Raw genomic sequence first — 229,809 nt, forward strand, 5'->3', positions numbered from 1 at the left:
CTCGCGGATTTCTCGGCTCCCTCCCCCCTCCCCCGCAGGCCCCTGTTGCAACCCCCCCCCCCGCCCCCCCCCCCCCCCCGCCCCCCCCCCCGGGGGGGGCGCCCGCGGCCGTTCCGCGCTGGCGTTCGTGCTCCTACTTGTGGAGCTTGTGGTGGATCGCGACCTGCAGGGCGGCTCCCACGATGCCTGCCTCGTTCTTGAGCTCGGCAGGGACGATCGGCGTGCGTAGCTTGAGGCGCGGGAGGTATTCGTCCGCGCGCTTCGAGATGCCGCCGCCCACGATGAAGAGCTCGGGCGAGAAGAGGAACTCGACGTGCGAGAAGTAGCGCTGGAGGCGGACGCTGTAGTCCTCCCAGCCGATGCCCTCACGTTCGCGCGCGACGGCGGAGGCCTTCGTCTCGGCGTCGAAGCCGTCGATCTCGAGGTGGCCGAGTTCGGCGTTGGGCACGAGCTGCCCATCGAACACGAAGGCCGAGCCGATTCCCGTGCCCAGCGTGATGACGAGCACCGTGCCGTCGATGCCCTTGCCCGCACCGTAGCGGACTTCGGCGAGGCCGGCGGCGTCGGCGTCGTTGATGACCTCGACGGGGCGGCCGAGGCGCTCGCTGAAGTGCTTGTTGACCTCGAAGTCGATCCACGACTTGTCCACGTTGGCCGCCGAGCGCGCGACGCCGTGCTGGATGATCGCGGGGAACGCGACGCCCACCGGCGTGTCGGTATCCGGCGCCTGGTCGCGCTCGCTCAGCTCGGCGACGATGCGCGCGACGACCTCGGCGACGGGCTCGGGGGCGGCGGGCTGCGGCGTCTCGATGCGCACGCGGTCGCCCACGAGCTTGCCCTTCTTGAGATCGACGATGCCGCCCTTGATGCCCGTGCCGCCGATGTCGATGCCGATGAGGTGGCCGGACTTCTTCTTCTCGCTCTTTGACATGCGTTCCGCCTCTCGCGGGGTCAGGGTCAGGAGGGGTGGCCCGGGGGCCTGGCTCGGCGCCGGCACGGCCCCGGCGCTAGGGGGCTGTGAGGATCTCGGCGCCGGAGTCGGTGACGACGAGCGTGTGCTCGAACTGCGCCGTCCGCCGGCGATCGCGCGTGACGACGGTCCAGCCGTCGTCCCACATGTCCCACTGGATCGTGCCGAGCGTGAGCATGGGCTCGATCGTGAAGACCATGCCGGGCTCGAGCACGCGGCTGTAGGCCGGCGCGGCATCGTAGTGCGGGATGATCAGCCCGGAGTGGAAGGCCTCGCCGACGCCGTGGCCCGTGAAGTCGCGCACCACTCCGTACCCGAACCGCCTCGCATAGGATTCGATCGCGCGCCCGATGACGTTGATCTCGCGACCGGGGGCGACGGCCTTGATGGCGCGGCGGAGCGACTCCTGGGTCCTCTCGACGAGCAGCCTCGATTCCTCGTCGACGTCCCCGACCAGGAACGTGAAATTCGTGTCCCCGTGCACGCCGTCTTTGAACGCCGTGATGTCGATGTTGATGATGTCGCCGTCGGCGAGCTCGGTTGAGTCGGGGATGCCGTGGCAGATGACTTCGTTGAGGGACGTGCACAGCGACTTCGGGAAGCCGCGGTAGCCGAGGGTCGACGGGTAGGCGCCGTGGTCGATGAGAAATTGATGCCCGATCCGGTCTAGCTCGTCGGTCGTGACTCCGGGGCGGATGTGCGCGCCGACTTCGACGATCGCCTGGGCCGCGATCTTCCCCGCCGCCCGGATTCGCTCGACCTGCTCCGGCGAGTACACATCGTTGCCCTCGTACCGCTCGGGCACGTCCTTCCCGACATAGGCCGGCCGCGGGATCGAGTCCGGGACCTTGCGCTGGGGAGAGACGGCCCCGGGCACGAGCGTGCCCACGGGTGCCGTGGGTGACGGAGAAGGCATAGGCTGAGTGTACTCGCGAGGGAAGGATGACGAACGGCATGACGCAGTATTGGTACAACGTCCGGACTCATCAGGTCGAAGAGGACGCTATGAGTGATTGGACCCAGCTCATCGGACCCTATGAGACCCGCGAGGAAGCGGAACACGCCCTCGAGAAGGTCAAGGAGCGCAACCGCGCGTGGGATCCTTCGGACACCGACGGAGACGGCTGGTCCGACAAGGATTGAGCGCAGGGCCCGGCCGGATTTCCCGGCCGGGCCCTTGCGTCTCAGAAGCTGTGCTCGGGCCCGGGGAAGACGCCCGTGCGAACCTCGTCAGCGTACTGGCGCGCCGCGTCGAGGAGCGTCTCGCGGAGGTTGGCGTAGCGCTTGACGAACTTCGCGATCCGGACGCCCTCGCCGCCCCGGAGGCCGGCCATGTCCTGCCACACGAGGACCTGCCCGGTCGTGGACGCGCCCGCGCCGATCCCTACGGTGGGAATCGAGATGGCTGCATCGACGGCCGCCGCCGTTTCCGCGGGCACCATCTCCATGAGGACGCAGAAGGCCCCGGCCGCCTCGAGCGCCTTCGCGTCCTCGATGAGGCGAGCTGCGTCGTCGCCCCTTCCCTGGACGCGATAGCCGCCGAGCGCGTGCTCGCTCTGCGGAGTGAAGCCGATGTGGGCCATGACGGGAATGCCCGCCTGGACCATCGCCCGCACCGTGTCGGCGTAGTAGGCGCCGCCCTCGAGCTTGACGGCGTGGACGAGCCCTTCCTTGAGGAAGCGCACGCCCGTCTCGACGGCCTGCGCGGGCGAGACCTCATAGCTTCCGAAGGGGAAGTCGGCAACGACGAGTGCGTGATGCGCGGAGCGGGCGACGGCGCGGCACAGGGGGAGGAGCTCGTCGACCGTCACGGGAAGGCTCGTCTCGTGCCCGAACACGTTGTTCGCCGCGGAATCGCCGATGAGGAGCACCTCCACGCCCGCCTCGTCGAAGATCTGCGCCGTGTACTGGTCGTAGGCCGTGAGCATCGCGAAGCGCTCGCCGCGTTCCTTGGCCGCCGCGAGATGGTGGATGCGGACCCGTCCGCCCGGGTGCGACGGCATACGCGACGCCTGCGGGCCGCTTCCGTAAGGGGCAGGAGACTCGGGAGAAGTGGTGGGGGCCATACGGACGAGACTAGTCGAAGCTGAGTAGAGTGGGGGATGCGCGCTAGGGCCTGAACTCGTAAGGGAGACACCCCATGAACCGTCAGCAGGAATTCGTGCTCCGCACCATTGAGGAGCGCGACGTCCGCTTCGTCCGTCTGTGGTTCACCGATGTCGTGGGCTCACTCAAGTCGGTGGCGCTCGCGCCGGCCGAGGTCGAGGGTGCGTTCGACGAGGGGCTCGGATTCGACGGTTCGTCGATCGAGGGGCTCGCGCGGGTCTCCGAGTCGGACATGCTCCTGCAGCCGGACCCCTCGACGTTCCAGATCCTGCCTTGGCGCGGCGAGACTGAGCCGACGTCCCGTATGTTCTGCGACATCCTCACGCCGGACGGAGAGCCCTCGCCTGCGGACCCCCGGAACGTGCTCAAGCGGACACTCGCGAAGGCCGCCGAGATGGGCTTCACGTGCTACACGCACCCCGAGATCGAGTTCTACCTCCTCGAATCGGACCGGCTCGGAGCGGACGGCGGGCCCGTCCCGATCGATCAGGGCGGCTATTTCGACCACGTTCCCGGCGGCGTCGCCCAGGACTTCCGCCGGACGGTCGTGAACATGCTCGAATCCGTCGGGATCTCGGTCGAGTTCAGCCACCACGAGGGCGGCCCGGGCCAGAACGAGATCGACCTCCGCTATGCGGACGCGCTCCAGACCGCGGACAACATCATGACGTTCCGCACGGTCGTCAAGGAGGTCGCGATCCAGCAGGGCGCTTACGCGACGTTCATGCCCAAGCCCTTCACGCAGCACCCCGGCTCCGGCATGCACACCCACTTCTCGCTCTTCGAGGGGGACACGAACGCGTTTCACGAGCCGGGCGCGCAGTTCCAGCTCTCGAAGACCGCCCGCCACTTCATCGCGGGCCTTCTGCGCCACGCCAACGAATTCACCGCTGTCACAAACCAGTTCGTCAACTCGTACAAGCGCCTGTGGGGCGGGGGAGAGGCCCCGAGCTACCTGAGCTGGGGCCACAACAACCGTTCGGCACTCGTCCGCGTTCCCCTGTACAAGCCGGGCAAGGGCCAGTCGGCTCGCGTCGAGTACCGCGGCATCGACTCGGCCACGAACCCGTACCTTTCGTACGCGGTACTGCTCGGCGCGGGACTCAAGGGCATCGAGGAGGAGTACGAGCTCCCGGAGGCCGCCGAGGACGACATCGCATCGCTCACCTCGGCCGAGCGCCGCGTGCTCGGACACTCGCCGCTTCCCTCGAGCCTCCACGACGCGATCAGCATGATGGAGGATTCGGAGCTCATGGCGCAGATCCTCGGCGAGCAGGTCTTCGAGTACTTCCTGCGCAACAAGCGCCAGGAGTGGAACGAGTACCGCCTCGAGGTCACGCCGTACGAGCTGCACCGCAATCTGGGCATCCTCTAGGCTGCCATGGCCCCCAGCCTTGCACGGCGGCTTATCGCCCTCGGATCGGCAGATCCGGAGCGTGCCGAGAGGTTCCTCGCGGCGCGCGAACTGGCAGGGATCGATGAGGAGGTCCTCCTCGCGGGGCTCGGGGTCGCCCCAGACCCGGACACCGCCCTCGTCACGCTCGTCCGACTCCTGGAGCGGGACCCCCGCCTCCGGTCGACCGTCGAAGCGGGCCTGGCGCGCAGCGAATCGCTCTTCCGGCTCCTCGGCGCTTCCGAAGCCCTCGGAGAGTTCCTCGTGCGCCGGCCCGAGCACCTCGATGTCTTCGACACGGTCCCCTCAGCGGAACCGCGGGGTGCCAGCCCCGCCGCCCTCCGCGCGTCGCTCCTGCGCTCGGTCGGCGCGGATCCCGCGGCCAAGCGGCCCGTCGCGGCCCGAACCGGGACGGACGCTTACGAGGCTCTCAGGGTGCGGTATCGCCGTCACCTGTGCGAGCTCGCCATTCGCGACCTCGGGGCCGCCTCGCCGACGGACTTCCTGCCCACGGCGGCGGCAGAGCTCGCGGACCTCGCTGCCGCAGCGCTCGAGGCGGGGCTCGCCGTCGCCCGCGCCGAGGCCGCGGCGACGTTCGGGGATGAGGCCGTCGCCGCCGTTGCCCTCGCGGTCATCGGCATGGGCAAATGCGGTGCGCGCGAGCTCAACTACATCTCCGACGTCGACGTCATCTACGTCGTCGAGGGCAGCGGGGGTGCAGGCGAAAGCCTGGACGAAGCCGCCGTCCTGAAGATCGGGACGGCGCTCGCCACGGGCCTCTCCCGCGCGGTCTCGGGCATGGCTCGCGAACCGGCCCTCTGGCAGGTCGACGCGAATCTGAGGCCCGAGGGCAAGGATGGGCCCCTCGTGAGGACCCTCGAATCGCACCTTGCGTATTACGCGCGCTGGGCCCAGAGCTGGGAGTTCCAGGCGCTGCTCAAAGCCCGCTGGATCGCGGGCGACGGCGACTTGGGCCACCGCTACGAGGAGGCCGTCGCGCCCCTCGTCTGGGCCTCCGCGGGGCGGGAGGGGTTCGTCGAGTCGGTCCAGGCCATGCGGCGGCGGGTCACGGAGCACATCCCTGCGGCGGAAGCGGACCGGCAGATCAAGCTTGGAACGGGAGGGCTCCGCGACGTCGAGTTCACGGTGCAGCTGCTCCAGCTCGTGCACGGGCGCGCGGACGACTCCTTGCGCGTGCGCGATACGACGTCGGCGATCGCGGCTCTCGCGGCAGGCGGCTACATCGGCCGAGCCGCGGCCGCCGAGTTCGACGCGTCGTATCGACGCCTCCGCCTGCTTGAGCACCGCATCCAGCTCGCGCATCTTCGACGAACCCACCTCATGCCTCTCAAGAAGGACGCGCTGCGGGCCCTCGCACGGTCTGTCCAAGGCGTCATGGACACGTCGAAGGCATCACCGGAGTCCCTCCTCGACTCGTGGCACCGCACGAAGCGCAGCGTGCGCGAGCTGCACGAGCGCATCTTCTATCGGCCCCTCCTGAACTCGGTGGCGAACCTGAGCCCCGAGGAGGCGAAGCTCTCGCCCGAGGCCGCGCAGGGGCGCCTTGCGGCGCTTGGCTACCGCGACCCGCAGGGCGCGATGCGGCACATCGAGGCTTTGACTGCGGGCGTGAGCCGCCGGGCCGCGCTTCAGCGTCAGCTCCTGCCCGTGCTCCTCGACTGGCTCGCCCAGGGGGTCGACCCGGACGCTGGCCTTCTTGCGTTCCGCCGCGTGAGCGAGACGCTGGGGGCGACGCACTGGTATCTCGGCATGCTCCGGGACTCGGCGGCCGCGGCCGAGCGCCTGTGCCATGTGCTCGCGAACTCGCGGCTCATCGCGGACCTCCTCGAGGTCTCCCCGGAATCCGTCGCGTGGCTCGGCCACGACAGGGAACTCGCTCCCGTGCCCCTCGACGTCCAGTGGCAGGAGATCCAGTCCAAGATCTCCCGGCATGAGGATGCGACGTCCCGCATGCGGCTCATCCGCCTCATCCGACGGCGCGAGATCCTCCGGATCGCGATCGCGGACAGCGCGGGGCTGCTTGACCAGGACGGCGTCGGGCACGCGCTTGCGGACGCGGACCAGGCGGCCGTCCTGGGTGCGCTGCGGGTCGCCGAGGACCAGGCAGCCTCGAACGGTCCGCTCCTCACCCACGTGCTCGTCGTCGCCATGGGCCGCGAGGGTGGGCGGGAGATCGGCTACGGCTCGGATGCCGACGTCATGTACGTGCACCGGCCTCTCCCTGGGGCGGACCACGATGCGGCCCAGCGCCAGGCCAAGGAGATCGTCGCCTCCCTCTCGGGCCTTCTCACGCAGCCCCTCAAGCCTGCGGTCCAGGCTGAGCGCGTGCTCCAGCTCGACGCCGATCTGCGGCCGGAGGGCAAGGCGGGCCCCCTCGTGCGCTCCCTCGAGTCGTTCGCCGAATACTACCGTCGCTGGGCGCTCGTCTGGGAGGCGCAGGCTCTGCTCCGGGCACGCCCCATGGCGGGCGACGACAGCCTCGCCGCGGATTTCATGGCCCTCATCGACACCGTCCGCTATCCCCAGGAGCTCTCCGCCGCGGACGTCACCGAGATCCGCCGGATCAAGGCGCGGGTCGAGGCGGAACGGCTGCCCCGCGGCGCGGACCCGGGGCGGCACGTCAAGCTCGGCCGCGGCGGGCTGAGCGACGTCGAATGGCTCGTCCAGGTGATCCAGCTCGAGCACGCCGCCGAGAACCCCGAGCTGCGGACGACGTCGACGCTCGTCGCCCTTGCTGCCGCGGAACGCCTGGGCTATGTGGGCGAGGCCGAGGCGACTCTCTTGGCCGAGACGTGGCGACTTGCGAGCCGGGTCCGCAGCGCGAATGTGGTGTGGTCCGGAAGGGCGTCCGACATGCTTCCGTCGTCGCGGCGGGACCTCGAGGCCGTTGCCCGGTGGTGCGGGTACGCGCCGGGGCAGGCGACCGCGTTCGAGCAGCGCTATCTGCAGCTCACGCGGCGCACTCGCCACGTTTTCGAGGAGAGGTTCTACGCCGCGGGGTAGGGCTCTGGCAGCGCGCCCGGTGCTCTGCCCAGGGCCCGGGCGCGCCGACGCCCGAACCGCCCTCAGGCGCCGTGCGTTGCATTACAGTATCGCCAACTGATGGACACGTAAAAGGGTTGGCACGCCCACGCTGGACTGTGACGTGCGGCTCACACGGCGAGTTCAGCCAGGGGAGGTGACTGGGGGCAGCGCAGACCACGGGAACGTGATCCAACGGTCCGTGCGGCGCCAGACGAAGTCCGGCTCGAGGATCGTCCGGGGCTTGCTGTAAAGGCACACCGTCCGCACGTCCGCGCCCCACGCCGTGATGAGGTCCACGACCTTCGCGAGGGTTCGGCCGGAGTCGGAGACGTCGTCGACCAGGAGCACCCGCTTCGCGTGGACTGACGCCTCGTCGAGGAGCGGCGGGAGCACGATGGGCTCAGGGAGGCGCTCGTCGATTCCGGTGTAGAACTCGACGTTGAGCGCGCCGCACGATTTGGTGCCGAGCGCGTAGGCGACAGCGCCCGCAAGCAGCAGGCCGCCGCGTGCGATCGCGACGACGACGTCGGGCTCGAATCCGCTCTCGACGACGTCCGCCGCGAGGTCGCGCGCGGCGTTCCCGAAATCGGGCCAGCTGAGGACTTCCCGCTCGGATTCGCCGAGGACTGCCGTGCCTGATTCATCGAGCTCAGATGCCATTCCCTTAAGGTACCCGAGCCGCAGCCGCGTACTGACGTCCTCAGAACACTGACCAGCCAGAGCGGCTCCAGGCCGCGACGGCGCGGTGATGTTTCGGTTCGAGGATCTCGAGGCGGACGAGGGGGACGGGGAGGCCCGCGAGGTCGGAGACCGTCTCGTCGCTCGCGGAAATGGCCTCCTCGACAGTCTGTGCCGTGACGGTGTGCACGATGGGTCCCGGCTGCCCATCGAGGTAATAGGCGACGCGAATGAACTCCATACCGTGAAGGTACGCCCGTTCTGCCACGCCGGAAACGGCGGCGTCGTCGTGGTTCCGCGGCCGGCACAGAAAAGTCCGCACAGGCCGCAGCGCGGGGAAGCGCGCGGCCTGTGCGGACTCTCGGGGGCCCAGATCTGGCTGAGGGAGCCGTGGATCAGACGCCGAAGTAGAGCTCGAACTCGTAGGGGTTCGGGCGCAGCGAGAGCGGAGCGATCTCCTTCTCGCGCTTGTACGCGATCCACGTCTCGATGAGGTCCTGGGTGAAGACGCCACCGGCCTGGAGGAACTCGTTGTCCGCCTCGAGCGCGTCGAGCGCCTCCTCGAGCGAGCCCGGGGCCTTGGGGATGTCCTTGGCCTCCTCGGCGGGCAGCTCGTAGAGGTCCTTGTCGATCGGGGCGGGCGGCTCGATGCGGTTGCGGATACCGTCGATGCCGGCCATGAGCTGCGCGGCGAACGCGAGGTACGGGTTCGACGACGGGTCCGGCGCGCGGAACTCGATGCGCTTGGCCTTCGGGTTGGTGCCCGTGATCGGGATGCGGATGCCAGCCGAGCGGTTGCCCTGCGAGTACACCATGTTGACGGGCGCTTCGAAGCCCTTGACGAGGCGCTTGTACGAGTTCACCGTCGGGTTCGTGAACGCGAGGACGGCCGAGGAGTGCTTGAGGAGGCCGCCGATGTACCAGCGAGCGAGGTCGGAGAGGCTCGCGTAGCCCTTCTCGTCGTAGAAGAGCGGCTCGCTGCCGTTCCACAGCGACTGGTGGCAGTGCATGCCCGAGCCGTTGTCGCCGAAGATCGGCTTCGGCATGAACGTGACGGCCTTGCCCCACTCGGTCGCAGTGTTCTTGATGACGTACTTGAACTTCTGCAGGTCGTCGGCGGCACGGACGAGCGTCGAGAACTTGTAGTTGATCTCGGCCTGGCCGGCGGCACCGACCTCGTGGTGCGAGCGCTCGACCTCGAGGCCGACGGCGTCGAGGTTCAGGACCATCGCGTCGCGGAGATCGGCCTGGTGGTCGACCGGCGAGACCGGGAAGTAGCCGCCCTTGAACGGGGTCTTGTTGCCGAGGTTGCCGCCCTCTTCTTCGCGGCCGTTGTTCCACGGCGCCTCGATCGAGTCGACCTTGTAGAAGGAACCCTGCGGCGAGGACTCGAACTGGACGTTGTCGAAGACGTAGAACTCGGCCTCGGGGGCGAAGAACGCGGTGTCCGCGATGCCCGTCGAGGCGAGGTAGGCCTCGGCGCGCTCTGCGACACCGCGCGGGTCGCGGTGGTACGGCTCGCCCGTGCGCGGGTTGACGATCGAGAAGTTGAGCGCAAGCGTCTTCTCGACGCGGAACGGGTCGACGTACGCCGTCGTGACGTCCGGGATGAGCTGCATGTCCGACTCGGCGATGCCCTGGAAGCCGCGGATGGACGAGCCGTCGAAGAGCTGTCCGTTGACGAAGAAGTCCTCATCCACCGTCTTCGCGGGGACGTTGAAGTGCTGCTGGACGCCGGGCAGGTCGGTGAACCGGATGTCAACGAACTTGACATCCTCGTCCTGGATGAACTTGAGGACTTCCTCCGCAGACTTGAACATCTGTTCTCCTTACAGATCGGAATGGCACGCACCGGGCACGAACGGGGCGCAGGCATGATCGCCGCGCGGCGCAGGCGCCGAGCTGCAACGGCACTCAGCCTACGAACACGGAGTTTCCCGGCAGTGTCCGCATTGTTTCGGCGAGGTTACATCACCCCGCCGCCGTGGACCCACGCTAGGCGGTCGCGCGTCCGAGGGTAAAGAAAGCACGTAACGCATGCCAGATCGGCGTAAAGCGAGCGCAACTAGACTGGTGCGGTGATCGACCGCAGAGATATCGGTTCATGGCTCAGTGGGCCGCCCACCGAGCCAGACTACTACCCAGGCCGCGCGCTCGGCCTCCCGCGGACCGGCTCAGGGTCGGTTGCTCGCCCCGGCCGTCGCGTGGTCGCCCTCTGCATCGATTGGGCCGCGTGCCTCCTCATCTCGGCGGCCTTCTTCCAGTCCGACTCGATCGCGACGCTCGCCGTCTTCGCTGCGGAGCAGATGGTGCTCGTGGGAACCGCCGGCTTCGGCCTCGGGCATCGCGTGGTCGGGATCAAGGTTGTCCGCCTCGGCGGCGATCCGGCCGGCATCCCGGCGGCAATCATCCGCACGTTGCTCCTGTGCCTCGTGATCCCCGCGGTCGTGTTCGACGCCGACCAGCGCGGCCTGCACGACAAGGTTGCCAAGACGGTGCTCGTGCGCATGTGACCCGGCCGCTCCGGCGTCGGATGATCAAAGCCCGCGGACCTCGCCTGGGAGGGCGAAGGCCGCGGGCTTCCGTCATAGGGGCCGAAGGCTCAGCGACTAAGGGGCTGAAGGCCTCAGCGGCCGCGCATGGCGCGCCGGTCGGGGCGCACGCGGGTCGGATCGATGCCCTTCGGAATGGGGAGGCGCGTGCCGAGCGAGGCGAGCCGCTTGTTGACCGCCTGGACCTCGACCTTCGTGAGCTCGGGCTTGAGCTTCTGGAGGGCCTTCGCGACCTTGTCGATCGGCGTCTGACCCTCATCGCGGCCCGACTCGACCACGTGGATCGGCACGTTCGGCAGAATGCGGGCGAGCCGCTTCCGCTCGCCGTCGACGAGCTGCCGCACGCGGCTCGCGGGCCCTTCCGTCACGAGCACGACGCCGGGGCGCCCGACCGCGCGGAACACGAGGTCCTGCGTGCGCGGGTTCATCGCGACAGGCTGCTCTTCGATGATCCACCCGCGGCGGAGGGTGCTGAGGGCCGCGCCCGCAGCTCCGGGCTGCCCCTCGATCTGAGCGAATGCGGCGCGCTCGGCCCTGCGGCTCAGGAGGAGCACGGCGCCGAGGAGGCCGAGCATGATGCCGATGATGAGTCCTGTGACCCAGTTGTCGAGCAGGAAGCCGACGAGGAGGCTCACGCCCACCAGGACGAGGAAGGCCAGCGCCATGAGCCAGACGACATTCGGGTCTGACCGACGGGTCATCTGGAAGACCTGGATCATCTGCTGGAAGCTGTTCGGCTTCTTCGCCTTCTTCGGAGCGTTCTCCGAGGGCGTGGTGGAGGGGTTCTTCGCCATAGTCCCTCAATTCTATGTGAAGTGCCCCGACGTGGAACGCCGCCCGCGGGACGAAAGTCCTGCGGGCGGCGCACGGCGAAGTGGGGCGCGGTGTCAGCTCCCCTGAGCAGCGAGAAGAGTCGCGGCTTCCTGCCGCGTGGTCCCCGACGACTCGATGTGGGCGAGCTGCTGCGGGATCTCCCAGCCCTTCTTCCGCATCGCCGTGGCCCAGAGCCGGCCGGCGCGGTACGACGAGCGCACGAGTGGGCCGCTCATGACCCCGAGGAAGCCGATTTCCTCGGCCTCCTGGGAGAGCTCGAGGAACTCCTGCGGCTTGACCCAGCGGTCCACGGGATGGTGGCGCTCGGACGGACGCAGGTACTGCGTGATGGTCAGGAGATCGCAGCCGGCCTCGTGGAGGTCGCGCATGGCCTGTGAGATCTCGTCGCGGGTCTCGCCCATCCCGAGGATGAGGTTCGACTTCGTGACCATGCCCTGGTCGCGGCCCTGGGTGATGACGTCGAGGGATCGTTCGTAGCGGAAGGCCGGGCGGATGCGCTTGAAGATGCGCGGCACGGTCTCGACGTTGTGCGCGAACACCTCAGGCCTGGCGTCGCAGATCGCAGTGATGTGCTCGGGCTTGCCGGAGAAGTCGGGGATGAGGATCTCGACGCCGGTGCCCGGGTTGAGCTCGTGGATCTTCCGGATGGTCTCCGCGTAGAGCCACGCGCCTTCGTCCTCGAGATCGTCACGGGCGACGCCGGTGACAGTCGCGTAGCGCAGGCCCATGGACTGCACCGAGCGGGCGACCTTGGCCGGCTCGAAGCGGTCGAGCGGGGAGGGCTTGCCGGTGTCGATCTGGCAGAAGTCGCAGCGGCGCGTGCATTCCGACCCGCCGATGAGGAAGGTCGCCTCCTTGTCCTCCCAGCATTCGAAGATGTTGGGACAGCCGGCTTCTTCGCAGACCGTGTGAAGACCTTCCTTCTTCACTTGGTTCTTGAGCTGGATGAACTCCGGCCCCATATGGACCTTGGCCTTGATCCATTCGGGCTTGCGCTCCACGGGCGTCTCGGCATTGCGCTGCTCGATGCGCAGCAGCCGGCGTCCCTCGGGTGCGAGCGTCACAGAAGTGCTCCTTCGGTTGGGGAAGCGGTGGGGAGGTCCTCGATGCCGAGATCGTCGGCAGCGAACTCGCCGGCACGGCGGGAGAGTTCCTCGGTGATGCGGCCGGCGATGTCGAGCGGGCTGATCTCACGGCCCGCCTCGGCCGAGATCGTCGTCGTGCCGGCGTCGGTGATGCCGCACGCGATGATCTGCTCGTAGGGGGCGAGGCTGTTACTGCAGTTGATCGCGAAGCCGTGGCCCGTGATCCCGTCGTGCACGCTGATGCCGATCGCGGCGATCTTCCGGTCCCCGCCCAGCTCGTCGGCGCGCACCCACACGCCGGAGCGTCCGTCGACGTGCTCGGCCTTGATGCCGTACTCGGAGATGACGGTGATCATGACGTCCTCGAGCAGCTCGACATAGGCGCGGATCGCGCGGCGCTCCTTGAGCCGCACGATCGGGTAGCCGACGAGCTGCCCGGGACCGTGCCACGTTAGCTTGCCGCCGCGGTCCACGGGGACGACCGGGGTTCCGTCGAGGGGCCTCTCGTGGTCCTCGGTCCGCTTGCCGGCTGTGTAGACCGGAGCGTGCTCGAGCAGGAGGACAGTGCTGGGGGTCCTTCCGGCTGCCACATCGTCGTGGAGCTGCTGCTGCGCCGCGAGTCCCGCGGTGTAGTCAACGTAGTCTGGCGCGAACCCCAGCCGGGTGAACGCAAGAGTCATGCGGACCAGCTTAGTCCTCCGGCAGCGCCGAGTTGCCATGAGATGACTCACATCACGTCGCCTGAGTGCTGTGGATAACTTTCAGCGCGTGTCGGCGGCTTCGGGTAGACATGGGGTATGGAGCGCCTTGAGCCGGCCGGGGGATCGCCCGGCGCATCCGATGTGCCTGCCGCGCCGTCCGCGGGTACCCCCGAGCTGCCGGGGTACGACATCGTCCGCCTCCTCGGGAGCGGAGGATCAGGCGACGTCTGGCTCGTGAGCGAGATGGCCACGGGGGAGCGGTTCGCCGCGAAGGTGCTCCGCCCGGCGGGCGGGACGGTCGGCGCCGCCGCGCGGGCGGCGCGACGCGAACTGCGCATCCTCCGGTCCCACGCACACCCGCACCTTCTTGCGTTCCGGGACTTCGTCGCATGTGGGGGAGCCAGCGAGGGCTCGCTCGCGCTCGTGTCCGAGTACGCCGCGGGCGGCTCGCTCGCGCGGCTCGTCGGCGTGCGGGGCCGCCTCGCGGTCGGGGAGACCATCACGACGATCGGCCCGATCGCGCAGGCTCTTGCGGCACTTCACGCCGAGGGCACCAGCCACGGGGACGTCTCGCCGGCCAATGTCCTCTTCTCGGCACACGGAAAGCCGCTCCTTGCCGACGTCGGCGCCGGCCGCATGGTCGCGGACGGAGCCGGGGAGGTCATGGGCACGCTCGGATTCGCCGACACCCACGCCGATGCCACGGACGACGCGGCGCGCAGGAGCGCCGACGTGTACGGTCTTGGCGCGGTCGCGTGGTACTGCCTGACGGGGGAGGCGCCTCCGCCCACGTCGCAGCGACCGCCGCTCACGCTCCTCGTCGACGGCGCGCCGGGCGAGCTTGCCATGGCGGTCGAGGCGGCCCTCGCCGAGGTGCCCCGCGATCGGCCGACGGCGGCGGAGCTCGCCCGCGCGGTGTTCCGAAGCGCCCGCGCCGAGCCCGTGGACCTTGCGCCCGCCGTGGACGAGGACGTGCTCCCCGAGCTCATCACCAGACTCCAGCCCGAGGCGAGGCCTAGCCGCTTCGCCCGGAGCCTGCGCCGCCGCCTTCGAGAACGCCGGGTCGCGCGCCACAGTGACGCCCGCGACGACGTCCGGGAGCGATCCGTGCGCCGCCCACGGCTCCACTTGCCGCGCCTCCGCATCCCGGAGAGGGGCTGGCGCTTCGGGCTCGCTGCGTCGGCCGCCGTGTTCGCGGCAGGGCTGGCGGCCGCACTCGTCCTCACCGTGATGGACCCGTTCGGCGACGCGGATCGACGCGCGGGCCCTGGCTGGTCGCGTCTGCCCGATGCGCTGCGCGGCCGGGCCGACTCGGCCGACCCGGTGCAGGCCGTCCAGGCGCTCGCGGAGATCCGGGGGCGCGCCGTCTCGCAGTCGGACCGCGAGCTTCTTGACCGCGTCAATGTGCCCGGTTCCGAGGCGGCCCGCGCGGACGTCGCGCTGCTCGAGGGACTCTCGGCGCAAGGACGGAGGCTCGAGGGCTTCACCGCGCGCGTTGTTGAAGCCCAGCGTGAGCCGGACGATCCCCTCGTCGAGCACGTCGCGGTGGTCCGGGCGCGGGTCGTCTCATCGGGCTATGCGGTCGTGGGCGTCGACGGGCGGGAGCTCAGCGCACCGGGGGCCGGAAAGGACCAGATCCTGCGCATCGTCGTCGAACGCGACGGCGGCCCGTGGCGCGTATCGCGAATCCTTGCGGGGTGAGTCGCGTCACGCTTCGACGCGAGCGCGCGGCCCCACGGGCGCCCCCGCGCCTGCTGCCTAGAATCGGAGAATGACAGCCTCCAGCTACTTCCGGTACCCCCATGTCCACGGCGACCTCGTCGCGTTCGTGGCCGAGGACGACGTGTGGCTCGCCCCCGTTGACGGCGGCAGGGCTTGGCGGATTTCCGCGCTCCGCCTCCCTGCGCGCAATCCGCGCTTCACGCCCGACGGCGCGAAAGTCGTGTGGACTGTCGTACAGGGCGGCGCGCCCGAGGCTGTCGCCGCGGATGTCGACGGCGGGGGCTTCCACCAGCTCACGTACTTTGGCCATCAGACCACGCGGGTCAAGGGCTTCGACGCGCTAGGCCGCGTCATCGTGACGAGCGCCCACAACCAGCCGGACGCGCGCCACACGCAGGCGTACGCGATCCCGGTCGAGGGCGGCTGGCTCGAGGAGCTCCCGTATGGGCCCGTCGATTCCGTCGCCTTCGGGCCCGCGGTCGGGGACGAGCGGCCCGTCGTCGTCGGAAGCGTCCTCACGCGCGATCCCGCCTCGTGGAAGCGCTACCGCGGCGGGGCGGCCGGAAAGCTGTGGATCGACGCCGATGGGGGAGGCGAATTCCGCCTCCTGACCCCCGACCTCGGCGGCAACGTCTCCGATCCAATGTGGATCGGGAACAGGATCGCGTTCCTGTCGGACCACGAGGGCTACGGCAACGTCTATTCCGTGGGCCGCGACGGGGCGGACCTGCGGCGCCACACGGATTTCGACCGCTTCTACGCCCGCCATGCGAGCACCGACGGTTCGCGGGTTGCCGTGGAGTCGGCGGGCGAGCTCTGGCTCCTCGACGGCCTCGATGCGGAGCCGCGCCGCCTCGACGTCTCCCTCGGCTCCGCGTCGACGTCGCGCCGTCCCGTGCCCCTCGCCGTGGGACGTCACCTGGGGGAGGCCGTGCCGACGCACGACGGCGTTGCGAGCGTCGTCGAGGCCCACGGAACCGTGCATTGGCTCACCCACCGGGACGGGCCCTCACGCGTGGTCGAGGCGACTCCTGGCGTCCGGGCGCGCTTGGCCCGGCCGCTCGGCGAGCACCGAGTGGCCTTCATCGCGGACTATGCGGGCGAAGAGGCGCTGTTCGTCAAGGACCTTGCGGATCGCGGCTCGTGGGACGACGACGTCGACGGCCTTCCCTCGCCCCTGCCCGGCGGGCACGGCATCGACTCAGGCAGCAGCGAGGCCGCGCGACTGCCCGCGCCGGTCCCCGCCGGAACCGGACAGGTGTCTGTCGTCGTCCCCTCGCGCCCGGAGCAGCGCTCCTACGTCGTCCCGGTGCGGTCTGCCCGCGGCCTCGTGGATCAGGGCCAGGATGCGGGCCGCGGGCTCGCCCGCTTCGCGCTCCCCACGCCGAGCCGTGCGGCGGAGCTCGCGCCGAGCCCGGACGCGCGGCACATCGCCGTCGGCACGGCGTTCGGCGAGGTCCACCTCGTGGACGCGGAGACGGGCGCCGCGCGGGCGCTTTCGAGTGTCGGCGAGGGCAGCGTCGAGCAGCTTGCGTGGAGCCCTGATTCTCGCTGGCTCGCGTGGAGCGAGCCCGTCACGGCCTTCGGCTCGCGGTCGAAGCTGCGCATCGCAGACGTCGAGTCGGGCGAGATCGCGGACGTCACCGACGGCCGCTTCTGGGATGCCTCGCCCGTCTTCACTCCGGACGGAAAATACCTCGCGTTCCTCTCGGGCCGCAGCTTCGACCCCGTCTACGACGGCCACTCGTTCGATCTCTCGTTCCCGAGCCCCATCAAGCCCTACATCGTGCCGCTCGCGGCGACGACCGCGTCTCCGTTCGGCCCGCGCGTCGCGGGCTTTGTGGCTGCCCAGCCGCAGCCGGCGCCGGGAGGGTCCGAGGCCCAGCCCGGCGACGGCCCCGCCGCCAATGCCACGGAAGGCGAGGGCACGCCGTCGTCCGCTGCTGTCCCGGTGGACCTTGAGGGGCTCGCGCACCGCGTTGTCGCCCTGCCCGTCCGCCAGGGCAACTACTCGCGTCTCTCGGCTCCGCCCGGCGCTCTCCTGTGGCTTTCCCATGACCTCTCGGGGGCGACCGGGGAGGGCAAGGCCAAGCCGGGAGACAAGGACCCCCAGCCGACGCTCGAGCGCCTCGACCTCGCCGATGGCCGCACGACGACCCTCGTCGGCGCGCTCGACGACTACCGTCTGAGCGGGAACGGAGCGCGCGTCATCTACGTGAGCGAACGCACCGTGCGCTGCGTGCCGAGCGCCACGCGGGCCGACGAGGGGAGCCCGGACCACATCAAGGTCGATCTCGAGCGCATCCGCGTGCGGCTCGACCCCGTGGCCGTGTGGCGCCAAGCGTTCGTCGAGGCGTGGCGCCTTCAGCGGGACTTCTTCTGGACCGCGGACATGGCGGGGCAGGACTGGCGCGAGGTGCGCGAGCGGTATGAGCCGACTGTGGAGCGGCTCGGCTCCCACGACGACCTCGTCGACCTCCTGTGGGAACTCCACGGCGAGCTCGGGACGTCCCATGCCTACGTCTCGCCAGCCCTCGCGACCGAGCCCGGCGCAGGCGGGCAAGGGCGGCTCGGCGGCGAGTTCGACTACGACGGCGGCTGGGCCGTGCGCCGCGTGCTCGCGAGCGAGTCGTCAGATCCGCTCGCGACGTCGCCGCTCGCCGCTCCGGGCGCCGGGGTCCGCGCCGGGGACCGGCTCCTCGCCGTCGACGGCGTTCCCCTCACCCCCGAATTCGGCCCCGCGATGGCGCTCGTCGGCGCGGCAGGCAAGACGGTCGAGCTGACGATGCTCAATGGCCCAGCCCACGGCGACCAGCAGGGCTCCCAGCGCCGGATCGCCGTCGTGCCGATCCGGGACGAGGAGCGCCTGCGGTACCAGGACTGGGTCCAGGCCAATCGGCGGCTCGTGCGAGAGGCCTCGGAGGGGCGCTTCGGCTACCTCCACGTGCCGGACATGGCCGCGCGAGGCTGGGCGCAGCTGCACCGCGACCTCGACACCGAAACGGCGCTCGACGCCCTCGTGGTCGACGTGCGTCGCAATCGGGGCGGCCATACGTCGCAGCTCGTCGCCGAGCTCATCGGGCGGCGCGTGACGGGCTGGAGCATGCCGCGTGGCGAGCAGCCTCGCACGTACCCGCGCCATGCCCCGCGCGGCCCTGTCGTCATCCTCGCCGACGAGTTCGCGGGCTCGGACGGAGACATCATCACGCAGGTCGGGAAGCTGCGCGGCATCGGCCCGGTCGTGGGAACGCGCACGTGGGGAGGCGTCGTGGGGATCGACAACCGCTTCCGGCTCGCCGACGGCACTGCCGTCACGCAGCCGCGGTACGCGACGTGGTTCGCGGGGGGCGTGGGCTGGGGAGTCGAGAATCGTGGCGTCGAGCCGGACATCGAGGTCGCCTTCCCGCCCCACGCGTACGCCGCGGGCATCGACCCGCAGCTTGAACACGGCATCGGCGTCCTCAAGGAGATGCTCATGGAGATCCCGACCGAGCGTCCTCCGGCCCGCGAAGGCTACCCGAGCGTGCGCCCCGCGCCGCTTCCGCCGCGCCCCCAGGCCCGCGCCGAGGCTCAGGCCGCGCCCGCCTACGAGGGCTGAGTTCCTCGGGCAGACGAAAGACCCCCGCCTGCGCCGTTGGCGTGGGCGGGGGTCTCTCGTCTAGAGTGTGCCGATTCAGCCCACGAGGGTCGCGTCGAGCAGGATGTCGAGTCCTTTGAGGGCTCCGCTGACCGGGCAGCCCGTCTTGGCGTCGTCCGCGATCTTCTGGAATTCTTCTTCGGAGATGCCAGGGATCTTCGCGGACATCGTGAGCTTGCTCGTCGTGATGCCCGTGCCGGGGATGAAGTCGACCTCGGCCTGGGTACGGATCTCGTCCGCCGTGTAGCCAGCTTGCGCGAGACCGTTGCTGAAGGCCATCGAGAAGCACGCCGAGTGTGCAGCGGCGATGAGCTCCTCAGGGCTCGTCTTGCCGTTGGCTTCTTCGCTGCGGGCCTTCCACGTGACGTCGTAGGTGCCGAGTCCAGACGAGTCGAGGGTCGTCTGGCCAGAGCCCTCGGTGAGGTTGCCGTTCCAGACGGTGTGGGCAGTGCGTGTGGTAGCCATACTTTGCTCCTAGATCGGTGCTTGGTGGACTGAAAGTGTGGACTGGCTCGGCCATCGTAGGCACAAAGAAGCCCCACCCGCGCTCGCGTTAAGCGCTGAGCGCAGGCGGGGACTAGGCCGGCCAACGGCGGGTTAAGAGGGGTGACCGGGCCACTCAGGGCCAGATTGTCGCGATGGCGATGTTGAGCAGCCCGAGGCCGCCGACGGCATGGGCGAGGCCCGGAGCGACCGGCTCGCCGGCCTTTCGGCGGCGGTTGCCGACGAACGCGAGGGCGCCGACGACGATCGCGATAATGAATTTGAACGTGAGCTTCACGTAGGTGTTGGCCGTGAGCGGCTCGATGCCGCTGTCTGCCTGCTTCGACAGGACCGTGATGAGGCCGACCAGGATGATGCCCGTCACGAGCTGCGTCATCGCCCCGTCGAACTGACGCGCCCCGACGGTCGGATTCTTCATGTTGGCGATCCACGGTCCGACGATCATGGCCGCGCCGACGATGTGGAGAAACACGACGATGCTGAGAACGACAGTCATGGACCCGATTCTAGTGTCGCGGCCGGGGCCTTCCCCGCCGTTCCGGTGCTGCGAGGGGTACCAAGTGCGTAACGAAGACGACGACGGCGGCGCCCCCGCGGTGGGGAGCGCCGCCGTCGTCGTGGGTGCCCTCGAGAGGACAGGGAGGAGCCGTCAGAGGCCGAGATCGGCCTCGAACGCGCCGCCCTCAAGCCGCGCGCGAAGCGTCTGCAGGAAGCGTCCCGCGTCCGCGCCGTCGACGAGCCGGTGATCGTACGTGAGGGAGAGGTACATCATCGAGCGGATCGAGATGACGTCGTCGCCGTCGGCGTTCTGCGTGACCCACGGGCGCTTCACGATCGCGCCGGTTCCGAGGATCGCGACCTGCGGCTGGTTGATGATCGGCGTGTCGAACAGCGCGCCCACCGAGCCGATGTTCGTGATGCTGAACGTGCCGCCCGAGAGCTCGTCGGGACCGATCTTGCCGCTGCGCGTGCGCGACGCGACGTCGGCGATGCGGCCCGCGAGGCCAGCGAGGTTGAGATCGCCCGCGTTGCTGATGACCGGGACGAGGAGGCCCTTCTCGGTGTCCACCGCGATCGCGAGGTGCTCCGCGTTGTGGTAGGTGATCTCCTGCTTTTCCTCGTTGTACTCCGCGTTGAGCTTGGGGTGCTGCTTGAGCGCCTCCGCGACGGCCTTCGCGATGAACGGGAGGAACGTGAGCTTGACGCCGTTCTGGGCCTGGAAGGCGCCCTTGGCCCGATCGCGCAGCTTCGCGATCTTGGTCATGTCGATCTCGTGGACCTGCGTGAGCTGGGTCGACGTGTCGAGCGATTCGCGCATGCGGCGCGCGATGACCTGGCGGATGCGCGGAGCCTTTTCGGTCGTGCCGCGCAGCGACGACGGGACGACGGACGGCGCGGCCGGAGCCTGAGCCGCCGGCGCGGCGGCCGGCGCCGCCGGGGCCTGCTGGGCGGCGGACTCCTTGGCCTCCGCGGCTGCGACGACGTCCTGCTTGCGGATGCGACCGCCGACGCCGGTTCCCGTGACCGCCGAGAGGTCGATGCCGTGCTGGTTCGCCAGCTTGCGCACGAGCGGCGTGACGTAGCCCGCCTCGGTGCCCGCTGCGGTCGTCGCCGGGGCTGCGGACGGAGCCGGGGCTGCGGCCGCAGCGGCCGGGGCCGGGGCCGGGGCCGGGGCGGCAGGGGCCGCTGGCTCAGGTGCGGCGGCGGGGGCGGGGGCCTCCGGAGCAGGTGCTGCAGCCGGAGCGGGCGCAGGAGCCTGGGCAGCCGGGGCTGCCGCGCCGGAGCCGATGACGGCGAGGACCGCGCCGACGGCGGCGGTCTCGTCCTCGTTCACGCGGATCTCCTGGAGCGTACCCGCCACGGGAGACGGGATCTCGGTGTCGACCTTGTCGGTCGAGACCTCGAGGAGCGGCTCGTCCACTTCGACGGTGTCGCCCACGGCCTTGAGCCAGCGGGTCACGGTGCCCTCAGTCACGCTCTCGCCGAGCGCCGGGAGGGTCACTTCGTGGCCCTCTGCCGCGCCGTTGCTGGCCGCGGTCTCGGCCGGAGCTGCCGCGGGAGCAGGCTCGGGCTGGGCGGGGGCGGCCTCGGCAGGCGCGGGGGCTTCCTGGGCGGGAGCCTCCTGAGCGGGGGCAGACGGGGCCTCGCCCGCGCCGGAGCCGTCGCCGATGCGCGCGAGCGGAGCGCCGACCTCGGCAGTCTCGTCCTCGTTGACGAGGATCTCCTCGAGGATCCCGGCGAACGGCGAAGGGATCTCGGTGTCGACCTTGTCCGTGGAGACCTCGACCAGGGGTTCGTCGACCTCGACGCGGTCGCCGACCTGCTTGAGCCAGCGAGTGACGGTGCCTTCGGTGACGCTCTCCCCGAGAGCCGGCAAGTTGACGGATTCAGACATTGTCTCCGTGCTCCTTATGTGGTTCGTGTCGTGCGATGTAGTCGGATGCCAGGGCGGTTCAGCCGTGGAGCGGCTTGCCGGCCAGGGCGAGGTTGGCCTCGCCGAGGGACTCGTTCTGGGTCGGGTGTGCGTGGATGAACTGGGCGACGTCCTCGGGGTACGCCTCCCAGTTGACGATCAGCTGCGCCTCGCCGATCTGCTCGCCCATGCGGGAGCCGATCATGTGCACGCCCACGACCGGCCCGTCCTTCTGGCGCACGACCTTGACGATGCCGGAGGTGCCGAGGATCGAGCTCTTTCCGTTGCCCGCGAGGTTGTACTCGATCGACTGGACCTGGTCCTCGCCGAACTTCGCCTTCGCGCCCTTCTCGGTGTACCCGACCGTGGCGATCTCAGGTTCACAGAAGGTGACCTTCGGGATGTTGACGTCGTCGACGACGACCGGGTTGAGGCCCGCGATCTCCTCGGCGACGAAGATGCCCTGCTGGTAGCCGCGGTGCGCGAGCTGGACGCCCGGAACGATGTCGCCGACGGCGTAGATGTTGCCGACGCCCGTGTGGAGGCGCTCGTTCGTGATGACGAAGCCGCGGTCGATCGTGACGCCCTGCTCTTCGTAGCCGAGGTTCGCAGTGACAGGACCACGGCCGACGGCGACGAGGAGGAGCTCCGCCTCGAACGTCTTGCCGTCAACAAGGGTCACCTTGACGCCGTTCTCGTCCTGCTCGACGCCCTGGAAGAACGTCCCGGTGTTGAACTTGATGCCGCGCTTCTTGAACGCGCGCTCGAGTTGCTTGATGATCGCGTCGTCCTCGTTCGGGACGAGCGAGGGCAGGCCCTCGACGATCGTGACGTCGACGCCGAAGGACTTCCACACCGAGGCGAACTCCACGCCGATGACGCCGCCGCCGAGCACAATCGCGGACTTGGGGATGTAGTCGAGCTCGAGGGCCTCGTCGGAGGTGATGACGCGTCTGCCGATCTCGAGGCCGGGGAGCGAGCGCGAGTAGGAGCCCGTGGCGAGCACGATGTTCTTGGCCTTGTAGGCGGTGCCGTCCACCGTGATGGTGTCCGGGCCCGTGAGCCGGCCTTCGCCTTCGATGACCGTGATGCCCTTGGACTTGATGAGGCCCGTGAGGCCCTTGAACTTGCCGGCGACGATGCCGTTCTTGTACGCGTTGACCGCGTCGATGTCGATGCTCTCGAGGCTCACGTTGACGCCGTACTTCGCGGAATCGCGAGCGTGGTCGGCGAGCTCGGCGGCGTGGAGGAGCGCCTTCGTGGGGATGCAGCCGTTGTGGAGGCAGGTTCCTCCGAGCTTGCCCTTTTCGACGAGGCCTACGCGGAGGCCGAACTGGACGGCGCGCAGCGCCGCGGCGTACCCGCCGCTGCCTCCTCCGAGGACCAAGATGTCGAATTCCTGCGCAGTAGGCTGGTCGGCCACGTGACGCTCCCTCGTAGTGAAGGACGGCTTCTGCCGTCGTGGTGACGATGTGCCTGCCAGCGCCGAGCTGTCAGGCCGGGTATCAGGGCAACCCTATCTCCCTGACGGACTATGCTCCACCTTCTCACCGCCGTTTGTCCCCGCCATGTGTCAAGGCTCACGATGAGGACTTGGTTTCGCAGTGTGGAGATATCTTCTCACAAAGCGAAATTATCTGGTGTGGATGTGTCGAACGTCACGTCGGGGCGAAAAAGAGAGGGACACCCGGCGGACCGGGTGCCCTCTCACAATGTCGGACGGCCGTCAGGATGCGGCGCCGTCGGCGACACCCTCGAGGTACCGCACGAGTGTGCGGACCATTGCCCCAGTGCCGAGCTTGGGCGTATGCCCGTAGGCCGAGCCCGTGTTGTACGAGGGGCCCGCGATGTCGATGTGCGCCCACGGGATCGGCGTCCCGTCCGTCCGGTCTCCGACGAACTCGCGGAGGAAGATCCCGGCCGTGAGCATGCCGCCGGGCTTGTCTCCCACGTTCGCGATGTCTGCGATCGGGGAGTCGAGACCCGCGCGCAGCTCGTCGGGAAGAGGCATTGCCCACGCGGCCTCGCCCTCGCCGTCGGCCGCCGCCTTGAGCGCGTCCGTCACCGCGGCGTCTCCCATGAGGCCCGCCGTCCGCGTTCCGAGCGCGATGATGGCCGCGCCCGTGAGGGTCGCGATGTCGATGATGGCGTCAGGGCCCTCCTCGCTCGCGGCCGCGAGCCCGTCTGCCATGACAAGCCGTCCTTCGGCATCGGTGTTGAGCACCTCGACGCTCATGCCGCTCCGCGTCACGATGACGTCGGACGGCCTCTGCGCGTTGCCCGACGGCATGTTCTCCGCAATGCACAGCCACGCTGTGACCTTGGCCCTGATCCCGAGGCGGGCCGCTGCGATGACGGTGGCGAGGGCCGATGCGGCACCGGCCATGTCGCTCTTCATCTCGTCCATCTTCGCAGCGGGCTTGATCGAGATGCCTCCCGTGTCGAACGTGATTCCCTTGCCGACGAGGTGGATGGAGGAGGCCTTGGACGCCTGCGACGGCGTGTACTCGGCTTTGACGAGGCGCGGCGGACGTGCGCTGCCCTGGCCCACGGCGAGGATTCCGCCGAAGCCCTCCTTCTCGAGCCGCTTCTCGTCCCACACCGTGATCTTGATCGGCAGGCCCTTCGCGAGTTCCTTCGCCGCGTCTGCGAAGGACGCTGGGAAAAGCTGGCTCGGCGGCATGTTCACAAGGCTTCGGGTCGTGTTGACTGCCCGGCCGAGGACGGCGGCCCGGGCGAGCGCGGCGTCGGCGGCAGCGCTGTCCGCCGCGGGGGAGAGGATGACGACGCGCGCGACGTTGCGCTTGGTCGCGGCGGACGACCGCTTCCTGTGCTCGGTGTACGAGTAGGCGCCGAGCGCCGCGCCCTCCGCGATCGCGGCGAGATCATCGGCGGTCGGGGCCGGGAACGCGAGGGCAACGGTCGTGAGGCCTGCGAGCTGCCGCACGGCCGAGCCAGACGCACGGCGGAGCTGTTCGGGCGAAGCCCCATCGCCGTCGAGCTTTCCGACGCCCGCGAGCGCGATGATCTGCGTGTTCAATTCGGGGACGCCGGGAAGCCGCACGAGCGAATCTGCCGCGCCCGTCGCGCCGAGCACGGCGAGCGTGCCCTGGATCGCCTCGGCATTCTTGGCGCTCAGGGGGCTGTCGAGGAGCACAGGGCCCTCGGGGCCTTGGGCGACTCCGATGACAACCGCGTCGCTCGGGTGCTTGCGCAGGTCCCGCGCGACGGCGCTCAGTGATGCTTCGGCGTTGGTGAACACGGTGGGAGGCCTCGATTCTTCGCGTGCAGTCAGGATGCGTGCGGGCCCGTCAGGCGTCGTGTCTCCCCTCCGTGCCCGGACTTCCGATCGTAGCCGCTGGTGGAATGATGGAGTGCCGCACGCCGTTGTCGTTGATGCAGCGGTCGGTCACGCACCGTCCGCCTCGTAGTTTTGTCATCGTCGTGTCTGCCTCCCCGACACGTTTCGGGAGGCCGTCGCCGAGAGGAGCGAGCGCCACATGAACAACGCCCTGGGTGGGCCACGTCAGGATCCCGCCGGCCTGTATGCCGCGGCGCAGGAGCTCATGGACGATCCCGCGCTCAAGGGCCTTCCGATGCTCATGGGCTTCACAGGCTTCGCCGATGCGGGACACGCGGTCGAGCAGATCACTGCCGAGCTTCTCCGCTCCGGGTCGCCTCGCACCGTCGCAGAGTTCGACGTCGACCAGCTCCTCGACTACAGGGCGCGGCGGCCGCGCATCACGTTCGTCGAGGACCACCTCGAGGACTATTCGCCGCCCCGGCTCGCGCTCCACGTGCTCGACGACGGGCTCGGCCAGCCGTATCTCCTCCTCGCCGGCCCCGAACCGGACTTCCAGTGGGAGCGGTTCGCGCGCGCCGTCGTCGGACTCGTCGAGCAACTGGACGTGCGGCTCGTGCTGTGGACCCACTCGATCCCGATGCCGGTCCCGCACACCCGCCCCCTCGGCGTGACCGTGCACGGGAACAGGCCAGAGCTCATCGAGGGCATTTCGCGATGGAAGCCGGTCGTGAGCGTGCCGGCCGCGATCGGCCACCTGCTCGAGCTGCGGCTCGTCGAGGCCGGCCGCGGCGTCGCGGGCTTCGTCGTGCACACGCCCCACTATCTGGCCGAGGCGGAGTATCCCGCGACGGCTGTTGCTGGACTCGAGCACCTGGGGGCGGCGGCATCGCTCATGCTGCCCACGGACAGGCTGCGCGAGGCCAACCGCGAGATCGAGCGCCAGATCGCGGAGCAGGTCGCGTCGTCGGAGGACGTCCGCGAGCTCGTCGAGGGACTCGAGGCACGATTCGACGAGCGAAGTGCCGACGTCCCGCGCCGCTCGCTCCTCGCGGCCATGAGCGGGGAGCTTCCGGATGCCGAGGTGCTCGGGGCGGCGGTCGAGGCGTACCTTGCGACCCAGGACGGGGGCCGCGACGAGCCCGGCCACGCCCGAGGGACAGACGACGACGCCGACGGCGGCGGGTCGGCCGAAGGGGCGGCTCCTCCCGCCGACTAGGATCGATCGCGTGAGTAGCTGGCGCGCATGGACCGTGTGGGGGATCGGGGTCTTCGCGTACCTCGTCGCAGTCGTCCAGAGGACGTCGTTCGGCGTCGTCGGGCTCGAAGCCTCTGACCGCTTCCACGTCGGCGGCGCCGTTCTCTCGGCGTTCACGGTGCTCCAGCTCGTCGTCTACGCGTCGCTCCAGATTCCCGTGGGCATGCTCGTGGACCGGTTCGGCTCGCGCGTCATGGTGTCGATCGGAGCCGTGTTCATGGCGCTCGGCCAGCTCCAGATCTCGGTCGCCGAATCGGTCGTGACCGGCATTATCGGGCGCATGCTCGTCGGGATGGGGGACGCCATGACGTTCGTTTCGGTTCTGCGGCTCGTCCCGCTGTGGTTCCCCGCTCGGCGCGTGCCGCTCTTGACCCAGCTCACCGGAATGCTCGGAATGCTCGGCCAGCTCGTGAGCGTCATCCCGTTCCTCGCGCTCCTGCACGCCCGCGGATGGACCACGGGATTCCTCTCGCTCGCGTGCCTCTCAGTCCTCGTCGTCGTCCTCGTCCTCGCGATGCTCCGCAACGCACCTCACGGAACGGCACGCGCCGCCGAGGGGAGCCCCGAGGGCACGCGGGCGGTGCTCGCGGCGGCATGGCGGCAGCCGGGCACGCGGCTCGGACTCTGGAGCCATTTCACGGTGCAGTTCAGCGGCACCGTCTTCGCGCTCGCGTGGGGCTTTCCGTTCATGGTCGCAGGGCAGGGGTACGACACCGCGACCGCCGCGGGGCTCATGTCCTTCTTCGTGGTCGTGGCACTCATCGCGGGCCCGCCCATGGGGCGCTTCGTGTCGCGGCATCCCCTGCGCCGCTCGACGCTCGTGCTTCTCATCACGGGGCTCACCGCGCTCGTGTGGGCGGTTGTCCTCCTGTACCCCGGGAAGGCGCCGCTGTGGCTCATGGTCGTGCTCGTCGCGGTGCTCGCTGTCGGCGGGCCGTCCTCGATGATCGGCTTCGACTTCGCGAGGACGTTCAATCCTTCCCATCGGCTCGGCACCGCGACCGGCATCGTCAACTCGGGTGGATTCGCGGCGGCTCTCGTGACGATGTTCCTCGTGGGCTATCTGCTCGACGTCCAGCACGCCCTCGGGCTGTCTCCGCAGGGCCTCTATTCGCTCGACGCCTTCCGGGTCGCCCTCGCCGCCCAGCTCGTCGTCATGGGCTTCGGCGCGGTCATGGTCTTCGGCGTGCGGCGCAAGGTGCGCCGTCAGCTGGCGGCAAGCGGCGTGCATGTCGCGCCCCTTCGTGTCGCTCTCGGCGTCGCGCTCGACGAGGCGCGCGCAAAGCGTCTCGCCCGTCGCTAGCGGCGGCGTGCCGCTTTCGGCAGGGCGGCCATTGTCTTCCCCAAGGACACATTTCCTCCCCAGGACTTGCCTCCCGCATGTTGTCCACATAGCGCCGGTCATGCGGGTCCGTCCCGCCGCCGTGCGGGAAGACTGACAGCATGGACGAGACGACATGCGACCACCCCGACGGCAACGGATTCCCCGAAGGACTGAGCCCGGTGCCCGGTGCCCTCTGCATCCGGGAGCCCGAGGACCTCTTGGGGTTCATACCCCACACGATCGGGGAATGGCCCCGAGAGAGCCTCGTGGCCGTGTCGATCGGCGCGGGCTCGGTCGGTGTCACGGTCCGGGTCGACCTTCCGCCGCGCGGCGAGGAGCTGGACCTCGGCGAGTATGCGGACGCTGTCGTGGGCCATCTCGTGACCGATGTGCTCGCGGAAGGCGCCGTCTTCGCCCTCTATACGGCAGAGCCCTGGGCAGCGGTCGAATCCCCGCCCCGCAGCCGCCTCGTCGAGGCGCTCCAGGGCGCGTTCGCGGAGGCAGGCCTCCCGCTTCTCGACGCGTGGCTCGTCGGCGACCGCTTCTGGCGGAGCCTCCTGTGCGAGCGCAGTTCATGCTGCCCGTGGCCGGGCAAGCCGCTCGAGACCATCGCGGCGAGCGCGCTCGGGACGGAGCTCGTGTTTCGGGGCAGCACGTACGAGCGATTCGATCCTGAACCGGAGGCGTCGACCGGCCGAGGAACCTCGGGCGACGGCGTCACTCCCCGTGCTTTGGGGCGCGACCGGTCCGCCGCAGCGCCTAGGGCAGCCGCGCCCTCGGGCGCTGCAGCCGAGGCACTTCTCGAGCGGCTCCGTGGCAGCGCGGACTCATGGTGGGAACCTCCTGTCTTCGCCGCGGCCCTCGCGGCCTGGGACGCCACGCTCGGCAGTGACCGCGTCCCAGAGCCCCACCGCGTTGCCCTTCTTGCCGCGACGTTGGCTCGTCCGGCCATCCGCGACGCCGTCATGGTCTCGGCGGCAATCGGCGGACGGGCGGCGTGGCGCGGATCGCTCGCGCTCGATGGGAGCCTGAGTGCGAGTGGGCCGATTCCGGAACTGCCCGGCGGGCTTGGGCCAGGGGAGGTGGAGCGCCTCCTCACGGCGTGGTCGGCGCAGGACGGGCCATCCGAAAGCGCGGCACTCGAGTTCGGGGCGGCTCTGCTCGGCGCCACCCGTACGGCACCCGATTGGGAACGCATCGCGCGACTGGAGCGCCTCGCGCGGAGGCTCACCGAGTTCGAGGATCCAGAAGTCCGTGCCCCGGCCTTGAGCCTGCTCGGCTGGATCTGCTGGATCCGCGGGCGCGGCACGAAGGCAGCCGGCCATTTCAGGCGTGTCTTGAGCGTGCAGCCTGGATATCGTTTCGCGAAGCTTTTCGGGGGCATGATCGAGAGTGGAGAGCTCGCAGGCTGGGCGAAGCGCCCCGAGACGGCGTGGCGCAGGCTCAAGGACGTCGCATAGCCGCGATTGCGTGGTGAATGCCATTGAGATGGGGAGGACGTGCGACAATGGACGACAGACCCGGTCGGGTCCGAGCACCGGAAGCCAGATAGTCCCCCGAATTTGCTGTTGGCGGGAACGAATCGGGCTGCTGAGGGGTTGTTATGTGAGACCCTTCGGTCCGGATCGCGCATGGCGCGTCGCACGGACTTGACAGGGTCATAGTGGTGTTGCCCCCATGGTGACGCCAGGACAGCAGCAGGAAGGTGATCGTGACGCCCCCCACGGAGAAGGAAACGGCTCAGAAGGCCACGGCTGAGACCGAGGCGCTCAAGGCTGCATCCACCAGGCGCGCGACGGCGGGCTCGCGCTCCAAGGCCTTGGCGGCAACCAAGGCCAAGGCGCCAGCGCGGAAGACCGCGAGCGTGAAGGATGGGGACGCGAAGAACGCCCCGAAGGACGGCGCGGAGGAGAAGGCCGCCGAGGCGGAAGACCTCGAAGCCGCCGACCTTGACGCGGTGACCCCCGGCGACGAGGAACTCGCCGCCGAGACGGACGCCGAGGAAGCGGAAGAAGAGAAGGAGAGCCCGGGCTCGGCCGCGATGGTCATCTCCGACGCCGACGAAGATGACGCCCCGGTTCAGCAGGTCACATCGGCGGGTGCGACGGCGGACCCCGTCAAGGACTACCTCAAGCAGATCGGCAAGGTCGCGCTGCTCAACGCCGAACAGGAGGTCGATCTCGCGCTGCGGATCGAGGCCGGCCTGTTCGCGAAGCACAAGCTCGACGACGAGGGCTCGACGTACGATGCCCAGTACCGCCATGACCTCGAGCGCATCGTTCACGACGGCGAGCGGGCAAAGAACCACCTGCTCGAGGCGAACCTTCGCCTCGTCGTCTCGCTCGCGAAGCGCTACACAGGCCGCGGCATGCTCTTCCTCGACCTCATCCAGGAAGGGAACCTCGGCCTGATCCGTGCCGTCGAGAAGTTCGACTACACGAAGGGCTTCAAGTTCTCGACCTACGCGACCTGGTGGATCCGGCAGGCGATCACGCGAGCCATGGCAGATCAGGCTCGCACGATCCGCATCCCGGTCCACATGGTCGAGGTCATCAACAAGCTTGCCCGCGTCCAGCGGCAGATGCTGCAGGACTTGGGCCGCGAACCCACCCCGGAAGAGCTCGCCAAGGAACTCGACATGACCCCCGAGAAGGTCGTCGAGGTGCAGAAGTACGGCCGCGAGCCGATCTCGCTGCACACTCCGCTCGGCGAGGACGGCGACTCCGAGTTCGGTGACCTCATCGAGGACTCCGAGGCGGTCGTCCCGGCGGACGCCGTGAGCTTCACGCTCCTCCAGGAGCAGCTCCACTCGGTTCTCGACACGCTCTCCGAGCGCGAGGCCGGCGTCGTCGCGATGCGCTTCGGCCTCACCGACGGCCAGCCGAAGACTTTAGACGAGATCGGCAAGGTCTACGGCGTGACGCGCGAGCGCATTCGGCAGATAGAGTCGAAGACGATGTCGAAGCTTCGGCACCCGTCGCGTTCCCAAGTCCTGCGCGATTACCTCGACTAGAGAATGCAGCGACAGAGGGCCCGGACACCGTTGCGGTGTTCGGGCCCTCTGTCGCTGTGTTCGGCTTTGCGGATCCTCCGCCGCGCGAACTGCGCCTTCGTCCGCTCAGTCCTCGGGGAGGGCGGCGCGCTCGGTGAGGCGGTCCGTTTCGTCATGCCACTCGGCCGCGAGGGGGCGCAGCCTCGTCTCCATGGCGCGCGCGTGGTGCGCGCAGAACATGAGCTCGCCGCCGGACGTCTCGAGGACCACGCGTACGTAGGCCTGGGCGCCGCAGCGGTCGCAGCGGTCGACCGCGGTCAGAGTTCGGTCTGCAAGGGCTGAAGTCATCGTGGCCTCCTTCACTTCACCGGGCGCTTCCTCGGTTCATCTCATCTAACACCCCACTGCTCGCTCTCCCATCCCGCGAAACGGCACTTTCGCTCGGGGCGTATCAAGCTTCTGTAACGAGTAGGCCCCTTGCCGCGGCGGCGGATCCCGATTCGGTCTCCGCCAGAGTGGCAGATCCGCGGAACGTCGCGGTTGCGATTACTCTGTGGAATAGTGCGTGCCTTCAACAGTGCCCGCAGAAGACTTCACGAAGGAGCCCCTCGAGCGTGACCCCGAGCTCTGAATACACCGCCCGGCATCTTTCGGTCCTCGAAGGCCTTGAGGCCGTCCGCAAGCGCCCGGGCATGTACATCGGTTCGACGGACTCCCGCGGTCTCATGCACTGCCTGTGGGAGATCATCGACAACTCGGTCGACGAGGCACTCGCGGGCTTCGGCCACGACATCAAGGTCATCCTGCATCCCGACGGTTCGGTGGAGGTCCACGACGACGGGCGCGGCATCCCCGTCGACGTCGAGCCGAAGACCGGGCTCACGGGCGTCGAGGTCGTGTTCACGAAGCTCCATGCAGGCGGCAAGTTCGGCGGCGGCTCCTACACGGCGTCGGGCGGACTCCACGGCGTTGGCGCGTCGGTCGTCAATGCGCTCTCGGGGCGCCTCGACGTGCAGGTCGACAGGGGCGGCAAGACGTACCAGATGTCGTTCCGGCGCGGGGAGCCGGGTCGCTTCGCGGACACGGGCTCGCGGCTGCGCCCGGACGCCCCGTTCGAGCCGTTCGTCGAGGATTCGGTGCTCGACGTCGTCGGGAAGGCCAAGCGCGGAGTAACGGGCACGCGCATCCGCTATTGGGCAGATCGGCAGATCTTCACCCCGGACGCCAAGTTCTCCTACGACGAGCTCGTGGGCCGCGCCCGCCAGACCTCGTTCCTCGTGCCGGGCCTCAAGATCACGGTGCGGGATGAACGCCGCCTGGCCGGGACGCCGGGGGAGTCGGGGCCGCATGAGGAGGTCTTCCATCACGACGGCGGGATATCCGAGTTCGTGGACTTCCTCGCGATCGACGCCCCCGTCACGGACACGTGGCGTTTCCATGGCTCGGGGACGTTCAAGGAGACCGTGCCGGTGCTCGACGAGCAGGGGCACAGCAGGATCGCGGAGGTCGAGCGCGACTGCGACGTCGACCTTGCCGTGCGCTGGGGGGTCGGCTACGACACCGCCGTGCGCACGTTCGTCAACATCATCGCGACGCCCAAAGGCGGAACCCACCAGGCCGGGTTCGAAGCGGCACTCCTCAAGGTCTTCCGCAAAGCCGTCGAAGCCAATGCGCGCAAGCTCAAGGCAGGCAACGACAAAATCGAGAAGGACGATGTGCTCGCGGGCATGACGGCGGTGCTCACCGTTCGCCTCGCAGAGCCGCAGTTCGAGGGCCAGACGAAGGAAATCCTGGGCACCCCCGCCGTCCGGCAGATCGTCTCGCGCGTGGTCGAGACGGAGCTCGCGGCGAAGCTCGGCTCAAGCGCACGAGCCGACAAGAACCAGAGCTCGGTGCTCCTCGAGAAGATCGTCAACGAGATGAAGTCGCGGGTGACGGCGCGGCTCCACAAGGAGACGCAGAGGCGGAAGACCGCGCTAGAGTCCTCGACCCTTCCCGCGAAGCTCATCGACTGCCGGACCGACGACGTCACGCGCTCCGAGCTGTTCATCGTCGAGGGCGACTCCGCCCTGGGGACGGCCCGCCACGCGAGGCTGTCGGAGTTCCAGGCCCTCCTGCCGATCCGGGGCAAGATCCTCAATGTCCAGAAGGCCTCGGTGGGGGACATGCTCTCGAACGCCGAGTGCGCCGCGCTCATCCAGGTCGTGGGCGCGGGTTCGGGCCGCAGCTTCGACATCGATGCCGCGCGCTACGGACGCGTCATCCTCATGACGGATGCCGACGTCGACGGCGCGCACATCCGCACGCTCCTGCTCACGCTGTTCTTCCGCTATATGCGGCCCATGATCGAGGAAGGGCGCGTCTACGCCGCCGTCCCGCCGCTGCACCGCGTCGAGGTGATTAATCCGGGCAGCAAGGCCAACGAGCTCGTCTACACGTACTCGGACGCCCAGCTCCATTCGCTCCTCAAGCGCCTCGCGGCCGAGGGGCGGAAGCACAAGGAGCCCCCGCAGCGCTACAAGGGCCTCGGCGAGATGGACGCCGATCAGCTCGCCGAGACCACGATGGACCCGCGCCATCGCAGCCTGCGGCGCGTGACGATCGAAAGTGCTCAGCGCGCGGAAGAGGTCTTCGAGCTGCTCATGGGATCCGACGTGGCCCCGCGCAAGGACTTCATCGTCTCGGGCAGCGTCAATCTCGACCGCGAGCGCATCGACGCCTAGCCTGTCGGCGGCCGCTAGCCCGCTAGCCCCGGCGCGAGCAGGAGAACGGTCGGGACGGCGAGGAGGAGCGCGGAGGCAGCGAGCACGGCGGTCCTCGCGCCCGCGCCGAGCGGCGGCCGAGGGCTCAGGAGCCGGCTGACCCTCGATGCGAGGGACGCCTCGCCCTCATCGGGCATCCCGCCCTCGGAGCGGTCGTCGGCGGCGGACGGCGTGGCAGCGGTGCCTTCTTCTTGTTGGTCCGTCTCGCTTCGTCCGAGCGCGACGAGCGCGATCGCCCGGACGAGCACTTCGTCCTGCGACGTCCTGCGTGCGACGTCGTCGGCGAGCATCTCGACGAGCGAGGAGACGGCCTGCCTCGAGAGCCGGGTGGTCGGGAGCCAGGGGAGGGCCTGGCGCCACGCCTCGAACGCCCAGAGGAGCAGGTGGTGCCGCTGCGTGAGATGCGCGCGCTCATGGTCGACCACCGCGGCGAGCTCCTCCGGCGTGAGCACCTCCATGAGGCCGTCCGAGAGCACCGTCACGGACCGTGAGCCGCCGGGCAGGCAATACGCGACGGGGGCGGGATGGCTGATGACGAGCGTGCGCTCCATGGCGCCGGAGGGCGAGCTGAGCACTCCGAGGAGCTCGCGGTGCCGACGGCGCTGCGTCGTGATGCGGGCGTACGTGAGCCCCAGCGTGAACACGAGGTGCGTCCCGAGGAGCGCGGCCGCGCACAGCGCGAAGAAATGCCAGAAGGGCAGCTCCGCCGACGAGCGGTTCCCCGCGACGATCCCAGCGGCCCGCCGCACGGCGTGGACGAGGTTGTCCCCGAGGGGCTCAAGCCCGTAGACCAGCATCGCGCCGATCATGGAGAGTCCGCCGGCGAGGGCGATCGACTGCCACAGGACCATGGCGGCGAACGGCGAGCGGGACGTCCAGCGGGCACGCGAGAGGGCCACTGGCACCGGCCATGCGAGCAGGACTGCCAGCAGCGCGAGGAGGTAGGCGGTCAGGAGCACGGCCGGTCCGGCAGGACTGTGGCTCGGGTCAGCCGCGCGAGAGGAGCCTGCGGAGGGTCGCGGCCTCGGCCTCGCTCACGCTTCCGATGAAGCGGGCCAGGACGGCCTCGCGGTCGGGCGCAGTGCCGAGGGCCTCGTGCATGAGCCGGGCCGTGTGCTCCTCGCGCGTCGAGACGGCGCGGTAGCGGTGCGGACGCGTTCCGCGCTCGCGTTCCACGAGGCCCTTCTTCTCGAGCCGGGAGAGGACGGTCAGAACCGTCGTCACGGCGAGATCCTTGGCTGCGTGGTCTTCGCCGTCGCTCTGGGCCAGGCGGTCCCGCAGCTCGTTCGCGGTGGAAGCCTCCGATGTGGACCACAGCTGGTCCATTACCGAACGCTCGAGCTCCCCGAGGCTTGCCATCGTTCCGTCCTCCCCTGATGATCATCCCGGGTCCGGCTGCGAGCCGATCAGCTGGCAGCGCGAAACCCTTCCTTCATTCTACGTGAGGTAGAAGAGGGGCGCAGCACCAGCGCGGGCGTGTTCGCTGTGGGCGGTGCGTTCGGTGCGCGGGTGCCGGCGCACTGGCCGCGCGGGTGGGGTGCGGGCCCGGGCCAAAGTGTTCTACACTCCGTAGAAGAATTATTTCTACGGAGCGTAGAAGATTCTCGAGCCGTCGACAGGAGCGCAGATGGACGCCTTGGAAATCGCCCGCTGGCAGTTCGGCATCACGACTGTCTACCACTTCATGATGGTGCCCCTGACGATCGGCCTCGGCCTCGTCGTCGCCGTCATGCAGACCGCGTGGCACCGCACGGGCAAGACCGAATACCTCAGGATGACCAAGTTCTGGGGCAAGCTCTTCCTCATCAACTTCATCATGGGCGTCGCAACCGGCATCGTGCAGGAGTTCCAGTTCGGTATGGCCTGGAGCGAGTACAGCCGCTTCGTCGGCGACGTGTTCGGAGCGCCCCTTGCGATGGAGGCGCTGCTCGCGTTCTTCGTCGAGTCGACGTTCCTCGGGCTCTGGATCTTCGGCTGGAAGCTCCTGCGCCCCGGCCTGCACCTCACGGCCCTGTGGTGCGCCGTCATCGGCTCGGCCGTCTCGGCATACTTCATCATCGTCGCGAACAGCTGGATGCAGCATCCCGTCGGCGTCACGGTCGTCAACGGACACCCCGTCATGACGGACCCGTGGGCGGTCTTCACGAACAACACCGCGCTCGTCGCCGTGCCCCACACGCTTCTCGGTGCCCTCGGGGTCGCGGGCGCCTTCCTCCTCGGCATCTCGTGGTACCACCTGTGGCAGCGCCGCAAGGACGGCATCGACACCGTGGGCGCTGACGGCCGCGTGATCCCCGGGCAGAACCCGGAGCTTCCGGGCCGCGACCGGACCGACCACCGGGTGTGGCTGCGCAGCCTCCGGATCGGCGCCGTCGTCGCCATGATCTCCTTCGCCGGGACGTCCATCACGGGTGACATCCAAGGCAAGCTCATGTTCGAGCAGCAGCCCATGAAGATGGCCGCGGCCGAGGCCGCATGCCATGACGGCACGAGCTTCTCGGTCCTCTCGGTGGGCGACGTCGGCTCGAAGGACTGCTCGAACGTCGCGGCGGTCATCGAGATCCCGGGCCTCCTCTCCTTCCTCGCGAAGGGCGACTTCACGACGAACGTCAAAGGCGTCAACAGCCTCCAAGACCAGTACAAGAAGGCCTACGGCGCGAACGTTCCGAACAATCCGATCTACGGCGACCGCGCGGGCCAGCCCGTACAGTACGTCCCCGTCATGGAGGTCACGTACTGGGGCTTCCGCATGATGATCGGCTTCGGCGGCCTCGCCGCGCTCGCAGCCGCCGTCGCGCTCTACCTCACGCGCAAAGGCACCGTTCCGCAGGCTCGTTGGCTCATGCGCCTCGCCGTGATCGGCATCCTCGCCCCGTTCGGGGCGAACGCGGCGGGCTGGATCTTCACGGAGATGGGCCGCCAGCCGTTCGTGGTTGCGCCGAATCCCGCCATGGCCGGGAGCGTCGACCAGGTGTTCATGTTCACCGCGGCAGCCGTCTCGCCCGGAGTGAGCGCGGGGGAGATCCTCACGTCCCTCATCGTCCTCACGCTCATCTACGCGGCCCTCATGGTCGTCGAGGTGCGGCTGCTGTGGCGCTACACGCGCGGCGGCGTGGCCTCCGCGATGCCCGAACTCGCCGAGAAGCACGACGGCGGCGAGGGCACGCAATCCGACGATGTCCTGGCCTTCGCCTACTAGGAGCGCACCGTGCCGAACTCTCCAGAAATCCTCCCCACCGTCTGGTTCTGCGCCGTCGCCATCCTGTGGATCGGCTACCTCTTCCTCGAAGGCTTCGACCTCGGGGTCGGGATGCTCATGAAGCTGTTCGCCCGCAACGACGCCGAGCGGCGCGTGCTGCTCAACACGATCGGACCCGTCTGGGACGGCAACGAGGTGTGGCTCCTCACGGCGGGCGGCGCGACCTTCGCCGCGTTCCCGCGCTGGTACGCGTCGCTGTTCTCGGGGCTGTACCTCCCGCTCACGCTCGCACTCGTCGCGCTCATCTTCCGCGCCGTCGCGTTCGAATACCGCGGCAAGATCGTGTCGGAGCGTTGGACGCGCGCGTGGGACTGGGCGATCGCGCTCGGCTCGGGCCTCGCGGCGTTCTGCGTCGGCGCGATGCTTGCCCTCACGACGACGGGCCTTCCCCTCGACGCGAACGGCGACCGCGTGGGAGGGCCGTTCGCGTGGCTCAACGGCTACGCGGTGCTCGGCGGCGTTGCCGTCGTGGCGTTCGCGCTCGTCCACGCGCTCGCGTTCCTCGCCCTCAAGACCGGCGGCGCGGTGCGCAGCCGCGCGCACGCGGCGTTCCGGCGCTGGATGCCGCTCGGAATCCTCCCCCTCGTCGCGTGGGCCGTCGCCGTGCAGCTCGCCGACGGCAAATGGTGGAGCTGGGCCCTCACAGGCCTTGCGGCCGTCTCTGCTGTCGGATCGTGGGCACTCGCGAACCGGGGATCGGAGGGGCGCGCGTTCCTGCTCCTCGCGGGTTTCCTCGCCGCCGGCGCCGCGGCGATCTTCAGCGCCGTATTCCCCGTCGTCCTGCCGTCGACACTCGATCCCGCGCACAGCCTCACGGCCATGAACGCGTCGTCGTCAGCCACGACGCTCGGCCTCATGACCGTCGTCGCGCTCATCGGACTCCCGCTCGTGCTCGCCTACCAGAGCTGGACCTACTGGGTGTTCCGCTCGCGGATCACGGTGGGCAGCATCCCGACGGCCCACAACGTCGTGCCCGCGTTCGTGACGCGGCTCGTCACGGGCCGAGGCCCGGCAGACGGCTCGACCACGGGAGCCTGAGCCGGTGCGCCCGAGCGTCCCGTCCGGCCGCACGACAAAAGCCGCGCTTGCGGTCCTCGCCGTCCTCGCGGTTGCGAAGGCCGCTGGCCTCGTGCTCCTCGCCCAAGGCGTCGCGAACGGGCTCGCCGGTGCCTTCTCCGGTGAGCCGAGCGGCTGGCGAGGCGCGGCACTCGTGGCGGCGTGCGGCGTCGTCGTTCGTGCCGCCGCCGAGTGGGGCTCGCTTCAGGCGGGGCGCTGGGCTGCCGTCGGCGTGCGCGAGGACCTGCGCGCGCGCCTCGTCGGGAGCGCGCTCGAGCGCGGCGGCCGCGCCGCGCCGAACGCGTCGGCTGGGGAAGAGGGCGACGACGGCGCCGCCCGCGTGGCGTCGTCGGCCGCGGCGACCGCCGTGCTCGCCGTGCGCGGCCTTGACGCCCTCGACGCGTATTACACGGCGTATCTCCCGGCCCTCGTGCAATGCGCCGCGATTCCGCTCCTCGTCGGGGCCCGCATCCTCGACACCGACTGGGTGAGTGCCCTCATCATCGCGCTCACGCTGCCGCTCGTGCCCGTCTTCATGATCCTCATCGGGAGGCACACCGAGGACCGCGTCGCGGCGGCACAGCAGGCGCTCGCCCGCCTCGGCACGCATCTCGTCGAGCTCGCCCAGGGCCTCCCGGTCCTCGTCGGCCTCGGGAGGGCGGGAGAGCAGCGCAGGGCGCTCCGCGCCATCTCGGAGGAATTCTCGTCCCGGACCATGGCGACGCTGAGGGTCGCGTTCATGTCCTCGCTCGCGCTCGAGCTGCTCTCGACCATCTCGGTCGCCGTCGTTGCGGTCTTCATCGGAATCCGGCTCGTCAACGGCGAGCTATCGCTCGAAACCGGGATCCTCGCCCTCGTCCTCGCCCCCGAGTGCTTCCAGCCCGTGCGCGACCTCGGGACCGCGCATCACGCGAGCCAGGACGGAATCGAGGCCCTACGCCGAGCGGAGGAGGCGATCGCCCGGCCGCGCGGCACCGCGCTTGCGCGGGAATCTTGCGGGGCGTCTTCTTCCGGTCTTTCGACGCCGACCGACCTGCGCGCCGAGGGCCTCACCGTGCGCTACGCCGGGCGCGAGGACGCGGTGCTCGATGGGATCGGCTTCACGGCCCCGGCGGGGGAGATCACGCTCATCGCCGGGCCGAGCGGAGCGGGCAAGACAACGCTCCTGCACGCTGTCGCCGGGCTCGTCCGCGACGGCGCCGGCGCCGACGTCCACGGCGTGCTCGAGGGGGCCGAGCCGGAGCGCATCGCCTACGTTCCGCAGCACCCCCAGTTCACCGAGCCGAGCGTCGGCGCCGAGCTCGCCCTCGCCGCGGACGGCATTCCCAGGGACGATGCTGCGGCCGCGATCCGCGAGGCGCTCGACGCCGTCCTCTGCGAGGGGCTAGCCGCGGCCGCCCCTGCGGAGCTGAGCCCCGGGGAGCAGCGGCGGATCGCCGTCGCCCGCGGGCTCCTGCGGGTGCACGCGGGCGCAACTCTTCTGCTCCTCGACGAGCCCACCGCCCACCTCGATGCAAGGGCCGCGAGCGCCGTCGAGGCCGCCCTCGCGGCGCTCCGAGGACGGGCGACCATGCTGCTCATCGCCCACGCACCCGAGACGGCGGCGCTCGCCCGAAAACAAGTCGTGCTCGCCGCCGGGCCACACACACGCACGGACCTGGACCGTAGGGGCCCGCGCGGCGTCGGGCGATTCGACGTCGACCCGACCGCGGCGGGCCCGAGAGGCCCCCGCAACGCCCAGCCTCGGGACGACGGGCAGCCAGCCCCCGCGCTCATGCTCCGCGCGCTGTGGAGCCTCGCCCGCCCGGACCTTGCCCGCTATCTCGTAGCGGCACTCGCAGGGCTCGGGTCGGCAGCTGCCGCGGCGGCGCTCGCGGGACTGTCCGGCTGGCTCATCGTGCGGGCCGCCGAGCATCCGCCGATCCTGTACCTGCTCGCCGCGATCGTCGGCGTGCGCTTCTTCGGCATCGCGCGCGCGGCGCTCCGCTACGCGGAGCGGCTCGCAACCCACGCCGCCGTCTTCGCGACCCTCGCGGCCCTGCGCGATCGGCTCTGGCAGGCGCTCACCTCCCGCGGCCTGAGCGCCAGGCGGCTGCTCGTCCCCGGAGCAGCGCTCGAGAGCCTCATCGGGGACGCCGAGTCCGTGCGGGACGAGCTTCCGCGCGTCGTCCAGCCCGTCGCGACGGCCTTCCTCCTCGCGACCGCCGCGCTTGTCGCCGTCGGCTGGCTCCTCCCGCAGCAGATCCCGGCGCTGGCCGCCGCCGAGCTGCTCGCACTCGTCGTCGCCCCGCTCGCCACCCGGTGGGCTGACCGGCGGGCCGCGCCGGACGTGCAGGCCGGGCGCTCGCGCCTGCTCGAGAGGATCGGCCAGGCCCTCTCCGCGGCCGATGACCTCAAGGCCAACGGGCTCGCGCCGCGGGTCCTCGCGTCCCTTGAGGGCGACGACCGCCGGCTGGCGGCGCTCGAGCGCCGCGGCATCGCCGCCGAGGGGCTCGGCAAGGCGCTCGTGATCGTCGCGACCGGCTTCGCCGCCGTCGCTACGCTCGCGGTGGGCAACGCGCCCCCACCGGTCCTCGCCGCCGTCGTCATGCTCGAGCTCGCACTTGCCGAGCCGTTCGCAGCTGCGAGCACCGCGGCGCAGCGGATTCCCGCGCTGCGCTCGGCACTGCGCAGCCTCACGCAGGCCGCGCGGGAGGCTCCCGAGGGCGGGGCCGCCGAAGGCCGGGCGTCACTGGGCGCGCCGATCGCGGGAATGGGAGTAGAGGGTGCGCCATTCGAGGGATTGGCGATCGAGGGATTGGCGGCGGGCTGGCCCGGGAGCCCGGACGCGTTCCGCGGCCTCGCCGCCGCTGCGGGGCCCGGGGAGTGGCTCGTCGTGGCGGGCCCGTCAGGGAGCGGCAAGACGACCCTGCTGGCCGTGCTCCTCGGCTTCCTCGCCCCCCGGGAGGGGACCATCCGCGTGGGCGGCCGCGTTGCATGGTGCCCCCAGGAGTCCCACCTGTTCGACTCGACCGTCCGTGGGAACCTCGCCGTCGCGAGGCCCCGCGACGAGGCCCCGAACGACGACGAACTCTGGGCTGTGCTAGACCGCGTGGGCCTCGACGACCACGTCCGAGCCCTTCCGGGCGGACTCGACGCGCGGATCGGCAGCCGCGGCTCCCAGCTCTCCGGGGGGCAGCGGCAGAGGCTTGCAGTCGCTCGCACGCTCGTCGCGGGCGCCGCCGTCGTACTTCTCGACGAGCCGACCGCCCATCTGGACCCCGAGGCCGCCCACGAGCTCGTCTCCGCCTTGCACGCGGCGCTCGAGGACCGCACGGTCGTCATGGTCACCCACCGCGCATCGGAACTGCGCGAAGGTGACCTGCTCGTCCGGCTCGACGCGCTAGGCGACGGCGTGCGCCGGTTCGCGCTCGCGAGTTGAGCCCGTCGCGGCGCGGCCGGGACGGGGTTCGCGGGCTGCTGGCCTGCGTACCGCTAGCCGCGCACGTCGTGCAGATGATGCTCGACGTCGTGGAGAAAATACTGCGCGAGGGTCACGACCGTGAACTCGGAGCCGTTGCTCCTCAGCCCCCGCCGCCCGTAGGACGCCTCCGGCACCGCGGCGAAGGCGTCGCGGGCAGCGGCGCCCTGCTCGGCGAGCTCGGCCCGCACGGCCTCGGGCGCGGAGTCAGCGTAGGCCTTCTCGATGGCGGTCGCGTCCTGATCCCAGTTCGCGAACTGGGCGCCGTCCTCGACGAGCAGGAGCTCGAGCCGCTGCCGGAGGAGTTCGAAGACGTCCCGCACGTGGCAGCCGTATTCGAGCGGCGACCACGTGTCCTCCCGTGGGCGCTCGCGGACGCCTGCGCGTGCGAGGGCCGCGTCCCAGCGGGGCAGGGCCGCGTCGACGCGCCGGGCGACATCGCGGGGCGTGAGGCTATCGGCGTCGAAACCGCATTCGGGGCACCGCTCGCGGAGCACCCAGGTCCAGTCCTTGGTGTCTGGGGTGATGGGCATGCCCGCAGTCTAACGGGCCGCTGACGCCTCGGACGGGTTCCGCCTCGTCGGCGCGATGACCTTGATGACGGCCGAGTCATCGTGCGCGGAAAGGCCCTGCGCATGCCCGAGGAGGTAGAGCTGTTCGGCCGCGGCTGCGACGGGCGAGGCGAGCCCTGCGGCCCGGGCAGCCTTGCCCACGATCCCCATGTCCTTGACGAAGATGTCGAGCCGGCTCAGGACCTCCGCGCCGCCGTCCGAGTACGCCGCGAGCATACGGGGGCCCCGGTTCCCGAGCATGAAGGAGCCCGCGGCGCCAGCGTTGAGCGCCTCGAGGGTCGTCGCCTGGTCGAGACCGAGCGCGTCCGCGAGCGCGAGAGCTTCCGCCGCGGCGGCGATATGCACGCCGCATAGGAGCTGGTTGACGGTCTTGAGGGCCTGGCCGTCGCCGGGGTGATGCCCGACGACCGTGAGCGTCGAGGCGAGAAGCACGAGCACGGGACGGGCCTTCGCGAGGTCCTCGGGCGCAGCGCCGACGACGATGAGGAGGTCCCCATGGCCCGCGCGGAGGGGCCCGCCCGAAAGCGGTGCGTCGACGAGCCCGATGCCGAGATCGGCGAGGCGCTCCGCCGTCTCGCGCACGGCTTCGATGCCGACGGTGCTCGTGAGGATGACGACGGCGCCCGGCCCGAGTGAGCTCGCGACGCCTTCCGCTCCGAACAGCACATCGTGAAGCTGCTCTCCGTTGCGAACAGCCAGGAGCAGCGCGTCGGCCCCTGCGGCGGCTGAGCGGCCCGACGGGAACGTCGCGACGCCTGCCTCGGCGGCGAGGTCGAGGCGGGCCTGCGCGATGTCGAAGCCGTGCACCGTGAGCCGGCTCGCGAGGCGCGCGGCCATGGGCAGGCCCATGGCGCCCAGCCCGAGGACGGCGACGACGGGGGCGGGGGAATTCTCGGACATGGAAACTCCTGAGGCGTGTGGTGTGGGCTAGAACGTGCGGCTGAGCGTGCGGGTCACGGCGGCGAGCGACTCGTCGTCGCCCACGTTGCCCGCGAACACGACGTAGGGGATCCCCCGGGCCGGGCCGTCGACCGGTTCCCAGAGCGAGACGATCCCGGGGAGCATGGGGCCGCGGACGATCGCGCGGCGGATCTCGAGCCCATGCGCCGCGACGTCCGAGGACGTGATGCCGCCCTTGGCGATGACGAAGCGCGGCGGCGTCGTCGCGAGTACGCGGCTCACGAGGCGAACGACGGCGGCGCTCACCGCGCGCGCGATCTCAAGACTTTCGGCAGGGCTGTCCGAGCGCACGAGGGTGCGGCTCGTGTGAACGATGACGTCGCGGTCGGCCAGGGCGGAGGCGACCTCGGCCACGCGCGCCTCGAGGTAGGCCTCGGCCTGGGCGGGATCGAGGAGCCGAGCGACGTCGAGCTCGACGATGTGGGACGACGCATGCTGTTCCGTGAGGCGCGCAAGCTGGCGGGTCGTGAGGCCGACGTGCGAGCCGACGACGATGAGCCCGCCCGCGCTCGCATCGTCGCGGGCGGGTGTCTCGCCGCGGAAGATCTCATCGGCCGTGAGGGGCTCGCGGATCTCCTGTCCGATGCGGCCTCGCACGAAGGGCGGGCCGACGCGGTAGAGGAGCGTCTTCCCTCGCGCCTCTGCGGCCTCAAGCCCGAGAGCGAGGGCTCGGAAATCGGCCTCGGACACGATGTCCGCAACGATCGGTGTCAACGACTCCGCGGGGGTGATCGCGTCGGCGATGGCTTCGGAACCGGCGCGGACCGTGCTGAGGTCGAGGACGATGACGCCCGCCGCGGCTAGCCTCCCGCCGGACTTCTCCTCGATGTAGTCGGGGAGGTACGACGTCGAGAAGCCGAAGGTCGCGTCGCGCGCGAACTCAGTCTCGCTCACTCGGACCAGGGCGGCCGCGCCGTCCGGCCCGGTCGAGCGCATGTAGTGCTCGCCGCCGATCGTGACGCGCCCCGCGTCGGGGAACGCAGGGACGATGACGATTCCATCGATCGCGCTGGGACCGCCGTCCGCCGCGCCGTGCTCGGCGAGGGCCTCCGCGATGACGTCGGTCTCGAGGGGAAAGTGGCCGCGGAGCGTCGAGTCGCTGCGGCTCACGAAGGCGACCTCAGTGCCCGTCCCGGCGCCTGCCTCGAGCGCGGCCCTCACAACGTCGCGGTTGCGGCGCGCGGCCTCGTCGGGATCGAGGCTGCGGGTGTTCGTGAGCACGTAGACCGCGGACGCGCGCCCACCCGCGGGCTCGGCGCTGAAGGCCCACCGGAAGTCATCGACGTCCCAGCTCGTGAGCACGGGCAGATCCGCGACGGACTGGGTGCCCGTGGGGTCGTCGTCGAGCACGACGAGGACGCGGCCGGAACGGGCGACGGCGGAGGCAACGTCCGACGCCGAAATCCGGGGCTCGGCGGGGTATGGGGCAAGCGCATCGGCTTCGAGGAGCAAGGTGACACTTCCTTGTGCTGGACTCAGTGCTGGAGTCACGACATTTGTAAGATGTCTGACATTTAATCCAAGGGTTGCACATCCCGGGGCCGCCCCGCAAGCCGACGCCGACGCGGACTTTTGGTAACGGATCGATAACGCTTGAAGTCCTGTGATGGCGGGCCCAGTGCATGAAAGGCGCGTTCATCGGGATCTAATTGATAGTTGACTATCGATTGTCTCGATTACAGTAGATGGCTGCCCAGTGGGGCAGCAGACAGTCACAGCACAACAGCTCGAACCAGACCTTCGAAGACCGAGAGACGTGAGCATGCCGAGAGACCTCAGCCAGACAGCTACCGAACCGGCCGCGACCACCGCGCGGCGCCGGATCGTCTTCCGCAAACGGCGCCTGAGAGTGGGCGACGTCAACGTCGTCGATCGCTCGATGCTCCGCCGGGCCATCGGCGGGACGATCGTCGGCAACACGATGGAGTGGTTTGATGTCGGCGTCTTCGGCTACCTCATCACGACGATGGGCCCCGTCTTCCTCCCCGAGGCCGACTCTTCCGTGCAGACCCTCTTCCTGCTCGGCACATTCGCCGCGACCTTCGTGGCCCGCCCCGCGGGCGGTGTCGTCTTCGGCTGGCTCGGCGACAAGATCGGGCGCCAGCGCGTTCTCGCGGCGACGCTCATCATGATGGCGGCCTCGACGTTCGCCCTCGGCCTCCTGCCGGGCTATGCGCAGCTCGGCCTGGGGGCCGCTGTCCTCCTCGTCGCCGTCAAGCTCGTCCAGGGCTTCTCGACGGGTGGCGAATACGCGGGCGCGACGACGTTCGTGAGCGAGTATGCCGCAGACCGGCGCCGCGGCTTCCTTGCGAGCTTCCTCGACATGGGGAGCTACCTCGGATTCGCCCTCGGCGCCGCCCTCGTCTCCGGGCTCCAGCTCGCGCTCGGCTCCCACGCGATGGGGGAGTTCGGCTGGCGGATCCCGTTCCTCGTCGCGGGGCCGCTCGGCGCGACCGCGATCTACTTCCGGCTCAGGATCGAGGAGAGCCCCGCGTTCAAGGCCGCGCTGGATGCGCAGGAGCATTCCCTGCATGACCTCGCGGAGAAGGACGAGGCGGCGGCCAAGGGCCCCCTCGGCATCGTCCGCGCCTACTGGCGCGAGATCGTCGTCTCGATGGTCCTCGTCGCGGCCGCCAACACCGTCGGCTACGCGCTCACGTCGTACATGCCGACGTATCTGACCGAGTCGAAGGGCTACGACGAGCTCAACGGCACGCTCTTGACGATCCCCGTCCTCGTGGTCATGAGCCTGTGCATCCCGCTCACGGGGCGCCTCTCGGACCGCATCGGACGCCGCCCGGTCCTCTGGATCGGTGCCGTCAGCACGATCGTCCTGGCCGTTCCGGCCTTCGCACTCATCGGCGTCGGCTCCGTGCCGGCGACCCTCGCGGGGCTCGCGCTCATCGCGTTCCCTGTGACGTTCTACGTCGCGAATCTCGCCTCGGCGCTGCCCGCCCAGTTCCCGACGGCGAGCCGCTACGGCGGGATGGGCATCGCCTACAACTTCGCGGTCGCGATCTTCGGCGGCACGACGCCGTTCATCGTCGACGCGCTCATCCACTCGACCGGCAACGACATGATGCCCGCGTATTACCTCATGGGCACGTCAGCGGTCGGAGCGGTCGCGGTGTTCTTCCTCCACGAGTCCGCAGGGCGCCCGCTGCCCGGGTCGATGCCGAGCGTCGAGACCCCGGCCGAGGCGCACGCGGTCGTTGCGCGGCAGGACCACGATCCGCTCCTAGACCTCACCCACATGCCGCTCGCCGAGGTGCCCCTCGCCGTCGCGGACGACGGCGCCGTCGTTCAGCTTCCGCTCGACCATCCCGCGGCTGCGGATGCCGCGGAGCGGGAGGGCGTGGACCTCCAGGCGACAGCTCTCGAAGCGCAGGCGTCGGGCGAGGAACCCGTCGCGTCCGGACCGGTCAGTGCCAGCATCCCCGTGATCTGAGACCCGCTCGGCTGGCGCGGAACGGCAGGAGGCCCGGCTCCGTCACGGGGTGGCGGGCCTCCTGCCGTTCGATTGGCGCTCAGCCGAAGCTCGGGCCAACCTCTTCGATGCCCTGCGAGAGTGGGACGCCAGAGCCGTCGCGCCGCCCGTGCTCGTTCGGGAGCGAGCGCGCGACGCCGGCCGTCGAGGAGGCCTTTGCGGGGCCATGCCCCGCCCATGCCACGAGGAGCACGTCCTCGCCCTTGAGGTAGCGATGCGAGCGCACTCCGCCCGTCGCGCGGCCCTTCGCGGGGTACTCGTCGAATGGCGTCACCTTGGCCGTCCCGGGCGCGGTGCCCGGGAGGGCGCCGCGGCTTCCCGCGATCGTGACGACGACGGCGGACCCGTCGCCCGAGCCGATGACGCCGAAGAACAGCGCCTTGTCTCCGTCCGCGAGCTTGACGCCGGCCATGCCTCCGGCCAAACGGCCCTGCGGGCGCACGCTCGAGGCGGGGTAGTGGAGGAGCTGTGCCTGCTCGGTGATGAAGACGAGCGAATCCTCGTCTGCCGCGGGCGCGGCACCGATCACGCGGTCGCCGGCCTTGAGCGTGATGGCCTCCCAGTCCTCCCGATTGAGCGGATAGTCGGGCGCGACGCGCTTGACAATGCCCTGCTCCGTCCCGAGCGAGAACACCGTGTCGAGCGGGACGAGGGCAACGAGCGTCTCGCCCTTCTCGAGCGTCACGAAGTCCTTCGCGGGCACGCCGCCCGCTAGGTTCGGGAGGCCGGCCGTCTGGGCGAGGACCGGGAAATCGACCGCCTGGAGCCGCACCATCCGCCCGGCCGACGTCACGGCACCCAGCTCGCCGCGCGCCGTCGTCCGCACGACCGAGCGGAAGACGTCATGCTTCATGCGCGGGCCGCCCTCGGCGAGCGGATCGCCGCTCGCCGTGCGCGCGATGACGCCCGAAGCCGAGAGGATCGCCCAGCACGGCTCGTCCGCGATCTCGAGCGCGAGTGCGGGGGCCTTGCCCGAGGCCTTCTTGGCCTCGCCGCCGTCGGACGCCGCGAGCGCCGCGGACGCGGGCCGGGCCTCGGACTCGAGCAGCACCGTGCGGCGCGGCGTGCCGTACTTCGCGGCCATCTCGCCGAGCTCCCGCGAGACGAGCTCGCGCAGGAGAAGGTCAGAGCCGAGGATCGCCTCGAGCTCCTCGATCTCGCGGCGCAGCTCGTCCTGCTCCTTCTCGAGCTCGATGCGCGAGTATTTCGTGAGCTGGCGGAGGCGCAGCTCGAGGATGTAGTTGGCCTGGATCTCGGAGAGGTCGTACACGGCCATGAGCCGCTCGCGTGCGGCCGCGGCCTCGTCCGAGGTCCGGATGATCTGGATGACCTCGTCGATGTCCATGATCGCGACGAGGAGGCCCTCGACGAGGTGCAGCCGGTCCTTGCGCTTGCCGAGGCGGAACGCTGTGCGGCGGCGCACCACCGAGATGCGGTGGTCCGCGTAGACGCGCAGGAGCTCGAGAAGGCCGAGCGTCTGTGGCTGCCCGTCCACGAGGGCGACGTTGTTGATGCCGAACGAGTCCTCGAGCGGCGTGTAGCGGTAGAGCTGTTCGAGGACGGCATGGGGGTTGAAGCCGTTCTTGAGCTCGATGACGAGCCGGAGGCCGTGATTGCGGTCCGTGAGGTCCACGACGTCGCTGATGCCCTGGAGCTTCTTTGAGCCGACGGCGTCCTTGATCTTCTCGATGACCTTCTCGGGGCCGATCGTGTACGGCAATTCGGTCACGACAAGCCCGGTGCGGCGGGCCGAGAGCTGCTCGACCGCGACCGTCCCGCGCGTGCGGAAGGAGCCGCGGCCCGTGCGATACGCGTCGCGGATGCCGTCGAGCCCCACGATGCGGCCGCCCGAGGGGAGATCGGGGCCTGGTACGAGCTCCATGACCTCCTCGAGCGTCGCCTCGGGATTCGCGATGACGAGCTGCGCGGCGGAGACGACTTCGGCAAGGTTGTGCGGGGCCATGTTCGTCGCCATGCCGACGGCGATGCCCGTCGCTCCGTTGACGAGGAGGCTCGGGAACGCGGCCGGGAGCACCTCGGGCTGCATGAGCTGGCCGTCGTAGTTCGGGACGAAGTCGACGACGTCCTCGTCGAGGTCGTCCGTGAGGGCGAGCGCGGCCGCCGCCATGCGGGCCTCGGTGTACCGCGGCGCAGCGGGCCCGTCATCGAGCGAGCCGAAATTGCCATGCCCGTCGATGAGCGGCAGGCGCAGCGAGAAGTCCTGCGCCATGCGCACCATCGCGTCGTAGATCGCGGCATCGCCGTGCGGGTGGAGCTTGCCCATGACCTCGCCGACCACGCGCGCGCTCTTGACGTGGGCGCGGTCGGGCCGGAGGCCCATGTCGCTCATCATGTACAGGATGCGCCGCTGGACGGGCTTGAGCCCGTCCCGTGCATCGGGCAGTGCCCGGGAATAGATCACCGAGTACGCGTACTCGAGGAACGATGTCTCCATCTCGGACGCGACATCGATGTCCGTGATGTTCTCGGCCGGTGCGTCGCCGAGGGGCAGCATTTCGGAGGACTTCCCGGACGGGGACGATCGACGTGCCAACGCTTGCTGAATCCTAACGGGGAGGGAACGGGATCTGAACTAGGGTTGAGTCTATGGCGGATCAGGGCCCTGGAAGCGCATATCCCCAGCATTGGGAGGCCGATGTCGTGCTCCGGGACGGCGGGACGGCGCATCTGAGGCCCATCCGCGCGAGCGATGCCGAGGCCCTCCAGGCGTTCCACGTCGGCCAGTCGGAGAACTCCGTCTATCTCCGCTTCTTCAGCTACAAGGCGCGCCTCTCGGACGCGGAGCTCAAGCGCTTCACGGAGGTCGACTACGACGATCGGGTGGCCCTCGTCATCACGATCGGGGACGAGATCATCGGCGTGGGCCGCTACGACCGGCTCGACAATCCCGCCGAGGCCGAGGTTGCGTTCAACATCTCGGACCGACATCAGGGGCGCGGGCTTGGATCGATCCTGCTCGAGCACCTCGCGGCCGCCGCCCGAGAGCGCGGGATCCGACGCTTCACAGCCGAAGTGCTCCCCGAGAACCGCAAGATGCTCACGGTCTTCGCGGAGGCCGGCTACGCCGTCGAGCGCCATTTCGACGACGGCGTCGTGATGGTCGCATTCGAGATCGACCCGACCGAGAAGTCCCGCTCCGTCATGGAGTCGAGGGAGCACCGCGCGGAGTCGCTCTCGGTCAAGGGACTGCTCGCGCCGCGTTCTATCGCGATCGTCGGGGCGAGCCGGCGCTGGGGATCGATCGGCCATCAGCTGCTCTCCCACGTCGTCGAGGGCGGCTTCGCGGGGGCGGTCGCGGCGGTCAATCCCGAGGCTCTCGAGCTCGGCGGCATGCTCACCTACGCGAGCATCCGGGACGTCCCAGGGCCGGTCGACGTCGCCCTGGTCGCCGTGCCGTACGACGACGTCGCGGGCGTCGTCGCCGAATGCGCCGCTGCCGGCGTCAGGGGGGTCATCGTCGCGTCGGCGGGGCATGCCGAGGACGGCGAACGTGGCCTCGCGCGCCAGCGGGAGCTCGTGCGCAGTGCCCGCGCGCTCGGCATGCGCGTCGTGGGGCCCGGTTCGCTCGGCGTCGTCAACACGGATCCGGACGTGCGGCTCAACGCGTCCCTCGCCCCGGACATGCCGCGGCGCGGGCCGCTCGGCCTGTTCAGCCAGTCGGCCGCGATCGGCGTCGCACTCTATGCCGCGGCGGCGCGCCGGAGGCTCGGCTTCTCGACGATCGTCTCCGCCGGCAACCGCGCGGACGTCTCGGGCAACGACGTCATGCAGTTCTGGGAGGACGACGCGGCGACGAGCGCCGTCGCCCTGTACCTCGAATCCTTCGGCAATCCGCGCAAGTTCTCCCGGATCGCCCGGCGCCTCGCGCGGACCAAGCCCGTCGTCGTCGCGAAGAGCGATGTGCTCGGGGTGCGGCTGCCTCCGGGGCACGCCGTGCGCGCGTCGGAGGCCCCGCCCGGTGCCCTCGACGCGATGCTGCGCCAGGCCGGCGTCATCCGTGTGTCGACGCTCGAGGAGCTCGTGGACGTTGCCCAGATCCTCCAGGGGCCCCGGCCGGCGGGACCCCGGGTGGCAGTCCTCGCGAACGCCGTCGCGCTGGGCCGCGTCGTCGCTGACGCCGCGGAGTCGCACGGGCTCGCCGTCGTCCTCAACGCGTGGGACCTCGACCTCTCGGGGCCGTCCGTCGCGCTGCCCGCGCTGAGGGCCCGCGTGCTCGAGGCCATGGACGGCGGGACGGTCGACGCCGTCGTCCTCGCCCTCGTCCCCACGGCGGGCGTGCGCCCGCACGCCGTCGCCCACCTCCTCGCCGAGTGCGCGGCGTCCCGGTCGAAGACTGTCGTCGCCGCCTTCACGGGCATCCTCGCGCACCCCGAGGACGCCGAGGGCATGATCCCGGACGACGACGGCGCCGGGCCGGCACGCGCGCGGATTCCCGCCTTCACGAGCGCGGGGGACGCCGTCGCCGCCCTCGGCGCGGTCGCGCGCTACAGCGAATGGCTCGCGCGTGAAGAGGGGACCCCGTTCGAGGCCGAGCACGATGAGGAGGCCGCCCACGCGCTCATCGCGCGGTTCATTGCCGAGGCCGGGGTCTCGGGCACGGAGCTCGTGCGCCTCGACCCCGAGCAGGCGGCGGCCCTCCTCGCGTGCTACGGCGTTCCCGTCCTCCCGTCCCGCCCGGTGAGCAGCGCCGAGGAGGCCGTCGCGGCGGCGGACGAGCTCGGCTGGCCGGTAGCGGTCAAGTCCACCGCGGAAAGCCTCCGCCACCGCCTCGACCTCGGGACCGTGCGGATCGACATCCGCGACGAAGCCTCGCTGCGTTCGGCCGTCCTTGTCATGGAGGAGTCGCTTGCGGCGTACGGGCCGCTCGCGGACTCGTCCCGCGGGGCCGCGAAGCTCGAGGTCCAGCGCATGGCTCCGCTCGGCCAGGCCTGCGTCGTCCGGGCCATCGAAGACCCGCTCCTGGGCCCCGTCGTCTCGTTCGGGCTCGCGGGGGACGCCGTCGCGCTCCTCGACGACTGGGCACATCGCGTCCCGCCGCTCACGACCCAGGACGTCGGAGACCTCGTGCGGGCGCCGCGGGCGGCGCAGAAGCTGCTCGGGTACGAAGGCCTCCCGGCGCTCGACGTCGCAGCCGTCGAAGGGCTCGTGGGCCGGATCGCGCTGTTCAAGGACGCCCATCCCGAGGTGTCCGTGCTAGAGCTCAGGCCCGTCGTCGTGAGCGAGCAGGGCCTCACGGTCCTGCACGCCGATGTGTGGCTAGGCAACGCCGCCCAGCGGACGGACACGGCGCGCCGCGCGATGTCGGAGCAGTAGCCGGCCCAGGGGCGTGCGCCCAAGGGCCGAAAGCGTGCCCGATGCGGCGTCTGGGAGAATGGTGCGCATGAGCCATACGCCGTCCCCCCGCGTTCCTGGACAGGAGACCGCGACGACGAGGACCCTGAGCGCCGACCTCGAGCGAACCGGCTTCTACCCCCGGCTCGTCGCCGACGTCGTCGACGACGCCCTCGACGGCGCCGCGACGCTCGCCCATCTCGTGCATCTCGAGACCCACTTCGAGCGCGCCGAGGTCCGGCGCCACGTGACCGTCCTCGCGCTCACGGACGAGCTCCTCGTCATCACGCATGTCGACGAAGCCCCGCTCGAGGCGGATCCACAGCGTATGACGGCCCAGGTCTCGACCGAGTCGGTCCCGCTCGCCCAGATCGCCACGGTTGTGCTCAGCTACGTGTTCGCCGAGCCGGCCGCGTACGAGCCGGGGGACCCCGTCCACGAGGTCACCCTCGCGATCGCGTGGTCCGGCGGCCAGCGGCTCGATATCCTCCCCGCCTCGTGCGGCGACCCGAACTGCGACGCAGACCACGGATACACCGGGACGATCGCGCAAGAGGACATCGTGCTGCGGATCAGTGCCGAGGCGGACGGGCCCGAGGCGGTCAGCACCGCGAAGCATTTCGCGCGGCTCCTGCGCGCGGCCAACGCGGCGAGCGCGTCGGGTGCGGCACCGGGCCCGGGCACGCCCGCGGACGGCCTGCCGCGCCCGCGGCTCGCGGGCTTTGGCGGGCGCGTGCGCGGCCACGGGGGCCGCCAATGACGGCTGTCGGGCAGCCGCTGCCCGAGCCGCCCGCGTACGGGCGCCGCAGCCTCGCCGAGGTGCTTCCCAGCTGCGCCGCCGCCCTCGGCCTCCCGGGCTTCGACAACGCGCTCGGCCTGCCTGCGACGCCCCGCCTGTGCGTCGTCATGGTCGACGGCCTCGGCCGCTCGCTCCTCACCCAGCGGGCGGCCCACACGCCTTTCCTCAGGGCCAAGCTCCAGGAGGCCCAGGGCGGTATCCCGACGACGCTGGATGCTGCGTTCCCGAGCACGACGGCGTCATCCCTCGCGAGCTTCGGCACCGGACTCCCGCCGGGGCAGCACGGGATGGTCGGCTACGACGTGCTCGCGCCGCACCTCGACCGCGTCGTGAACCAGCTCGGCGGATGGGATCCGGATGTCGACCCGGACCGGTGGCAGCCCTTTCCCACCGTCTTCGAGCGGATCTCGCAGAGCATCCCCGTCACGACCGTGAGCCTCCCGCAGTTCGAGCGCTCGGCGATGACGCGGGCCGCGCTGCGGGGAAGCCGGTTTGTCGGAGCCGAGACGCTCCATGCCCGCTCGACCGCGGCGGCACAGGCGGTCGCCGGGGCGCCGCGCACGCTCCTGTACTTCTACCTCAACGACCTCGACAAGGCCGGCCACCTCTCGGGCTGCGGCTCGCGCGCGTGGGAGGAGGCCCTCGAAGAGGTGGACTCGTGCATCCGGCGTCTCGATGCCCAGCTCCCGGGCGGCACGCTCGTCCTCGTCACGGGCGACCACGGCATGGTGGACATCCCCGAACACCGCCGCATCGACTTCGGGGCGGAGCCCGACCTCGTCGAGGGCGTGCGGCACACCGCGGGGGAGCCCCGGATGGTCCACCTGCACGTCGAGGATCCCGGGCATGACGGCGCGGTGCAGCGTGTGATCGACCGCTGGCGCGAGCGCTTCGGCAGCCAGGCCTGGATCATGACGCGGAAGGAGGCCGTCGAGGCGGGGCTCTTCGGCGACGTGCGAGACGACGTCCTCCCGCGGATTGGCGATGTCCTGGTTGCCGTCCATGGCGAGCTCGCCCTCTACGACGGCCGTCGGGCCCGCCCTACGGCGTTCTCGATGGTGGGCCAGCACGGCTCGCTCACGAAGGCCGAGCGGCTCGTGCCTCTTGTGGTGTTTCGGGCCGGGGGCCCGGCGAAGTCGAAGCGGAGGCGGCGTGGCTGAGCTCGTGTTCTTCACGGGAACGATGGACAGCGGGAAGTCGACCCTCGCGCTCCAGATGGACTACAACCATCGGGCGGGCGGGCGCCGCGGAGTCCTCTTCACGAAGCATGACCGCGCGGGCGAGGCCGTCATCACGAGTCGGCTCGGGCTGCGGGTCGGTGCGAGCGAGGTCACGGGAGCGCTGAGCTTCTGGGACGAGGTCGTGCGGCTGCGCACCTCGGGCCACGAGGTCGACTATCTCGTGTGCGACGAGGCGCAGTTCTACAATCCGGCCCAGATCGACGAGCTCGCGCGAGTTGTGGACGAACTCGGAGCCGACGTGTACGCGTTCGGAATCCTCACCGACTTCCGTGCGGAGCTCTTCCCCGGCTCGCGCCGGCTCGTCGAGCTCGCGGACCGCATCCAGGTGCTCCAGGTCGAGACTCTGTGCTGGTGCGGGCGGCGCGCGACTCACAATGCCCGGACCGTCGGCGGCCACATGGTCGTCGAGGGGGACCAAGTGGTGATCGCCGACATCGGCGGCGTTCAGAGCGAGATGCAGCCGGCCGAGGAGGTCGGGTACGAGACCCTGTGCCGCCGCCACCATCGTGAGCACCGGACGGCGGCGACCGCGAATGTCCTCCGCGAGGAGGAGCAGCTCCTGCCGTTCGGAGACTAGCCGAGGGGCGGTGCGCCGAATTCGACGCGCCGCCCCGACTGGCCTATCGTGCCGCGCCTAGTCGCCCTTCGTGCCGAAGACGATCTCGTCCCAGCTGGGAATCGACGAGCGCCTGGGACGAGATGTCCGCCGCTGGGGCTCCGTGGCCGGTTCGTCGGCGGTGGCCGTTTCCGGCGCCGTCGCCGACGGCGCCGGAGACTCCGCGGTCGTGGGCGCGTCGTCCGCGCCGCCCGTGGGCTCGGATTCGTCGTGCGAGGCGCCCGCTTCTGAGGCCTCGGCCTCGCCGCTCCGCTCATCCGCGGCGTCGTCCACATCGTCGTCTCGCCCTGCTCCCGGGAACGGAACCGCGGGCACGATCGTGATCTCTCGCGTCGAGGTGCTCAGGCCAGGGGCCAGACGCAGATGGCCGTCCTCGGGCGTTCTGCTGGCGTCCTCCTCGCGGGACAGCCGCGGGAAGATCGACGTGATGCTGTCGCGCACGGGCTCAAGGCGGCGCGGACGCGCCTCGCCGTCGCGAGCCTCACTCTCGGAATGGTTCTCCGCGGGTCGTGGATGCGCGGCAGGGATGCCCTGGGTGAGCAGGAGCGCGAGGGCGTCGTCCGCGTTCTCGTCGACCCCGAGCCGCTGGCCGCGGCGCGCCCGCAGCATGTCAAGGAGATCAGACTCGGCATCGTGCGCATCAGGCTGGGACGCGCGGGCCGGCTCGGCTTCGACGTCGAACGGGCGGTCGACGACGGAGAGGCGCCTCGGCGACGTCGGGCCGTCGAGCGTCTCGAGCTCGCTCAGCTGCTGCGCCCAGCGGTTCGCGTTCGTGACGCTCCGGCGCACGGGGTTGAACGTCCACGTCGCGGGGGGCTCCTCGCCGATCGAGTCGGGCGCATCCGCAGGCAGCTCGAAGCGCGCCACGACAGTCCAGAGGCCGTCCCTCCGTCGCCACGAGTCCCACTCGACGGTGGACGGATCCACGCCGTGGACCGCGAGACGGTGCGCGACCATGTCCCCCAGATGTGCGGGGCCCGGGCCGAACTCTGCCGCGAACGCGGACTGGGCAGGCGGCGGCGGCGCGATTTCGGAGCCTTGGGCGAGGCGCACCATGTGTTCGCGCTCGGCGAGCACGGGCGTCTCGTAGCGCTGGACCCTCGCAAGGGGGATCCCGGAGGCCTCGGCGATGCTCTCGGCGGTGGCACCCGCGCGGATCTCAGCCTGGATCTGGCGGGGAGACATGTTCGCGGCGCCGGACGGGGCGGGCCGTTGGGGTGCCGGGCGCGCGATGGCGCGACGCAGGGCCTCGTCGAGGGGCAGGCGGAAGGTACCGCCCGAGCCGGCGGTCAGCAGGAGGTGCTGCCCGTCGTCGTGCACGCCGACGAGGCGCAGTTCCTGCAGATGATCCTGCGGCTGATCCCGCATCGATGCCTCCAGCATTGCCTAGTCCTCCACAGAACTGTGCCATCCCCGCCCCCGGATTTCCGGGCAATCGCTCGGTGTGCCGCGACATCGTAGGACCACAATCTGCACCGGAGTGGCGAAACTCGCGCCGATCGGGAACAATCTCCCCGTCACTGGGCACAAAATGGGGGCCGAGTGCGTTAGAGAGTGGACTACGTGGAGTGACCACGTGACTGATGCGACTAACCGGAGCGTGAACGAAGAACTATGGCGACCGATTACGATGCGCCGCGCAAGAACGAGGAAGAGCTCAACGAGGATTCGCTCGAGGAGCTGAAGACGCGGCGCACGGACAAGCAGTCCGCCTCAGTGGACGAGGATGAGGCCGAGGCCGCGGACAGCTATGAGCTCCCGGGTGCGGACCTGTCCGGCGAAGAGCTGCTCGTGCGTGTCCTGCCGGCCCAGGCAGACGAATTCACGTGCGCATCGTGCTTCCTCGTGCGCCACAGGTCGCAGATCGCCCGTGAGAAGAACGGGCTGTACTACTGCAAGGAATGCGAGGGCTGACGCAGATCAGCTCATGTGGGCGATCAGGCCCGACTGGCGGCCAGCGCAGCGACCAGCTGCGCTGGCCGTCGCGTTGAGATGAGCCAGTACGGCGTGGGGTCGTCCGGATCGTCGAGCTCCACCCGGACCACGGGCGAGATCCATCCGCGCAGGCACAGGTAGGCCCGTCCGTCGAGTCGGGTGCCTCGTTCGGCCGTCGCCTCGTCGCCCGTGAATCCCTCGGCCGAGGCGACGAATTCGCGGGGGAGCACAGCGCGCCCAGCGCGGAACTCCCGTGGGGTCACGACGACGGCGGGCGTCGTCGCGACAAGGATCCCGCACAGCACGAGGAACACGATGGCCGCCCCCGTGAAGCCCGCGGAGACGCTGATCGGCGCGAGCACGAGGACGCAAGCCCCCGCGATCCCGAGCACGACGACCCACACCCACCACGCGGGCCAGAGCTTCTCGGTGAAAACAGCTCCCGCGGATTCTCGGGGCAAGGGCGCGGCGGACGGCGAATCAGACATGGTTCAAGCTTTCCATCACGCCCGCGCAAGCGCCAAAGCGGCCGGCGGCCCCGAGCCCAGCCGATACAGTGGGTAGGTGACCGCAGCCCAGACGACTGACGACCAGCCCGAGGCCATCGCCGACGGGGCCGAGGACGCCCGCCCGGCGGCCCACGAGGCGTGGCAGCCGACCCTCGAAGTCGAGGTGGTGATGCTCGACGACGGCCTTCCGGCGCCGTCGTACGCCCACCCTGGGGACGCAGGCGCCGACCTGTGCTCGCGCATCGACTTCTCGCTCGCGCCGGGGGAGCGCCGCCTCGTCCCGACGGGCGTAAGCATCGCGCTGCCCTTCGGCTACGTCGCCCTCATCCATCCGCGGTCCGGCCTGGCGACGAGGCATGGCCTCACGGTCGTCAACGCGCCCGGCACCGTCGATGCCGGGTATCGGGGCGAGATCGCTGTGACCCTTTTGAACACGGATACGCGCGAAACGCTCAGCCTCCGGCGCGGCGATAGAATTGCACAGATGGTGATCCAGCGCGTCGAGTACGCGCGCTTCGTCTCCGTCGCCGAGCTCTCGGAGTCGGCGCGGGGGACCGGCGGCTTCGGCTCCACCGGGGGATTCTCGGCGTAGTAGCGCCTGCTTGGACCGGGACTCGCCCAGCGGTGGCCCCCGGACGGCTGACTGAAGGAGTTGTAGACGTGCTGTTCGGACGCGGCAAGAACGCCAAGCTGACGGCCGAGGACCCCACGGTCCTCGGTGCCCCTCGGCGGCGCCCCGAGCCAGACAAGAGCGGCTACGGCCGCCCCGAGAAGGGGCCCTTTGACGCGAGCGAGAAGGATACGGCAGTCGGCTACGTTGACCTCGGCGCGATCCTCATCCGGCCCATCGAGGGCCTCCAGATCCGGCTCGAGGTCGAGGAGGCGACCCGCCGGGTCGTCGCCGTCACCATGGACCTCAACGGTTCGAGCCTTCAGGTCCAGGCTTTCGCCGCGCCGCGCAGCGAGGGACTGTGGGGAGAGATCCGGGCGCAGATCGCCCAGTCGGTCGAGAGCCAAGGCGGCACTGTCGAGGAGGTCGAGGGGAGCTTCGGCCCCGAACTCGTCGCGAAGCTTCCGACGTCGATGGCGGATGGCCGCCGGGGACACCGGGTTGCGCACTTCATGGGCGTCGACGGCCCACGGTGGTTCCTCCGTGGCGTCATCTCGGGCCATGCCACGTCGGACCGAGCCGCGGCCGCGGAGCTCGAGGAGCTCTTCCGCTCGGTCGTCGTCGACCGCGGCGAATCGCCGCTCCCGCCGAGCGAACTCCTGCCCCTGCGTCTGCCCGTCGACCAGACAGAGGGCGACGCCGCGCCCAACCAGGCTCCGAGCGCGCCGGAGCGCGGCCCGGAGATCACGCATCTTGGCTGACGGCCCCATCGCGATCCCGTTCGACTTCTCGCGCCTCCCGGACCGCGGTCAGGTCCAAGGAGAAGGCGTCATCCGCTCGGTCACGTTCGTTCCGCCGTCCGAGGCGCCCAGCTTCAGCGCGGTCATCGAATCGGGAGACGCCCCCCGCGCCGGGCGCGGCCCCGCCGTCCGCCTCATCTGGCTGGGCCGGCGGCGCCTGCGCGGCATCAGCGCGGGCACGGCGCTCCGGTTCTCCGGGATGCTCTCGACCCACCGCGGCGAGCCGACCATCTACAACCCCCGCTACGAGATCCTCGCGAAGGAAGACTAAGAGGAGGCAGCCATGGGCCGTGCCGCAGAACCCGAGCAGAACGAGGGCCAGGAACCCGGACGGTCGGGCCTCGCCCGCGAGATGGCGAGCGCGTACGCCGCGAATGCGGGGCTCCATCGCCACGACGACGGCCGCATCGACGTGCTCCGCAGCGCGGGCGGAATCCGCGGCATCGTCGAGAGCGTGCTCCCGGCTCTCGTCTTCCTCGTTGTGTTCACGGTCCTCAACGACCTCGTGCTCTCCGCCGTCCTCTCGGTCGCCGTCGCGGCCGTCTTCGTCGTCGTCCGGCTGGTCGGCCGCTCGACCCTCACCCAGGCGTTCGCGGGCATCGTCGGCATCGGCGTGTCCGCGGCCCTAGCCCTCTTCACGGGGAAGGCCGAGAACTTCTACGTCACGGGATTCATCACGAACGCGGCATACATTCTCGCGCTCGCGGTGTCGATCGCAGTCCGCTGGCCGCTCGTCGGCGTCCTGTTCGGGTTCCTGCGCAACGAGGGCGTCCGCTGGCGCGAGAGCGCGGGGCGGTCCCGGCAGTACCGGATCGGCACGTGGATCATGCTCGCGGTGCTCGCGCTGCGGCTCGTCGTCGAAGTGCCTCTCTACCTCATGGGCGGCGCCGGGCTCGTGGCCCTCGGGGCGATGCGCCTCATCCTCGGGGTGCCGCTCTACGCGCTCGGCCTCTGGCTCGCGTGGCTCGTGACGCGCCCCATTCCGGGCACTCGGTAGAGGATCGCGGCGGGACCCTCGGCCCTATCCGACCTAGCTCCCGAACCCTAGTCTCAGGGCATGGAGAACCAGGCGCTCCGGATCATCTTCTCGCTGTTTGTGGGGGTACTGTTCGCTCTGCTCGTGGCATTCGGCATCCAGGCGTTCTATCCGCAGCCCGAACTCCTGCCCTCGATGGGGACCGCGGACGACTACGGCTCGTACCGGCTCGCGCTCGAGGCCTACAACCGTGTGGTCTCCGCGGTGATCGCGGGCATCGCGTTCGTACCGATAGCGGTGAGCGCTGTCGCGCCGACCCGTGCCGCGGTGATCGCCGACGGGATCCTCTACGGCGGACTGTTTACCCTGCTCTATGCGGCAGGACGCGGTGTCGCGTCCGCTGAGACCGCCGGCAGCTTCGCCGCCGTGGCTGGGGTTCTTCTGGCCGCACTCGCCCTGGGGCACGTGCTCACGCAGGGCTGGCCGTGGAAGCGTGTGAGATGGCTTCGCCGGGCCCCGACGGGCGGGGATCGGGCCGCCTTGACGGTGATCTTTCCCCTCATAGCGGGCGTCCTGATCACCTTCTCGGCGTCCTTGGGCATTCAGTCGTTCTACCCGCCTCCCGAGCCGCCCTACGGGCCGGCTGAGCAGTCAGGTCAGGCGTTCGTGGACGCGACGGCGCTCTACGGCCGAAACCTTGGAGTCATCGCCACGATCGTCGGATTCCTTCTCCTCGCAACAGGCTTCGTCTTCGCTAGGACGTCGCCGATCACGTCCGACAGCCTGTTCTCCGGGGGCCTCTTCACCCTGATCTTCGCAGCCGTCCGCTCGACTGGGAGCCACTCGGCGCTCAGCTTCTATGTCGTGGCCGCAGGTTATCTCATCGCGCTCGCGGCGGGTCACCTGCGCCTCGCTGAAGTCCGGTGGAGGCTCCGCAGGGCTGCCAAGGCTCCTGCGAGCAGGATGCTGGCGCTGGTCTTCCCGCTGGGTGCAGGCGTCCTGACGGTTGCAGCGTTCGAGCTCGGCATCGATGCCTACTACCCCAGCCCGAGCGGCGGTCCCGTCAGTGCGTGGGCGCGCACCGTGAGCGTGATTGCCACGGTCGTCGCTGTCGTGCTGTGGGCCGCGAGCTTCGCGCTCGGCAAGGCCTCGCCGTCGTCCGCGAACGCGCTGCTGCTCGGAGGACTCCTGTCCTTGGTCTTCGGGGTCGTCCCGGCTGCCATGACCGGTCAGCAGGCGACGGTGTTCATCGCCCTCGCAGTCGCGCTCGCGGTCGTCCTCTTCGTGGGGTATCGGCGGTTCGCCGACCGGCAACATCGCCGGACGCCGCCAACTCCACCGACTCCGCCGGCGATCACGGCGTGATAGGCCGCGGCGTCAGCCGTCGAAGCCGTCGTCTTCGCCCTCGTCTGAAACGAGTTCCTCGGACTCCTCGCCGTTGCCGGGGGAAAGGAGAAGGCGCAGCTCGTCCTCGGCGGCGATTGTCGAGACGAAGAAGAGCTCGTCGCGGTGATCGATGACGTCGTCGACGCTCGGCGCGATGGGCGCCTGGTCCCGCAGGATCGCCACGAGGGTCGCGTCCGAGGGCCAGTCGATCTGGCCGACGGTGCGCCCGATGAGAACCGAGCCGTGCGGCACCGTGAACTCGACGAGCGACGCGACGCCGGTCTGGAGCGTCAGGAGCCGCACGACGTCGCCGATCTCGACGGCTTCCTCGACGAGCGCGGTCATGAGCCGCGGCGTGTTGACCGCGACATCGACTCCCCACGAGCCGTCGAACATCCAGTCGTTCTTGGGATTGTTGACCCGGCCGACCGTGCGGCCCACGCCGAACTCGGTCTTGGCGAGGAGGGAGACGACGAGGTTGACCTTGTCGTCGCCGGTCGCCGCGACGACGACGTCGGCGGCGTCCACCTGTGCCTCTTTCAGCGTCGTGAGCTCGCAAGCGTCGCCGATGAGCCATTTCGCGCCTCTAAGCCCGCTCCGTCCGATGACCTCGGGCTTGGGGTCGATGAGCAGCACCTCGTGCCGGTGGGCGAGGAGCTCGCGCGCGATAGAGGAGCCGACGCTTCCGGCGCCCGCGATGATGACCTTCACATGCCCTCCTTCACGGGCGGCGCGGCGAGGATGCGGGCCACTTCGGGCGAATCGCCGAGTCGCATCATGACGTGGATCGTGTCGCCTTCCTGGTAGCTCGTTCCGGGGGCCGGGAGGGTTCCCTCACCGAACCGGGTCAGGTAGGCGACCCGGACAGGTGCAGCCTTCTCGATCGCCGCGACGGGCTGGCCCAGCCACGACGGGTCGAGGTCCACCTCGGTGAGGACGAGCCGACCCGAGGCATCGCGGAAGTCTCCTGCGATCCCGGCCTCGGGGAGGATGCGGCGCAGCACCTGGTCCGCGCTCCAGCGGACGGCGGCGACGGTCGGGATGCCGAGGCGCTGGTAGATCTCGGCGCGGCCCGGATCGTAGATGCGGGCGACGACGTGCGGCACGTGGAACGTCTCTCGCGCGACGCGCGTCGCGAGGATGTTCGAATTGTCGCCGCTCGAGACCGCGGCGAACGCGTAGGCGTCCTCGATGCCCGCCTGCTTCATCGTGTCGCGGTCGAAGCCGATGCCCGTGACCTTCCGGCCGCCGAACGTCCGGCGAAGCCGGCGGAACGCCCTGTCGTCCTGGTCGATGATCGCCACGGAATGGCCAGAGTCCTCGAGCGTGTGGGCGAGGGAGACGCCGACGCGCCCGCACCCCATGATCACGTAATGCGCCACGCGTGCTCCTTGCGTCCTACGGCCGGCGCGCAGCCGGCCCAGCCTTCCGTGCATGGAGGCTCGGAACCAATCTATCGAATCCTCGTGCGGTCGCGGCGCTTCCCTCCAAGGCCCGGACTATGACTTGCCGCGCGCAGCGCATACCGTGTCAGAGTGCTGCAGATACTCAACGCGGTGAAACGGGTGCTCGTCGGGCGGCCCTACCGCAACGACCGGATGAGCCACACGCTCCTGCCGAAGCGGATCGCCCTCCCGATCTTCGCCTCGGACGCGCTCTCGTCCGTCGCGTACGCGCCCGATGAGATCCTCCTCACGCTTGCCCTCGCGGGTGTGGGCGCCGTCGCGCTCTCCCCGTGGGTCGGCATCGCGGTGATGCTCGTGCTCCTCACCGTCGTCGCGTCGTATCGGCAGAACGTGCACGCGTATCCCTCGGGGGGCGGAGACTACGAGATCGCGACGACGAATCTCGGCCGCTTTGCGGGGCTCACCGTTGCATCGGCTCTACTCGTCGACTACGTCCTGACGGTCGCGGTCTCGATGTCCTCGGCCGCGAGCTACCTCACGACCGCGCTGCCGTTCCTCGAGGGGCAGCAGGCGACGATCGCCGTCGTCGGCGTCGTGATCTTGGCGCTCGTCAACCTCCGGGGCGTCAAGGAAGCGGGGACAGTCTTCGCAGCACCGACCTACATCTTCATGGCCTCGATTCTCGGCATGACCCTCGTGGGGCTCGTGCAGTTCCTCACGGGCAACCTCAAGCCAGCGGCGAGCGCGGCCTTCGAGATCGTGCCGTCCCCGGACTTCGACCAGGGGCTCGTGGGCCTCGCGGGCGGATTCCTCCTGCTGCGCGCGTTCTCCTCGGGTGCCGCTGCCCTCACGGGCGTCGAGGCCATCAGCAACGGCGTCCCGAACTTCAAGCCGCCCAAGAGCGACAATGCCGCGAAGACTCTGCTCGCCCTCGGCTTGGTCGCGGCGAGCATGCTCGCGGGAATCCTGTTCCTCGCGAACGCGACCCACGTCCATCTCGCCCAGGATCCCACCACGGAGCTCCGGCAGAACGGCCAGCCGCTCTCGGCCGACTATGTCCAGACGCCGGCCATCGGCCAGATCGCGGACGCGGTCTTCGGGGGCGGGAGCATCGCCTTCTACATCGTCGTCGCGGCGACGGGCGTCATCCTCGTCTTCGCGTCCAACACGGCCTTCAATGGCTTCCCCATCCTCGGCTCGATCCTTGCCCAGGACGGCTACCTCCCACGGCAGCTGCGCACGCGCGGCGACCGCCTCGCGTTCAGCAACGGGGTGCTCGCGCTCGCGGCCGGCGCGCTCGTGCTCATCGTCGCGTTCGACGCCGATGTCACGAAGCTCATCCAGCTCTACATCGTGGGGGTGTTCGTCTCGTTCACGTCGAGCCAGTTCGGCATGATCCGGCACTGGACGCGTGAGCTCAAACGGGTCAAGGACCGCCACGTCCGCCAGCGTATGATGCGCTCGCGCGTCGTGAACACGATCGGCTTCGGCATGACCGCGACCGTGCTCGTCATTGTGCTCATCACGAAGTTCGAGCATGGCGCGTGGATCGCGATCCTCGCGATGTTCATCCTCTTCCTCATCATGTGGAGCATCCGTGCGCACTACGACAAGGTGGCCCGCGAGCTCGCGGTCGGGGACGACGCCTCGGCGCGCGCGCTCCCGAGCCGCGTCCACGCCGTCCTCCTCGTCTCCCACGTGCGCAAGCCCGTGCTGCGCGCGCTGGCGTATGCGCGCGCTTCGCGCCCGTCCCGGCTCGACGCCGTCACGGTGGACATCAGCCCCGAGGAGACCGCGCAGACGGTGGCCGACTGGGAGAAGCTCGCCATCCCCGTGCCGCTCACGGTCCTCGCCAGCCCGTTCCGCGAAACCGTGACGCCTCTCCTCGACTACATCGACGGCATGCGCCGCGAGTCTCCGCGCGACCTCATCGTCGTCTACATCCCCGAGTACGTCGTCGGGAAGTGGTGGGAGCAGCTCGTCCACAACCAGACGGCGCTCCGGATCAAGGCGCGCCTGCATTTCGAGCCCGGAGTCATGGTCGCGAGCGTGCCGTGGCAGCTCAAGTCGTCGGAGCACGCACGGAGGCTGCAGGAGCTATGAGCGACCTCCTCGAACTGCAGCTTGGGCCCATCGCGCACGGCGGGCACACTGTCGCGCGCCATGAGGGCCGCGTCGTCTTCGTGCGCCACGGCCTTCCGGGCGAGGCCGTCCGCGTGCGGCTCACGGAAGCCGAGGAGGGTAAGACCTTCTGGCGGGGCGACGTCGTCGACGTGATCGAGGCCTCGCCGGCCCGCCGCCCGCACGTGTGGGCCCCCGCAGATGCGCTCGCAGCCTACGCGGAGGGGCGCCTCCCGGTGGGCGGCGCCGAGTTCGGCCACATCGAGCTTGCCGAGCAGCGGCGGCTCAAGGCCGCCGTCGTGCGCGAGCAGCTGGCGCGGCTCGCGCACCTCGAGCTCGATGTCGAGGTCGAGGCCGTGCCCGCCGAGGCGCCCCGTGCGGACGCCGGCACAGCCGACGACGGCGGTCTCCACTGGCGCACGCGCTGCAGTTTCGCGGTCGACGGCGATGGGCGGCTTGCGATGCATGCGCACCGCTCGACCGAGACGGTCGCCGTGCACGATATGCCGCTTGCTGTGGACGCGATCTCGCGCCTCGGGCTCTGGGGCGTCGATCTGGCCGGCGTCGAGCGGGTCGAGGTGGCTGCACCCGCGTCCGGGACATCGCCGCTTGTCGTGTTCACGCTCGCCGAGGAGCTCCCGTCGACGAGGCTCAGGGAACTTGTCGAGGGCGTGGACCTGGGCGCTTCCGTGAGCGCCGTCGGGCCGCGTGGAAAGGCGCCGCTCACGCTCCGGGGCCACGGCTCGGTCGCTGAGGAAGCCGCGGGATATCACTACACGGTGACCGGCGAGGGGTTCTGGCAGATCCATCGCAAGGCGCCCGAGACCCTCATGGAAGCGGTGCTCGGCGCCGTCGGCCCTGTTCTCGGCGCCGGCGCGACGGCCGCGGACCTGTACGCCGGTGCCGGGCTGTTCACGGCCCCGCTCGCGGCGGCCGTCGGGCCGTCCGGCTTCGTCCTCTCGGTCGAGGGCTCGCCCGGGACGAGCCGGGACGCCCGTCGGACGTTCAAGCGGCACCGGCACGTCGACGTCGTCCAAGGGCGTGTAGAGCGTGTCCTGCGGCAGCACTCGGGGGAGCGGTTCGACGCCGTCGTGCTCGATCCGCCTCGTGCCGGGGCGGGCCGTGAGGTCGTCCGCCAGCTCGTGGATGCTGCGCCCGGCGCCGTCGCGTATGTCGCGTGTGATCCCGCGTCGTTCGCACGGGACCTCGGCTGGTTCCTCGAGGCCGGGTGGCGGCTCGAGTGGCTGCGGGCGTTCGACTTGTATCCGCAGACCCACCACGTAGAGACTGTCGCGCTGCTGCGGCCCGGCAGGTAGCCGCTCGGATCAGGGTGGGGGAGGGGGCGGACTGTCGCGCTGCTGCGGCCCGGCAGGTAGCCCCTCGCGTCACAGAACTGGCCCCGTCGCCTTGTCCGGAGGCCAGAACTAGGATGGGGCGTGGCGCTGGGAGCCAGGGCGCGGCGGGCGCAAGCTAGCTTAGGCTCACCTAACTAGCAACGGCCCTTCCGCGCGGCAAAGATGGCAGTGTTGCGAGAGGAGTGGTGCATTGAGCACTGTGGACAGCTTCGGATCCAAGGGCGTACTGAACGTCGGCGGCACCGATTACGAAATTTTCCGACTGAGCGCCGTCGAGGGGTCGGAATCCCTCCCGTTCAGCCTCAAGGTTCTGCTCGAGAACCTTCTCCGCACCGAGGACGGTGCCAACATCACCGCGGACCACGTTCGGGCCTTGGCGGGCTGGGACCCTGCAGCGCAGCCGAACACGGAGATCCAGTTCACGCCGGCGCGCGTCATCATGCAGGACTTCACAGGTGTTCCGTGCGTGGTTGACCTTGCCACTATGCGCGAGGCGATCAAGGACCTCGGCGGTGATCCCGAGCGCGTGAACCCGCTCGCGCCGGCCGAGCTCGTCATCGACCACTCCGTGCAGATCGACGTGTTCGGCAACGCCGGCGCGATCGAGCGGAACATGGAGATCGAGTACCAGCGCAACGGCGAGCGGTATCAGTTCCTCCGTTGGGGCCAGACGGCGTTCGAGGACTTCAAGGTCGTCCCGCCGGGCATGGGCATCGTGCACCAGGTCAACATCGAGTACCTTGCGCGCACGATCATGACGCGCGAGGTCGAGACTGCCGAGGGCAAGGTCCTCCGTGCGTACCCCGACACGCTCGTCGGCACCGACTCGCACACGACGATGGTCAACGGCCTGGGCGTCCTCGGCTGGGGCGTCGGCGGCATCGAGGCCGAGGCTGCCATGCTCGGCCAGCCCGTCTCGATGCTCATCCCGCGCGTCGTCGGCTTCAAGCTCTCGGGCTCGATCCCGGCCGGCGCCACTGCGACCGACGTCGTCCTCACGATCACCGAGATGCTGCGCAAGCACGGCGTGGTCGGCAAGTTCGTCGAGTTCTACGGCGAGGGCGTCGCGGAGGTCCCGCTCGCGAACCGCGCGACGATCGGCAACATGAGCCCCGAGTTCGGCTCGACCGCCGCGATCTTCCCGATCGACCAGGTCACGCTCGACTACCTGCGCCTCACCGGCCGCTCCGAGGAGAACCTCGCCCTCGTCGAGGCGTACACGAAGGAGCAGGGCCTCTGGCACGACGCCTCGCACGAGCCGCGCTTCTCGGAGTACCTCGAGCTCGACCTCTCCACGGTCGTCCCGTCGATCTCCGGCCCGAAGCGGCCGCAGGACCGCATCGAGCTCTCGGACGCGAAGGAGCAGTTCCGCAAGGACCTGTACAACTACGTCCAGATCGGCGACGGCCACGTCGAGGACGGCAGCGTCGACGAGACGATCGACGAGTCCTTCCCGGCCTCCGATGCCCCCACGACGACCGAAGCGGACAGCCACGTCCACGAGACAGCACGCCTCGCGAACCCGATCGAATCGGCTGCGAGCGGTGCCTTCGGCCGCCCGTCGCAGCCGGTTCACGTGAAGATGGAGGACGGCCGCGAGTTCGAGCTCGACCACGGCGCGGTGACGATCTCGTCGATCACTTCGTGCACCAACACGTCGAACCCCTCCGTCATGCTCGCCGCTGCGATCCTCGCCCGCAACGCCGTCGAGAAGGGCCTTGCGTCCAAGCCGTGGGTCAAGACCTCGGTGGCCCCCGGCTCGAAGGTCGTCACGGACTACTACGAGAAGTCGGGCCTCGTCCCGTACCTCGAGAAGCTCGGCTTCTACACGGTCGGCTACGGCTGCACGACTTGCATCGGCAACTCGGGCCCGCTCGAGCCGGAGATCTCGGAGGCCGTCCAGGCCAACGACCTCTCCGTCACGTCGGTGCTCTCGGGCAACCGCAACTTCGAGGGCCGCATCAACCCGGACGTGAAGATGAACTACCTCGCGTCCCCGCCGCTCGTGATCGCTTACGCCCTCGCCGGCACGATGGACTTCGACTTCGACGCGGAGCCCCTCGGCCAGGATCAGGACGGCAGCGACGTGTTCCTCAAGGACATCTGGCCGAACCCGATCGAGGTCCAGCAGGTCATGGACGCCTCGATCGACCAGGACATGTTCACGAAGTCCTATGCGACGATCTTCGACGGCGACGAGCGCTGGCGTTCGCTGCCCACCCCGACTGGCTCGACCTTCGAGTGGAGCGACGACTCGACCTACGTCCGGAAGCCCCCGTACTTCGAGGGCATGAAAGCGCAGCCGGACGCGGTCTCGGACATCGCTGGCGCGCGCGTGCTCCTCAAGCTCGGCGACTCGGTGACGACCGACCACATCTCGCCGGCCGGCTCGTTCAAGTCGGACACCCCCGCGGGCCAGTACCTCCTCGCCCACGGTGTCGAGCGCAAGGACTTCAACTCCTACGGCTCGCGCCGCGGCAACCACGAGGTCATGATCCGCGGCACGTTCGCGAACATCCGCATCAAGAACCAGCTCTTGGACGGCGTCGAGGGCGGCTTCACGAAGGACTTCACGCAGGACGGCGCTCCGCAGGCTTACGTCTACGACGCCGCGATGAACTACCAGGCGGCCGGCACGCCGCTTGTGATCCTCGCGGGCAAGGAGTACGGCTCGGGCTCGTCCCGCGACTGGGCCGCGAAGGGCACGGCCCTTCTGGGCGTCAAGGCCGTCATCGCCGAGAGCTACGAGCGCATCCACCGCTCGAACCTCATCGGCATGGGCGTCCTCCCGCTGCAGTTCCCCGAGGGCGAGTCCGCGGCGACCATCGGCCTCACGGGCAACGAGGTGTTCTCGATCCAGGGGATCACGCAGCTCAACGACGGCACGACGCCGCGGACCGTCACGGTGACCGCGACGGCGGAGGAGGGCACCGCGAAGTCCTTCGACGCCGTCGTGCGCATCGACACGCCCGGCGAGGCGGACTACTACCGCAACGGCGGCATCCTGCAGTACGTCCTGCGCCAGATCTCGGCGAAGTGACGCGGTAGCGCACGGCCACCCGCGGGCTGCTCCGTCCACTCGGGGGCCCTCACCAGACGGTGGGGGCCCTCGCCCGTTCCCGGCCCGATTCCTGGACTGATTCCCGAGCCTCCGAAGCCCAAGCGCTACAGTGGGTTGAGCACGATTCGAGCAAGGAGCCGCCGTTGGGCATTCTGGAGAGCATTCGGGGACCGAAGGACCTCGACCGACTCGCCTCCCACGAACTGACGGATCTGGCCGAAGAGATCCGCCAGTTCCTCATCCGCAACGTGGCCCAGACCGGGGGCCATCTGGGCCCCAATCTCGGAGTCGTGGAGCTCACGCTCGCGATCCACCGCATCTTCGACTCGCCGCGCGACAGCATCGTCTTCGACACGGGGCACCAGTCCTACGTGCACAAGCTGCTCACGGGGCGGCAGGACTTCTCGACGCTGCGCCAGCAGGGCGGCCTCTCCGGCTATCCGTCGCGCTCCGAGAGCGAGCACGACATCGTCGAGTCCTCGCACGCGTCGTCGTCGCTCTCGTGGGCAGATGGCATCTCGAAGGCGCGCAAGCTCACCGGCCAAGGCGACCGGTATGTCGTCGTCGTCGTGGGGGACGGCGCGCTCACGGGCGGCATGGCGTGGGAGGCCCTCAACAACATCGCCGCGGACAAGGACCGCCGCGTCGTCATCGTCGTCAATGACAACGGACGCTCGTACGCTCCGACCGTCGGCGGACTCGCCGACTATCTCGCCTCGCTCCGGCCGGCGATCGATGCCGTGCGCACGGCTCCCGCGTACGAGGGTGCGCTCGAGTTCTGGAAGAAGCGACTCCAGGAGGGCGGCCCCGTGGGCCGCTTCGCCTACAAGAGCCTCCATGCCGCGAAGAAGGGCGTCAAGGACTGGTGGGCGCCGCAGGGTATGTTCGAAGATCTCGGGCTCAAGTACCTCGGCCCCGTCGACGGCCACGATGAGAAGGCCCTCGAGCACGCCCTCGCGACCGCCAAGAATTTCGCAGGCCCCGTCATCGTCCACGCGATCACCGAGAAGGGGCGCGGCTATGCGCCCGCGCGGGCCGACGAGGCGGACCAGTTCCACGCCGTGGGCGTCATCGACCCGGACACGGGCCAGCCCGTCTCGGCGGGCGGAGCGGCCTCGTGGACGAGCGTGTTCGCGGACGAGATCGCCGCGATCGCGGACGAGCGGCCCGACGTCGTGGGGATTACGGGCGCGATGCTCATCCCCGTGGGCCTGCACAAGTTCGCCGCGCGGCACCCCGAACGGGTCTTCGACGTCGGCATCGCCGAGCAGCACGCCGTCACGAGCGCGGCGGGCATGGCATTCGGCGGCCTGCATCCGGTCGTCGCCGTGTATTCGACGTTCCTCAACCGTGCCTACGACCAGCTCCTCATGGACGTCGCGCTGCACAAGGCCGGCGTCACGATCGTCCTCGACCGCGCCGGAGTGACCGGCCCGGACGGAGCGAGCCACCACGGCCAGTGGGACATGGCGCTCGTCCAGAGCGTCCCTGGCCTGCACCTCGCCGCCCCGCGCGACGCGACGCGTCTCCGCGAGGAGCTCCGCGAGGCGGTCGCGATCTCCGACGCCCCGAGCGTCGTGCGCTTCTCGAAGGGGACCGTGGGCCCGGAGACGGAGGCCGTCGAGCGCCTCGCGGACGGCGTCGACATCCTGCGCCGGCTGGGCTCGAGCGGGCCGGGGCAGCCCGGACGCGACGTCCTCCTCGTCGCCGTGGGCGCCATGAGCGATCTCGCGCTCGACGTCGCCGAGCGGCTCGATCGCCAGGGGATCAGCTCCACGGTCGTGGATCCCCGCTGGGTCCTCCCGGTGCCGAAGAGCGTCATCAGCCTCGCGGCCGAGCATCGCATCGTCGTGTGCCTCGAGGATGGCGTACGCGCGGGCGGCGTCGGCTCGCGGATCCGGCAGGAGATGCGCGCGGAGGGCGTCGACACGGCGCTCAACGAAGTGGGCCTCCCGGCCGAGTTCCTCGACCACGGGACGCGTTCGGAGGTCCTCGCCCGCGTCGGGCTCACGGGCCAGCAGATCACGCATGACATCGTCGCCCAGGTGCTCGGCACCAAGGTCCCGTTCGCACGCCCCCTCCCGGGAAAGTCCGCACCGCGGACCGGAAGCCTCCCGCAGCTGTGAGGCCCGACGCGACGTCCGCCGGGGAATGGCCCGACGGCGACCTCCCACGCGAGGGGGAGCTCGTCGTCGCCCGCAACCGCAAGTGGGACGGAAGCGCCCACTGGGTGGTCCCGGGGTTCCACCTCGGCGACGACGAGCACGGTGCGTGGATCTACCAGGGCCGGGGGGAGTTCATCTCCCGGCCGGGCGTTGCCCTCCACACCCTCTCCGACGCCGTCCTGCTCGTGCCCCGCGAGGGGAAGTTCGCCGCGACGTTCTACGATGACGAGAACCCGGGCGAATTCCGGGTGTACGTCGACCTCGCGTGGGACCTCTCGTGGCGCCGGATCAGGCCGTCCTCGGCCGAACGGAAGGGCGCCGTCGAGTTCCACATGATCGACATGGACCTCGACGTGATCCGCTCCGCGACCCGCGGCGTGTTCGTGGACGACGAGGACGAGTTCGAGGAGCACCGCACGAGCATGGCGTACCCCCCGTGGCTCGTGAGCGCCGTGCGCGAGGAATGCGCGCGGCTGTACGACGCCGTGCGGCGCGGGGCAGGCCCGTTCGACGGCGTGGCTGACACTTGGCTTGCCGCGGGGCGGCAGCACACACGAGAGGACCGTTCATGAGCTTCCTGCGCGTCTACCGCCGCCGCACCGACGGCACTTTGGAATTCAGGGAGGCGTGGCACGACGACGAGGCGGCGCAGTTCGTGGTGAACCACGGCACCGTGGGGCACGTCTCGACGTCGAAGGCCACGGACGACGTCGATGCTGCCGCCGGCGGCGCGCTTCTCGAAGCCTTCGCTGCCCAGTGCGGCGAGGACGGGTATGCGGAGATCCCCGAGTCGGAGCAGCACCGGGTCGTGGCCCAGTTCTCGCTCAAGTCTCAGGACGGGACGGATCGGGACCGGTTCCTCGAGCGTCAGGCCGTCAGCGCCCTCACGGCTCATCTGGCGTGGCGGGGCCTCGGAACGGTCGAGGGCAGCACGCTGGGGTCCGGCAAGCTCACGATCTTCACGCGCTGCGTCGAGCCCTCCACCGCGGTCGCGGCCGTCAAGACCTGCCTGCGCGAGGCGACGAGCGATTTCACGAAGCTCTCGATCGCCGTCGCTGGTCCGGATGCACCCGACGCATTCAAGCTCAAGCACGCGCCCGCGGGAGTCCGCAGCTTCTCGCTCTGACGGGTGCACTGCCCCCGATGGGCCCGAGTAGGCTGGCGCTATGACTGACTACCGCCGCCTCGGCCGCTCAGGCCTGACCGTCTCGACCGTCGGCCTCGGGTGCAACAATCTGGGCCGTGCAAACACCCCGACCGAGTCGCAGGAGGGGACTGACGCCGTCGTCCACGCCGCTATCGATGCGGGAATCACGCTCTTCGATGTCGCGGACGTCTACGGGAAGACACCCGGCCTGAGCGAGGAGATGCTCGGGCGAGCGCTCAAGGGCCGGCGGGACGACGTCATCGTCGCGACCAAGTTCGGCATGGACATGCACGGCGCGAACGGCAAGGACTTCGGCGCACGCGGCTCGCGCCGTTACATCCAGCAGGCCGTCGAGGCCTCCCTGCGCCGCCTCGACACGGACTGGATCGACCTGTACCAGTTCCACACGCCGGACCCCGAGACGCCGATCGAGGAGACGCTCTCCGCCCTCGACGACCTCGTCCGCGAGGGAAAGGTGCGCTACATCGGCCACTCGAACCGTGCGGGGTGGCAGATTGCCGAGGCCGAGTTCGTCGCGCGCATGGGCGGCTACACGCCGTTCATCTCGAGCCAGAACCACTACAACCTCCTCGACCGCCGCGCCGAGCTCGAGGTGACGGAGGCGGCGGAGGCGTACGGGCTCGGCGTCCTGCCCTACTTCCCGCTCGCCAACGGCCTGTTGACAGGAAAATACTCGCGGGGCGTCGCCCCGGAGGGCTCGCGCCTCTCGCACTCGCGGACCAACCTCGTCCACGACGCCGACTGGGACCAGCTCGACCGTTTCTCGGCGTTCGCCGAGGAGCGTGGCCTGACCGAGCTCCAGGTCGCGTTCTCGTGGCTCGCGGCGCAGCCCTCGGTCGCGAGCGTCATCGCGGGCGCCACGCGGCCCGAGCAGATCCGCGAGAACGCCGAGGCTGCCTCGTGGCAGCCGAGCACCGAGGACCTCGCGGAACTCGACGAGATCTTCCCTCGGACGCCCAAGGTCGCCCTGTTCTAGGCCGGCGCCTTCCCAAGGGAGTCCCATGCACGACGCTTCACGGCCCGTCCCGCACGAGCCGAGCCGCGAACCCGCGGCGATCCTCCTCGACTGCGATACGGGCATCGATGACGCGCTCGCGCTCATCTACCTGTGCAGTCAGCCGCACGTCGAGCTCGTCGCCGTCACGAGCACGCCCGGAAACGTGGCCGCCGAGCAGGTGGCGCGCAACAACCTGGCCCTCCTCGAGCTGTGCGGGCGGGCGGACACCCCCGTGGCCATCGGCGCGAGGTCGCCGCTCCGCGTCCCGCTCGTCACGACACCAGAGACCCACGGGCCCCAGGGAATCGGCTACGCCGAGCTCCCCGCTGCGCGCCGCACACACCACGCTCGGGACGCCGTCGAACTCTGGGTCGAGGCCGCCCGGGCGCGCCCCGGCGAGCTCACGGCGCTCCTCACGGCGCCGCTCACGAACTTCGCGCTCGCCCTGCGCGCCGAGCCGCGGCTCCCCGAGCTGCTCCGGCGAACCGTCATCATGGGCGGTTCGTACTACTACCAGGGCAACACGACGCCGACGGCCGAATGGAACACCCACGTGGATCCGCACGCCGCGGCCGAGGTCTTCGCGGCGTTCGCGGGCCAGCCAGAGGAACGGCTCCCGATCGTGTGCGCGCTCGAGACGACGGAGCGGATCGAGCTGCATCCGCGCCACGTCGCGGCGCTCGCCGAGGCCGCCGGGTGCGCCGAGCCCGAGCTCGTGCTCCCGGACCAGCCGGAGGGGCTGCGGAGCCGGGCCTCGAATCCGCTCGTGCGGCACATGAGCGACATGCTGCGGTTCTACTTCGAATTCCACCGCCGCTACGACCAGGGCTATGCTGCCCACATCCACGACTACTTCGCGGCGAGCGTCGCGGCCGATAGCGCGTGGTACGAGACCCGGGCGGCGACCGTGCACGTCGAGACGCAGGCACCGCGGCTCCTGGGGACCACCGTGGCCGACTACCGTGGGCTCTGGGGCGAGCCCGCCACCGCGCGGATCGTGAGCGGCAACCGACCCGACGAGGCGTTCGCAGAACTCGTCCTCTCGGTCGGGGCGCTCGCGCGGAGGCTCGGCTAGACTCGCAAACGGGCCCCCACGAGGGACCTCCGCCGAGGTGACATGAGGCGGAACCCAGTCCATCCGCAGCATCGAAGGCCGCCATCGAGGCCTTCCCACCATCGAAGGACAATGCCCGTCATGTCACATCAGCTCACGGTTGATGCGCCTCGCCGTTCGCCCCTGAGGGTCGTTCTCACGATCCTCGGCGTCGCGGCCGTCGTCGCGACCTACGCATTCCTCATCGTGTCCGAGCCGGCCGACGTCGTGAACGGGCCCACCGCTTCCTCGGCGCTCGTGGCGCTCGTCGGCTTCGGCCTCGCCATGGTGCTGCTCTTCGCAGGGATCCTTCCGACGCTGCCGACCACGACACTTGCCCTCATCCCGGTCGCGCTCGTCCTCAACATCGTGCTCGGCCAGTTCGTCGGAAGCACGCTCATCCCGATCTACCTCGACTCGATCGGCACCGTGCTTGTGGGCTTTCTCGCCGGTCCCTCGGCCGGTGCCGCGACGGGGTTGCTCAGCAACCTCGTGTGGTCGTTCTTCAACCCGTCAGTTCTCCCGTTCGCCGCCGGCGCGGCGGCCATCGGCGCTCTGGCCGGTGTCGCGGCCCGACTTGGCGTCGTTCGCAGGTTCTACCTGGTGCCGATCGCGGGTCTCGTCACGGGCTTCGTCGCGGCGGCCATCGCGGCGCCCATAGCGGTCATCGTCTTCGGCGGAACCGCGACAGGCGCCACGGGGGCGGTCATCGCGCTCTTCCGCGCTGCCGGGGACAGCCTCGTCCAATCTGTCACGACCGGCGCCTTCACGTCGGATCTGCCCGACAAGCTCGTGACGTTCTCCGTGGCGGCCGCGCTCGCGTACGCGCTCCCGCGGCGCAGCACGCAGCGCTTCGAGTTCGTCCGCCGGTACCGCGTGCTCGCGGGCGCGAAGCGCCAAGGGGAGACGGTGGGCCCCAAGGCGGCACCGGCTGCCTGAGTTTCCCGCGCAGCATCCCGAGCCGGGCGACGCCGCTGACCCCGGCAGCCGCTCGGCTCCGACGAGGCGCCTGAATCCCCTCACGGGGCTTGTCCTTGCGGGCTCCGGGGCGGTCGCGTGCCTCGCGTGGGCGCACTGGGCCGTGTGGCTCGCGGTGCTCGCGGCCTCCGTCGGCGCCGCTGCGGCGGGTCGGGTGCTAGGGAAGGCCGTGGCCGCGGCGCTCGTTGTCGTCGTGCCGTTCGCCCTGTGGGCCCTTGCGATCCATGGCCTGTTCTTCCCCGAGGGGCACACTGTTCTTGCGTCGTTCGGCCCCGCGCGTGTCACCGCGGAGGGGCTCGAGTACGCGGGCGGCATCGTCCTGCGCACGGCGGCGCTCGTCGTTGTCATGCTCGCATTCTCGACGTGGGTCGAGATACCCGTGCTCCGAGCGGCGCTCGTGCGCCGCGGCGTCCCGGCGCAGCTCGGGTACGTGCTCGCGACGGCGCTCGGCCTCGCGTCCACCGTCGCGGAGCGCCTCGAACGGATCCGCGAGGCGCAGGAGGCGCGCGGGCTCGTCGTGCGGAAGAGCCTCGGAGGCCGGTTCGTGGCAGCGCGGCTCCAAGTGGTTCCTCTCGTTCTTCAGCTCGTCGACGAGGCCGGCGAACGGGCCGCAGCGCTTGAGGCGCGCGGCCAGACGCTCCCGGGCCGCCGCACATCGTACGTTGACGAGCCGGACTCGCGCGGCCAGCGCGTCCTCCGGTGGGTCCTCGCGATGGGGAGCCTCGCCGTCGTCCTTGCCGTCGTGGTTTCCGCCGTCGCCCGCGTTCTCGGGGGCGGGCGATGACTCCGGTACTCACGGTGCACGTGCGCCGCTTCGCATACGACGACGCCGGGCCGGCGGCCGTCCGCGATGTGCGCCTCGCGCTCGGGCCGGGTTCGCTCATCGCGGTGCTCGGCGCGTCCGGGAGCGGCAAGTCGACGCTCGCGAAGGTCATCGCGGGGTGGGCGCTCCACGGGGGCCACGCGCGCTTCGACGGCACGCTCGAGCTCGCCCCCGGACCGCAGGGAACCGGGGGACGGCTCGAGTTCGCAGGTGGCCGCGACGATCCGCGGCTGCGGCTCGGCGCGTGGGGCGAACGCGTCGCCTACGTGCCGCAGCGTGCCGCCGATCTGCTGACGGGAGCGGCCGCGAGCGTTGGGGAGGAGCTCGCGTTCTCGCTTGAGCAGCGCGGAGTCGAGCGTGGCGAGATGCGCGACCGCGTGCGTCGGGCCGCTCACGCCGTGGGAATCGAGGAGCTTCTGGGCAGGCATCCCGGTCGGCTGTCGGGCGGCGAGCAGCGTCGTCTCGCGCTCGGCTGCGCGCTCGTGGAACGGCCGGACGTCGTAGTGCTCGACGAGCCGTCCGCGTCGCTCGACACGGCTGGGGCCGAGGCACTCGCCGAGATCGTCGCCGGGCTGCGCGCGGGCGGGGCGGCGGTCGTCGTGACCGCGGCCGCCGTCGACGGACTCGTCCGGCAAGCAGACCGGTGCCTCCTGCTCGACGGCGGAACCGTGGCCGCCGAGGGCACACCGGACGACGTGCTCGCGTCGGCCGCGTTCGCAGACTCGGGGGCGGCGGGCCACGGCGAGGTGACTGGCGGCCCGGCAGCCGGCTCCGAGGCTCCCGCGGCTGGCGCCCCGCTCGCCGCCCTCGAGGACGTGACGTTCGCCTACACGGCGCGCGGGTCTGGCCTGGCCCCGCGAGCAGTGCTCGACGGCGCGTCCCTCGAGGCCCGCGCGGGCCAAGTGGTCGCGCTCACGGGGCCGAACGGAGCCGGCAAGTCTACCGCGCTGCGGCACTTCGCGGGGCTCGCGCGGCCGTCGTCTGGGACGGTCCGGATCGGCGGGGCGGACATCGCGGGCGTCCCGGCAGGGCGTGTTGCCGCGACGGTCGGGACGCTTTTCCAGGAGCCCCGGGACCAGCTGTTTGAGAGGACTGCGCTTCGCGAGGTTTCGTTCGGCCTCCGCGCCCTGAGCCTCTCTCGGGATACGGCGCGCGCGCGGGCAGTCGAGGCGCTCGACGCCGTCGGGCTCGTTCAGAAGGCAGACGTGCACCCCTACGAGCTCTCCGCGTCCGAGCAGCGACTCCTCGCTCTCGCGACCGTCCTCGCGCGCCGTCCCCGCGTCCTGCTGCTCGACGAGCCGACCGTGGGCCTCGATCGGTTCGGGCTCGAGAAGCTCGAGTCCGCGGTGCGCTCGGCCGCTCGGGCTGGCGCCGCCGTCGTCCTCTCGACCCACGCGCTCGCGTGGGCCCGCGGCATCTCCCACCGGGTCTTCGCGCTCGACGCCGGCCGCTTCGCGACGGCCTGACCGCGGGTCGGGTAGGGTCGAAGCGCCGAGCCGCTGTGTGGCGCGGCGAGCGAGGCTGAAGGAGGTGCCGTGGAGCCGGCGCGGCTGGGATGGGCGGGCTTCCACGTTTGGGAGAGCTTCTGGGTGGGCGGAGTCCGCCGCGGTGCGCTGTTCCGATCGTTCGACGGCGTGCGGCTCACCGTGCGCGTCGCGTTCGACGACGGCGTGGGCGCGCCGTTTGCCGCCCAGTCCCTTCTGAGCGTGGGGCCGGAGACCTGGGACGCCTGCGCGTTCCGGCAGGAGCCCGGCGGTCTCCGGACGGAGCTCGGCCGAGAGGCGGCAGGCCTCGGTGCCGACACGCTTCCGTCGAGCGGCGAGTACCTGCTCGTCGCGCGCATTGCCGAATCGTCGCGAGGGGGAGCGGAGTTCGGCCGGATCGACGAGGCGCAGCCGGACGCGGGCCCGGCGCCGGCCAGGGTCCGGCGGAGGCCGGGCGGGGCCATCGACTTCCCCGACGGCCGGATCCGGCAGGCCGAGCGTCTCGACGTCGTCGCGGGCGGCATGCGGGTGGCGACGTACTGGGCCGTCGGGGGCGTCGTGGTCCGGAGCGCGTGGGCTGGCGCGCTCACGTTCCTGTGCACGGAGGCGGAAGCGCTCGAGGGCCTCGACCCGGGGATCTCCTCGTTCCTGCGGCAGGGTTTCGTCGCGCCGTAGCCGGGGCACCCCTCACTCCTCGGGGTGGAACCTCCGCCCGGTGACGCGCTCCGACGCGCCGACGCGATCGAGGTACGGCGTGATGCCGCCGAGGTGCATGGGCCACCCCGCGCCGAGGATCATGCAGAGGTCCACGTCCTCGGGGCCCGCGACGACGCCTTCCGCGAGGAGGAGCCCGATCTCCTCCGCGAGCGCGTCCTGGCACCGCGCGAGCACCTGCTCGCTCGTCGAGGGCGAGTCGCCGAAGCGCAGGAGCGTGAGGGTCGAGGTGGGGATCTCGTGGCCGCCGTCGGGCGTCGGTGCCCACAGCCCCCTGATCCCTGCGTCGATGAGGGCCTGCTGATTCGCCGAGACGTGGAAGCGGTTCCCGAACGCGGCGTGCAGGGACTCGGAAACGTGCTGGGCGACTGGGAGCCCCACCATGGCAGCGAGCGTGAACGGCGTCATGGGCAGGCCCATGGGCTTGAGGGAGAGGTCCGCGACCTCGGCGGGCGTGCCCTCGTCGAAGGCTGCGGTGACCTCGCCCATAAGGCGCAGGAGCACCCGGTTGACGACGAAGGCCGCCGCGTCCTTGACGAGCACCGCCGTCTTCCTGAGCGATCTCGCGAGGCCGAACGCCGTGGCGAGGACGGCGTCGTCGGTCTTCGGGGCCCGCACGATCTCGACGAGGGGCATGACGGCGACCGGGTTGAAAAAGTGGAAGCCGACCACGCGCTCGGGGTGTTCGAGATCCTCGGCCATCGCGGTGACGGAGAGCGACGACGTGTTGGTCGCGAGGATGCACTCGGGCGAGACGACCGCCTCAACCTCGGCGAAGACCTGCTTCTTGACGGACAGCTCCTCGAACACGGCCTCGATCACGAAGTCTGCGTCGGCGAACGCCTCCTTGGACACGGAGCCGCTCACGAGCGCCTTGGTGCGCGCGGCCGCGTCGGGGGCGAGGCGCTTCTTGGCGAGCAGTTTGTCCACCTCGGCGTGGACATAGCCGACGCCCTTGGCCACGCGGGCCTCGTCGATGTCTGTCATGACCACGGGCACCTTGAGCTGCCGGGCGAAGAGGAGCGCGAGCTGGCTCGCCATGAGCCCAGCGCCGACAACGCCGACCTTGGCCACGGGGCGTGCGAGCTTCGCATCCGGCGCGCCCGCTGGGCGCTTCGCGCGGCGTTGGACGAGGTCGAGGAACGCGTACACGGTGTCGCGGAACTGGGGGCTCTGCATGAGCTCGGTGAGAGCCTCGACCTCGAGCTCGGCCGACTCTTCCTGGCTCGCGAGCTTCCCGGCCTCGAAGACGTCGAGCACCTTGCCCGGTGCGGGGGCGGCGTCGCCGGTCTTCGCAGCGACGAGCGCCCGTGCGGCCTTCGCGGCGGCGTCCCAGCGCTCCGAGGCCTCCGCGCCGGCCGGCGCGGCGGAGGAGGGGTCGACGGCGTGGGGGCGCTCGACGCCGACGCTCCCCGCGAGCACACGGCCCGCCCACGCGAGGGACTGCTCGAGAAAGTCGGCGGGCTCGAAGAGGGCGTCCGCCACCCCGAGAGAGAAGGCCTCGCGGCCGCCCATGGTCCGGTTGTTGCTCAGCGGGTTCTCGATCATGACCTTGAGCGCGGCCTCGGGGCCCACGAGGCGAGGCAGCCGGTAGACGCCGCCCCATCCGGGGATGAGGCCGATGAACGCCTCCGGGAGGCCCAGTCCGTTCGCCGCGGTCGAGACGGTGCGGTACGTGCACGCGAGCGCGATCTCGAGGCCGCCGCCGAGCGCCACGCCGTTGATGAACGCGAACGTCGGGACGCCCAGATCGGCGAGCAGGTCATACGCCTCGTGGCCGAGGCGCGCCATCTGGGCTCCCTGGTCCGGGTCCCGCAGCTGCTTGACGGTCGTCAGATCGGCGCCCGCCACGAGGAAGTAGGGCTTGCCCGTGACCGCGACGGCGTCGATCTCTTGCGCCGCCGCGCGCACCCGCAGCGTCTCGAGGGTGCGGCCGAGCTCGACGAGCGTGTTGGGCCCGAGCGTGGTCGGCTTGGTGTGGTCGAGGCCGTTGTCGAGCGTGATGAGCGCAATCTTCAGAGAGGATCGGCCGCTCGCACCGGCAGGCCGCGGGACGACGACGTCCTTGACGAGCGAGTGGGTGACGATCTCGTGCGGCACTGCTGCCGCGAGCGCCGCGTACTGGTCGAATGCAGAGGCGGACATTCACTCGCCCTTCCGGTAGTCGGGGTGGTTGGGGTTCTCCCAGATGACGGTGCCGCCCATGCCGAGCCCGATGCACATGGTCGTCATCCCGTAGCGGACGCTCGGGTCCTCGGCGAACTGGCGGGCGAGCTGGGTCATGAGCCGCACGCCGGACGAGGCGAGGGGATGGCCGACGGCGATGGCCCCGCCATAGCGGTTGACGCGCGGATCGTCGTCGGCAATGCCGAAGTGGTCGAGGAAGCTCAGCACCTGGACGGCGAATGCCTCGTTGATCTCGAACAGCCCGATGTCCTCGATGGAGAGCCCCGCCTTCGCGAGCGCCTTCTCGGTGGCGGGCACGGGCCCGATGCCCATGACCTCGGGCTCGACTCCCGCGAACGCGAACGAGACGAGCCGCATGCGCGGGGCCAGGCCGAGCTCGTCGGCCGTCTCTGCCGAGGCGAGGAGGCACGCTGTCGCGCCGTCGTTGAGCCCGGCGGCGTTGCCGGCGGTGATGCGTCCATGCGGGCGGAATGGCGTCCTCAGGCCCTCGAGGTCCTGCATCGTGGTCCCGGGCCGAGGCGGCTCGTCGGCAGTCGCAAGGCCGAAGCCCTCGCCTGGGCAGTGAGTCGCGACGGCCACGAGGTCCGGCTGGATCTGGTCGTTCTCGTAGGCCGCGGCGAGCTTCGCCTGCGAGGCGACGGCGTAGCGGTCCGCTCGTTCCTTCGTGATCGCGGGGAGGCGGTCGTGGAGGTTCTCGGCCGTGCTGCCCATCGTGAGTGCGGTCGGATCGACGAGGCGCTCGGCCGCGAAGCGCGGATTGGGATCGGTGCCCTGGCCCATGGGGTGGTTGCCCATGTGCTCGACGCCTCCGGCGATGACGACGTCGTAGGCGCCGACGCCGATGCCGCTCGCCGTCACCGTCACCGCGGTCATGGCGCCCGCGCACATGCGGTCGATCGCGAAGCCGGGCACCGTGCGCGGGAGGCCCGCGAGGATCGCGGCGCTGCGACCGATCGTGAGGCCCTGGTCGCCCGTCTGGGTCGTGGCGGCGATCGAGACCTCGTCGATGCGGTCGGCCGGGAGTGCGGGGTTGCGGCGCAGAAGCTCTCGGATCGCCTTGACCACGAGATCGTCTGCGCGTGTGCCGTGGTACATCCCCTTCTCGCCGGCCTTGCCGAAGGGTGTGCGGACGCCGTCGACGAAGACGACGTCGCGGATGTGCCTGGTCGTGGCCATGGGCAGCTCCTGAGGTGGTGGGATGGCGGTGGGGGACAAGCCGCTCAGCGCGGGGCTGCCATCTATGTTACTCGTCAGTAACATAGATGGCAATGGCCACTGCGTACGATGGGCACATTGCCGGACGACGGAAGGATGACGGCTGTGAGCCAGGATCCGAAGGACGAGCCCACGCGCGAAGCACCCGCGCCGAATCGGACGGGCGGGCAGGCAGACGAAGTCAAGGTGACGCGCGTCGGCGCCGTGTGGACCGCCGTGGTCGTCGGGCTCGCCGTCCTCGTGTTCCTCATCGTGTTCTTCCTTCAGAATCAGGACACCGTGCGGGTCCGATTCCTTGGGCTGGACGGCGGTGTTCCGCTCGGGCTCGCGCTCTTCATCGCCGCCGTCGCAGGGGGCATTCTCGTGGCCATCGCCGGCGCGGCGCGGATCATTCAGCTGCGCATCGCCGCTGCACGGCGCCGTCGGCCGCCGCGCTCCGACGTCCGCTGACGGCGCGGGCGCGGCGGGGCCGGAATGAGGGCGCTCAGCCGCCGGCGGCGGCCTTCTTCTTGGCCGGAAGCGGCTCGGGGTTCTCGAAGGATTCGAGGACGGCCGGGAGCACGTGGTCGATCTGCCACTCGCGCGCGCCGAGATCGCGCAGGGCGGAGGTGAGGGACTCGGCGGTGAGGGGTGCGGGCGGGCGCCATGCCACGCGCCGCAGATGGTCCGGCGTCAAGAGGTTCTCCGTCGGCATCCCGAGCTCCTCCGCGACGGCGGCGACGCGCGGGCGGGCCGTCTGCAGCCTTGCCGCGGCCTCCGGATCGCGGTCCTCCCACACACGCGGCGGCGGGGGAGCGTTCGTCTGCACGTGAAGGGGCGGGAGCTCGTCCTCGCCGAGCGTCCGCGCCGTCGCGACGGCGCGTAGCCAACGCGGCGCCTCACGCTGCGCGGCCCGGCCGTGGAAGCCCTTCGTCGCGATGAGCTGGGGCACCGTCGAAGGCATCGAACGGGCGACGGCGACGAGCGCCGAATCGGGGATGAGCTTGCCTGGTGCGATGTCCCGCTTCTGCGCGAGCGCGTCGCGCTCGGTCCACAGTTCGCGCACCGCGGCGAGCTGACGGCGGCTGCGGATATGGTGCACCCCGGACGTGCGGCGCCATGGATCCGGCTTCGCCTCCGGGAGCCCGGCCGCGAGGATGGCCGCGAACTCCTCCTCGGCGAACTCGAGCTTCCCCTGCGACGCGAGCAGCTCCGCGAGCTCGTCCCGCAGCTCCACGAGGACCTCGACGTCGAGGGCCGCGTACCGCAGCCACGGCTCGGGCAGCGGGCGCGTCGACCAGTCGGCGGCCGAATGCTCCTTCGCAAGCCCGAAGCCGAGCAGCTGCTCGACGACTGCGGCGAGGCCCACGCGGGGCAGGCCCGCGAGCCGGGCGGCGAGCTCCGTGTCGAAGAGCCGGTCCGGCCACATGCCGAGCTCGGCGAGGCACGGAAGATCCTGCGTCGACGCGTGCACGACCCATTCGACGCCGCGCAGCGCGTCGTTGAGGGCCTCGAGGTGGTCGAACGGCTCCGGGTCGATGAGCCAGGTCCCGGCGCCCTCGCGCCGGATCTGAACCAGGAACGCCCGCTGGCCGTACCGGAAGCCCGAGGCGCGCTCGGCGTCGACGCCCGCGGGGCCGGTTCCGCCCGCGATGGCCGCGGCGGCCCGTCGGAGCCCCTCCTCGGTCTGGATGACGAGCGGCACGCCGTCGCGCGGCGCATCGAGTTCGACGACGGCGGGCACGGGCTGCGTGAACCCCTCGACGTGCACGTGGGCCTGGTCGGCACCGGTGTCGATCGGAGGTGGTGCGGCAGAGCCGGCGGCTGCGCCGGGCTCCGGGCCAGCGTGGGTCGCGTCCTGGGACTGTGCGGTCATGATGTGCTGAGTCTACGCCCGCGTGGCACTCAGTTCCGGCGCCGCGGGAGCGGCGCAACGCCGTCCGGGAGGGGCGGAAGGCCTGCGAACGTACAGATCATGTCCGCCCACGCCTCGAGATGGGACCGCACCGCCGGGCTCTGCGGCGTCCACGACGCCCGCAGCTCGATGTCGATCGATTCGCGGCGCCCCGCGAGGGTCCCGAAGCTCTCCGAGAGGACGCGGGTGGCCGTTCCGCCGGCGGCCGTGTAGTCGGCGCCGTGCTTCTCGAGCGCTTCGACAAGCCAGGTCCACGCCACCGAGCCCAAGAGGGAATCCTCGGCCATCTCGGGCTCGAGGCGGGCTCGGATGTAGGTCACGATCCGGAAGGTGCCCTGCCACACGGCGGGCGGCGCGGGGTCGTGGAGGAGGATGAACCGGCCCGTCGCGAGCTCTGACGAGGCCGGCTCGGATGCGGCAGGATGCCCGGCGAGGCGCCCACGCCCCGCGGACTCGAGCACTTCGGCCTCAAGCGCGACGGCGTAGGGCGCGAGCCGGGCCGGCGCCGGGATTTCCTGGAGCTTGAGCTCGGGGCGCCCGACGGCGGCCCGGAGCGAGCGCAGCGCACTCAGGAAGTCCGCAGGCAGCTGAGCTAATGCGGTCACGATCACAGGGTACGTCGAGGCGGACCCGTCGGCGCCGATGGCACGCCCTACACGGGCGTTTCCGTCGCGGCGGCGGGCGCAGGGTTCAGCGGGCGAGCTCCTCGCGCAGCGCGGCCGAAAACGCGTCGACGTCCTCCGGCGTCGTATCGAACGAGCACATCCAGCGCACCTCACGGCGCGAGGCGTCCCAGTCGTAGAACGCGAACCGCTCACGGAGGCGGTCCGCGACGCCCTCGGGCAGGACCGCGAAGACGCCGTTCGACTGCGTCTCCTGGGTAAGCTCGACGCCGTCGAGCCCCTCAACCGCGGCCCGCAGGCGCGCCGCCATCGCGTTCGCATGCGCGGCGGAGCGCAGCCACAGATCGTCCTCGAGGAGCGCGAGGAACTGCGCGGAGACAAAGCGCATCTTCGATGCGAGCTGCATGTTCATCTTCCGCAGGTACGCGAGCCCGTGCGCGGGGTCCGGGTTGAGCGCGACGACGCACTCGCCGAAGAGCATGCCGTTCTTTGTCCCGCCGAACGAGAGGATGTCGATGCCCGCGTCACGCGTGAACGCCCGTACCGGCACGTCAAGTCCTGCCGCCGCGTTCGCGAGCCGTGCGCCGTCCATGTGCACCTTCATGCCGAGCGAGTGCGCGTGCTGCGTGATGGCCCGCAGTTCGTCGACCGAGTAGCGGGTTCCGAGCTCCGTGGTCTGGGTGAGGGACACCGCGAGCGGCTGCGCGCGATGCTCGTCCCCCCACCCCCACGCCTCGCGGTCGATGAGCTCGGGCGTGAGCTTGCCGTCCTCGGTCGGGACGGCGAGGAGCTTCATGCCGCCCACACGCTCGGGGGCACCGTTCTCGTCGACGTTGATGTGGGCCGTCTGCGCGCAGACCACCGCACCCCAGCGGGGCAGGAGCGACTGGAGCGAGAGCACGTTCGCGCCCGTGCCGTTGAACACGGGGTAGGCCTCGACGCCGTCGCCGAAAAGCCGGCGCATCTCGGCCTCGAGCCGAGCCGTGTATTCGTCCGCGCCGTAGGCGGTCTGGTGGCCGCCGTTCGCCGCGGCGAGCGCCGCGATGACCTCGGGATGGGCGCCCGAGTAGTTGTCCGACGCGAAGCCGCGGCGCTCAGTGTTGTGGAGCGGCCAGCCGGCGGGGGCACCGGGCTCTGGGGAGGCGGACGCGGGGGAGAGGGCAGGAGGGATCGAAGTCACTGTCAAAGTATTGCCTACGGTTCTGGGGAGAGGTTCTGGGCTCGGTGGGGGCAGACCGGCATTCAGGCCGAGAGATCGAAGCGTGCGCCGTTGATCGCGGCTGCGTCTTCGGTGAAGAGGGCGACGGCGCGGGCCGCGAGGTCGTCGACGTGTGTGTAGCCCGGAAACTTCCGCTCGGGATGCTCGGCACGCATGTCGTCGTCGAGAAGCGACTTGACGGCGAGGACGACGGCGGCGCTCGTCTGGGGGAGGGGAGCCTCCTTCCGTTCCGCTTGCACCGCGGCGAGCCCGCGCGCCATGGCTCGCGTCCATGCCTCGGCTGCCGCTTTCGCTGCCGCGTAATTCGCGTAGCCTGCCCTCGGATGTTCGATGAGCGTCGACGATACGATGACGAAGCGCCCACGCGGTGAGGCCTCGATGTCGTCGAAGAACGCTCGGCTCGTGTTGCGCAGCGTCGCGATCGACCCTCGTTCGAGGAATTCCCAATCTTCGTCGCTCTGGTCGGCGAGCGTGCCGCCCCCGCGCCATCCCCCCACGAGGTGGATGACGCCGTCGACCGCGCCGAAGGTGGCGCGCAGCTCTGCGGCAAGGGCCTGGACCGCCCCGAAGTCGGCGAGATCGCACTCGCGCTGGGGGACTCCGCCGTCGTCCGCTCCGCCCGGCGCGCCGAAGGCCGCCTCAAGGCGGGCCGCGTTGCTCCCGACCGCGACGGCGATCGCCCCGGCGGCGCGGAGGGCGCGGACCGTCGCCTCGCCGGAGGCCGACGTGGCCCCGGCGACAACGACGACGGCGTCCTGCGCCCCGCGCGGGCTCGTTGTCTCTTCGCCGAGGCTCACGCCCCCGCTCCCGGCAGGGGCGTCTCGCCCGTGATGCCCGCGGTGGACTCGATGACTGGCCGCATCTTCTTCTCCAAGGCCTCGTAGAACATGGACAGCGGGAATTCGTCGTCGAGCACCTGATCGGTGATCTCGCGCGCCGTTCCCGTGAGTGGGAGCGCGCCGGGGCCCTTCGCCCACACGGAGGCGGGATGCGGGGTGACCGTTCCCGAGACGAGCTCGTACGCTGCGAGCCAGTGTGCCACCTTCGGTCGATCGATGGAACGCCAGTACAGTTCATCGATCGCGTCCCCGAGGGCGCTCACGACCGCGGGAACCTCGGCCCAGTCGATCGCGAGCTTCGTGTCGGTCCAGTGGAGCACGCGGTGCTGGTGCATCCATGCGAACAGGAGCTGGCCTCCGAGGCCGTCGTAGTTGCGCACGCGATGGCCCGTGATGGCGAAGCGGAAGATGCGGTCGAAGATGACCGCGTACTGGACGAGCTTCGCGTGCCGGCGTGCCGCGGGGTCCGCCTTCTCGTCGCGCTCGATCTTGACCGACTCGCGGAACGCCGTGAGGTCGCAGCGCAGCTCTTCGAGCGAGTAGAGGAAGAACGGCATGCGCTGCTTGATCATGAACGGATCGAAGGGGAGGTCACCGCGCATGTGGGTGCGGTCGTGGATGAGATCCCACATGACGAACGTCTCCTGCGCGAGCTTCTGGTCCGCGAGCAGTTCCGCCGCGCCTTCGGGGAGCTCGAGGTTCGTGACCTTCGCGGCGGCGTCGAGGACGCGGCGGAAGCGTGCGGCCTCCCGGTCGGCGAAGATCGCGCCCCACGTGAACTTCGGGATCTCGCGCATCGCGACGGTCTCGGGGAAGAGCACGGCAGAGTTCGTCGCGTAGCCCGGCGTGAAGTCGAGGAACCGGATGGGCACGAAAAGCTTGTTGCTGTACTCGCCGGCCTCGAGCTCGGAGATGAACTCGGGCCACACGACCTCGACGAGGACGGCTTCGACGAGGCGGTCCCGGCTGCCGTTCTGCGTGTACATGGGGAACACGACGAGGTGCTCGAGGCCGTTCACGCGGTGCTGCTGCGGCTGGAAGGCGACGAGCGAGTCGAGGAAGTCCGGGACGCCGAAGCCGCCGTCGGCCCAGCGGCGGAAATCGGCGACGGCGAGGCTGAGGTACTCGGCGTCGTGCGGGAAGCGGGGCGCGAGGGCTTCGATGCCCGCGACGATCTGCTCGATGAGCTCGCGCGCCAGCCCGTGCACGCCGGCCTCGGGGACGGAGCCGTCCTGTATCTGCAGCGACTGGAGGCGGACCGCAGCGTCCTTGAGGCTCAGCCAGGCGGGGTCATGGGCAAGGGCGGCGCGGGTGGGTGAGATAGCGCGGGCGGGTGAGGCCTCAGCTGCGTGGGCGATCGTGGTCATGGAGTCTTCGCTTTCTCTCGGTGGGAAGCTGATTCGAGAATAGCGATGAGCAAGAATCTCTGAGTGTGAAAAGCCTTGAGAAATAGAAAGTCTATTGCTCAAGGCTGTCGCAGCGTGACCGTGCCCTCGCCGGGCAGGGCCTCGGCGTCACTCCTCGTCGGGCACGAGCGTGAGGGAAATCGAATTGATGCAGTACCGCTGGTCGGTCGGAGTGCCGTAGCCCTCGCCCTCGAACACGTGCCCGAGGTGAGAGTTGCAGTTCGCGCAGCGCACCTCGACCCGGTCCATGCCGAAGGTGCGGTCGTGGAGGTAGACGACCGCGTCGTCCGCGAGCGGCGCCCAGAAGGACGGCCAGCCGCAGTGCGAATCGAACTTCTCGCGGCTCGTGAACAGCTCGGCCCCGCACGCGCGGCACCGGTAGCTGCCCTTCGTGTGCGTGTCCCAGTACTCGCCCGTGAAGGCCCGCTCCGTGCCGGCCTCACGGAGCACGTGGTACTCGGCCGGCGTGAGCCGCTCCCGCCAGTCGGACTCGCGGAGTGATGCGGCGTCTCGATCGACGTAGGGGACGTGGGTATCAGGCGTGGGCTCAGGGGAACTCATGAACAGAGAACGATCAGGAGTCGCCGATAAATCCCGTGCCGGCGTAGAGGTGCAGCACCGGGATGCCGATCCGCCGCTGGGCCTGGTTCGCCCAGTCCGTGTGGAACGTGTCCTCGATCGCGTGGGGGAGGGTCACGACGACGGCTTGCCCGGCGCCCGAGGCCGACGCGCGGTCGGCCAGCGCGGCGACCGGATCGCCCTCGACGAGCGTTCCCGTCACCTCGGAGCCCAGGCCCTCGAGCGCCTCGAGCGACCCATCGAGCGCGGTCTGTGCGACGCTGCGCTGGGCTGCCGGATCGACCTCGCCGGAGAGTCCCTCGAAGGCTTTGCCGAATTCGAGCATGGAGAGATGGTCGAGGAAGTCCACGACGAGCCTGCGCTTCCGTCCGGTGGGGACGAGGACCTCGAGCGGAGTGTCGCCCTCGACGAGGTCGGATACCGCGGCGCGCTCCGCGGGTCCCAGGGCGACTTCGGTCAGGATGAGGATCGGCGCCGTCATGGGTTCAGACTAGCGGCCATGCCCGTGTTCGCCCACAGCTTGCGCGCGCGGGTCGCGGCCGCGCGCCGTCGTCCGCCGCCTGCCCTCGGGCTTGCGAGAATAGGGCCATGCCCCGAACCCCCGGATCCGCCCGTCTGTCCCGCAACGAGCAGCTGCCCCGGAGCGTATGGGCCCTCTTGGGGGCCGGGGCGGGGCTCGCCGCGGCTTCCGCCGTCGCTGCGTCGAGCTCCGCGCTCGCCGCCCACTTCGCCCGGAAGATCGTGACCCCGGAGCGGGTCAAGGCCGAAGACCAGGAGATCCTCGCCGTGCAGGGCTCGGGTACCGAGCGCCGGGTCATCCTCAAATCCTCGCCGGACACGATTGTCGACGGAGAGTACAGCCTGTTCTTCGCGGGCGGCACGGGGCATGTGCGCCTCGGCCCGCTCGAGGACTACACGCCCGGAGACGGGACCGTCACGCGCCGGGTCCTCGCCGAATACAGCGGCGACCTCTCGCAGGCCGTGCGGGGCAAATGGAGCGGCGTCGTGTTCTCCTCGCCAGCGGACCTCGGCTGCGCCTACGAGGAGATCGAGTTCCCCACCGAGCTCGGCCCCGCGCCCGCATGGTTCGTCCCCGGGGACGCCGGGGAACACCCCTCGACGTGGGCCATCATGGTGCACGGGCGCGGCGCGACGCGCTCGGAGACGCTTCGCAGCCTCATCCCCGCCCGCCGGCTGGGGCTCACAAGCCTCATCATCTCCTACCGCAACGACGGCGACGCGCCCGCGACGGCCGACGGCCGCTACGGCCTCGGCATGACCGAATGGCAGGATGTCGAGGACGCCATCGCGTACGCGCTCGCCCATGGAGCGCAGGACGTGGTGCTCTTCGGGTGGTCGATGGGCGGGGCGATCAGCCTCGCCGCCGCGGACAGGTCGAGCCTGCGGCAGTACATCCGGGCCCTCGTGCTCGACGCGCCCGTCGTCGACTGGGTCGACGTCCTCGCACATCAAGCGCAGGTCAACAGGATCCCCAAGGGGATCGGGCGCTTCGGGCAGTTCCTCCTCGCCCATCGGTGGGGACGCCGGATCACAGGACTGGCGGCGCCCCTCGACTTCCGGGCGATGGACTGGGTCACACGCGCGGTCGAGCTGCGTACCCCGACGCTCATCCTGCACAGCGCGGACGACGATTTTGTGCCCTTCGGGCCCTCGGCCCTCCTGGCCGGCCGGAATCCGGAGATGGTGACGCTCGAGACGTTCCGGAAAGCCCGCCACACCAAGGAGTGGAACGTCGACCCCGAGCGCTGGGAAGTCGCGATAGCCTCGTGGCTCGCCCAGACGCTCGCGCCACGGCCCGGGCCGGGAGGGCCCATGCCGTCGTCCGTGGGAACGTCAGCGGGCGCGCAGGGGCGCGATTGACGCCTTCGTGACGCGGACAAGGTCCGCAGGAGCGAGCTCGATGTCGAAGCCCCGGCGGCCCCCCGAGACGAGGATCGTCTCGAACTCGAGGGCCGATTCGTCGATCGCCGTGGGAGAGGGCAGGCGCTGCCCCAGCGGGGAGATCCCGCCCAGCACATAGCCCGTGCGTCGCTCGGCGGCCGCCGGGTCCGCCATCGAGGCCTTCTTCGCGCCGAATGCCGCTGCCGCAGCCTTGAGGTCGAGGTTCCCGCTCACGGGGACGACGGCGACGCACAGTCGGGCGGCGACGTCCCCGCCGATGTCTACGACGAGAGTCTTGAACACGCGCTCCGGCGCAACGCCGAGCACCTCGGCGGCCTCGAGTCCATAGCTCGCCGACGACGGGTCGTGCTCGTACGGGTGTGCCGTGTAGGGGACGCCCGCGGCCTCGAGAGCCGCCGTCGCGGGCGTGCCCGGGCCGTGCGCGGTCTTGGTCTTGCCTCGGGATCGCATCGCTACCTCGCGTCGGTTTTCGTGGGGCTGGAGCATGGTGGCAGTTCGGGGACGTCGTGTTGCCCTGTGGGCGAGCGTGTCGATCGGCTGCTGGAACATCGCCTCGTAGACCGCCGGATGCTCGACGGCGAAGTCGAGATAGGCGACGGCGACAGCCTCGATCGCCCGGCGTCCCGTCGCGGAGCCCGCCGCGTCAGCTCGGCGAAGCCCTCGAAGGCGAGGACGCGCATGATCTCCGTCTTGCGGCTGATCACCAAGAGGCCCGTGGAGGGCCCCGAACAAGGGGTGCGGCGTGCGGGGGAGGGGTGCTGGATCCTCAGGCAGTCTGGCCGAGGTGGCACTCGCCGGCCACCTTGCGCTTGATGCGCACGAGCATCGCCGTCATGCCGCGCAGCCGCAGTGGCGAGACGGCGCGGTCCAGGCCGAGCTCATGCGCGATGTCGTCCGGCACCGCGAGGATCTCGTTCGCCGGGAGCCCGTCAAGCCCTTCGGCGAGGATGCTCGCGAAGCCTCGCGTGGTCGGAGCCTCGCGCGGAGCGGTGAGGAAGAGGCGCACAGTCGGGAACGCGCCGTCGTCCGCTGGCTCTGTCTCGATTGTGATGAAGACCGGCGACTGGCACTCGACAACCTGCTCGAGCCGCTCCGGGTGATTCTCATACCGCTCAGGCAGCTCGGGAAGCGACTGCGCGAACTCGAGCAGGAGCTGGAGGCGCTCTCGCTCCTCGAGGGCCTGGAACTCGTCAATGATCTCCGCCAAGGGGGCGGGTGTGGTGTGAGTCGTCATATCCCTTCCAGACTACGCCGGGCGATGTGAAGCGCGGCGGCCTCGTCATGAGACCGCCGCGCCTGGGTGGTGGCCGATTGCTGGTTGCCGCGCCCTAGGAAAGCGGCCAGGTGCTGCCTGTCCGCCACCCTGATGCGGGCATCCGTATGCCGCGCCCTAGGAAAGCGGCCAGGTGCTGCCTGTCCGCCACCCTGATGCGGGCATCCGTATGCCGCGCCCTAGGAAAGCGGCCAGGTGCCTCGGTGTTCACCCTTAACAATCGGAACCCGCACCGCATTTCCCCACTCGGTCCAAGAGCCGTCGTAGTTGCGGACGTTGTCGAAGCCGAGGAGGTACTTGAGCGCGAACCACGTGTGGCTCGAACGCTCGCCGATGCGGCAGTAGGCCACGACCTCGTCGCCCGCCGTGAGCCCCGCCTCGCCGAGGTAGAGGTCCTCGAGCTCCTGCCGCGACTTGTACGTTCCGTCCTCGGCGGCCGCACGGGCCCACGGGATCGAGGCCGCAGTAGGGATGTGGCCGCCGCGGAGCGCGCCCTCCTCGGGGTACGCGGGCATGTGGGTGCGCTTGCCCGTGTACTCCTCGGGGGAGCGGACGTCGATGAGCGGCTTGCCGAGGTGCGCGAGGACATCGTCCTTGAATGCGCGGATCGGGGCGTCGTTGCGCTCGACGACGGGGTAGCCGCCCTCGACCGGGGTCGGGACCTCGGTCGTGAGCTCGCGGCCCTCGGCGATCCACTTGTCGCGTCCGCCGTCGAGGAGGCGGACGTCCTCGTGGCCGAAGAGCGTGAAGACCCACAGCGCGTAGGCGGCCCACCAGTTCGACTTGTCACCGTAGATGACCACGGTCGTGTCGCGCGAAATCCCCTTCGAGGAGAGGAGCTTCGCGAACGCGGGACCGTCAACGTAGTCGCGGGCCACCTCGTCGTTCAAGTCGGTGTGCCAGTCGATCTTGACGGCGCCCGGGATGTGGCCGGTCTCGTAGAGCAGCACGTCCTCGTCGGACTCGACGACGGCGAGCTTGCCGCCGTCGAGCGCGCCGTCGGCGAGCTGCGCTGCAAGCCAGTCCGTGGAGACGAGGCGCTCCGGGTGGGCGTACGCGGCAAACTTCTCGTTGCTGTCGAGGGGGTAGCTCATGGCGGTGGCCTTTCGCTCGGCTGAGTCGGGCAGCCGCCACGCAAGGGCGTGCCCGTGAAGGTTCCCCTCCAGCGTAGTCAGGGTGCGGGGGTGCGGTGAGAGCCGTCGTCGTCGTCTGTCATGCTGCGAAACATGACGGGCTGGTCCGCGATATCCTTGCCTCTGCCTCTCAATCCATGTAATCGCCCCTTGGGACCCCTCGGCGGCCCCGGGCCCCAATGACGGACGGAATCCTTGGCGACTGTCGCACACCTGGCCACCCGCACGCCCAAAGTGTCGGTGGACGATCTCCTGGCCGGCCTCCACCCCTCGCCCCGCTTCGGCGCGGTCTCGTTCGAGAGCTACCGCCCGGACCCGGCCCAGCCCTCGCAGGCTGCCGCGGTCAAGTCGCTTCGCGACTTCGGCACGTCCATGGACGGGGCTGGCGGCGGCGGGCTGTTCTCCCGGTTCTTCGGCGGCAACAAGGCGAAGGGCCGGGCGGGCATCTACCTCGACGGCGGCTTCGGCGTGGGCAAGACCCACCTGCTCGCGTCGCTGTGGCACTCGGCCCCGGGCCCGAAGGCCTTCGGAACGTTTGTCGAATACACGAACCTCGTGGGCGCCCTTTCCTTCCGCAAGACCGTCGAGGCCCTCAGCTCCTACCGGCTCGTGTGCATCGACGAGTTCGAACTCGACGATCCCGGCGATACCGTCCTCATGTCCCGGCTTATGCGCGAACTCGCGGATGCCGGCGTCAAGCTCGCGGCAACGTCCAATACCCTGCCCGGCGCACTGGGCGAGGGACGGTTCGCCGCCGTCGACTTCCAGCGGGAGATCCAAGTTCTTGCCGAGCAGTTCGACGTCGTGCGGATCGACGGCGATGATTACCGCCACCGCGGGCTTCCCGCGGCGCCGGCGCCGCTCAAGACCGAAGAACTCGACGCACGGATGAACGCGGAGTTCGACGGCGGGGTCGTCGCCGTGGACGATTTCGGCGCCCTCATGAAGCACCTCGCCGGGGTGCACCCGAGCCGCTACAGGCAGCTCATCGACGGGATCGACGGAATCGTGTGGAAGGACGTGCATACGATCGAGGAGCAGGCAGTCGCCCTCCGGTTCGTCGTCCTCGCGGACCGGCTGTACGACAAAGACGTGCCGATCCTCGCTTCGGGCGTGCCGTTCGACCAGCTCTTCACGGCCGAGATGATGGGCGGCGGCTACCTCAAGAAGTACTTCCGGGCCGTTTCCCGACTGACCGCCCTCGCCCGCGAGGGCCAGGCGCACGAGCCCTCCTAGGCCAGTCGGATCCAAGCGCAGACGCAGAAATGCCGGTCCCGCCTCTCAGCGGTACCGGCATCCCTGTGACGTATCTTGGTCGGCCCGGCTCTTCTGCCGGCTGAGTCCCTAGGACAGGCCCCCGATAGGTCGGGCGGGGTCCTCGAAGACCTCGAGGTTCCTCGTGCAGCTTCCGGTCCTGGCCGCGATCGCGTCGACTGAATTCACGGCCACCTCCTTTCCCCTCAGGGAGCCACTGTGCTCCACCACGAAAGATGGTAGCCACGTGTCGAGCCCAATCCAACCCCCTCGCAGGAGTCGGGGGCATGTCTCGAGGGATAGGGCTGGGGGCGGCCCGCACGTGGCTACCGGGAGAAGAGAGCTGCGGGGGGCTCGGCTATGACGCGAATCTCCCTGATTCCAAGGTGAACAATGGGTGAACGGCGGGCGGTGGCCGGACAGAAAAGGCAGGGACCGGACGGAAAAGGCGCCCCGCTGGGGCGCCTCGGTGGGTGGGCGATACTGGGATCGAACCAGTGACCTCTTCCGTGTCAGGGAAGCGCGCTACCGCTGCGCCAATCGCCCGTGTTCAGTTGTGCCCTCGCGGGTCTCTTCGCGGACATGTCCCCTGAGGGGGAAATGTCCGTTAAGAAGAAGAGAGCGGACGACGAGATTCGAACTCGCGACATCCACCTTGGCAAGGTGGTGCTCTACCAACTGAGCTACGTCCGCAGGGGAGGCCTGAGCCTCTCCGTGGGCGATACTGGGATCGAACCAGTGACCTCTTCCGTGTCAGGGAAGCGCGCTACCGCTGCGCCAATCGCCCGGAGCCCCGGAACAACCGGGATTCAGGATGTGCACCGAGGTGGGGACGGGATTCGAACCCGCGTATACGGCTTTGCAGGCCGCTGCCTCGCCTCTCGGCCACCCCACCGTGTTGGCATCCGCGTGGATGCTTCCGACAGTGTCCTGCGAGCGGACGACGAGATTCGAACTCGCGACATCCACCTTGGCAAGGTGGTGCTCTACCAACTGAGCTACGTCCGCAGGGTATCTGCCCGGCTTCGTCCTTTCGTGCGACTCCTGTCTGGGGGCCGCCGATCGGGCTCTAGGCCGCGCTTCAACGAGTAAAGACTCTATAGGACCGTCGGGCAATGCACAAATCGCACCGCGCCGCGTCGACATGGGTGGCTGGGGCAAACCACATGCGTGCAATTCGGTGTTGAGATCCCGGGGGTGATTTGGAACGAGACCGCGCGTGGGCTAGAGTCGTAGAGCGCTCGACGACGGGTGCGTCAGATCGATGCAGAGGAAGTCTGCAGGATCGCTGGGCGATTGGCGCAGTGGTAGCGCGCTTCGTTCACACCGAAGAGGTCACTGGTTCGAACCCAGTATCGCCCACCTCGAAACCCCCGGACGCCGTCCGGGGGTTTTCCTTTTCCCGGCGGGCTGTGCCCACCGTGCTCGCCACGGGCCGGGCTTGGCTTGTCGGACCCGTGTGAAAGGGTGACGTCATGACAGTCCCCGGCCTCGCAGCTGAATCCCCCGACGGCTTCGGGAGGATGTACCGGCGGTCGCTCTCGGACGAGCCGACCGTCCCCTCCATCACGACCGTGATCGCCCAGCAGCCCCTCGATCTCGACGGGTGGCGCAGCTATATGGCTGCCAAGCACGTGGCCGATCATCCCGAGCTGCGCGAGGCGCTCGAAAGCCCCGCGAGGATCCGCCAGCTCGTGCGCACGGCCGTCGACGCGTCTCACGAGTATGCGCGCACGGCCGCCCGGCGAGGGGACCGGGTCCACAGCTTTGCCGAGCAGCTTGCGCTCAAGGCACTCGGGCGGGCCAATCGGCTCGAAGAGGCCCGCGAGGAGCTCCGCATCAACGGAGAGGAGGCCTTCGGGGCGACCGTCGAGAGCTGGTGGGAAAGCTTTGGCGTCGAACCGATAGCGCCTGAGCAGACGGTGTGGAACACCTCGGTCGGCTACGCGGGAACGCTCGACCTCGTCGCGAGGATCAACGGACGAATCTGCCTCGTCGACTACAAGACGAAGGGCACGACGCGGGACGGGCGCGTCAAGCCGCCGGACGACAAGGTGGCGATGCAGCTCGTAGCCGGGATGAAGGCTGAGGAATCCCTCGTCGACGCAGCGGCCGGGGCGTGGGAGCCCTGGCAGTACGGCGAGGATCCGCTGCTCATCGCTGTCGCGATCGGAGAGACAGAGTACGCGGCGGTGCGCGTCAATCCGGAGGTCCGGAAGTTCCACTGGGCCACGTTCTGCCGGCTCCGTCGCGTCTGGGCTGCGCGCGTCGAGGCCTCCGCGGCGGGCCGTACGCTCCTTCCGCTTCCGCCGCCTCCGCCCGCGACCCCGCGCCAGCCCGGCCCCGCGGATGAGACCCGTCCCACTGATTAGAATTGCCCCAGCCCATCCGCCCTCACGCCACATCGAAAGGCTCCTCTCGCCATGGCAATCCTGCCCATCCGGATCATCGGCGACCCTGTGCTGCGCACGCCCGCGGACCCCGTGACTGACTTCGGGCCTGAACTCGAACGCCTTGTGGAAGACATGCTCGAGACGATGGACGACGTCGACGGCGCGGGACTCGCCGCCCCCCAGGTGGGCGTGGGCAAGAGGGTCTTCACCTACCAGATCGATGGCGAGCGCGGGCACATCGTCAACCCGGTCCTCTCGCTCTCGGAGGACTACCAGGAGGACGTCGTCGAAGGATGCCTCAGCATCCCTGGCGTCGCGTTCCCTGTGCGCCGGCGGCGGGCGACGACGGCGGTCGGCTTCGACGTCCACGGCAACCCCCTCGAGATCAACGCCGAGGGGATGCTCGCGCGCGCGTTCCAGCACGAGACCGACCACCTCGACGGGGTCCTTTTCGTCGACCGGCTCGAGGGTGACGACCGCAAGGCCGCCCAGCGCGCGATCCGGGCGATCGACTACAGCTCCGTCGTGGGCCAGACCGTCACGAAGCGCGCCGGCCACGTGGGGTCGGCCTTCGGCAAGGGCGCATCGTCTGCGGCCGGCACATCGTTCGGCGGGGCGGGCGCTCCCGCGTGAGGGTCCTGTTTGCGGGAACCCCCGCCGTCGCCGTCCCCTCGCTCGATCGGATCGCGGACGAGCCAGGGCTCGACCTCGTCGGCGTGCTGACACGGCCGGACGCGCCGATCGGCCGCAAACGGGTCCTCACGCCGTCGCCCGTCGCCGCGCGCGCCGAGGAACTCGGCCTGCCTCTCGTCAAGGCGAGCCGGATCACGCCCGAGGTGACTCATCAGCTTGCGGCGTTTGCGCCGGACGTCGCGGCGATCGTCGCCTTCGGGGGGATAGTTCCCCGAGAAGCCCTCGGGGTTCCCGCGCACGGCTGGATCAACCTCCACTTCTCCCTGCTTCCTGCCTGGCGTGGGGCCGCGCCCGTCCAGCACGCGCTCATCCACGGCGACGACGTGGTGGGAGCGTCGACGTTCCTGCTCGAAGAGGGGCTCGACACGGGGCCCGTGTACGGGACGATGGCGATGACGGCTGCGGCCGACGCCACGGCGGGGACGCTGCTCGCCGAGCTCGCCCAGAGCGGGGCCGGCCTGCTTGTCACGACGCTCGCCGGGATCGACGCGGGCACGCTGGCCGCCCATCCCCAAGAAGGCGAACCGACCTACGCGCCGAAGCTGACCCTCGACGACGGCCGGATCGACTGGTCGCAGCCGGCTGTCGCGATCCAGCGCAGGGCACGCGGCGTAACGCCCGAGCCGGGAGCGTGGACGCTGCTCGACGGGCAACGGTTCAAGCTCGAGCCGCCCAGGCACCGCCCCGATGTCACGGGCCTCGAGCCCGGGCGACTCGTGTGGAACGGCAGCTCTCTGCTCGTCGGCACGGCGACCCACGCACTCGAACTCGTGCGCGTCCAGCCGGCGGGCAAGAAGATGATGGGAGCCGCGGACTGGGCGCGCGGCGCCGGAATGCCTGAGGGGATGAGGTTCGAGTGACAGCCGAACGGCGCAATGACCGCGGACGCGAGCGGAACCGCGGCGGCAGCGGCCGGCGCCAGTTCAGCCAGCAGGCGCCGAGCCAGCGGACGAGGACTGCGGACCCTGCCCGCCTCGTGGCCTTCGAGGTCCTGCGTGCCGTCTCCCGGGACGACGCCTACGCGAACCTCGTCCTCCCCGCCCGGATACGCCACCACCGTCTCGACAGAAGGGATGCGGGGTTCGCCACCGAGCTCGCCTACGGGGCGCTCCGGGGTCAGGGGACCTACGATTCCGTGCTCTCGCGCTGCGTTGACCGGCCCCTCGAACGGCTTGATCCGGCCGTTCTCGACGTCCTCCGCCTCGGCGCCCACCAGCTTCTCTCGATGCGCGTTCCGCCCCACGCCGCGCTCAACCAGACCGTCGCCCTGACGAGGGCCGTCGTCGGGGCGGGACCCGGTTCGCTCGTCAACGCCGTCCTGCGGCGGGTCGCCGAGCAGGGGCTCGACGCATGGCTGGACGAGCTCGCCGCTGAGGCCCCCGACGAGATCGAGGCCGCCGCGATCCGGCATGCGCACCCGGCGTGGATCGTCCGGGCGCTTCGGCAGTCCCTCGTCGCCCACGGCCGGCCGGTCTCGGAGATCGATGACCTCCTCGAAGCGGACAACGCCGCTCCGGTCGTGAACCTCGTCGCCCTCCCCGGCCTGGGTAGCCTCGATGAAGCCCTCGACGCCGGTGCGACGCGCGGCGAACTCGTCGAGGGGTCGGCTCTCTCCTCGGGCGGCGACCTGGGCCGCTGGGCCGCGGTCCGCGGCGGCACTTTGCGCGTCCAGGACGTCGGCTCCCAGCTGGTGGCGCGCGCCGTCGTCGCAGCACCCCTCTCCGCGGGGGGCAACGGCGACGAGCGATGGCTCGACCTCTGTGCGGGGCCGGGCGGCAAGGCTGCGCTCCTTGGAGCCCTCGCGTCGCAGCGCGGGGCAACCCTGCTGGCGAACGAGCCGGCCGAGCATCGTGCCGAACTCGTGCGCCAGGCCCTCCGTCCCGTTCCCCCCGAAGCGTGGTCGGTGCGCGCGGGCGATGGCCGGACGCTCGGCGGCGAGGAGCGCGGCGCGTTCACGCGGGTCATCGCCGACGTTCCGTGCAGCGGGCTGGGAGCACTTCGCAGACGGCCCGAGTCGCGATGGCGCCGCATGCCGCAGGACCTCGCGGAGCTCGCCCCGCTCCAGCGCGAGCTCCTCGACTCGGCCATCGAGGCGACGGCGCCGGGTGGAGTCGTCGGCTATGTGACCTGTTCGCCGCATCCGGCCGAGACAACCGCCGTCGTCGAGGACGCGCTCCGCCGTCGCCGCGACATCGAGCCGCTTGACGCGGGCGCCATCCTTGACGCCGCGGCCCTTGAGCCGCTTGGCGCCGGGCACCCTCTTGCCTCGGGCCGTGGCACCACGGCCCAGCTGTGGCCGCACATCCACGGCACCGACGCCATGTTCCTCGCGCTCTTCCGCAAGCTACCACCCAGTAAGGAGTCCTGAGTGAGCCGCTGCTGCATCCACCCGAGCATCCTGTCCGCCGACTTCGTCAACCTCGAGGCCGAGCTCGCCCGGATCGGCTCCGCCGACGCCGTCCACGTGGACGTCATGGACAATCACTTCGTCCCGAACCTCACGCTCGGGCTCCCCGTGGTCGAGCGGATCCAGGCGGTGAGCCCCATCCCGCTCGACGCGCACCTCATGATCGCCGACGCGGACCGCTGGGCGCCGCTCTATGCCGAGCTGGGGCTCGCGTCCGTCACGTTTCATGCCGAGGCGGCCATCGCGCCGATCAAGCTCGCGCGTGAGCTCCGGGCGCGCGGGGCGAAAGCGGGCATGGCCTTGCGGCCCACGACCGCCGTCGAGCCCTACCTCGACATGCTCGGCGAGATCGACATGCTGCTCATCATGACGGTCGAGCCCGGATTCGGCGGGCAGGCCTTCCTCGATGCGACCCTCCCGAAGATCCGGCGCGCCCGGGCGGCCGTCGACGGAAGCGGTGCGAAGGTCGCGATCCAGGTCGACGGCGGGATCTCGGCATCGACGATCGAGCGCGCGGCGGAGGCGGGAGCAGATGTCTTCGTCGCAGGATCTGCCGTCTACGGTGCGGCAGATCCTGCCGCGGCGATCGCGGCGCTCCGGGCGGCAGCCGAGGCGACCGTTCGCGCAGGAGGCTCCGTCCGCTGAGCCGACGTGCCACGGGCGGCGTCTCGTGTCGAGGCGATTTGTGACGCCCCGTCTCGGCGGCGTCACGTGATGTGCCACAATGTCAGTGGCCGCCTGATTGATGTGTCAGCAGCGATCGGCGGCCGTCAGCAAATGAACGTGCTCCGGGGTCGGTGAAAGTCCGAACCGGCGGTGATAGTCCGCGACCCGGCGGCCCTCTCGCTCCGAGAAGGCCAAAGGTTGAACCGGTGGAACTCCGGTACCGACAGTCAAAGTCTGGATGGGAGAAGCACGTGCAGTCTGTGGTGTGCCGTCGTGGCGCGCCGCTTCTGTCGCAACCCCGGAGCCGCTGCGGTCCGGAAAGGAAGGTTGCGATGGACTTCTTGCAGTGGCTCTTGACGGCGCAGATCCCCATGGCGGGGTCGGCGCTTCTTCTTCGCGAGGTGCTCGGCAACGCGTTCGGCCTCGCGAGCGCCCTCGGCGGGATGGCCCGCCGCGTGTGGGCTTGGCCCGTGGGAATCGCGGGAAATCTTCTCCTGGTGACTGTTTTTGCCGGAACGGCCTTTGCCTCGGCTTTCGGCATCGCGCCCGAGGCGGGTGTCGGCTCGGCGACGCTCTGGGGTCAGGTTGGCCGGCAGATCATGTTCCTCGCGGTCTCGGCCTACGGATGGGCCGAGTGGCACCGCGAAGGGCACGCCAGCGCGGACCAGAGCGGCGCGGTGGCGCCGCGGTGGGCGAGCGGCCGCGCGCGGCTGGGCCTCGTCCTCGCGATGGCTGTCGGCACGGCGGCGCTGACCCCCCTCTTCGCGGCATTCGGGTCGTATCCTCCGGTGTGGGCGGACGCGTGGACCTTCATGGGCTCGCTTCTCGCGACCTACGGGATGGCGCGCGGCTGGACCGAATTCTGGCTCATCTGGGTAGCCGTCGACGTCGTCGGCGTGCCCCTTCTCTTCAGCGCGGGGTATTACGCGAGCGGGACGATGTATGCGTTCTATGGTGCGTTCACCCTGACGGGCTTCTTCGTGTGGTGGCGCGCCCAGCTTCGCGAGGCCGGCCGGGCGGCTTCCTCCGCTCCGGACTCCGCGCCCGCCGAGGCTGCGGAGGTGATCGGGTGAACGCGATCGGCGTGTCGGAGACCGCGTCGCCGCGCGCGGCGGACCGCGATGCCGCCCACATGCGGACCGCGCTCGGGCTCGCAGCGCAGGGCGTCCGCGGCGCGAACCCCCTCGTGGGCGCCGTCGCGGTCGCCCCGGACGGAACCGTCCTCGCCACGGGCTTCCACCGCGGCGCCGGGACCGCGCACGCCGAAGCCGACGCGATCGCGACGGCCCGGCGCGACGGCGTCGACCTCGCGGGCGCGACGATGTACGTGACCCTCGAGCCGTGCAACCACACGGGCCGCACGGGGCCGTGCGCCCAGGCGCTCATCTCGGCGGGCGTCGCGCGCGTCGTGTACGCGATCGACGATCCGCACGACGCCGCCTCGGGTGGCGCCCGCACGCTGCGGGCCGCGGGCGTGCACGTCGACTCGGGCGTGCTCGCGGACGACGCCGAACACCTCAATGAGCGCTGGCTCGCCGCAGTGCGGGCGCGCCGCCCGTTCGTGACTGTGCACATCGCGCAGACGCTCGACGCGCGGATCGCCGCCGAGGACGGCACGAGCCAGTGGATCACGTGCCCCGAGTCCCTCGCCGACAACCACGCGATCCGCTCCCGCATCGACGCGATCCTCGTCGGCTCCGAGACCGTCGCCGTCGACAATCCACGCCTCACGGCACGCGGCGCGGACGGAGGCCTTCTGGACCATCAGCCGCTGCGCGTCGTCATGGGCCTCCGAGATGTCCCCGACGGCGCAGCCGTCCGGGGGACAGACGGCCGGTTCCACCACGTGAGGACTCAGGACCCGGCTGCCGCGCTCGCCGAGCTGTTCGGGCTCGGCGCCCGACACGTCATGGTGGAGGGCGGCTCCCGCATCATCGCGGCGTTCCTTGCGGCCGGACTCGTGGATGAGCTCATCGTCTACGAAGCCCCGGTCTTCCTCGGCACGGGGAAGAGCTCTGTGGCCGATCTCGGCATCCGCACGCTCGCCGACGCTCAGCATTGGGCGTGGGACGAAAGCGGCGGAGGTGCCGTCCAGCGGCTCGGCCACGACCTCCGCCTCCACCTGCGGCCCGCGTCCGCGCCCTCCCAGCACACTCTTGCCCCAGCAGAAGGAAGCCACTGATGTTCACCGGAATCATCGCAGAGCGCGGCACCGTCGAGGCCGTCGAGTCCACGGGCGAAAGCGCGGTCATCACGCTCACCGCGCCGAGCCTCGCGGAGGACCTCCCGCTCGGAGGCTCGATCGCCGTCGACGGATGCTGCCTCACCGCGGTCCGCAACGACGGGCACTCCTTCTCCGTCGACGTCATGGGGGAGTCCCTCCAGCGCACGACCATCGGCTCGCTTGCCCCGGGCGACGCCGTGAACCTCGAGCGCTGCGTTCCCGCGGGCGGGCGCCTCGACGGGCACGTGGTCCAGGGCCACGTCGACGGCGTGGGCGCCCTTCTTGAGCGGGAACCGCTCGAGAACTGGCACCGGCTGCGCTTCTCGATCCCCGCCGGGCTCGCGCCGTATGTCGCCGAGAAGGGCTCGATCGCGGTCGACGGCGTCTCCCTCACCGTGACGGCCGTGAGCCCCGCGCGAGAGGCCGACCAGTGGTTCGAGGTGGGCCTCATTCCCGCGACCCTCGCTGAGACCGGCCTCGGCGCCAAACCCTTGGGCGGCCGCGTCAATCTCGAGGTCGACGTGCTCGCGAAGTACACGGCTCGGCTCCTGTCCTTCGGGGCGAAGACCGAGGGGGCGACGGCATGAGCGCCCACGCGCAGGCGATCCGCCTCGAGCCCATCCAGGCCGCCGTCGACGCGCTCCGTCACGGCCGACCCGTCGTCGTCGTCGACGACGAGGACCGGGAGAACGAGGGCGACATCATCTTCGCCGCCCAGTTCTCGACGCCCGCGCTCATGGGCTGGACCATCCGCCATACCTCGGGCGTAGTGTGCGTGCCCCTCGACGGCGCCTCGGCGGACCGGCTCGCGCTCCCGCCGATGGTCGAGCTCAACGAGGATTCGAAGGGGACCGCCTACACCGTTTCGTGCGATCTCCGCTTCGGGGTCTCGACCGGGATCAGCGCAACCGACCGGTCCAAGACCGTCGCGGCCCTCGCGGACGCGTCCTCGACTGCCGCCGATTTCACGCGGCCGGGGCATATATTCCCGCTGCGGGCGGTTGACGGAGGTGTGCTGGCCCGGCGCGGCCACACCGAGGCGGCCGTCGACCTGTGCCGTCTGGCAGGCTTGGCTCCAGTAGGAGTGATCGCAGAAGTGGTCCACGACGACGGAGAGATGATGCGGCTGCCCGCCTTGCGCGGCTTTGCCGACGAGTTCGGCTGCCCCCTCGTCTCGATCGCGGACCTCGTCGAATTCATGGCGTCCCGGGCGGGCGTCGGGGAGGAATGAAATGGGCAGCATGAGCGCGGCCGGTGCGAACGGGGCGCGCCGCCGTCATCCCGTGACCGGCGGCCCGGTCGTCAAGCTTCCGACGGCGTTCGGCGATTTCGTGGCCCAGGCCTGGGTCGACGAGGAGACGGGCGCGGAGCACCTTGCGGTGAGCTCGCCCGAGCCGCCGGCCGACGGCGTCGCGCCCCTCGTGCGCCTCCACTCGGAGTGCCTCACGGGTGACGTCTTCGGCTCGTACCGCTGCGACTGCGGCGAACAGCTCGCGTACGCGCTCGCGCTCATCCGCGAAGAGGGCGGAACGCTCCTGTACCTGCGCGGGCAGGAGGGCCGCGGGATCGGCCTCGCGAACAAGATCAAGGCGTATGCGCTCCAAGAAGCGGGCTTCGACACCGTCGAGGCCAACGAGCAGCTCGGCCTTCCGGTCGATGCACGGTGCTACAAGGCGGCCGCGCAGATCCTTGCGGAGATGGGCCTCACACAGATCCGGCTCCTGAGCAACAACCCGGACAAGCAGAACCGGCTTGCGCAGGCCGGTGTGCACGTCGTCGAGATGGTCCCGACCGAAGTGCCTTCGCGGGCCGAGAACCTGCGCTACCTCCAGACGAAGAAGGAGCGCATGGATCATCGCCTCACCCTCGACGTCGAAGCCGTGCTTCCGCGGCTTCCGCGCATCAACACAGACAACGACTGACCCGCCCGACAACGGCAGAAGGAACCATCCACGTGAGCGGATACGGCGCCCCCCTCCTTTCCCTTGACGACCCTCAGCTCGCCGAGCTCCGGCTCGCGATTGTTGCCGCGAGCTGGCACACCCAGATCATGGACGGCCTCCTCGATGGTGCCCTGCGGGCCGCACGCGAGGCGGGCATCGAGTCGCCGACGGTCGTGCGCGTTCCGGGGAGCTTCGAGCTGCCCGTTGTTGCGGGCCGGCTTGCGGACACCCATGACGCGGTCGTCGCGCTCGGCGTCGTGATCCGCGGTGGGACCCCGCACTTCGAATACGTGTGCGAGGCGGCGACGTCCGGGCTCACCGACGTGAGCGTGCGCTCGGGCGTGCCCGTGGGCTTTGGTGTGCTCACGTGCGATACCGAACAGCAGGGCCTTGACCGCGCCGGGCTGCCGGGCTCGTCCGAGGACAAGGGGCATGAGGCGACGACGGCGGCGCTGCTCACCGCGGCGACCCTGCGGTCCCTCTGACCCGGCCCGCACGCCCCGTGTTGGCTTCGTCACATGGGCCGCGTCACGGGGCCGCCCGCGGTGCGGGCGGCCCTGCACGCTCCAGTAGGCTTGACCCGTGAAGGATTTCGAGTCGCTGTTCGCCGAGCTCAGCGAGAAGGCGACGAGTCGCCCCCAGGGCTCCCGCACCGTCGCCGAGCTGGACTCGGGAGTCCACGGCATCGGGAAGAAGATCGTCGAAGAGGCCGCCGAAGTGTGGATGGCGGCCGAGTATGAGTCGGACGGGGCCGCTGCGGAGGAGATCTCCCAGCTCCTGTACCACGTCCAGGTCCTCATGATCGCGAAGGGACTCACGCTCGAAGACGTGTACACGCATCTCTAGCCGCGGCGCGCGCCTGCCCTTCCTTTGTCCCGGGCGCCCCGTGGCGAGAAGCCGAGCACACCTCCCCTCGAGACCAGAAAGACTCCCATGCTCCGTGTAGCAGTCCCCAACAAGGGCTCCCTGTCCGAAGCCGCCTCCTCGATGCTTGCCGAGGCAGGCTACCGCCAGCGGCGCGAGGGCCGCGAGCTGGTTATGCTCGACCCCGAGAACGACGTCGAGTTCTTCTTCCTCCGCCCCCGCGACATCGCCGTCTACGTCGGCCAGGGCACGCTCGACGTCGGCATCACCGGCCGCGACCTGCTCATCGATGCCGAGGTAGAGGCGGAAGAGCTCCTCCCGCTGGGCTTCGCGGCCTCGACGTTCCGGTTCGCGGGGCCCGCGGGCGAGTTCTCATCCGTGTCCGAGCTCGAGGGGCGCCGCGTCGCGACGAGCTACGACGGCCTCCTCCGCACGTACCTCAAGGAGCAGGGCGTGACGCCGGCGCGGATCGTCCGGCTCGACGGGGCCGTCGAATCCTCGGTGCGCCTCGGCGTCGCGGACGCGATCGCGGACGTCGTCGAGACGGGCAACACGCTCAAGGCCGCGGGAATGGCCGTGTTCGGCGAGCCGATCCTCCAGTCCGAGGCCGTCCTCATCGGCCGGCGCGGCCACGCGCTCACGGCAATCGACGTCCTCATCCGACGCCTCACGGGTGTCCTGGTGGCCCGCAAGTACGTCCTCATGGACTACGACGTGCGGAAAGACCTCGTCGAGCAGGCCTCGGCCCTCACGCCGGGCCTCGAGTCGCCCACGGTCTCGCCCCTCCGCGATTCCGATTGGGTCGCCGTGCGCTCGATGGTGCCGAAGAGGGACACGAACCGCGTCATGGACGAGCTCTACGAGCTCGGCGCGCGCGCGATCCTCGTGAGCAGCATCCACGCGTGCCGGATCTAGGTTCAGAGCCAGGAAGGGAGCGGGCCATGGGCGTCGCCGTCCGTGTCATTCCATGCCTCGACGTCGATGCGGGCCGCGTCGTGAAGGGCGTCAACTTCCAGGGGCTCCGCGACGCGGGAGATCCCGTCGAGCTCGCCCACCGCTACGACCGCGCCGGAGCGGACGAACTCACGTTCCTCGACGTCACGGCGTCCTCCTCGGGGCGCGAGACGACCTTCGACGTCGTACGCCGCACCGCGGAGGAGGTCTTCATCCCGCTCACCGTGGGAGGCGGCGTGCGCGCGGTTTCCGACGTCGACCGCCTCCTGCGGGAGGGCGCGGACAAGGCGTCGATCAACACCGCGGCGATCGCGCGCCCCGAGGTCATCGACGAGATCACGCGCCACTTCGGCTCGCAGGTGCTCGTCCTCTCGGTGGATGCCCGCCGCGTCCAGGGGGAGACGAGCACGCCGTCGGGCTTCGAGGTCACGACGCACGGCGGGCGCCGTGGGACCGGCATCGACGCCGTCGCATGGGCGAAGGAGGCGGCAGACCGCGGCGTGGGGGAGATCCTGCTCAACTCGATCGACGCCGACGGTACGAAAGAAGGCTTCGACCTCGAGCTCATCCGGCTCATCCGCGCCGCCGTGAACGTTCCGCTCATCGCGTCGGGCGGCGCGGGGGCGCCCGAGCATTTCCCGCCCGCGATCGAGGCGGGCGCGGACGCCGTCCTGGCCGCGTCGATGTTCCACTTCGGTCCGGACGACATGATCGCGCAGGTCAAGTCCGCCATCCGCGCGGCGGGTCACGAGGTCCGCTGACCGCCTTCCGACGCGGCGCCCGCTTGAGGCGCGCGCCGTCGTCGGTCTCGGGGGTTTCTAAGCGCGCCGCAGCCGCCCCGCCTCAGTCCACCCGGGTCCGAGGTAGGGCGGCTGTTCCGTGCCGTCGGCCACGGTATAGATGGTTTCGGCGCCCTCGGCGAACGCCTCCTGGGCGAGTGCCGAGAGGAGGCCGGGCCCGAGCTGGTCGGGCGACTGCCCAGGCTCGAATTCGAAGCGGCCGACGGCGGCGATCCCGTTCCCGAACGCGATGCGCGCCTTCGCCGCGGGTCGCCCGAAGAGGGTGAGCTCGACGATGTCGTACGCCCCGAGGGGAGCCTCGACGAGGTCGGCGCCTTCGGGCAGGGCCGGCGCCTCGTCGACCTCCGAGGTCGCGATGCGGAATACGGCCGCCTCGCCGGCTTCCTCGGGCGACGCGGCGAGGCGATCCCGCGCGTCCCCGCTCAGGGCAGCCCAAAGCGGGGCGATGGATGTCCAGACTTCGTCGAACGCGGGCATGGTGGTGCGTCCTTTCCGTGGCGGCGCCGCCCGCATGACGCAGGCGGCACGGCTGTCAGGGGCCGACGTCGGCAGTCGTGAGGAGAGCGACGGCGTCTGGCTGGCCTTCGAAGGTCACGAGCGCGTGCGAGCCCCGCCCGCTCGCATGCAGGAGAAGCTCACCGGGCTCGCCGACGATTGCGACGGAGACGGGCGCGCGCTTGGCCACGTGGCGCGGGCCGTGCGGGCTCACGAGCACGATGCCGAGGTCGACGCCGCGGTACAGGATCGCGGCGTGCCGCACGAGGTGATCCCACAATGCGTCCGCGTAGGCGGTGTCGAGCGCCCGGGGTGCCCACTTCGCCGTCGCGCGCCGCACGTCCTCCGTGTGCACGAAGAATTCCGTGAGGTTGGCCGCCTCGTCGAAGCGGCCGATGCGCAGCGGGGACGCCTTGGGCGGGCCGGACCGGAAGGCCTCGACGAGCGAGGCGTACGCCTCAGCCGTCGCGTGCTTGCCGGCGAGCCGCGCGGTCGCCCCGTCCGAGACGCCGCGGAGCCCGCGCACCGCGAGGCCGAACCCGACGCGTGGGCTCCGCTCGCGCAGATAGAGGTGCGCCGCGAGCTCTTTCGTGGTCCAGCCCTCGCACAAAGTGGGTGCGTTCGGGCCAGCCGCGAGCAAGGTCTCGGCGAGGACTTCCCGGGATGGAGGAACGAAGAGCATCACTAGCGAAACTAGCACGCTCGCGGGCGCCCGCGCGCGGGGACGGGTGTGCACGCGACGCGCACTAGACTTGAGAGGATGTCTGAGCAGAGCAACCCCATTCCAGATGCGGCCGGAGCAGCCGCCGGGACCACCGCGGACGAGGACGCCGTCCTCGCTTCGGGCGTCGGCGCCCTGACCCTTCCCGCGGACGTCGCCGAGCGGCTCAAGCGGGACGCGGCCGGCCTTGTGGCCGCCGTCATCCAGCAGCACGACACCCGCGAGGTGCTCATGGTGGGCTGGATGGACGACGAGGCGCTCCGCCGCACCCTCACGAGCGGACGGGTCACGTTCTGGTCCCGCTCCCGGCAGGAGTACTGGCGCAAGGGCGATACCTCGGGCCACGTGCAGTGGGTCAAGTCCGTCGCGCTCGACTGCGACGGCGACGCGCTCCTGGTCGAGGTCGACCAGATCGGCGCGGCGTGCCACACGGGCACGCGGACCTGCTTCGACGGCCGGGGGATCCCCGCCGTCGTCGGCAGCGACTGAGCCCCGTGACCCTTAACCGCCCGCCCGCGCCGGACTTAACCGCCCACCCGCCCCGGGCTTAACCGCCCACCCGCGCCGACCGAAAGCCACCACGCACGCCATGCTCGACCTCGGAGTCATCGAACCCTCGCTCGGGGAGTTCCGCGCGCTCGCCGCGGACCGTCGGGTCGTCCCCGTCCACGTCAAGCTCCTCGCGGACGCCGAGACGCCCATCAGCCTCTACCGCAAGCTCGCCGACGGGCATCCGGGCACGTTCCTCTTCGAGTCGGCGGCCGTGGGCGGAGCGTGGTCGCGCTATTCGTTCATCGGCGCCGAGTCGCGAGCGACGCTCACGAGCAAGGGTGGCGAGGCGCACTGGACGGGCGAGCCGCCCGTCGGCGTCCCGACGAGCGGCAACCCGCTCGAGGCCCTCCGCGACACGGTCGCGGCCCTGCGGACCGAGCGCTTCGGGGACCTTCCCCCGCTCACGTCGGGCATGGTCGGCTTCGTCGGCTGGGAGGCTGTGCGCCGCTGGGAGAAGCTCGTGTCGCCGCCCGAGGACGATCTCGAGCTGCCCGAGCTCGCGATGAACCTCGTGACCGATCTCGCCGTCCACGACAACGTCGACGGCACCGTGACGCTCGTCGCGAACGCGATCAACTTCGACAACAGCGACGAGCGGGTCGACGAGGCCTGGCACGACGCCGTCACGCGGCTCACGCGCATGGTCGAGCGCGTGCTGAAGCCGGCGCCCGCGGCCGTCTCGGTCCTCGGGCCCGTGATCGACTATCGGGACAAGGTCCAGGAGAACTGGGAGGAGTCCGGCTATCTCGCCGCGATCGCGCGCGGCAAGGAGGCCATCGTCGACGGCGAGGTCTTCCAGGTGGTCATCTCGCGGCGGTTCGAGCTCGACTTCGACGCGGCGCCGCTCGACGTGTACCGCGTCCTGCGGGCCCTCAACCCGAGCCCGTACATGTACCTCCTGAGCCTCGCGGACGCGGACGGCCGCGAGTACTCGATCGTCGGCTCGTCGCCCGAGGCGCTCGTGACCGTCACGGGGGACCAGGTCGTGACCCACCCGATCGCGGGCTCGCGTCCGCGCGGTGCGACCGTCGAGGCGGACCGTGCCCTTGCCGACGAACTCCTCGCGGACGACAAGGAGCGGGCCGAGCACCTCATGCTCGTCGACCTCGCGCGCAACGACCTCTCCAAGGTGTGCCGCCCGGGCACGGTCGAGGTGAGCGAGTTCATGGCGGTCGAGCGATTCAGCCACATCATGCACCTCGTCTCGACCGTCGACGGCCGCCTGCGGCCTGACGCGACGGCCTATGACGTGCTCGCGGCCACGTTCCCCGCGGGAACGCTCTCGGGCGCCCCCAAGCCCCGCGCGCTGCGCCTGCTCGACGAGGTCGAGCCACGGCGGCGCGGCGTGTACGGCGGCGTCGTGGGCTACTTCGACTTCGCCGGGGACATGGACATGGCGATCGCGATCCGCACGGCGCTCCTGCGCGAGGGCCGCGCGTATGTCCAGTCGGGCGGCGGCATCGTCGCCGACTCCGACCCCGCCACGGAGGCCCTCGAGTCGGTCAACAAGGCGGCCGCGCCGCTGCGCGCGGTCCACACCGCCTCGGCCCTCCGCTCCGCGAGCACGCTCCCCGGCGTGGGAGTCGGGAGCGCTCGTGCCTGAGCCATCCGAGACGGTGGACCGCACGACGGCCGGACACGAGCCTCGCCGCGTGGCGGTGTGGGCGCGCAAGTCCACGGTCGTGGCGCTCAGCGTCCTCGTGGCCGTCGTGGCCTTCGCGACGACGACCCAGACGTGGGTCGATGCCGACGTGCAGGGCGCTGCCGTACGGACCGCGCACGTCGCGGTCCAGGGCAGCAAGGCAGCAACGGCCGTGACGGCCCTCGCGCTCGTTGGCCTCGCCGGGGTCCTCGCGGCCGCCGTCGCCGGCCGGATCGGGCGCGGCGTGGCGAGCGTCGTCGTCGTCCTCGCGGGACTCGGCGTCGCGGCGGCCTGCCTCGCCGTCATCGCGGACCCACGGGGCGCCGCCGACAGCTCGATCGCCAAGGCAACGGGCGCCTCGGGGGGCCCCGCGACGACGGCGCTCACGTGGTACCCGGCGGCGGCCGCCGTCGCGGGCCTGCTCCTCGCGCTGTGCGGCGTGCTCGCCTTGCTCGCCTCCCGCCGATGGCCCACCCGCACGAAATACGACGCCGGCCGCCCCGGCGCGTCGCGGGGGCGGGCAGGGGCCGCGGACGACGGCGCGCGCACAGGCGATCGGGCAGGCGAGCCGGCTGGGCGGGTCGACGACATCGACGGCTGGGACCAGCTCACGCGCGGCGAGGATCCGACCGACTGAGCTCCGGGCGCCGCGAGCACGCTGCCGCGCCTCGCGCACGACGACGCGGAACGCCCTGGAGGCCGTCACGTCCCGCCGAAGATGGCAGAATGGCCAGTAGACCCCCCGAATGAGGAGAAGGAAGACATGAGCAACGCGAGCGGTTCCCAGAGCAGCACCAAGGCGGTCGTCCACGGCGAGGACCTCGGCCACGGGAACAGCCCTGCCGCGTGGACCTGCGTCTTCATCATGCTGATCGGCGCCCTCGTCTCGAGCATCGCGTTCGCGATCGCGAACTCCCCGATCTTCTGGGCTGGCGTCGTCATCATCGGCATCGGCCTCGTGGTCGGCTGGGCGATGCGTCGCGCGGGCTACGGCGTGGGCGGCAGCAAGCTCAAGAACACCCACTGATGTCGACGGTCCTCGACGACATCATCGTCGGCGTCCGCGAGGACCTCGGCGATCGCATGAGGGAGCTCCCGCTCGGCGCAGTCCGCGACGCAGCCACCCAGCGCCCCGCCGCGCTCGACGCGTTCGCGGCCCTCGGCGGGCTCGACGCTCCCCGCCGTGAGCTCAAGGTCATTGCCGAGGTCAAGCGCCGGAGTCCCTCGAAGGGCCAGCTCGCGGACATCGTGGATCCGGCACGGCTCGCGCGCGACTACGCCGACGGCGGCGCCTCGGTGATCAGCGTCCTCACGGAGCGGCGCCGCTTCAGCGGAAGCCTCGCCGACTTCGACGCCGTGCGCTCGGCCGTCGAGATTCCGCTCCTGCGCAAGGACTTCATGGTTGACGAGTACCAGTTCCACGAGGCGCGCGCCCACGGCGCGGACCTCGTCCTGCTCATCGCGGCCGCGCTCGATGACGTCCAGCTCAAGGACTTCCTCGAGCTCACCCACGAGCTCGGCATGAACGCCCTCGTCGAGACGCACACCGAGGAGGAGGTCGACCGAGGCCTCGCCGCCGGTGCGAGGATCCTCGGCGTCAACGTCCGCAACCTCAAGACGCTCGACGTCGACCGCTCCGTGTTCGGCCGGCTCGCCGGCCGCATTCCCTCGGGCCCGATCATCGTGGCCGAATCGGGCGTGCGGGGATCCGACGACGTCGCGGAGTACGCGGGCCTCGGCGCGAACGCGGTGCTCGTCGGCGAGGCGCTCGTGACGCACGGTTCCCCGCGGGAGCGGATCGCGGACTTCCAGCGCCGCGGCGCCGTGGCCATCGCCGAGCGCCTCAACCGGCGATCATGATCGACATGCGCTGAGCGTCGACCTGCCTCGAGCTGGCGCCCCGGCTCGCGGCCTGGGCACGCCCGGCAGACAACAACCAAGGACGGAGAGATTCGTGGCCGAGAACGCGCCAGAAGCATCCGCGGCGGCCCCCGGCCCGAGCGCGGACCCGAACGATTCCCAGGGGCCTGCTGACGCCTTCCTCGGGGGAAGCCTGCGCCACGCGTCGGGGCCCTACTACGGCGCCTACGGCGGACGCTGGATGCCCGAGTCGCTGATCGCCGCACTCGACGAGCTCGAGGAGACGTTCGAAAAGGCCAAGCAGGATCCCGACTTCCTCGCCGAGATCGCGGAACTCAACCGGAACTACTCAGGCCGCCCCTCGCTCCTGACCGAGGCCAAGCGCTTCTCGGCCCACGCAGGTGGGGTCCGTGTCTTCCTCAAGCGCGAGGACCTCAACCACACGGGATCGCACAAGATCAACAACGTGCTCGGACAGGCGCTCCTCGCAAAGCGCATGGGCAAGACGCGCATCATCGCCGAGACGGGCGCGGGCCAGCACGGCGTCGCGAGCGCAACCGCGGCCGCATTCCTCGGCCTCGACTGCGTCGTGTACATGGGAGCCGAGGACTGCCGCCGGCAGGCGCTCAACGTGGCCCGCATGCAGCTCCTCGGGGCCGAGGTCGTCCCCGTCACGAACGGGTCGCAGACCCTCAAGGACGCGATCAACGACGCGCTGCGGGACTGGGTCGCGAACGTGGAGACGACGCACTACCTCCTCGGGACGGCGGCGGGGGCCCATCCGTTCCCGGCCATGGTCCGGTTCTTCCACGAGGTGATCGGGGACGAGGCCCGCGAGCAGATACTCGACCAGACGGGCCGCCTCCCGGACGCCGTGTGCGCGTGCATCGGCGGCGGCTCGAACGCGATCGGCATCTTCCACGGCTTCCTCGACGACGCGTCGGTGCGGCTGTACGGCTTCGAGGCCGGCGGCGAAGGGGTCGAGAGCGGGCGCCACGCGGCGACGATCACCCTGGGCCGCCCGGGCGTGCTGCACGGCGCGCGCTCGTACCTCATGCAGGACGAGGATGGCCAGACGATCGAGTCGCACTCGATCTCGGCAGGCCTCGACTACCCGGGGGTCGGCCCCGAGCATTCGTACCTCCACGACATCGGCCGCGTGGCGTATGAGCCCATCACGGACACGGAGGCGATGGAGGCGTTCAGCCTCCTGTGCCGCACCGAGGGCATCATTCCCGCGATCGAGTCGTCCCATGCGCTCGCGGGGGCCATCAAGGTGGGCCAGCGACTCGCTGCCGAAGGCGGCGACCCGGGCGAACGGATCGTGGTCGTGAACCTCTCGGGCCGGGGGGACAAGGATGTCCAGACCGCGGCCGACTGGTTCGGCATGCTCGACGAGGACGGCCAGGTCAAGGGCACGACGCTTTCGACGAGGCGGCCCAAGGGGGCCAATCCGCACACGGCCGACGAGGCCGGCACGGGGGAGGAGAACGCATGAGCGCGTCGGAGCAGACGGTGCCCGGCACCGGGGAACGCGCGGCCGTGAGCAGGGTCGCGGCCGCGATCGACCGCGCGAAGGCCGAGGGCCGTGCGGCCCTCGTGGGCTATCTGCCCGCGGGCTTCCCGAGCGTGCAGGAGAGCATCGACGCCGCGATCGAACTCGCGCGGAACGGTGCGGACATCATCGAGATCGGCATCCCGTACTCGGATCCCGTCATGGACGGCAGCGTCATCCAGGCCGCGACGACCGAGGCGCTCGCCCACGGCTTCCGGGTTGCGAGCGTGTTCGACGTCGTCAAGGCCGTCACGGACGCGACGGCCGAGCTCGGCACCGCGGTGCTCGTCATGACCTACTGGAACCCCGTCATGCGAATGGGCGTCGACGAGTTCGCGCGCCGCCTCGCCGAGGCCGGGGGAGCGGGCCTCATCACGCCTGACCTCATCCCGGACGAGGCGGCCGAGTGGTTCGACGCGTCCGACAAGTACGGCCTCGACCGTGTGTTCCTCGTGGCCCCCTCGACGACGCCCGAGCGCATGGCCATGACGGTGGCCGCGACGCGCGGCTTCACGTACGCCGTATCCCTCATGGGGGTGACGGGAGCCCGCGAGGCCGTCGACGAGAGCGCCCAGCGCGTCGTCGCCGGTGCCCGCGACGCGGGTGCCGAACGGGTGTGCGTCGGGCTCGGCGTCTCGAACGCCGGGCACGTGCGCGAGATTGCGGCCTATGCCGACGGCGTGATCGTCGGCACCGCGATCGTCGTCGCGCTGCGCGACGGCGGCCCGGCGGCTGTGGGGCGGCTCGCCGCCGAGCTCAGCACGGGACTCGGCCGGACGACAGGCTCCGCGTGACGTTCGCCGTCAGGGCGGGCGCACTGGCGCCCGCGGCGATCCCGGCCCCCGGGTGGTCCGGGTTCGACATCCCGCTCCCGTGGGGCGCTCTGCGGATCCATGCGTATGCCCTCTGCATCCTCCTCGGCATCGTCGTGGCGCTGTGGCTCACGACGCGGCGTTGGAAGGCGCGGGGCGGCAGCGTGGATGCGATCTGGGACATCGCGATTTGGGCGATCCCGGCCGGGATCATCGGCGGGCGCCTCTACCACGTGTTCTCCTCCCCGGACCGCTACTTCGGCCCCGGGTACAACGGCACGGGCGACCTGTGGGCGATCCCGCGCATCTGGGAAGGCGGCCTCGGCATCTGGGGCGCCGTCGTCTTGGGCGCGGCCGGTGCCTGGATCGGCTGTCGTCGCGCCGGCGTTCGCCTCACGGCCTTCATGGACGCCGCCGCTCCCGGGCTCCTGCTCGCGCAGGCCATCGGCCGCTGGGGCAACTACTTCAACCAAGAGCTCTTCGGCGGGCCGACAACGCTGCCCTGGGGCCTCGAAGTGGATCCGTCGAGTCCGAATTTCCCAGCCGGATACGCGGTGGGCACGCTGTTCCACCCGACGTTCCTCTACGAATGCGTGTGGAACCTCGTCGGGGTCGTGCTTCTCGTGCTGCTCGACCGCCGGTTCCGCTTCCGGGGCGGGCGGCTCTTCTGGGTGTACGCGGCCTACTACACCCTCGGGCGCGTCTGGATCGAGGCGCTGCGGATCGATGCCGCCCAGCAGATCACGCTGTTCGGCGTCACGGCGCGCCTCAACGTGTGGACGAGCATCGTCGTCTTCCTCGCGTCTGTCCTCGTGCTCCTCGTCCTGAGCGTGCGCCGCGGACGCGAGACGGACGGCGTGTGGGCTGCGGGCCGCGAGCCGCGCGAGGCGGACGAAGGCGATGCAACAGGTGATGCGCGCGCGGCAACAGCCATCCAGCATTCGGACTCGTCCGTCTCGGAATACGGCGACCGTGGTAAGGTGACGTCACACCGAGCCGCCCTCGATGACCCGCGTCCCGCATCTCAGGACGCGTCGGATTCGGCAGAGGACGACGGCAAGTAGGCTTCGGCCAGGCTCGCCACGATTGCAGGCCACCGCCCGCGCGTCGCTCGCACCACAACGATGTGGGTCACCGGTCACCCGTGCTCCGTGAAGCCGGGCCGAGGTGGGGAGGAGGCTCGACGCTGTTCGACGGCGCGGCGCCCACCCTACAATTTCCAGTAATCATCGCCGTGCTTGGGCGCACCACGCCCGGCAATGCGGGGCCAACGTTGTCCCCTGTCGCGAATCGACCAGGAGGAAGGACGTTACGTCATGACTCACCCGACACACGGCACCGCCGTCGAGCACAGCGCAGGAGGGCCCATCTCGCCGTTCGAGCGATTCTCGGCCCTTCCCGCGTCGACGGGCCTCTACCGTGCGGACCAGGAGAAGGACGCGTGCGGTCTTGCGATCGTCGCGACCCTCCGTGGCGAGGGCGGGCACGACATCGTCGATGCCGCCCTGCATGCCCTGCGGGCGCTCGAGCACCGCGGCGCCGTGGGCGCCGATGAAGGAACGGGCGACGGCGCGGGCATCCTTCTCCAGATCCCCGACGCCTTCTTCCGCGCGGCAGTCGACTTCGAGCTCCCCGCCGCCGGGCAGTACGCCGTCGGCATCGCGTTCCTGCCCGCCGAGGACCGCGAGGACGCCGCAGCGCGCGCGGGCATCGAAGGGCTCGCCGAGGCGGAGGGCCTGACGGTCCTCGGCTGGCGCGAGGTCCCCGTCGTCGCCGAGCTTGTCGGGGCGATGGCGCGTGCGTGCATGCCGCGCTTCGCGCAGCCGTTCTTCGCGTCCGCCACAGGCGAGGAGCTCGAGCGCAACGACCTCGACGCCCGCGTGTGGCGGATCCGGAAGCGCGCCCAGAACAAGCACGGCGTGTACTTCCCGTCGCTGTCGTCGCGGACCATCGTCTACAAGGGCATGCTCACGACCGCGCAGCTCGAGCCGTTCTACCCGGATCTCTCCGACGAGCGGTTCACGACGAAGCTCGCGATCGTCCACTCGCGCTTCTCGACGAACACGTTCCCGTCCTGGCCCCTCGCCCAGCCGTTCCGCACCATCGCTCACAACGGCGAGATCAACACGGTCAAGGGAAACCGCAACTGGATGCGCGCGCGCCAGTCGCAGCTTTCGAGCCCCTTGCTCGGCCATGTGCCCGAGGAGCTCTTCCCGATCTGCACGCCGGGCGCGTCCGACTCGGCCTCGTTCGACGAGGTCGCGGAGCTCCTGTGGCTCTCGGGCCGGCCGATCACCCACGCGATCATGATGATGATCCCCGAGGCGTGGGAGAACCACGCGACGATGGATCCCGCCCGCCGTGCCTTCTACGAGTACCACTCGCTCCTGATGGAGCCGTGGGACGGCCCCGCGGCGGTGTCGTTCACCGACGGCAACGTCGTGGGCGCGACGCTCGATCGCAATGGCCTCCGGCCGTGCCGCTACTGGGTGACCGAGGACGGCCTCGTCGTGTTCGCCTCGGAAGTCGGCGTCGTCGACATCGAGCCGGCCAAGATCGTCAAGAAGGGCCGCGTCTCGCCGGGCAAGATGTTCGTCGTCGACACCGACGCGGGCCGCATCATCGAGGACGCCGAGGTCAAGGCCGAGGTGGCCGGTGCGAACCCGTGGCAGGAATGGGTCGACGAGAACGTCATCCGCCTGAACGACCTGCCCGAGCGCGAGCACGTGGTCCACACGCCGCAGTCGGTCAACGTCCGCCAGCGGACGTTCGGCTACACCCAGGAGGAGCTGCGCGTCCTCGTCGGTCCCATGGCCCGCACGGGAGCCGAGCCGATCGGCGCGATGGGCTCTGACACGCCCGTGGCGGTGCTCTCGAAGCGGCCACGGCTCCTCTTCGACTACTTCGTGCAGTCGTTCGCCCAGGTGACCAACCCGCCGCTCGACGCAATCCGCGAAGAGCTCGTCACGAGCCTCAACGGCGCGATCGGGCCGAACGGCAACCTGCTCAGCACGAGCCAGGTCAAGCAGAAGCAGATCATCCTGCCGTTCCCCGTCATCAACAACGATCAGCTCGCGAAGATCGCGAACATCGAAAGTGACGAAGGCGACCGGATCGCTGTCAAGATCCGCGGCCTCTACCGGCCCGAGGGCGGCGAGGCGGCGCTCCGCGGCCGGCTGACCGAGATCTGCGAGCAGGTCTCGGGCGCCGTCAACCGCGGCGTGCAGTACATCGTGCTCTCGGACCGCGACTCGAACGCGCAGTGGGCGCCCATCCCTTCGCTCCTGCTCGTCTCAGCCGTGCACCATCACCTCCTGCGCAGCGCCAACCGCACGAAGACAGCGCTCGTGGTCGAAGCGGGCGACGTGCGCGAGGTCCACCACGTGGCGGTGCTGCTCGGCTATGGCGTCGCCGCCGTCAACCCATACCTCGCGATGGAGTCGGTCGAGGAGCTCATCCGCTCGGGCGACCTCCCGGGCGTCTCGCCCGAGGATGGCGTCTACAACCTGATCAAGGGCCTCGGCAAGGGCGTCCTCAAGATCATGTCCAAGATGGGCATCTCGACCGTCGCGTCGTACTGCGGCGCCCAGACCTTCGAGGCACTCGGCCTCTCGCAGGATCTCGTCGACGAATTCTTCGCGGGCACGCACAGCCAGCTCGGCGGCGTGGGTCTCGACGTCATCGCGGCAGAGGTCGCTGCGCGCCACGAGATGGCGTACCCGGCCTCGGGCATCGAGCAGCCGCACCGGGCGCTCCTCAACGGGGGCGAGTACCAATGGCGCCGTGACGGCGAGCCGCACCTGTTCAACCCCGAGACGGTCTTCCGCCTCCAGCATGCGACGCGCGAGCGCCGCTACGACGTGTTCAAGGCGTACACGAGCGGGATCGACGACCAGTCGAAGAACCTCATGACGCTCCGTGGCCTCCTGGCGTTCCGGGAGGGCATTCGCCCTGCCGTGCCGATCGAGGAGGTCGAGTCGGTCTCGAGCATCGTGAAGCGCTTCTCGACGGGCGCCATGAGCTATGGCTCGATCTCGAAGGAAGCCCACGAGACCCTCGCGATCGCGATGAACCGCCTCGGCGCGCGGTCGAACACGGGCGAGGGCGGCGAGGACGTCGACCGGCTCCTCGACCCCGAGCGCCGTTCGGCGATCAAGCAGGTCGCGTCGGGACGGTTCGGCGTCACGAGCCTCTACCTGACCAACGCGACGGACATCCAGATCAAGATGGCCCAGGGCGCGAAGCCTGGCGAGGGCGGCCAGCTCATGGCCCAGAAGGTTTACCCGTGGGTTGCGCGCACGCGCCACTCGACCCCGGGCGTGACCCTCATCTCGCCGCCGCCGCACCACGACATCTACTCGATCGAGGACCTCGCGCAGCTCATCTACGACTGCAAGCGGTCCAACCCGAGCGCGCGCGTGCACGTCAAGCTCGTCTCCGAGGTGGGGATCGGCACGGTTGCCGCGGGCGTGACGAAGGCGAAGGCCGACGTCGTCCTCGTTTCCGGGTACGACGGCGGAACCGGCGCCTCGCCGCTCAACTCGCTCAAGCACGCGGGTGTCCCGTGGGAGCTTGGCCTTGCCGAGACCCAGCAGACGCTCATGCTCAACGGGCTCCGCGACCGCGTCGTGGTCCAGGTGGACGGACAGCTCAAGACGGGCCGCGACGTCGTCATCGCGGCGCTGCTCGGCGCCGAGGAGTACGGCTTCGCGACCGCGCCGCTCGTCGTCTCGGGCTGCATCATGATGCGCGTGTGCCATCTCGACACGTGCCCGGTGGGCGTCGCGACGCAGAACCCGGAGCTGCGTGCTCGCTTCTCGGGCAAGCCCGAGTTCGTGGTCAACTTCTTCGAGTTCGTCGCGGAGGAGATCCGCGAAATCCTCGCGCAGCTCGGCTTCCGCTCGCTCGAAGAGGCGATCGGCCGCTCGGAGTTCCTCGACACGAAGGACGCGATCGACCACTGGAAGGCCGAGGGGCTGGACCTCTCGCCGATCCTCGCGGGCCTCGACTTCGACGAGGACGCGCCGCTGCGCAACCTCACGGGCCAGAACCACGAGCTCGACAAGCACTTCGATGTCGAGCTCATCGAGATGGCGCAGGACGCCCTCAGGGATCGAAGCCCGGTCAAGATCAGCCTGCCCGTGGTCAACACGGACCGCTCAGTCGGCACGATGCTCGGCCACGAGGTGACCCGCACGTTCGGCACGGACACGCTCGCGACGGACACGGTGGACATCACGCTGACCGGAACGGCCGGCCAGTCCCTCGGTGCGTTCCTCCCCGCGGGCATCACGCTGCGGCTCTTCGGCGACTCGAACGACTATGTCGCGAAGGGCCTCTCGGGCGGCCGCGTCATCGTGCGGCCGGACCGCACGAATGTGTTCCCGGCCGAGGAGAACGTCATCGCCGGCAATGTCATCGGGTATGGCGCGACGAGCGGCGAGATCCTCCTGCGCGGGATCGTCGGGGAGCGCTTCCTCGTCCGCAACTCGGGCGCGACGGCGGTCGTCGAAGGCATCGGCGACCACGGGTGCGAGTACATGACGGGCGGCCAGGCCGTGATCCTCGGCCGCACGGGCCGCAACTTCGGCGCGGGCATGTCCGGCGGAACCGCCTTCGTGCTCGACCTCGACTCGACGAAGGTCAACACGCAGTCGCTCGACTCGGGAGAGCTCACGCTCCTCGAGCTCGATGACGAGGACCGCGACATCGTGCGCAACCTCATCGCGAAGCACGCGGAGGAGACGGGTTCGCAGCTCGCGCAGCGGCTGCTCGACAACTTCGATGACACCGCGGCGCGCATGACGAAGGTTCTGCCGCGCGACTACGCGGCGGTCCAGCAGACCCGCCTGGGAGCCCTCGAGGAGGGCCTCGACCCGGACGGGGAGGAAGTTTGGTCTCGCATTCTGGAGGTGACCGGTGGCTGATCCACGCGGATTCCTGAAGGTCCGGCAGCGTGAGACGCAGCCGCGCCGTCCCGTTCCCGTCCGCATCATGGACTGGAAGGAGGTCTACGAGGCCCAGGAGAACGGCGTCCTCAAGCGCCAGGCGAGCCGCTGCATGGACTGCGGCATCCCCTTCTGCCATCACGGCTGCCCGCTCGGGAACCTCATCCCCGAGTGGAACGACCTCACGTGGCGCGGCAAGGAGCAGGACGCGAGCGAGCGGCTGCACGCGACGAACAACTTCCCGGAGTTCACGGGGCGGCTGTGCCCCGCGCCGTGCGAGTCGGCGTGTGTGCTGGGCATCAACCAGCCGGCCGTGACGATCAAGCAGATCGAGGTCTCGATCGCCGAGCAGGCATTCGAGGGCGGATTCGTCGAGCCGCTCCCGCCGGCGCGCCTCACGGGCAAGACGGTCGCCGTCGTCGGCTCGGGGCCCGCGGGCCTCGCGGCCGCGCAGCAGCTCACGCGCGTCGGCCACACCGTCGCGGTCTATGAGCGGGACGACCGCATCGGCGGCCTCCTGCGCTACGGCATCCCCGACTTCAAGATGGAGAAGGAGGTGCTCGACCGCCGCCTCGAGCAGATGAAGGCCGAGGGAACGCGCTTCCGGGCCGGCGTCGAGGTCGGTCGCGACGTGAGCTGGGACCAGCTTCGGCGGCGGTATGACGCCGTCGTCGTGGCGACGGGCGCGACGGTTCCGCGCGATCTCAGCATCCCGGGCCGCGAGCTCGACGGCGTGCACTTCGCGATGGAGTACCTCGTCCAGGCCAATCGGGTCGTGGCAGGCGAGGCGGTCGAGAACCAGATCGACGCGCGCGGCAAGCACGTCGTCATCCTCGGCGGCGGCGACACGGGCGCTGACTGCCTCGGCACGGCGCACCGCCAGCAGGCCGCCTCGGTCACGACGCTCGCGATCGGCAAGCAGCCGCCGTCGGAGCGCCCGGGCCACCAGCCGTGGCCCATGTTCCCGACGCTCTTCGAGGTCGCGAGCGCCCACGAGGAGGGCGGCGAGCGGACCTACCTCGCGTCCACGGTCGAGTACATCGGCGAGAACGGCAAGCTCACGGGCCTCAAGGTCGCCGAGACCGAGTACGTCGACGGCAGGCGGCTCCCGAAGGCCGGCACCGAGCGCGTCATCCCCGCCGACCTCGTGCTCCTCTCGCTCGGCTTCACGGGCGCCGAGGAGTCGGGCCTTCCCGAGCAGATCGACGCTCCGTTCGACGACCGCGGGAACGTGGGGCGCGACGCCGCCTACATGACCGCGACGCCGGGCGTCTTCGTCGCAGGAGATGCCGGGCGGGGCCAGTCCCTCATCGTGTGGGCCATCGCCGAGGGCCGCGCGTGCGCGGCCGAGGTGGACCGCTACCTCATGGGAAGCACGATCCTCCCGGCGCCCGTCGCGCCCACCGACCGCGCCATTTCCGTCCTCTGATCCAACACGCAGGGTCTCCGAAGCAAAGCACGAAGCAAGCAGTCGGAGGCCCTGCGTGCTTGAGCGGGATCGCATCCCGCGAAATTCATCCCCCAGACATCCATGTCCCACACATAACCCCTAGGGTGAGGTATATGAGACGCGCGAAAATCGTTGCCACGTTCGGCCCGGCCATTTCGAGCTACGAGAAGACCCTCGCGGTCATCGAAGCCGGCGTTGACGTGGCCCGCCTCAACATGAGCCACGGCGAGCACAGTGTCCATGACGTGACGTATGAGAACGTCCGCAAGGCCTCCGCCGAGCTCCATAAGGCCGTCGGCATCATGGCCGACCTCCAGGGCCCCAAGATCCGACTCGGCCGCTTCGTCGAGGGCCCCCACGAGCTCGCGCCCGGCGACGTCTTCACGATCACGACCGAAGACGTGCCCGGCACGAAGGAAATCTGCTCGACGACGCTCAAGAGCCTGACCGAGGACGTCAAGCCCGGCGACACGCTCCTCATCGACGACGGCAAGGTCTCGCTCCGCGCGACTGCGGTCGACGACGTCAAGGTCGTCACCGAGGTCGTCATCGGCGGCATGGTGTCCAACAACAAGGGCATCAACCTTCCGGGCGTCGCCGTGAACGTCCCCGCGCTGAGCGACAAGGACGAGCTCGACCTCCGCTGGGCGCTCAAGCGCGGCGTCGACTTCGTGGCGCTCTCGTTCGTGCGCGACGCGAAGGACATCGAGCGGGTCCACGAGATCATGGACGAGGAAGGCCGCCGCGTTCCGGTCATCGCGAAGATCGAGAAGCCGCAGGCCGTCGAGCAGCTCCACGAGATCATCGACGCGTTCGACGCGATCATGGTCGCGCGAGGCGACCTCGGCGTCGAGCTGCCGCTCGAGGAGGTCCCGCTCGTCCAGAAGCGCGCGATCGAGCTCGCACGCCGCTGGGCGAAGCCCGTCATCGTGGCGACACAGGTCCTCGAGTCCATGATCGAGAACCCGCGCCCGACGCGCGCCGAGGCATCCGACTGCGCCAACGCAGTGCTCGACGGCGCGGACGCCGTCATGCTCTCGGGCGAGACAAGCGTCGGTGCCTACCCGATCGAGACCGTCCGGACGATGGCGAAGATCATCGAGTCCACCGAAGACCACGGCCTTGAGCGCGTTCCTCCGCTCGGCTCGCAGCCGAAGACGCGCGGTGGCGCGATCACGCGCGCGGCCGTGACGATCGCCGATCAGCTCGACGCGAGGTACATCTGCACGTTCACTCAGTCGGGCGACTCCGCGCGCCGCCTGAGCCGGCTCCGCCCGCAGAAGCCGATCTTCGCGTTCACGCCGCTCACCTCGACGCTCAACACGCTGAGCCTCTGCTGGGGCATCCAGCCGCGCATGGTCGAGTTCGCCCGGCACACCGATGACATGGTGGCGCAGGTGGACGATTACCTCCTGCGCTCGAGCCTCGGGGAGCCCGGCGACCTTGTCGTGATCGCGGCCGGTTCGCCCCCAGGCGTCGCGGGCTCGACCAACGCGCTCCGCGTGCACAAGGTGGGTGACGTCGCCGACTCCGGTGCGAAGCCCGCGCGCGAGCATGTTGGCCCGTGGCCGCTCCCCGAGGAGCCGCGCAGCAGCATCTGACGCGCTCTGGGCACAAGAAGGGGCGATACCCGGTTCGGGTACCGCCCCTTCTCGCGTCTGATCCCGGGGATTCGTGCGACCCCCGGAGCAGAGTCAGCTGACCTGGCTGATGATGGTTTCCGCTACTTCGCGCATGCTGAGGCGCCGGTCCATCGAGGTCTTCTGGATCCACCGGAACGCCTCCGGCTCCGTGAGCCCCATCTTGGTCATGAGGAGGCTCTTCGCGCGCTCGACGAGCTTGCGCGTGGCGAACTGCTCCTGCAGATCGGTCACCTCGGCTTCGAGCGCCCTGATCTCCTCGTGGCGCGAGAGGGCGATCTCGATGGCCGGGATGAGGTCGTTGGGCGTGAACGGCTTGACGACGTAGGCCATGGCCCCGGCGTCGCGTGCGCGCTCGACGAGCTCCTTCTGGCTGAATGCCGTGAGGAGCACGACGGGGGCGATGCGGGCCTTGACGATCTTCTCAGCCGCCGAGATGCCGTCCATGACGGGCATTTTGACGTCCATGAGGACGAGGTCCGGCCGAAGCTCCTCAGCCAGCTCGACGGCCTTCTCGCCGTTGTCGGCCTCGCCGACCACCTCGAAGCCCTCACCGCGGAGGATTTCGATGATGTCGAGGCGGATGAGGGTCTCGTCTTCGGCTACGACCACGCGGCGGGCGGGGGCGTCCGACGTCGAGGCAGGCTTGGCGGATGGGGTGGGCTTGGCGGTCTTCTCCGACGTCTTCTCGGACACTCGGGCTCCTTGCTGCAGATGAAAGTGGATCTAGGTCGATCCTACCGGGGGAGGGGCCGTCACGCGCGGGGGCGGTACACCGTGGCGTCGTCGTGCCTGTAGAGTGGTTCCGCGCGGCCGACGCAGAGCGACGCGCAGCTGGCCCGAGTGGCGGAATCGGCAGACGCGCCGCACTCAAAATGCGGTATCGAAAGGTGTGAGGGTTCGAGTCCCTCCTCGGGCACCGCTAGGATGGTTCCTCGGCGCGGGCTGAACCCAGGCATCTGGAAAGTGAACAGCAGATGGCGTTCGGTCTGGGCCGAGCTTGCGCCGCATCACTGCCGACCTCCGATGGGACCCTGGGTGGACATCACCGCCATGATCGCGCTGGTCATTGCGCTCGCGCTCTTCTTCGACTTCACGAACGGCTTCCACGACACCGCGAACGCCATGGCGACCCCGATCGCAACAGGAGCGATCGCGCCCCGCACGGCCGTGGCCCTCGCCGCGGCGCTCAACCTCGTGGGCGCGTTCCTCTCGACCGAGGTTGCCAAGACCATCTCAGGCGGGATCATCCGCGAGGGCGCCGCGGGCGTCCATATCACCCCGGAGATCATCTTCGCGGGCCTCATCGGCGCCGTCGTCTGGAACATGTTCACGTGGCTGCGCGGCCTCCCGTCGAGCTCGTCGCACGCCCTCTTCGGCGGCCTCATCGGCGCGGCCGTCGTCGGCATCGGGCTGTTCTCGGTGAACTTCGTCACGGTCCTCTCGAAAGTCATCATCCCCGCCCTCGCGGCGCCGCTCATCGCCGGGCTGTCGGCCTGGATCTGCACGCGCCTCGCGTACGCCGTGACGGCGCGGCGCGACTCCGAGACGGGGAAGAAGCTCCACCAGGGCCGCGCGGGCTTCCGGGTCGGCCAGATCTTCACGTCGAGCCTCGTGGCCCTGTCCCACGGGACGAACGACGCGCAGAAGACGATGGGCATCATCACGCTCGTCCTCGTCGCGGGAGGCCTCCAGACCCCCGGGAGCGGGCCGCAGTGGTGGGTCATCGTCGCGTGCGCCGCGGCGATCGGGCTCGGAACCTATGCCGGCGGGTGGCGCATCATCCGCACCGTGGGCACGGGCCTGACCGAGGTGCGGCCAGCTCAGGGCTTCGCCTCGGAGGCGAGCACCGCCGCCGCGATCCTCGCGTCGTCGCACCTCGGCTTCGCACTGTCGACGACGCAGGTCACGAGCGGCTCCGTCATCGGCTCCGGCCTGGGGCGCAGCGGAACCTCGATCCGGTGGGGCACCGCGGCGCGCATCGTCGTCGGATGGATCCTCACGCTTCCCGCAGCCGCCGTCGTCGGGGGCGCGGCAACGCTCGTCGTGGGCCTCGGTCCGTTCGGCGTCGTCGCCGTCGCCGTCATCGGGATCGCGGCCATCGCCTGGATGTTCGTGCTCAACCGCCGCGAGCGAGTGAGCCACCACAACGTCGTCGAGGTCGAAGAGGCCGGCGATGCCGTGAGCTTCCCGGCCCGCCGCACCGGAACGCGGAACGGAGGGAACCGTTGATCGACTGGGCTGCGTTCTTCGTCGTCGCCGCCGCGACCATCCTCGGGGCGGGAAGCATCGTCCTGTTCTTCTCGCTCGGCGTGCGCCTCGGGGCGGGGAGCCGGGATCCCTACTCCGCGGGGCGCCGACGCCTCGCCATCCTCGCCGCCTCGCGCATCTGCTATGCGCTGTCCGGGATCGCGGTGCTGTTCGGCGTCTACCTCGTGGTGCCGTACTTCCATCACTGACCCGGCCGCGCAATCGCCGACTCGCCGGGCCGGCGATCGCGGCAAGCGGCCGCGCGTGCCCTTGGCCGGCCTCGCCCTCGCGCTCATAATGATCGCGACGCATTGAGGGCGTTCGATTCCCGGTGAGGAGCCGAGCATGGGGTGCGGTCGTCGAGCCATGGTGTGTGCCGCTGTGCTTGCTCTCGCCGCGTGCGGCTCGCCGGTCGGCCCCGCGGGCGGCGGCGCCGACCGCGCGTCCTCCGACAGCACGACGGCGCAGGCCGCCCCGCTGCCGACCGTCCAGCCGCAGGCAGGGCCCGGAGCGCCCCAGAAGCTCGAACCGGTCATCTGGCTGCCGCCGGGGCCGGCGTCTCCCGCGGACCCGCCAGCGGGCGTCGCGTACCTCGACACCGCCGCGTTCCACTGTGCCGATGCGGCAGCCTCCGCCGCCGGGACGGGAGCCGAGGCGGTGTGGTCCGCCGTCGCCGCGGTCTGCTCGGCGCTCGTGGACGGCTCTGCCACAAGCTGGGGCGAGGCCTCGGCGTCGATGTCCGCGGTCGCCGACCAGCCCGCCCGCCGATGCCTCGAGGTCGCCGCCCTCGCGGCCGCCCGCAGGGTCATGTCGTTCCACCGCGACCATCCCGAAGCGTCCATCCCTCTTGGCCCTGCCTCGGCCGAGGCCTGCCCGAGGCAGCTCACAGGCGCGACAGAGCTGGACGCGGGCGGCCGGCCCCTCGGGCCCTCGTCGCTCCGCCCGAGCGGCCCTGTTGTGGGCGGGACCGTGCTCGCGTTCGACGGCTTCACGGGGGCCGTCAGCACGGTGATGTTCGACGGCCGGCCCGTCGACCCGGACGCGGTCCAGCTCGCCGGGGCGAACTCGTTCGATCGGGTCACGGTCGTGATGCCGCCCGCGAGCCGCCCGGGTTCCGTGAAGATCACGCTCGGCGGCCCACTTCCCATCGCGGGCACGGTCGAGTTCACGTATCTCGCGTCCGGATCGACGGCGGCGCCGTGACCGCGAACCCCTCCGGCGGGGACCAGGGCCCCGAGCAGCCCGACGGCGCGGGTCCAGCCGCCGCGCGCTCGGCTCCCGAGCTGTGGCGCCGAGCCTTCGAGCTCGTCGGCTCGTTCGGCCCGCCACTCACGGTGGCCACGGCTCTCCTCGTCTACTTCGGCTGGGCCCGCACCGACGCGCAGGCGAAGTCGATGGGCCTCGACGCGAGCCTCTTCGGCTACACGGTCCAAGACCTTGTGCTCAGGAGCATTCCCTCGCTATATCTGCCCCTCGTGTGGCTCCTCCTCGTCGGGATCGCGTGGCTCGCCGTCGACCGCTGGGTCCGCTCGCGGATCGACGCCGGCCGGCTCCGCGGGGCGCTCCTCCACTCCGCGCGTGCCGTCCTGCCTGTGGGCCTCGCCCTCGCCGCGGCCTTGTGGCTCGTGGTCCTTGCTGCCCCCGGCCTGTCAGTGCTCTACGTCCCCTACGCCCTCGCGGGATCGGTGCTGCTCGCGTCGTGGGGCCTGTCGCTGCGGCGGGCGCTGCGGGCGTCCGGCCCCTGCCAGGCCCGGCGCGAGAGCCACGCCGTCGAACGGATCCTCGTGTTCTCGGTCGTCTCCCTGCTCCTGTTCTGGGGGACGTCCGACTACGCCGAAGCCGTGGGCCGAGGCCTCGCGGTGTCGATCGAGCAGCGCGTCGGGACGCTCCCCGTGGCGGCCGTCTATTCCTCGAAGCGCCTGGGGCTCACGGCTCCGGGTGTGGCCGAGCACTCGCTCGGCACTGCCGATGCGCCGCTCTTCCGGTACACGGGCCTCCGGCTCCTCGTCGTGAGCGGCGGCCGCATCTTCCTGCTCCACGACGGCTGGACCCTCGACCACGGCCGCGTGATCGTCCTGCCCGACGATGCAGGAGTCCGGATCGAGTACGGGACCGCATCAGCGCCTGAAGGCTAGGCTGGCTCACATGGGCGAGTTCGTGTACTACGTGGGAAGCAGTCTCGACGGCTACATCGCGCAGGACGGCGGCGGGCTGGCCTGGCTCGAGAAGTTCAACGACGTCGAGGGGCTCGGGGATTTGTACCGCGACTTCGAGCAGGGCGTGGGCTGCGTGGTCATGGGCGGCGAGACCTACGAGTGGATCCGCAATCATCATGCGGGCGAGTGGTCGTACAAGGTCCCGTGCTGGGTCTTCAGCCGGCACGAGCACACCGCTCCGGAGGGCGCCGACGTCGTGATCGTCCGCGGCGACGTCGCCGAGTTCGCCGAGGAACTGCGGCGCGGCGCGGGGGAGAAGGATGTCTATATCGTGGGCGGGGGCGACCTCGCGGGCCAGTTCCTCGCGGCGGGGCTCGTGGACCGGATCGTCGTGACGTACGTGCCCGTGGTGCTCGGCGGCGGGGTGCCGCTGTTCGGCGGGAGGGCACTCCCGAACGCGAGGGATTTCCGTCTGGTCGGAGTCTCGGAGCGCGCGGGAACGGTCGAGCTCGACTACCGGCTCGCCTGAGCCGGTGGCGTCCGGGCGGGGCCGGGCTCGTCGCGCAGGAGGTTGGTGATCCTCGCCGTGCACACGCGCCGCCCCTGGGCATCGGAGATCACGATCTCGTGCGAAGCGACGCTCCGGCCCAGCTGGAGTGCCGTGCACACCGCACGCACCACCCCGTCCGAGACGGCGCGATGGTGGGTCACGTTGAGGTCGAGGCCGACGGCGATCCGCCCAGGGCCCGCGTGCAGGGTCGCGGAGAAGGATCCGAGCGTCTCGGCGAGCGCCGCGCTCGCGCCGCCGTGGAGGAGGCCGACGACCTGGGTGTTGCCCGCGACGGGCATCGTCGCAACCGACCGGCCCGGTCCGAGCTCCTCGAAGACGATGCCGAGTTTCGCCACGAGGGCCCCGACCCCCGAGTCCGAGAGCCAGTCCCGGAGCCGCTCCGGCACGTTGGCGTCGAGGAGTTCTTGGGCGTAGTTGCCGGGCACGCCCGCGAGGCGGCCGGCCCGAGTGTCTTTCCCGTCCATGCCCACTAGGCTGGCACCCGTGAGTCAAACGAGCAAAGCCGAGTCCGCCGTCGTCGATCCTGTGGGGAAGCCGGGCCGGCTCCTCGTCCTCGACGGCCACTCGATGGCCTTCCGCGCGTTCTTCGCGCTGCCCGCCGAGAGCTTCCGGAACGCCGAGGGCCAGCACACCAACGCTGTGCACGGCTTCACGTCGATGCTCATCAACCTCGTGCGGGACCAGAAGCCGACGCACGTCGCCGTCGCGTTCGACGTGAGCGACGAGACGACGCACCGCAAGGCCGAGTACAGCGAATACAAGGGCGGCCGCAACGAAACACCCGCGGAGTTCCGCGGCCAGATCGACCTCATCAAGCGGGTCATGCACGCGCTCGGGATCCGCACCTTCGAGCTCCCCGGCCACGAGGCCGACGACATCCTTGCGACTCTCGCGACCCAGGGCCGCGCCGCGGGCATGGAAGTCCTGCTCGTCTCGGGGGACCGGGACACGTTCCAGCTCGTGAACGACCATGTCTTCGTCCTGTACCCGCGCAAGGGCGTGAGCGACATCCCCCGCATGGACGCCGCGGCCATCGAGGAGAAGTACTTCGTCCCGCCGGCACGCTACCCGGACCTCGCCGCGCTCGTCGGCGAGTCTGCGGACAACTTGCCGGGCGTCCCCGGGGTCGGCCCCAAGACGGCCGCCAAATGGATCGCCCAGTACGACGGGCTCGAAGGGGTCATCGCCCACGCGGACGAGATCAAGGGCAAGGCCGGCGAGAGCCTGCGCGAGAACCTCGACTCCGTCGAGCGCAACCGCCGCCTCAACCGCCTCCTCACGGACCTCGACCTCGAGGCGTCCCTCGACGAGCTCAGGGACCCGCAGCCGGACACGGCGGCCATCGAGTCGCTCTTCGACGAGCTCGAGTTCCGCACGCTGCGCACGCGCGTCTACGAGGTCTTTGCGACCGAGCCCGAGGCCTCGGGAGAGGACGTGTTCGAGGTCCCCGAGCCGGCGGTCCCGAGCCGCGACGAGCTCCCCGCCGCCCTCGCGCGCCTTGCGGAGGCGGCCGACGGCGGCGCCGTCGCCCTCGCCGTGCGCGCGGAGCCCGCGGGGGAGCGGCAGGAGGCCGTCGCCGTCGCGCTCGTCTCCCATGGCGTGGGCGTCTACGTGCCCCTCGACGGGTCGTTCCCGGCCGAGCTGTCCGCGTGGCTCGCCGATCCCTCGGCGCCCAAGTCCCTTCACGAATACAAGGAGGCCGCCAAGGCACTGCGTGCGGTCGGTGCCGAACTCGCGGGCGTCGTCGACGACGCCTCGATCTCGGGCTACCTCATCGAGCCCGACCGCCGCAGCTATGCGCTCGCGGACCTGGCCCAGCACCACCTCGACATCCAGCTCGGCCCGGCCCCCGCCGCGGGCCAGCTCGCGCTCGACTTCGCCGAGGACGCCGACGGCGAGACGGCCCGCGCGCTCGTGCGGGAGGCCGCCGTCGTCCACGCCCTCCACGCGGACTTCACGCCCCGGCTCGCCGAAGTGGGCGCCGCGGCGCTCCTCGCGGACCTCGAGCTGCCGCTCGCGCGCGTGCTCCTCGATATGGAATGGGCGGGCATCGCCGTCTCGACCCGGCAGATCGACGAGCTCATGGACGATCTGGGCCGCGCGAGCGAGGAAGCCGCGCAGAAAGCGTACGCGGCGATCGGGCACGAGGTGAACCTCGGCTCGCCGAAGCAGCTTCAGACCGTCCTCTTCGAGGAGCTCGAGCTGCCCCGGACCAAGAAGATCAAGACGGGCTACACGACGGACGCGGCATCCCTCAAGGAGCTTCTCGACAAGACGGGGCACCCGTTCCTCGCGGGGCTCATGGCGCATCGGGAGTCGAGCAAGCTGCGGCAGATGGTCGAGACGCTCAAGAAGTCGGTCACGTCGGATTCGCGCATCCACACGACGTATGCGCAGAACATCGCCGCGACCGGGCGGCTCTCCTCGAACAACCCCAACCTGCAGAACATCCCGATCCGCTCGGAAGAAGGCCGGCGGGTCCGGGACGTGTTCGTGGTGGGCGAGGGCTACGAATCGCTCCTCGCCGCGGACTATTCGCAGATCGAGATGCGCATCATGGCGCACCTCTCGAATGACGCTGGCCTCATCCAGGCGTACCGCGAGGGCGAGGACCTCCACCGGTTCGTCGGCGCGCGGATCTTCCACGTCGAGCCTGCGGACGTGACGTCGGAGATGCGCTCGAAGGTCAAGGCGATGTCCTACGGCCTCGCGTACGGGCTCACGTCCTTCGGCCTCTCGAAGCAGCTCGAGATCTCCGTTGACGAGGCGCGGAACCTCATGAAGGACTATTTCGACCGCTTCGGCGGCGTCCGCGATTACCTCCGCGGCGTCGTCGAGCAGGCGCGCAAGGACGGCTACACGTCGACGATCTTCGGGCGCCGCCGGTACCTTCCCGACCTCAACAGCACGGACCGCGCGCGGCGCGAGCTGGCCGAGCGCGTCGCGCTGAACTCGCCGATCCAGGGCTCCGCGGCGGACATCATCAAGCGCGCCATGCTCGGCGTCGAGCGAGAGCTGCGGGCGCAGGGGCTCGCGTCGCGGCTGCTCCTGCAGATCCACGACGAGCTGGTCGTCGAGGTCGCGGCGGGGGAGGAGGCGGCTGTGCGCGAGCTCGTCGTGGGCGCGATGGGCTCGGCGGCCGAGCTCACGGTGCCACTCGACGTCCAGGTCGGCGTGGGCCGAACGTGGAACGAGGCGGGGCACTGAATCGATGACTGAGGGGGACCGGACGTGAACGACTACGAGGTGCGGCGCTTCGAGCCTTCCCTTCCGGGGGAAGAGGGCTACGAGCGCACGCGCGAGTGGATCCGGGCTGTGGGCTCGGGGTTCTACGACAAGAGGCGCCCGGACGAGTACGCCGCGAAGATCGCCGCGTGCTTCGTCGTGGACGGCCGCAAACTCACGGGGGCCTACCAACAGGGCTCGGTTCCCGCGGGGACCCTGCCCTCCGAGGTTCCGGTCGCGACGTTCGGCACGTTCCGCAAGACCCTCAACGCGGGCTACGGGGCCCTCGTCCCGGCGCACCTCATCACGGCGGTCACCGTTCGCACGAGCCACCGCCGCCGCGGCCTCCTGAGACGCCTCATGACTGAAGACTTGGCCCGGACGAAGCGCGACGGCGTGCCCGTCGCCGCCCTCACGGCGTCCGAGGCCTCGATCTACCGGCGGTTCGGCTTCGGCGTCGCGACCGCCGAGCGGCGCATCACCGTGTCGACCGGCCCGCGCTTCCGGCTCGCCGTTCCGAGCGATCGGCGCGTCGAGGCCGCGGATCCTACTGCGCTCCTCGACCTCGCGCCCCAGATCTTCGCGAGGGTGCATCGCGTCACTCCCGGTTCGGTCGACCGGCAGGACCGCTACCGGCTCGCCGCGGGCGGGCAGTGGGACGACGACGGCGGCGAGGACCACGCGCTCCGTGCGGCCTTGCACTTCGGCCCGGCAGGCGAGCCCGACGGCTACGTCACCTACTCGTTTCGGGGCTGGGCGCACGAGCCGCACACGATGGACGTGCAGGACCTCGTGGCGGCGACGCCCGAGGCCTACCTCGCCCTGTGGGAGTTCCTCGGCTCGCTGGACCTCGTGCGCCGCGTCTCGTGGGGCGAGGCGCCAGCAGAGGACCCCCTCGCATGGGCCCTCGAGGACCCCCGCGCGCTCAAGGCCGAGGCCGCGTCCGACATGCTGTGGCTCCGCATCCTCGACGTCCCGGCGGCGCTCACGGCTCGCCGGTACGGCGTCGACGGTGCCCTCGTCCTCGACGTCGCCGACGGGCTCGGTCTCGCGGGCGGCCGCTTCCGCCTCCGGGTTGCCGACGGCACCGCGAGGGTCGAGGAGGCTGACGGCGCGGAGCCGGATCTGGTGCTCGACGTCGCCGAGCTCGCGTCGATGTACGTCGGCGGCGTGCGGGCGACTACGCTATGGGAGGCAGGGCGCATCGTGGAGGCCAAACCGGGTGCTGTCCTCGCCGCGGACCGGCTCTTCGCCGTCGAGCGCGCCGCCCGCTGTCTCACGCACTTCTGATCCGTACCCACCCCGGGGCCGGGCCCTCGGGCTCCCGGCCCGACGATCCCGGGAGCGCCCCATGCCCTCCTCGCTGCCCCGTGTCCCGCGGCGCGTCCTCCTCGCGGCCGCGGGCGCTTCCTTCGCGGCGGCCCTCGCGTCCTGTTCCGCGCGTGAGGCCGCTGGCGGGGTCGTCGGCGAGGCTGCGCTCGAGGCCCCCTCGACGCCGACGCCCACGCAGAGCCCTGCACTGCACCTTCCGCACGAGCTCGATGCCGGCGAGCGCAAGGCGATCGAGGCCCGGTTCGCGGGCCGGGTCCCGCATGAGTGGGGCCTCGCAGTCTCCGGCGTCGTGACCCGCACGGTGTCGGGGGCCACCGTGCTCACGTTCGATGCGTGCGGCGGCCCCGGCGGCGGCTCGGGCTTCGACGCGAAGCTTGTCGAGACGCTGCGCACCCTGCGCATCCCCGCGACGCTCTTCCTGAACTCCCGATGGATCGAGGCCAATCCGTCGCTCGCGGCCGAGCTGGCCGCGGACAGGCTCTTCGAGCTGGGGAACCACGGGACTGCCCACATCCCGCTCTCCGTCTCAGGCCGCGCCGCGTACGGGATCCGCGGGACGGCGTCGCTCAGCGCGGCGCTCGATGAACTGCTCGGGAACACGGCCCGGATCGCTGCCGTCGCGGGGGCGCCCGTGCCGTGGTTCCGCCCGGGGACCGCGTATTACGACGACGTCGCCGCCCAGGCGACGACCGCCGTCGGCCTCGTGCCCGTCAACTTCTCGGTCAACGCGGATGCCGGCGCGACGCTCCCCGCCGCCAAGGTCGCTGCCGCGCTCGCCTCCGTGAAGGCCGGGGACATCGTGATCGGGCACATGAACCGCCCGGGATCGGGGACGGCCGCCGGCTACGCCGCGGCGCTTCCGCGGCTCGTCGAGCGCGGAATCCGGTTCACGACGCTCTCGCAATCCGGCCTCGCGGTTCCGGGCACCGCCGCCCACGTCTAGGCGCGCGGATAGCTATGCGGATCGCCGCGCGGCAGGACGCGCCGTCGCTTTGACCCGCTTTGCCGGGCCCCACTAGACTGGACGGGCGCGTACTGCGCAGCTTGTTCCAATCCAACTTTCAGGATGCCGTGCTTCCGCGTGGCTGCCTGACCGACTGACTATCCACATCGGAGCCCCTACTACATGACCATCACCTCCACCGAGAAGTCCGGCACTCCGCAGGTCGCGATCAACGACATCGGCTCTGCCGAGGACTTCCTCGCCGCCGTCGACGCCACCATCAAGTACTTCAACGACGGCGACCTCGTCGAGGGCACTGTCGTCAAGGTCGACCGCGACGAGGTCCTGCTCGACATCGGGTACAAGACCGAGGGCGTCATCCCCTCCCGTGAGCTTTCCATCAAGCACGACGTCGACCCGGGCGAGGTCGTGGCCGTGGGCGATCAGGTCGAGGCGCTTGTTCTCACCAAGGAGGACAAGGAAGGCCGCCTGATCCTGTCGAAGAAGCGCGCCCAGTACGAGCGCGCTTGGGGCGACATCGAGAAGATCAAGGAAGAGGACGGCGTCGTCACCGGCACCGTCATCGAGGTCGTCAAGGGCGGTCTCATCCTCGACATCGGGCTCCGTGGCTTCCTCCCGGCTTCGCTCGTCGAGATGCGCCGCGTCCGCGACCTGGCCCCGTACATCGGCCAGAAGCTCGAGGCGAAGATCATCGAGCTCGACAAGAACCGCAACAACGTGGTGCTGTCCCGCCGTGCGTGGCTCGAGCAGACTCAGTCCGAGGTCCGCTCGACGTTCCTCAACAAGCTCGAGAAGGGCCAGGTCCGCTCGGGCGTCGTCTCCTCGATCGTCAACTTCGGTGCGTTCGTGGACCTCGGCGGCGTCGACGGCCTCGTTCACGTTTCCGAGCTCTCGTGGAAGCACATCGACCACCCGTCCGAGGTTGTCGAGGTCGGCCAGGAGGTCACGGTCGAGGTTCTCGAGGTGGACCTCGAGCGCGAGCGCGTCTCGCTCTCGCTCAAGGCGACCCAGGAGGATCCGTGGCAGACCTTCGCGCGCACCCACGCGCTCGGCCAGGTCGTCCCGGGCAAGGTCACGAAGCTCGTTCCGTTCGGTGCGTTCGTGCGCGTCGAGGACGGCATCGAGGGTCTCGTCCACATCTCCGAGCTTGCCGAGCGTCACGTCGACCTCGCCGAGCAGGTTGTCTCCGTGGGCGATGAGATCTTCGTCAAGGTCATCGACATCGACCTTGAGCGCCGCCGCATCTCGCTCTCGCTCAAGCAGGCCAACGAGGGCGTGGACCCGGACTCGACCGAGTTCGACCCGGCGCTCTACGGCATGGCTGCCGAGTACGACGAGGAGGGGAACTACAAGTACCCCGAGGGCTTCGACCCGATCTCGAACGAGTGGCTTGAGGGCTACGAGGCGCAGCGCGCCGCGTGGGAGCAGCAGTACGCCGATGCGCAGGCCCGCTGGGAGGCGCACAAGAAGCAGGTCTCGCAGCACCTCGCCGACGACGCCGCCGCGGCGTCCGGCGGCCGCGAGGCTGCTCCGACCAGCTACTCCTCCGAGGCTCCGTCCGTCGAGAGCGGCACGCTCGCTTCGGACGAGGCTCTCGCCGCGCTCCGCGAGAAGCTGACCGGCAACTGATCCCTCGCGGCTGATGCCGCACGGATCGACACCGCGCGAAGGGCGGGTCCTGCGACAGCAGGGCCCGCCCTTCACGCACGTCGTGGGCCTTTGGGCTCTGATGGCGCGGGCCGAGGCGTGCCTACGCTGGCCGAGGAAGCGCATCGGAGGTACATCAAGGAGGTCCTGCTGTGGAGGCAGTCGTCGTCTACGAATCGCAGTTCGGGAACACACGTCAGATCGCCGAGGCCATCAGCCGCGGACTCGGCGACGGGGCTAGAGCTGTCGTCCCCGATGAGGTGAGGCCGGAGAAGCTCGCACCGGGCTCGCTCCTGGTCGTGGGAAGCCCCATCGTCGGGTGGCGGCCCCTCGAGGACATCGGCGCGTGGCTCGCGTCCATGGATCCTGGGTCTCTCAAAGGCCTTCGCGCCGCGGCGTTCGACACCCGCGTCAGGCTTTTCTTCCACGGCGACGCGGCCAAGAAGATCGCGCGTGCGCTCGACGCAGCAGGCGCCGAGCTCGTGGCGGATCCGATCTGGTTCTACGTCGAGGGCAAGGAAGGGCCGCTGCTCGACGGCGAGCTCGAGCGCGCCGAGCAGTGGGGCGCACACCTTGCCGCTCCGCAGGAAGGCTAGCGGAGGTCGACCCAGGACGTTCCGAGGCCGAAGGCAGAAGCTGCTCCGGCCGTGAGGCTCGCGAGCCGCTCCGCGAAGGCTGTGATGGCACTGTCGTCGTCCGCGACCGCAACTCGCAGCGTCGCTGCCTTCGCGCCGTAGTCGGTGCCGAGCACGGCGACGCCTGAGGCGCGCAAGTCGTTCTCGAGGCGGCCGGCCGCCGCATGCGGGGCGTCGACGCCGAGGAGCCGCAGTCGCTCGCGGCGTACGAGCGGCGCGGTCGCGACGCCCTGCGAGACGGAATCGGAATACGCGCGGACGAGGCCGCCAGCGCCCAAGAGGATTCCTCCGAAGTAGCGCACGACGACGGCGGCCGTGTCGCTCAGGTCCGCCCCGCCGTCGACTGCGGCTCCCTTGAGGAGCGCCTCGAGCATCGGGACGCCCGCGGTGCCCGAGGGCTCGCCGTCGTCGCTGCTCCGCTGGGTTGTGCGGTCGGGGCCGAGGACGAACGCGCTGCAGTGGTGGCGGGCGTCGTGGAACTCCCGCCGCAGCTCCGCGACGAGGGCGCGGGCTTCGTCCTCGGTCTCGACCCGGCGGAGGACCGTGATGAACCGCGAGCGCCTGATCTCAAGCTCGTGCCGGTGCTCCCCGTCGATCGTGCTGTAGCGGAGGGCATGGCTCGTCGTCTCGGTCACCGCTCAAGTTTACGGCTGGCGGGCTGGGACGGCCGGGGTGGGTGTGGGCGGCGGGGTGGGTGTGGGCGGCGGGGTGGGTATGGGTGGCGGGGTGGGTATGGGTGGCGGGGTGGGTATGGGTGGCGGGGTGGGTTCGAAAAGAAACAGTAGGCTGGGCGTGTGCTGAGAGTCGGGCTGACGGGCGGGATCGGGGCAGGCAAGTCGGAGGTTGCACGGCGGTTCGCCGAGCTGGGAGCCGTGCTCGTGGACGCGGACGTGATTGCGCGGGAGGTCGTCGAGCCGGGCTCGGGGGGCCTCGCGGAGATCGCGGAGGCGTTCGGTCCCGAGGTCATCGCCGAGGGCGGCGGGCTCGACCGCGCGTCCCTCGGCGCCATCGTCTTCGCGGACCCGGGCCGGCGAGAGCTCCTCAATTCGATCGTGCATCCACGGGTGCGCGCGAGGGCCGCCGAAATCGTTGCGGCGGCACCGCCGGATGCCGTCGTGGTCGAGGACATCCCGCTGCTCGTCGAGACGGGGCAGGCGGACCGCTTCGATGTCGTCGTCGTCGTGGAGGCCCCGGATGATGTGCGCGTGCGTCGCCTCGCCGAGCGCAGCGGCATGGGGGAGGGCCAGGCTCGCGCGCGCATGGCCGCCCAGGCGAGCGGCGATGAGCGCCGCGCGGCGGCTGACCACGTGATCGAGAACACCGGCAGCCTCGCCGAGCTGCGCGCCGCCGTCGACCTCCTGTGGCGCGACGTCCTCGCGCCCGCAGCGGCAGGCCAAGGCCCGGCTGCGGACCGGACTTAGCCAGGGGCGAATGCGGACACGTCCTGTCCGCAGTCCGGCGTAGATTTGGTGCATGAGCCTAGCGCAGGAGATCAATCGCGTCGTCGCGCCGTTCGAGGTGGTCAGCGAGTACCAGCCCGCGGGCGACCAGCCGACTGCGATTGCCGACATCGCGGAGCGGATCCAGAACGGCGAGAAGGACGTTGTGCTGCTCGGCGCGACGGGCACCGGCAAGAGCGCGACGACGGCGTGGGTCATTGAGAAGCTCCAACGGCCCACGCTCGTCCTCGTCCAGAACAAGACGCTCGCGGCGCAGCTCGCCAACGAGTTCCGCGAGCTCCTGCCGAACAACGCGGTCGAGTACTTCGTCTCGTACTACGACTACTACCAGCCTGAGGCCTACGTCCCGCAGACCGATACGTTCATCGAGAAGGACTCGTCGATCAACGAGGAGGTCGAGCGGCTGCGGCACTCGGCGACCAACTCGCTGCTCACGCGCCGCGACGTCGTCGTGGTGGCGACGGTCTCGTGCATCTACGGCCTCGGCACCCCCGAGGAGTACGTCGCCGGCATGGTGACGCTCCGGAAGGGCATGGAGCTCGACCGCGACGCCCTCCTGCGCCAGTTCGTCGCGATGCAGTATGTCCGCAACGACGTCGACTTCCATCGCGGCACGTTCCGCGTGCGCGGCGACACCGTGGAGATCATCCCGATGTACGAGGAGCTCGCGCTGCGCATCGAGTTCTTCGGGGACGAGGTCGAGAGCGTCCATACCCTCCATCCGGTCACGGGCGAGGTCATCCGCGAGGAGACCGAGATGTATGTCTTCCCGGCGTCGCATTATGTCGCCGGCCCGGAGCGCATGAACCGCGCGATCGCGGCGATCGAGGACGAGCTCGCGGACCGGCTCAAGACGCTCGAAGCACAGAACAAGCTCGTCGAGGCCCAGCGCCTCCGCATGCGCACCACGTACGACCTCGAGATGATGCAGCAGATGGGCTTCTGCTCCGGCATCGAGAACTACTCGCGGCACATCGACGGCCGTGACGCCGGTTCGGCGCCGCACTGCCTCATCGACTACTTCCCGGACGATTTCCTGCTCGTCATCGACGAGTCCCACGTCACCGTGCCGCAGATCGGCTCGATGTATGAGGGCGACATGTCGCGCAAGCGCACGCTCGTCGAGCACGGCTTCCGCCTCCCGTCGGCCATGGACAACCGCCCGCTCAAATGGGACGAGTTCCTCGAGCGGATCGGCCAGACGATCTACCTCTCGGCGACACCCGGCAAGTACGAGCTCGGGAAGTCCGACGGCGTGGTGCAGCAGATCATCCGGCCGACAGGCCTCGTGGACCCCGAGGTCGTCGTCAAGCCGACGAAGGGCCAGATCGACGATCTCCTCGGCGAGATCCGGGACCGCGTCGGGCGCGACGAGCGCGTCCTTGTCACGACGCTCACGAAGCGCATGGCCGAGGACCTCACGGACTACCTCATGGGCCATGGCGTCAAGGTGCAGTACCTGCACTCGGACGTCGACACGCTGCGCCGCGTCGAGCTCCTGCGCGAGCTGCGGCTCGGCGTCTTCGACGTCCTCGTGGGCATCAACCTCCTGCGAGAGGGCCTCGACCTGCCCGAGGTCTCGCTCGTGAGCATCCTCGACGCGGACAAGGAAGGCTTCCTGCGCTCGTCGACCTCGCTCATCCAGACGATCGGCCGCGCCGCCCGCAACGTGTCGGGGCAGGTGCACATGTATGCGGACAAGATCACGGACTCGATGGCCCTCGCCATCGACGAGACCAACCGGCGCCGCGAGATCCAGATCGCGTTCAACCGCGAGAATGGCATCGACCCGCAGCCGCTGCGCAAGCGCATCGCGGACATCACGGATCAGCTCGCGCGCGAGGACCAGGACACGCGCGCGCTGCTCGAGAACAACCGCCTCGCGAAGGGCGGCAGACGGCGCGGCGCGGGCGAGTCGACGGACAAGGCGGAGGCCGAGCTGCGCCGCGACGGCCTCGCGGCGGCCCCGGCCGAGGACCTCGTCGGCCTCATCCAGCAGCTCACCGAGCAGATGCACGGCGCGGCGGCGGAGCTCCAGTTCGAGCTCGCAGCCCGCCTGCGCGACGAGGTGGCAGACCTCAAGAAGGAGCTCCGACAGATGCAGGCCGCGGGGCATGCCTGAGCTCGCGGGGGCCGTCTCCTCGATCTCGGCCAGCCGCCGTCGCGCCCAGCGGCGCACGATCGGCATCCTCGCGGTCGCTCAGCTGCTGAGCGGTCTGGGGAGCGGCGCGACGCTCGCTATCGGCTCTCTCCTCGCGGTGCAGTTCAGCGGCTCGGACGCATGGGCCGGGTCGGTGACGACCGTCCTGACACTGAGCGCGGCCCTCGCGGCTCTCCCCCTGAGCGGAGTCGCCGCGCGGCGAGGGCGAAGGACGGCACTCGTCGGCGGGCTCGCGGCCGCTCTGGCGGGGGCCGCGGTCGTCGTTCTTGCGACGGTCGCGTCCTCTCTCGTACTCCTCCTTGCGGGGGCAGCGCTGCTCGGCGTCGGGACGGCCGTGAATCTCCAGTCGCGCTTCGCCGCGGTCGACCTTGCGGACGGCGCCCATCGGGGCCGTGACCTCTCGCTCGTCGTCTGGTCCGTCACGGTGGGCGCGGTGGCTGGACCGAACCTCATCCGCCCCGGCGCGGCGTTGGGCGCGGCTCTCTGGCTGCCGGACGCGGCGGGGCCTTTCGTCATCTCGGTGGCCGGGATGGCGCTCGCCGCGGTCCTTCTGCTCGTGGGCCTCCGCCCGGACCCGCTGCGGGAATCTCAGCGCCTCGCGGCGCTCGATCGCTCGGCCGGTCTGGGGGCGGCAACGACGGGCGACGGCGCCCTCCCGTCCGGGACGGTCCCGCCCGACCGCGGCTGGGCCTCGCTGAGGGAAGGCGTGCGCGCCATCCGCTCCTCGCGCGGAGCGACGCTCGCCGTCGTCGGGGTTGTCGTGGCCCACGCCGTCATGGTCTCGGTCATGTCGATGACCCCGCTCCACCTCTCGCACCTCGCCATGGCCCACAGCGGTGGTGGCATGGGGCCAGCGAGCACGGACGCGTTCGCGATCATCGGATTCACCATCTCGCTGCACATCGCCGGGATGTACGCGCTCTCGCCCGTCATGGGCTGGCTCGCGGACCGCTGGGGCCGCAGGCGCGCCCTCGCCCTCGGGCAGGGCATGCTCGTCGCCGCCGTGGCCGTGGCCGGACTTGGTTCCGGGGATCCCGTGCTCGTCACGGTCGGACTCGTGCTGCTCGGCCTCGGCTGGTCGGCGTCGACCATCTCGGGCTCGGCGCTCCTCGCGGAGTCCGTCCACGGCGAGGGCCGGGTCCTGGCCCAAGGCGTCTCCGACACGGCGATGGGACTCGCGGGCGCTCTCGGAGGCGGCACGTCCGGCGTCGTCATGGCGGGGCTTGGGTATGGCGGGCTCTCCGCGATCGCGGCGGTCCTGAGCGGCGGCATCCTCGCGGCGGTCGCCGTGACGCGGCCCCGCCCCGCGGGCCTTTGATGAGGTCACGTTCGGTGGGGCCACGTCCAGGTACCCGCGTCAGGTGACGAACGGACGCTACTGCTCGCGCACCATGGAGAGCAGCCTCGCGAAGATGGCCTCGCCGTCGTCCGCGATGCCATCGTGATGGAAGTCCGCGGTCTCCCACACGCGCAAGCCCCGAACGCGGTCCGCGGTCTCGAGCGAGAGATCCCTGTCAACGTAGATGTCGTCGCGGTACACCGCCGCGGCGGCCGGAACGATGTTCTCGGCGAGCTGCGCCGGGTCGTAGAGCGCGCCCCAGCCCGACTTCTGGGCGAGCAGCTGCGCCGTCTCGGCGAGCGGAACGAGCGCGGGATCCTGCTCGAAGATCCACGGGCAGACCATCTCGCCCAGGAGGAGCGGTTCGGGCGCGTCCGCCCGGAAGCCGGGGTATTCGTCGAGGACGCGCCACGCGGCCCACCCGGAGGCCTCGCCCTGCGCGTAGATGGACTCGTGGAGGACGGCGTAGAGCGGATTGGAAGCGCGGGTCACGATCGCGTGCACCTGGGTGAGGAACGCGTCCGCAAGGCGCGTGCCGTCGGTCCCGCGCGTGAACGCGTCCTCGAGCAGGCAGTGCAGCGAGTCGACGCGCGTGTTCCCGCCGAGGAGGTTGCCCACAAGCTGGAAGCGCTCGGGGGTGAGCCGGCTCCCGTCGGGGAGCCGTTCGTCGCTCGCGCGGACGTGCTCGATGATCTCGGTGACGCGGGCACGGTCCTCGGGGTACCACGCGAAGTATTCGGCGTTGCGCGCCGCGAGGCGTGCGTAGGTCGCACGGTACACGCGGTCGGCGGGCCCGTCGAGCGGGGCGAGGCCGCCCGTGATGAGCACCTCCTTGAGCCCGTTGGGGGCGAGCGAAAGGTAGGTCAGGGCGCAGAAGCCGCCGAAGCTCTGCCCGTAGGCGGTCCAGGGACCGGAACCGAGCGCGCGCCGGATGGCCTCGCAGTCGAGGACGATCGAGTCGGCACGGAAATGGCTGAGGTATTCCGCCTGCTCGTCGGGCCCGCCGCGGAGCGGAAGGGTGGTCCGGTCCGCAGGCGTCGAGAGTCCTGTGCCGCGCTGGTCGAGCATGAGGATGCGGAATTCCTTGGCGGCCTCCTTCATCCAGCCTGCGAGGGACGTCACGCGGTTGCCGCGTCCGCCGGGCCCGCCTTGGAGGTAGACGAGCCACGGGAGCCGCGCGGCGACCTCCGCCGGGTGCGCGGCGGAGGCAATCTCGCGCGCGAACACCTCGATCTGCTCGCCGCCGGGGTCGCCGTGATCGAGCGGAACGGCGAACACGTGCTCGACGGTGCGCATCCCGCGGAACGCGTGCTCCGCGACGACCCGGTGCCGTGCCGCCTGCGCGGTGCTCATCGGGGTGCGCTCACTCGGGCGACCCGAACGCCGCGAGGGCGTCGCCGGTCAGCCGAAAGGTGTCCCATTCGTCCATGGCCCGCGCCCCGAGGCTCTTGTAGAAGCCGATCGAGGGCTCGTTCCACTTGAGCACGCTCCATTCCACGCGCGCGTACCCGCGTTCGACGGCGATGCGCGCGAGCTCCGCGAGGAGCAGCTTGCCGTAGCCGCGGCCACGCGTCTCGGGGCGCACGTAGAGGTCTTCGAGGTAGATCCCGTGCGTGCCCTCCCACGTCGAATAGTTGAGGAACCACAGGGCGAATCCCAGCACCCGGCCTTCCTCTTCCACCACGTGGGCGAAGATCGCCGGATTGTCACCGAAGAGCTGCTCGGTCAGCACTGGAACGGTGTTCTTCACCGCGTTCGGCTCCCGCTCGTAGACCGCGAGATCGTGAATGAGTTCGAGGACGGCGGGGACGTCGTCAGGCCGAGCTGGGCGAAGCGTGGTCGTGACCGGGGAAAGGCTCATGCTCCTAACCTAGCCTCCGAGCCGCCCGATCTGCTTCACACGGATGACGGCGGAGCCCGCCTCGTCGCTCGCCGCGAGGTCGATGTCCGCCGAGAAGCCCCAGTCGTGGTGGCCGGCAGGATCGTCGAAGATCTGCCGGGCGTGCCACACACCCGGCTTCTCGTCGATGATGAGCAGCTGTGGCCCGCGTGCGTCGGGACCCGTGCCGATGTCCTCGTGCTCTTCGAAGTAGGCGTCGAGCGCCTCCTCCCATGCGTCGACGCCGAATCCTGCGCCCTCGTCCAGTTCGGCGAGCGCCTTCGAGTCCTCATCGGCGAACAGCTCGACGCGGCGGAAGAGCTCATTGCGCACCATGACCCGGAACGCCCGGGGGTTCGTGGTGAGGGCGGGCGGCGGGGGAGGGGGCGCATCGTGTGGGTGCAGCTCGTGGCCGCTCGTGAGCTCCTCCCACTCGTCGAGGAGGCTCGAGTCTACCTGCCTGACGAGCTCGCCCAGCCAAGCCACGAGGTCTTCGAGGTCTTCGCGGAGCGCGTCCTGCGGCACGGTCTGGCTGAGTGCCTTGTACGCGTCCGTGAGGTACCGGAGCACGATGCCCTCGCTGCGCGCGAGGGAGTAGTACTGCACGAATTCCCCGAAGTCCATCGCGCGCTCGTACATGTCCCGCACGACCGACTTGGGGGCGAGCTCGAAGTCGCCGACCCAGGGCGCGTGCTTGCGGTATTCCTCGAACGCGGCCTCGAGGAGTTCTTTGAGGGGTTCGGGGTAGGCGACCGTGTCGAGGAGGGCCATCCTCTCGGTGTATTCGAGGCCTTCGGCCTTCATCGCCGCGACGGCGTCGGCGCGGGCGCGCTTGAGCTGGGCGGAGAGGATCTGCCGCGGCTTCTCGAGCGTCGCCTCGATGACGGAGACGACGTCGAGGGCGTACGACGGCGTCTCCGGCCCGAGCAGGTCGAGTGCGGCGAGCGCGAAGGGCGAGAGGGGCTGGTTGAGCGCGAAGTTCTCCTGGAGGTCGACGGTGAGGCGCAGCGTCCGGCCGCTTGCGCGGTCCTCGGCGGTCCGCTCTTCGTCCGGGATGCGTTCGACGACACCGGCCGCGAGCAGTTCGCGCAGGATCCCGAGGGCGCGTCGCATGAGCCGCAGCTGCACTTGGCGTGATTCGTGGTTCTCCTCGAGCAGCCGGCGCGCCGCGGCGACGGGATTGCCGGGCCGTGCGACGAGGTTGAGGAGCATCGCGTGGGTGACCGTGAAGCTCGACGTGAGCGGTTCGGGTGCCGCGCCGACGAGCCGCTCGAACGTGGGCTGCCCCCACGAGATGAAGCCCTCGGGCGGCTTCTTCCTGATGACTTGGCGGAGCTTGCGGGCGTCGTCGCCGAACTTCGCACGGGCTTTCTCGAGGGCGCGGTTGTTCTCGATGACGTGCTCGGGCGCCTGGACGACGACGGTCCCCGCCGTGTCGAACCCCGCGCGGCCGGCGCGGCCCGCGATCTGGTGGAATTCGCGTGCGTTGAGGTGACGCATCCGCTGCCCGTCGAATTTCGTGAGGGCCGTGAGGAGCACCGTGCGGATGGGCACGTTGATCCCCACCCCGAGCGTGTCGGTCCCGCAGATGACCTTGAGGAGCCCCGCCTGGGCGAGCTGCTCGACGAGGCGGCGGTACTTGGGCAGCATGCCCGCGTGGTGCACGCCGATGCCGTGCCGCACGAGCCGGTTGAGGGTCTTGCCGAATCCGGCAGCGAACCGGAAGCGCCCGATCAGCTCGGCGATGCGGTCCTTCTCCTCGCGCGTGCACATGTTGACGCTCATGAGCTGCTGGGCCCGCTCGATGGCCTCGAGCTGGCTAAAATGCACCACGTAGACGGGCGCCTGCTTCGTCGCGAGAAGCTCCTCGAGCGTCTCGTGGACGGGCTTCTCCTCGTAGTAGTAATGCAGCGGGATGGGCCGCTCGGCACCGGCGACGGTCGTCGTCGTCCGCCCTGTGCGCTCGGCGAGCTCCTTCTCGAAGCGGCTCACGTCGCCGAGCGTCGCGCTCATCAGGAGGAACTGCGCCTGGGGGAGCTCGAGCAGCGGCACCTGCCAGGCCCAGCCGCGCTGGGGGTCGGAGTAGAAGTGGAATTCGTCCATGACCACGGGGCCGAGCTCGGCCGCGGCCCCTTCACGGAGTGCGTGGTTGGCGAGGATCTCGGCCGTGCAGCAGATGATCGGCGCCTGCCCGTTGACCGAGGAATCGCCCGTGATCATGCCGACGTTCTCCGCGCCGAAGATCTCGCACAGGGCGAAGAATTTCTCCGAGACGAGCGCCTTGATGGGCGCTGTGTAGTAGCTCCGCAGGCCCGTCGCGAGCCCGTAGAAGTGCGCCGCGATCGCGACGAGCGACTTCCCCGAGCCCGTCGGCGTCGCAAGGATCACGTTGTTGCCCTGCACTAGCTCCATGACCGCCTCGTCCTGCGCGGGATAGAGGGAGAGGCCACGGCCCTCGGCCCAGCGGACGAACGCCTCGTAGACAGCGTCGGGGAGATCGTCAATCGTCGCGGTCGTGTGGGCGTCGGGGAGGAGCTGGTCGAGTCTCATGGCGGGTTCAGCCTATCCGGATTAGCGTGGAGCCATGAGTGCTTCGCCCACGTGGGATCCTGCCCTCTACGTCCGCTTCGGCGACCATCGGGGACGGCCGTTCTTCGACCTCACCTCGCGCATCGGCGCCGAATCGCCCAGCCACGTCGTCGACTTGGGCTGCGGGCCCGGGGCACTCACCGCCGCGCTCGCGGACCGCTGGCCGGAGGCCCTCGTCGAGGGAGTCGACAGCTCGCCGGACATGATCGCGGCCGCCGACCGGACGACGCCGGGGCGTCCCCGCCTGAGCTTCCGACTCGGCGAGATTGTGGCCTGGGAGCCGGAGGACGACGTCGACGTGGTCGTCTCGAACGCTGCGCTCCAGTGGGTGCCGGGGCACCAGGCGCTCATCGGCCGCTGGCTCGAGCAGCTCGCCCCGGGCGCGTGGCTCGCCGTCCAGGTGCCCGGGAACTTCGGGGCGCCGTCCCACACCCTCCTGCGCGAGCTCGCCGAGTCGTCCCAGTGGGAGCGGAGGCTCCGCGGCGTGCTGCGTCACAGCGACGCCGTCGGGGAGCCCGCCGAATATCTCGAGCTCATGCTCGCGGCGGGCTGGGAAGCCGACGTCTGGGAAACGACGTACCTCCAGGTGCTCGCGGGCGAAGATCCGGTGCTCAACTGGGTCCGCGGCGCGACGCTGAGGCCCGTTCTCGATGCGCTCACGCCCGAGGAAGGCGCGCAGTTCGAAGAGCAGTACAACCAGCTCCTGCTCGACGCGTACCCTGCGCGCGATGACGGCACGGTGTTTCCGTTCCGCCGCATCTTCTGCGTCGGGCGGAAGCCGGACGGCCTCGCCTACCTCGTCTGAGCCGTGCGCCCGCCGGTTCTCAAGTCACCAGCCGCGGGCGCGCCACTCCTCGAGATGCGGGCGTTCCGTGCCGAGCGTCGTCGGCGCGCCGTGTCCGGGGTAGACGACGGCGTCGTCCGGGTAGACGTCGAAAAGCCGCTCGACGACATCCTGGATCAACAGGGTGAAGCGATCGGGATCCTTCTGCGTGTTGCCCACGCCGCCGGGGAACAGCGAGTCGCCCGAGAAGATGAGGTGCGGGCCGCCGTCGTCCTTGAGGACGTACGCGATCGAGCCCGGGGTGTGGCCGCGCAGGTGGACCGCGGTGAGGTCGAAGCCATTGAAGTTCCCCACGTCGCCGTGGTCGAGCACGACGTCGACCGGCACGGGGATGCCGGACACGTCCTGCCGCCCCGCGGCCGTGTGGGCGCCGGTCTCGGCCACGAGACCCTCGAGGGCCCGAACGTGGTCCCAATGCTGGTGGGTGGTCGCAATGAGGGCGAGCTTGGCAGGCGCCGATGTGTCTCCGGCTCCCTCTGCAAGAAGCGCCCGGATGGCCGGGAGATCGTCGGCGGCGTCGATGAGCACCTGATCGCCTGATTCCTTCGCCGTAATGACGTAGACGTTGTTGTCCATGTCGCCGACCGCAGCGCAGCGGACGGTGACGTGCTCGAGGTCGTGGAGGAGGCTCGTCATGGCGCCAGTCTAGGTCGGTGCGGCCCGATGCGGCCCGATGTGGTCAGCGCTGGGCGGGGCTACTCTGGTGCGCATGCAGGAAGCGCAGTTTCCCGGGGCGTGGCGTCCCGACCAGAGCCATTCGACGCCCCTCTTCGAACAGCTCCGGCGGCATGTCGCCGATCTCGTGGCGCTCGGCGGCCTCCCCGCGGGGCGGCGGCTCCCGCCCGTTCGCTCTCTCGCGGCCGAACTCGGGGTCGCTCCCCACACCGTGGCACGCGCTTACCGCGAGCTCGAGGAGGCCAAGATCGTCGTCACGCGGGGGCGCGCGGGAACCGTCGTCGCACCGCGGGACGCGCGTGAGGAAGAGCTCACGGCGGCCGCCGCCGCGTACGCGGCGGCAGCGAGGGCGCGCGGATGCGAGCTCGAAGAGGCCGTCCGGCTCGTCGAACAGGCGTACTCGCGGCTGTGAGCGGGACACGTGCGCGCTGAATGGCTCAGGGGGCCTCCGCGGCGCCGTTGGAAGTTCGAAGACGTTTTCGACTAGCATGGTCCCGTGCAGACTGCTCCCACACCCACGGATCTGGCGAATGACGGCGTCCATGCGCGGGATGACGCACCCGTGAGTGCCCTTCGGGCCGATCTCTCGAGGCTCGTCGTCAAGGGGGCCCGGGAGCACAATCTCCGGAACGTGGACCTCGACCTGCCCCGCGACGCGATGATCGTCTTCACCGGCCTCTCGGGATCGGGGAAGTCTTCGCTCGCATTCGACACGATCTTCGCGGAAGGCCAGCGACGCTACGTCGAGTCCCTCTCGGCCTACGCTCGGCAGTTCCTCGGCCAGGTCGACAAGCCAGACGTCGACTTCATCGAGGGGCTCTCGCCCGCCGTCTCCATCGACCAGAAGTCGACGAGCAAGAACCCGCGCTCGACCGTGGGGACGATCACCGAGATCTACGACTACATGCGCCTCCTGTGGGCACGCGTCGGGCGGCCGCACTGCCCGATCTGCCACGAGCCCGTGACGCGGCAGACGCCGCAGCAGATCGTCGACCAGCTTCTCGAGCTCGCGGACGGCACGCGCTTCCAGATCCTCGCGCCGGTTGTGCGCGGGCGCAAGGGCGAATTCGTGGATCTCTTCAAGGAGCTCGCGGCGAAGGGGTACGCGCGCGCACGGGTCGACGGCGAGCTCGTGCAGCTCTCCGAGGCGCCCAAGCTCGGCAAGCAGTTCAAGCACACGATCGAGGTCGTCGTCGACCGCCTCGTCGTCAAGGAGGGCATCCGCCAGCGCCTCGCCGATTCGGTCGAGACGGCGCTCGGGCTCGCCGAGGGACGCGTGGTCGCCGATTTCGTCGACGTCGCGCCGGACGACGATGGCCGCACGCGCGCGTTCTCGGAGCACCTCGCGTGCCCGAACGAGCATCCGCTCGCGATCGATGAGATCGAGCCGCGCTCGTTCTCGTTCAACAACCCCTTCGGTGCGTGCCCCGCGTGCACGGGGATCGGCACGAAGCTCGAGGTCGACGAGGAGCTCGTCGTCCCCGACCCCGAGCTGAGCCTCGGCGAGGGCGCCATCGCGCCGTGGTCCCTCGGAACGGCAACCCAGGAATACTGGACGCGTCTCCTCGAAGGCCTCTCCGACGAGCTCGGCTTCTCGATGAACACGGCGTGGCACAGCCTCCCGCAGTACGCGCGGGACGCGGTCCTGTACGGGAAGGACCACAAAGTCGTGGTCCAGTACCGCAATCGCTTCGGACGCGAGCGCAAGTACAGCACGGGCTTCGAGGGCGCGGTGTCGTATATCCAGCGCAAGCACGCCGAGACCGAGTCTGACTACGCGCGGGATCGCTACGCGGAATACATGCGCGAAATTCCGTGCCCCGAATGCGGGGGAGCGCGCCTCAACCCGGCGTCGCTCTCCGTCCTCGTGGGCGGAAAGTCGATCGCCCAGGTCTGTGCCCTGCCCCTCCGCGAGGCCAGCGAGTTCCTCGCGACGCTCGATCTGACCGAGCGCGAGCGCCACATCGCCCATCAGGTGCTCAAGGAGATTGACGCGCGGCTCGCGTTCCTGCTCGACGTGGGGCTCGAGTACCTCAACCTCGAACGCGCCGCTGGGACGCTCTCTGGCGGCGAGGCCCAGCGCATCCGGCTCGCGACCCAGATCGGCTCGGGCCTCGTCGGCGTCCTGTACGTGCTCGACGAGCCGAGCATCGGCCTCCACCAGCGGGACAACCGCCGCCTCATCGAGACCCTCACAAGGCTTCGCGACCTCGGGAACACGCTCATCGTCGTCGAGCACGACGAGGACACGATCCATGAGGCCGACTGGATTGTCGATATCGGCCCGGGAGCCGGGGAGCACGGCGGCAACGTCGTCCATTCGGGGCCCCTCGCCGGGCTCCTCGAAAACCACGGCTCCCTCACGGGCGATTATCTGTCCGGCCGCCGGCAGATCGAGGTGCCGCGGAAGAGGCGGCCCATCGAGCGCAAGCGCCAGCTCAAAGTCGTCGGCGCGCGGGAGCACAATCTTCGCGACGTCGATGTGACGTTCCCGCTCGGCGTCCTCACCGCGGTCACGGGCGTGAGCGGCTCGGGGAAGTCCACTCTCGTGAACGAGATCCTGTACAAGGTCCTCGCGAACCGGCTCAACGGCGCCAAGCAGGTGGCCGGGCGCCACACCCGCGTGGAGGGACTCGAGCACCTCGACAAGGTCATCCACGTCGATCAGAGCCCGATCGGCCGCACGCCGCGCTCGAATCCGGCGACGTACACGGGGGTGTTCGACCACATCCGCAAGCTCTTCGCCGAGACGACGGAGGCGAAGGTCCGCGGCTATCAGCCCGGGCGCTTCTCCTTCAACGTCAAGGGCGGCCGGTGCGAGGCGTGCTCGGGCGATGGCACGATCAAGATCGAGATGAACTTCCTGCCGGATGTGTACGTCCCGTGCGAAGTGTGCCACGGCGCCCGATACAACCGCGAGACTCTCGAGGTCCACTACAAGGGCAAGACCATCGCGGACGTGCTCGACATGCCGATCGACGAGGCAGCCGAGTTCTTCGCGGCCTTCGGCCCGATCTCGCGGCACCTGAACACGCTTGTGGACGTGGGCCTCGGCTACGTGCGGCTGGGGCAGCCCGCAACGACCCTCTCGGGCGGCGAGGCGCAGCGCGTCAAACTCGCGTCGGAGCTCCAGCGGCGCTCGAACGGGCGCAGCGTCTATGTGCTCGACGAGCCCACGACGGGTCTTCACTTCGAGGACATCCGCAAACTCCTGCTCGTGCTCCAGGGCCTCGTGGAGAAGGGCAACTCGGTCATCACGATTGAGCACAACCTCGACGTCATCAAGAGCGCCGACTGGATCATCGACCTGGGCCCAGACGGCGGCTCTGGAGGCGGTCAGGTGATCGCGACGGGTACACCCGAGGATGTAGCCAAGGTCGACGCGAGCCACACGGGACGCTTCCTCGCGGAGATGTTTGCGCGCTGATCGATGAATGCCACGGCATGCACGGCGTTCGCCCCCCGAGCCCAATATGCCCGGGGACTCATGTGAGTTTTAGGCATACCGATCGGTGTGCGAGACTGTCCCGGTGACAGACAGCCCGGCGCTCGTGATCTTCGACCTGGATGGCACGCTCGTGGATCCCGCCGGAAGCATCACCGGCGGGATTGCCTTCGCCCTCGAAGCCCACGGCCTGCCCGTCCCCGACGCCGCGACCCTCGACTCCATGGTGGGGCCGCCGCTCGTCGAGTCCCTCGCTCGCCTCGCGGACGTGCCCGCCGAGGTTGTGCCCGCCGTCGTCCATGCGTACCGGCGCCGCTACATCTCGGCCGGGATGGCGCAGAGCCGGCCGTATCCCGGCATTCGCGAGCTTCTCGATCGGCTCCGCGAAGCCGGCTACCACCTCGCGGTGGCGACGCAGAAGCCCGAATCGCTTGCGAAGAAGCTCCTCACCATCCAAGGTCTCGACTCACGCTTCCACAGCATCCATGGGGCCCCGGACGACGAGACGCTGCCCCCGCTCGCCGACGGCAAGGCGAGCATCGTCGCCGCGGCGCTCTCGGTCAACCACGCGGCGCCGGAACGCTCGGTCATGATCGGCGACCGGCGCCACGACGCGGCCGGGGCCGCGGCGAACGGCCTCCCATGTATCGCCGTTACGTGGGGCTTCGCCGAGCCCGGCGAGCTCGAGGCCCTTGACCTCGCGGCCCGTGTGGCGGACGCGCGAGAGGCGGGCGACGCCGTCGAACGGCTCCTCCCTCTGGACGGTCGCGCGGTCGCCGCCGTTGCTGCCCCTGTTCTGTCCGGTTCCGCTGACCCCGAACCCGTGGAGGCCGATTCGTGCCGCTGATGTACCAGGCAAGCCGGACGAGCATCCGCGCCCTCATCGCGGGCCTGTGCCGCCCGACCGTGACTGGCCTCGAGAACGTCCCGCAGGACGGGCCGTTCATCGTCGCATCCAACCATCTCTCGTTTCTCGACTCTGTGATCATCCAGGCCCTCATGCCCCGCAAAGTCGGCTTCTTCGCGAAGGCCGAGTACTTCACGGGCCGCGGCGTCAAGGGCAAGATCATGAAGTCCTTCTTCGAGGGCGTCGGCTCGATCCCGGTCGAACGCGGCGAGCAGGCCGCAAGCGTGGCGGCCCTCAAGACGCTCCTCGACGTCCTCGAGCGCGGCGAAGGAGTGGGCATCTATCCGGAGGGGACGCGCTCGCGCGACGGGCTTCTCTACCGCGGGCGCACGGGCGTCGGCTGGCTCACGCTCACCACGGGCGCTCCCGTGGTGCCTGTGGGACTCGAAGGCACCGAAAAGCTCCAGCCGGCCGGGAAGAACACTGTCCGGCCCCAGCATTTCAGCATGCGGGTGGGCGAGCCGCTCTACTTCGACAAGCTGGGCCCCGACCATTCGCTTCCCGTGCGGCGTGAGGCGACGGACCGGATCATGGACGCGATCGCGGCCTTGAGCGGGCAGGAACGCGCCGACGGCTACAACAAGCCCCCGGCCCACGAGTAGGCCCTCCCCACCCCTCTTTTGCACCCCTGCCCTCCCGCCCTTACTAGACTGGAGCGGTGGCAGATCCAGCGAGCTACCGGCCGAAGACGGGCGAGATCCCGACCGATCCGGGCGTCTACAGGTTCCGTGATCCGCACGGGCGCGTCATCTACGTCGGCAAGGCGAAGAACCTTCGCCAGCGCCTGACGTCCTACTTCGCGAATCCCGCCACGCTCCTGCCGAAGACGTACGCGATGGTGCATTCTGCCGCGAGCGTCGAGTGGACGGTCGTGGGGAGCGAGCTCGAGGCGCTTCAGCTCGAATACACGTGGATCAAGGAGTTCGATCCCCGGTTCAACCTCGCGTTCCGCGACGACAAGACGTATCCGTATCTCGCGGTCACGATGGGGGAGAAGTTCCCCCGCGTCCAGGTCATGCGCGGCGACCGCCGCAAGGGCACGAGGTATTTCGGGCCATACACAGCGGGCGCTATCCGGGAGACGATGGACACCCTGCTCAAGGTCTTCCCCGTGCGGAGCTGCAGCGCCGGGGTGTTCCGGCGGGCCGAGCAGAGCGGCCGCCCGTGCCTCCTCGGCTACATCGACAAGTGCTCCGCGCCGTGCGTCGGCCGGGTGGCCCCCGACGAGCACTACGCGATCGCCGAGGACTTCTGCGCGTTCATGGGCGGCGAGGCCACACGCTTCATCTCGCAGCTCGAGAAGAAAATGGCCGCAGCCGCGGACGAGCTCGACTTCGAGACGGCGGCGGCCCTCCGAGACGACGTCATCGCGATGAAGAAGGTCTTCGAGCGCAACGCCGTCGTGCTCTCGGAGGATACCGATGCGGATGTGTTCGCGGTCGAGGAAGACGATCTCGAGGCTGCAGTCCAGGTCTTCCACGTCCGCGGCGGACGCATCCGCGGCCAGCGCGGCTGGGTGGTCGAGAAGGTCGAGGAGGCGTCCGGTCCCGCCCTCGTCGAGCACCTGCTCCAGCAGGTGTACGGCGCGCAGGCCGAGACGGACGCGCGGATTCCCCGCGAGGTCCTCGTTCCCGCAATGCCGGACGACGCCGACCAGCTCACCATTTGGCTCTCGGGCCTCCGCGGGGCCAAGGTCGATCTGCGGGTTCCGCGGCGGGGTGACAAGGCCGCGCTCGCGAAGACCGTGCATGAGAACGCCGTGCAGGCCCTCAGGCTTCACAAGATCCGCCGCGCGGGGGACATCACGAACCGGTCCCTCGCGCTCCAAGAGCTCCAGGAGGCACTCGAGCTCACCGAGCCGCCCCTGCGCATCGAGAGCTTCGACATCTCCCATGTCCAGGGCACGAACGTCGTCGCGTCCATGGTCGTCGTGGAGGACGGCCTCGCGAAGAAGTCCGAGTACCGCAAGTTCGCGATCTCGGGCGAGGCGGCGAGGGACGATACGGCCGCGATGCACGACGTGCTCACGCGCCGCTTCCGCAACTATCTCGCGGAGCGGGACCTCCCCGTCGAGGAGAGGGACCAGAACCGCAAGTTCGCCTACCCGCCCAACCTCGTCGTCGTCGACGGCGGCCAGCCCCAGGTCGCAGCCGCGGCCAAGGCCCTTGCCGCACTTGGCATCGGGGACGACGAGGTGCGCGTCGTGGGCCTCGCGAAGCGGCTCGAGGAGGTGTGGCTTCCCGAGGGGGACTTCCCAGTCATCCTCCCGCGGGCCTCGCAGGGCCTCTACCTCCTCCAGCGCATCCGGGACGAGGCGCACCGCTTCGCGATCACGTTCCATCGCCAGCGGCGTGGCAAGGCCATGACGGCGTCCGCCCTCGACGAGATTCCGGGTCTCGGCCCGGCCCGCAAGAAGGCGCTCCTCGCGCATTTCGGCTCGCTCAGGCGTCTCCGCGCGGCGACGGCGGAGGAGCTCGCCGAGGTCGGCGGAGTTGGCCCGTCGCTCGCGGCGACGGTCTTCGCGACGTTCCACGGCGCCGAGGCCGACGAAACCGAACCGGCGGTGAACCTCAGCACCGGCGAAATCCTCGACTGATTGGCTAGGCTGGGCGCATGACCCAGACCAGCGCGGCGGACCCGCACGAGCCCACTGAGCTGCTGCCAGTCAAGCCGCAGTCGGCCGAGTTCCTCATCGTGACCGGCATGTCGGGCGCGGGGCGCAGTACGGCCGCGAACGCGCTCGAGGACCACGGCTGGTACGTCGTCGAGAACCTGCCCCCGCAGCTCCTTGGCACGCTCTCGGAGCTCATCGTCCACGCCTCGGACAAGATCCCGAAGCTCGCCGTCGTCATGGACGTGCGCAGCAAGGCGCTCTTCGCGGACATTCGCGAGGCGCTGCACGCGCTCGATACGCGGGGCATCGAGTACCGGGTCCTGTTCCTCGACTCGAGCGACGACGTGCTCATCCGCCGCTTCGAGCAGGGCCGCCGCCCGCATCCGCTGCAGGGCGGGGGCCGCATCCTGGACGGCATCACGGCCGAGCGGGCGCTCCTCGCAGAGCTCAGGGAGCAGTCCACGCTCGTGCTCGACACGTCGGACTACAACGTGCACGGACTCGCGACGGCGATCACGGAGCTCTTCTCGGAGAAGGGGCCCGTGACCCTGCGGCTCAACGTCATGAGCTTCGGCTTCAAGTATGGGCTGCCCGCCGATGCCAACTACGTCGCGGACGTGCGCTTCCTTCCGAATCCGCACTGGATCCCGCAGCTCCGCCCGCACACTGGCCTCGATCCGGATGTGCGCGACTACGTCCTCGTCGCGAGCGGCGCGGAGGAGTTCGTGACCCGTTTCGTCCACGCCCTCGAGCCTGTCCTCGCGGGCTACCGCAAGGAGAACAAGCACTACGCGACTATCGCCGTGGGCTGCACCGGCGGCAAGCATCGCTCGGTGGCGATCGCCGAGGAGCTCTCGAAGCGCCTCGCACAGCAGCCCCGCGTCACGGTGACGACCTCGCATCGCGACCTCGGGCGGGAGTGACGCCGCGGTGTTCACCGGTCAGCTCCCTCTCGTCCCGCCGGGCACGGGAACCTCGGGCGGAACGCCGAAGGGTCCCTCCGTCGTCGCGCTTGGAGGGGGCCACGGGCTTGCAGCCTCCCTCTCTGCGCTCCGCCTCCTGACGGCGGATCTCACTGCGGTCGTCACGGTCGCCGACGACGGCGGCTCCTCCGGGCGCCTGCGCCGCGACTTCGGCGTCATCCCGCCGGGGGATCTCCGCATGGCCCTCGCTGCCCTGTGCGACGACACCGACTGGGGCCGGACGTGGCGTGACGTCATGCAGCATCGGTTCCGGTCGCCCGCGGGAACGAGTGGCCTCGAGAACCACGCCATGGGCAATCTGCTCATCATGACGCTGTGCGAACTCCTCGGGGACGTCGTCGACGGGCTCCGGTGGGCCGGCGCGCTGCTCGGCGCGCGCGGCGAAGTGCTCCCGATGTCCCAGGTTCCGCTCATGATCGAGGGCACGGTCGCCTCCCCGGCGGGCGGCCCAGGCGAGCTCATCCGGGGCCAGGCGGCGTGCGCCGTCGCGGGCCGGCTCGAAGACGTCCGGCTCCTGCCCGAGGACGCTCCGGCATGCCCCGAGGCCCTAAGTGCGATCGAGTTTGCGGATTGGATCGTGCTGGGCCCGGGCTCGTGGTACACATCGGTCCTCCCGCATCTCCTCCTGCCCGAGATGCGCCAGGCGCTCTCCGACACGCCGGCCCGGCGCTGCCTCGCCATGAACCTCCTGAGCGACACGAAGGAGACGAGCGGCATGACGGCATCGGACCACCTTCGGGTCCTCCAGCGCACGGCGCCGGAGTTCACGGTGGACGCCGTCGTGGCCGAGATCGGCACGGTCGGGGATCCCGCCGAGTTCGAGCGCGCGGCGGCGGAACTCGGTGCCGAGGTCCACTTCGGTAGAGTGGGAGTTTCCGGCCAGCGCGCCGTGCACGATCCCTTGCGGCTCGCTGCGGCGTATCACGAAGTGTTCTCCGGCAACAGCAAGTGACGCCGGATGATCGAGGGCATGTCGACAGGGGATTGGATGATGGCAGCGCAGAACGCGTCCGAAGCAGCACGGGAGGCACTCGCGTGGCACTGACCCAGAGCGTCAAGGAAGAGCTCTCGCATCTCGCCGTCAAGAAGTCGTCCGAGCGGAAGGCCGAGGTCTCGGCGATGCTTCGCTTCGCCGGGGGGCTTCACATCATCTCGGGCCGTATCGTCATCGAGGCTGAGGTCGATCTCGCGTCGACAGCGCGGCGGCTCAGGACGGCGATCTCCGAGGTGTACGGCCACTCGGCCGAGATCATCGTCGTCTCGGGCGGCGGGCTGCGCCGCGGGAGCCGCTACGTGATCCGGGTCGTCCGCGAGGGCGAGGCCCTCGCACGCCAGACCGGGCTGCTCGACAACCGCGGCCGCCCCGTCCGGGGGCTGCCGTCCGCAGTCGTCAACGGCTCCGCGGCGGACGCAGAAGCGGTGTGGCGCGGCGCGTTCCTCGCCCACGGCTCGCTCACGGAGCCCGGCCGCTCGTCGTCGCTCGAAGTGACGTGCCCAGGGCCCGAGGCGGCCCTCGCGCTCGTCGGGGCGGCCCGCCGACTGGGGATCGCCGCGAAGGCGCGCGAAGTGCGCGGCGTGGACCGCGTCGTCGTGCGCGACGGCGACACGATCGCGGCGCTGCTCACTCGCATGGGGGCGCACGACGCGCTCATGGCGTGGGAGGAGCGCCGCATGCGCAAGGAGGTGCGGGCGACGGCGAACCGGCTCGCCAATTTCGACGACGCCAATCTGCGCCGCTCGGCGCAGGCCGCGGTCGCGGCGGGCGCGCGCGTCGAGCGGGCTCTCGAGATCCTCGGGGACGACGTGCCGGATCACCTCCGGTACGCCGGCGAGCTCCGCGTCGCGCACAAGCAGGCAAGCCTTGACGAGCTCGGGCGCCTCGCGGATCCGCCGCTCACGAAGGACGCGATCGCGGGCCGCATCCGCCGCCTCCTGGCGATGGCGGACAAGAAGGCGGTCGAGACGGGAATCCCCGGCACCGACGCCAACGTTACGCCGGACATGCTTGACGGCTGATTCCCGCCCGCCGAGCTTCCGGTTGGGCGCGGGGATCTGCATAGGATGGAGCCGTCACCAGCCCGCCCCGCGATGCAAGCGCGCGGCGGGGAACCGACCGATGGAGGATTGTTGTGACCTACGTACTGCCTGAGCTCCCGTACGACTACGCGGCCCTCGAGCCGCACATCTCGGCGCGGATCATGGAACTCCACCACGACAAGCACCACGCCGCGTATGTGGCAGGCGCCAACACGGCGCTCGAGAAGCTCGCGGAAGCCCGCGAAGCCGGCAACTTTGCCGATGTGACGCGACTCAGCAAGGACCTCGCGTTCCACCTCGGCGGCCACACGAACCACTCGATCTTCTGGAACAACCTCTCGCCCGAGGGCGGCGACAAGCCCGAGGGCGAGCTGGCCGCGGCGATCGACGAGTCGTTCGGCTCGTTCGACAAGTTTGTGGCGCACTTCAGCGCGGCGGCGACGAGCCTCCAGGGCTCCGGCTGGGCGATCCTCGCGTACGAGCCCCTCGGCGGCAACGTCGTCATCGAGCAGCTCTACGACCAGCAGGGCAACGTCCCTGTCGGGACCATCCCGCTGCTCATGCTCGACATGTGGGAGCACGCGTTCTACCTCGACTACGTCAACGTCAAGGCTGACTACGTCAAGGCGTTCTGGAACATCGTCAACTGGGCCGACGTCGCGCAGCGCTTCGAGGGCGCCCGCGCCGGGGCGCAGAAGCTCGTCCTGCCCGCGTGAGCCTTGTGCGGTTCTGTGAGGACTGAGTTCCTCGCGGCCGCGCCCGTCGGCTGGGAGATTTCTGTCACATTGCAGGGATTTCACGCCGAAACCTCGGAAAGGGGGCCCGTCTGTTCACGGACGGGCCCTTTTTCCGTAGGATGGGGTGCGGAAAGGCTCACCAGCCTTTCAGCCATGGACAATGGAGACTCGGGCTGCTGGCCTTTCCTTGTGCAAATCTCTGCCCAATGATGTGCGAGACCGTTCAGACAGTCCGAGCAGTCACCCAGGTGGGATGCTCGGCTGAGCATCAAGGAGAGCTACCAGAGTGACTACCCGCATTGGCATCAACGGCTTTGGCCGGATCGGCCGCAACTTCTTCCGCGCCGCCCTTTCCCAGGGTGCCGACCTTGAGATCGTGGCCGTCAATGACCTCACGAGCCCCGAGACTCTGGCCCACCTGCTCAAGTACGACTCGGTGACCGGCCGCCTGAGCGAGAAGGTCGAGGCCCGCGACGGCAACATCGTCGTCGGCGGCAACGAGATCAAGGTCCTCGCGGAGCGCGACCCCGCGAACCTCCCGTGGGGCGAGCTCGGCGTCGACATCGTCATCGAGTCCACGGGCTTCTTCACGAAGGCCGCGGACGCGAAGAAGCACCTCGACGCTGGTGCGAAGAAGGTCATCATCTCGGCTCCGGCGACGGACGAGGACGTCACGATCGTCATGGGCGTCAACGACGACACGTACGACGCGGCGAACCACAGCATCATCTCGAACGCCTCGTGCACCACGAACTGCCTGGGCCCGCTCGCCAAGGCCATCAACGACGCGTTCGGCATCGAGCGCGGCCTCATGACGACGGTGCACGCCTACACCGCGGACCAGAACCTCCAGGACGGCCCGCACCGCGATCTCCGCCGCGCCCGCGCCGCCGCGATCAACATGGTTCCGACCTCGACGGGCGCCGCGAAGGCCATCGGCCTCGTGCTCCCGGAGCTCAAGGGCAAGCTCGACGGCTTCGCGATCCGCGTCCCCGTCCCCACGGGCTCTGCGACCGATCTCACCGTCACGGTTTCGCGCGAGGTCACGCGCGACGAGGTCAACGCCGCGGTCAAGGCCGCGTCCGAGTCCGGCCCGCTCGCGGGCTACCTCACCTACACCGAGGACCCGATCGTGTCGTCGGACATCGTCTCCGACCCGGCCTCGTCGATCTTCGATGCCGGCCTCACGAAGGTCATCGGCAACCAGGTCAAGGTTGTCTCGTGGTACGACAACGAGTGGGGCTACTCGAACCGCCTCGTGGACCTCGCCGAGCTCGTCGCGTCCAAGCTCTGAGACCCGGCCGTAACGTTCGGGGAACTCGGATAGCCTGAGTCCATGACTGCACACACTCTCGACGAGCTGCTCGCCGATGGTGTCCGTGGGCGGCACGTTCTGGTCCGGTCGGACCTGAACGTGCCGCTCGACGGTTCCACCGTGACCGACGACGGCCGTGTCCGCGCATCGCTGCCCGTCATCGCCAAGCTGGCCGACGCCGGCGCCCGGGTCATCGTCATGGCCCACCTCGGCCGCCCCAAGGGGACCCCGGACGAGAAGTATTCGCTGCGCCCCGCCGTCGACCGTCTCGCGGAGCTTGCCGCCTTCCCGGTGCGCCTCGCGGGCGATGTCGTGGGCCCGAGCGCGCAGGAGCTTGCCGCGGCCCTCGGCGACCGCGAGGTGCTCGTGCTCGAGAACGTGCGCTTCGACGCGCGCGAGACGAGCAAGGACGACGCCGAACGGGCTGAGTTCGCGCGTGAGCTTGCCGCGCTCACGGGTGAGACCGGGGCTTACGTCGACGACGCCTTCGGGGCCGTGCATCGCAAGCACGCGAGCGTCTACGACGTCGCGTCGATCCTGCCCGCCTATCTGGGCGAGCTCGTGCGCGCCGAGGTCGAGGTGCTCAAGCGCCTCACCGAGGGCGCCGAGCGGCCCTACGTCGTCGTGCTCGGCGGCTCGAAGGTCTCGGACAAGCTCGCGGTGATCGACAACCTCATCGGCAAGGCGGACCGTATCCTCGTGGGCGGCGGCATGCTGTTCACGTTCCTGGCCGCCCAGGGCCACAAGGTCGGCTCGAGCCTCCTGGAGCAGGACCAGATCGGTACCGTCCAGGCGTATCTCGAGCGGGCTGCCGCGGCTGGGACCGAGTTCGTGCTCCCGACCGACGTCGTCGTCGCCTCGAAGTTCGCGGCCGACGCCGAGTACGAGGTGGCCTCTGCCGACGCGATCGAAGGCACCGCGTTCGTCGATGCGGGCATCGGCCTCGACATCGGGCCCGAAACCGCCGCGGCCTTCGCGAAGGAGATCGCCGCCGCGAAGACCGTGTTCTGGAACGGCCCTATGGGCGTGTTCGAGTTCCCGGCCTTCGCAGCAGGAACGAAGGCGGTCGCGCAGGCGCTTGCCGACGCGACGACGGCGGGTGCGCTCACCGTCGTGGGCGGCGGCGATTCTGCGGCTGCCGTGCGCACGCTCGGCTTCGCAGACGACCAGTTCGGCCACATCTCGACGGGCGGCGGCGCGAGCCTCGAATACCTCGAGGGCAAGGAGCTCCCGGGCCTCACAGCCCTCGGAGCCTAGCCCTCCAGAACCTCCAGCGCGCCGCCCCGTCCTCTCGGCGGGGCGGCGCGCTCTACGCCGCAGGACCATGACAGGAGACATCGTGACCACGTCCTCGAACGGAACGTTCGATCGCACCCCGCTCATTGCCGGCAACTGGAAGATGAACATGGACCACGTCCAGGGCATCACGCTGCTCCAGAAGCTCGCCTGGACCCTCGACGACGCGCGCCACGACTTCAGCCGCGTCGAGGTCGCCGTCTTCCCGCCCTTCACGGATCTCCGCGGCGTCCAGACCCTTGTCCACGGTGACGACCTCAAGGTCCACTACGGCGCCCAAGACCTCTCGGAGTTCGACTCGGGAGCCTACACGGGGGACATCAGTGGGGCCTTCCTGTCCAAGCTCGGCTGCGCGTACGCGCTGGTGGGGCACAGCGAGCGGCGCACGATCCACCGTGAGACCGACGAGGTTCTCAATGCCAAGACGAAGGCCGCGTACCGGCACGGGCTCGTTCCCGTGCTGTGCGTCGGCGAAGGCCTCGACGTGCGCCAGGCCGGCCAGCACGTCGAGCACACCCTCGCGCAGCTCCGGGCCGACGTCGACGGCCTTACGGCCGAGCAGGCCGCGACGCTTGTGGTCGCCTACGAGCCCGTGTGGGCCATCGGAACGGGCGAGGTCGCGGGTCCGGAGGACGCCCAGGAGATGTGCGCCGCGATCCGTGCCGAGCTTGCGACCATCTTCGGCCTCGAGGCGGCAGCGGCGGCGCGCCTGCTCTACGGTGGCTCCGTGAAGGCAGCGAACGCGGCGGCGATCCTCGGCCAGCCCGATGTCGACGGCGTGCTCGTCGGCGGCGCGAGCCTCGATCCGGCCGAATTTGCTAGCATTGTCAGGTTCGAGAGCCACGCGGGCGCATAACGACCACCCCGCAAACCACTCGAGGGAAGGCCACGAGGCAACACGGTGCAAGTACTCCAGATCATCCTGCAGATCCTGCTCGGCATCACGAGCCTGCTGCTGACCCTGCTCATTCTCATGCACAAGGGCCGCGGCGGCGGACTGTCGGACATGTTCGGCGGCGGGATGTCCTCGGGGCTTGCGTCCTCGGGTGTCGCTGAGCGGAATCTCAACCGCTTCACGATCATTCTCGGCCTCACGTGGGGAATCGTGATCATCGCGCTCGGCCTCATCCTCCGCTTCTCCGGAGCCGGGGAGTCCTAGCGGTCCATGGGCGCCACAAGGGCGGGAACAGCACCGCTGTTCCCGCCCTCGCCCTTTTAAGGGTCGCGTCCTGCGGGTGCTCCCGCCACTTGACCGTTCGGGGGTCGCGTCCTGCGGGTGGAACACCCACAGGACGTGACCCCCGAACTGGTGTGATGCCTTTCGCCTTGCTCAGGCCGAGGCCGGCTCCTTGCGGAGGAGGTTCTCGGGCACCTTCGATGCTGCCGCGGCGTCGATGAGCCACAGCGTGCGGTCACGGCCGCGGGCGCCGGCGGCCGGTACTTGGACAGTCCCCGCCCCCGCGAGGGCGAGGCCAACGGCGCCAGCCTTGTCCTCGCCCGCCACGAGCATCCAGACCTCTCCGGCCGACTTGATCACGGGGAGCGTGAGCGTGATGCGCGCGGGAGGCGGCTTCGGGGAGTTCTCGACGCCGACGACGGTCCGCTCGGTCTCCCGAATGCCTGCCATCTCTGGGAAGAGCGACGCGACGTGCGCGTCAGGGCCGACCCCGAGGAGCAGGACGTCGAAACGCGGGAGGAGGCCCGGCTCGTCAGGCCTGCTGTCGGAGAAGTCCGCGGCGTGTTCACGGGCCGCCGCGTCGGCGAGCTGCCGCGCGTAGTCCGCTGCGGCGTCGTCGGCCGTCTCGAAGTCGCCCGTGGCGCCCGGAACGTGGACGCGCGCCGGGTCGAGGGGCAGCCTGTCGAGCAGGGCCCGCTGCGCCTGGAGGACGTTGCGGTCCGGCGAGTCTGCCGCGACGAAGCGCTCGTCGCCCCACCAGACATTGACCTTCGACCAGTCGACGGCGGCGCACGCGGGGGACTCGGCGACGGCGCGAAGCGTCCCGATGCCCATCGTGCCGCCCGTGAGGACGATCGTCGCGTCCCCGTACCTGTCCTGGGTGTCGACAAGCTTCGTGATGAGCCGCGCGGCGATCGCCGCGAGCAGCACGCCCGAGTCGGGATGGATGCTCACACGGGGATCAGCGCTCACTGGGCGTCACACTCCTCAGGTTGGTGCGCGGAAGCCCGTCGGCAAGGACTTCGCCGAACACCTCGTCGGGATCGAGGCGGCGCAGTTCCTCCGCGAGGCAGTCCTCGAGGGTGCGGCGGGGGAGCGCGATGCGCTGCGACGGCTGTCCCGGCTGCGTGAGCTCGGCCACCGTGAGCCCCGGGCGGTAGAGCTGGATGTCGCCCGACGCGCGGCTCAGGCGGACGCGGCGAATGCCGGTCCCCGCCGGATCGGACACGATCGTGACCGGAACGTCGAGCTCGAGGGTGAGCCATGCCGCGAGCAGCACCGTGCTCGGCGAGTCGGACGCGCCTTCGACGGTCACTGCCGTCACGGGGGTATCGTCCGCCTGGTCGAGCGCCGCGGCGAGCTGGATGCGCCAGTTCGTGAGGCGCGTCCATGCGAGGTCTGTATCGCCCGCGCGGTAGGTCTCGCGGATGTGGTAAAGCGCTTCGGTGGGATCCGGCTCGTTGCCCGAGTCGGTGATCCGCCGATGGGCGATGCAGCCGATCGACGAGGCGCTCGCGTCGACGGGAGCCCCATGGGGCCACCACGCGACGATCGGGGCGTCGGGCAGGAGAAGCGCTGAGACGAGCGACTCGTTTTCCTCCGCGAGCCGGCCGTAGCCCCGCAGGACGACGACCTCGGACGCCCCTGCGTCGCCGCCGACGCGGATCTGGCCGTCGATGCGGTCCGCCGAGTCGCGGCCCGAGTCCACGAGGACGATGATGCGGCACGGATGCTCGCGGCTCGCCTGGTTGGCGGCCTCGATGGCCTCTTCCTCGTACCCGTGCTTCGTGATGACAACGAGCGTGAGGACCCGTCCGAGAGCCACGACGCCGCCCTGATGGCGGAGGTTCATGAGCTCCTTCGAGACCTTCGACGTCGTCGTGTGGGGAAGGTCGATGATCATGGCCGCCTCCAAGAACGTCCGTCGCGGGCCATGAGCACGTCCGCGGACGCGGGGCCCCAGCTGCCAGGTGCGTACGGTTCGGGCTTGTCGCCGGTCTCCGCCCAGTATTCCTCGAAGGGATCGAGGATCTTCCACGAGAGCTCGACTTCCTCGTGGCGCGGGAAGAGCGGCGGCTCGCCGAGCAGCACGTCGAGGATGAGGCGCTCATACGCTTCGGGCGACGACTCGGTGAACGAGTGGCCGTAGCCGAAGTCCATGCTCACGTCCCGCACCTCCATCTGGGTGCCCGGAACCTTCGAGCCGAATCGGATCGTGGCGCCCTCGTCCGGCTGGACCCGGATCACGACGGCGTTCTGGCCGAATTCTGCCGTCCCCTGGTCGCGGAACAGGAGGTTGGGCGCCTTCTTGAACACGACGGCGATCTCGGTCACGCGGCGGCCGAGCCGCTTGCCGGCGCGGAGGTAGAACGGCACGCCAGCCCACCGTCGCGTGTGGATGTCCACGCGGATCGCGGCGTAGGTCTCGGTCGTGGAGTCGGCGGGGATGCCGTCCTCTTCGAGATAGCCCTTGACGAGCTCGCCGCCCTGCCATCCGCCCGCGAACTGGCCGCGCGCGGAGTGAAGGGAGAGGTCTTCGGGGAGGCGAACCGCCGCGAGCACCTTCTCCTTCTCTGCGCGGAGGTCCTCCGCGTTGAAGGAGATCGGCTCCTCCATCGCGGTGAGGGCGAGGAGCTGGAGCAGGTGGTTCTGGATGACGTCTCGGGCCGCGCCCACGCCGTCGTAGTAGCCCGCGCGTCCGCCGGTCCCGATGTCCTCGGCCATCGTGATCTGGACGTGGTCGACGTAATTCGCGTTCCAGATCGGCTCGAACAGCTGGTTCGCGAAACGCAGCGCGAGGATGTTCTGGACCGTCTCCTTGCCGAGGTAGTGGTCGATGCGGAACACGGCGTCCGCGGGGAAGACCGACTCGACGATGTCGTTGAGCTGCCGGGCCGACTCGAGATTGTGCCCGAACGGCTTCTCGATGACGACTCGGCGCCACTTGCCCTCCTGGGCCTGTGCGAGTCCATGCTTGGAGAGCTGTCGGCAGACCTGTTCGAAGGCCTTGGGCGGAATCGAGAGGTAGAAGGCGTGGTTGCCCCGTGTGCCGCGCTTCTCGTCGAGCTCGTCGAGGGTGACTTTGAGGCGCTCGAACGCCTCGTCGTCGTCGAACGAGCCCTGTACGAAGCGCACGCCCTCGTTGAGCTGGGCCCACACGGCCTCGTCGAAGGGAGTGCGGGCGTACTGCTTGACCGAAGCCTTGACCTCTTCCGCGAAGTCCTCGTTCTCCCACTCGCGGCGGGCGAAGCCCACGAGGGCGAAGCTCGGCGGAAGGAGGCCGCGGTTGGCGAGGTCATAGACGGCGGGCATGAGCTTCTTGCGGGCCAGGTCGCCGGTCACTCCGAAGAGGACGAGCGACGACGGCCCCGCGATGCGGTTCAGGCGCCGATCACGAGAGTCGCGCAGCGGATTGCGCCGCCTCGTCCCGGTCGCGCCGTAGTCGTTCTCTGGCATGATGCCTTTCTATTCCATCGTGGGCGGTCAGCGCGACACAATGCGCAGCAAAGCCGTCGGCCCGGCCGTGGCGGCCGGGCCGACGGCTCGATGCCTCAGCGGGCCAGCGCCGATACGAGCTCGGTCAGCTGCCGAACGCCTGCTGCTCGGTCGGTCAGGTGAAGGCGAAGCACCGGGCGTCCGTGCTCGGCGAGCACCTGGGCGTCGCCTGCGGCCTGCGCCGTGATGAGCTGGCCGAACGTGAACGGGCGTCCCGGGATTTCGACGTCGACGTCGGTCGCCGCCGTGATCTGCAGGAACACGCCGACGGCGGGGCCGCCCTTGTGGTACTGGCCAGTCGAGTGGAGGAAGCGGGGGCCCCAGCCGAATGTGGTCGGCCGACCCGTGGCCTTCGCGAAGGAGTCACGGACGCTTTCGAGCTGCGGGAACGCGAGGCGGTCGAGGTACGCCTGGACGCTCAGGTAGCCTTCGGGGCTCAACTGGGCCAGGAGTGCCTTGAGAGCCTCCTCGACCGTCGCCGCGCCGCCGAGCCACTCGCCGCCGCGCACCTCGATCGAGCCCTCCGTGAACAGGGCGGGGGTCGGCTCGGGACGGGCATCGAGCAGCCCGCGCGCGGCGACCTTGGCTGCCTCGACGTCGGGCTGGTCGAACGGGTTGATCCCGAGGAGACGCCCCGCAACGGCGGTGGCAAACTCCCAGACGAGCAGCTGGGTGGCGAGCGAGCCGCCCACCGCGGCCTCGTTCGCGCCGAGCGACGGGTCCTTGTCTGCGGAGACGAGGCGGACGATGAGCACGTCGGCCGCGCCGTCGCTCACCTCGGGGGAGTCGACCGAGGCGACGACGGGGAGGATGCCTCGGCCGATCTTGCCCGTCGATTCCGCGATGAGCTGTTCCGCCCAATCGGCGAAGCCCGCGATCCCCGAGCCGTCTTCGACGATGACGATCTTGTCGCGCAGCGGGGACGTGCCGCCGAGGGCGGCACCGAGCTGGAGGCCGATGTTGTCCTCGGAGTCCTCGCGAAGGAGCTCCGCGGCCTCCTCGGCCTCGTCGAGGAAGGCCTGCACGTCGACTCCGGCGAGCCCCGACGGCACGAGCCCGAAGGCCGTGAGCGCGGAGTAGCGGCCGCCTACTGTTGGGTCCGCGTTGAACACGGCGCGGTACCCGGCGTCGCGGCTTGCCGCATCGAGGGGCGATCCGGGGTCGGTGACGACGACGATGCGCTGCTTCGCGTCGATGCCGGCGGCTTCGAAGGCAGCCTCGAAGGCCCGGCGCTGCGAGTCGGTCTCGGCCGTGGACCCGGACTTCGAGGAGACGACGATCGCCGTGGCCTCGATCCGCTCGGCCAGTGCGGCGGCCACCTGCTCGGGATCGGTCGAGTCGAGGACCACGAGGGGGACGCCCGCGGATGCCGTGATGACCTCGGGCGCGAGCGACGATCCGCCCATGCCGCACAGGACGATCCGGTCCACGCCTTCGGCGCGGAACGCGTCGCGAAGGGCGACGATGTCAGCCACGAGCGGCTGGGAGACGCTTGCGGCGTCGACCCAGCCGAGGCGCTTCGACGACTCCTCCTCGGCCTCGGCGCCCCACAGCGTGTGGTCCTTTGCGAAGATCCGGCCCGCGACGCCGTCGGCCGCGAGCTGCGGCACCACGGCTTCAACGGCCTCGCGCGCGGCTCCCGTCGCGTCGAACGTGAGGGCGCTCATGCTCAGGCTCCCTTCACGGCGCCGGCGAGGGCGCCCTCGACGTCGGCGAGGAGCTCGTTCCAGGATGCGACGAACTTGTCGAGGCCTTCGGATTCGAGGACGGCGACGACGTCGTTGTAGGAGACGCCGAGGTTCTCGAGCGCGTCGAGGAGGGCGTTGGATTCGGCGTAGGTGGCCGTGACCGTGTCACCGGTGATCTCGCCATGGTCGTAGGTCGCCTCGAGGGTCTTCTCGGGCATCGTGTTGACCACGCCGTCGGCGACGAGGCCGGCGACGTAGAGCGTGTCCGGGAGGGACGGGTCCTTGACGCCGGTCGAAGCCCACAGCGGGCGCTGCGGGAGGGCCCCGGCTGCGGCGAGGAGCTTGAAGCGCTCGGAGGAGAACTCCTCCTCGTACACCTGGTAGGCCAGGCGGGCGTTGGCGAGGCCGGCCTTGCCCTTGAGCGCGGCCGCCTCGGGGGTGCCGATCGCGTCGAGGCGCTTGTCGATCTCGGTGTCCACGCGGGAGACGAAGAACGAGGCGACGGAGTGGATCTGGGCCAGGTCGTGGCCATTCTCCTTGGCCTTCTCGAGGCCGGTGAGGAACGCGTTGATCACCGCGCGGTAGCGCTCGAGGGAGAAGATCAGGGTCACGTTGACGCTGATGCCGGCGCCGAGGGTCTCGGCGATGGCCTCGAGGCCTTCGAGCGTGGCCGGGATCTTGATGTGCACGTTGGACTTGCCGACCTTCGCGTGCAGCTTGCGGGCCTCGGCGATCGTCTCGGCGGTGTCCCACGCGAGACGCGGGTCGACCTCGATCGAGACGCGCCCGTCCACGCCGCCGGTCGCCTCCGCGATCGGGGCGAAGAGGTCGCACGCGTCCGCGACGTCCTGGGTCGTGAGCTCGAACACGACCTGCTCGACGTCCGCGCCGGCCTCCACGAGCTCGCGGAGCTGCGTGTCGTAGCCGTGGCCCTTGGAGATGGCGGCCTGGAAGATCGACGGGTTCGTGGTCACTCCGACGACGTTCTTCTCCTCGATGAGGACCTTGAGCGAGCCGTCGGCGAGGCGGGCGCGGGAGAGGTCATCGAGCCAGATGGAGACACCGGCGTCGGAGAGGGCCTGAGTGGGGGTGGTCATGGTGGGGATCTCCTTGGTGTTGATCAGGCCTGGGTGGCGGCGAGCGAGTCCTTGGCGGCCTCGGCGACGGCCTCGGCGGTGATGCCGAACTCGCGGAAGAGGGTCTTGTAGTCGGCCGAGGCGCCGTAGTGCTCGAGGCTGATGGTGCGCCCGGCGTCGCCGACGAATTCGCGCCAGCCGAGGGCCAGTCCGGCCTCGACTGAGACGCGGGCCTTCACGGCCGCGGGCAGGACGGACTCCTGGTAGGCGGCGTCCTGGGCGCGGAACCACTCGACGCACGGCATCGACACGACACGGGCCGCGATGCCTTCCGCGGCGAGGGCCTCGCGGGCCTCGACGGCGAGGTGGACCTCGGAGCCGGTCGCGATGAGGACGACGTCGGGGGTGACGGCGGCGCCGTCGCGCTGGGCCTCGGCGAGGACGTAGCCGCCCTTGGCCACGCCGGCGGCGTCGCCGAACGCGCCCTCGCCACGCTCGTAGACGGGCAGGTTCTGGCGGGTCAGGACGATGCCGGCCGGGTTGGCGGTGTTCTCGAGGATGGTCTTCCAGGCCCACGCAACCTCGTTCGCGTCCGCGGGCCGGACGACGTCGAGGCCGACGATCGCGCGGAGCGAGGCGAGCTGCTCGACCGGCTGGTGGGTCGGGCCGTCTTCGCCGAGGCCGATCGAGTCGTGCGTCCACACGTAGGTGGACGGGATGCCCATGAGTGCGGAGAGGCGGATCGCGGGCCGCTGGTAGTCGGAGAAGATGAGGAACGTGCCCGAGAACGCGCGCGTCTTCCCGCCGAGGGTGATGCCGTTCACGATCGAGGCCGCAGCGTGCTCGCGGATGCCGAAGTGCAGCACGCGCCCGTACGGGTTGCCCTTCCACGCCTCGGTCGAGCGCGAGGCCGGGATGAACGAGGGCGATCCCTCGATCGTGGTGTTGTTCGACTCGGCGAGGTCGGCAGAGCCGCCCCACAGCTCAGGAAGGACCGGGCCGATCGCGTTCAGGACCTTGCCGGAGGCGGCACGGGTCGAGACGTCCTTGCCAGCCGGGAACTCCGGAAGGGAGGCCTCCCAGCCCGTCGGGAGCTGCCGGGCCTCGATCCGGGCGTGCAGCGCGGCGGCCGCGGGGTTCGCCGCGGCCCACGCGTCGAACGACTCCTGCCACGCAGCGCGCTCCGCTCGGCCGCGCTCGATCGCGGCCCGAGTGTGCGCGAGGACCTCCGGGTCGACGTCGAAGGACTTCTCGGCGTCGAAGCCCAGGACCTGCTTGAGGGCCGCGACCTCCTCGGCGCCGAGGGCCGAGCCGTGGATCTTGCCGGTGTTCTGCTTAGTCGGGGCAGGCCATCCGATGATCGTGCGCAGCGAGATGATGGACGGGCGCCCGGTCTCGGCCTTGGCCGCCAGCAGCGCCTGGTAGAGCTCCTGGACGTCCTCGACGTATTCGCCGGTCTTCGTCCAGTCCACGCGCTGGGTGTGCCACCCGTACGCCTCGTAGCGCTTGAGGACATCCTCGGTGAAGGCGACCTCGGTGTCGTCCTCGATCGAGATGTGGTTCTCGTCGTAGATCACCACGAGGTTGCCCAGCTCCTGGTGCCCGGCCAGCGAGGACGCCTCGGACGTCACGCCCTCCTGCAGGTCGCCATCGGACGCGATGACCCACACCGTGTGGTCGAAAGGCGAGGCGCCCTCGGCGGCCGACGGGTCGTACAGGCCCCGCTCGCGGCGCTGCGAGTACGCGAAGCCTACCGAGGAGGCAAGGCCCTGCCCGAGCGGGCCGGTCGTGATCTCCACGCCCTTCGTGTGCCCGTACTCCGGGTGGCCGGGGGTCAGCGAGCCCCACGTGCGCAGCGACTCGAGGTCCTTCAGCTCGAGGCCGTACCCTGCGAGGAACAGCTGGATGTAGAGCGTGAGCGACGAGTGCCCGGGGGAGAGGATGAACCGGTCGCGCCCGATCCACGTCGGGTCGGAGGGGTCATGGCGCATGAGCTTCTGGAACAGCAGGTACGCCGCCGGGGCCAGGCTCATCGCCGTGCCCGGGTGCCCGTTGCCCACCTTCTGCACCGCATCCGCCGCCAGCACCCGGACCGTGTCCACCGCCTTGCGGTCCACATCGGTCCACGTCAGAACATCAACATCAACAGCAGGCACGGAAACGAGCCCCTCTCCATCGCAGACGGCGGCTCGGCGCCCGGGCGCCCGTCATGGTGGGCCCTCGGATGCCTGCCGGCCGTTCACCATTGAAACGTCTTCTTGTGTATCCCTCGCGTTGCGACAACGGGACAACCAGCTCACATACTACGCACGAGGCTCCGCAGGGGTCAGTGGTTTGCCGGAAATTGGGCCTAATGTGAATCACGGGACACCTTCGCGGACGTGAACCCCCCGAAACCGTCCCGACACGCGCGCGGGTATGATGGAGGTTCGTCGGAGAAGCAGAAAAGAGTCGCGCACCCGTGAGTACAGAGGCCCACGCTCCATCCCGCCCGAAGGGCTCAAGGACCGTCCGCAAGCTCAAGGCCTACGTTGCTCTCACGAAGCCGCGCGTCATCGAACTCCTGCTCGTGAGCACACTCCCCACGATGATCTACGCCCAGCGCGGGTTCCCGTCCCTCGGCCTGATTGCGGCGACCCTCGTCGGCGGCGCGTTCGCAGCCGGCAGCGCCGGCGCCTTCAACTGCTACATCGACCGTGACATCGACCGCCTCATGCGGCGCACAGAGAACCGTCCGCTCGTCACGGGCGAGGTCACGCCGCGCGAGGCCCTCGCGTTCGCGTGGCTGCTCGGCATCGCGTCCCTCGCGATCCTGTGGTTCGGCGCCAACCCGCTCTCGTCGGTGCTCGGCGCGGCTGCGATCTTCTTCTACGTCGTCATCTACACGCTCGTCCTCAAGCGCCGCACCGCGCAGAACATCGTGTGGGGCGGTGCTGCCGGATGCTTCCCGGTGCTCATTGCCTGGGCCGCCGTGACCGGCACGGTGGCGTGGCCCGCCGTCGTCCTCTTCATGGTGATCTTCCTCTGGACGCCGCCGCACTACTGGCCGCTCTCGATGCGCTACGGCGAGGACTACCGCAATGCGCAGGTGCCCATGCTCGGGGCGGTGGCGGGCGCGAAGATCGTCTCGGTCCAGGTCGTCCTGTATGCGTGGGCCATGGTCATCTGCTCGCTCCTCCTGATCCCGCTCGGCCACGCTGGCTGGGTCTACACGATCGCGGCGGTTGCCACCGGCGGATGGTTCCTCTGGGAGTCGCACGCGCTCTACGGGCGCGCGCAGCGCGAGGAGATCGAGGACAAGAAGGCCATGAAGGTCTTCCACGGCTCGATCAGCTACCTCACGGTCCTGTTCCTCGCCCTCGCGATCGACCCGTTCGTCGGCGCGCCGATCGTCGGCTGAGACCCGCTCGCTCCGCACGCACAGAAGCGCCCCCGGCCCATGAGGTCGGGGGCGCGTCTGTCGTCAGGAGCGTGCCGGATCAGGCTTTCGGGCTCGAACCGGCCAGGTCCGCGGCGTTGACGGCAGCCGCCATGAGCAGTGCCGCAACGAACATGTGAAGCCCGACGAGAAGTGCCGGGATGCCCGTGTAGTACTGAGTGATGCCGATCGCCGCTTGGAGCACTGTGAGCCCGAGGAGCACGACGACGGCGTTCCGGAACGGCCCCCGCACCCCGCGGGACAATGCGACGACGACGCCGAACAGGGCGCCGAACGTGACGAGGTAGGCCGGGACTGCGTGGATATGGGAGACGAGATCCCAGTCGAGCCCGTTGCGCGGGGCGTTCGCGTCCCCGGCATGGGGGCCGGCGCCCGTGACGACGACACCGAGCACGACGGCGACCGCGGCCGCGACGGCCGTCGCGAGCATGACGGGTCGCATCGAGCCGGGCAGTTCGGGGAGTGTTCTGGACATGTGCGGTCCGGTTCGCCCGTACGCGCGGTTGACGAGGAGCGTGGCGAAGACGACGAGCGCCATCGAGACGAGGAAGTGCAGCGCGACGACCCAGGGGTTGAGCTGCGTGAGAACGGAGACGCCGCCGATGACCGCCTGGGCGGGGATGCTCGCGAGCAGGGCGATTGCGAGCCAGAACAGGTCGCGGCGCTCTTTGCGGAGGTTCCAGAGCGCGACGACCATCGCGAGGGCGACAGCGCCGAGCGCGAACGTGAGCAGGCGGTTCCCGAACTCGATGATGCCGTGGTAGCCCATCTCGGCGGTCGTCGTGAGCGAGGTGGCCGTGCAGCGTGGCCACGTGGGGCAGCCGAGGCCTGAAGAGGTGAGGCGCACGGCCCCGCCGGTGACGATGAGCACGATCTGGCCGACGAGCGACGCCGCGGCGAGCGCGCGCACGCGCGTGTCGACTTCGCGGGGGAGCCAGCCGACGAAGCGGGCGACGGCGGTCTGGGACATAGTCAGTCTTTCTTCCGAGCTTTCTTCCGGGGCCGAATCAGGACCACTTGAACCATCTCACGGCGGCGAGGCCAGCGATCGCCCCCCAGATCAGGAGGACGACGGCGGCGGGGACGTCGAGCTCTCCGTGCAGGAACGCCGCGCGCGCCGCGTCGCCGAGGGCCCCCGACGGGAGGAACCCGACGATCCCGGCGATCTGCGACGGGAGCCGCGTGCTCGGCAGAGCGATGCCGCCGAAGGCGCCGAACAGGATCCACACGAGGTTCGTGACGGCGAGCGTCGCCTCCGGCCGGGCGGTCCCCGCGATGAGCAGGCCGAGCGCCGTGAACACAGCGGCGCCGAGACCGAGCAGGACGACGCCGAGGATGGCACCGGGGAACGACGGCCGCCAGCCGAGCGCGAGCGCGACACCGCCGATCACGACGACCTGGAGGGCGAAGACCGAGAGGACGGCGATGACCTTGCCCGAGATGAGGCCCGCGCGCCCGAGCGGCGTGGTCGAGAGGAAGCGGAGCACGCCGTAGCGGCGGTCGAAGCCCGTCGCGATCCCCTGGCCGGTGAAGCCGACCGAGAGCGTGCACAGCGCTAGCACACCGGGGGCCGCGACGTCGATGCGGCTCGCCCCGAGGCCGTCGAGGAACGGGGTGACCGTGAGGCCGATGATCGCGATGAGCGGCAGGACGAGCATGAGGACGAGCTGCTCGCCGTTGCGCAGCATCGCGAGCGTCTCATAGCGGCCCTGCTGCCACACGCGGGCGGCGAGTGGAGCGGCGCTCATGCGGTCTTCCTTGCGGTGCTGGCGAGCTCTTCCTCCGCGGAGGCCTCGGCGATGCCGAGGAACACGTCCTCGAGGCTGTGGCGCCCGAGCTCGAGCGAGCTCGGCATGATCCCGCGCGCGTCGAGCCAGCGCGTGAGGGCCGCGAGGTGTGCGGTCGTGAGCTCGCCGTCGATCGTGTAGTGGCCTGCCGGCGCTTCGGCGATGTCCACCGGGCCGGTGCCGGCGAACGCCTCGGCGAGGTCGAGGCCCGCCGTCGCCCGCAGGGTGAGGCGCCGCGCCGTCGTCGTTGCCGTGCCGAGGAGTTCGGCGACGGTCCCCTCGGCGACGATGCGGCCGCGGTCGAGGATCGCGACCCAGTCAGCGAGCCTTTCGGCGTCGTCGAGCAGGTGCGTTGTGAGGATGATGCCGAGTCCCTGGGTGCGCAGGTCGGCGATGAGGTCGAAGACGACTTGGCGGGACTGGGGGTCGAGGCCCGCGCTCGGTTCATCGAGGAAGACGACGTCGGGGCGCCCGATGAGGGCGGCGGCGAGCGCGACGCGCTGCTTCTGGCCTCCGGAGAGGCGGCGGATCGTGGTGCCCGCGAACTCGTTGAGGCCGAGCCGCTCGGCGAGCTCGGCGACGGGGAGGGGATCGCGATACATGCCCGCGACGTGCCGAAGGAGGGCGAGGGGGCGGGCCGACGGGGGCAGTCCGCCGTCCTGGAGCATGACGCCGACGCGCGAGCGGAGCTCGGCGCTCGCCGTCTGGGGGTCTTGGCCGAGCAGGCGGACGGTGCCTCCCGTGCGGCGGCGGAGCCCCTGAGCGCATTCGAGGGTCGTCGTCTTTCCGGCGCCGTTGACGCCCAGGAGAACGGTGACCTGCCCGCGGTGGGCGGCGAGGTCGACGCCGGCGAGCACTCGCTTCATCCGGCCCCCCTCGGCGGCGATCGGGCCGACGTCGTGGATCAGCCCCTCGATTTCGAGGCAGGGGTCACCGGTTCTGAGCACCCATACATTCTACGCACGGTAGTACAGCTCGGTCCGTGGGGTCCGTGCGGCTGTGTGACGCATCAGTCATTCAACTAAGCCCCGCCTTACTGGATGACCTCGGCATATTAGGCAATGATTGTTTTGTGTATTCCGTGGCTCAGTACCCGAGCAACCGCGCCGCCAGTGGCCGCGCGGTGCGCGGCGACGCCGAGCAGCGCACGCGCAACCGTGTCCTGGGAGCCGTGCTCGAACACGGTCCGGTGAGTGCCGCGGAGCTCGGGGAGATGCTCAGCATTACTCCCGCAGCTGTGCGCCGGCACCTCGACGCCCTCACGCGCGACGGCGTCGTCGAGGTGAAGCGGGTCGCAACCTCCGGCACGGGCGCGGGCAGGCCTGCCCGTCGCTACGTCCTGACGTCGCGGGGCCAGTCGTCCATCGGCGACGATTACCTCGACATCGCGCGCACGGCCCTCCATCGGCTCGCAGAGCTGGCCGGACCCGGCGCCGTCGAGGACTTCGCCGAGGAGCGCTTCGGCGCCATGGAGCGCCGCTACCAGCCGGTGGTCGACGCAGTGGGTGACGACGTCGCAGCTCGCTCGCGAGCGCTGGCCGAGGCGCTCACGCGCGACGGCTTCGTGGCGTCCGCCGCCGAGGTCGCGAGCCGTGTGCCGCTGCCCGCCCACATGGCGAGCGTCCAGCTGTGCCAGGGGCACTGCCCCGTCCAGCAGCTCGCGGCCGAGTTCCCGGCCTTCTGCGACACCGAGACCGCGGTCTTCTCGCGGCTCCTCGGGGTCGACGTGCGGCGGCTCTCGACGCTCGCGGGCGGCGGGCACGTGTGCACGACCCACATTCCTACGGGCCGCGGCGCGAACCCGCCGGTGGCCGGAACCCCAGACCACCACGCTGACGACACCCCCGACGCTAGCGAATTCCTACCAGACGAGAGGCCGTGATGACGGATCAATTGGCCGAGAAGCACAGCGTGGACGTTGAGCCCACGGTGATCTCGGAGATTCTAGAGAAGAACCCCGAGCTCCACGGGATCGGCAACTACGAGTACGGCTGGGCCGACTCGGACATCGCCGGCGCCAACGCGCGACGTGGTCTGGACGAAGACGTGGTCCGCGACATCTCCGCGAAGAAGGGCGAGCCCGAATGGATGCTCGACCTGCGCCTCAAGGGCCTCAAGTACTTCGACCGCAAGCCGATGCCGCTGTGGGGCGCTGACCTCTCGGGCATCGACTTCGACAACATCAAGTACTTCGTGCGCTCGACGGAGAAGCAGGCGGAGTCGTGGGAGGACCTTCCCGAGGACATCCGCTCGACGTACGAGAAGCTCGGCATCCCCGAGGCAGAGCGCAGCCGCCTCGTCGCAGGCGTCGCGGCCCAGTACGAGTCCGAGGTCGTGTACCACCAGATCCGCGAGGACCTCGAGAAGCAGGGTGTGATCTTCCTCGACACGGACACCGCGCTCAAGGAGCACCCGGAGTTCTTCCAGGAGTACTTCGGCACGGTCATCCCGGTCGGCGACAACAAGTTCGCGTCGCTCAACACGGCCGTGTGGTCCGGCGGCTCGTTCGTCTACGTGCCGAAGGGCGTCCACGTCGAGATCCCGCTCCAGGCCTATTTCCGCATCAACACGGAGAACATGGGCCAGTTCGAGCGCACGCTGATCATCGCGGACGAGGATTCCTACGTTCACTACATCGAGGGCTGCACGGCCCCGATCTACTCGTCGGACTCGCTGCACTCCGCCGTCGTCGAGATCATCGTCAAGAAGGGCGCGCGCGTCCGCTACACGACGATCCAGAACTGGTCGAACAACGTCTACAACCTCGTCACGAAGCGCGCCATCTGCCATGAGGGCGCGACGATGGAGTGGATCGACGGCAACATCGGCTCGAAGGTCACGATGAAGTACCCGGCGGTGTACCTCGTGGGTGAGCACGCGAAGGGCGAGACCCTCTCGATCGCGTTCGCGGGCGAGGGCCAGCATCAGGACACGGGCTCCAAGATGGTGCACATCGCGCCGAACACGAAGTCCTCGATCGTCTCGAAGTCGGTGGCCCGCAACGGCGGCCGCGCGGCCTACCGCGGCCTCGTCCAGGTGCGCGAGGGCGCGAAGCACTCGGCCAACACCGTGCGCTGCGATGCCCTCCTCGTCGACACGATCTCCCGCTCCGACACCTACCCGTACATCGACATCCGTGAGGATGACGTGGTGCTCGGCCACGAGGCCACGGTGTCCCGGGTGAGCGAGGAGCAGCTGTTCTACCTCATGTCCCGCGGACTCCCCGAGGACGAGGCCATGGCCATGATCGTGCGCGGCTTCATCGAGCCCATCGCGCGCGAGCTTCCCATGGAATACGCCCTCGAGCTGAACCGCCTCATTGAACTGCAGATGGAAGGGTCCGTCGGTTGATGACTGAAACCACCACGCCCACTGACGAGAAGGCACGCATCGGCGCGCCGTCGATTGCCGGTTTCACGGAGGAGGGCGAAAGCCTCTCGCCGGAGCCCGTCGTCACGGGTCCGCTCGGCGGGGCCGCGGCGAAGAGCCACTCGCACGGCGGCGGCTACGGCATCCCGGACAGCTCGCGGGCGGGCCGCCTCACGTCGTACAGCCTTGCCGACTTCCCCGAGCTCAAGGGCACCGAGGAGGAGTGGCGCTTCACGCCGCTCCGTCGCCTCGGCGGCCTGCACAAGGACGGGCTCGACGGCGCGGCCCCGGCTGTCGCGGTCGAGGCGCCCGAAGCGGTCCGCGTCGAGACGGTCGGTCGCGACGACGCGCGGATCGGCTCGGCCGGCATTCCCGAGGACCGCGTCTCGGCGAACGCGTGGGCGCACTTCGGCGAGGCAACCGTCGTGACGATCCCGGCTGGGGCGGAGCTCGACGAGCGCGTCCTCGTCACCTTGAGCGGAGCGGGGCTCGCGGCAGCAGCCCAGCACGTCGTGATCGTCGCCGAGGAAGGCGCCCGCGCCGTCGTCGTCCTCATCCACGAGGGCCAGGCGGTCGTCTCCGAGAACGTCGAGGTCGTCGTCGGCGATCGTGCCGACCTCACGGTCGTCTCGCTGCAGGAATGGAACGATGATTCGATCCATGTCTCGTCGCAGCAGGTTGCAGTAGGACGCGAGGCGAAGATCAAGCACGTCGCGGTGAGCCTCGGCGGCTCGCTCGTGCGCCTCACTCCGACTGTCCGCTTCGCCCAGCCGGGCGGCGAGGCCGAGGTGTACGGCCTCTACTTCGCGGACGCGGGCCAGCACCTCGAGCACCGCACCTTCATCGACCACGCGCAGCCCAACTGCATCTCGAACGTGCTCTACAAGGGCGCGCTCCAGGGCAAGGACGCGCACACGGTGTGGGTCGGCGACGTGCTCATCCAGAAGCAGGCCGAGGGCACCGACAGCTACGAGAAGAACCAGAACCTCGTGCTGACCGACGGCTGCCGGGCCGACTCCGTGCCGAACCTCGAGATCGAGACGGGGCTCATTGAGGGCGCGGGTCACGCGAGCGCGACCGGCCGCTTCGACGACGAGCATCTGTTCTACCTCATGGCGCGCGGCATTCCGGAGGATGTGGCCCGTCGCCTCGTGGTACGCGGGTTCCTGAACGAGATCATCCAGAAGATCGGCGTTCCGTCCATCGAAGAGCACCTCATCGAGGCCGTCGAGCGCGAGCTCGAAGCCGGAGACAACTGACCCACAGGATTGGGCCCGGCAGCACCGGGCGCCGCTAGAACACAGCCCCCCCGGGGGCACTAGGAGAAGCACACATGTCGACTCTGGAGATCAAGGACCTGCACGTCTCGATCGAGACGGAGCAGGGCGTCAAGGAGATCCTCAAGGGCGTCACGCTTACCGTGAAGACGGGCGAGACGCACGCGATCATGGGCCCCAACGGCTCGGGCAAGTCCACGCTCGCCTCGACCATCGCGGGCCACCCGCGCTACACCGTCACGTCGGGCTCCATCACGCTCGACGGCGAGGACGTCCTCGCGATGAGCGTCGACGAGCGCGCCCGCGCGGGCCTCTTCCTCGCGATGCAGTACCCGGTCGAGGTGCCAGGCGTCACGATGACGAACTTCCTCCGCACGGCGAAGGCCGCGATCGACGGCAAGGCCCCGGCGATCCGCACCTGGACGAAGGAGGTCAAGGACGCGATGGCGCAGCTGCGCATCGATGCCGACTTCGCCCAGCGCAACATCAACGAGGGCTTCTCGGGCGGCGAGAAGAAGCGCGTCGAGATCCTCCAGCTCGAGCTCTTCAAGCCGAAGTTCGCCGTGCTCGACGAAACGGACTCGGGCCTCGACGTCGACGCCCTCAAGGTCGTCTCCGAGGGCGTCAACCGCGCCCAGGCGAGCGGCAACATGGGCACGCTGCTCATCACGCACTACACGCGGATCCTGCGCTACATCAAGCCCGAGTTCGTCCACGTGTTCGTGGATGGCAAGATCGCCGAAGAGGGCGGCCCCGAGCTCGCCGACCGCCTCGAGGACGAGGGCTACGACCGTTACCTCGCCGGCGCCGGCTCCGCCGTGCACGTTCAGGCCTGAATCTAAGGAGACACTGTGTCTGATGCCCAGCCTGCGGCCGAGATCCAGCCGGAGCAGACCTCGCTCGAGGACGTCGAGGAGCGTCTCAAGGATGTGATCGACCCCGAACTCGGCGTCAACGTCGTGGATCTCGGCCTGGTCTACGGGCTCGAATACGGCGAGGACGGGGCGCTGCTGATCAGCATGACGCTGACCACCGCGGCATGCCCGCTGACCGACATGCTCGAGGAGCAGGTGGGCCAGGCGCTCGACGGCGTCGTGGACGAATGGCGCCTCAACTGGGTGTGGATGCCGCCGTGGGGCCCCGATCGGATCACCGAGGACGGGCGCGACCAGATGCGTGCGCTCGGCTTCAACATCTGAGTCCTCCAGCGCGAGGCGTGCGACGGCGGCCGGTGGCCTTCCCTGCGGAAGGTCGCCGGCCGCCGTCGTCATCCGCGCTCACGAAGCGACGCCCGCCGCGGGGGCGCCGGTAGAATCGGAGGATGCCTTTCCTGGACCGCCTTTCGGCGTGGGCCCTCGACAAGGCGGATGACCCCGCCGTCGTCTGCGGTTCCGAACACCTCACGTGGGCCGGGCTCGCGGACGCCGCGGCACGGCTCGCGCGATCGGGCGAGGATGTGCGCGTGCTGCAGGCGCCCAACGGCGTCGACTTCGCGGTGCGGTGGGCCGCAGGCGTGGCCGAGGCTCGCGAATGCGCGGTCCTGGACCCGCAGTGGCCCAAGACGCTCTCCGACGACGTGCGCGCACTCCTCGAGGCCCGTTGGGGCGCCGTGACCATGCCTCCGGCCGAGCTGCACGATGGCGACCCGGCGTCGTCGTTCCTCGTCGGCCTCACGTCGGGAACCACCTCGGTGCCCAAGGCCTTCGCCCGCACGCGCGCGTCGTGGCGCCAATCCTTCGAGGCATCGAGCACCCTCTTCGGCCTCTCGGCCGAGGACCGCGTGCTCGCCCCAGGTCCGCTGTCCGCGAGCCTCAACCTCTACACGCTCTCGGAATGCCTCTTTTCCGGTGCGTCGTTCCACACCCTCCCGTCGTTCGACGTCGCGGACGCGCACGCAGAGATCCGCCGCCGCGGCGTGACGCGCCTCGTCCTCGTCCCGACCATGCTGAGGGTCCTCGCGGAGCGCGGCCTCGCGGGAGACGTGGACGCGAGCGGGATCACGGCGATCGTGTGCTCGGGCCAGAAGCTCGATCGCCGGACCCTCGAGGCGGCCCGACGCTGGGCGCCGCACGCGGTCGTATGGGAGTACTACGGCGCGTCGGAGCTGAGCTTCGTGGCCGCGACCGCCCACAGGCCCGACGAGGGGCACGCCGAGGTGGGGACCGCCGTCGGACGTGCGTTTCCCGGCGTGGACCTCGCCATCCTCGACGACGGCGGCGCGTCCGTGGCCGATGGGGAGACCGGCAACATCAGCGTGCGGAGCCGCCTCGTGAGCGAGGGCTACGTGTGGGGCGACGACGGCCAGGCCTTCACCCGCTTCGGCCCCTGGTGCACCGTGCGCGACCAGGGTTTCCTCGCAGACGGCGAGCTGCACGTGCTCGGGCGCACCCAGGACATGATCAACACCGGGGGCCACAATGTGTACCCCCACGAGGTCGAGGCGGCCCTCGCGATGCTTCCCGGCGTCGCCGAGGTCGTCGTCGCGGGGATTCCCGACGACGTCCGCGGCCAGCGCGTCGTCGCGGGCGTCGTCCCGGCGCACGCGGGGCTCTCACAGCTCCAGCTCCGGGCGGGCCTCGAGGGGCGCCTCGCTCCCGCGAAGCGACCCCTGCAGTACGTCGAGCTTGAAGAGCTTCCGGTCACGGAGCGCGGCAAGCTCAGCCGCGCGCAGTTCCAGCGCTGGGTGGTCGAGGGGGATCCGCGTGCCCGCCCGCTCGACTGACCTCTCCGCGGGTACGCCGCTCGTCGTCGCGGGCTTGCGCACGCCGCTCGCCCGCGCGGGAACCCAACTCGCGGGTGAGCCGGCCCATCGTCTCGCCGCCTCGGTTCTCGGCGCGCTTGTTAGGCGCTGCGGCGTGGGCAGGGACGCGCTCGCCGATGTCGTTCTCGGCAACGCCGTCGGCGGGGGAGGCAACGTGGCACGGCTCGCCGCGCTCGAGGCGGGGCTGCCCGATGCGCTTCCAGGCCTGACGGTCGACCGGCAATGCGGCTCAGGCCTCGACGCGATCGTGCTCGCGTGCCGGCTCGCCGCGGCAGAACCCGGTCGCGCCTACCTCGCGGGCGGCGTCGAGTCGATCAGCACGGCTCCCGTGCGCGGGCGCCGCGGGCCAGACGGGGCCGTCGAGTTCTTCGCGCGCGCCCAGCATGCGCCGTCCCGGCCGGGGGAGGACGAGCCCGGCGATCCGGACATGGGCTTCGCGGCCGAGACCGTGGCGCGCGAGGCCTGCGTGTCCCGCGCGCGGCAGGACGCGTTCGCCCTTCGGAGTCATCGGCGCGCCCTCAAGGCCATTGCGACGGGGGCGTTCGACGACGAGCTCGTGCCGCTGCACACAGCCGAAGGGTGGGTGCGGGCGGACAACGGCCCGCGCCCGCGCCTCGACGGGCGCCTGCTCGCGCGGTTCCCGGGGGCCTTCGCGGCGGGAGGGACCGTGACGGCGGGCAACTCGTGCTTCGATGCGGACGGCGCAGCGGCGGTCCTGATCGTCTCGCCTGGGGGCTCCCTCCCCGTGCCCCCGCTCACCGAGAAGGAAAGGCCACGGATGGGGCTCGCATTCCGGGGCGCCGCGACGGTCGGTGTCGATCCGCGCCGCCTAGGGCTGGGCGCCGCCGCGGCGGCGGAGCGGCTCTTCGCCGACCAAGGCGTCGGCCTGCGGGACCTTGCGGCTCTCGAGTTCAACGAGGCGTTCGCGGGCCAGGTGCTCGCGTGCCTGGACCGGCTCGGGGCCGACGACGAGTTCGTCGAGTCCGTCCTCAACACCGACGGCGGGGCGCTCGCCCTCGGGCACGCGTATGGGGCTTCGGGCGCCGTCTCGGTCGTGCGGCTCATGGCGCGAGCCCAGTCGCTGCCCGAGGGCGCCCTGTGCGCCGCGATGGTCAGCTCGGCGGGCGGGATCGGCACGGCGGCACTGTTCGAGGCGTGTCGCCTCCCGAGCTAGTCCGCGTCGCCGAGGCCCCGAGCCGCGAGCGCTTCCCCGGTGCGGCGCGCATAGGCCACGGCAGAGAGCACGACCGGGACGGTGCGGGCGCGCACGGACCGTTCGAGGCCGCGCGCGCGGGCGGCCGTGCCGACATCGGCGAACGCTCCCGCGAGGACGGGGATGCTTCGCAGCATGATCGCGATCGCCAGCGCAAGGCGCTCCGGGTCCGCGCCGAGCCGGCGGAAGGGCCCCGCGAGGCGGACGACGGCGTCGAGCAGCTCGCGCAGCGGCACGGTCGCCGTGAGCAGGCCCGCGGCGACGAAGCACAGCACGAGATTCAAGACGATGCGGGCTGCGGTCGCCGGGCCGAGCTGCCACCACTGGAACGCACCCAGCACAAGGCACATCGGGGCGACGAGCCGCGCCGAGGCGGCCAGCCGCCGCCATCCGAGGCCAGCCGATAGCCATGCCACGAGCACGAGCGCGACGGCTGCAGCCGAGACGCGCCAGTCGAGCAGCACGAAGCTCGCAGACCCTGCGGCGACCACGCCGAGGAACTTCGCCCATAGCGGCGTGTGATGCAGCCAGGAGTTCCCGCTGACGTAGCCCGCGAGCACCCCGTGAGGCAGTGGGCCGCGCATCACGTGGCCTCAGACGGCGCTGCGCACAGCGCGCGGTAGAAGTCGACGGCCTCGGCGGGCGCGCCGTCGAACGCTATGGCCCCGTCGTCGACGACGAGCGCCCTCTCGGCGTCGAGCGCGAGTTCGAGGTCGTGGGTCGAGTAGACGACCTGCTGGGGTAGTCCCGCGAGCGTGCGGCGGAGAAGTTCGCGGTTGCGCAGGTCGAGAAGCGTCGATGGCTCGTCGAGGACGAGCACGTCGGGGTCTGCGGCGAGCACGGCGGCGAGCGCCATGAGCTGGCGTTCGCCGCCCGAGAGCTCGTAGACGCTCTGATCGGCGAGCGGTCCGAGGGCGAAGCGGTCGAGCACGGCCTGCGCCGCTGCGACCCGGTCGGCGCGATTCCGATGCCGACGGCGCAACGAGAGCTCGACGTCTTCGCGCCCGGTCGGCATGACGAGCTGCGAGAGCGGATCGGTGAACACGAAGCCGACGCGCTGACGCACCGTGCGACCGTCGCGCACCGTGTCCAGTTCGTCGACGGTGACCGTTCCGTCCGTGGGTGCGACCAGGCCGTTGAGCAGCCGCAGAAGCGTGGACTTGCCCGATCCGTTGGCCCCGATGACGGCGACGCGCTGCTCCGTGAGCACTGCCGTCACGCCTTTGAGGACCTGCCGGTCCGGCTGGTCCTCAAGGGTGACGGCGACGCGGACGCCGTCGAGCTCGATTCGGCTCACGCGGCCTTGACCCTGCGCACGAGCACGTCGGGGAATGCCCTGTGGACCGCGACCGCGGCGAGGGAGGCGACGATGTTCTTGAGGATGTCGCCCGGGTAATAGGCCAGGTCCGCGACGAACGCGGCCTGCCACGAGAGCTTGAGGTTGATCATCATCCCAAGCACGCCGAAGCCGTGGATGACGACGACGGAGACGAGCGTCGCGGCGAGGAAGAACCACACCGCGCGTCGCTTCGCCGCGAAGCGGCGGATGACTGCCTGGGCGAGCAGGCCGAGCACGAACGCGCCCACGAGGAAAGCGACAATGTAGCCGGCGGATCCGCCCGCGAGGATCTGGAGCCCTGCGCGGCCGCCCGAGAAGATCGGCAGGCCCGCGAAGGCGAGTACGAGGTAGAGCCCGACTGCCGCGGCGGCCCGCGTCCCGCCGAGCACGAGCCCCGTGAGCGCGATCGCGAGCGTCTGGAGCGTGATCGGCACGCCGAAGCTGCCGACCGGGATGCCGGGGACGATGGCGGAAGCGGCAATGAGTGCCGCGAACACGGCGACGAGGGCGAGGGACTGCGCGTCCCACGGACGACGGCGGGCAGCCCCATTCCCTGCTGATTCTGCAGATCTGGTCTTCTGGCTCATGGATTCCTCCCTTGCGGCCGGCGTGCGCCGGCGCCTATGCAGAAGGCTACGTTCCGCCGTCGTCCTCGATTTTGTGGGACTCCCACGAGCCCGCGCGCCTCGCCCTTGGCGGGCGGCCACAACGGCGGCCGGTAGACTGGTCGAGGCCCGCATCCGGGCCGCATCCCGAAAGGCCTTACCCACAGTGATCACTGTCCAGAACCTCGAACTCCGTGCCGGCGCGCGCCTGCTCATGGATGAGGTGACGTTCAGGATCGACAAGGGCGACAAGATCGGCCTGGTCGGCCGCAACGGAGCGGGCAAGACGACGCTCACGCGCGTCCTCGCGGGCGAGGGCACCCCGGCCGCGGGCGCCGTGACCCGCAGCGGCGAGATCGGCTACCTCCCGCAGGATCCGCGGACCCCGGACATGGAGCAGCTCGCGCGGGACCGCATCCTCTCGGCGCGGGGGCTCGACGTCGTCGTCCGCAAGCTCCGCGAGGCGCAGACCGCGATGGCGAGTGACGATGCGGGCGCGCAGCGCAAGGCCATGGCGCGGTACGACCGCCTCGAGGCCGAATTCCTCGCGGGCGGCGGCTACGCTGCCGAGGCGGAGGCCGCCGCGATCTCGGCGAATCTCGCCCTGCCGGACCGCATCCTCAACCAGCCGCTGCGGACGCTTTCCGGCGGTCAGCGCCGCCGCGTGGAGCTCGCCCGCATCCTCTACTCGTCCGCGGACACGCTCCTCCTCGACGAGCCCACGAACCACCTCGACGGCGACTCGATCGCCTGGCTTCGCGACTTCCTCAAGGCCCATCAGGGCGGCCTCATCGTCATCTCGCACGACGTGGAACTGCTCGAGGCGACAGTCAACAAGGTCTTCCACCTTGACGCGAACCGCGCCGTCATCGACGTGTACAACATGGGTTGGAAGCGCTACCTCACCCAGCGCGAGACCGATGAGCGCGCACGACGGCGCGAGCGCGCCAACGCGGAGAAGAAGGCCCAGGTTCTCCTCGACCAGGCGAACAAGATGCGGGCGAAGGCCACGAAGGCCGTCGCCGCCCAGAACATGGCCAAGCGCGCCGAGCGCCTCCTCGCGGGGGTCGCGGACGAGCGCGTGTCCGATCGCGTGGCCGCGCTGCGCTTCCCCGAGCCGGCCCCGTGCGGCAAGACGCCGCTCCAGGCCGAGGGCCTCTCGAAGTCGTACGGCTCGCTCGAGATCTTCACGGATGTGGATCTGGCCATCGACCGCGGCTCGCGCGTCGTGATCCTCGGGCTCAACGGTGCGGGCAAGACGACGCTCCTGCGGATGCTTGCGGGCGTTGACGCGCCGGACACGGGCGAGATCCAGCACGGCCACGGGCTCAAGGTCGGCTACTACGCCCAGGAGCACGAAACGCTCGATCCGGAGCGGACCGTCCTCGAGAACATGCGGCGCGCCGCGCCAGACCACCTCGGCGACGCGGACGTTCGCGGCATCCTCGGCTCCTTCCTCTTCACGGGCGACGACGTCGACAAGCCCGCCGGCGTCCTCTCCGGCGGCGAGAAGACCCGCCTCGCGCTCGCCACGATCGTCGCATCGAGCGCGAACGTCCTGCTCCTCGACGAGCCCACCAACAACCTCGACCCCGCGAGCCGCCGCGAGATTCTCGGCGCGCTCAAGACGTACAAGGGCGCCGTCGTCATGGTGAGCCACGACGAGGGTGCGGTCGAAGCGCTCAACCCCGAGCGCGTCGTTCTCCTTCCGGACGGCGTCGAGGACCTCTGGAGCGCCGACTACCTCGACCTCATCACGCTCGCGTAGGCGTACGGCCCGATTCGGCGCGTCGCCCTACCGGACCTCAAGTGGCTCGGCGCCCGTGACCCGCGCGAGATCGGCGTAGCTGATCGAGAGCATCGACTGGTGATCGCCCGCGCCGGCCCAGAGCAGGGGATAGCCGTCGAGGTGCACGTCGATGAGCGTCCTCAGCCGTTCGGGGTGCCCGACCGGGGCGACGCCGCCCACCCGCTGGCCCGTGTGCTTGAACACGAACTCGGGCGAGGCGCGCCTGATCTTCCCGGCCCCGAGCTGCTGGGCCACGAGTTTCGTGTCGACGCGCGCGGCCCCGCTCGCGAGGATGAGCAGCGGGGCGCCGTCGAGTTCGAAGACGAGGCTGTTCGCGATCGCACCCAGCGCGCATCCGAGCACCTCGGCCGCCGCTGTGGCGGTGGGCACGTCGTCGTCGAACGTCCTGACGGTATCCGGGAGGCCCGCGGCGAGCAGAGCGGTGCGGACGCGCTCGACGGCGGTCCGGTCGGCGGCCCTGTCCGTCACCGGTACCCCTGGGCGTCCAGGATGGCGTCCTCTTCCTCTTCGGCGCTGGGCCGCCGGCGCTTCCGCGGGGCGAAGCGCGCGGCGCGGGCCGCCGCGGCGTCCGCCGCCTGCCGGGCCTCGGCTTCGTCGTCGCCGAGCGCCCGCGCGGCGTTGGCGGCTTCGGCGGCTTCCGCGGCGGCGTCGATCGCCCGGTTGCGCGCGTGCTGGCGCGCGGCATAGCCGAAGCCGATGAACATGAGCACGCCGAACGCGAGCCATTGGAGTGCGTAGGAGAGGTGGGTGCCGTCGTCGGGCTGTGGCTTGGGGAGGGAGACGGGCGTTGTGGCGGCCGCCGGAGTCTCGCTCGCCATGAGCCCATAGGACCCGGTGAGGATCGGATAGGGAAGCTGGCCCGCGTACGTCGGGAGGTCGATCGAGGCGAGCTGGCCCGCGGGGGCGCCGCGGTCCAGTCGGGGTTCGCTCGGGCGGAGATGGACGACGACGGTGACCTCGCCCATGGGCGGGGCCGGCACGGAGTCGGGTTTGCCCTGCTCTTGGTTGCCGATGGGCAGCCACCCGCGGTCGACGGCGACGGTCTGGCCCGAGTCGAGGCGGAACGGCACGACGACCTCGTAGCCCGGCTGCCCGTTGAGCGGGCGGTTGCGGATCACGCGCGTATCGGCGGTCTGGTACGAGCCCCGAAGGCTGACCTGCTGCCACTCGCGCCCGTCGGAGAGGTGCGCGAACTGGTCAGATGCCTGGCCGAACGGCACAGGTGCCGCGTTGTAGTTCCGGTTGACGAGGTCGATCACGGCCTGGGTCTCCGCGAGGCGCCCCATCTGCCAGCGGCTCAGGAGCACGCACGCGATCGCGAAGAGGATTGCGAGGCCAAGGTAGGTGAGCCATTGGCGCGAGAAGAGGAAGCGGTACATCTAGCGGCCTCCGTTCTCGTGCGCGGAAGGGCCGTGCGGAAGCGTTTCCTTCCACAGCGACCTCGTCTGAAGGTAGTCCTCGAGCCATGCGCGGTGCTCTTCGCACGCGAGCCACACTTTGCGGCGTTCGGGGGTGTGGATGCGGGGGTTGTTCCAGAGGAGCTGCCATGCCGCCGCGTTGCGGCATCCCTTGCGCGAGCACACCGATTCCGCGGGGCTCTCACCCGGAAGCATTCCCAGCAGGCTCACGCGGTCTTCTTCTCCTGGCCCGATTCGTCCCCGTGGTCCTCGTCGCGGCCCGCAGGCCGCCCAGGGAGCGGTTCGCCGTCGTCCTCGCCGTCGAACACCTCGCCCTGGAGGACGATGCCGCCCTCGGGAGCCGCGGCCAGCCCGCCTTCGAGCTCGGCGACCGGGGGAGCGTCGATGAGGGCATCGCTCGGGGTCTCCGCCGAATCCTGCGCGTTCGCGATGATGACCGCGACCCACGGGAGGAACACGGCGCCGATGACCGCGAGCAGCTTGAACCAGCCGTCGACGACGAAGAGCAAGATGATGCACACCATGCGGATGCCCATCGCGGTCGCATAGCGGACCATGCGCTTGTGCATGTCCTCGCTGTGGCCCGGGGCAGCCGAGGTGATGCTGTGGACCTCGGGATCTTCGGAGGTCCGATTGGCCTCCGGTCCCTCGTCGGTCCCGCCCGTCAGTCTCTTCATCACACTCCCAGTCGATCCATTGTCCCACTCGCGCCGTGGCCGGGCGAATCCGCACCGCGCCGGGCTCATGACGCGCGGAGCCGGCGCATTTCCCCCTCCGGGGGCTGTCGGGCCCGTGGGGCGGCTAGGATGCTCGACAGACAACGGCTGTCGGGTGGCGCCTTCGCGTCGCCTGCGATGCGGCCGAATCTCTTCACCAAAGGAGCACTGTGAGCACGGAAGCCCACACGCCGCGCAGCGTCCTGATCACGGGCGGAAACCGCGGCATCGGCCTCGCGATTGCGAAGGCCTTCGCCGCCAATGGCGACAAGGTCGCCGTGACGTACCGCACCCCGACCGACCTTCCGGAAGGCATTCTCGGGGTTCAGGCCGACGTCACGGACGAGGGCTCGATCGACCGCGCGTTCTCCGAGGTCGAGGCCGCCCACGGCCCCATCGAGGTGCTGGTGGCCAACGCGGGCATCACGAAGGACACGCTTCTGCTCCGCATGAGCGAGGACGACTTCACGTCCGTCCTGGACACGAACCTCACCGGCGCGTTCCGCGTGATCAAGCGTGCGTCGAAGGGCATGATCCGCCTGCGCAAGGGCCGGGTCATCCTCATCTCGTCGGTTTCGGGCCTCTACGGCGCCCCCGGCCAGATCAACTACTCGGCCTCGAAGGCCGGCCTCGTCGGTCTCGCACGCTCGTTCACCCGTGAGCTCGGCGGCCGCGGGATCACCGCGAACGTCGTCGCCCCGGGCTTCATCAAGACGGACATGACGGCCGAACTGCCCGAGGAAACGCAGAAGGACTACCTCTCGCGCGTCCCCGCGGGCCGGTTCGCCGAGCCCGAGGAAGTCGCCGACGTTGTTCGCTGGATCGCAAGCGACGAGGCCGGGTACATCTCGGGCGCCGTCATCCCGGTCGACGGCGGCCTCGGCATGGGCCACTGAGCCCACACAAACTCCACGACGGAAGGAATCACCATGACAGAACAGGGCCAGGCGGTCGACGCGCCGCTCGCCGGCAAGGTCGCGATTGTCACGGGCTCGTCCCGCGGCATCGGCGCATCGACGGCGAAGATCCTCGCGGGGGAGGGCGCCGCCGTCGTCATCAACTACCGGCAGAAGGCGCCGCGCGCGAACAAGGTCGTCGCGGAGATCGAGGCGGCCGGCGGCCGCGCGGTGGCCGTGGGCGGCGACCTCACGAATGCCGACGACGTCGAGGCCCTCGCCCAGGCGGCAATCGACAACTTCGGCTCGCTCGACGTCCTCGTGCTCAACGCCTCGGGCGGCATGGAGTCGGGGCTCGGCGAGGACTATGCGCTGCGGCTCAACCGCGACGCCCAGGTCGCGATGCTCAAGGCCGCCGCCGAGCGCATGAAGCCGGGTTCGCGCGTCGTGTTCGTCACGAGCCACCAGGCACACTTCATCGACCAGATTCCCACGATGGACGCGTACGAACCCGTTGCACGGTCCAAGCGCGCGGGGGAGACCGCCCTGCGCGAGCTCGTGCCGTGGCTTGAGGAGAAGGGCATCACGTTCGTCGTCGTCTCGGGCGACATGATCGAGGGCACCATCACGGCGACGCTCCTTGAGCGTGCGGCTCCCGGGGCGATCGAGTCCCGCCGCGAGGCCGCCGGGAAGCTCTACTCCGTCGACGAGTTCGCCGCCGAGGTCGCGAAGATGGTCACGGCCGACGTTCCGACCGGGCACACCGAGTACGTGGGCGGCTCGGAGCACTTCACGGGCTGACCACTCGTTCTGAGGCATGTGGCCACGCGTCGGACCCCCGGCGCGTGGCCACGTCCATTCGGCGCGTGGCCGGCTCTCGCCTCAGACGCCGGCGAAATGGCGGACGACGTCGAGGTACGGGAGGTCGACGGAGGCGTCCGCGGCAGCGCGGACTGCGGGCTTGGCGTGGAAGGCTACGCCCAGCCCCGCCGCGCCGAGCATGTCCAGGTCATTCGCGCCGTCGCCCACGGCAACGCACGATTCGAGCGGCACACCGCGTTCGGCCGCCCACGCGCGGAGGCTGTGCTCCTTGACGGCGCGGTCCACGACCTCTCCGACGACGCGGCCGGTCAGCCTGCCGTCCACGATCTCGAGCTCATTGGCCCGCCAGTAGTCGAGGCCCAGGCGCTCCGCGAGCGGGGCGAGGATCTGGCTGAATCCGCCCGAAACCACCGCAACGGCGTGGCCGGCAGCGTGATACGCGTCGACCAGCCGTTCGGCACCGGGCGTGAGGAGCACGGCGTCCCGCACCCGGTCGATCACTTCGACGGGAAGCCCCGCGAGCGTCTTGACGCGCGCGTGGAGGCTTTGCGCGAAATCCAGTTCTCCTCGCATCGCCGCCTCGGTCACGGCAGCGACCTCGGCGCGCTTCCCGGCGTGTTCGGCGAGGAGCTCGATGACTTCCTGTTGGATGAGCGTCGAGTCGACGTCCATGATGAGGAATTTCCGTTCCGCCTCCCTCACTGCGGAAGGGATGAGCGCGGCTTCCGCGTCGGGCAGGCCCTCGATAGCCTCGCGCGCGTCTGCGAGGCGGGTGTCCTCGAGCTCGACATCTGCTGTGAGCACCTCGTAACGTTCGTCTCCCGCGCGCTCGAAGCGGCCGACGGCGGCGCCCAACGGGGCGAGCAGCGCGGCGGCGGCGTCGCCCGACTCGGGCGACAGCGCACGGGCAGAGAGAACGAGGGCGAAGCGGGATGGCATAGGCGCGATTCTACCGAGCGCCCGCGTGGTTCGCCGACGGCGGAAGTCTGCAATAGGGTCTTCTCCATGAGCAATGTTCTCCAGTTGTCCGGGGTCAGCGTGGTGCGGGGCGCCAAGACGCTGCTGGACGGCATCGACTGGCAGGTCCGGGACGGGGAGCGGTGGGTGGTCTTGGGCCCCAACGGCGCGGGCAAGACGACCCTCCTGCAGCTTGCCGCGGCGAGGATGCACCCCACGCGAGGCACCGTCGGCGTCCTCGACGAGACCCTCGGCAAGGTCGACGTCTTCGAGCTGCGGCCGCGGATCGGACTCGCGTCGGCCGCGCTTGCCAATCAGATTCCCGAGCATGAGAAGGTCCTGGACGTCGTCGTCACGGCCGCGTACGGCGTGACGGGGCGCTGGCGCGAGCTGTACGAGAAGGACGACGAGCGGCGCGCCTTCCGCCTGCTCAACGAATGGGGCATGGGACCCCTCTTGGGCCGAGTCTTCGCGACCCTCAGCGAGGGCGAGCGCAAGCGCGTCCAGATCGCGCGGGCCCTCATGACCGACCCCGAGCTGCTTCTGCTCGACGAGCCGGGTGCCGGCCTTGACCTCGGGGGTCGCGAGGAGCTCGTCTACAAGCTCAGCGAACTCGCGCAGGACGACTTCGCTCCCGCCCTCATCCTCGTCACGCATCACCTCGAAGAGGTGCCGCCGGGCTTCACCCATGCCCTGCTCCTGCGCGACGGCAGGGTGGTCGCGCAAGGTGAGATCGAAGAAGTCCTGACGGAGGAGAACCTCGGCGCGACGTTCGGGTTGCCTCTCGAGGTGCGCGCCAACGGCGGCCGCTACACCGCCGTGCGCCGCGCACCCGCGCCCGCCGCCGTCTGATCGTGGAGTTCTGGCGCGACCTCCTGGTCTTCGTCGGCGGCCTCTGGGCCGGCACGATCAACACGATCGTCGGCTCGGGCTCCCTCGTGACCTTTCCGATCCTCGTCGCCCTCGGTTTCCCACCCGTCAACTCGATCATCTCGAACGCGATGGGCCTCGTCGCAGGCGGGTTCTCAGGAGCCTGGGGCTATCGCCGCGAGGCGGCGAGCGCGCGGCGGACACTCGTCCGGCTGCTGCCCGTCTCCTTCTTCGGCGGGCTGCTCGGTGCCTTCCTCCTCCTGAGCCTGCCCGAGAAGGTCTTCGGCTACGTCGCTCCCGCGCTCATCGTCGCGGCCATCCTGCTCGTGATCTTCCAGCCGAGGCTCTCGGCCTGGGCCAAGCGGCGCCAAGGCCTGACCCACACGAGTCCCGAGCAGGCGGACCACCAGAAGCTCCCGGCCGTCCTGTACGTGCTGACGTTCCTCATCGGCGTCTACGGGGGCTACTTCACCGCGGCCCAGGGCGTTCTCCTCATGGCGGTCCTCGGCATCTTCTTCCACGGGACGCTGCAGCAGTCGAACGCGATCAAGGTCATCCTGAGCCTCGTCGTGAACCTCATTGCCGCGGTCGCGTACCTGCTGTTCGCGTTCGACCGCATCAACTGGCTCGCGGTGCTCCTCATCGCCGTCGGCTCGCTCCTCGGGGGATTCCTCGGCGCGGGCATCGGCCGGCGCCTCTCGCCGACCGTCCTGAGGATCGTCATCGTGCTCCTCGGCGTCGTGGCGCTCGCGAACATGCTCGCGAAGCTCGTGACCGCGTGAACCCCATCCCGAACCGCATGAACATCGTCCGCATCGGCGGCGCGGACGATCCCCGCGTCGCGGACTACACCCACCTCACCGATGTCCACCTCCGCAAGCTGCGGGAGCCGGCAGAGGGGCTCTACATCGCCGAGTCTTCGCGCGTGTTGAGGCGGGCGCTCGCCGCCGGGCACCGTCCCCGCTCGTTCTTCCTCGCCGAGAAGTGGCTTGAGGGCCTCGCCGATGTCCTCGACGCGCATCCGGACGTGCCCGCCTTCGTCGGCTCCCCGGAGCTGCTCGAGGAGATCACCGGATTCCATCTGCACCGCGGCGCCATGGCGGCGATGCACCGCCCCGCGCCCGTGTCCGTCCGCGAACTCCTCGCCGGGGCGCGCCGCGTTGCCGTGCTGGAGGACATCGTCGACCACACGAACGTCGGCGCGATCTTCCGCTCGGCCGCTGCGCTCGGCATCGACGCTGTGCTCGTCACCCCACGCTGCGGCGATCCGCTCTACCGCCGCAGCATCCGCGTGAGCATGGGCACTGTCTTCCAGGTTCCGTGGGGCCGTCTCGAAGCGTGGCCCGACGGCATCGGCCAGCTCCGGGACCTCGGCTTCACCGTCGCCGCGATGGAGCTCACGGAGGATGCCGTGGGCCTCGACGAGCTCGGAGCGCGCGGCCTCGACAGGCTGGCCCTCGTGCTCGGGACGGAAGGCGCGGGCATCTTGCCCGAGACGCTCGACGCCGTTGACCTCGCGGTCAAGATCCCGATGCGGCCCGGCGTCGACTCGCTCAATGTCGCCGCGGCGAGCGCCGTCGCGTTCTGGGAGCTCCGCCCGCGGTGAGTGGCGGGGGGCTGCGTCGACCGCCTGAGGCGGACCCCGCCGTCGTGCTAGAATCATTGGCTGGCCCTCCAATCGGGAGGGCGTTCACACCTTGCCTCTGGCAAAATCCAGGGGCATAAGCAAAGGGCCTATTGTGAAGTCTGATATTCACCCGAAGTACGAGGCTGTCGTCTTCAACGACCTCGCCTCCGGCGTCAAGTTCCTGACCCGTTCGACCGTCACCTCGGACAAGACGATCGAATGGGAGGACGGCAACACCTACCCCGTCATCGACGTCGAAGTCTCCTCGGAGTCGCACCCGTTCTACACGGGCAAGCAGCGCATCATGGACTCGGCCGGCCGCGTCGAGCGCTTCAACGCTCGCTTCAAGAACTTCGGCAAGAAGGCCTGATCCGGCCTCTCGCCGCGTAAGAAGGCGCCGCCCCTCAGGGGCGGCGCCTTCTTCTCTGTCTGGCTCCGGCCGGTCGCGGGGGCGGGACTAGGCTGGAGCCGTGGCTGAACATCACGGCGAATACAAGGTGCCGGGCGGCAAGCTCGTCGTTGCGGACCTCGCGACCGACGACGGCGCCATCACCTGGGCGAGCATCAACGGCGACTTCTTCCTCGAGCCAGACGAGGCACTCATCGACATCAACACGGCGCTCACGGGGCTTTCGACCGATTCGCCGAACGCGACGATCAGCGCCGCCGTTGCGGAGGCCGCAGGACCCGGCACGGTCATGTTCGGCTTCGACGCGGACGCCGTGGCGGTCGCCGTGCGCCGCGCCCTGGGACACGCGACAACGTGGGCCGACCACGAGTGGGAGATCATCCCGCCGACGCCCCTGCACATCACCGAGCAGGTCGCACTCGACGAGGTGCTCACGCGCGAGGTCGGCGACGGTCGAAGGAATCCGACGCTCCGGCTCTGGGAGTGGGACGAGCCGTCGGTTGTGATCGGCACGTTCCAGTCCTACCGCAATGAAGTCGACCCCGACGGCGTCGCGCGTCACGGCATCACGGTGGTCCGGCGCGTGAGCGGCGGCGGGGCGATGTTCATGGAAGCCGGCAACTGCATCACGTACTCGCTGTATCTCCCGACGTCCCTCGTGGACGGCCTCACGTTCGCCGACTCCTACCCGTTCCTCGACGCGTGGGTCATGGAGGCGCTCGCCGCCGTCGGCGTGAAGGCGTTCTACAAGCCGCTCAACGACATCGCGACGGAGGCGGGCAAGATCGGAGGAGCGGCCCAGAAGAGATTCGGCAACGGCGCGATGCTCCACCACGTGACGATGAGCTATGACATCGACGCCGACAAGATGACGAGCGTGCTCAGGATCGGCCGGGAGAAGATCTCCGACAAAGGAATCGCGAGTGCCCAGAAGCGCGTCGATCCGCTCAAGCGGCAGACCGGGCTCGCGCGCGGCTCCATCATCGAGGAGATGATGGCGACGTTCGACCGTCGCTATGGGGCTCGGCGGGTGAGCCTGCCCCCATCGTCGCTCGAGGACGCGCGCAGGCTCGCCGCCGCGAAATTCGCGACGACGACGTGGCTCCACCGCGTGCCGTAGCCTCCCTCGTGCCGCCTACCCCTCTCGCGATCTTTCCTGGGCGGCAAGGGATCGGCGCAGGTGGTCGCGCTGCTCGATCACGAGCCGGCGCAGCGCGGCTGGAGCGTCCCGATGGTCGGCCAGCCAGGCGTCGGTGCGACGGATCACGTCGTCGTCCTCGGGGGATTCCCCGGGGAGGAGGCTGCGGTCGCCCGGATAGAGCCCGGTCACGATGCGGCTCGCGATCTCATTCGAGCGCCCGGCCCACACACGTTCGAGGCCGTCGAAATAGGACTCCGTGTAGACGGCCTTGAGGCTTGCCGGGCCGAGCATGAAGCCCTCGACGGCGGCCCCGAGCAGCTCGTTGGAGAGCGAGTCGTCGTCGAGGATGGCCTTCCACGCAGCGCGTTTGGTCTCCGCGTCCGGCCGAGCTGCAGCCGCGAGCGCGTGGCCGACGCGGCCGCGTGCCGTCGCGTCACGCGTGAGCTCGGCGTCCAGCTCGGAATGGGCCACCCGTCCCTGGGCTGCGAGGGCCTGCAGGAGAGACCAACGCAGCTCGGCGTCGGCAGAGACACCCTCTGCGCCACCGTCGAGGAGCGCACGAACCGTGCCGAGCTGCCCACCTCCGTACCTGCTGCCCTTCGCGAGCGCCCGAGCCCACGCGAGCTGCTGGTCGGAGCCGGGCTCTGCGGCACCCAGATGATCGGCGACGACCTGGAGGTAGTCGCTGCGCAGGGCGTCGCGCGTCTCGGGGTCCGCGTAGCGTTCGACTGCCGTGCGGGCGTTGTCGAGGACCGTGAGGAGGACTCCGATCGTCGTCTCGGCCGGCCCGAACGCGGCGACGGCGCGAACGTAGTCCCGGGCCGGAACCTCGCCGTCACGGGCTGCGTGCCAGAGCGCGGTCCAGCACAGGGCCCGGGCGAGAGGGTCGGCGATGTCGCCCAGGGACCCTCGGACGGTCTGCTCGGAGGCTGGATCGAGACGCACCTTGGCGTACGTGAGGTCTTCGTCGTTGATGAGGAGGAGATCCGGCGTTGGGAGGCCGGCCAGCTGCGGCAGCTCCGTGACCTCGCCGGCGGGACCGGCCTCGATCTCCGCCTCGATGCTGTGCGTTCGGACGATGCTCCCGGCCGGATCGCGTGAGTAGAGGCCGATCCGCAGTCGGTGGGGCCGAGGCACGGAGAGGCCCGTGACAGGGTCGAGGGCAGTCTGCCGCATCGCGACTCGCGCGAGCCGGCCGCCGTCGTACTCGACCTCCGGTTCGAGCAGCGGCAGACCAGCCGTCTGAAGCCATGCGGCCGCCCAATCGTCCATCGGGCGCCCGGACGCCTTGCTGAGCGCATCGAGCAGGTCGGCCAGCGTCGTGTTGCCGAACGCATGGCGCGCGAAGTACTCGCGCGCGGCCTCGAAGAAGGACTCCTCCCCGACGAATGCCACGAGCTGTTTGAGCACCGACGCGCCCTTCGCGTACGTGATGCCGTCGAAGTTCTGCTCCGCCGCCTCGAGGTCGGGAACGTCGGCCACGATGGGGTGGGTCGTGGGGAGCTGATCCTGCAGGTAGGCCCAGCCCTTGCGGCGGTTCGCGAAATTCACCCACGAGGTGTGCCAGTCCGTTGCCCGGTCCACGGCAAGCGTCCCCATGAACTCTGCGAAGGACTCTTTCAGCCACAGATCGTCCCACCAGCGCATCGTGACGAGGTCGCCGAACCACATGTGGGCCATCTCGTGCAGGAGCGTGTTGGCCCTGGACTCGTATTGCGAGTCCGCGGCCCGCGACGCGAAGACGTACTGCTCCGTGAACGTGACGAGGCCGGGATTCTCCATCGCGCCGAGGTTGTACTCGGGCACGAACGCCTGCTCGTACTTTCCCCACGGATACGCGGGCGTGAAGACCGAATGGTAGAAGTCGAGGCCGCGCTTCGTGAGCCCGAAGATCCGGTCGGCGTCGAAGAACTCAGCTAGCGACGCGCGGCAGAAGGCCGCGAGGGGAATGGTGTGGGCCGTGCCGTCATAGTCCGTGCCCGTCCAGAGGTCTTCTACCACGTGGTATGGCCCCGCGATGACTGCGGCGAGGTAGCTCGGCATGGGCGGCGTCGGGGCGAAGTCCCAGCGGATGACGGCGGGGCCTGCCTCCGCGCCGGGTGGCGTCGACTGCGCGGCGAGCCCTCCGTTGGCGCTCACGAGCCAGTCGTCGGGCGCCAGGACCGTGAAGGAGAACCGCGCCTTGAGGTCGGGCTGATCGAAATGTGCGAAGTAGCGTCGCGCGTCCGCCGGCTCGCATTGCGTGTAGAGGTAGGTTTGGCCGTCCGCCGGGTCTACGAAGCGATGCAGGCCCTCGCCTGTGCGGCTGAACCGCGCGTGCCCGCTGATCTCGAGGAGATTGTGCTCGGCGAGGCCGCGGATCTGGAGGCGCGCGCCGTCGTACAGCTCAGCGGGATCCATCGGTGTGCCGTTCAGGACGACGCTCGTGACGTCGTCGCCCACGAAATCGAGGAAGGTCTCCGCGCCCGGCCGCGCCCGGAATTCGATGATGCTCGCCGTCGGGAACACCTGCTGCTCGGCGTCGGGCGCTCCGCTCAGATCGAGCGTGACGTGACACGATTCCACGTCGATGAGCTCGGCCCGGCGTGCCGCGTCGTGGCGGCTCAGGTTCTCGGTCGACTTGTCCCTAGGCACGCGGTCATTCAACCACGCGGCACCGACAGAACTGCCCGGCGCGTAGGAAACACGTCAGAAACCGAACTGACATGCGCGAGTCGACGTTTGGTGTAAAGCTTTGTCCATGTCGGATCTCTTCGAGGACTACGCCGTCGCCGCGGCCCGCACTGGGGCCTACGACGAGATGTTTGCTCCGGACCAAATCGCTCGGCCCACATACCGCCAGCTGGCGGGAGCCCTGGCCAGCCTCGACCTTGCCGACGTGAGTTCTCGCGCCGATTCGATGGCCCGCACCTTCCTCGATCGGGGCGTCACGTTCGACTACGCGGGGGAGGAACGGCCGTTTCCCCTCGACATCGTCCCGCGCGTCATTTCCGCGTCCGAATGGAATGTCCTCGAGCGCGGCGTCGCCCAGCGGGTCAAGGCGCTCGAGGCGTTCCTCAACGACGTCTACAGCAAGATGTCGGTCGCAGCCGACGGCGTGGTGCCCCGCCGGATCATCACGTCGAGCAAGCATTTCCACCGCCAAGTCCATGGATTCGAGCCGGCCGGGGGCGTGCGCGTGCACATCTCGGGCATCGACATCGTGCGCGACGGCGCGGGGACGTTCCGTGTGCTCGAGGACAACGTGCGCGTCCCGTCCGGGGTGAGCTACGTGCTCGAGAACCGGAGGGCCATGGCCAAGGGCTTGCCGGAGGCCTTCAGCGAGCAGCCCATCAGGCCGGTCGAGGAATACCCGCGGCGCCTGCTCTCCGCGCTCCGCAAGACGGCCCCCGCCGGCGTCGACGATCCGACCGTCGTCGTCCTCACCCCGGGCGTGTTCAATTCCGCCTACTTCGAGCACACGCTCTTGGCGGGCCTCATGGGTGTCGAGCTCGTCGAGGGCCGCGACCTCATCTGCCGCGGCAACCGTGTGTATATGCGGACGACGGCCGGCGAGCAGCGCGTCGACGTCATCTACAAGCGACTCGATGACGACTTCCTCGACCCGCTTCAGTTCCGCTCGGATTCGATGCTCGGATGCCCTGGCCTCGTCAACGCGGCCCGCGCAGGGGGCGTCACGATCGCGAACGCGCTCGGGAACGGCGTAGCCGACGACAAGCTCGTTTATTCATACGTCCCTGACCTCATCCGGTACTACCTCGGCGAGGAGCCGATCATCTCGAACGTCGACACGTTCCGGCTCGAGGAGGACGCGGCGCGCGAGGAGGTGCTGGACCGCCTCGATGAGCTCGTCGTGAAGCCAGTCGACGGCTCGGGCGGCAAGGGGCTCGTGATCGGGCCCGATGCCACGCGGGACGAGCTCGACGTCCTGCGGCGGCAGCTCTTGGCCGATCCGCGCGGATGGATCGCCCAGCCCGTACTGCAGCTCAGCACGGTCCCGACGCTGAGCGGAAACAGGTTCGGCCCGCGCCACGTCGATCTGCGCCCGTTCGCGCTCAACGACGGCGAGGACGTGTGGGTCCTCCCCGGCGGTCTCACCCGGGTTGCGCTCAAGGAAGGCAGCCTCATCGTGAACTCGAGCCAGGGCGGCGGCTCGAAGGATACGTGGGTGCTCGCCGAGTCCCGGAACGTCCCGGTCGAGGCGCAGCCCCGCCATTCGATCAGCATTCGCGAGAGGACGAGCGTGTGGCCCGTCGAAAGCAGCTGGCGGGACCGCGAGGCGGAACAGCAGCAGTGAGTACCGCGCCCCGGCGGGATGCCTATCCCGCTTCCCTTGCCCCTGCCCGGGCGGCCTCCGTCCGCCCCACCCCGACGATTCTGAAAGCCCGAGGAGGGTTCCATGCTCAGCCGCATCGCTGAATCCCTGTTCTGGATTGGGCGCTATGTCGAACGAGCGGACGGCACCGCCCGCATCCTCGACGTCCATCTGGAGCGGCTCAACCACCTGCCGCCGGAAGACCAGCGGAGTGTCGCGCAAGAGCTCCTTGCAGTGATGGGCTCGCACCCTGGGCGCGACGACTTCGGCCTGCCCGAGCTCCTGCACGCGCTCGCCTACGACCGCACCCATGCGACGTCGATCGCGGGCTCCCTCGGCGCGGCCCGCGAAAACGCCCGCCGGGCCCGCGAGACTGTCTCGTCGAGCCTGTGGGAGTCCCTCAACACGACCTATTACGGTCTGAGCCAGCACCGCAAGGACGTTGTCGGAACGTACCGATTCTGCCACTGGGTGCTCGAACGGACCGCGATGGTCGGCGGGCTCGCCGACACGACGATGAGCCACGATGACAGCTGGCTGTTTCTGGTACTGGGCCGCTCGCTCGAGCGTGCGGACATGACGGCGCGCATGCTCTCGACGCGGGAAGTGCACACGGCTGGCATGTCGTGGGTCAACATGCTCCGCTGCGCGGGCGCGTACGAGGCGTTCCTCCGCACTCGTCGCGCGACGTTCGATGACCGGCACGCCGCCGAATTCCTGCTCATGGACCGGCTGTTCCCGCGCTCGATCGTGTACGCGCTGCGCGACGCGGACGATGCCCTCGAGAAGCTCGACCCGTCGGATCAGCGCGTCGGCTTCATCAACGACGCGCGGCGGGTCGTCGGGCAGGCGCGCACGTTCCTCGAGTTCCACCGCACGGATGACCTCATGGTCGAGCTTCCCGAGCACATGGAACGCGTCCAGCGCGCCGTCGCGCAGGCATCGGACGCGATTTCGCGCAAGTATTTCAATCGGGCCGATGAGCAGGCCTGGGTGGGAGAGGTGTCATGACCCGGCTGCGGATCGTCCATCGGACGGCCTACCGCTACAACAAGCGCGTCACGCTGAGCTACAACGAGGCGCGCATGACGCCGCTCACGGAGCCCCAGCAGGTCGTGCTCGAATCGCAGGTCCGCGTGCTGCCGTCGCAGGCCGCGGTGAGCTCGTACAAGGATTACTGGGGCACGCGGGTCACGGCATTCGACATGCAGATTCCTCACGAGTATCTCGAAGTCACGTCGAACACGACGGTCGAGGTGCACCGCGTCGAGCGCGCGCCGTCCGAGGGCGACGTGGTCCCGTGGGAACGGCTGCGGACCCCCGAAGTCGAGAACCAGTTCAGCGACTGGCTGCCGCAGTCACGCCTCTCGGGCCCGGGCAGCGAGGTGCTAGGGTTCCTGCCGGGCATCGCGGGTGGACTCGACCCGAACGCGGCCGCCCACGCTGTCTTTGACTGGCTGCGGGGCGAGATGAGCTACATGCCGGGCGCCACAGGAGTCACTACCGACGCCCAACAGGCCTGGAACCAGCGCCAGGGGGTGTGCCAGGACCTCGCGCACCTCGCGATCGGCTCGCTGAGGAGCCTTGGCATCCCCGCGCGGTACATCTCCGGGTACCTTCACCCCCGGTCGACGGCGGATATCGGCGAGGTCGTCGCCGGCCAGTCGCACGCGTGGCTGGAGTGGTGGGACGGCCAGTGGAGAAGCTGGGACCCGACCAACCACACGCCTGCCGGGGACTTCCACGTCACCGTCGCCCGCGGGCGCGACTATCGAGACGTTCCCCCGCTCAAGGGCATTCTGTCTGGCGGCGGCGGCTCGCACCTCGACGTCTCCGTGGAGATCACGCGCCTCGCGTGAGAGGTTCCGTGCGGCCCCGCCGCGGCCGGCCGAAGGGTGGCCGACGGCGGGGCCCTCGCCTACCGCCGGGCGCCGAGGGAGCCTGCTGAGACGAGGGCCGCGGCCATGAGCGCGACGATGAGCCAGAACGCGCCGAGGAGTCCGGTGGATTCGGCCAGAAGGCCGATCGCCGGGGGTCCCGCGAGGTTGGCGAGATAGCCGATCGACGCGACGACGCTCACGCGTGCTGCGGGGTTCGGCCCGCTCTCCGCCGCGGCCGACATGCCCAGCGGAAAGCCCATCGACACGCCGACCGCCCAGAGCACGACGCCGGGAAGCGTGAGCCAGGCGGAACCGCCGAGAATGAACAGCGCGAGCCCGAGGATGCCGAGCGCGGTCGTCACCCGGATGGTCCGCACCCGGCCCAGCCTGTCGACGACGGGCCCGCCGAAGATGCGGGCGAGTGCCTCTCCCGTCGCGAAGACCGTGAAGAAGAGGGCGGCGCCGGCGGCGGTATCGCCGTGGTCGTTCTGCGCCGAGAGGGTGAGCCAGTTGTTCGCGGAGCCCTCGCCGAGTTCGACGCCGAGCATGACGACGCCGATGAGCAGGAGTCTCCAGTCGGTCCAGGCCCGTAGCCAGTGCCTGAGGTGATCGGCGCGGCTCATGGCCGGGCCGTGGTCTTCTTCGCGCGTGCCCGACGGGATCGAGGCGGAGGCGGCCAGGGCGACGATGGCGATCGCGCCAGCCTCGCCGATGAACTGTACCGACGGCGCGACGCCTGCCGCGGCGCAGACCGCTCCGATGCCGGAGCCGACGGCGGCGCCCACCGACCAGGCCGCGTGCATGAGCGGCATGAGTGTGCGCCCGGCCGTGCGTTCGACCGCGGAGCCTTCGACGTTGATGAGCACGTCGAGGGAACCGATGCCGAAGCCGGTGAGCGCGAAGGCCCCAGCCACGAGGGGCAGGAGTCCCGTGGCGAGCGTGCCTCCCATGAGCGCGATCCCTGCGGCGACGACCAGGAGTGCGCCCGTGACGCTCCGCCGGCTCCCGAGCCAGTGGAGGAGCGGGGTCGCGGCGAGGAGCCCGGCGATCGATCCGACCGTGACGCACGCGAGGAGCAGGCCGATTGTCCCGGTGTTGACACCGAGCTCCGAGGTGACGGCGGGCAGGCGGGGTCCCCACGCCGAGATCGAGATGCCGCCCAGCCCGAAGGCGGCGATGATCGCGTTCCGCCATCGCGCGAGTGCGGCCCGGTCGAGGGCAGTCGAGGTTTGGGTCATGGGGGAACTCCTGGCAGGGGTCTTAAACTTTCCACTGGAAAGTTTCTGCATCGATGGTAGCTGGAGCTCCGCAGTGAAGCGCAAGAGCCCGGAGCCGAAAGGAGCCTTGCCCTACGGGCGCTCGGGCATGAGCCGTCCGAGAAGGGACAGGATGCGGCCCACGTCGATAGCCTCGGGGTCGAGCAGCCACTGGACTTGGAGGCCATCGGACGCCGCGATGATGAGGGCCGCGACGTCCTCGGGCGGGAAGTCTGCGGCCAATTCGCCTGCCTCTTGGGCCGCCGCGATCTTGGCCGCGATGCTGCTGCGCAGCGCCCGGAATCGCCCGCGCACGAAGTCCTGCGTCTGGGGATGCTGCTCTTGGAGGGCGTCCGTCGTGAGCGTCGTGTAGAGCTGCACGAGGCCGGGGATCGAGCGATTCCGCTCCGCCGTCTCGGCCATGGCCAGGACGGGATCGCCATCCACGTCTGCGAGGCTCTCCGAGGTGCTGGCCTCGTGGGCACGGTAGACCTCGATCAGGAGGTCGTCCCGCGAGGCGAAGTAATGGCGCAGGGCCGTGTGGGAAACGCCGATCGCCTCACCGATCGTGCGCAGGGACGCGGCGTCCACTCCCCGCTCGGCGAAGAGCTCGATCGCGCTCTCGAGGATCTGGCGGCGCCGCGCCTCGCCCTTGGCGTGCGAGCGGCGCCCCGCGGCTTCGTGGTCGGGAGTTGTCGTCACCCGACCATCGTAGGAGCGCCGGGGGCGCCGGACGCGGAGACGATCACCAGGGCGAGGGCTTGTAGTCCTTGAGGAAGACCCCGTAGAGGTCGGTCCCTGCCTCGCCCATGACGATCGGATCGTAGACGCGGGCGGCACCGTCCACGAGATCGAGCGGAGCGTGGAAGCCCTCGTCTGCGAGCCGGACCTTGGTGTAGTGCGGGCGTTCGTCGGTGATCCAGCCCGTGTCGACGGCCGTCATGAGGATCTGGTCGCTCGTGAACATCTCGCCCGCGCTCGTCCGGGTGAGCATGTTGAGCGACGCTTTCGCCATGTTCGTGTGCGGATGCCCGGGGCCTTTGTATTTGCGCCCGAATTGGCCCTCCATGGCGGAGACGTTCACAACATACTTGCGGCGCGCCGTCGAACGCCTCATGGCGTCGCGCAGCCGGCTGATCAGGAGGAAGGGCGCCGTGACATTGCAGAGCTGGACTTCGAGCAGCTCGAGGGGATCGACTTGGTCCACCACCTGAGTCCATGAGTTGATGGTCGCGAGGTCAGGCACGAGGCCGCCCGCGTCGATTGCCGTGCCGGCCTCGATGCGCTCAAGCGAGGCGGAGCCCGTCGAGAGCGCGAGGGCCGTGACGGCATCGGGCGCGAGCACGGGGTGCCCGGTGACGCTCCCGGCGATCGAGAGCGGGTGGCGGTCGTGGGCGTGGCCGAACGTGAGCAGCTCCGGACCGCCGTTGGACGCAAGCAGTGCGGCTGGGAGTGGCTCGTCTTCCGCGTCGACGAGCGGGCGGTACGCGGTGGGGGAGCGGCGCACGGTCTGCGCGGCGTTGTTGATGATGATGTCGAGCGGGCCTTCGGCGTCGACCGAGTCGGCGAGTGAGATCACCTGCGAGGGATCGCGCAGGTCGATGCCCACGATCCGCAGGCGGTGCATCCACTCGCCGCTGTCCTCCATTGCGGCGAACCGCCGAGCCGCGTCCTTCGGGAAGCGAGTCGTGATCGTCGTATGGGCGCCGTCGCGGAGGAGCCGGAGCGCGATGTACATCCCGATCTTGGCGCGCCCTCCCGTGAGGAGGGCGCGCCGACCGGTCAGATCCGTGCGCGCGTCGCGCTTCGCGTGGCTGAACGCGGCGCACTCAGGGCACAGCTGGTGGTAGAAGGCGTCCACCTGCGTGTACGGCTGCTTGCAGATATAGCACGCACGTGGCTTGAGGAGGTGCCCGGCGACCTCTCCGGTCGCCGAGGGCTTGAGCTTGTTGCCCTTGGTTTCGTCGTCAATCCGATCCGGGGCCGCCGTTGCGGTCTGCGCGATGACGGCGCGGTCTGCCTCGGCGATGGCATCCCGCTTCTGGGTTCGCGTGAAGCGCCGGTGTGCCTTGAACATCTTGCCCGTGGCGCGCCGCACGGCGACGAAGTCGGGGTGCTCCTCGTCGTACTCATGGATCTTCCCGAGCACTTTGAGGCAAGCTTGGACTTCCTCCGGGGTCAGATCCTCGGAGGACGCGGAATCGGTGGAGCTCATGGCCTCCTAGTCTACCGAGGCTGGACCTCCGCTGCGTCCTCCACGGACGACTGCTCCTCTTCCTCGTCTGCGTCAGGATCGGCGGCCGCTGCGCTGGCCCGCGCGCCGTCGGCCGCCGCCGCGAGGGCGTGGTCTTCGAAGTCGGCCGGGTGCTTGGAAGCCCAGGCAGCCGCGAGCTTGCGTTCGTCGTCCTCCGGCTCGGGCACGTGCTGGCCCTTGGCGAGGACCGTGATGCCGGAATCGGTGACCTGGAAGCCGCGCGCCTTGTCGAGCTTCGCGTCGAGGCCGACCGTGGCACCCGCAGGAACCACGACATTCTTGTCGAGGATCGCCCGATTGATGACCGCTCCTTCGCCGATGAGGCAGCCATCCATGAGGACCGAATCGAGGATGCGCGCGCCCGCGTTGACGCGCACATCGTGCGACAGCACCGATCCCTCGACCGAACCGCCGGTCACCACCACGCCGCTCGAGACGATCGAATCGAGCGCCGAGCCAACCCGGCCGCCCACGCCGCGCACGAACTTCGCGGGCGGGGAGACGCTCTGTCGGGTGTAGATCGGCCACTTCGAGTTGTAGAGGTTGAAGACAGGAAGCGGCGAGATGAGGTCCATGTGGGCGTCGTAGAAGGAGTCGATCGTGCCCACATCGCGCCAGTACGTCCGGTCCCGTTCGGTCGAGCCCAGGATCTCGTTCTGCGTGAAGTCGTAGACCCCTGCCTCGCCGCGCTCGACGAAGTAGGGCACGATGTCCCCGCCCATGTCGTGCTTCGTGTCGAGCCGCTCGGCGTCGCGCTTGAGCGCCTCGACGAGGGCATCGGAGTCGAAGACGTAGTTGCCCATCGAGGCGAGGAACTGGTCGGGGGCGTCGGGGAGGCCCGGCGTCGTCGGCGGCTTCTCGACGAAGGCGGCGATCTTGCCGGGGTCGACCGCGTCCGTCTCGATCACGCCGAACTGGTTCGCCATGCTGAGCGGCTGCCGCACGGCGGCAACGGTCGCCTTGGCTCCGGAGGCGATGTGCGCCTGGACCATCTGGTCGAAGTCCATCCGGTAGACGTGGTCCGCGCCGACGACGACGACGATGTCCGGCTGGTCGTCCTGGATGAGGTTGAGGGACTGGTAGATCGCATTGGCGCTGCCGAGGAACCAGCTCTTGCCGACGCGCTGCTGGGCCGGAACCGATGCGACATAGTTCTGCAGAAGCGTCGAAAGCCGCCACGTTTCGGAAATGTGGCGGTCGAGGCTGTGGGATTTGTACTGCGTGAGGACGACGATGTGCCGATACCCGGAATTCACGAGGTTCGAGAGCGCGAAGTCGATGAGTCGATACGAGCCCGCGAACGGCACGGCCGGTTTGGCGCGGTCCGCGGTAAGCGGCATGAGCCGCTTCCCCTCCCCGCCGGCCAAGACGATTGCTAACACTCGTTTGGGCGCCATTGCGCAACCCCCGTCTTCCGTTGTTCCGGACTGGACGGCACCCTCCGTCATCGGAGGATTGCCACGGGGTTCACACTAGATCACCAACCCGTCACCGACTACGTTGGTCCCGTGCGAATTGACATTGTGACCAAAGAATTTCCCCCGGAGATCTATGGTGGCGCGGGGGTGCATGTCGCTGAGCTCAGCAGGGTCCTTGCCCGCGAGGTCGATCTCAGGGTCCATGCCTTCGGTGCGCCCCGCGAAGCGACCGTCGACGGCGCGACGATCACGTCCCATCAGGTTCCGCCCCAGCTCGCCGGCGCTAACGCAGCGCTCCAGACCCTCGGGATCGACGTCGACATCATCCCGGAGGTCTCGGGCGCGGACGTGGTCCATTCGCACACGTGGTACGCGAACTTTGCCGGGCACATCGCGTCGATCCTCTACGGCATTCCCCATGTGCTGAGCGCGCACAGCCTCGAGCCGCTTCGGCCGTGGAAGGCCGAGCAGCTGGGCGGCGGCTACCGGCTCTCCTCGTGGGTCGAGAAGACGGCCTATGAGGCTGCTTCGGCCATCATCGCGGTGTCCCACGGCATGCGCGACGACATCCTGCGCTGTTACCCCGAGGTCGACCCCGCGAAGGTCCGCGTGGTCCACAACGGCATCGACGTCTCCCTGTGGGGCCGCGACGAGGGCACCGACCACGTGCGCGCCCTCGGCATCGATCCCGACAAGCCGTCGGTCGTGTTCGTCGGCCGCAACACGCGTCAGAAGGGCGTGCCGTATCTCCTCCGCGCGGCGGCCAAGCTCCCGTCGGACGTCCAGCTCGTCCTGTGCCTGGGCGCGGCGGACACGCCCGAGCTGGCCAAGGAGACCGCGGCCCTCATCGACGGACTCAAGGCCGAGCGCGAGGGCGTCGTCCTCATCGAGCGGATGCTCCCGCGTGCGGAGCTCATCCAGGTCCTGAGCCATGCGACCGCCTTCGCATGCCCGAGCATCTACGAGCCGCTCGGCATCGTGAATCTCGAGGCGATGGCGTGCGGCGCGGCCGTCGTCGCGACGGCGACCGGGGGCATTCCCGAGGTCGTCGACCACGGGACCACGGGCCTCCTCGTCCCCATCGAGCAGGTCACAGACGGGACGGGCACCCCTCTCGACCCGGAGAAGTTCGTGGGCGATTTCGCGGCTGCCCTGACCGAGGTCGTCTCGGATCCCGCGAGGGCGCGGGCGATGGGCAAGGCCGGCCGTGCCAGGGCCGAGCAGAGCTTCTCATGGGACAGCATCGGCAAGGCGACGCTCGAGGTCTACAGCTCGGTCCTCGCCTAGCCGCAAGGCCCAGCGAACGACGACGGCGGGCGCTCACCGCGGGCCGCCCGCCGTCGTCGTCGGTCGCCAGGGTCAGTCTCGGCTCACGTTGATCCTGGTTGGCCCGGGTCCGCCTTCGGGCGCCGCGGGGATGCGGACTTCAAGAACGCCGTCCTGATAGCTGGCCTTGATGTCCTCCTGCCTCGTGTTTCGCGGAAGCTGGACCGTGCGGGAGAACGAACCGTAGCGGAACTCCGAGCGATAGCCCTCCTTGGCGGCGTTCTCGCTGTCCTCCTGGCGCTCGGCTCGGATGTTCAGCTCGCCGTCGCGAACCGTGACCTCGATGTCCCGCTCTGGATCGATCCCGGGGATCTCGGCCCGGACAACGTACGTCTCGCCTTCGCGGAACTCCTCGACCCGCAACCACCCGGTGTCCCAGTCGCCCTCCATGAATCGGCGGACGTGCTCCGGGAATCCGAAGCGGCGGAACGGCGGCGGCACTGGCATGTCCCACGGCCCCCTGCGCGCCCATCCTTCGCCACCCATGGCATCCTCCTCGCAAGTCTGCCCGGTCCCGGTGGCCGGGTCCTGCCCTCAGGCTAGACCCGGCTGCGGCGACCGTGGAAGGCGCGCGAACACGGCCCTGAGCGAACGCTCAGGCGTCGGCCGTGGCGGACTTCGCGTGCTTCTCGAGCCGGGGTGCCTGACCCGATGCGCGCAGCGCCGCGTAATGCTCTGCGGCCTCGGCCTGGCGCTCGGCCTCGCCGCCTGCGGCGATCGGCGCGCGCACATGCTCGGGGCCGTAGCCGAACGCGTCGACGAGATCGAGCGCGTGGGGACGGAGCCGCGCGAGGAGCCGGTTGATGTACCCGCCGACGGTGCGCCCGCGCTGCATGCTCAGGCGCCCGTTCATGAGGTACCACGCGAGGTGCTTCTCGATGAGGGAGAGGCCGAAGAGGTCCCGCAGCCACGTCAGGATCTTCTTCGTGCCCGGGTCGCCGACCTCGTCGAGCGCCTCCGTGAACGCCTCCCACTGGAGGAGCTCGGCATGAGCACGTGCCGCCTCGATGAGCTCGTTCTGGTGCTGGTTGAACCGGGCGGCCGCTTCGGCCTGCGGAAGCCTGTTGGCCCCATGCAGCGCCTGCGCAACCTGGGCGACCATCGTCTGCACCCGGTCGGCAAGGAGCAGCCGCTGGGTGTCTTCGTCCCGGAGGGCCAGGGCGGCGCGCTCGGCGCGGCCGCTGTCCCGAACGAACTGGGCGACGGCGCCGAGCCCGGTCTTGTACGCCACACCGGCCGCCTGGCCGAGGGCGAACTTCGCAAGTGCTCCGACGCCCAGGCTCCTGAATTCCTTCGCGTAGTCATTGAGGAGGCGCTTGGCGACGAGCTGGAGGAGAACATTGTTGTCGCCCTCAAAGGTCACGTAGATGTCGAGGTCTGCGCGAAGCGAGGCAAAGCGGTTCTCCATGATGAAGCCCGCGCCGCCGCAGGCTTCGCGGCACTCCTGGAGGATGTCGAGGGCGTTCCACGTCGCGAGCGGCTTGAGGGCCGCCGCGAGGGTCTCGAGCTCTTGACGGTCCTCGTCGGAATCTGCAATCCCCGAGAACACGTCGTCGAACTTCTTCAAGAGCTGCTCGTGGGCGAAGCTCATCGCATAGGCGGAGGCGAGCCGCGGCAGCAGCCGGCGCTGGTGCCGCTGGTAGTCGAGAAGCACCTCTTCCGCCGTGTCCGAGGACGCGTTGAACTGCCGGCGCTCCGCCGCGTACCGGATCGCCGCCGTGAGGGCGAGCTTCGAGGCCGCCGTCGCGGCGCCGTCGAGCGAGACGCGCCCCTGGACGAGGGTTCCGAGCATCGTGAAGAAGCGCCGCCCGGGGCTCGAGATGGGGGAGGAGTAGGTGCCGTCGGGGGCCACGGCACCGTACCGGTTCAGGAGGTTGGCCCGCGGAACGCGGACCCGGTCGAAGTGGAGGCGCCCGTTGTCGATACCGTTGAGGCCGCCCTTGACGCCGTCGTCCTGGCCGCCCACCCCGGGAAGGAAATCCTTCGTGTCGGGATCGCGCAGCGGGACGTAGAACGCATGGACGCCGTGGTTGACGTTCTTCGTGACGAGCTGGGCGAACACGACGGCCGCGAGGCCGTCGTTGGCCGCGTTCCCGATGAATTCCTTCCAGGCAGCCTTGAACGGCGTGTGGATGACGAATTCCTCGGTTTCGGGGTCGTACGTAGCCGTCGTCGCGATGCTCGCGACATCCGAGCCGTGTCCGATCTCCGTCATCGCGAAGCAGCCCGGCACCTCGAGCGACATGATTCCGGGAAGCCACTTCTCGTGGTGGGTCTCCGTGCCGAGGTGCAGGACCGCCGCGCCGAAGAGACCCCACTGCACGCCCGCCTTGATCTGGAGCGAGGGGTCCGCCGTGACCAGTTCCTCGAATCCGGCGATGTTACCTCCGTGGTCCTCGTTCCCGCCGAGCTCGCGGGGGAAGGCCCGATGCACGGCCTTGTGGTCCACGAGGTACTTGAGCTGGCCGAAAACCCGCTGGCGGTGCTCACGGTACGTGAGGCCTTCGAGCTTGTGGAGCTCGGGACGCCCCGCGAGCTCGCGCGCCACGCGCCGCGTTTCGGCCCAGCCCCCGAGGAGCTGTTCGGCGAGGGACGCGACGTCGACGCGCTCGCCGGCCGCCGGTTCGACGGCAAAGGGCTCGTCCGCGGGCTCGCCCGCCGTGGCGACGGTCTCGGAAGCGACTTCAGTCATGGCTGCTCCTTGGTGGGGATCGGGTCCGCCTCGGCCGAGATGCCGGCAAACAGCCAGTCAGCGATCATCGTGGCCATCGAGTCGAGGGTGGGCTTGCGAGAGGTTTCGGGGGTTTCGAGCCAGCGCTCGCCGGCCGCGCGCACGAGTCCGATGGCCGCAGCGGGCCAGAAGGCGATCGTCGCGTGGCGGCCCGGTGCGAGGAGCCGCTGCATGGGCTCCTCGATCATGCGGCCGACGGCGTCGAAGAAGTTCCCGAGCGCCGCGCCGGCTTGCGCGTCGGCTGGCTCGCCGGACGGGACGCGCGTGACGAACTCATAGACATTGGGCGAGCTCGCCGCCATGCCGAGGTAGGCGGACACCATCGCCCGCAGCCCCTCGTGCGGCGTCTGCGCCGCACGAGCGGCATCGGCGATCCGGGACTGCATCTGCGCGAGCACCATCTCGCCCATGGCCGCCTGCAGCCCGGCCTTGTCCCCGAAGTAGCGGTAGAAGACCGACTTTGACGTTCCGGCGGCCGTGGCGATCTCCTCCATCGGCACTTCGGGACCGAGTCGGTGCACGGCACGGCGCGCCGAACGGATGAGCTCGTGTCGCCGTTCCTCACGGTGGGCGGCCCACCGCGCGCTGCGGCCGTCGATGCCTTGCTGCTCGGCATTTTGGGGGAGATTCACGATACCCAGCGTATCAGGTACGCTTGGTATCAGTAACTCAGCTCACAGGGGCAGTTCGTTCCCCACCCAGATGACCCACACCCCACGGAGGCAAGATGTCCACCTTGCGCAAGGCCGTCGTCGTCGGCGGCAACCGGATCCCGTTCGCCCGCGCCAACGGCGCCTACGCGATGAGCTCGAACCTCGACATGCTCACGGCGGCCCTCGATGGGCTCGTCGCGCGGTACGGACTGCAGGACGAGCGCATCGGCGAGGTCGCGGCGGGCGCAGTGCTCAAGCACTCGCGGGATTTCAACCTCACGCGGGAGGCCGTGCTCGGCTCGACGCTCTCTCCCGAGACCCCCGCCTACGACGTCCAGCAGGCGTGCGCGACGGGTCTCGAGACGGTGCTCGGCCTCTCGGACAAGATCAAGCTGGGCCGCATCGAATCGGCCATCGCAGGCGGCGTCGACAGCGCGTCGGACGCGCCAATCGTTGTGAGCGAGGGGCTGCGCCACGCCGTGCTTGAACTCCACCGCGCCAAGACCCTCCAGCAGAAGCTCAAGGCCGTCTCGAAGATCAGGCCCAAGGACGTGGCCCCCGTTGCGCCGGGCACGAACGAGCCCCGCACGGGGCTCTCGATGGGCGAGCACCAGGCCCTGACGACCGCCCAGTGGAAGATCACGCGCGAGGCCCAGGACGAGCTTGCGCTCGTAAGCCATCGCAATCTCGCGGAGGCCTTCGATCGCGGGTTCTTCGACGATCTGCTGACCCCGTACCGTGGCCTCGTGCGGGACGGCAATCTCCGCGCCGATACGTCCCTCGAGAAGCTCGCCTCGCTCAAGACTGTCTTCGGGCGCCAGCTTGGCGACCGCGCGACGATGACCGCAGGCAACTCGACGCCGCTCACCGACGGCGCCTCGACGGTGCTTCTCGCCTCGGAGGACTGGGCCTCGTCCCGCGGCCTGCCGATTCTCGCCGACGTCGTCGACGGCGAGGCCGCCGCCGTGGACTTCGTCCATGGCAAAGACGGTCTCCTGATGGCGCCCGTCTTCGCCGTCGCGCGTCTTCTCGGCAGGCTTGGGCTCGCGTTCGAGGACTTCGACTACTTCGAGTTCCATGAGGCGTTTGCCGGAACGGTCCTCTCGCATCTCGCCGCATGGGAGGACGAGGACTTCTGCCGCGAACGCCTCGGCCTCGACGGTGCGCTCGGCAAGGTGGACCGGGCCAAGCTCAACGTCAATGGCTCCTCGCTGGCCGCCGGCCATCCGTTCGCCGCGACGGGCGGGCGCATCGTGGCCTCGCTCGCGAAGCAGCTGCACGAGCGCGGCGAGGTGAGCGGTCGTCCCGCGCGCGGGCTCATCTCGGTGTGCGCGGCAGGCGGCCTCGGCGTCGCGGCCGTGCTCGAGGCCCGCTGAGGAAGACGGGGGAGACGGCATGACGGACAAGTACACGGCGTTCGTGGGCCACGGCTGGGGCCGCGACCTCGCCAAGCGTCTGGGCCTCCCGCAGCCCGTCGAGCTGCGCAGGTACGCCCAGGGCGAGCAGCTGCCCGGCCCGGTGCTCGTGATCGGCTCGGGCCCGGCGGCCGAGACGCTCGGGACCGCTCTTGAGGCCTGGGGCGTCGAGGTGCGGCGAGCGGCGGACGACGGCGAATCGACTCACGGTGCCGCCGACGGTGCCGGCGGGGCGAAGCTCGAAGCGATCGTCCTCGCCCTCGATGCGATCGAACGGCCCGAGGACCTGAGCGCGCCGGTGCTCGCTGCGGGCAAGGCTCTTCGCTCGCTCGCCGGGTGCGGCAGGGTCATCACAGTGTCCCGCCGTGCGTCGTCCGCCGACGAACCTGCGCTCGCCGCGGCGCGGCAAGGCGTCGAGGGCACCCTGCGTTCGCTCGCGAAGGAGCTGCGCGCCGGCTCGACGGGCAACGGCATCCTGCTCGCGGACGGCGTGGACGCGGGCGCGCCGAGCGTACTCGGCGCCTTGCGCTTCCTCCTGTCGGGCAGATCGGCGTTTGTGGACGGCCAATTCCTCACCGTCGGCTCAGCGGACGGAGAGCTGCCCGTGGATCCCGAGCGACCGCTCGACGGAAAGGTCGCGGTGGTCACCGGCGCGGCTCGGGGGATCGGCGCCGCGATCGCCCGGACGATGGCGCGCGACGGCGCGAAGGTCGTTGTCGTCGATGTCCCGGCCGCAGGCGACGCCCTCGCGAAGGTGGCCAACGACGTTCGGGGCACGGCGCTCCAGCTCGACATCACTCGGCCCGACGCGGGCGAACGCCTCCTCGAGCACGCGCTCGGACGCCACGGCCGCCTCGACATCGTCGTCCACAACGCGGGCATCACCCGGGACAAGCTCCTTGCAAACATGGACGACGCCAAGTGGAACTCCGTGATCGCGGTCAACATCGCGGCCCAGCTGCGCATCAACGAGGCGCTTCTGGCGTCCGAGCGATTCGGCGCAGGGGCTCGCATTGTGTCCGTCTCCTCGACGAGCGGCATCGCGGGCAACCGCGGGCAGACCAACTACGCGGCGTCGAAGGCCGGAGTCATCGGCATGGTGAGGTCGACGGCGGCGCGGCTCGCCGCGCGCGGGGGCACCGCCAACGCCGTCGCGCCCGGATTCATCGAGACCGAGATGACGGCCAAGGTCCCCCTCGTCATGCGGGAGGTCGGGCGGCGCCTCAACTCTCTGCAGCAAGGCGGGCAGCCGCAGGACGTCGCCGAGGCCATCGCCTTCCTCGCGTCGGATGCTGCGGGGGGCATTTCCGGCGCCGTGCTGCGCGTGTGCGGCCAGTACATGCCGGGACAATGAGCGCGCCGACCGCCCGGGGGCTCGAGACCGTCGAGCTGCCCGGCATGCCCTCCCTGTCCAGGCTCTATGTCGAGGCGGCGCGCGAGGCCGCAAAGAAGCTCGTGAGGAAGGCACCGGCGCGCACTGCCCTTCCCCGTGCCCGCCATCACGTGACCGGCGTCCGACCGGACCTCGCGAAGATGACCGAGTACCAAGCACTCCTTGGCGAGACGAAGCTCGACGTCGCTCCCGCTGGCTACCTCCACGCACTCGCCTTCCCCGCGGCCATGTCCGTCATGGCCCGAGACGACTTCCCCCTCCCTCTCCTCGGGATGATCCACGTGCGGAACCGCGTCGAGTATCGGGCTCCTGTGTTGTATCGCGACCTGCTTGAGGTCACGGCCTGGGCCGAAGGCCTCGCTGGCCATCGCGCCGGAACCCAGGTGGGGCTCGTCGTGGAGGTGCGGCACGCCGGGAACGACGACGTCGCGTGGCGCGGCGTGTCGACGTACCTCGCCAAGGGCGTCTTCCTGCCGGGGCTCGACAAGCCTGGTGCCGCGGGGCCGCGCGAGGAGTTCCGCGCGCCGCTCCCGACGGCACTGTGGCGGCTTGGCTCCGAGACCGGACGCGAGTACGCGGCCGTCTCGGGGGACTTCAATCCGATCCATCTGAGCTCGATCTCGGCGCGTGCCCTGGGGATGCGGCGATCGATCGCCCACGGCATGTACACGGCGTCGCGGGCCCTCGCCGAAGTCGGTCCGCAGAAAGGCGACGCGTTCGCCTGGGAGGTGACGTTCGAAGCGCCCGTGTTCCTTCCGGCACGGGTGTGCTTGAACATCGCCGATTCGGCTGATGCTGCGGGCGCGTGGGAGCGATCCGATTTCGTCGGCTGGAACGCGACCTCGGGCAGGCGGCACTTCGCGGGGCGCGTCGTGCGCTTGTAGCGTGCCTGGGTTAAATGGAGAGCACGACACCCCCCGGTCCGAAGACCGGGGGGTGTCGTGGCTTTCGTGCGCGGAGGGGGACTTGAACCCCCACGCCCTAAACGGGCACTAGCACCTCAAGCTAGCGCGTCTGCCATTCCGCCACCCGCGCAGGCGACTCCGAGGGTCCGCTTTTGCTTTTCCCATCGGGGCAACGAGTAGATACTCTACACCATCCCCGGTGGTCGGATGACACCCCGGCGAGGCGCGGCGCGTCGTCGTCGTTCCGGGCTGTCGCCCGACCGCGGGGGCCCCTCGGGCCTTGGAAACCCGGGGCAAGAGCACGGTGAAGGTACCGCTGAGACGACAGATGCCCCGGTCCGAAGACCGGGGCATCAAGTGAGTGCGCGGAGGGGGACTTGAACCCCCACGCCCTAAACGGGCACTAGCACCTCAAGCTAGCGCGTCTGCCATTCCGCCACCCGCGCAGGTGGTCGCGGGAGGCCTCGCATCAAGCGTTTCCCTCCCGGACAGCGAATAAAACTCTACACGATCCGCGCCCCATGAAGAAATCGTGCAAGCCAGCCGCCACCAGGGTCGCCGCGGACTAGGCTGGCTTCACCGAACCGTCGATGCCGAGGAGGAACTCCCATGTCCGATCGCCCTGCCGAGAGCGTGCTCTGCGCGGAAGACGAAGTGGTGCAGATCTGCCAGGACCTCATCCGCTTCGACACGAGCAACTTCGGCGACGGCGCGGGCCCGGGGGAGCGGGCAGCGGCCGAATACACGGCAGGGCTCCTCGAGGAGGTGGGCCTCGCGTCGGAGATCTTCGAATCGGCGCCCGGGCGCGCGTCCGTCGTCGCCCGCATCGAAGGAACGGATCCCACGGCCAGCGCCCTCGTGGTCCACGGGCATCTCGACGTGGTCCCGGCCCAAAAACAGGACTGGAGCGTCGACCCGTTCGCCGCCGAACTCAAGGACGGGCTCATCTGGGGGCGCGGTGCGGTCGACATGAAGGACATGGACGCGATGGTCCTCTCGGTCGTCCGCGAGCTGCAGCGCACCGGGACGCGCCCGAGGCGTGACCTCGTCATCGCGATGTTCGCCGACGAGGAGGCGGGCGGCACGTACGGCGCCCGCTGGGCCGTGGACCACCGCCCGGAACTCTTCGACGGCGCCAAGGAGGCGATCAGTGAGGTGGGCGGATTCTCCGCCGAGATCGGCGGGCAGCGCACGTACCTGCTGCAGACGGCGGAAAAGGGCCTCTCATGGCTCAAGCTCACGGCGACGGGCCGGGCGGGGCACGGATCGCAGACGAACTCCGACAATGCGGTCACGCGGCTCGCGCGCGCGGTCTCGCGGATCGGAGACCACGAATGGCCGATTGAGCTCACCGACACGACTCGCCGTTTCCTCGACGGCGTCACCGAGCTCACGGGCATCGCGTTCGACGAGGACAATCCCGAGATCCTCCTCAAGGAGCTCGGCACGCTCGCGCGCTTCGTGGGCGCGACCCTGCAGAACACCTCCAACCCGACCGTCCTCAAAGCCGGCTACAAGGAGAACGTGATTCCGGGGCATGCCGAGGCCCGGGTCGATGTCCGCACCCTTCCCGGGCAGGACGAGCAGGTGCTCGAGAAGATCAAGGAACTTGCGGGCGACGGCGTCGACCTCGCGTACGTCCATCACGACGTCTCTCTGGAGACGCCCTTCGAGGGGGCGCTCGTGGACGCGATGGTCGGCGCGATCGAGGCAGAGGATCCGGGGGCGAAGGTGCTTCCCTACACGCTGTCCGGTGGAACGGACAACAAGTCGCTCAGCCGGCTCGGCATCACGGGCTACGGATTCGCTCCGCTTCAGCTCCCCGCCGAGCTCGATTTCACGGGCATGTTCCACGGCGTCGATGAGCGTGTCCCCGCAGCATCGCTCCAGTTCGGGGCCCGCGTGCTGCGGCGCCTCCTGACGACGTACTGATCCCCGCGCCCCGAGCACCTAGCACAGGCGTGCGACGAGAGGATGCGTGTGAATCTCGATCCGGAAACGGTCCTGCCCGACGAGCTTGTCGAGCGCATTCGCTCACGGGCCCCGGGCTACGACGAACGCAACGAGTTCTTCCGCGAGGACTTCGATGAACTCGTTGAAGCCGGCTATCTCAAGGTGTTCGTCCCGAGGGAGGCGGGTGGGCTGGGCGCCAGCCTGGCCGACGTCGTCCGCCTCCAGCGCCGCCTCGCCGCCGCCGCACCGGCCACCGCGCTCGGGATCAACATGCACCTCGTGTGGACCGGCGTCGCACGCGTCTTCCGCGACCGCGGCGATGCGGCACTGGACTTCGTGCTCGGCGACGCCGCCGCGGGCGAGGTCTTCTCGTTCGGGATCTCCGAGGCCGGCAACGATTCAGTCCTCTTCGATTCGGTCACTTCGGCCGATCCCGAGCCCGGGGGCGGCTACCGTCTCACCGGGACGAAGGTCTTCACGAGCCTCGCCCCGGTCTGGACCCGCATGGGGACCTTCGGGAAGGACACCTCAGGCCCCGAGCCGGCCCTCGTCTACGGGTTCATCCGCCGCGACACGCCGGGGTGGCGGCATCTCGACGACTGGGACACCCTGGGCATGCGCGCGAGCCAGTCGTGCACGACGATCCTCGACGGCGTCCGCGTGGCGCCCGATCGCATCGTCCGTCGGCTCCCCGTCGGGCCGAACCCGGACCTGCTCGTCTTCGGAATCTTCGCTGTCTTCGAAACGCTCCTGGCCGCCGTATACACCGGGATCGCGGAGCGAGCCCTCGCGCTGGGCGTCGAGGCGGCACATCGGCGCACGTCGCTCAAGAACGGCGGCCGGCCGTATGCGAAGGATCCTGACGTCCGCTGGCAGCTCGCCGATGCGGCGATGGAGCTCGACGGCGTCCTTCCGCAGCTTGAGCGGGTCGCCGACGACGTCGATGCGTGTGTCGATCGCGGACCCGCGTGGTTCCCCGCGCTCAGCGGGCTCAAGCACCGGGCGACGGAGACGGCACGGTCCGTCGTCGACACCGCGATGCGGGTTGGCGGCGGGGGAGGGTATTTCCGCTCCCACGAGCTCCAGCGGCTATACCGCGACGTGCTCGCTGGCCTCTACCACCCGTCCGATCCCGAGTCGGCTCATGCGACCGTTGCCAACGCGCTCTTGGGGCCGCTCGAGGACTGAGGTGCTATGCGGTCCTTTCGACGACCATGACGCGCCTCCGGAGCCAATACATGCGGACGCCGCCCATATAGAGCCGGCTCCGTTCGAGTTCCCACTTGCCGTATTCGGAGTGCTCTCGCACGCGTTGGCGCGCCTCGGCGAGGGACTCTCCCGGATTGACGGACAGCACGAGATACTCGTACGGCCCCTTGAGTGCCCCGCGGGCAGGACTCGGGCTGAGGATCCGTTCCTTCATGGCCTCGCTTCCTGATGTGTGCCAACGCCGCCTTCGGCGGTGGGGACTGTCTAGGCAGTGCCCCAGAATCAGATTACCGTGGGGGCCATGAGCATCGACCCGCGCGTTGCCCTCAGTTCGCTCACGGCGGCCCTCGAGGAACACCTCGTGGCTGCGGCCTCGCGCCGCGGAGATGACGATCCCGCCGTCGAGACGGCCTATTTCGCGGTAGCGGACGCCTTCGAGGCCTATGCCAACGCGCTCTACGATGCCTACGGCGAAGACCTTCCCATCGATCTTCTCGATGAGGGCGGAGAAGAGGAGGGCTAGGCCGCGAGCTGCCGCCGCGGCTTCGCGTTGCAGGGCTCGTTCGCTCGGGCACTAGGCTTGTGGGGTGAAGACTTGGCTCCAGGCTCCCGTTCCTTCCCTGCCCGGTCAGGGCGGTTCGATTCGGCTGTGGGATTCCGCCCGCAGCGAGCTTGCCGAGATCCCTGCCGCCGCCGAGCAGTCGATGTACGTGTGTGGAATCACCCCCTACGACGCGACCCACCTCGGACACGCCGCGACGTACGTCGCATTCGACCTGCTCAATCGCGTCTGGCGCGACGCCGGCAGCGTCGTCGCCTACGTGCAGAACACAACCGACGTCGACGACCCCCTCCTCGAGCGGGCGGATGCGACCGGTGTCGACTGGCGAACCCTCGCGAAGGAGCAGATCGCGCTCTTCCAGACCGATATGGAAGCGCTCAACGTGCTTCCCCCGGATCACTACATCGGCGCTGTGGAGTCGATTCCGTGGATCGTCCCAGAGGTCGAGAGGCTCCTCGACGAGGGCCTCGCCTACCAGCTCGCAGGGTCAGAGGGAGAGCCCGACGGCGACATCTACTACGACGTGACGGAGGCGACGCGACGCGCCGACTCGCCCGAGGCATGGCGGCTCGGCCAGGTCTCCCACCTCACCGTCGCCGAGATGATCGAGGTCTTCGGCGAGCGCGGCGGCGACCCTGATCGCCCCGGCAAGCACAGCCCGCTCGATCCGATCCTGTGGCGAGAGGCTCGGCTGGGCGAACCGCATTGGGACGGCGGAACTCTGGGGCGTGGGCGCCCGGGCTGGCACATCGAGTGCACAGTCATCGCCCAGCGCTTCCTCCCCGCCCCGTTCACGGTGCAGGGCGGCGGCTCCGACCTCGCGTTCCCGCATCACGAGATGGGCGCCGGACACGCGTGGTCGCTGCACCACGTGCCGCTCGCGCATCATTTCGCCCACACGGGCATGGTCGGGCTCGACGGTCAGAAGATGAGCAAGTCGCTCGGAAACCTCGTGCTCGTCTCGCGGCTCCGCGCCGCGGGGGAAGAGCCGCAGGCCGTCCGGCTCGCGATCCTCGCCAACCATTACCGCTCCGACTGGGAATGGACTGCGGAGCTCTTCGATGCCTCGAAGGCACGGTTGGCCCATTGGCGGAACGCGATCCCGCAGGCGCCGCGGGGATCTGGCGAGCTCCTTCTCGCCGAGATCCGCAAGGCCCTCGCCGACGATCTCGACGCGCCCCGCGCGCTCGCTGCCGTCGACAAGTGGGCGGACGATGCCCTCGCGGGCGGCGATTCCGAGCCGGCCGACGGCGCCCTCGTCACCGCGGCGCTCGACGCTCTCCTCGGCGTCCGCCTCTGAGGCCCCACAGGCGGCGTTAGGGCAGGCCTGTCGGCGATCAGTTCGCCGAGGCGCCCCCGTCCTTGCCGCGCCGCTTGAGGTAGCGCTCGAATTCGCGCGCGATCGATTCGCCCGTGGCCTCGGGGAGGTCCGCGGTGTCCTTGGCCTCTTCGAGCTGCTGGATATAGGCCGCGATCTCGGGATCCTCGGTCGCGAGCTCGTTGACGCCGCGCTCCCAGGCCTCAGCGTCCTCGGCGAGATCGCTCGTGTCGAGCGGGATCTGGATGAGCTCCTCGATCCTGTGCATGAGGGCGAGCTGGGCCTTGGGCGACGGCGCCTGCGCGACGTAGTGCGGCACGGCGGCCCAGAGCGAGACGGTCGGGATGCCCTGGTGGTCTGCGGCGTCCGCGAAGACGCCCACAATGCCCGTGGGCCCCTCGTACTGGGACGCCTCGAGGTTGAGGCGTTCGCGCAGGTCACCCTCCTCGCTCGTTGCCGTGACCGGAATCGGCCGGCTGTGCGGGACGTCCGCCAACAGGGCCCCGACGACGACGAGGTAGTCCACGTTGAGGTCCTCGACGAACTCCATGAGGTCCTCCGTGAAGGCCCGCCAGCGATAAGACGGCTCGGTGCCCTGCACGAAGACGAGGTTGACGGGGTAGCCGTCGAGCTGAGCCGTGGAGATCCGCGTCGAAGGCCAGCGGATCCTGCGCCGGCCAGAGCCAGAGCGCCGCACGGTGGGCCGCGTGAACTGGAAGTCGTAATAGTCATCGGCGTCGATGGCCCCGACCTTCTGGGCCCCGAACTGCCGCTTGATGGCGCGCACCGCCTCGCTCGCAGCCTCGCCCGCGTCGTTCCAGCCCTCGAAGGCCGCGATCATGACCGTGACCCGTTCGCCCTCGGCGGGCGTCGGGAAGAGGCCGGGGTGGGGGGCCGGGGCGTCGGCGTCGAACTCGTTCATCGCTCCAGACTATGACCATGCACCCGCGTTCGCAGGCTCCTTTTGGAGAGGGGCGCGCGAGTTTCGCGCAGGGAGGACACGTCGTGGCGCCCCGTAGACTGGTCGATATGCGCCTCCCCGCCGAAACTGACGCTGCCCTGCGTGCCGTGCTCTGGGACATGGACGGCACGCTCGTCGATACCGAGCCCTATTGGATCATTGCCGAGCACGAGCTCGTGGATTCCTTCGGCGGGACGTGGGGGCACGAGCAGGCGATGCGCCTGGTCGGCCAGGCTCTCCCGACCTCGGCCCGGATCCTTCAGGAGGCCGGTGTCCTCATGGGGGTGCGGGAGATCATCGATTCGCTGACCGCGCGCGTCATCGAACAGCTCGGCGCCGCCGTTCCCTGGCGTCCGGGCGCGCGCGATCTGCTCACGGCGCTTTCCGAGGCTGGAGTCGCGTGCGCTCTCGTGACCATGTCCGAGCGGCCCATGGTGGAGCGCATCCTCGAGCACCTCCCTGCCGGCACGTTCTCAGCAGTCGTCACAGGGGACGCCGTCACGCACGGCAAGCCGAATCCCGAGCCATATCTCAAGGCCCTCGAACTGCTCGAGGCCGGCCTCCCGAGCCTGAGCGACTCGGAATGCGTCGCGATCGAAGACTCATTGCCCGGCGCGACGTCCGCCGTCGCTGCGCGCCTCGCGACCATCGTCGTGCCCAACGCGCTCGACCTCCCCGTGGATCTGGGTGCCGAGCATTGGGCCACGCTCGCCGGCCGAACTGCCGACGACGTCGCAGCGGTCCTCACCCGGGCCGCCGTCGCGACAGCGGGCCAGGTGGGGGCGTGAGCGGAGGCCTTGGCGACCAGCATCCGCCGCGACCGGAGGGCGAGCACGCCCATGCTGCGGGCGGTCGCTCGCGCGACGGAATCCGTCTGGGACGCATTGCCGGGGTCCCGGTCTATCTCGCGTATTCGTGGTTCCTCATCGCCGGATTCACGGTCATCGTCTACGGTCCCACGCTCCAGCTTCGCCAGCCACAGCTGGGCGCGGGGGCCTATCTCGTGGCGTTCGCATACGCCGTCCTGCTCCTGATCTCCGTCCTCGTCCACGAGCTCGCGCATGCGCTGAGCGCGCGGGCGTTCGGATGGCCCAGCCAGAAGATCGTCCTCAACCTGTGGGGCGGCCACACGCAGTTCGAGAGCTACACCGCATCGCCCGGCAAGTCTGTCGTCGTCGCCCTCGCGGGGCCGGCGGCCAACCTCGTGCTGGCCGGAGGCGCCTGGGTCCTCGTCAATTCCGTGAGCCTCCACGGCGTCGCGGACATTTTGGCCAACATCTTCATGTGGGCCAACTTCCTCATCGGCCTCTTCAACGTGCTCCCGGGGCTGCCGCTCGACGGCGGACGTCTCGTCGAAAGTGCTGTATGGAAGGTCACCGGGTCCCAGGAGAAAGGGACCATCGCGGCAGGCTGGGCTGGGCGCGTCGTCGTCGCGGGCGTCGTATTCCTCGGCATCCTCCTGCCGCTTTTGCAGGGCCAGGGCCTCGACATCTCGTTCACTCTTGTCACCGTGCTCATCGCGGCCTTCCTGTGGCAGGGTGCCTCGGCGTCGATCCGCAACGCCGGGTTCCGCAGCCGCCTGCCCCAGGTCATCGCGGGCAGGCTTGCGGCGCCGGCGGTCGGTGTGCCCAACTTCGCCTCCGTCGAGCAGGCCGTGCAGGCGGGCGCCGGGCGGGGCAACGTCGTCGTCCTCTGCGCGCCGGACGGCAAGCCGCAGGGCGTCGTTGACCCGGCCGCCATCGCGCGCGTTCCCCACGAAGCCTGGGCCTCCACGCCGGTCACGGCCGTAGGGTATGCCCTCGCGCCCGGCGCCTACGTCCCAGAGACCGCTGCGGGGCAGGAACTCGTCCAGTACCTCTCCCAGCTCCAAGGCACTGAGTACGCCGTCGTCGATGCTTCGGGCCTTGTCGTCGGCCTCCTGAGCCAGCGTGCGGTTGTCGCCGCCATCTCAGGCCGGCCGCCGCGGTAGCAGCCGAAGCCCGACACCGCCTTGACGCCCCACCTCATGAAGAAGGGACCCATGACCGAAAGCAGCACCCCGGCATCGTCTGCGCTCGCCCCGGAGACAACGGGCGCAGAGCCGACCGGCGCGGCCATCCGCCGCGGCCCGTTCCGGGTCGGAGAGCGTGTGCAGCTCACCGACGAGCGCGGCCGGATGAACACCATCACCCTCGAGGCCGGGGGTGCCTTCCACACTCACAAGGGGTTCCTCAACCATGACGCCGTCATCGGGCTGCCCGATGGCTCCGTTGTGACGAACACGGCGGGGCACCAGTACCAGGCCCTGCGCCCTCTGCTCTCCGACTTCGTGCTCTCCATGCCGCGCGGTGCGGCGGTGGTGTATCCCAAGGACGCGGGCCAGATCGTCACGATGGCGGACATCTTTCCAGGGGCGCGGGTCGTCGAGGCTGGGGTCGGGTCTGGCGCCCTGTCGATCTCGCTCCTCCGCGGCGTGGGCGACGGCGGGTACCTCCATTCGTTCGAACGCCGCAAGGAGTTCGCGGACATCGCGCGGGGCAACGTCGAGACGATCTTCGGCGGGCCTCACCCCGCATGGCGCATCTCGCTAGGGGACTTCCAGGAAGAGGTGGTCAAGGCCGAGGAGCCCGGCAGCGTCGATCGCGTGGTGCTCGACATGCTCGCGCCCTGGGAGTGCCTCGACGCGGTCGCCACGGTCTTGGCGCCGGGGGGCGTCTGGATCAACTACGTCGCGACCGCGACCCAGCTTTCGCGCACGGCCGAGGCGATCCGCGCGGACGGCCGGTTCACCGAGCCCGATGCCTGGGAGTCGATGGTCCGCGGCTGGCACCTCGAGGGGCTCGCGGTCCGCCCCGAGCACCGCATGGTGGGCCACACTGGCTTCCTCCTCGTGACCCGGCGTCTCGCCGAGGGAGTGGCCCCGCTGATCCGCAAGAAGCGGGCCAAGACAGAATTCAGCGAGGAGGATCTGAACGCCTGGACGCCCGAGTCCGTCGGCGAGCGCCCCGTCTCGGACCGGAAGCTGCGGCGGGCCGCCCGGGATGCCCGGGCGGGCCGCCAGGACGAAGCCTGAGCGTCGCCTCGCGGATGCTTTTCGGCCTCCCAAACGTTGCGTCAATGTAACGCTTAGGGACTCTGGTGCTTCGGAGAGTTTCGGCTGGCCCCAGTGGGGCTAGTGTCGAAGTATCGGAATGATCTGAGCTGAGGGAGGGTGTGAGAGTCATGGAAGAGCGCGATGGGACCGGGACCGGTCGCGATGATGCGGTCCAGCGTGCGAGCGCGGAGCAGCTGAGCGTTCTCGAGCGTCAAGTCAACGTCCTCCGGGATAAGCTGCGGGCCGTGGATCGGCAGCTCTCTGCCGCGACGTCGAACAACACCCGCATGTCGGAGATGCTGCAGACGGCCAAGACCGAGATCGTTCGGCTCAAGGCGGCGCTCGAGCATGAAGGGCAGCCCCCGTACAGCTATGGCACGGTCGTCCAGCTCAATCGTCGGCGCCCGGCCGGGGGAGCGGCGTCTGCCGTGACGGACGAGAGCGTCGACGTCGTGACGTCGGGGCGCAAGATCCGCGTGGGCCTCAGCCCACTGATCTCCCTCTCGGAGCTGAGCGTCGGCCAGGAAGTGCTCCTCAACGAGGCGTTCGAGGTCGTCGCCGGCCTCGGCTACGAGCGCTCAGGAGAGCTCGTCACGATCAAGGAGCTCCTGAGCCCCGATCGTGTGCTCGTGATCGGGCGCGGCGACGAGGAACGCGTCGTGCGACTCTCGGGGCCGCTCCTCCTCGAGCAGCTTCGCGTGGGCGACGCCGTCTCGGTGGACAATCGCACCCAAACTGCCCTCGAGAAGGTCCCGCGCTCGGAGGTCGAGAACCTGGTCCTCGAAGAGGTTCCAGATATCAGCTACGACGATATCGGCGGCCTCGCGTCGCAGATCGAGCAGATCCGGGACGCCGTCGAGCTACCGTTCCTTCACCCGGGCCTGTACCGCGAGCACGGGCTCAAGGCGCCCAAGGGCATCCTTCTTTACGGGCCTCCGGGGTGCGGCAAGACGCTCATCGCGAAGGCCGTCGCCAATTCGCTGGCCGCCCGGGCCATGGAGCGCGCGGGCCAGGACATCAAGAGCTACTTCCTCAACATCAAGGGCCCCGAGCTCCTCGACAAGTACGTCGGCGAGACCGAGCGGCACATCCGCCTCATCTTCTCGCGGGCCAGGGAGAAGGCGTCGGACGGGAGCCCCGTCGTGGTGTTCTTCGACGAGATGGATTCGCTCTTCCGCACGCGTGGAACGGGCGTCTCGTCCGATGTCGAGACGACGATCGTCCCGCAGCTCCTGAGCGAGATCGACGGCGTCGAACGCCTCGATAACGTCATCGTCATCGGTGCGTCGAACCGCGAGGACATGATCGACCCCGCGATCCTCCGGCCGGGACGTCTCGACGTGAAGATCAAGATCCAGCGGCCTGACGCCGAAGCCGCGGCGGACATCTTCTCGAAGTACCTAACCGCGGAGCTCCCCATCCATCCGTCGGATCTCGGCGAATACGGCGGCGACCGCGACGCGACCGTCCAGGCGATGATCCAGCGGACCGTCGAGGCGATGTACTCGACCGGCAAGTCGAACGAGTACCTCGAGGTGACGTACGCGAACGGCGACACGGAGATCCTCTACTTCAAGGACTTCAACTCGGGCGCCGTGATCCAGAACGTCGTGGATCGCGCGAAGAAGGCAGCGATCAAGGAACTCCTCACGACGGGTTCGAAGGGCATCCGGGTCGAGCACCTCCTCCGGGCCGTGTCCGACGAGTTCCGCGAGCACGAGGACATGCCCAACACGACGAATCCCGACGATTGGGCGCGCATCTCCGGAAAGAAGGGCGAGCGCATCACCTACATCCGGACCATCATCCAGGGCAAGGGAGGCAGCGAGCCCGGCCGCACGATCGAGACGACGCAGAGCACGGGCCAGTACCTGTGAGCCGGTACCGGGAAGGGGAGTGACATGTCGTCCAGCGACCAAGGGCCTGAGGGCCTGCCGGCGGGAGGGGCCCTGCGGGTCATGGGATCCGAAACGGAATACGGGATCCACGCGCCGTCGACCCCCGGAGCCAACGCGACGTATCTCTCCTCCCAGGTGATCGCGGCGTACGCGCGGCTCACGCGGGAGCGCCTCCACGCCTCGCCCGGTGCCGGGTGGGACTACACCGACGAGACCCCGCTGCGCGACGCGCGCGGCTGGTCCGTCCGACGGAGCCAGGCTCATCCCGAGCTCCTCACGGACGTCGAGCCCGTGCTTACGGCCGAGGGCGTCGCGCTCGCCCACGGTCCGGCCGAGCTCGAACTCGACGGCGATCAGGAACCTGCCCTCATGAACCTCGTGCTGGGCAACGGGGCACGTCTCTACGTGGACCACGCGCATCCGGAGTACTCGAGCCCCGAGGTTACGAATCCCCGCGATGCCGTCGTGTGGGACTCCGCCGGGGACGCCGTCGTCCTTGCTGCCGTCCGGGCGCTCGCCTCAGATGAGGAGCGCGGGCCGATCAACCTCTACAAGAACAACACGGATGGCAAAGGGGCCTCGTACGGTTCGCACGAGAACTACCTCGTGCCCCGCTCGGTGCCGTTCTCGGAGCTTGTGCGCGGCCTCATCCCGTTCTTTGTCTCACGTCAGCTCGTGTGCGGGGCGGGACGCGTCGGAATTGGCCAGGACGGGCGCACTCCTGGCTTTCAAGTGAGCCAGCGCGCCGACTTCTTCGAAGCCGAGGTCGGACTCGAGACGACGATGCGCCGCCCCATCATCAACACACGGGACGAGCCGCACGCCGTCGCCGACAAGTACCGGCGCCTGCACGTGATTGTCGGCGATGCGAACTGCAGCCATGTGGCGAACTACCTCAAGTTCGGCACGACGGCGCTCGTGCTCAGCCTCATCGAGGCAGGCGCGGCTCCGGCCATCGATGTCCACGAGCCAGTCGCCGCGATGCATCGGCTGAGCCACGACACTGAACTGCGGGACACTGTGCGCCTGCTCGACGGACGCCGTCTCACGGGGCTCGAGCTCCAGTGGCTCTACTTCGAGGCGGCCGCGAAGCTCGCGGCCGATGCCGGGGTCGCGGCGGAGCACGGTGGGGATGGCCACACGGCAACCGTCCTTCGGCTCTGGGAGCGAGCGCTGACCGACCTCGGCTCGGACGTCGATGCGGCCGCCGGCTACATCGAATGGGCCGCCAAGCGGAAGGTCCTCGAGGGCTATCGCGCGCGGGACGGCCTCGCGTGGCATGATCCGCGGCTTGGGCTCATCGACATCCAGTGGTCGGATGTCCGGCCGGAGCGCGGCGTCGCGAACCGGCTGAGGGCGGGCGGCCGGCTTGAACGGATGGCCGACGACGATGAGATCGCCCGGGCGGCGATCGAGCCGCCGGAGGACACCCGGGCGTGGTTCCGCGGCAAGAGCATCCAGCGCTTCCCGGCCAATGTGGCGAGCGCGAGCTGGGACTCGGTCGTCTTCTCGCCTCCTGGCAGCTATCGGCTCCAACGCGTCCCCACGCGTGAGCCGCTGCGCGGAACGCGAGCGCTGACAGGCGGGCTTTTCGAGAACCACCCGGATATCCAGGGATTCCTCGACGCGCTCCTCGGAGAAAGGCATACGTAGCCTCGCGGGTCCGTTTCCCGCAGCCCATTCAAGGGCATGAAAGAGTGACAGTATTGGTTCCACAGCCCGTCGCATGGGCGGCGAGCTCGACGCAAGGAGGCGGCTATGGCCGGTCAGGAGCAGAAGAGCAGCCAGTCACGGGAAGACGTCGAGGACGTCGATCCCGGTACACCGGCGCCCGCGCCGGCTGCTCCGCAGGCGTCCGAAGCGACTCAGGGCGTGGACGATCTGCTCGACGAGATCGACGGTGTGCTGGAGAGCAACGCCGAGGAGTTCGTGCGCGGTTTCGTCCAGAAGGGCGGCCAGTAGGCCTCAAGGATGAACGACTTCCTCGCAGAACGCGTCGTCGGCAACGCGACGTCGTCCTTCACCGAGCATTTGGCAGCCGTTCGTCCGGACCTGCTCCCGTCGAACCGGGTGGTCCAGTCCGACGCCTCCCACCTCGCACCGCACGGCACGACCGTCGTCGCGATATCCTTCGCGGGCGGCGTCCTCATGGCCGGCGACCGGCGCGCCACGATGGGCAGCATGATCGCGAGCCGTCACATCGAAAAGGTCTTTCCAGCGGACCAGTATTCGGTTCTCGGCATCGCCGGCGCCGCGGGGCTGGCCGTGGACATCGTGCGCCTCTTCCAGGTCGAGCTCGAACACTACGAGAAGATCGAGGGCACGCTCCTGAGCCTCGAGGGAAAGGCCACGCGGCTCGGGGCGATGATCCGCGCGAATCTCTCCCTCGCGCTGCAGGGGCTCGCGGTTGTCCCCCTGTTCGCGGGCTTCGATCTCTATCAGGGGGTCGGCCGCCTCTTCTCCTATGACGTCACGGGCGGCCGGTACGAAGAGCTCGAGCACCACTCCGTGGGCTCGGGTTCTGTCTTTGCGCGCGGGGCCCTCAAGAAGCTCTGGCGGCCCGGCCTGACCGAGGCCGACGCAGTGCGGGTTTCGGTCGAGGCACTCTTCGACGCCGCCGACGACGACTCGGCGACGGGCGGCCCTGACCCTCTCCGCCAGCTCTGGCCCGTCGTCTATACCGTCACCCGCGCGGGGACCCGCCGGGCGTCCGAGCACGAACTGGCACAGATCGCGGGGGACATCTTCGAGCAGCGCAGCATCGCAGGACGGGAGGCCTGACATGACCCAGCCGTTCTACGTCTCGCCCGAGCAGGTTATGAAGGACCGCGCGGACTTCGCCCGCAAGGGGATCGCGCGCGGCCGTTCTGTCGTGGTGCTGAGCTGCCTCGAGGGAATCGCGCTCGTCGCCGAGAACCCCTCGCCGTCGCTCCACAAGATCGGCGAGATCTACGACAAGATCGCGTTCGCCGCGGTGGGCAAGTACAACGAATTCGAGAGCCTGCGCCAGGCGGGCGTGCGCTACGCCGATGTCCGGGGCTATTCGTACGACCGCGTCGACGTTACAGGGCGCGGGCTAGCGAGCGTGTACGCGCAGAGCCTCGGCGCCGTCTTCACGGCCGAGCAGAAGCCCCTTGAAGTCGAGCTCACCGTTGCGGAAGTCGGGCACGACGTCGGCTCGGACCACCTGTTTCGGCTCACTTTCGATGGCTCGATCGCCGACGAGCGGCGCTTCGTCGTCATGGGCGGCGCCGCCGAGCGCGTCGCCGAGGCGGTCATCGGCGGGTGGAGCGCGGAGGCGTCCTTCGCCGAGGCCATTCAGCTCGCCGCCAAGGCCCTGCGCGACGACCGCACTGATCCGATGCTCAGCCTCGAAGTCGCGGTGCTCGACCGCAGTTCCGAAACCGAGCGGGGAGCTCGCCGGGCTTTCCGCCGCATCTCCCAGGACGAGCTCGCAGAACTTCTGGCCGGACCGATCTAGCCCTGGCCAGACCTGGCCTGGAGAATCTACGGAAGGAGCCGCGTGGACCGCCGCATCTTCGGCGTCGAGACCGAGTTCGGGATTGCGTACTCGAGCCCGCAGGGCCGCCCGCTTGCCCCTGAAGAGGTGGCACGTTATCTGTTCCGGAAGGTTGTGAGCTGGGGCCGCTCGTCCAACGTGTTCCTGGGCAACGGCTCCCGGCTCTATCTCGACGTCGGATCCCATCCCGAATACGCGACGGCTGAGTGCGACGACGTTGCCCAGCTCGTGGCCCATGACCGAGCCGGGGAGCGCATCCTCGTCGACCTCATCGACGAAGCGCAGAAGCGGCTCCGCGAGGAGGGGTTCGACGGCAGCGTCTACCTCTTCAAGAACAACACGGACACGGCGGGGAACTCGTACGGGAGCCACGAGAACTACCTCATCCCGCGGCGCACCGAGTTCTCGCGGCTCGCGGAGATCCTCATCCCGTTCCTCGTGACGCGCCAGCTACTGTGCGGCGCAGGCAAGGTGTTGCGCACGCCCCACGGCCCCGTGTACGCGTTCTCCCAGCGCGCCGACCACATCTGGGAGGGCCTTTCCTCGGCGACGACGCGCTCGCGCCCGATCATCAACACGCGTGACGAGCCGCACGCGGACGCCGAGCACTTCCGGCGCCTGCACGTCATCGTGGGGGATTCGACGATGTGCGAGACGACGACCATGATGAAGGTAGGCACCGTCGACCTCGTCCTGCGCATGATCGAATCGGGCGTCATCATGCGGGATCTGCGGATGGAGAACCCCATCCGCAGCATCCGGGAGATCTCGCACGATCTCTCGGGACGCGCCGTCGTCCGCCTCGCGAACGGCACCGAGCTGACGGCACTCGACATGCAGCGGGTCTATCTTGAGAAGGCGCGCCACTTCGTCGACCAACACGGGGCGCACACGCCCCACGTTCCGCGAATCCTCGACCTGTGGGAGCGCACCCTGGCCGCGATCGAGTCGGGCGACACCTCGCCGATCGACACTGAGGTGGACTGGGCGATCAAGAAGAAGCTCATCGACGGCTACTGCGCGCGCCACGACGTCGATCTCGATTCGGCGCGCGTCGCGCAGCTCGACCTCACCTATCACGACATCAGCCCCGAGCGCGGCCTCTTCTTCCTCCTGCAGCGGCGGGGCGGGGCCGCGCGCTTGGTGGACGATGCCGCCATCGCGACGGCGGTGGGGTCGCCTCCGCAGTCCACGCGCGCGAGGCTTCGCGGACGCTTCGTCCAGGCGGCCCAGGCTGCGGGGGCGGACTACACGGTGGACTGGGTGCATCTCAAGCTCAACGACCGCGCCCACCACACGATCCTCTGCAAGGATCCGTTCGCCAACGAGGACTCGCGGGTCGACGAACTGCTTGAGACGCTTCGCCCCTTCACGGGATGAGGCCGGACGTTCACGGGATGACGCCGGACGCACGTGCTGAAAGGCTGTTCTCAGACTAACTCGCTACCCTAGAGGGGGCCTCCGGGCTCGACCGTCGCCTCGAATGGCGAAAACCCCCACAGGAAGTAGATCCGTGCGCCGACTCCTTGCGCTCTTGCTGCCCCTCGCGCTGCTCATCGCGGGCTGCAGCTCCGGAGGCTCGAACGGGCCGACAAGCCAGTCCGCAGGCGATGTGAACGCCTTCAGTTCGCTCAAGGTGACGCCGGGGGACAAGGCCCCGACCGTCGACTTTGCCAAGCCCCTTTCGGTCTCGACGCCCACGATCAAAATGGTCCAGGAGGGCTCGGGCGCGGCCGTCAAGGCGGGGCAGTCCGTCGTCGTGAACGTCCTCGCCCTCAAGGGGACGGACGGCAGCCCGCTCGGTGATTCCTTCTCGTCCGGCCAGCCGCAGAAGGTTCCGGTCGACGACAGCCTCAAGCAGGGCAACGCGATCCTCTACAACGCCTTCGTGGGCGCCAAGGTCGGCTCCTACCTCGCTTATGCGACCCCGCCCCAGTCCGCTGACCAGGGCGGGGACAACACGACGACCCTCCTCATCCTTAAGATCACCGA

202 protein-coding genes, 9 tRNA genes and 1 riboswitch (1 of these 212 only partly in view) are annotated in these 229,809 nt (G+C 69.8%); of the genes, 131 read left to right on the top strand and 80 right to left on the bottom strand.

The genetic code is table 11. The features are described 5' to 3' along the window. Window positions 1–133: 133 nt before the first annotated feature. Together ppgK and map are read right to left on the bottom strand one after the other, a co-directional pair. On the bottom strand, window positions 134–931 hold the full coding sequence (ppgK, locus tag SPF06_RS05795) for a polyphosphate--glucose phosphotransferase (RefSeq protein ID WP_323278030.1): 798 nt from the start codon (window positions 929–931) through the stop codon (window positions 134–136). Between the two features lie 76 nt (window positions 932–1,007). Then, the gene (gene map / locus SPF06_RS05800) at window positions 1,008–1,886 is read right to left on the bottom strand and encodes a type I methionyl aminopeptidase (RefSeq protein ID WP_323278032.1); all 879 of its coding nucleotides are present in this window, start codon (window positions 1,884–1,886) and stop codon (window positions 1,008–1,010) included. 38 nt (window positions 1,887–1,924) lie between these two features. Between map and SPF06_RS05805 the strand changes: the two genes are divergently transcribed. Further along, window positions 1,925–2,113 (top strand): SPOR domain-containing protein, encoded by a 189-nt coding sequence (locus tag SPF06_RS05805; RefSeq protein ID WP_323278284.1) that lies wholly within the window; start codon window positions 1,925–1,927, stop codon window positions 2,111–2,113. A 41-nt stretch (window positions 2,114–2,154) separates the two neighbouring features. Here the strand turns inward: SPF06_RS05805 and panB are convergent, their stop codons facing one another. Then, complete coding sequence (panB, locus tag SPF06_RS05810; RefSeq protein WP_323278034.1) at window positions 2,155–3,036, bottom strand: 3-methyl-2-oxobutanoate hydroxymethyltransferase; 882 nt, start codon at window positions 3,034–3,036, stop codon at window positions 2,155–2,157. Between the two features lie 74 nt (window positions 3,037–3,110). On the opposite strand from panB, the gene glnA (SPF06_RS05815) reads away from it, so the two are divergent. Together glnA (SPF06_RS05815) and SPF06_RS05820 are read left to right on the top strand one after the other, a co-directional pair. Then, window positions 3,111–4,451, top strand: a complete 1,341-nt coding sequence (gene glnA, locus SPF06_RS05815; protein WP_323278036.1) for a type I glutamate--ammonia ligase — start codon at window positions 3,111–3,113, stop codon at window positions 4,449–4,451. 6 nt (window positions 4,452–4,457) lie between these two features. Next, window positions 4,458–7,493 carry a bifunctional [glutamine synthetase] adenylyltransferase/[glutamine synthetase]-adenylyl-L-tyrosine phosphorylase gene (locus SPF06_RS05820; protein ID WP_323278038.1) on the top strand — a complete coding sequence of 1,012 codons (3,036 nt, stop codon included), beginning with the start codon at window positions 4,458–4,460 and terminating at the stop codon, window positions 7,491–7,493. Window positions 7,494–7,655: 162 nt separating this feature from the next. Here the strand turns inward: SPF06_RS05820 and SPF06_RS05825 are convergent, their stop codons facing one another. The 3 genes from SPF06_RS05825 to glnA (SPF06_RS05835) form a co-directional block, all read right to left on the bottom strand. Beyond that, window positions 7,656–8,174: a phosphoribosyltransferase gene (locus tag SPF06_RS05825; RefSeq protein WP_323278040.1), complete on the bottom strand. Its 519-nt coding sequence runs from the start codon at window positions 8,172–8,174 to the stop codon at window positions 7,656–7,658. Between the two features lie 40 nt (window positions 8,175–8,214). After that, window positions 8,215–8,433 carry a hypothetical protein gene (locus SPF06_RS05830; RefSeq protein ID WP_323278042.1) on the bottom strand — a complete coding sequence of 73 codons (219 nt, stop codon included), beginning with the start codon at window positions 8,431–8,433 and terminating at the stop codon, window positions 8,215–8,217. 154 nt (window positions 8,434–8,587) lie between these two features. Continuing rightward, window positions 8,588–10,012 (bottom strand): type I glutamate--ammonia ligase, encoded by a 1,425-nt coding sequence (glnA, locus tag SPF06_RS05835; RefSeq protein ID WP_323278044.1) that lies wholly within the window; start codon window positions 10,010–10,012, stop codon window positions 8,588–8,590. 258 nt (window positions 10,013–10,270) lie between these two features. Between glnA (SPF06_RS05835) and SPF06_RS05840 the strand changes: the two genes are divergently transcribed. Beyond that, window positions 10,271–10,705 (top strand): RDD family protein, encoded by a 435-nt coding sequence (locus tag SPF06_RS05840; RefSeq protein WP_323278046.1) that lies wholly within the window; start codon window positions 10,271–10,273, stop codon window positions 10,703–10,705. Window positions 10,706–10,818: 113 nt separating this feature from the next. On the opposite strand, the gene SPF06_RS05845 is transcribed toward SPF06_RS05840, so the two are convergent. From SPF06_RS05845 to lipB, 3 genes are all read right to left on the bottom strand, one after another. Next, window positions 10,819–11,538 (bottom strand): DUF4191 domain-containing protein, encoded by a 720-nt coding sequence (locus SPF06_RS05845; protein WP_323278048.1) that lies wholly within the window; start codon window positions 11,536–11,538, stop codon window positions 10,819–10,821. 93 nt (window positions 11,539–11,631) lie between these two features. Continuing rightward, window positions 11,632–12,642, bottom strand: a complete 1,011-nt coding sequence (lipA, locus tag SPF06_RS05850; protein ID WP_323278049.1) for a lipoyl synthase — start codon at window positions 12,640–12,642, stop codon at window positions 11,632–11,634. Then, window positions 12,639–13,343, bottom strand: coding sequence for a lipoyl(octanoyl) transferase LipB (gene lipB, locus SPF06_RS05855; RefSeq protein WP_323278050.1), 705 nt, complete (start codon window positions 13,341–13,343; stop codon window positions 12,639–12,641). Before lipB ends, lipA begins: the two co-directional genes overlap by 4 nt. 117 nt (window positions 13,344–13,460) lie before the next feature. On the opposite strand from lipB, the gene SPF06_RS05860 reads away from it, so the two are divergent. Together SPF06_RS05860 and SPF06_RS05865 are read left to right on the top strand one after the other, a co-directional pair. Then, the gene (locus SPF06_RS05860) at window positions 13,461–15,065 is read left to right on the top strand and encodes a serine/threonine-protein kinase (RefSeq protein ID WP_323278051.1); all 1,605 of its coding nucleotides are present in this window, start codon (window positions 13,461–13,463) and stop codon (window positions 15,063–15,065) included. 70 nt (window positions 15,066–15,135) lie between these two features. Then, a complete protein-coding gene (locus tag SPF06_RS05865) occupies window positions 15,136–18,684 on the top strand; it encodes a S41 family peptidase (protein WP_323278052.1) in 3,549 nt (1,182 codons plus the stop codon). 75 nt (window positions 18,685–18,759) lie between these two features. On the opposite strand, the gene SPF06_RS05870 is transcribed toward SPF06_RS05865, so the two are convergent. From SPF06_RS05870 to SPF06_RS05890, 5 genes are all read right to left on the bottom strand, one after another. After that, the gene (locus SPF06_RS05870) at window positions 18,760–19,188 is read right to left on the bottom strand and encodes an OsmC family protein (protein ID WP_323278053.1); all 429 of its coding nucleotides are present in this window, start codon (window positions 19,186–19,188) and stop codon (window positions 18,760–18,762) included. 154 nt (window positions 19,189–19,342) lie between these two features. Continuing rightward, window positions 19,343–19,723, bottom strand: coding sequence for a hypothetical protein (locus tag SPF06_RS05875; protein ID WP_323278054.1), 381 nt, complete (start codon window positions 19,721–19,723; stop codon window positions 19,343–19,345). A gap of 153 nt (window positions 19,724–19,876) precedes the next feature. Next, a complete protein-coding gene (gene sucB, locus SPF06_RS05880) occupies window positions 19,877–21,622 on the bottom strand; it encodes a 2-oxoglutarate dehydrogenase, E2 component, dihydrolipoamide succinyltransferase (protein WP_323278055.1) in 1,746 nt (581 codons plus the stop codon). Window positions 21,623–21,680: 58 nt separating this feature from the next. Beyond that, on the bottom strand, window positions 21,681–23,063 hold the full coding sequence (lpdA, locus tag SPF06_RS05885; RefSeq protein ID WP_323278056.1) for a dihydrolipoyl dehydrogenase: 1,383 nt from the start codon (window positions 23,061–23,063) through the stop codon (window positions 21,681–21,683). Between the two features lie 303 nt (window positions 23,064–23,366). Beyond that, window positions 23,367–24,902, bottom strand: coding sequence for a leucyl aminopeptidase (locus SPF06_RS05890; RefSeq protein ID WP_323278057.1), 1,536 nt, complete (start codon window positions 24,900–24,902; stop codon window positions 23,367–23,369). A gap of 238 nt (window positions 24,903–25,140) precedes the next feature. On the opposite strand from SPF06_RS05890, the gene SPF06_RS05895 reads away from it, so the two are divergent. The 4 genes from SPF06_RS05895 to SPF06_RS05910 all read left to right on the top strand — a co-directional run bounded on the left by SPF06_RS05895 (window position 25,141) and on the right by SPF06_RS05910 (window position 30,536). Then, window positions 25,141–26,160 (top strand): proteasome assembly chaperone family protein, encoded by a 1,020-nt coding sequence (locus tag SPF06_RS05895; RefSeq protein WP_323278059.1) that lies wholly within the window; start codon window positions 25,141–25,143, stop codon window positions 26,158–26,160. Window positions 26,161–26,170: 10 nt separating this feature from the next. Further along, on the top strand, window positions 26,171–27,502 hold the full coding sequence (locus tag SPF06_RS05900) for an MFS transporter (protein ID WP_323278061.1): 1,332 nt from the start codon (window positions 26,171–26,173) through the stop codon (window positions 27,500–27,502). 140 nt (window positions 27,503–27,642) lie between these two features. Next, window positions 27,643–28,983 carry a DUF4192 domain-containing protein gene (locus SPF06_RS05905; protein WP_323278062.1) on the top strand — a complete coding sequence of 447 codons (1,341 nt, stop codon included), beginning with the start codon at window positions 27,643–27,645 and terminating at the stop codon, window positions 28,981–28,983. 251 nt (window positions 28,984–29,234) lie between these two features. Continuing rightward, window positions 29,235–30,536, top strand: a complete 1,302-nt coding sequence (locus SPF06_RS05910; protein WP_323278063.1) for an RNA polymerase sigma factor — start codon at window positions 29,235–29,237, stop codon at window positions 30,534–30,536. Between the two features lie 105 nt (window positions 30,537–30,641). Here the strand turns inward: SPF06_RS05910 and SPF06_RS05915 are convergent, their stop codons facing one another. Next, window positions 30,642–30,863, bottom strand: coding sequence for a DUF7455 domain-containing protein (locus SPF06_RS05915; protein ID WP_323278064.1), 222 nt, complete (start codon window positions 30,861–30,863; stop codon window positions 30,642–30,644). Between the two features lie 266 nt (window positions 30,864–31,129). Between SPF06_RS05915 and SPF06_RS05920 the strand changes: the two genes are divergently transcribed. Further along, window positions 31,130–33,238, top strand: a complete 2,109-nt coding sequence (locus SPF06_RS05920) for a DNA gyrase/topoisomerase IV subunit B (RefSeq protein ID WP_323278065.1) — start codon at window positions 31,130–31,132, stop codon at window positions 33,236–33,238. A gap of 14 nt (window positions 33,239–33,252) precedes the next feature. Here SPF06_RS05920 and SPF06_RS05925 read toward each other — a convergent pair whose 3' ends face one another. Further along, a complete protein-coding gene (locus SPF06_RS05925; protein WP_323278066.1) occupies window positions 33,253–34,236 on the bottom strand; it encodes a M56 family metallopeptidase in 984 nt (327 codons plus the stop codon). A 28-nt stretch (window positions 34,237–34,264) separates the two neighbouring features. Then, window positions 34,265–34,636: a BlaI/MecI/CopY family transcriptional regulator gene (locus tag SPF06_RS05930; RefSeq protein WP_323278068.1), complete on the bottom strand. Its 372-nt coding sequence runs from the start codon at window positions 34,634–34,636 to the stop codon at window positions 34,265–34,267. Window positions 34,637–34,904: 268 nt separating this feature from the next. Between SPF06_RS05930 and SPF06_RS05935 the strand changes: the two genes are divergently transcribed. From SPF06_RS05935 to cydD, 3 genes are read left to right on the top strand one after another with little or no spacing between them, the layout of a single operon-like run. Further along, window positions 34,905–36,476 carry a cytochrome ubiquinol oxidase subunit I gene (locus SPF06_RS05935; protein WP_323278069.1) on the top strand — a complete coding sequence of 524 codons (1,572 nt, stop codon included), beginning with the start codon at window positions 34,905–34,907 and terminating at the stop codon, window positions 36,474–36,476. Window positions 36,477–36,485: 9 nt separating this feature from the next. Further along, window positions 36,486–37,574 (top strand): cytochrome d ubiquinol oxidase subunit II, encoded by a 1,089-nt coding sequence (gene cydB, locus SPF06_RS05940; RefSeq protein ID WP_323278071.1) that lies wholly within the window; start codon window positions 36,486–36,488, stop codon window positions 37,572–37,574. A gap of 4 nt (window positions 37,575–37,578) precedes the next feature. After that, complete coding sequence (gene cydD / locus SPF06_RS05945; RefSeq protein WP_323278073.1) at window positions 37,579–41,013, top strand: thiol reductant ABC exporter subunit CydD; 3,435 nt, start codon at window positions 37,579–37,581, stop codon at window positions 41,011–41,013. Window positions 41,014–41,066: 53 nt separating this feature from the next. Here cydD and SPF06_RS05950 read toward each other — a convergent pair whose 3' ends face one another. The 3 genes from SPF06_RS05950 to SPF06_RS05960 are packed head-to-tail and all read right to left on the bottom strand — an operon-like array spanning window position 41,067 to window position 44,036. Further along, entirely contained in the window at window positions 41,067–41,585 is a 519-nt protein-coding gene (locus SPF06_RS05950; protein WP_323278074.1) for a DinB family protein, read from the bottom strand. Window positions 41,586–41,594: 9 nt separating this feature from the next. Then, window positions 41,595–42,524 (bottom strand): NAD(P)-dependent oxidoreductase, encoded by a 930-nt coding sequence (locus SPF06_RS05955; RefSeq protein ID WP_323278076.1) that lies wholly within the window; start codon window positions 42,522–42,524, stop codon window positions 41,595–41,597. 27 nt (window positions 42,525–42,551) lie between these two features. Beyond that, window positions 42,552–44,036 carry a four-carbon acid sugar kinase family protein gene (locus tag SPF06_RS05960; protein WP_323278078.1) on the bottom strand — a complete coding sequence of 495 codons (1,485 nt, stop codon included), beginning with the start codon at window positions 44,034–44,036 and terminating at the stop codon, window positions 42,552–42,554. A gap of 310 nt (window positions 44,037–44,346) precedes the next feature. Here SPF06_RS05960 and SPF06_RS05965 point away from each other — a divergent pair, with 310 nt between their 5' ends. Then, window positions 44,347–46,032: an MFS transporter gene (locus tag SPF06_RS05965; RefSeq protein ID WP_323278080.1), complete on the top strand. Its 1,686-nt coding sequence runs from the start codon at window positions 44,347–44,349 to the stop codon at window positions 46,030–46,032. A gap of 79 nt (window positions 46,033–46,111) precedes the next feature. On the opposite strand, the gene SPF06_RS05970 is transcribed toward SPF06_RS05965, so the two are convergent. Beyond that, window positions 46,112–48,586 (bottom strand): DNA gyrase/topoisomerase IV subunit A, encoded by a 2,475-nt coding sequence (locus tag SPF06_RS05970; RefSeq protein WP_323278082.1) that lies wholly within the window; start codon window positions 48,584–48,586, stop codon window positions 46,112–46,114. Window positions 48,587–48,678: 92 nt separating this feature from the next. Here SPF06_RS05970 and SPF06_RS05975 point away from each other — a divergent pair, with 92 nt between their 5' ends. The 4 genes from SPF06_RS05975 (at window position 48,679) to SPF06_RS05990 (ending at window position 54,040) form a co-directional block, all read left to right on the top strand. Then, on the top strand, window positions 48,679–51,405 hold the full coding sequence (locus tag SPF06_RS05975) for a bifunctional acetate--CoA ligase family protein/GNAT family N-acetyltransferase (protein WP_323278084.1): 2,727 nt from the start codon (window positions 48,679–48,681) through the stop codon (window positions 51,403–51,405). 67 nt (window positions 51,406–51,472) lie between these two features. Further along, window positions 51,473–52,183, top strand: a complete 711-nt coding sequence (locus tag SPF06_RS05980; protein ID WP_323278086.1) for a DUF5998 family protein — start codon at window positions 51,473–51,475, stop codon at window positions 52,181–52,183. Further along, window positions 52,180–53,382, top strand: a complete 1,203-nt coding sequence (locus tag SPF06_RS05985) for an alkaline phosphatase family protein (RefSeq protein ID WP_323278088.1) — start codon at window positions 52,180–52,182, stop codon at window positions 53,380–53,382. Before SPF06_RS05980 ends, SPF06_RS05985 begins: the two co-directional genes overlap by 4 nt. Then, on the top strand, window positions 53,375–54,040 hold the full coding sequence (locus SPF06_RS05990; protein ID WP_323278090.1) for a thymidine kinase: 666 nt from the start codon (window positions 53,375–53,377) through the stop codon (window positions 54,038–54,040). The genes SPF06_RS05985 and SPF06_RS05990 overlap by 8 nt, the downstream gene beginning before the upstream one ends. A gap of 57 nt (window positions 54,041–54,097) precedes the next feature. Here the strand turns inward: SPF06_RS05990 and sepH are convergent, their stop codons facing one another. Beyond that, window positions 54,098–55,462 carry a septation protein SepH gene (gene sepH / locus SPF06_RS05995; RefSeq protein ID WP_323278091.1) on the bottom strand — a complete coding sequence of 455 codons (1,365 nt, stop codon included), beginning with the start codon at window positions 55,460–55,462 and terminating at the stop codon, window positions 54,098–54,100. A 231-nt stretch (window positions 55,463–55,693) separates the two neighbouring features. Between sepH and SPF06_RS06000 the strand changes: the two genes are divergently transcribed. Next, window positions 55,694–55,993, top strand: coding sequence for a DUF4193 domain-containing protein (locus tag SPF06_RS06000; RefSeq protein WP_323278092.1), 300 nt, complete (start codon window positions 55,694–55,696; stop codon window positions 55,991–55,993). Between the two features lie 23 nt (window positions 55,994–56,016). On the opposite strand, the gene SPF06_RS06005 is transcribed toward SPF06_RS06000, so the two are convergent. Then, entirely contained in the window at window positions 56,017–56,502 is a 486-nt protein-coding gene (locus tag SPF06_RS06005; protein ID WP_323278094.1) for a DUF3093 domain-containing protein, read from the bottom strand. A gap of 115 nt (window positions 56,503–56,617) precedes the next feature. Here SPF06_RS06005 and dut point away from each other — a divergent pair, with 115 nt between their 5' ends. From dut to SPF06_RS06030, 5 genes are all read left to right on the top strand, one after another. Continuing rightward, window positions 56,618–57,115, top strand: a complete 498-nt coding sequence (gene dut, locus SPF06_RS06010) for a dUTP diphosphatase (RefSeq protein ID WP_323278285.1) — start codon at window positions 56,618–56,620, stop codon at window positions 57,113–57,115. Window positions 57,116–57,183: 68 nt separating this feature from the next. Further along, window positions 57,184–57,894: a DUF3710 domain-containing protein gene (locus SPF06_RS06015; protein ID WP_323278096.1), complete on the top strand. Its 711-nt coding sequence runs from the start codon at window positions 57,184–57,186 to the stop codon at window positions 57,892–57,894. Then, window positions 57,887–58,204: an OB-fold nucleic acid binding domain-containing protein gene (locus SPF06_RS06020; protein WP_323278097.1), complete on the top strand. Its 318-nt coding sequence runs from the start codon at window positions 57,887–57,889 to the stop codon at window positions 58,202–58,204. Before SPF06_RS06015 ends, SPF06_RS06020 begins: the two co-directional genes overlap by 8 nt. Window positions 58,205–58,216: 12 nt before the next feature. Beyond that, entirely contained in the window at window positions 58,217–58,930 is a 714-nt protein-coding gene (locus SPF06_RS06025; RefSeq protein WP_323278098.1) for a DUF3159 domain-containing protein, read from the top strand. Window positions 58,931–58,990: 60 nt separating this feature from the next. Then, window positions 58,991–60,274 carry a hypothetical protein gene (locus tag SPF06_RS06030; RefSeq protein ID WP_323278100.1) on the top strand — a complete coding sequence of 428 codons (1,284 nt, stop codon included), beginning with the start codon at window positions 58,991–58,993 and terminating at the stop codon, window positions 60,272–60,274. Window positions 60,275–60,286: 12 nt separating this feature from the next. Here SPF06_RS06030 and SPF06_RS06035 read toward each other — a convergent pair whose 3' ends face one another. Next, window positions 60,287–61,006 (bottom strand): potassium channel family protein, encoded by a 720-nt coding sequence (locus SPF06_RS06035; protein ID WP_323278101.1) that lies wholly within the window; start codon window positions 61,004–61,006, stop codon window positions 60,287–60,289. Continuing rightward, window positions 61,003–61,677 (bottom strand): potassium channel family protein, encoded by a 675-nt coding sequence (locus SPF06_RS06040; RefSeq protein ID WP_323278102.1) that lies wholly within the window; start codon window positions 61,675–61,677, stop codon window positions 61,003–61,005. Before SPF06_RS06040 ends, SPF06_RS06035 begins: the two co-directional genes overlap by 4 nt. 153 nt (window positions 61,678–61,830) lie before the next feature. Between SPF06_RS06040 and SPF06_RS06045 the strand changes: the two genes are divergently transcribed. The 12 genes from SPF06_RS06045 (at window position 61,831) to SPF06_RS06100 (ending at window position 77,621) form a co-directional block, all read left to right on the top strand. Beyond that, window positions 61,831–63,804, top strand: a complete 1,974-nt coding sequence (locus tag SPF06_RS06045) for an APC family permease (RefSeq protein ID WP_323278104.1) — start codon at window positions 61,831–61,833, stop codon at window positions 63,802–63,804. Continuing rightward, window positions 63,801–65,138 carry a class I SAM-dependent RNA methyltransferase gene (locus SPF06_RS06050; RefSeq protein ID WP_323278106.1) on the top strand — a complete coding sequence of 446 codons (1,338 nt, stop codon included), beginning with the start codon at window positions 63,801–63,803 and terminating at the stop codon, window positions 65,136–65,138. Before SPF06_RS06045 ends, SPF06_RS06050 begins: the two co-directional genes overlap by 4 nt. A gap of 229 nt (window positions 65,139–65,367) precedes the next feature. After that, window positions 65,368–68,217 (top strand): aconitate hydratase, encoded by a 2,850-nt coding sequence (locus SPF06_RS06055; protein ID WP_323278108.1) that lies wholly within the window; start codon window positions 65,368–65,370, stop codon window positions 68,215–68,217. A gap of 164 nt (window positions 68,218–68,381) precedes the next feature. Next, entirely contained in the window at window positions 68,382–70,364 is a 1,983-nt protein-coding gene (gene dxs, locus SPF06_RS06060) for a 1-deoxy-D-xylulose-5-phosphate synthase (RefSeq protein ID WP_323278109.1), read from the top strand. Next, a complete protein-coding gene (locus SPF06_RS06065) occupies window positions 70,361–70,975 on the top strand; it encodes a DUF402 domain-containing protein (protein ID WP_323278110.1) in 615 nt (204 codons plus the stop codon). Before dxs ends, SPF06_RS06065 begins: the two co-directional genes overlap by 4 nt. Then, window positions 70,972–71,529 (top strand): hypothetical protein, encoded by a 558-nt coding sequence (locus SPF06_RS06070; RefSeq protein WP_323278111.1) that lies wholly within the window; start codon window positions 70,972–70,974, stop codon window positions 71,527–71,529. Before SPF06_RS06065 ends, SPF06_RS06070 begins: the two co-directional genes overlap by 4 nt. A 40-nt stretch (window positions 71,530–71,569) precedes the next feature. After that, entirely contained in the window at window positions 71,570–72,547 is a 978-nt protein-coding gene (locus tag SPF06_RS06075; protein WP_323278112.1) for an aldo/keto reductase, read from the top strand. 25 nt (window positions 72,548–72,572) lie between these two features. Next, window positions 72,573–73,643: a nucleoside hydrolase gene (locus SPF06_RS06080; protein ID WP_323278113.1), complete on the top strand. Its 1,071-nt coding sequence runs from the start codon at window positions 72,573–72,575 to the stop codon at window positions 73,641–73,643. A gap of 120 nt (window positions 73,644–73,763) precedes the next feature. After that, window positions 73,764–74,600 carry an ECF transporter S component gene (locus SPF06_RS06085; RefSeq protein ID WP_323278114.1) on the top strand — a complete coding sequence of 279 codons (837 nt, stop codon included), beginning with the start codon at window positions 73,764–73,766 and terminating at the stop codon, window positions 74,598–74,600. 70 nt (window positions 74,601–74,670) lie between these two features. Further along, a complete protein-coding gene (locus tag SPF06_RS06090; RefSeq protein ID WP_323278286.1) occupies window positions 74,671–75,423 on the top strand; it encodes an energy-coupling factor transporter transmembrane component T in 753 nt (250 codons plus the stop codon). Further along, a complete protein-coding gene (locus tag SPF06_RS06095; protein WP_323278115.1) occupies window positions 75,420–76,928 on the top strand; it encodes an ABC transporter ATP-binding protein in 1,509 nt (502 codons plus the stop codon). Before SPF06_RS06090 ends, SPF06_RS06095 begins: the two co-directional genes overlap by 4 nt. Before the next feature lie 69 nt (window positions 76,929–76,997). Continuing rightward, a complete protein-coding gene (locus SPF06_RS06100; protein ID WP_323278116.1) occupies window positions 76,998–77,621 on the top strand; it encodes a hypothetical protein in 624 nt (207 codons plus the stop codon). A gap of 12 nt (window positions 77,622–77,633) precedes the next feature. Here the strand turns inward: SPF06_RS06100 and SPF06_RS06105 are convergent, their stop codons facing one another. Then, on the bottom strand, window positions 77,634–79,805 hold the full coding sequence (locus tag SPF06_RS06105; RefSeq protein ID WP_323278118.1) for a 3-hydroxyacyl-CoA dehydrogenase NAD-binding domain-containing protein: 2,172 nt from the start codon (window positions 79,803–79,805) through the stop codon (window positions 77,634–77,636). Continuing rightward, a complete protein-coding gene (locus SPF06_RS06110; RefSeq protein WP_323278119.1) occupies window positions 79,806–81,023 on the bottom strand; it encodes a thiolase family protein in 1,218 nt (405 codons plus the stop codon). A 144-nt stretch (window positions 81,024–81,167) separates the two neighbouring features. Between SPF06_RS06110 and SPF06_RS06115 the strand changes: the two genes are divergently transcribed. Beyond that, window positions 81,168–81,512 (top strand): LapA family protein, encoded by a 345-nt coding sequence (locus SPF06_RS06115; RefSeq protein ID WP_323278120.1) that lies wholly within the window; start codon window positions 81,168–81,170, stop codon window positions 81,510–81,512. Window positions 81,513–81,546: 34 nt separating this feature from the next. On the opposite strand, the gene SPF06_RS06120 is transcribed toward SPF06_RS06115, so the two are convergent. The 7 genes from SPF06_RS06120 to SPF06_RS06150 all read right to left on the bottom strand — a co-directional run bounded on the left by SPF06_RS06120 (window position 81,547) and on the right by SPF06_RS06150 (window position 88,103). After that, the gene (locus SPF06_RS06120) at window positions 81,547–82,917 is read right to left on the bottom strand and encodes a ribonuclease D (protein ID WP_323278121.1); all 1,371 of its coding nucleotides are present in this window, start codon (window positions 82,915–82,917) and stop codon (window positions 81,547–81,549) included. Between the two features lie 29 nt (window positions 82,918–82,946). Next, entirely contained in the window at window positions 82,947–83,564 is a 618-nt protein-coding gene (locus SPF06_RS06125; RefSeq protein ID WP_323278287.1) for a DUF3000 domain-containing protein, read from the bottom strand. Between the two features lie 82 nt (window positions 83,565–83,646). After that, on the bottom strand, window positions 83,647–84,750 hold the full coding sequence (locus SPF06_RS06130) for a threonine aldolase family protein (RefSeq protein WP_323278288.1): 1,104 nt from the start codon (window positions 84,748–84,750) through the stop codon (window positions 83,647–83,649). Between the two features lie 71 nt (window positions 84,751–84,821). Further along, window positions 84,822–85,595, bottom strand: coding sequence for an SDR family NAD(P)-dependent oxidoreductase (locus tag SPF06_RS06135; protein WP_323278122.1), 774 nt, complete (start codon window positions 85,593–85,595; stop codon window positions 84,822–84,824). Further along, window positions 85,592–87,004: a DUF6421 family protein gene (locus tag SPF06_RS06140; RefSeq protein WP_323278123.1), complete on the bottom strand. Its 1,413-nt coding sequence runs from the start codon at window positions 87,002–87,004 to the stop codon at window positions 85,592–85,594. The genes SPF06_RS06135 and SPF06_RS06140 overlap by 4 nt, the downstream gene beginning before the upstream one ends. 147 nt (window positions 87,005–87,151) lie before the next feature. Then, the gene (msrB, locus tag SPF06_RS06145) at window positions 87,152–87,604 is read right to left on the bottom strand and encodes a peptide-methionine (R)-S-oxide reductase MsrB (protein ID WP_323278124.1); all 453 of its coding nucleotides are present in this window, start codon (window positions 87,602–87,604) and stop codon (window positions 87,152–87,154) included. A 13-nt stretch (window positions 87,605–87,617) separates the two neighbouring features. Then, window positions 87,618–88,103 (bottom strand): hypothetical protein, encoded by a 486-nt coding sequence (locus SPF06_RS06150; RefSeq protein ID WP_323278125.1) that lies wholly within the window; start codon window positions 88,101–88,103, stop codon window positions 87,618–87,620. A 107-nt stretch (window positions 88,104–88,210) separates the two neighbouring features. On the opposite strand from SPF06_RS06150, the gene SPF06_RS06155 reads away from it, so the two are divergent. Then, entirely contained in the window at window positions 88,211–89,503 is a 1,293-nt protein-coding gene (locus SPF06_RS06155; RefSeq protein WP_323278126.1) for an alpha/beta hydrolase family protein, read from the top strand. Here SPF06_RS06155 and ybaK read toward each other — a convergent pair. The 3 genes from ybaK to SPF06_RS06170 form a co-directional block, all read right to left on the bottom strand. Continuing rightward, window positions 89,477–89,995, bottom strand: coding sequence for a Cys-tRNA(Pro) deacylase (gene ybaK / locus SPF06_RS06160; protein ID WP_323278289.1), 519 nt, complete (start codon window positions 89,993–89,995; stop codon window positions 89,477–89,479). The two genes, SPF06_RS06155 and ybaK, sit on opposite strands and share 27 nt — an antisense overlap. A gap of 316 nt (window positions 89,996–90,311) precedes the next feature. After that, window positions 90,312–90,779, bottom strand: a complete 468-nt coding sequence (locus tag SPF06_RS06165; RefSeq protein WP_323278127.1) for a SufE family protein — start codon at window positions 90,777–90,779, stop codon at window positions 90,312–90,314. 218 nt (window positions 90,780–90,997) lie between these two features. After that, window positions 90,998–91,912, bottom strand: coding sequence for a sulfurtransferase (locus SPF06_RS06170; RefSeq protein ID WP_323278129.1), 915 nt, complete (start codon window positions 91,910–91,912; stop codon window positions 90,998–91,000). Window positions 91,913–92,146: 234 nt separating this feature from the next. Here SPF06_RS06170 and zapE point away from each other — a divergent pair, with 234 nt between their 5' ends. Then, a complete protein-coding gene (zapE, locus tag SPF06_RS06175; protein WP_323278130.1) occupies window positions 92,147–93,187 on the top strand; it encodes a cell division protein ZapE in 1,041 nt (346 codons plus the stop codon). 492 nt (window positions 93,188–93,679) lie between these two features. On the opposite strand, the gene SPF06_RS06180 is transcribed toward zapE, so the two are convergent. From SPF06_RS06180 to SPF06_RS06200, 5 genes are all read right to left on the bottom strand, one after another. Beyond that, window positions 93,680–93,751 (bottom strand) — tRNA-Val (locus SPF06_RS06180). 74 nt (window positions 93,752–93,825) lie between these two features. Further along, window positions 93,826–93,898: transfer RNA gene (locus tag SPF06_RS06185), tRNA-Gly, on the bottom strand. A 22-nt stretch (window positions 93,899–93,920) separates the two neighbouring features. Beyond that, a tRNA-Val gene (locus SPF06_RS06190) sits at window positions 93,921–93,992 on the bottom strand. Between the two features lie 37 nt (window positions 93,993–94,029). Next, window positions 94,030–94,100: transfer RNA gene (locus tag SPF06_RS06195), tRNA-Cys, on the bottom strand. A gap of 40 nt (window positions 94,101–94,140) precedes the next feature. Continuing rightward, window positions 94,141–94,213 (bottom strand) — tRNA-Gly (locus SPF06_RS06200). 282 nt (window positions 94,214–94,495) lie between these two features. Here SPF06_RS06200 and SPF06_RS06205 point away from each other — a divergent pair. The 15 genes from SPF06_RS06205 (at window position 94,496) to hisF (ending at window position 106,110) form a co-directional block, all read left to right on the top strand. Continuing rightward, window positions 94,496–94,567, top strand: a tRNA-Val gene (locus SPF06_RS06205). 113 nt (window positions 94,568–94,680) lie between these two features. After that, a complete protein-coding gene (locus SPF06_RS06210; protein ID WP_323278131.1) occupies window positions 94,681–95,577 on the top strand; it encodes a PDDEXK family nuclease in 897 nt (298 codons plus the stop codon). Window positions 95,578–95,628: 51 nt separating this feature from the next. Continuing rightward, a complete protein-coding gene (def, locus tag SPF06_RS06215) occupies window positions 95,629–96,231 on the top strand; it encodes a peptide deformylase (RefSeq protein ID WP_323278133.1) in 603 nt (200 codons plus the stop codon). After that, on the top strand, window positions 96,228–97,151 hold the full coding sequence (gene fmt / locus SPF06_RS06220; protein ID WP_323278135.1) for a methionyl-tRNA formyltransferase: 924 nt from the start codon (window positions 96,228–96,230) through the stop codon (window positions 97,149–97,151). The genes def and fmt overlap by 4 nt, the downstream gene beginning before the upstream one ends. Continuing rightward, window positions 97,148–98,659: an RsmB/NOP family class I SAM-dependent RNA methyltransferase gene (locus tag SPF06_RS06225; RefSeq protein WP_323278136.1), complete on the top strand. Its 1,512-nt coding sequence runs from the start codon at window positions 97,148–97,150 to the stop codon at window positions 98,657–98,659. Before fmt ends, SPF06_RS06225 begins: the two co-directional genes overlap by 4 nt. Next, the gene (gene rpe / locus SPF06_RS06230; RefSeq protein ID WP_323278137.1) at window positions 98,660–99,343 is read left to right on the top strand and encodes a ribulose-phosphate 3-epimerase; all 684 of its coding nucleotides are present in this window, start codon (window positions 98,660–98,662) and stop codon (window positions 99,341–99,343) included. It abuts the gene before it with no gap. Between the two features lie 135 nt (window positions 99,344–99,478). Next, window positions 99,479–99,618, top strand: a riboswitch (FMN riboswitch). 78 nt (window positions 99,619–99,696) lie between these two features. Further along, the gene (gene pnuC, locus SPF06_RS06235; RefSeq protein WP_323278138.1) at window positions 99,697–100,437 is read left to right on the top strand and encodes a nicotinamide riboside transporter PnuC; all 741 of its coding nucleotides are present in this window, start codon (window positions 99,697–99,699) and stop codon (window positions 100,435–100,437) included. 59 nt (window positions 100,438–100,496) lie between these two features. Then, window positions 100,497–101,546 carry a bifunctional diaminohydroxyphosphoribosylaminopyrimidine deaminase/5-amino-6-(5-phosphoribosylamino)uracil reductase RibD gene (gene ribD, locus SPF06_RS06240; RefSeq protein WP_323278290.1) on the top strand — a complete coding sequence of 350 codons (1,050 nt, stop codon included), beginning with the start codon at window positions 100,497–100,499 and terminating at the stop codon, window positions 101,544–101,546. Beyond that, entirely contained in the window at window positions 101,546–102,175 is a 630-nt protein-coding gene (locus SPF06_RS06245; RefSeq protein ID WP_323278140.1) for a riboflavin synthase, read from the top strand. Before ribD ends, SPF06_RS06245 begins: the two co-directional genes overlap by 1 nt. Further along, window positions 102,172–102,819 (top strand): 3,4-dihydroxy-2-butanone-4-phosphate synthase, encoded by a 648-nt coding sequence (ribB, locus tag SPF06_RS06250; protein ID WP_323278142.1) that lies wholly within the window; start codon window positions 102,172–102,174, stop codon window positions 102,817–102,819. The genes SPF06_RS06245 and ribB overlap by 4 nt, the downstream gene beginning before the upstream one ends. A gap of 1 nt (window position 102,820) precedes the next feature. Continuing rightward, a complete protein-coding gene (gene ribA / locus SPF06_RS06255; RefSeq protein ID WP_323278143.1) occupies window positions 102,821–103,510 on the top strand; it encodes a GTP cyclohydrolase II in 690 nt (229 codons plus the stop codon). A gap of 32 nt (window positions 103,511–103,542) precedes the next feature. Beyond that, window positions 103,543–104,016 (top strand): 6,7-dimethyl-8-ribityllumazine synthase, encoded by a 474-nt coding sequence (gene ribH, locus SPF06_RS06260; protein ID WP_323278144.1) that lies wholly within the window; start codon window positions 103,543–103,545, stop codon window positions 104,014–104,016. Between the two features lie 97 nt (window positions 104,017–104,113). Beyond that, window positions 104,114–104,377, top strand: a complete 264-nt coding sequence (locus tag SPF06_RS06265) for a phosphoribosyl-ATP diphosphatase (RefSeq protein WP_323278145.1) — start codon at window positions 104,114–104,116, stop codon at window positions 104,375–104,377. A gap of 87 nt (window positions 104,378–104,464) precedes the next feature. Continuing rightward, window positions 104,465–105,310: an ATP phosphoribosyltransferase gene (hisG, locus tag SPF06_RS06270; protein ID WP_323278146.1), complete on the top strand. Its 846-nt coding sequence runs from the start codon at window positions 104,465–104,467 to the stop codon at window positions 105,308–105,310. Window positions 105,311–105,336: 26 nt separating this feature from the next. Continuing rightward, window positions 105,337–106,110: an imidazole glycerol phosphate synthase subunit HisF gene (gene hisF / locus SPF06_RS06275; RefSeq protein ID WP_323278147.1), complete on the top strand. Its 774-nt coding sequence runs from the start codon at window positions 105,337–105,339 to the stop codon at window positions 106,108–106,110. 57 nt (window positions 106,111–106,167) lie between these two features. On the opposite strand, the gene SPF06_RS06280 is transcribed toward hisF, so the two are convergent. Together SPF06_RS06280 and SPF06_RS06285 are read right to left on the bottom strand one after the other, a co-directional pair. After that, the gene (locus tag SPF06_RS06280; protein ID WP_323278148.1) at window positions 106,168–106,626 is read right to left on the bottom strand and encodes a hypothetical protein; all 459 of its coding nucleotides are present in this window, start codon (window positions 106,624–106,626) and stop codon (window positions 106,168–106,170) included. Window positions 106,627–106,681: 55 nt separating this feature from the next. Further along, complete coding sequence (locus SPF06_RS06285; protein WP_323278150.1) at window positions 106,682–107,326, bottom strand: TIGR03085 family metal-binding protein; 645 nt, start codon at window positions 107,324–107,326, stop codon at window positions 106,682–106,684. Between the two features lie 78 nt (window positions 107,327–107,404). Between SPF06_RS06285 and hisI the strand changes: the two genes are divergently transcribed. The 11 genes from hisI to pyk all read left to right on the top strand — a co-directional run bounded on the left by hisI (window position 107,405) and on the right by pyk (window position 122,785). Further along, on the top strand, window positions 107,405–107,854 hold the full coding sequence (hisI, locus tag SPF06_RS06290) for a phosphoribosyl-AMP cyclohydrolase (RefSeq protein WP_323278151.1): 450 nt from the start codon (window positions 107,405–107,407) through the stop codon (window positions 107,852–107,854). 100 nt (window positions 107,855–107,954) lie between these two features. Beyond that, a complete protein-coding gene (locus SPF06_RS06295) occupies window positions 107,955–109,520 on the top strand; it encodes an anthranilate synthase component I (protein WP_323278153.1) in 1,566 nt (521 codons plus the stop codon). Further along, on the top strand, window positions 109,513–110,196 hold the full coding sequence (locus SPF06_RS06300) for a Trp biosynthesis-associated membrane protein (RefSeq protein ID WP_323278154.1): 684 nt from the start codon (window positions 109,513–109,515) through the stop codon (window positions 110,194–110,196). The genes SPF06_RS06295 and SPF06_RS06300 overlap by 8 nt, the downstream gene beginning before the upstream one ends. A 126-nt stretch (window positions 110,197–110,322) precedes the next feature. Then, window positions 110,323–110,586 carry an HGxxPAAW family protein gene (locus tag SPF06_RS06305; protein WP_323278156.1) on the top strand — a complete coding sequence of 88 codons (264 nt, stop codon included), beginning with the start codon at window positions 110,323–110,325 and terminating at the stop codon, window positions 110,584–110,586. Continuing rightward, window positions 110,586–111,419: an indole-3-glycerol phosphate synthase TrpC gene (gene trpC / locus SPF06_RS06310; protein WP_323278157.1), complete on the top strand. Its 834-nt coding sequence runs from the start codon at window positions 110,586–110,588 to the stop codon at window positions 111,417–111,419. The genes SPF06_RS06305 and trpC overlap by 1 nt, the downstream gene beginning before the upstream one ends. A gap of 94 nt (window positions 111,420–111,513) precedes the next feature. Beyond that, entirely contained in the window at window positions 111,514–112,917 is a 1,404-nt protein-coding gene (gene trpB, locus SPF06_RS06315; RefSeq protein ID WP_428985716.1) for a tryptophan synthase subunit beta, read from the top strand. Next, a complete protein-coding gene (gene trpA, locus SPF06_RS06320; protein WP_323278158.1) occupies window positions 112,914–113,768 on the top strand; it encodes a tryptophan synthase subunit alpha in 855 nt (284 codons plus the stop codon). The genes trpB and trpA overlap by 4 nt, the downstream gene beginning before the upstream one ends. Continuing rightward, window positions 113,765–114,850, top strand: a complete 1,086-nt coding sequence (gene lgt / locus SPF06_RS06325; protein WP_323278159.1) for a prolipoprotein diacylglyceryl transferase — start codon at window positions 113,765–113,767, stop codon at window positions 114,848–114,850. The genes trpA and lgt overlap by 4 nt, the downstream gene beginning before the upstream one ends. 252 nt (window positions 114,851–115,102) lie before the next feature. Continuing rightward, window positions 115,103–119,713: a glutamate synthase large subunit gene (gene gltB, locus SPF06_RS06330; RefSeq protein ID WP_323278160.1), complete on the top strand. Its 4,611-nt coding sequence runs from the start codon at window positions 115,103–115,105 to the stop codon at window positions 119,711–119,713. Continuing rightward, window positions 119,706–121,163: a glutamate synthase subunit beta gene (locus tag SPF06_RS06335; RefSeq protein WP_323278161.1), complete on the top strand. Its 1,458-nt coding sequence runs from the start codon at window positions 119,706–119,708 to the stop codon at window positions 121,161–121,163. The genes gltB and SPF06_RS06335 overlap by 8 nt, the downstream gene beginning before the upstream one ends. Before the next feature lie 134 nt (window positions 121,164–121,297). Beyond that, the gene (gene pyk / locus SPF06_RS06340) at window positions 121,298–122,785 is read left to right on the top strand and encodes a pyruvate kinase (RefSeq protein ID WP_323278162.1); all 1,488 of its coding nucleotides are present in this window, start codon (window positions 121,298–121,300) and stop codon (window positions 122,783–122,785) included. Window positions 122,786–122,878: 93 nt separating this feature from the next. Here pyk and SPF06_RS06345 read toward each other — a convergent pair whose 3' ends face one another. Beyond that, window positions 122,879–123,436 (bottom strand): ANTAR domain-containing response regulator, encoded by a 558-nt coding sequence (locus tag SPF06_RS06345; protein ID WP_323278292.1) that lies wholly within the window; start codon window positions 123,434–123,436, stop codon window positions 122,879–122,881. Window positions 123,437–123,661: 225 nt separating this feature from the next. On the opposite strand from SPF06_RS06345, the gene SPF06_RS06350 reads away from it, so the two are divergent. From SPF06_RS06350 to SPF06_RS06375, 6 genes are all read left to right on the top strand, one after another. Continuing rightward, window positions 123,662–123,743: transfer RNA gene (locus SPF06_RS06350), tRNA-Leu, on the top strand. 119 nt (window positions 123,744–123,862) lie between these two features. Further along, complete coding sequence (locus tag SPF06_RS06355; protein WP_323278163.1) at window positions 123,863–125,056, top strand: inorganic phosphate transporter; 1,194 nt, start codon at window positions 123,863–123,865, stop codon at window positions 125,054–125,056. Further along, the gene (locus SPF06_RS06360) at window positions 125,053–125,283 is read left to right on the top strand and encodes a hypothetical protein (protein WP_323278164.1); all 231 of its coding nucleotides are present in this window, start codon (window positions 125,053–125,055) and stop codon (window positions 125,281–125,283) included. Before SPF06_RS06355 ends, SPF06_RS06360 begins: the two co-directional genes overlap by 4 nt. A gap of 172 nt (window positions 125,284–125,455) precedes the next feature. After that, window positions 125,456–126,277 carry a hypothetical protein gene (locus SPF06_RS06365; RefSeq protein ID WP_323278165.1) on the top strand — a complete coding sequence of 274 codons (822 nt, stop codon included), beginning with the start codon at window positions 125,456–125,458 and terminating at the stop codon, window positions 126,275–126,277. Beyond that, complete coding sequence (locus SPF06_RS06370) at window positions 126,274–127,209, top strand: hypothetical protein (RefSeq protein ID WP_323278166.1); 936 nt, start codon at window positions 126,274–126,276, stop codon at window positions 127,207–127,209. Before SPF06_RS06365 ends, SPF06_RS06370 begins: the two co-directional genes overlap by 4 nt. A gap of 10 nt (window positions 127,210–127,219) precedes the next feature. Beyond that, window positions 127,220–127,759 (top strand): dihydrofolate reductase family protein, encoded by a 540-nt coding sequence (locus tag SPF06_RS06375; protein ID WP_323278167.1) that lies wholly within the window; start codon window positions 127,220–127,222, stop codon window positions 127,757–127,759. Here the strand turns inward: SPF06_RS06375 and SPF06_RS06380 are convergent. Beyond that, window positions 127,744–128,265 (bottom strand): hotdog fold thioesterase, encoded by a 522-nt coding sequence (locus SPF06_RS06380; RefSeq protein ID WP_323278168.1) that lies wholly within the window; start codon window positions 128,263–128,265, stop codon window positions 127,744–127,746. The two genes, SPF06_RS06375 and SPF06_RS06380, sit on opposite strands and share 16 nt — an antisense overlap. On the opposite strand from SPF06_RS06380, the gene polA reads away from it, so the two are divergent. From polA to SPF06_RS06405, 5 genes are all read left to right on the top strand, one after another. Further along, window positions 128,264–131,008: a DNA polymerase I gene (polA, locus tag SPF06_RS06385; protein WP_428985717.1), complete on the top strand. Its 2,745-nt coding sequence runs from the start codon at window positions 128,264–128,266 to the stop codon at window positions 131,006–131,008. The genes SPF06_RS06380 and polA overlap by 2 nt on opposite strands. A 24-nt stretch (window positions 131,009–131,032) precedes the next feature. Beyond that, window positions 131,033–132,316, top strand: coding sequence for a GNAT family N-acetyltransferase (locus SPF06_RS06390; protein WP_323278169.1), 1,284 nt, complete (start codon window positions 131,033–131,035; stop codon window positions 132,314–132,316). Window positions 132,317–132,377: 61 nt separating this feature from the next. After that, complete coding sequence (locus SPF06_RS06395; RefSeq protein WP_323278170.1) at window positions 132,378–133,301, top strand: polysaccharide deacetylase family protein; 924 nt, start codon at window positions 132,378–132,380, stop codon at window positions 133,299–133,301. 183 nt (window positions 133,302–133,484) lie between these two features. Then, the gene (rpsA, locus tag SPF06_RS06400) at window positions 133,485–134,951 is read left to right on the top strand and encodes a 30S ribosomal protein S1 (RefSeq protein WP_323278172.1); all 1,467 of its coding nucleotides are present in this window, start codon (window positions 133,485–133,487) and stop codon (window positions 134,949–134,951) included. A gap of 170 nt (window positions 134,952–135,121) precedes the next feature. Next, entirely contained in the window at window positions 135,122–135,565 is a 444-nt protein-coding gene (locus SPF06_RS06405) for a flavodoxin family protein (RefSeq protein WP_323278173.1), read from the top strand. Here SPF06_RS06405 and SPF06_RS06410 read toward each other — a convergent pair. Beyond that, window positions 135,562–136,239 carry a YigZ family protein gene (locus SPF06_RS06410; protein WP_323278174.1) on the bottom strand — a complete coding sequence of 226 codons (678 nt, stop codon included), beginning with the start codon at window positions 136,237–136,239 and terminating at the stop codon, window positions 135,562–135,564. The genes SPF06_RS06405 and SPF06_RS06410 overlap by 4 nt on opposite strands. Before the next feature lie 159 nt (window positions 136,240–136,398). Here SPF06_RS06410 and coaE point away from each other — a divergent pair, with 159 nt between their 5' ends. Genes coaE through SPF06_RS06425 form a run of 3 tightly spaced genes read left to right on the top strand, consistent with a single transcriptional unit; the run spans window position 136,399 to window position 140,543 of the window. Next, entirely contained in the window at window positions 136,399–137,025 is a 627-nt protein-coding gene (coaE, locus tag SPF06_RS06415) for a dephospho-CoA kinase (protein ID WP_323278175.1), read from the top strand. 52 nt (window positions 137,026–137,077) lie between these two features. Beyond that, the gene (gene uvrB, locus SPF06_RS06420; protein WP_323278177.1) at window positions 137,078–139,186 is read left to right on the top strand and encodes an excinuclease ABC subunit UvrB; all 2,109 of its coding nucleotides are present in this window, start codon (window positions 137,078–137,080) and stop codon (window positions 139,184–139,186) included. Next, on the top strand, window positions 139,179–140,543 hold the full coding sequence (locus SPF06_RS06425; RefSeq protein ID WP_323278178.1) for an MFS transporter: 1,365 nt from the start codon (window positions 139,179–139,181) through the stop codon (window positions 140,541–140,543). The genes uvrB and SPF06_RS06425 overlap by 8 nt, the downstream gene beginning before the upstream one ends. 57 nt (window positions 140,544–140,600) lie before the next feature. Here the strand turns inward: SPF06_RS06425 and SPF06_RS06430 are convergent, their stop codons facing one another. From SPF06_RS06430 to SPF06_RS06440, 3 genes are read right to left on the bottom strand one after another with little or no spacing between them, the layout of a single operon-like run. Beyond that, window positions 140,601–141,917 carry an alpha/beta fold hydrolase gene (locus tag SPF06_RS06430; protein WP_323278179.1) on the bottom strand — a complete coding sequence of 439 codons (1,317 nt, stop codon included), beginning with the start codon at window positions 141,915–141,917 and terminating at the stop codon, window positions 140,601–140,603. Window positions 141,918–141,927: 10 nt separating this feature from the next. After that, window positions 141,928–142,425 (bottom strand): GNAT family N-acetyltransferase, encoded by a 498-nt coding sequence (locus tag SPF06_RS06435; RefSeq protein ID WP_323278180.1) that lies wholly within the window; start codon window positions 142,423–142,425, stop codon window positions 141,928–141,930. A 9-nt stretch (window positions 142,426–142,434) separates the two neighbouring features. Continuing rightward, on the bottom strand, window positions 142,435–144,993 hold the full coding sequence (locus tag SPF06_RS06440) for a DEAD/DEAH box helicase (RefSeq protein ID WP_323278181.1): 2,559 nt from the start codon (window positions 144,991–144,993) through the stop codon (window positions 142,435–142,437). Window positions 144,994–145,027: 34 nt separating this feature from the next. Between SPF06_RS06440 and SPF06_RS06445 the strand changes: the two genes are divergently transcribed. Then, window positions 145,028–145,837: a trans-aconitate 2-methyltransferase gene (locus SPF06_RS06445; RefSeq protein ID WP_323278182.1), complete on the top strand. Its 810-nt coding sequence runs from the start codon at window positions 145,028–145,030 to the stop codon at window positions 145,835–145,837. Between the two features lie 24 nt (window positions 145,838–145,861). On the opposite strand, the gene SPF06_RS06450 is transcribed toward SPF06_RS06445, so the two are convergent. After that, window positions 145,862–146,512 carry an MBL fold metallo-hydrolase gene (locus SPF06_RS06450; protein WP_323278183.1) on the bottom strand — a complete coding sequence of 217 codons (651 nt, stop codon included), beginning with the start codon at window positions 146,510–146,512 and terminating at the stop codon, window positions 145,862–145,864. 73 nt (window positions 146,513–146,585) lie between these two features. On the opposite strand from SPF06_RS06450, the gene SPF06_RS06455 reads away from it, so the two are divergent. The 13 genes from SPF06_RS06455 to secG all read left to right on the top strand — a co-directional run bounded on the left by SPF06_RS06455 (window position 146,586) and on the right by secG (window position 161,044). Further along, on the top strand, window positions 146,586–146,963 hold the full coding sequence (locus tag SPF06_RS06455) for a GntR family transcriptional regulator (RefSeq protein ID WP_323278185.1): 378 nt from the start codon (window positions 146,586–146,588) through the stop codon (window positions 146,961–146,963). A gap of 111 nt (window positions 146,964–147,074) precedes the next feature. After that, window positions 147,075–149,978, top strand: a complete 2,904-nt coding sequence (uvrA, locus tag SPF06_RS06460; RefSeq protein ID WP_428985722.1) for an excinuclease ABC subunit UvrA — start codon at window positions 147,075–147,077, stop codon at window positions 149,976–149,978. 103 nt (window positions 149,979–150,081) lie between these two features. After that, window positions 150,082–150,843, top strand: coding sequence for an HAD hydrolase-like protein (locus SPF06_RS06465; RefSeq protein ID WP_323278186.1), 762 nt, complete (start codon window positions 150,082–150,084; stop codon window positions 150,841–150,843). After that, window positions 150,843–151,505 (top strand): lysophospholipid acyltransferase family protein, encoded by a 663-nt coding sequence (locus tag SPF06_RS06470; protein WP_323278295.1) that lies wholly within the window; start codon window positions 150,843–150,845, stop codon window positions 151,503–151,505. Before SPF06_RS06465 ends, SPF06_RS06470 begins: the two co-directional genes overlap by 1 nt. 56 nt (window positions 151,506–151,561) lie before the next feature. Continuing rightward, window positions 151,562–153,499, top strand: a complete 1,938-nt coding sequence (uvrC, locus tag SPF06_RS06475) for an excinuclease ABC subunit UvrC (RefSeq protein WP_323278187.1) — start codon at window positions 151,562–151,564, stop codon at window positions 153,497–153,499. 17 nt (window positions 153,500–153,516) lie between these two features. Beyond that, the gene (gene rapZ / locus SPF06_RS06480; RefSeq protein ID WP_323278188.1) at window positions 153,517–154,440 is read left to right on the top strand and encodes an RNase adapter RapZ; all 924 of its coding nucleotides are present in this window, start codon (window positions 153,517–153,519) and stop codon (window positions 154,438–154,440) included. 7 nt (window positions 154,441–154,447) lie between these two features. Then, the gene (locus SPF06_RS06485; protein ID WP_323278189.1) at window positions 154,448–155,452 is read left to right on the top strand and encodes a gluconeogenesis factor YvcK family protein; all 1,005 of its coding nucleotides are present in this window, start codon (window positions 154,448–154,450) and stop codon (window positions 155,450–155,452) included. 83 nt (window positions 155,453–155,535) lie between these two features. Then, on the top strand, window positions 155,536–156,516 hold the full coding sequence (gene whiA, locus SPF06_RS06490; protein WP_323278190.1) for a DNA-binding protein WhiA: 981 nt from the start codon (window positions 155,536–155,538) through the stop codon (window positions 156,514–156,516). Window positions 156,517–156,629: 113 nt separating this feature from the next. Next, window positions 156,630–157,253, top strand: coding sequence for a superoxide dismutase (locus SPF06_RS06495; RefSeq protein ID WP_428985718.1), 624 nt, complete (start codon window positions 156,630–156,632; stop codon window positions 157,251–157,253). Window positions 157,254–157,560: 307 nt separating this feature from the next. Continuing rightward, window positions 157,561–158,568 (top strand): type I glyceraldehyde-3-phosphate dehydrogenase, encoded by a 1,008-nt coding sequence (gene gap, locus SPF06_RS06500; protein WP_323278191.1) that lies wholly within the window; start codon window positions 157,561–157,563, stop codon window positions 158,566–158,568. 42 nt (window positions 158,569–158,610) lie between these two features. Next, window positions 158,611–159,846: a phosphoglycerate kinase gene (locus SPF06_RS06505; protein WP_323278192.1), complete on the top strand. Its 1,236-nt coding sequence runs from the start codon at window positions 158,611–158,613 to the stop codon at window positions 159,844–159,846. 82 nt (window positions 159,847–159,928) lie between these two features. Next, complete coding sequence (tpiA, locus tag SPF06_RS06510) at window positions 159,929–160,741, top strand: triose-phosphate isomerase (protein WP_323278193.1); 813 nt, start codon at window positions 159,929–159,931, stop codon at window positions 160,739–160,741. 45 nt (window positions 160,742–160,786) lie between these two features. Then, window positions 160,787–161,044: a preprotein translocase subunit SecG gene (gene secG, locus SPF06_RS06515; protein ID WP_323278195.1), complete on the top strand. Its 258-nt coding sequence runs from the start codon at window positions 160,787–160,789 to the stop codon at window positions 161,042–161,044. Between the two features lie 171 nt (window positions 161,045–161,215). Here secG and pgl read toward each other — a convergent pair whose 3' ends face one another. The 6 genes from pgl to tkt form a co-directional block, all read right to left on the bottom strand. Further along, a complete protein-coding gene (gene pgl / locus SPF06_RS06520) occupies window positions 161,216–162,034 on the bottom strand; it encodes a 6-phosphogluconolactonase (RefSeq protein ID WP_323278196.1) in 819 nt (272 codons plus the stop codon). Further along, on the bottom strand, window positions 162,024–162,965 hold the full coding sequence (locus SPF06_RS06525; protein WP_323278197.1) for a glucose-6-phosphate dehydrogenase assembly protein OpcA: 942 nt from the start codon (window positions 162,963–162,965) through the stop codon (window positions 162,024–162,026). The genes pgl and SPF06_RS06525 overlap by 11 nt, the downstream gene beginning before the upstream one ends. Then, on the bottom strand, window positions 162,962–164,518 hold the full coding sequence (gene zwf, locus SPF06_RS06530; protein ID WP_323278198.1) for a glucose-6-phosphate dehydrogenase: 1,557 nt from the start codon (window positions 164,516–164,518) through the stop codon (window positions 162,962–162,964). Before zwf ends, SPF06_RS06525 begins: the two co-directional genes overlap by 4 nt. 95 nt (window positions 164,519–164,613) lie before the next feature. Next, window positions 164,614–166,224 (bottom strand): glucose-6-phosphate isomerase, encoded by a 1,611-nt coding sequence (locus SPF06_RS06535; protein WP_323278199.1) that lies wholly within the window; start codon window positions 166,222–166,224, stop codon window positions 164,614–164,616. Between the two features lie 2 nt (window positions 166,225–166,226). Continuing rightward, window positions 166,227–167,342 (bottom strand): transaldolase, encoded by a 1,116-nt coding sequence (tal, locus tag SPF06_RS06540; RefSeq protein ID WP_323278200.1) that lies wholly within the window; start codon window positions 167,340–167,342, stop codon window positions 166,227–166,229. 23 nt (window positions 167,343–167,365) lie between these two features. Then, the gene (gene tkt, locus SPF06_RS06545; RefSeq protein ID WP_323278202.1) at window positions 167,366–169,477 is read right to left on the bottom strand and encodes a transketolase; all 2,112 of its coding nucleotides are present in this window, start codon (window positions 169,475–169,477) and stop codon (window positions 167,366–167,368) included. Between the two features lie 305 nt (window positions 169,478–169,782). On the opposite strand from tkt, the gene SPF06_RS06550 reads away from it, so the two are divergent. After that, window positions 169,783–170,721, top strand: coding sequence for a heme o synthase (locus SPF06_RS06550; protein WP_323278203.1), 939 nt, complete (start codon window positions 169,783–169,785; stop codon window positions 170,719–170,721). 79 nt (window positions 170,722–170,800) lie between these two features. On the opposite strand, the gene SPF06_RS06555 is transcribed toward SPF06_RS06550, so the two are convergent. The 3 genes from SPF06_RS06555 to SPF06_RS06565 are packed head-to-tail and all read right to left on the bottom strand — an operon-like array spanning window position 170,801 to window position 173,494. Beyond that, window positions 170,801–171,730 (bottom strand): COX15/CtaA family protein, encoded by a 930-nt coding sequence (locus SPF06_RS06555; protein WP_323278204.1) that lies wholly within the window; start codon window positions 171,728–171,730, stop codon window positions 170,801–170,803. Between the two features lie 37 nt (window positions 171,731–171,767). After that, window positions 171,768–172,508 carry an ABC transporter permease gene (locus SPF06_RS06560; protein WP_323278205.1) on the bottom strand — a complete coding sequence of 247 codons (741 nt, stop codon included), beginning with the start codon at window positions 172,506–172,508 and terminating at the stop codon, window positions 171,768–171,770. Next, window positions 172,505–173,494, bottom strand: a complete 990-nt coding sequence (locus SPF06_RS06565; protein WP_323278206.1) for an ABC transporter ATP-binding protein — start codon at window positions 173,492–173,494, stop codon at window positions 172,505–172,507. Before SPF06_RS06565 ends, SPF06_RS06560 begins: the two co-directional genes overlap by 4 nt. Window positions 173,495–173,619: 125 nt before the next feature. Here SPF06_RS06565 and SPF06_RS06570 point away from each other — a divergent pair, with 125 nt between their 5' ends. The 7 genes from SPF06_RS06570 to SPF06_RS06600 all read left to right on the top strand — a co-directional run bounded on the left by SPF06_RS06570 (window position 173,620) and on the right by SPF06_RS06600 (window position 181,128). Further along, window positions 173,620–174,429 (top strand): helix-turn-helix transcriptional regulator, encoded by an 810-nt coding sequence (locus SPF06_RS06570; protein ID WP_428985719.1) that lies wholly within the window; start codon window positions 173,620–173,622, stop codon window positions 174,427–174,429. After that, window positions 174,429–175,898 carry a Fe-S cluster assembly protein SufB gene (gene sufB, locus SPF06_RS06575; RefSeq protein WP_323278207.1) on the top strand — a complete coding sequence of 490 codons (1,470 nt, stop codon included), beginning with the start codon at window positions 174,429–174,431 and terminating at the stop codon, window positions 175,896–175,898. Before SPF06_RS06570 ends, sufB begins: the two co-directional genes overlap by 1 nt. Then, on the top strand, window positions 175,898–177,175 hold the full coding sequence (gene sufD, locus SPF06_RS06580; protein WP_323278208.1) for a Fe-S cluster assembly protein SufD: 1,278 nt from the start codon (window positions 175,898–175,900) through the stop codon (window positions 177,173–177,175). The genes sufB and sufD overlap by 1 nt, the downstream gene beginning before the upstream one ends. 74 nt (window positions 177,176–177,249) lie before the next feature. Further along, window positions 177,250–178,029: a Fe-S cluster assembly ATPase SufC gene (sufC, locus tag SPF06_RS06585; RefSeq protein ID WP_323278209.1), complete on the top strand. Its 780-nt coding sequence runs from the start codon at window positions 177,250–177,252 to the stop codon at window positions 178,027–178,029. 42 nt (window positions 178,030–178,071) lie between these two features. Continuing rightward, window positions 178,072–178,392: a metal-sulfur cluster assembly factor gene (locus SPF06_RS06590; RefSeq protein ID WP_428985723.1), complete on the top strand. Its 321-nt coding sequence runs from the start codon at window positions 178,072–178,074 to the stop codon at window positions 178,390–178,392. A gap of 122 nt (window positions 178,393–178,514) precedes the next feature. After that, window positions 178,515–179,915, top strand: coding sequence for a class I adenylate-forming enzyme family protein (locus tag SPF06_RS06595; protein ID WP_323278211.1), 1,401 nt, complete (start codon window positions 178,515–178,517; stop codon window positions 179,913–179,915). Then, window positions 179,896–181,128: a thiolase family protein gene (locus SPF06_RS06600; RefSeq protein ID WP_323278212.1), complete on the top strand. Its 1,233-nt coding sequence runs from the start codon at window positions 179,896–179,898 to the stop codon at window positions 181,126–181,128. Before SPF06_RS06595 ends, SPF06_RS06600 begins: the two co-directional genes overlap by 20 nt. Here SPF06_RS06600 and SPF06_RS06605 read toward each other — a convergent pair. Genes SPF06_RS06605 through SPF06_RS06615 form a run of 3 tightly spaced genes read right to left on the bottom strand, consistent with a single transcriptional unit; the run spans window position 181,125 to window position 183,093 of the window. Next, entirely contained in the window at window positions 181,125–181,751 is a 627-nt protein-coding gene (locus SPF06_RS06605; RefSeq protein WP_323278213.1) for an energy-coupling factor transporter transmembrane component T family protein, read from the bottom strand. The genes SPF06_RS06600 and SPF06_RS06605 overlap by 4 nt on opposite strands. Continuing rightward, entirely contained in the window at window positions 181,751–182,464 is a 714-nt protein-coding gene (locus tag SPF06_RS06610; RefSeq protein ID WP_323278214.1) for an energy-coupling factor ABC transporter ATP-binding protein, read from the bottom strand. Before SPF06_RS06610 ends, SPF06_RS06605 begins: the two co-directional genes overlap by 1 nt. Then, window positions 182,461–183,093 carry a biotin transporter BioY gene (locus SPF06_RS06615; protein ID WP_323278215.1) on the bottom strand — a complete coding sequence of 211 codons (633 nt, stop codon included), beginning with the start codon at window positions 183,091–183,093 and terminating at the stop codon, window positions 182,461–182,463. The genes SPF06_RS06610 and SPF06_RS06615 overlap by 4 nt, the downstream gene beginning before the upstream one ends. Before the next feature lie 184 nt (window positions 183,094–183,277). On the opposite strand from SPF06_RS06615, the gene SPF06_RS06620 reads away from it, so the two are divergent. Then, window positions 183,278–184,879, top strand: a complete 1,602-nt coding sequence (locus tag SPF06_RS06620; protein ID WP_323278216.1) for an ABC-F family ATP-binding cassette domain-containing protein — start codon at window positions 183,278–183,280, stop codon at window positions 184,877–184,879. 27 nt (window positions 184,880–184,906) lie between these two features. Here SPF06_RS06620 and SPF06_RS06625 read toward each other — a convergent pair whose 3' ends face one another. Genes SPF06_RS06625 through SPF06_RS06640 form a run of 4 tightly spaced genes read right to left on the bottom strand, consistent with a single transcriptional unit; the run spans window position 184,907 to window position 187,016 of the window. Continuing rightward, window positions 184,907–185,389 carry a YbaK/EbsC family protein gene (locus tag SPF06_RS06625; protein WP_323278217.1) on the bottom strand — a complete coding sequence of 161 codons (483 nt, stop codon included), beginning with the start codon at window positions 185,387–185,389 and terminating at the stop codon, window positions 184,907–184,909. After that, the gene (locus SPF06_RS06630; protein ID WP_323278219.1) at window positions 185,386–186,300 is read right to left on the bottom strand and encodes an SURF1 family cytochrome oxidase biogenesis protein; all 915 of its coding nucleotides are present in this window, start codon (window positions 186,298–186,300) and stop codon (window positions 185,386–185,388) included. The genes SPF06_RS06625 and SPF06_RS06630 overlap by 4 nt, the downstream gene beginning before the upstream one ends. Beyond that, window positions 186,301–186,534 carry a hypothetical protein gene (locus SPF06_RS06635; protein ID WP_323278298.1) on the bottom strand — a complete coding sequence of 78 codons (234 nt, stop codon included), beginning with the start codon at window positions 186,532–186,534 and terminating at the stop codon, window positions 186,301–186,303. An 11-nt stretch (window positions 186,535–186,545) separates the two neighbouring features. Beyond that, entirely contained in the window at window positions 186,546–187,016 is a 471-nt protein-coding gene (locus SPF06_RS06640) for a DUF3099 domain-containing protein (RefSeq protein ID WP_323278220.1), read from the bottom strand. Window positions 187,017–187,225: 209 nt separating this feature from the next. Here SPF06_RS06640 and SPF06_RS06645 point away from each other — a divergent pair, with 209 nt between their 5' ends. Both SPF06_RS06645 and SPF06_RS06650 read left to right on the top strand, forming a co-directional pair. Next, entirely contained in the window at window positions 187,226–187,951 is a 726-nt protein-coding gene (locus tag SPF06_RS06645; protein WP_323278221.1) for a beta-ketoacyl-ACP reductase, read from the top strand. Window positions 187,952–187,984: 33 nt separating this feature from the next. Further along, complete coding sequence (locus SPF06_RS06650) at window positions 187,985–188,752, top strand: SDR family oxidoreductase (RefSeq protein ID WP_323278222.1); 768 nt, start codon at window positions 187,985–187,987, stop codon at window positions 188,750–188,752. 81 nt (window positions 188,753–188,833) lie between these two features. Here the strand turns inward: SPF06_RS06650 and serB are convergent, their stop codons facing one another. Next, window positions 188,834–189,712 (bottom strand): phosphoserine phosphatase SerB, encoded by an 879-nt coding sequence (gene serB / locus SPF06_RS06655; RefSeq protein ID WP_323278223.1) that lies wholly within the window; start codon window positions 189,710–189,712, stop codon window positions 188,834–188,836. 66 nt (window positions 189,713–189,778) lie between these two features. Between serB and SPF06_RS06660 the strand changes: the two genes are divergently transcribed. The 5 genes from SPF06_RS06660 (at window position 189,779) to lplAB (ending at window position 193,756) form a co-directional block, all read left to right on the top strand. Beyond that, complete coding sequence (locus tag SPF06_RS06660) at window positions 189,779–190,582, top strand: ABC transporter ATP-binding protein (protein ID WP_323278224.1); 804 nt, start codon at window positions 189,779–189,781, stop codon at window positions 190,580–190,582. Window positions 190,583–190,584: 2 nt separating this feature from the next. Continuing rightward, the gene (locus SPF06_RS06665; RefSeq protein ID WP_323278226.1) at window positions 190,585–191,382 is read left to right on the top strand and encodes a sulfite exporter TauE/SafE family protein; all 798 of its coding nucleotides are present in this window, start codon (window positions 190,585–190,587) and stop codon (window positions 191,380–191,382) included. Window positions 191,383–191,399: 17 nt separating this feature from the next. Next, window positions 191,400–192,206: a TrmH family RNA methyltransferase gene (locus tag SPF06_RS06670; protein ID WP_323278299.1), complete on the top strand. Its 807-nt coding sequence runs from the start codon at window positions 191,400–191,402 to the stop codon at window positions 192,204–192,206. 133 nt (window positions 192,207–192,339) lie between these two features. Beyond that, entirely contained in the window at window positions 192,340–192,597 is a 258-nt protein-coding gene (locus SPF06_RS06675) for a type B 50S ribosomal protein L31 (protein ID WP_323278228.1), read from the top strand. A 100-nt stretch (window positions 192,598–192,697) separates the two neighbouring features. Further along, on the top strand, window positions 192,698–193,756 hold the full coding sequence (gene lplAB, locus SPF06_RS06680; protein ID WP_323278229.1) for a lipoate-protein ligase LplAB: 1,059 nt from the start codon (window positions 192,698–192,700) through the stop codon (window positions 193,754–193,756). A 15-nt stretch (window positions 193,757–193,771) separates the two neighbouring features. Here the strand turns inward: lplAB and pepN are convergent, their stop codons facing one another. Then, window positions 193,772–196,411 carry an aminopeptidase N gene (pepN, locus tag SPF06_RS06685; RefSeq protein WP_323278231.1) on the bottom strand — a complete coding sequence of 880 codons (2,640 nt, stop codon included), beginning with the start codon at window positions 196,409–196,411 and terminating at the stop codon, window positions 193,772–193,774. Window positions 196,412–196,517: 106 nt separating this feature from the next. Between pepN and SPF06_RS06690 the strand changes: the two genes are divergently transcribed. From SPF06_RS06690 to SPF06_RS06700, 3 genes are all read left to right on the top strand, one after another. Then, complete coding sequence (locus SPF06_RS06690) at window positions 196,518–198,074, top strand: circularly permuted type 2 ATP-grasp protein (RefSeq protein WP_323278232.1); 1,557 nt, start codon at window positions 196,518–196,520, stop codon at window positions 198,072–198,074. Window positions 198,075–198,176: 102 nt separating this feature from the next. Further along, a complete protein-coding gene (locus SPF06_RS06695; RefSeq protein WP_323278233.1) occupies window positions 198,177–199,103 on the top strand; it encodes an alpha-E domain-containing protein in 927 nt (308 codons plus the stop codon). Continuing rightward, window positions 199,100–199,951, top strand: a complete 852-nt coding sequence (locus SPF06_RS06700; RefSeq protein ID WP_323278234.1) for a transglutaminase family protein — start codon at window positions 199,100–199,102, stop codon at window positions 199,949–199,951. The genes SPF06_RS06695 and SPF06_RS06700 overlap by 4 nt, the downstream gene beginning before the upstream one ends. Window positions 199,952–200,010: 59 nt before the next feature. On the opposite strand, the gene SPF06_RS06705 is transcribed toward SPF06_RS06700, so the two are convergent. The 4 genes from SPF06_RS06705 to glgC form a co-directional block, all read right to left on the bottom strand. Beyond that, the gene (locus SPF06_RS06705; protein ID WP_323278235.1) at window positions 200,011–201,210 is read right to left on the bottom strand and encodes an MFS transporter; all 1,200 of its coding nucleotides are present in this window, start codon (window positions 201,208–201,210) and stop codon (window positions 200,011–200,013) included. 111 nt (window positions 201,211–201,321) lie between these two features. Further along, entirely contained in the window at window positions 201,322–201,930 is a 609-nt protein-coding gene (locus tag SPF06_RS06710; protein ID WP_323278236.1) for a TetR/AcrR family transcriptional regulator, read from the bottom strand. A gap of 43 nt (window positions 201,931–201,973) precedes the next feature. Further along, a complete protein-coding gene (locus SPF06_RS06715) occupies window positions 201,974–203,443 on the bottom strand; it encodes an SDR family oxidoreductase (protein ID WP_323278237.1) in 1,470 nt (489 codons plus the stop codon). Window positions 203,444–203,454: 11 nt separating this feature from the next. After that, window positions 203,455–204,930 (bottom strand): glucose-1-phosphate adenylyltransferase, encoded by a 1,476-nt coding sequence (glgC, locus tag SPF06_RS06720; protein ID WP_428985720.1) that lies wholly within the window; start codon window positions 204,928–204,930, stop codon window positions 203,455–203,457. A gap of 60 nt (window positions 204,931–204,990) precedes the next feature. Between glgC and glgA the strand changes: the two genes are divergently transcribed. Continuing rightward, window positions 204,991–206,187: a glycogen synthase gene (gene glgA, locus SPF06_RS06725; protein ID WP_323278239.1), complete on the top strand. Its 1,197-nt coding sequence runs from the start codon at window positions 204,991–204,993 to the stop codon at window positions 206,185–206,187. Between the two features lie 72 nt (window positions 206,188–206,259). Here the strand turns inward: glgA and SPF06_RS06730 are convergent, their stop codons facing one another. The 3 genes from SPF06_RS06730 to SPF06_RS06740 all read right to left on the bottom strand — a co-directional run bounded on the left by SPF06_RS06730 (window position 206,260) and on the right by SPF06_RS06740 (window position 209,589). Next, window positions 206,260–206,712 carry an Hsp20/alpha crystallin family protein gene (locus tag SPF06_RS06730; RefSeq protein ID WP_323278240.1) on the bottom strand — a complete coding sequence of 151 codons (453 nt, stop codon included), beginning with the start codon at window positions 206,710–206,712 and terminating at the stop codon, window positions 206,260–206,262. Between the two features lie 109 nt (window positions 206,713–206,821). After that, a complete protein-coding gene (locus tag SPF06_RS06735; RefSeq protein ID WP_323278241.1) occupies window positions 206,822–208,918 on the bottom strand; it encodes an acyl-CoA dehydrogenase family protein in 2,097 nt (698 codons plus the stop codon). Then, complete coding sequence (locus SPF06_RS06740; RefSeq protein ID WP_323278242.1) at window positions 208,915–209,589, bottom strand: TetR/AcrR family transcriptional regulator; 675 nt, start codon at window positions 209,587–209,589, stop codon at window positions 208,915–208,917. Before SPF06_RS06740 ends, SPF06_RS06735 begins: the two co-directional genes overlap by 4 nt. A 95-nt stretch (window positions 209,590–209,684) precedes the next feature. Between SPF06_RS06740 and SPF06_RS06745 the strand changes: the two genes are divergently transcribed. From SPF06_RS06745 to SPF06_RS06755, 3 genes are read left to right on the top strand one after another with little or no spacing between them, the layout of a single operon-like run. After that, complete coding sequence (locus SPF06_RS06745) at window positions 209,685–210,986, top strand: acetyl-CoA C-acetyltransferase (RefSeq protein ID WP_323278244.1); 1,302 nt, start codon at window positions 209,685–209,687, stop codon at window positions 210,984–210,986. Window positions 210,987–211,005: 19 nt separating this feature from the next. Continuing rightward, the gene (locus SPF06_RS06750) at window positions 211,006–212,379 is read left to right on the top strand and encodes a 3-oxoacyl-ACP reductase (protein ID WP_323278245.1); all 1,374 of its coding nucleotides are present in this window, start codon (window positions 211,006–211,008) and stop codon (window positions 212,377–212,379) included. Next, window positions 212,376–213,302: a MaoC/PaaZ C-terminal domain-containing protein gene (locus SPF06_RS06755; RefSeq protein ID WP_323278246.1), complete on the top strand. Its 927-nt coding sequence runs from the start codon at window positions 212,376–212,378 to the stop codon at window positions 213,300–213,302. Before SPF06_RS06750 ends, SPF06_RS06755 begins: the two co-directional genes overlap by 4 nt. Before the next feature lie 67 nt (window positions 213,303–213,369). Here the strand turns inward: SPF06_RS06755 and SPF06_RS06760 are convergent. Further along, window positions 213,370–213,453, bottom strand: a tRNA-Leu gene (locus tag SPF06_RS06760). Between the two features lie 232 nt (window positions 213,454–213,685). Beyond that, window positions 213,686–213,769: transfer RNA gene (locus SPF06_RS06765), tRNA-Leu, on the bottom strand. Window positions 213,770–213,932: 163 nt separating this feature from the next. Between SPF06_RS06765 and SPF06_RS06770 the strand changes: the two genes are divergently transcribed. Both SPF06_RS06770 and SPF06_RS06775 read left to right on the top strand, forming a co-directional pair. Next, window positions 213,933–215,255, top strand: a complete 1,323-nt coding sequence (locus SPF06_RS06770; protein ID WP_323278247.1) for a M20/M25/M40 family metallo-hydrolase — start codon at window positions 213,933–213,935, stop codon at window positions 215,253–215,255. Window positions 215,256–215,303: 48 nt separating this feature from the next. Then, the gene (locus tag SPF06_RS06775; protein WP_323278248.1) at window positions 215,304–216,464 is read left to right on the top strand and encodes an acyl-CoA dehydrogenase family protein; all 1,161 of its coding nucleotides are present in this window, start codon (window positions 215,304–215,306) and stop codon (window positions 216,462–216,464) included. A 4-nt stretch (window positions 216,465–216,468) separates the two neighbouring features. Here the strand turns inward: SPF06_RS06775 and SPF06_RS06780 are convergent, their stop codons facing one another. Further along, on the bottom strand, window positions 216,469–216,699 hold the full coding sequence (locus SPF06_RS06780; protein WP_323278249.1) for a DUF5703 family protein: 231 nt from the start codon (window positions 216,697–216,699) through the stop codon (window positions 216,469–216,471). Between the two features lie 87 nt (window positions 216,700–216,786). Between SPF06_RS06780 and SPF06_RS06785 the strand changes: the two genes are divergently transcribed. After that, on the top strand, window positions 216,787–217,008 hold the full coding sequence (locus tag SPF06_RS06785; protein ID WP_323278250.1) for a hypothetical protein: 222 nt from the start codon (window positions 216,787–216,789) through the stop codon (window positions 217,006–217,008). 64 nt (window positions 217,009–217,072) lie between these two features. Further along, window positions 217,073–218,347: a cysteine--1-D-myo-inosityl 2-amino-2-deoxy-alpha-D-glucopyranoside ligase gene (mshC, locus tag SPF06_RS06790; RefSeq protein ID WP_323278251.1), complete on the top strand. Its 1,275-nt coding sequence runs from the start codon at window positions 217,073–217,075 to the stop codon at window positions 218,345–218,347. Window positions 218,348–218,384: 37 nt separating this feature from the next. Here the strand turns inward: mshC and SPF06_RS06795 are convergent, their stop codons facing one another. Next, complete coding sequence (locus tag SPF06_RS06795) at window positions 218,385–219,287, bottom strand: PAC2 family protein (protein WP_323278252.1); 903 nt, start codon at window positions 219,285–219,287, stop codon at window positions 218,385–218,387. Window positions 219,288–219,394: 107 nt separating this feature from the next. On the opposite strand from SPF06_RS06795, the gene SPF06_RS06800 reads away from it, so the two are divergent. The 10 genes from SPF06_RS06800 to SPF06_RS06845 all read left to right on the top strand — a co-directional run. Next, on the top strand, window positions 219,395–220,114 hold the full coding sequence (locus SPF06_RS06800; RefSeq protein ID WP_323278253.1) for an HAD family hydrolase: 720 nt from the start codon (window positions 219,395–219,397) through the stop codon (window positions 220,112–220,114). Beyond that, entirely contained in the window at window positions 220,111–221,295 is a 1,185-nt protein-coding gene (locus SPF06_RS06805) for a site-2 protease family protein (protein WP_428985721.1), read from the top strand. The genes SPF06_RS06800 and SPF06_RS06805 overlap by 4 nt, the downstream gene beginning before the upstream one ends. A gap of 51 nt (window positions 221,296–221,346) precedes the next feature. Then, a complete protein-coding gene (locus SPF06_RS06810) occupies window positions 221,347–222,378 on the top strand; it encodes a tRNA (adenine-N1)-methyltransferase (protein WP_323278255.1) in 1,032 nt (343 codons plus the stop codon). Window positions 222,379–222,527: 149 nt separating this feature from the next. Then, entirely contained in the window at window positions 222,528–224,276 is a 1,749-nt protein-coding gene (gene arc / locus SPF06_RS06815; protein ID WP_323278256.1) for a proteasome ATPase, read from the top strand. Window positions 224,277–224,300: 24 nt separating this feature from the next. Beyond that, window positions 224,301–225,950 (top strand): depupylase/deamidase Dop, encoded by a 1,650-nt coding sequence (gene dop / locus SPF06_RS06820; RefSeq protein ID WP_323278257.1) that lies wholly within the window; start codon window positions 224,301–224,303, stop codon window positions 225,948–225,950. A 105-nt stretch (window positions 225,951–226,055) separates the two neighbouring features. Continuing rightward, window positions 226,056–226,259: a ubiquitin-like protein Pup gene (locus tag SPF06_RS06825; protein WP_323278258.1), complete on the top strand. Its 204-nt coding sequence runs from the start codon at window positions 226,056–226,058 to the stop codon at window positions 226,257–226,259. 9 nt (window positions 226,260–226,268) lie between these two features. Then, window positions 226,269–227,078, top strand: a complete 810-nt coding sequence (prcB, locus tag SPF06_RS06830; RefSeq protein ID WP_323278259.1) for a proteasome subunit beta — start codon at window positions 226,269–226,271, stop codon at window positions 227,076–227,078. A gap of 1 nt (window position 227,079) precedes the next feature. After that, window positions 227,080–227,778: a proteasome subunit alpha gene (gene prcA / locus SPF06_RS06835; protein ID WP_323278260.1), complete on the top strand. Its 699-nt coding sequence runs from the start codon at window positions 227,080–227,082 to the stop codon at window positions 227,776–227,778. Window positions 227,779–227,820: 42 nt separating this feature from the next. Beyond that, the gene (pafA, locus tag SPF06_RS06840; RefSeq protein WP_323278261.1) at window positions 227,821–229,197 is read left to right on the top strand and encodes a Pup--protein ligase; all 1,377 of its coding nucleotides are present in this window, start codon (window positions 227,821–227,823) and stop codon (window positions 229,195–229,197) included. A gap of 133 nt (window positions 229,198–229,330) precedes the next feature. Then, window positions 229,331–229,809 carry the 5' portion of an FKBP-type peptidyl-prolyl cis-trans isomerase gene (locus SPF06_RS06845; RefSeq protein ID WP_323278262.1) on the top strand. 442 nt of this gene lie beyond the right edge of the window, so only the first 479 of its 921 coding nucleotides appear in the window; the start codon lies at window positions 229,331–229,333; its stop codon lies off the right edge, out of view.

Source organism: Sinomonas terricola (genome assembly GCF_034931225.1).
GTDB lineage: Bacteria > Actinomycetota > Actinomycetes > Actinomycetales > Micrococcaceae > Sinomonas > Sinomonas terricola.

What these genes read in the sequence shown, in the direction of transcription:
- ppgK (WP_323278030.1), bottom strand. Translation starts at nt 931, where the DNA reads ATGTCAAAGAGCGAGAAGAAGAAGTCCGGCCACCTCATCGGCATCGAC.
- map (WP_323278032.1), bottom strand. Translation starts at nt 1,886, where the DNA reads ATGCCTTCTCCGTCACCCACGGCACCCGTGGGCACGCTCGTGCCCGGG.
- SPF06_RS05805 (WP_323278284.1), top strand. Translation starts at nt 1,925, where the DNA reads ATGACGCAGTATTGGTACAACGTCCGGACTCATCAGGTCGAAGAGGAC.
- panB (WP_323278034.1), bottom strand. Translation starts at nt 3,036, where the DNA reads ATGGCCCCCACCACTTCTCCCGAGTCTCCTGCCCCTTACGGAAGCGGC.
- glnA (WP_323278036.1), top strand. Translation starts at nt 3,111, where the DNA reads ATGAACCGTCAGCAGGAATTCGTGCTCCGCACCATTGAGGAGCGCGAC.
- SPF06_RS05820 (WP_323278038.1), top strand. Translation starts at nt 4,458, where the DNA reads ATGGCCCCCAGCCTTGCACGGCGGCTTATCGCCCTCGGATCGGCAGAT.
- SPF06_RS05825 (WP_323278040.1), bottom strand. Translation starts at nt 8,174, where the DNA reads ATGGCATCTGAGCTCGATGAATCAGGCACGGCAGTCCTCGGCGAATCC.
- SPF06_RS05830 (WP_323278042.1), bottom strand. Translation starts at nt 8,433, where the DNA reads ATGGAGTTCATTCGCGTCGCCTATTACCTCGATGGGCAGCCGGGACCC.
- glnA (WP_323278044.1), bottom strand. Translation starts at nt 10,012, where the DNA reads ATGTTCAAGTCTGCGGAGGAAGTCCTCAAGTTCATCCAGGACGAGGAT.
- SPF06_RS05845 (WP_323278048.1), bottom strand. Translation starts at nt 11,538, where the DNA reads ATGGCGAAGAACCCCTCCACCACGCCCTCGGAGAACGCTCCGAAGAAG.
- lipB (WP_323278050.1), bottom strand. Translation starts at nt 13,343, where the DNA reads ATGACTCTTGCGTTCACCCGGCTGGGGTTCGCGCCAGACTACGTTGAC.
- SPF06_RS05860 (WP_323278051.1), top strand. Translation starts at nt 13,461, where the DNA reads ATGGAGCGCCTTGAGCCGGCCGGGGGATCGCCCGGCGCATCCGATGTG.
- SPF06_RS05865 (WP_323278052.1), top strand. Translation starts at nt 15,136, where the DNA reads ATGACAGCCTCCAGCTACTTCCGGTACCCCCATGTCCACGGCGACCTC.
- SPF06_RS05870 (WP_323278053.1), bottom strand. Translation starts at nt 19,188, where the DNA reads ATGGCTACCACACGCACTGCCCACACCGTCTGGAACGGCAACCTCACC.
- SPF06_RS05875 (WP_323278054.1), bottom strand. Translation starts at nt 19,723, where the DNA reads ATGACTGTCGTTCTCAGCATCGTCGTGTTTCTCCACATCGTCGGCGCG.
- sucB (WP_323278055.1), bottom strand. Translation starts at nt 21,622, where the DNA reads ATGTCTGAATCCGTCAACTTGCCGGCTCTCGGGGAGAGCGTCACCGAA.
- SPF06_RS05895 (WP_323278059.1), top strand. Translation starts at nt 25,141, where the DNA reads ATGAACAACGCCCTGGGTGGGCCACGTCAGGATCCCGCCGGCCTGTAT.
- SPF06_RS05905 (WP_323278062.1), top strand. Translation starts at nt 27,643, where the DNA reads ATGGACGAGACGACATGCGACCACCCCGACGGCAACGGATTCCCCGAA.
- SPF06_RS05915 (WP_323278064.1), bottom strand. Translation starts at nt 30,863, where the DNA reads ATGACTTCAGCCCTTGCAGACCGAACTCTGACCGCGGTCGACCGCTGC.
- SPF06_RS05930 (WP_323278068.1), bottom strand. Translation starts at nt 34,636, where the DNA reads ATGGCAAGCCTCGGGGAGCTCGAGCGTTCGGTAATGGACCAGCTGTGG.
- SPF06_RS05935 (WP_323278069.1), top strand. Translation starts at nt 34,905, where the DNA reads ATGGACGCCTTGGAAATCGCCCGCTGGCAGTTCGGCATCACGACTGTC.
- SPF06_RS05950 (WP_323278074.1), bottom strand. Translation starts at nt 41,585, where the DNA reads ATGCCCATCACCCCAGACACCAAGGACTGGACCTGGGTGCTCCGCGAG.
- SPF06_RS05955 (WP_323278076.1), bottom strand. Translation starts at nt 42,524, where the DNA reads ATGTCCGAGAATTCCCCCGCCCCCGTCGTCGCCGTCCTCGGGCTGGGC.
- SPF06_RS05965 (WP_323278080.1), top strand. Translation starts at nt 44,347, where the DNA reads ATGCCGAGAGACCTCAGCCAGACAGCTACCGAACCGGCCGCGACCACC.
- SPF06_RS05970 (WP_323278082.1), bottom strand. Translation starts at nt 48,586, where the DNA reads ATGCTGCCCCTCGGCGACGCACCGGCCGAGAACATCACGGACATCGAT.
- SPF06_RS05975 (WP_323278084.1), top strand. Translation starts at nt 48,679, where the DNA reads ATGGCGGATCAGGGCCCTGGAAGCGCATATCCCCAGCATTGGGAGGCC.
- SPF06_RS05980 (WP_323278086.1), top strand. Translation starts at nt 51,473, where the DNA reads ATGAGCCATACGCCGTCCCCCCGCGTTCCTGGACAGGAGACCGCGACG.
- SPF06_RS05985 (WP_323278088.1), top strand. Translation starts at nt 52,180, where the DNA reads ATGACGGCTGTCGGGCAGCCGCTGCCCGAGCCGCCCGCGTACGGGCGC.
- sepH (WP_323278091.1), bottom strand. Translation starts at nt 55,462, where the DNA reads ATGCTGGAGGCATCGATGCGGGATCAGCCGCAGGATCATCTGCAGGAA.
- SPF06_RS06000 (WP_323278092.1), top strand. Translation starts at nt 55,694, where the DNA reads ATGGCGACCGATTACGATGCGCCGCGCAAGAACGAGGAAGAGCTCAAC.
- SPF06_RS06005 (WP_323278094.1), bottom strand. Translation starts at nt 56,502, where the DNA reads ATGTCTGATTCGCCGTCCGCCGCGCCCTTGCCCCGAGAATCCGCGGGA.
- SPF06_RS06025 (WP_323278098.1), top strand. Translation starts at nt 58,217, where the DNA reads ATGGGCCGTGCCGCAGAACCCGAGCAGAACGAGGGCCAGGAACCCGGA.
- SPF06_RS06030 (WP_323278100.1), top strand. Translation starts at nt 58,991, where the DNA reads ATGGAGAACCAGGCGCTCCGGATCATCTTCTCGCTGTTTGTGGGGGTA.
- SPF06_RS06050 (WP_323278106.1), top strand. Translation starts at nt 63,801, where the DNA reads ATGAGCGACCTCCTCGAACTGCAGCTTGGGCCCATCGCGCACGGCGGG.
- SPF06_RS06070 (WP_323278111.1), top strand. Translation starts at nt 70,972, where the DNA reads ATGAGCTTCCTGCGCGTCTACCGCCGCCGCACCGACGGCACTTTGGAA.
- SPF06_RS06075 (WP_323278112.1), top strand. Translation starts at nt 71,570, where the DNA reads ATGACTGACTACCGCCGCCTCGGCCGCTCAGGCCTGACCGTCTCGACC.
- SPF06_RS06080 (WP_323278113.1), top strand. Translation starts at nt 72,573, where the DNA reads ATGCACGACGCTTCACGGCCCGTCCCGCACGAGCCGAGCCGCGAACCC.
- SPF06_RS06085 (WP_323278114.1), top strand. Translation starts at nt 73,764, where the DNA reads ATGTCACATCAGCTCACGGTTGATGCGCCTCGCCGTTCGCCCCTGAGG.
- SPF06_RS06095 (WP_323278115.1), top strand. Translation starts at nt 75,420, where the DNA reads ATGACTCCGGTACTCACGGTGCACGTGCGCCGCTTCGCATACGACGAC.
- SPF06_RS06105 (WP_323278118.1), bottom strand. Translation starts at nt 79,805, where the DNA reads ATGTCCGCCTCTGCATTCGACCAGTACGCGGCGCTCGCGGCAGCAGTG.
- SPF06_RS06110 (WP_323278119.1), bottom strand. Translation starts at nt 81,023, where the DNA reads ATGGCCACGACCAGGCACATCCGCGACGTCGTCTTCGTCGACGGCGTC.
- SPF06_RS06120 (WP_323278121.1), bottom strand. Translation starts at nt 82,917, where the DNA reads ATGACCGCACAGTCCCAGGACGCGACCCACGCTGGCCCGGAGCCCGGC.
- SPF06_RS06140 (WP_323278123.1), bottom strand. Translation starts at nt 87,004, where the DNA reads ATGACCACGATCGCCCACGCAGCTGAGGCCTCACCCGCCCGCGCTATC.
- msrB (WP_323278124.1), bottom strand. Translation starts at nt 87,604, where the DNA reads ATGAGTTCCCCTGAGCCCACGCCTGATACCCACGTCCCCTACGTCGAT.
- SPF06_RS06150 (WP_323278125.1), bottom strand. Translation starts at nt 88,103, where the DNA reads ATGACGGCGCCGATCCTCATCCTGACCGAAGTCGCCCTGGGACCCGCG.
- SPF06_RS06155 (WP_323278126.1), top strand. Translation starts at nt 88,211, where the DNA reads ATGCCCCGAACCCCCGGATCCGCCCGTCTGTCCCGCAACGAGCAGCTG.
- ybaK (WP_323278289.1), bottom strand. Translation starts at nt 89,995, where the DNA reads ATGCGATCCCGAGGCAAGACCAAGACCGCGCACGGCCCGGGCACGCCC.
- SPF06_RS06165 (WP_323278127.1), bottom strand. Translation starts at nt 90,779, where the DNA reads ATGACGACTCACACCACACCCGCCCCCTTGGCGGAGATCATTGACGAG.
- SPF06_RS06170 (WP_323278129.1), bottom strand. Translation starts at nt 91,912, where the DNA reads ATGAGCTACCCCCTCGACAGCAACGAGAAGTTTGCCGCGTACGCCCAC.
- SPF06_RS06210 (WP_323278131.1), top strand. Translation starts at nt 94,681, where the DNA reads ATGACAGTCCCCGGCCTCGCAGCTGAATCCCCCGACGGCTTCGGGAGG.
- def (WP_323278133.1), top strand. Translation starts at nt 95,629, where the DNA reads ATGGCAATCCTGCCCATCCGGATCATCGGCGACCCTGTGCTGCGCACG.
- pnuC (WP_323278138.1), top strand. Translation starts at nt 99,697, where the DNA reads ATGGACTTCTTGCAGTGGCTCTTGACGGCGCAGATCCCCATGGCGGGG.
- ribD (WP_323278290.1), top strand. Translation starts at nt 100,497, where the DNA reads ATGCGGACCGCGCTCGGGCTCGCAGCGCAGGGCGTCCGCGGCGCGAAC.
- SPF06_RS06245 (WP_323278140.1), top strand. Translation starts at nt 101,546, where the DNA reads ATGTTCACCGGAATCATCGCAGAGCGCGGCACCGTCGAGGCCGTCGAG.
- ribB (WP_323278142.1), top strand. Translation starts at nt 102,172, where the DNA reads ATGAGCGCCCACGCGCAGGCGATCCGCCTCGAGCCCATCCAGGCCGCC.
- ribA (WP_323278143.1), top strand. Translation starts at nt 102,821, where the DNA reads ATGGGCAGCATGAGCGCGGCCGGTGCGAACGGGGCGCGCCGCCGTCAT.
- hisG (WP_323278146.1), top strand. Translation starts at nt 104,465, where the DNA reads ATGCTCCGTGTAGCAGTCCCCAACAAGGGCTCCCTGTCCGAAGCCGCC.
- hisF (WP_323278147.1), top strand. Translation starts at nt 105,337, where the DNA reads ATGGGCGTCGCCGTCCGTGTCATTCCATGCCTCGACGTCGATGCGGGC.
- SPF06_RS06280 (WP_323278148.1), bottom strand. Translation starts at nt 106,626, where the DNA reads ATGCCCGCGTTCGACGAAGTCTGGACATCCATCGCCCCGCTTTGGGCT.
- SPF06_RS06285 (WP_323278150.1), bottom strand. Translation starts at nt 107,326, where the DNA reads ATGCTCTTCGTTCCTCCATCCCGGGAAGTCCTCGCCGAGACCTTGCTC.
- hisI (WP_323278151.1), top strand. Translation starts at nt 107,405, where the DNA reads ATGTCTGAGCAGAGCAACCCCATTCCAGATGCGGCCGGAGCAGCCGCC.
- SPF06_RS06295 (WP_323278153.1), top strand. Translation starts at nt 107,955, where the DNA reads ATGCTCGACCTCGGAGTCATCGAACCCTCGCTCGGGGAGTTCCGCGCG.
- SPF06_RS06305 (WP_323278156.1), top strand. Translation starts at nt 110,323, where the DNA reads ATGAGCAACGCGAGCGGTTCCCAGAGCAGCACCAAGGCGGTCGTCCAC.
- trpC (WP_323278157.1), top strand. Translation starts at nt 110,586, where the DNA reads ATGTCGACGGTCCTCGACGACATCATCGTCGGCGTCCGCGAGGACCTC.
- trpA (WP_323278158.1), top strand. Translation starts at nt 112,914, where the DNA reads ATGAGCGCGTCGGAGCAGACGGTGCCCGGCACCGGGGAACGCGCGGCC.
- gltB (WP_323278160.1), top strand. Translation starts at nt 115,103, where the DNA reads ATGACTCACCCGACACACGGCACCGCCGTCGAGCACAGCGCAGGAGGG.
- pyk (WP_323278162.1), top strand. Translation starts at nt 121,298, where the DNA reads ATGAGACGCGCGAAAATCGTTGCCACGTTCGGCCCGGCCATTTCGAGC.
- SPF06_RS06375 (WP_323278167.1), top strand. Translation starts at nt 127,220, where the DNA reads ATGGGCGAGTTCGTGTACTACGTGGGAAGCAGTCTCGACGGCTACATC.
- polA (WP_428985717.1), top strand. Translation starts at nt 128,264, where the DNA reads ATGCCCACTAGGCTGGCACCCGTGAGTCAAACGAGCAAAGCCGAGTCC.
- SPF06_RS06380 (WP_323278168.1), bottom strand. Translation starts at nt 128,265, where the DNA reads ATGGACGGGAAAGACACTCGGGCCGGCCGCCTCGCGGGCGTGCCCGGC.
- SPF06_RS06395 (WP_323278170.1), top strand. Translation starts at nt 132,378, where the DNA reads ATGCCCTCCTCGCTGCCCCGTGTCCCGCGGCGCGTCCTCCTCGCGGCC.
- rpsA (WP_323278172.1), top strand. Translation starts at nt 133,485, where the DNA reads ATGACCATCACCTCCACCGAGAAGTCCGGCACTCCGCAGGTCGCGATC.
- uvrB (WP_323278177.1), top strand. Translation starts at nt 137,078, where the DNA reads ATGAGCCTAGCGCAGGAGATCAATCGCGTCGTCGCGCCGTTCGAGGTG.
- SPF06_RS06425 (WP_323278178.1), top strand. Translation starts at nt 139,179, where the DNA reads ATGCCTGAGCTCGCGGGGGCCGTCTCCTCGATCTCGGCCAGCCGCCGT.
- SPF06_RS06430 (WP_323278179.1), bottom strand. Translation starts at nt 141,917, where the DNA reads ATGAGCACCGCGCAGGCGGCACGGCACCGGGTCGTCGCGGAGCACGCG.
- SPF06_RS06435 (WP_323278180.1), bottom strand. Translation starts at nt 142,425, where the DNA reads ATGAGCCTTTCCCCGGTCACGACCACGCTTCGCCCAGCTCGGCCTGAC.
- SPF06_RS06440 (WP_323278181.1), bottom strand. Translation starts at nt 144,993, where the DNA reads ATGAGACTCGACCAGCTCCTCCCCGACGCCCACACGACCGCGACGATT.
- SPF06_RS06445 (WP_323278182.1), top strand. Translation starts at nt 145,028, where the DNA reads ATGAGTGCTTCGCCCACGTGGGATCCTGCCCTCTACGTCCGCTTCGGC.
- SPF06_RS06450 (WP_323278183.1), bottom strand. Translation starts at nt 146,512, where the DNA reads ATGACGAGCCTCCTCCACGACCTCGAGCACGTCACCGTCCGCTGCGCT.
- SPF06_RS06455 (WP_323278185.1), top strand. Translation starts at nt 146,586, where the DNA reads ATGCAGGAAGCGCAGTTTCCCGGGGCGTGGCGTCCCGACCAGAGCCAT.
- SPF06_RS06470 (WP_323278295.1), top strand. Translation starts at nt 150,843, where the DNA reads ATGTACCAGGCAAGCCGGACGAGCATCCGCGCCCTCATCGCGGGCCTG.
- rapZ (WP_323278188.1), top strand. Translation starts at nt 153,517, where the DNA reads ATGACCCAGACCAGCGCGGCGGACCCGCACGAGCCCACTGAGCTGCTG.
- SPF06_RS06505 (WP_323278192.1), top strand. Translation starts at nt 158,611, where the DNA reads ATGACTGCACACACTCTCGACGAGCTGCTCGCCGATGGTGTCCGTGGG.
- SPF06_RS06525 (WP_323278197.1), bottom strand. Translation starts at nt 162,965, where the DNA reads ATGATCATCGACCTTCCCCACACGACGACGTCGAAGGTCTCGAAGGAG.
- zwf (WP_323278198.1), bottom strand. Translation starts at nt 164,518, where the DNA reads ATGCCAGAGAACGACTACGGCGCGACCGGGACGAGGCGGCGCAATCCG.
- SPF06_RS06535 (WP_323278199.1), bottom strand. Translation starts at nt 166,224, where the DNA reads ATGAGCGCCCTCACGTTCGACGCGACGGGAGCCGCGCGCGAGGCCGTT.
- tal (WP_323278200.1), bottom strand. Translation starts at nt 167,342, where the DNA reads ATGACCACCCCCACTCAGGCCCTCTCCGACGCCGGTGTCTCCATCTGG.
- SPF06_RS06555 (WP_323278204.1), bottom strand. Translation starts at nt 171,730, where the DNA reads ATGTCCCAGACCGCCGTCGCCCGCTTCGTCGGCTGGCTCCCCCGCGAA.
- SPF06_RS06560 (WP_323278205.1), bottom strand. Translation starts at nt 172,508, where the DNA reads ATGAGCGCCGCTCCACTCGCCGCCCGCGTGTGGCAGCAGGGCCGCTAT.
- sufB (WP_323278207.1), top strand. Translation starts at nt 174,429, where the DNA reads ATGACGGATCAATTGGCCGAGAAGCACAGCGTGGACGTTGAGCCCACG.
- sufD (WP_323278208.1), top strand. Translation starts at nt 175,898, where the DNA reads ATGACTGAAACCACCACGCCCACTGACGAGAAGGCACGCATCGGCGCG.
- sufC (WP_323278209.1), top strand. Translation starts at nt 177,250, where the DNA reads ATGTCGACTCTGGAGATCAAGGACCTGCACGTCTCGATCGAGACGGAG.
- SPF06_RS06595 (WP_323278211.1), top strand. Translation starts at nt 178,515, where the DNA reads ATGCCTTTCCTGGACCGCCTTTCGGCGTGGGCCCTCGACAAGGCGGAT.
- SPF06_RS06605 (WP_323278213.1), bottom strand. Translation starts at nt 181,751, where the DNA reads ATGCGCGGCCCACTGCCTCACGGGGTGCTCGCGGGCTACGTCAGCGGG.
- SPF06_RS06615 (WP_323278215.1), bottom strand. Translation starts at nt 183,093, where the DNA reads ATGAGCCAGAAGACCAGATCTGCAGAATCAGCAGGGAATGGGGCTGCC.
- SPF06_RS06630 (WP_323278219.1), bottom strand. Translation starts at nt 186,300, where the DNA reads ATGTACCGCTTCCTCTTCTCGCGCCAATGGCTCACCTACCTTGGCCTC.
- SPF06_RS06635 (WP_323278298.1), bottom strand. Translation starts at nt 186,534, where the DNA reads ATGCTTCCGGGTGAGAGCCCCGCGGAATCGGTGTGCTCGCGCAAGGGA.
- SPF06_RS06640 (WP_323278220.1), bottom strand. Translation starts at nt 187,016, where the DNA reads ATGAAGAGACTGACGGGCGGGACCGACGAGGGACCGGAGGCCAATCGG.
- SPF06_RS06650 (WP_323278222.1), top strand. Translation starts at nt 187,985, where the DNA reads ATGACAGAACAGGGCCAGGCGGTCGACGCGCCGCTCGCCGGCAAGGTC.
- serB (WP_323278223.1), bottom strand. Translation starts at nt 189,712, where the DNA reads ATGCCATCCCGCTTCGCCCTCGTTCTCTCTGCCCGTGCGCTGTCGCCC.
- SPF06_RS06660 (WP_323278224.1), top strand. Translation starts at nt 189,779, where the DNA reads ATGAGCAATGTTCTCCAGTTGTCCGGGGTCAGCGTGGTGCGGGGCGCC.
- SPF06_RS06670 (WP_323278299.1), top strand. Translation starts at nt 191,400, where the DNA reads ATGAACATCGTCCGCATCGGCGGCGCGGACGATCCCCGCGTCGCGGAC.
- SPF06_RS06690 (WP_323278232.1), top strand. Translation starts at nt 196,518, where the DNA reads ATGTCGGATCTCTTCGAGGACTACGCCGTCGCCGCGGCCCGCACTGGG.
- SPF06_RS06695 (WP_323278233.1), top strand. Translation starts at nt 198,177, where the DNA reads ATGCTCAGCCGCATCGCTGAATCCCTGTTCTGGATTGGGCGCTATGTC.
- SPF06_RS06700 (WP_323278234.1), top strand. Translation starts at nt 199,100, where the DNA reads ATGACCCGGCTGCGGATCGTCCATCGGACGGCCTACCGCTACAACAAG.
- SPF06_RS06705 (WP_323278235.1), bottom strand. Translation starts at nt 201,210, where the DNA reads ATGACCCAAACCTCGACTGCCCTCGACCGGGCCGCACTCGCGCGATGG.
- SPF06_RS06715 (WP_323278237.1), bottom strand. Translation starts at nt 203,443, where the DNA reads ATGAGCTCCACCGATTCCGCGTCCTCCGAGGATCTGACCCCGGAGGAA.
- glgC (WP_428985720.1), bottom strand. Translation starts at nt 204,930, where the DNA reads ATGACGGAGGGTGCCGTCCAGTCCGGAACAACGGAAGACGGGGGTTGC.
- SPF06_RS06730 (WP_323278240.1), bottom strand. Translation starts at nt 206,712, where the DNA reads ATGGGTGGCGAAGGATGGGCGCGCAGGGGGCCGTGGGACATGCCAGTG.
- SPF06_RS06735 (WP_323278241.1), bottom strand. Translation starts at nt 208,918, where the DNA reads ATGACTGAAGTCGCTTCCGAGACCGTCGCCACGGCGGGCGAGCCCGCG.
- SPF06_RS06745 (WP_323278244.1), top strand. Translation starts at nt 209,685, where the DNA reads ATGTCCACCTTGCGCAAGGCCGTCGTCGTCGGCGGCAACCGGATCCCG.
- SPF06_RS06750 (WP_323278245.1), top strand. Translation starts at nt 211,006, where the DNA reads ATGACGGACAAGTACACGGCGTTCGTGGGCCACGGCTGGGGCCGCGAC.
- SPF06_RS06755 (WP_323278246.1), top strand. Translation starts at nt 212,376, where the DNA reads ATGAGCGCGCCGACCGCCCGGGGGCTCGAGACCGTCGAGCTGCCCGGC.
- SPF06_RS06770 (WP_323278247.1), top strand. Translation starts at nt 213,933, where the DNA reads ATGTCCGATCGCCCTGCCGAGAGCGTGCTCTGCGCGGAAGACGAAGTG.
- SPF06_RS06780 (WP_323278249.1), bottom strand. Translation starts at nt 216,699, where the DNA reads ATGAAGGAACGGATCCTCAGCCCGAGTCCTGCCCGCGGGGCACTCAAG.
- SPF06_RS06785 (WP_323278250.1), top strand. Translation starts at nt 216,787, where the DNA reads ATGAGCATCGACCCGCGCGTTGCCCTCAGTTCGCTCACGGCGGCCCTC.
- SPF06_RS06795 (WP_323278252.1), bottom strand. Translation starts at nt 219,287, where the DNA reads ATGAACGAGTTCGACGCCGACGCCCCGGCCCCCCACCCCGGCCTCTTC.
- SPF06_RS06800 (WP_323278253.1), top strand. Translation starts at nt 219,395, where the DNA reads ATGCGCCTCCCCGCCGAAACTGACGCTGCCCTGCGTGCCGTGCTCTGG.
- SPF06_RS06810 (WP_323278255.1), top strand. Translation starts at nt 221,347, where the DNA reads ATGACCGAAAGCAGCACCCCGGCATCGTCTGCGCTCGCCCCGGAGACA.
- arc (WP_323278256.1), top strand. Translation starts at nt 222,528, where the DNA reads ATGGAAGAGCGCGATGGGACCGGGACCGGTCGCGATGATGCGGTCCAG.
- dop (WP_323278257.1), top strand. Translation starts at nt 224,301, where the DNA reads ATGTCGTCCAGCGACCAAGGGCCTGAGGGCCTGCCGGCGGGAGGGGCC.
- SPF06_RS06825 (WP_323278258.1), top strand. Translation starts at nt 226,056, where the DNA reads ATGGCCGGTCAGGAGCAGAAGAGCAGCCAGTCACGGGAAGACGTCGAG.
- prcB (WP_323278259.1), top strand. Translation starts at nt 226,269, where the DNA reads ATGAACGACTTCCTCGCAGAACGCGTCGTCGGCAACGCGACGTCGTCC.
- prcA (WP_323278260.1), top strand. Translation starts at nt 227,080, where the DNA reads ATGACCCAGCCGTTCTACGTCTCGCCCGAGCAGGTTATGAAGGACCGC.